This window comes from Bradyrhizobium arachidis (assembly GCF_015291705.1).
In the GTDB taxonomy this organism is placed as follows: Bacteria; Pseudomonadota; Alphaproteobacteria; order Rhizobiales; family Xanthobacteraceae; genus Bradyrhizobium; species Bradyrhizobium arachidis.
In genome coordinates this window covers 791,183-1,016,463 of sequence record NZ_CP030050.1, presented here as the reverse complement: position 1 = coordinate 1,016,463, position 225,281 = coordinate 791,183, and the positions used below count along the sequence as shown (strand labels likewise).

Genomic DNA, 225,281 nt, shown 5'->3' with positions numbered 1-225,281 from the left:
ATCCGCACAGTTTGGGTCTCCGGATAACTGTCTGCCCAATCGCCGACGTCAACATTGCCGCGGATCGCCGTGACTAGCGCGAGAGTGCGAAGTCGATCGATGACATCCGCAGCCCCAATATCGCCTGCGTGAATGATGTGGGCGACGCCGGCTAGGCATCGCTCCACTTCGGCCCGCCAAAGACCGTGCGTATCGGAAATGACTCCAATTCTAGGTAGCACCCCTGAAGCGATTAGCGCGTCCTCCCTCTCACATTAGGAACGACATCAGCGTACTCGCATTGCACGCATATCTAGCAGGAGCTCACAAATGGGCAATACAGGCGTTGGAATGCTTTTGGGGGATCTCTCCGTGAAAGCAATGTGGTTGCAATTCCTGGGCGTCATCATACTCGGCATAGCGATCTGGTACGGTGTCAATCGATCAGGACGTCTGCGCCGTAGCGAGCGGGCCCAACTCGACCAGAATACCGAAGCTGCCCAGCGTCGGGACGATCCCCAAAAGCCTCTCGCGAGGTGAGCGAGTTGAGCAAGATTAAGCCTTCGACGGACGAGACCGAGCAGTTGGTCATTCCATCTCTCTCGGCGCGTTGAATGACAATAGGAACTCCTGCGGCGGCGGTCGCGTCGGTCCTGGGTAACAGCAGGAAGGAAAAGATGGCCGAGGACGGAAATGCCTGGTGGCAATCGGCGGTGATCTATGAAATCGCCCTCGTGTCATTTCAGGATTCAAACGGTGACGGTAAGGGCGACATCGCTGGGCTGATGTCCCGTATCGAATATCTAAGTTGGCTCGGCGTGGACGCGATTTGGCTGACGCCAATCTACAAAAGTCCGTTTCGCGATCTCGGCTACGACATCTCCGACTATTGCGCAATCGATCCTGCTTTCGGCGACCTCGACGCATTCGACCGCCTGCTGACCGCGTTGCACGCCAGGGACATCCGGCTCATCCTCGATCTCGTTCCAAATCACACCGCCGACGATCACGCCTGGTTTGTTGACAGCAGCAGCTCGCGCGACAGTGCGAAAGCCGATTGGTACATCTGGGCCGATGCGGCCGAAAACGGCGGTCCGCCCAACAATTGGATGAGCCGCTTTGGCGGGAGTGGGTGGGAATGGTGCGAAGCGCGACGGCAATATTACTATCATTCCTTCCTGGTCGAGCAGCCCGACCTCAATTGGCGGAACCAGCAGGTGCGGGAGGCCATCGCCGATGTGATGCGATTCTGGCTGGACCGCGGTGTCGACGGCTTTCGGGTCGATGCGAGCGCGGTGCTGATCAAGGACCAGCATCTGCGCGACAATCCGCCGAACCAGCAGGCGCATGGCAAGCCGCCACCACAACGCCAGACTCCCGTCTTCACGGACGACCGGCCGGAGACGATGCAGTGCATCGAATTCATCCGCAGCGTGATCGACGACTATCCGGGGCGGCTATTATGCGGCGAGGTTCAGGGCAAGACCGATCGCATCGGCCACTTCTACGGCACGGAGCGACCGCGCCTGCATTTGCCGCTCAACTTCGCCTTGCTCGATACACGGTGGGACGCCCTGTCGCTCCAGGCGGCGATCGACGCCTATTTCAACGCACTGTCCGAACACGCCTGGCCGGTTTGGGTCATCGGCGGCCATGACAAACAACGGATTGCCAGCAAGCTCGGTGAACCGCAGATGCGCGCGCTGGCGATGCTGGTGATGACGCTGCGCGGGACGCCCTTCCTTTATATGGGAGACGAGATCGGCCGCAAACGCGTTCCCATTCCGTCCGCAAGCGTCCGCGATCCCTTCGAGAAGCTCGTGCCCGGCTACGACCTTTGCCGCGATCCCGAGCGGGCGCCCATGCGCTGGGACGACAGTGCCAAAGGCGGTTTTACCACCGGCAAGCCATGGCTGCCTCTCGGTCCCGAGAGCATGGCCAATGTGACCGAGCAACGGCGCGATGACCGCTCGATCCTAGCGCTGTTTCGCGCCTTGATCGCAGTTCGACGTGAGCACGCGGCCTTACGCGACGGCCGCTACCAGCCAATCCGATCGCGAGATGAGGTGCTTGCCTTCGCGCGCACTTTGGACGAGCAGAAGGTGATTGTCGCACTCAATATCGCGGCTGAGCCGCGAAAATGGACCTGTCGGGACGGCAGCCACCTGCTGCTCTCAACGCACCTCGACCGCCCACCGGCACCGCTCGCACACGGGTCGATCCTGCTCCGCGGCAACGAGGGCGTGATCATCGGATCGGGTACGCATGACGCAAGCCTAGACTCAACCTCGCGGTAGGTTACTCCGATTTCGGGGCGGAGCCAGGTTCGATTCCGATCAGGCGATTGTGGAGTCTGGAAGGGCATAGGCGTGCCTGCGGCGAGAACCCTCCTTTTTATTTTTGTCGGCGTATACCGCGCGTCATCCTGCTGGTGTTTGTGCTGGTATCAGCAGCAATCAACGACAAAAGTGGGTCTAAATTCAAATGGTTATGGCTCTAGGCAATTATCGGCCAGGGGCACCATGGAAAAAATTATAATAATAACAATAACTTAAGTCTCTGGTTCGATTCCGGGATTCGCTAGAAAACTTTCGCGTGCATTGAATATACGGGCAAAAGCTCACTGCAGCCGTCCGCTTTGCTGGCATTTTTGCTGGTATTGCCAAGCCAAACGCACCGCGGCGGATTTCGATTTCCCGACGAGGGAATTAGGCGCCGCATGCCCCGTTCACCGCTTTACGCGCGACGTTCGGACGTCAAAATCAAATGACCAATCCCGAGTTGGCGGGCCATAGAGGAACGCGAACGCGTTCACGATTGCTTCTGGCCGCGGCGGGCATCCTAAAAGGCAAGCCGGCGACAACGCACGGTACAAGATGGACGTGCTCCGGATCATGGGTGCGAAGCCCTAGCCCGACGAACGCGTGGTGCCCGCGGGAAAGATCGTCACGGCGAACGGCGTGTCGGCCGGCATCGATCTGGCACTTTGGCTAACCGGCGAGATTGCCGGCCGTGAGCGGGCGAAAGCCATCCAGTTGGCCGTCGAGTACGACCCGTGTCAATCGGCTTGCAATATTGACCCCCGTATTGCCGCATCTGCGAATGTTACCGTGATGGCGCCATTGCCGATGACGATCCGATGTCGATTGATCGGTCGCGCCAGATGGCTTTCCCGCCTTGCTCGACGAGAGGGGCTGTGGTCGGGTCGGGCCCTACATAGCCCGAGCCGTCCACAACCCCGGGCAATGGGGCAGCGGTCGTGGCGTCATCGAGCGGGCCCTGGGCGACCAACCGTTCGGCAGCCCTCCGTCTGAGCGCCCTCAGCAGACGTTGCACAATCGAATGCTGTCTCTTTCCGAACTCCTCGGGGTATTTCTCGCGCAGCCGGCCGACAATTGCGAGCGCCGTCAGCTGCGGCTGCTCTGCGAGCCACGCTTCGATCGCGGCAATATGCGGGTCGAGTTTGGACGGCATGCGAACTCTGGTCTTATAGGGCCGACGAGTTCGCCGGTGCGTGGCACGCGGCTCGCCGGCCGTCGCAGTCTTGCCAAGCGTTTTCGCGAAGGTCGCCGCGGTCGCTGCCAGGATGCTAGTGTGAGCGGGTTGCGGGCCGCGCGCCTGTCCGGCACGACGATTGACGCGATTGCCTAATTCCTCTTGGGTCGCGCGAATCTCCGCCAACAACTCGACCGGATCGAGCGAGCGATACTGATCGCGTAACCGTTTCTTCACGGCCGCGGTCACCTTGGGATGCGCCAAGGCACGCTCATAGGGCGTCGATGGGAGATGATAGCGCTTGATCACTTTAGCCCCTTCGCGACGCTTCTCCTTCAGCTTGAACGACGGCTGGAAGAAGTTGACGTAAAGCCGCGCCGCCGCATAGAGGCGGCCCATCATACGCACCGTCTCGACGCCATCGAAGCGGCCATAGCCCATGAGGCCGCGGACGACCGCACCATTCTTCTGCTCGACAAACGCCTGATCGTTCTTCTTATAGGCGCGCGAGCGAGTGACTTCGAGCTTCTGTTCGCGACACCATGGCACGACGACATCGTTCATGAAGGCGCTATCGTTGTCGAAGTCCACGCCGCGCAACAGCCAGGGAAACAGGCTCTGTGCGCGGTTGATGGCCTCGACGACGGAGCGAACCTTCCCGCGTCAGCAACGGCAGGCACTCCGTCCAGCCGGTGGCGACATCGACCATTGTGAGGGTTTGGATGAACGAGCCAGCCACCGATGTGCCGCCGTGGGCGACCATGTCGACCTCGCAGAAGCCGGGCACCGGGCTGTTCCAGTCGTTGAACGTGCGGATCGGGACCTCGCGCCGGATTGCCGAATAGAATCCGGCACGGCGTCGCCTGCCGCCGCTCGCCGCGATCTTCACATCGACGAGCAGGCGATCGATGGTTGCGGCGCTGATAGCCAGAACATGATCACGGTCCGACTGGCCAAGCGGCAATCGGCCATGTTGCTCAAGGGCAGGCAGCAAGGTCGGGATCATCACCTTGAGCCGCTTGCCGCACACCCGATCCGACGCCTCCCACAGCGCCGTCAGCGCGTCCTTGATCGTCGCGCCATATCTGCGTCTTCGCTTTCTTGTTGCCTCGACTTTGCCCGGTCCAGCCGCCTCGCGTCGCCGGAGCGCGCGCACCGCGTGCTTGCGATGCCAGCCAGTCGTTGCGCACAGCTCATCGAGGATCCGTCTCTTCTCCGCTCGTTTGGCCGACCGGTAACGCTCCGTTACCGCCGACACCACCTCGCGCCGCGCGCCCATGCTGATCTTTCCCGCCATAGACGCCACCGAACCAATTCGATGGCACCGACCCAATCATCGGCGAGGAGTTGTCAGTAACATTCTGGGTGAGGCAATGCGCCCTTCGTGCGGCGGGTTTTGCTGGTAGCGCTCGTCTCGTCGGAGCTGGCCGGGATAGCGGAGGCGAGACGAGCGCGTGTGGCGTGATCGTCGTCCCGGCTCTTGAATCGCCAGCTATCGTTGCCGGTCTTGACAATGTCGCAGTGATGGGTCAATCGGTCGAGCAGCGCGGTGGTCATTTTGGCGTCGCCGAACACTCTCAGCCATTCGCCGAAGGCGAGATTGGTGGTTACGATGACGGACGCGCGCTCATAGAGCCGGCTGATGAGGTGGAAGAGGAGCTGGCCACCGGACTGGGCAAAAGGCAGATAGCCGAGTTCGTCCAGGACGATGAAGTCCATTCGGGTCAGATGCTCGGCAAGCCGTCCTTGCCGTCCGTTGCGGGTCTCGGTCTCGAGGCGATTGACGAGGTCGACGACGTTGAAGAAGCGGCCGCGGGCACCGGATCGGATGCAGCTTCTGGCGATGGCAATGGCCAGGTGGGTTTTGCCTGTGCCGGTGCCGCCAACCAGCACGACGTTGCGTTGTTGGGCGATGAAGCCGCCGCCAGCGAGATCATTGACGAGAGTCTGATTGATCGGCGTGCCATCGAACTGGAAGTCAGCGATGTCCTTTGCAAGCGGCAACTTTGCAATGGTGAGCTGGTATTTGATCGAGCGGGCCTGCTTCTCGTTGATCTCGGCGTTGAGGAGGTCGCCGACAATGCGCTGAGGCTCGTGCTGGCGCTTGACCGCAGTCGCCATGATCTCATCGAAGGCGGCCTTCATGCCGTAGAGCTTGAGTTCGCCCATAAGATCGAAGATTTGGGTTCGTTTCATCAGTTGGTTCTCCGGAGGTTGTCGTAGCAGGCACAATCGGCGATCGGCGCATGACGGAGCGTCAGTGCCGCCGGCGTCATGATGTTGGCCGGTGGAGCGGGTTCACGTTGACGGGCCAGGATATTGAGAACGACATCGGCGAAATGGACGCTGTGACTGAGCGCTTCGGCACAGGCCGCTTCCACCGCGGGCAGACCGTCAGTCAGCACCGCGTTGAGGATGTCGACTATGCCGATTGCCATCATCGGTGCTGGCAAGCTTGCGTCGGATCCGCTCAATCGCGGCTGGCAGCACCCAGTCTTTGAAGGGAGAACCGTTGCGCAAGGCGCCGGGTTTGCGGGCCAGCACCGGCACATAATGCCAGGGGTAGTAGACGGTCTCGCCCCGGCCATAGGATCGCGGGTGCTCGGCAACGATGCGTCCATCCTGACGGATCTCGATACGATCGGCATAGGCTTGAACCTCGACCGGTCGTCCGACTGCGCTGGCTGCGACCGAGTACTTGTTATTGTCGAAGCGCACCAGACAGGTCTTCGAGACAGACGCCGTCACCGCGTGGAAGCCGTCGAAGCGGCCGGCATAGGGAACGAGTTTGGGGCGTTCGGCTTCGAACACGTCCGAGATCGTCTGATCGACCAGCTCCGGATGGCGATGAGCTTTGGCGTAGCTGATGCATTTGTCGGGCAGCCAAGCGTTTAACTCGTCGAGGTTTTTGAACCGCAGCCGCGGCGTGAAGAAGCGTTCCCTGACCAGCCCGACCTTGGTTCTCGACCTGTCCCTTCTCCCAGCCCGACGCCGGCGTGCAGGCGACCGGATCGACCAGATAGTGGCTGCACATCTGCAGGAAGCGGCGATTGTAGAGACGCCCTTTACAACCAAGATAGTCTCTACGGCGGTCTTCATGTAGTCGTAGATGCCGCGGGTGCAGGTGCCTTTGAACAGGGCGGTGGGCGTCGAACACCATCTCCTGCGTCTCCCGCGGATAGGCCCGCACGAACAGCATGCGGCTGTGGCAGAGCCGGACGTGGGCGGCCTTCACCATCACCGTGGTGCCGCTCAACAGGACCACCTCGTGGCTCCAGTCGAACTGATAGGCTTCTCCTGGTGCAAAGCTCAGCGGGACATAGGCCGCCGCGGTCTATTGCTCGCGTTCTTTGCTCCACGGCCTGGCTTACCTTGAACGACGACGATACGAGCGACGTCAGCCTTGTGCCGACGGAGGCGCCCCGGCAGCCCAATATATGGCGATGCGCCGATAGCAAACCCAACCATCTGTCAGAGAGTCATCGCTTGGGACAAAGGGAACAAAAAACGCCGCCCGCTTAAATAAAGCGCAGGCGGCGGATCACCAGCCCCGGGAGGGTGACAGTAAAATCCCGACAAAGGTTAGTCCCGACGTGTCGCCCTAAGGTTCATCGGCATCGAGTGGCAACGCCCGAGGTCAAAGATAATTCAAGAATCGGTAGGTCGCAGACCGAGCGTATTTGATCGAAGCTGCTTTTCCCTGAGCCATTGGATGATGGCACGTTGAGCTGCGATGATAGCCTCTGCTCGATTGAAGCCGATGCCTGTTTTCGATGACCGACCGGCTCGCTCAAACGACCATTTCCAGCCAGGTGGATTGATCGTTTGAACCACCGTATACTCAATACCCTGATGTTCCATGCACCGTCATCGCTCTGCGACGAAACAACACGTAGGCAGCGAGAAACGCTGATCAATCAGCGTCGCTTGAAGTCTTCTCTGAACGATCGACTCGAACTTCCCGAAACTCCGCGGGCCCGTCGAGAAGACGCTGCTTGCGCATCTGGTGCTCCTGCGAACTCGCGGAGCTGTCGGCCCTGTCATCCAACACCGCACCCGCCAAACGAAGGGCTCGCCTTCGTTGGCGGCCCGTCCGACGACCTCTTGCATCCTCGTTCGTCATCAAATTGAACCCTCAAATAGGAGCGTACATGATCGGATACGCCCGCTCGGTCGGCGAAGCTCAGCAACCGCGGCAAATGTTCTTCAGCTTTGCGGCGGTTCGAGCCTCTTCCGCAACGAATGGGTCCTTGTACCCTGACGATGGGGCACTATTGGTTTCGGCGGGCTTCTTGGCCTTTGGCGGAAACGCCGCATCGTAACAGGAGAGCCGGGCACTGGTGCTCTCGATCGCGCTGCAATTCGGTTCCGCTACGGAAGCGGCTAACGCAGATGTGCTTAATCCCGACGCGAGCAGGAGCGCCGCCGTCCGCATACCGGATCGAGTTCTGCTCACACCGAAGGTCCCGTCATGATCCACCTTTGTTGACCCAAGAAGGACGCTGGCCGGTCCAGATTGGAAGAGCATCCCACTCAGAGCAGCGCATCCGGCGCTCCTCACCCCCGACGCTCACGAAAACAAAAGGCGCATCGTCCCGGCCTGTTTTCGAGCCAACGAAAATTGCCGGAACGCCGTAGGCATCCCTGATGATTGCGGTGTTTGCCATTATCGGCTCCCATTGGCCCAAACTTGCTCCAGGCATTCGATTTGCATTTTGAACGCATGGTTGCTGAACCGCTTGCAGCTACAGAATAGCCACAACCGCGATCAGCAGTGCGAGGAAGACCGGCACCAATAGCGGCGGCACAAGCCACTCACGGATTTCGAATTTGTCGGATTTTGACATCTTACCGCCTTCACTGGGTTGAGGCGGGAGCGCAAAGCTCTCAGTCACCGATAACAGCCACGAAGCGCGCGGTGATACCAATCCTATACCAGTCTTCTTACCACCGAGCCAGATCAATCTTGGTCCATTGCTGCCGAAAGTAGATTGGCAGTCGATTGCGTCTCCGAAGCGGGCGGTTCACTTCCAAAAAACGGCGGCGATCACCAACACGACCGGGATAGTCCCGAGTATGGTCACGCCTATGCGGAAGCCAATTTCGCCAGGCATTGGGAACTCCCGCCAAGGCAAGAGTGTAAGCTGTCCTTCTGACCCAGATAGACGCTTTAAGCACGCTGCATGATTGACCATTTTCCAAACCTTCGCAGGCCCGCATCGAAATCAAAACACAGGGGACGGGCGGCTGGCCATCATCCGGTGAGAGCATGGAGATGCTGGCCGAGCTGCCTCTGCACATAGGGCTTGGCCAGGAAGCGGGCTCCGGCGGGAAGATCCTCGACGGCAGGTTCTACCTGGCCCGAAGTGACCAGCAGTGCGATCGGAGGCCAACGGTCGCGAACGGTGGCTAGAAGTCCCAGGCCATCCATCGAGCCGGGCATCTGGATATCGGTAAATACGATCGCTATATCGGCGGTGTTCTCCAGGAGCTCGATTGCGTGATCCGCATCGGCGGCCTCTATGACCTCGTAGCCCAGCTCGCGTACCATCTCAGCCGCATTCAGACGAATGAGGAACTCGTCCTCGACTATCAAAACAACAAATTTGTGAGCCACCGAATAGGGGTACTTTACTCTAGAGGTCAACACGCAACGGCTCCCGCCTGGCGTTGTTCCGAGAACATTCTATCTCTTCCAGAGTTGGGGTCAGGAACCCAGATGCTCCCCTGAGTATAGTTCAATGATAACCGAACTTAGCGGCGAAATCACCGCCGTTCAGCAAATCAATGCTGTTCCGAAAATTTTGGATGCCGTAACCCGCTTAACGGGCATGGGCTTCGTAGCGGTCGCCAGGGTGACCAGCGATCGCTGGTTGTGCTGTGCTGTTCGCGACAGCATAGATTTCGGCCTCGTGGAAGGGAGCGAGCTTCACGTCGAAACGACGATCTGCAATGAAATTCGCGGTCACGGCGAACTGGTTGTCATCGATGACGTCGAGACGGATTCCAGATTTTGCAATCACCCGACGCCACGCATGTATGGCTTCAGGAGCTACATCTCAGCTCCGATCAAGCGTGCGAACGGAGACATCTGGGGCACGCTCTGCGCGATCGATCCGCGACCGCATGAGTTAAATCGAGCTGAGATCGTCGAAAGCTTGCGGCTTTTTGGGGAATTGATCGCTGCGCATTTGGATCTCAACGAGCGCTTCGAGCAATCTCAGGCCGACCTTGCCAAGAGATCAGAAAGCCTGCTGGCCAGTGAGGTGGGGCGGCAGTCTGCCGAAGCGGACCTGAAAAGCACCCGAGCCGATCTTCTTGACGAACGGAAGACGTCGGAGCTGCGCGAGCAATTTATCGGCGTGCTGGGACACGACCTCCGCAATCCGCTGGCGTCAATAGCCGGCGGCATGCGTGTTCTCCTCAAGAATGCGAATAGCGAGCGAGCGCCCGACATCGTCGCATCAATCCAGAAATCCGTGATGCGAATGGCGGGTCTGGTGGACAACATCATGGATTTTGCCCGCGGCCGCCTCGGCGGTGGATTGACGATCAGGCCCGACGCAAACGAGCCACTGACCCCCGTGATCGAACACGTCATCAACGAAATGCGTCTGGCGTGGCCAAGCCTTAACATCGAGACCGATATTGCCCTAAACGAGCCGGTTCGATGCGATCGCATCAAGATCAGCCAATTGTTCTCCAATTTACTCGGGAATGCGGTCACCTATGGCGACATCGACAAGCCAATCATTGTTTCGGCAAGGACGAGCGATGGAAGATTTACCCTCAGGGTGACAAACTACGGTACGCCGATCTCGGACAAGGCGATGCAAAGCCTGTTTCTGCCTTACACCCGCGGCGACCGTCCCAGCCAGCAAGGTTTAGGTCTCGGCCTCTACATCGCATCCGAGATTGCGCGAGCCCATGACGGGACGCTTAAGGTCGTCTCGAGCGGCAAAGAGACAATTTTTGAGTTCAGCATGCCTGCAACGACTTAGGACGCGGACTCATTGAGGCGCAGCCATAGCCGGATTGACGCGAGTTGAATGAATGCGAGGTAGTTGGCGGCGAGCCTATCGTAGCGCGTCGCCACCCGACGACATTGTTTGATCCTGTTGAAGAACCGCTCGACCTGGTTGCGAGCACGATAGAGATAAGGGCTGAAGCAAATCGGATCGCTGCGATTTCTTTTCGGCGGGATGTTGGCCCACGCGCCCTTCTTCATGGCAAGCTCCCTGATCCCAGTCCGCATCATACCCACGGTCAGCAAGCAGCATCGACCCGGATTTCAGACGAGACAGCAGTTTTCCGGCGAGTTGAACGTCATGGGCCTCACCCGGGCTCAGCGCCGGCCATACCGGCAGACCATTGCCATCGACCACCGTATGGATTTTGCTCGTCAAGCCGCCGCGGGACCTTCCCATCGAATGGCGCTGGTTCCTTGTGATGCAGGCTTCATGCTGATGCACGCGGACAATGGAGGTGTCGATCGTTTGGACAGCGGCATCATGGGCAGTGGCAAGCGCTTCTATGATGCGGCCCCAAACATTGGCCCGCCGCCACCTAACGAAACGGTTGTAGCAAGTGGTGTATGGGCCAAACGCCGTCGGCAGATCACGCCAGGGTGCTCCTGATCGGAGGACCCAGAAGATGCCATTCAGGACCCGACTGTCGTTCACCCGAGGAACGCCACGCGGCTTGTTCGGCAGCATCGGCTTGATGGCGGTCCATTCATGGTCGGCGAGTTCGTAGCGCATGATTCGAGTCCCCAGTTCGGGACCTTGAATCACGGCAGTCCGGCCAAACGCAACTCTCCTGGCCCGCTCTTGGTACGGCGCTTACGGACAGGAGCGGACATCAACCAGTCCTCAATCCCTGCCAAATGCGTCGAAAATGACCCAGAGCTGACTCGTTATGCTGTTAGCGTTCGGGGGCCTGTAGGGGCCGAACGCCGTGTCGTCCAGACGTGTCTCGCGTCGAGCCGCATAGTACGCATGTGCTCGGAAGGGCTTCAGTTCAAGGTTCAATACCCCTAATTGCGCAGGTTTGGGCTGTCAAAGTTTTTCATCCCTGAGATGGAGATACTCTGGCGTGAAGTCCGCCAGCTCCTCCAGCTCCTTCCGTCGGAGCAGCGTCAACGTGCGCCTCTCCCACTCAATGAGTCGGAGTTGTCTTAGCTCCTGTATAGTCCGATTGATGTGCACGACGGACAAACCGCAGGCATCCGCGATGTTCTGCTGGGTGAATGGAAGATAAAAGCTGGCGTTCTCCAGCAATCCGACGACTTCGAGTCGCGCCGCAAGCTCGCAGATGAGGTGCCCCACTCGTGAGCGCGCGTCGCGGGCAAGGCCTGCAATCCATTCGCGGTAAATCGCGGCATCGACAAGGGTCTCGCGCCAGAGCGCGTGAACCAGTCCGGGAGAGCTACTCAGGATATCATTGAGATAGGTGTGCGGCACAAAGCCAACGGTCGATGGACCCGCACTGCAAATATTGTGGTCCATGACGGGTAGCTGCAAAGTGTGCAGATCGGGCATATCGCCAGCCAGGTCGATCGACAGGATCTGGGCTCGGGTGCCGACGACCTTCTGACGAAACACAAACCCGCTCATCACGATGGCGCACCGGGACGCTCTGTCTCCTTCACGCACGATGTACTCGCCGTCAGTGAATTCCTTCACCGTATGGGGCATGTTCGCGAGCTTGGTCCGGTCCTCGTCGGAGAGTCCAACAACGGCTTGCAGCCGTTTGATCAATATTTTGCTTGGCATTGCAGCACCCGAGTTCTGGGGCGGGAGCACAACACTCTCAGTTGCCAGCTACCCTGCATTAACGCCAGCAATGCTGATACGCTAACACAAAACTCCGGGGGAAACATGACCTCGGAGCTGTTAGCATTCTCGGCAGCAAACCACGCCCTTAGGAGGGAGGCTCAGATTGAAATGCGGCAAACCGCAGAACGAAGAGCGTCCGGCCGTGTGGTAATGGACCGTCGGTTACCTTCATCGCCCACGGAATGTCCTTCCACAGATTTCCCATTGAGCCTTGTTTGATGATTTGGCCACTCATTTGCAGGGCTTCAGCTTGTGCGGCTGCAATGTCGGGGAGCTCAGTGCCGGCATCATCCAGCGAAGAGCTATCAGAGATATGGAAGAAGTAGCGCGGCATGCTGGCTCCGTCGCAGATTGGATCGGCCTCTAACGATGGTCATCCAAGGTTCCAAAATCAGCACAGCCATTCTGTCACCGCTTTGGCTGGTCTGCATTAGCGCAAGTAAATTTCCAGCTTACCCCGGCTTCATGAAACACGTAATTTCGGTGTCCGTCGCGCCGGCAGCCACTCAAACAGAGCCGACCTCAGCCGCATTGTCGCCCATCCTCGTCAGCGGGAACAATTGCTGGTGACCGCTCCTCCAATTCCCGCAGCCGTTCGATTTGGCCTCTAAAGCTTTCCGGTTGGTCCGGCTCAAGCTTCAGCGACGCACGCAGTTGCTGGCCAATCACTTTCATAATTGCTCGACTGTGGCTGCGGTCTATGTCCTTGGGATGGGGCATAGCGAAGCCTCCTTCGGCCAATGCGGCGCCGAGATTCAGAAATAGCGCCTGCTCCTCCGCAGCTTTCCGTGTGCGGGCACGGCTGCCCAATCTATGGAACTGGAGACAGCCACTGTTGGCTGTCTGCGCGAGCGCTCGGACCAAAGCAGACATTGCTTAGTCACCTCACGTCGCCGGGTTTATGGGTACACGGCCTTCTGTAATGGGCCCGATGATGTCAAGCCTCCCGAGTGAACGTCACGCCGCCGAGCTCATGCTTCTGTCCGTGGTCAACGCCTGGCCGCCACATCATGCTGTCAGAGGGAGCGGTGAGCCTATCTAGATGCGCGTGGTTCGTCAGATGACGACCACTGGCCGTGTAACGGCTTCACCGGATCCACCGTCCCGGCGACGGGACTTCGGGCACCGGGATTCAGATTATCCCGGTTGCGTTCTTGATCTCCTCCACGTCTTCTATGCTGCGATCGAGCCGACGTCAGTCCATCGATAAGTTGTGCCGTCGACCCAGATCCGATGCAGGATCACTGCGAGCTTGCGTGCCAGGGCGACTTTTGCGCGCTTCGAGCCACGCCGCTTGGCGATGTCCATTCCCCAGCGCTTCAGTTTTGAGAACCGCGTGATGCGCGATAGCAGAACGTTGGCGGCTTCATACAACACCGTGCGCACCGTCTCGTCGCCGGCCAACGTGATCCCGCCTGTGACGTCCTTTTCTCCCGATTGGTATTTCTTTGGCGTAAGCCCGAACAGCGCACCTGCTGCCTTTGATTTCGCGATGCGATGAGGGTCATCAATCGCCGATTTGTAAGTAATGGCCACCAAGGGACCAACGCCTGGCACTGTCATAAGCCGGCGGCAGACTACGTCGTCACGCACAATTGCCAGCACAGCCTTGTGCAGCTTTCCATACTGCCTTCAAGGCCGATCTTGCCGAAAGCATCGCACTGGCAACGCGCTCCAACGTCGCCTGACCCGCAACCAACTCTCGGATCCGCGCTTCGAAATTCCTCCGCGTCACCGGGCCAACCTTCAGCCCGAAGCCGCGCAAAATTCCTCGGATACCTAATTCTACATCGATGAGCCGCCCGAGAAGCTGTTTGCGTGCGATCAGGAGGGCCCGGATCTCCTGCGCATCGACCGACTTTGCGTGTACCGGCCGAAACCATCCCATCCGGATCAACTGGGCGATCCCGCGGGGATCCGTCTTGACCGTCATCGCCGACAGTGCGGCCTTCACGTGCCGCGTTTCCAGCAGAACCGTTTCGAATCCTGCACTTTTCAGGCCCGCATGCAGCCATTGCGACAGCGGCCCTGCCTCCAGCCCGATCCGCTTCACTGCAAAGCCGAGCGTCTCAAAAAATTCGACTAAGGCGTCGGGTTCGCTGGCGACCTTCGCCTCCTTTAGGATTTTACCCTGTGCATCCACAACGCACACGCTCGACAGTTCCAATGAAACGTCGATTCCGGCATAATTCTCCACGGCTGTCCTCCGTCTCCAGATGCTTGGGGCCGACTCAAGTCGTGACCCCGTTTGATCATCTATCGGGGGACAGCCACCATCATGACCCTTGCTCGGAGCAGGGCCCATTACCGCATCTAGGTCGCTCCTGCTGGTAGATAGAGTAGATTGAGTAAGTAGCTCAAGACACCAAGAAGCTCTCTGTATTGGCCTGTCGGCCAGCCGAATCTGGATGCATTAGAACGGAGAGCTGCTGTGTGCGGCCTGCGCCAGATTTTTTCCGTCACATTGATCTTTGTTTTGGTTTGAACCTGTCTGCTTTGTAGCGTTATGTTCACCGTGAGCCCGCGGCTTTGCCCGGAGAGCAGATCGCCGGTTGTCGCCATCAACTTGGAGATGAACGCCATGCAGAAGCGACGTCGTTTCAAACAACAACTCACGTTGCAGGAGCGACTAACAGCGTGGTCCAAAGAAGTTCTTGACCAGGCCGCCAAGCTCCCGCCGGGACCAGAAAGGGATGCGCTGATCAAGAAGGCCCGTCAGGCCGATGTCGCCTGCCACCTGGATGAATGGGCGCATTCGCCGGAATTGCAGCTACCGGTCTGATAGTCTTGTCGTCGGAACAATCCGTTGACCAAGTCAGGTGATGGTGGTCGATGCCCGATGGCTCGAATTCGATTCTGAGGCGCTTACGGAGGCAGCCTGTCCAAGTTGCCGCTGCTTAGACCCGGCTGGCCCCGGAATCTCTGGCAACCATGTTAGAGCTGGCGTATTGTCTTCCGATCACCGGCCGAGGCTTGTCCCGTAGGCGTCGGTGACTGAGAGACCGAGAGCGCTCCCGCCTGCACGGAAGTGGAGTGCTCTTATGGAACGCTATTTCTTTGACATCCAGAGTGGCCGCGAGTTTTTCGCCGACGAGGAAGGACTACGACTGCCCAATCAGAAGGCTGCTGAAGTCGAAGCGATGCAAACGCTGACGGGGATCGCCAGAGAGTCCGTGTTCAAAGGCAGTCGTCCAGATTTGGCGGTTGAAGTGCGCTCGATGACTGAACGGCTTTTCTGCGTATCGATCGTCTATCAAAGTGAGAGCACGAAACATTGAGGCTGCCTGTGAAAACAGACGCCTCCATCTCGACCGGGTCTCCGGCTCCAGTTGGAGTACTCGACTAGCCGTGAGCTGTCCAAAAACATTTCTTCAATCATGTCTGGTCGGAGCGCCTTCGAGCACATATATCAAGGTCGTCACCGCCCCACCCGAGGCAACCATCGGTGATGAGAACGCCTGTCGCGCTCCCGCCCATTCAAGGGAGAAAGCCGTGCAGGTTCGTAGCGAGTCTCAATCTTCGACATTCGAATACCGTCTCACTCAAGAGGCGATCAATTTGCGCCAGCAGGCTCAAGAGATGCCTGTTTGCGTCCGGCGCGCCGAACTACTTCAGAAGGCCCGGCAGATCGATGTTGCCCTGGAGGTGAACAGGTGGCTCAGTTCTCCGGGACTTCAGCCGCCAATGTAATTCGAATCCTGGATCGGCTTGCGGACCTCTCGCGCTGGCGCAGACATCTTTCCAACAGGCGCTCATGATGATCCGATATTTCTTCGATATCAGAGACGATCGGGAACTGTACCCGGATGAAGACGGAATAGAGTTTTCAACGCAACGTGAGGCTGAGATGGAGGCGGCTCACACATTGGCGGGACTGGCCCGCGATTTGGCCGGTGAGGAAAACCGGCCGGACGTTGCTATCGAGGTTCGAACGGAAGCCGGGCACGTATTTCAAGCCGCGTTGACCTTCGAAGCGAATAAGGCCGGGCAATAGTTCTGTCTTTCGCGGTTCCGGGGATTTGATATGGACCGTCGCATTGCAGCCCTTTTGCGATCAGCCGGTGAGTTCGTCGGCCCAAACCTTGAAACTTAGCAACGTGTTGGGTCCGAATGTCTGGGTGATCGGAACGTCGGCGGCATCGCGGCCCTGCGCGATCAGGACGCGACCAATCCGCGGAATGTTGTTACGTGGATCGAACGTGTACCAGCGACCACCGATATAGGCTTCGCACCAGCCCGCGATATCGCCGGCGGCATATGGAGGCGCCATGCCGATGTCACCGAGATAGCCGGTGCAGTAGCGCGCAGGAATGTTCATGCAGCGGCAGAACGCAATAGCCAGATGTGCATAGTCCCGGCAAACGCCTTTGCCTTCGTTGAACACTTCCCAGGCGGTCTTGGTCGGGCGGGCGTGCTCGTAGCCGAAAGCAATGTGGTTATGCACGAAGTCGCAGATCGCCTTGACCCGTGCCCAACCGGGCGCGGTCTTCTCGAACAACTTCCACGCCACGTCGGTAAGTCGGTCAGTCTCGACATACCGACTGCCGAGCAAATATACGATGGTGTCCGACGGAAGATCTTCCACTGCGTGCTGTTGGGCCGATGGTACGATCACGTCGGGTAGACCGCTGTCTCGGACTGTGCCGTCCGCTGAGAGGCGCATGCGGCCGGCTGGCGCGACAAGACGACTGCACCAATTCCCGAAACCGTCGCGGTAGGGCGTGATCGGCACCGACGGCTCGCTGACAAGATGATCGGGCAGGACAATGTCGGATGCCCGTGTGAAGTGAGTGCCGACAACTGCGATAAGAGGGGTCGGTTGCGGAAAGTCGTAGATCATCTCGAAGCCGACGCGGATCTTCATGGAAGTAGCTCCAAAGAGATGATTGCGATCGTTACGAACCCCCATTTGGGCATCGTCACCGATGACGGCTGCGAGCGCTCGGGTGTGAACAGTATGCCATCGCTGTCCCGACCGCCAGCCGTATGCTCGATTGAGTGGAGAACATCCGCCCAGCGCCTGACCGGAACCCGTTTCAGACTGAAGGCTTTGTTGAAGATGAAAATGCGATCCGGAGTCACGCCCATGTCCATTCAACCCACGCCAGACTGGGGGGCGCGGCCTGTATCTGAGAAGGCCTCTTACCAGGGCGCGCGTCGAACCGTGAGCGAGGTTGATACTGATATTCTGAGGAAGCGCGCGTTGAAGAAGCAACGTGCGTTGATCGACACCCTCAATGGTCGTGCGCCCTCATGAGAGATTTCAAATGTCCTCATTGCGGGCAACTATCGGCCTTCGAGCTCTCCAAATGCAACGGCTGCATGCAGCCGTTGATCTTCGATCCCGAGAATATGGCGATGATCGGTGCGGAAAGTGCCCTTGAATGCGTCAATCGGAATATCATCGGTTGCAACTGGTGCGCGGGTTCCACGACTTCCTACTGCATGTCCTGCTCCCTGACCCATGTCATTCCCGCCACACAGAATCCCCGTAACGTAGCCCTTTGGAAGCGCGTGGAGGAAGCCAAGCGCAGGCTGATCTACGACCTGAGACGGCTTCGCGTGCCGATCGCGTTCGCGGGTGGATTTCGCCTGGCATTCGAGATTCTCTCGGACGAGCATGGGCCGGTCCTGACCGGTCACGAATCCGGCCTGATAACGCTCAACCTTGCGGAGGCCGATGACGTACAACGCGAGATCAGGCGTGTTTCCTTTCGCGAACCCTATCGCACCCTGCTTGGTCACTTTCGACACGAGATAGGGCACTTTTACTGGAATGCCCTGATCCACGAAGCGGGTTTTCGAGCGCCGTTTCGGCTGGTGTTTGGCGACGAGACAGAGAACTACCAGGCAGCGCTTGCCTATTATTATGCCCGTCAGGATTGGTCTTGCGATCCGGCGAGTCACATTAGCATGTATGCGACGTCTCATCCCTGGGAGGATTGGGCAGAGACTTTCGCTCACTTCCTGCACATCGTCTCGACCCTGGATTCCCTGGCAGGACTTCCGTTGTCGTTGGACGCGCGCGGAAAGCACACGCTGAATGACCCGTATCTGGAAAGCGATTTCGGTGCGCTCCTTGAGTTGTGGACCCCGCTCGCTCTGACGATCAACCGCCTCAACCGCTCACTTGGTCTTGCCGACGCGTACCCGTTCGACATTTCACCCGCAGTCGAGGGCAAACTGCACTTGGTGCATATGGCGATTACCGCCTTCAGGAATCGGCAAGGAAACGCGCACACAACGCCGATGATGTGCTAACCTGAGTTCTGGTGGAAGCGCTTAGCTCGTGAGCGGCGCCACACTGGTTGCGATTTTAGCTGAACGTCTGGCAGACGAGCGGCGGCGTGGGCTTCGGCTCGCCCCTCGGGAACATGCGTCCCGCGAAAGCGTTGATAACTATAGGCAGCGTCCGCTTGCCGTTGTTCGACAACGCGCTGAGACCTCGCGAAAGTTTGGCGCAAAGCGGAGCGTTCACGCTGCTCCCGGCAAATATCGCTTGGGCTGTCATGGCGAATATCCGAGCCCCAGACCGGCGCTGATTCAATTCCTGGAGATCAAAATGATGAAAAACGAAGCGAAGGCTGCCCGGCATCTGCGGGAGGCGAACAACGCGTTCAAATTGGTGCGAACAGAAAAACCAATGACCGATTACGCGAAAGATCAGCAATCCCTGCACGATAATCACGAGCGTCTGAAGGCGGCCCGATTGGCGCGTGAAGCCAAGCCGAAAGGCTCCCGGGCATAATCGTCGCTCTCGATTTAGAGCATCGAGAGCACGACGATTCCGTTTTCGAGTTCGCCGGAGGCGAGCCGCGCACGGGCTATATGCTCGAATTCTTTTCGATATTTGTGAAGATAACTGAAGGCCTGCTTGTCGATCTGAAACGTCGTTGTAAGCCTGCACATCTGCCGTGCTGCGCCAAGCGCAAGCATGAAAGTGATCGTTCCCCCGCCGTCTGCTTTGACTCTAGGCATCCACCCAGCCCGTGCAATTCGGTTTCACGATGATGCCGTGCGATCGCGAGTTCGACTATCGCGCCGACCTGTTTTTGCGCTTCGTCGGTGCGGGCGCAGGCAGCGATGCCCGAAACGCGATGTCGGCAACTTCCTTGGCCTCACGCAGCTCGCGGAGGCGCGCCATGTTCTTTCGCACCTCGATGGCCTGCCGTTCCGCGTCAGCCAATGCCCGCGCGCCGTCTTCAGCAGCCAATCGCTTGCGGTTCGAGGGCGCGATGCCTTCGGGCGACGGCTCTGCCGATTTCCTGGCGATCATCCTCAACCCGCATTATGAAAAACAAAACCCGCTCCATCCGAAGATCGAGCGGGCAGCCTGCCGTTTCAGTACATCCGTGAAAGCGGCGTCAACAAATCAAGCCACCGAGAGGTTTTCGGCGCTCACTTTGCCGCGCATCTTGTCGGTCTTGGCCTCAAAGTTAACCTTTTGGCCCTCGGCGAGACCCGCAAGGCCAGCCCGTTCGACCGCGCTGATGTGAACGAACACATCATTGCTGCCGTCGGTCGGCTGGATAAATCCAAAGCCTTTTTGGCCGTTGAACCACTTAACAGTACCTGTCGTCATTTTCATTCTCCAAAGCGCGCGAGCGCGCATCGCGTGACGAGCACGCGATTACTTCAACTTCGTCGATGTCTTTGGAAAAGGAGCCCGCGGGCGCGTTCAACAAGGCACAGCGGCTAATCGAATTTCTTTAACATATATCATTTTCGGCTTTTTGCAAGGCAACACTCAAAATTGTTTCCGAGAGCGCTGCTACACGAGCGCGTGTGGGCGAACGTTCCTTTGCGATCGAGGGCTCCAAACGACGTGTGGGAACGGCTCTATCCATTGACAGCGCGGCTGACAGTGGTCACGTTGCTCTACCGAACTTGATTGCCGTGACGCATAGACCGGCTTGTTCGAGGCCGGCGGAAGAAGACGCCGTCACTCCCATCATCGCAATCGCCACGAGACTCCTGCGCAATTGGCTGCATGCAGGACTTGCGCATTCGCAGCCCAGCGAGGAATGTCAATTGCAGGTACTTGTTCGCGACAACAATGTCGACCAGGCCCTTCGTGTTCTGAAGAAGAAGATGCAACGCGAGGGTGTCTTTCGCGAAATGAAGCAGCGGCGCTCATACGAAAAGCCTTCCGAAAGAAAGACGCGCGAAAAATCCGAGGCTATTCGCCGGGCCCGTAAGCTCGCTCGGAAGCAGGCCATCAGGGAAGGTTTGCTGCCGGCGCCCCCGAAAAAGAAGCTTCCCGAGCGCAAGCCTCCCTTGCCGCAGATCGCCGGCAAGGAGCGCGCGTAACGGGAATGCGCGTAGAGGAACGTTATTGCCATAGATTAATTGCCATGGTGGTTGCGCCGAGTTCGACGCAGCAAAGCGGGGGTGCGTAGCTGCCAGATTTCAGTCGCGGTCTGTAATCCAGGAGATCGAGATGACGAAGACGGGCACGAGTGATCATCATCGCATTCTGACCCAACGCGCGCGTGCCGCTCACCTGGCTGGCAAAGTTATAGACGAGAGGGCGGACAATTCTGCGAAGGGCGATGATCAAGCGATGCGAAGGCAGCGTTTGATCGAGGGACCATCGGAGTTCAGGGCCGTCCGCGTCGATCGTTCAAGAAAAACTATTGATCGTTAACTGGCCTTCAGTCGCTTACGGGTTCCTTGCGACGTCCAGAACGCATTGACGTTGTCTTGAGCATCGGCCTGTCCGTCTCTGCTGGGCGAGTTATCGGGCGCCGGGGGCAACTTGTGAAGAATTCGCCTAAGCGATTCCCAGATCACGACATGGCATGTTGTTAGGTTCTGAAATCGATGCCGCGCAGCACGATACCCCGAGGATCTCCTTCAAGTTCCGTCGCTCGATACTTGCTGGCCGCGCGGGCCTCGATGCGGTCGCGTAGGCGGACGAATTGGGCTTCGCGCTGCTCGGGGCGGACCTGCGGGCCGCGCTCAAGATAGTCCATCGCGGTGGTCGAGATCGCGCAGGGAATTTCCTTACCGCCGTCCTGCATCGAGAACAGCACGATCATCCGGTCATATTCGTGGCCTATGTAGCGACCGCTCGTGAGCGTCATGGCTTCCTCCTTAAGTGACCGTTGCTGGCACGATCGCGCGTGCGGAGAGTTGCTCTGCCGTCAGTCCTCGCCCGAGAGCCGGACGAAGTCGTCGAGCAACGACGCGACCAGCGCCCGGTGCCTCGTATCCTCGGCGGGCAGGCTCGCGGCATAGAGGTTGAGCAGGTGCCGCGCCTTGACCGCAGCCTCCGGCCAGGAAGCGGCGGGCACCGTCATCATGCGGTGTTCAAGTTCGGCCTCCCGCTCACGCAATTCCCTGACATGGGCCTCGACGTCTGCCAGCGCGCGGCGCAGATCGGTAGCCTTCTGCGCAGCCATGCCGCGATGCTTGTCGAGATCTACGGGTTGGTCAGTCATGCGGCGCTCGCATCCGCAGCCTGCGCATTGGCGAGATCGACTGAGCCGATCGAGAGCATCTCCATTGAGTCGCGAACGCCTTCCGCCGGCACCATAATCATCGTCGCGATGCGGCGATAGGCCGAGAAGGTGAGACCCTCGATCGTTTCTTCATCAGTGATGACCTCGTAGGCGCCGGCGGGCAGCAGCCGCTCGATGCCGCGGATTCGGAACGGATGTCTGAACGTGACGGTCTCTCGCCGTGAGCGGATGGTCATGCACGCCTGCCTTTTTGCAAGAGGGGCCCTAACCGACCGACAGCGACGACCATGCGCCCGTCATTGAGCAATAGCCAGCACATTCGCCATTGCCGCGCGCTGACGTCGCAGTGCAGCCTTGCCCGAACTGCGTTTTAGCACTCGCTATTGGCGCCTCGCAGGCGTAGGGTTGTCGCATCACCGCACTTCTCAACGGCATCGACCGGTGACTGAGGGTCACGTGCGCTCCCGCCGACAGAGTTGCAGGAGCGCTCGATGTCGCGTTTTCGCGCCTCGGAATGGATGGTCCCGCCGGTGATCGTTCCGTTGTTCCTTTTGCTTCTGGTGTGTGCTGCGGCCATCCTCAATGGCTAAGGCAACGCGCGTGCCTTACCTGGTCATGGGGACCAACGAATATGGCAGCGCCAATCTCGGCCGTGGCAGCGCGATCGTTGCACTGCGGCTCGCGCGAAAGCTGCTGCGCGACGGTTACATGGATGTCCGCGTCTGCACGCCTCGCGGGCGCATCCTGCAGTCGGACGAACTGAAAGAACTTGAACCCCAACAGGAGATGGACGTCATGGCCAAGGGACAGCAACGCGGCAATCGCGAAGCCAAGAAGCCGAAGAAGGAAAAAGCCAAGGTGATCGCAGCACAGCCCAGCCGGAAAGAGGTCGCCTGGCAGCCGGATTTCGGGTCGGCAAAAAAGAGGTAGGCGGCGCAGTCAAGCGTGAGGCGGACGCTTGAAACGCTATTGCGGCGCGACGAGGGGCCACCTCATGGATGCTCGAAGGTGGATCGAGGAGCAACGCCGGCACCCATAGGCCCAGTCACTGTTGCCGCCCTCCGTCGCCAAATTCGAACCCCACATGCATCACGGGACCGGCGTCGTCCCGTACCGCAATTGCCATATGGCGCTTTGAAGAACTGCCAGATTCATACGTCGCATCCCGTGCCATGTCGGCCAATGACTTTGCCGCCTCAACCTGCGCCGCCCGAAAGTCAGCAAGTTCCAGACCTTCCTCGTCAAGGAACAGGCCGTCATCGTCGACAAGATCGAAATAGTACCGGGTCATGACGCACTCCGGAGACAGACGGGAGTTCCATGTGCCAGCGACCGATGCCCCTTGTGCAGCCTCGATCGGTGATGGAGGACAAGAGATGTGGCAGAAAATGGTTGCTGGTCCGACGGCCTGCACGAGGATCTCAAAGTCCGCTGTCTAGCCTGGCACACCTGCGTAAGCTGCACGGCAGCCTTCGGCTGACTATCACTGCGTCGACTGCGTTGCGTGGAAGGCGATCGTTGTTGTTAGCTCCGCGCTGGGGTCGAAGATAGATCGGACAACAACGGGTGATCGTGCTATCGGCATTGATGGAAAAGATCTTGGTGGTCGGCGCGATCCTCTTCTTGTCATCCAGTGCTAATGTTCGAGCGGCCGAGCAAGCGCCTGCTGCAACAGAAATGTCAATTCGCGACCAGATCAAGGCGGCACGCGCTAAAGATGTATTGGAAGAGAAATCAGCATCGGTTGCGCGCCCATGGGATACCGCGAAACCGACTGAGCCTGTGAAGCGGTGAAATACCTTGGCGCAGCGTGCGGCCCCGAGGTGAAGCCTGTCGAGCATTCTTCTACTGTTTTGTTTGTCGGTTGGGGCGCCATTTGCTGAGATTGATCAAGCTCACGTTGGCAGCAGCCATTGCGCTCGCGCTGATTCCCCATGCCGTGAGATACTATGCTTTTCCCCGCGACCGTCTGATTCAGATCGCAAAGCAGTGCGAGAATGATGCAGACAAGTTAACGGCCTCCGACGCGGCAAAATGGACGGAAGCTCACAACGGTGGGACAAATAATCCGTATCGAGCGCAAAGGGACGCTCGAGTCGAGATCTGCATTAAGGCGGACGGCTGGTGTTCGATGAGTGATGACCGGCCGGCAGTCAGTAACCCAGCCATGTTCGCGCCGCGTGATCCGGTTGCCCGGGCGCTATATCGTTGGCGATACGCCGACGAATCTGGAAGCATCTGTCGCGATTGAGCTACTGGGACAATCGGCCGGACTATCGACACAACAATCAATTGCATCGCAAGACAAGTACGATCTTCATGGGCTGATGTTCGTTGCTTCAAAGTGGCGGCTTCCTTGGCGATAGCCGAGATTGAAATGCCCGATTTGCGAAGGACGCTGCTAAACTGCTCATCCGTCAGCTTGAGCCGCTTGCGCAGGATCTCGATCTGCACCTTGTCTCTCCAATTCAACGAGTTGCGGAAATGAGTTGGCTTCCGCGGGGGCGCTATCAGGCCTTTTCTTCGAGTCGAACGGCTGCGAAACTCCTCCTTCGAGACAAGTGTATCCGCGTTGCTCCGCCGCTTTTTCGCGGCCGAGCGATTCGGCACAAGCCCGTGCAACGGCCGAGTTTGGCTCGGTGCTTCCCGGCATCGTTGCCCAACCTCCCTTTCGACGAACTTGCCTTGTTCCGATACATAGGTCGCCTTCATCATTTCGGTCAGGGTCGCCGAGGCATCAGCGGCCTGTCGAAACTTTTCAACGCAGATGGGTGTGAGAGTTGCGATGACGGCCGTCGCAGCGCGGCTTGCAGCGAGAGTCTCTGCGGACCCACCGGTTACCCAGCCGCCCCAGCTGAAGTCAAGGGGCCATTGCCCCAGCACGGAGCGCGCGGTCGCCTTTGTCTTCTGGGCGATGTCCATGGTGTCGCCTTTGACTTGGAGGATCGAGGAGGAAGCCAAGCATGTCGATCGATAGACGCTGTACCAAATTGCTCAATCAGCCTGCGTGGAGACCATTCGGGCAATTTGGATGGACTCATTGCCGCACGACGTCACCCTAGACGAAGCCTTCCACAAATCGGCTGGATCGGACGCCCTGCGATGCTCAGACCTGTATGACCCTAGCTATATATTCCCACAGTTGGGCGGCGAGTGCCAGCGGACCGCATTCTGTTCCTTTTTGAACAGCCAGAGCTGTCTACGCGTACTCTGTTCTTTATTGCCCGACTTGGACTCATGCTTCTGATCGGCCCGGCCCTCGGGGCCGGGGCTTTTCGTTCCGGCTCCATGGATGTCTCTGCTCCATGGATGTCTCTGTTAGCATAGAACGGTCATCAGTAAGAGTCTGGGCAAAATCACAGCGGCCGTGCCCTTCACCGGCCACAGCGAGAGAAAGCGAGACCGCCAAGCGGCGGCCTCATCGACAAGTTCTAACCGGCGGGCTCTTCCTTGTGATCATGCGGAGTGCCGCGATTTTTGTCGCTCTGCTCCGCATCCTCCGGCGTTTTCCCTGCCATATTTCCGGGATTGAAGTGGTACTTGCCATCGGGGTTCTCGCCGGGCTGCTTCTCATTCGAGTTCTTGTTGTTAGTCATTAGATCAGCCACTCCTTGGGAAGAGTAACAATGTTGAACGGGACCGAGGTCTCTATGTTCCCAAAGCTGCGATTGACCGCGTGGAACGAAAGCTCGCTCGTCCCCGTTGAGCATCACCTGCAATATTTCTCATTGGCGTGAGGCGTCGTGCAGACCACTCAAGGTGTTGCACATGGCTTTTTCGCAAACACGTTCTTCCGCATTCCTGTCCGACTGTCTGGCCGCCTTCAGGCGATATCCCGCCATCGCCACCTTTGCTGGGGCCGCTACCCTTGTGGCGGCGACGGCGATCGCGAACCGGCATCTTGCCGAGAAAGCGCAGCGTGATAACCCGCCACAGGGTCGGTTCATCGACGTCGACGGGGTCCGTCTGCACTATGTGGAGCGCGGCAATGGCCGCGCGCTGGTTCTCTTCCACGGCAATGGCAGCATGATCCAGGATTTCGAGTCGAGCGGCCTGATCGATCTGGCAGCCGAGAATTACCGGGTGATCGTCTTCGACCGACCGGGCTTCGGGCATAGCCAGCGGCCGCGAGATGTGGTTTGGACGCCGGAGGCACAGGCGGACCTGTTCAGGAAGGCGTTTGATGGGCTGGGCGTTCAGCGAGCCATTGTACTCGGGCATTCGTGGGGGGCGTCAGTCGCGGTTGCGCTGGCGATAAGGCATGCTTCCTTCGTCGAAGCGCTGGTGCTGGCATCGGGATACTATTTTCCGACCGCGCGAGCCGACGCAGTGGCCTCATCTTTATCCGCTACACCCGCGCTTGGCGATATCATCAGCTACACTGTCTCACCGATCCTGGGTCGATTGATGTGGCCGGCAATGTTGCGCAAGGTGTTCGGCCCGCAACCAGTCCCCGGAAAATTCGCCGGCTTTCCGAAGGAAATGGCCGTCCGGCCATCACAGCTCCGCGCCAGTGCGGCGGAATCGACGTTGATGGTTCCCGCTGCATTTGCTTCTTCGAAGACCTACGGCGAACTCGACATGCCGACGATCATACTCGCGGGCGAGGATGATCGTCTGATCGATATCGATGAGCAATCGGCCAGGCTGCACGACGAGGTCAAGCAGAGCAAGCTGCACCGCATTCGTGGAGCCGGGCATATGATCCAACAGTCTGCCACGCGAGATCTGATGGCGGCTATCGACGAAGCCGCTGCCGAGACTCTGCACTAGTCCATTGGATGCGGCGATGCGCTGGCGCGTACCGCTCGCCATGACCGCGCAGGGTTACTTGGCTGCCGGCAGGACAGATTTGCGTGGAGGATGGAGGAGACCCCTTGGTTTCGCTTTCGATGTTGCCGCAGGAGGCCCCCTCGCCGCCAGGGCAGGACGCCGACACGTCGGAATCGGGGGCCTTGCCAACGCAGGCGGTCGACAATGTCGAGATGCCGCTGCCGTCCAGTCCGCAGACGTTCTTTCTCGGTAGCCTGCTGACACTGGCCGTACTGGCTGCGGTATACGTGGCAAGCCCGATCATACTGCCCGTGGTGCTCGCCTTCGTGTTGCAGCTCATTCTGCAACCTGCCGTGGATCTGCTCGAACGTATCGGCCTACCCCGCGCCGTCGGGGCACTCCTGGCGATTTTGCTCGTCGTCGGAGCGCTCGTCGGCTTTGTGGCGGCCCTGTCATTACCCGCCGCGACGTGGGCGGAGAAATTGCCGGAGGGCTTACCGCGCCTGGAAACTCATCTGGTCGTCCTGAAGCGCCCGATTGAAGCGCTGCAAAAGGTTGTCCAACAGGCTGAGCACGTCGCGGATTCTCCCGGAACCAAGGAGCCCACCGTTTCGGTTCGCCGTAATCTCGGTCTGACCGGCGTGCTCTTTGCCGGAACGCGCGCCGTGCTCGACGGCTTGTTCACGACAGTTCTGGTGCTCTATTTCCTCTTGGTCGCAGGCGACATTTTTCTACGACGCATCGTCGAGGTGCTGCCGAATTTTGGCGACAAGAGGCAGGCCGTGGATATCTTCCAGCAGATCGAAGCGGACATATCGGCCTATCTGCTCACGATCACGGCCATGAATGCTGCGGTGGGAATTGCGACGGCGGCTGCGATGTACCTCTGCGGGCTTGGAGATCCCTTGTTGTGGGGAGCCGCTGCTTTCTGCTCAACTACGTTCCAATTCTGGGGCCGTTGTTGGGAACCGTCATCTTCCTGCTCGCCGGAATGTTGAGTTTCGACAGCTTGTGGTGGGCCTTGCTGCCCGCGATTCTTTACTTCTGCATCCACCTCGCTGAGGGCGAGACCCTGACTCCCATGCTTCTTGCGCGACGCTTCACCCTGAATCCCGTGCTGATCATCCTGTCGCTGGTGTTCTGGTTCTGGATGTGGGGGGTGCCCGGCGCGATCCTGGCCGTTCCAATGCTGGCCATCCTGAAGATCGTCAGCGATCGCGTCCGTCCGCTAAGGGCTTTGGGGCACGTCATCGAAGGATAATCGCAGTATCGCGTCTCGGTGATGGATTGAGGACGTGCCGCCGGCGGGGCACGGCCAGTGCTGGCAGGCTACGCAAGAGGCATAGAGAAGGTGAAGCGGGTTCCAGCGGAGTTCGATGCGACGGTCAAAGCGCCCCATGGGCCTTTGCGATCTGAGAGGCGATGTAGAGTCCCAGTCCAAGCCCCTGCTTGCTCGCACGAGCTTTGCCGCGGAAGAAAGGTTCGAACAACTTATCCATCACCGTTTCCGGAATCGCCTCACCCGCACTGGCGACCCAGAGTTCGAACGATCCCTTCGCGTCTCGGCGTGAACGACGATGGGTTTGTCGGTTGCTCCGTGCGTCACCGCGTTGCGATGCGGTACCGGGCGGAAGATCCGTCATGGGAAGAGCGCGATCGCTTCCTGCTCTCCAATAGTCACTATGCCATTGCGCTCTACGCGGCTTTGATCGAGGCGAGGATTGTCCCCGAGCAAGAACTCGAAACCTACGGCAGCGACGAGGGCCCCCTGCCGATGTCGGGCATGGCCTCCTACACGCCTGGAATGGAGATGTCGGGCGGCTCGGTCGGACTTGGGCTCGGCATGGCCGTCGGCATGGGCCTCGGGCTCAAGCGCAAGAAATCCGACGCGCGGGTGTACACGTTGTTCTCCGACGGCGAGCTGGACGAAGGCTCGGTCTGGGAGGCCATCCAGTCGGCGGGCCATTACAAGCTCAACAATCTGGGCGGCATTGTCGACGTCAACAATCAGCATGACGACGGTCGTTCGACACAGGTGATGGCATTCGAGCCGCTGGTCGAGAAGCTTCCGGCTGGGTGATGCCGGCCTTATTGATCAGGATATTGATGCCGCCGAATGCTTCGATTACGCGAGCGACCGCCCGTTCGCATGATGACTTGTCGGCGACATCGCACGACACCCCGATATGCTCTGCACCCAGAGCGGTCGCTGCACCCGCGGCCTCTGCGGCATCTATATCGAGAATGGCAACTCGCGCGCCCTCGCTAGCGAACCGGCGCGCCGTGGCAAGCCCGATGCCGCGCGGCGAGGCCGCACCCGAGATGAACGCTGTCTTGCCGCTGAGCAGCATCAGTTCCTTCCGCAAATTATTTTTCCTTGGCAAGGCTAAAAATGCCCCGCGGGCGCGCAGCCGACAAACGCACAGTTGTCACTGATCGAGTCTGGCTCACTTATGGAATGCTGTCGAATGTCCCGATATCGGCAATTCGCGCCTTTGAAACCGCTGCTCGCACGGATCATTCCGCGATGTGGCGAATGAGCCTCACCTGACGCCAAGTGCTGTCAGTCATACGATCCGCAAGCTGGAGGACACGCTTCGCACCGTTCTGTTCGAGCGCAGTGCGCGATCAGTTCGGCTCACACCGGCCCGCGAAAAACTTGATGCGCCACACGGGAGCGGCGTTCGATCAGCTCCGCCGTGGCCTTGAGAAAGTCGCCGCGCGCGGACCACAATTGGTGCGCGTCCATTCGGCACCCAATTTTGCTGCGCAGTGGCTTGCACCACGGCTTGCACAGTTTCTCGCCCCTTATCCGAAGCTCGAGGTGCGCCTGGCTGCGAGCACGGACTACGCTCGCTTCAGGAACGATGATTTCGATATCGACATCGTTTACGGTCCGCCGCGCGCGGAGGGCGTGGAGGTTGTTCCTCTCCCGGAGGAGACGTCACCCCGCTCTGCTCACCTGGCCTGGCAAAATCGATCAGGAAGCCTGCCGATCTTCTTAATCAGACGCTAATCGCTCGGACGTGAAGCAGGTCCAGTGGCACCAATGGTTCACGGCAAACGGATTGGAAGCCCCTGCGCTCCACGGCATGAGATTCGATCGCAGCTTTCTGGCAATCGCCACGGCCGCGGAGGGATTGGGAGCGGCGCTGGAATCAACGCTTCTGGCCGAACGCGAACTCGCGAGCGGGCGATTGGTTGCGCCGTTGGCAGGACGCGCCAACGATATCCGGTACGTCGGCCATCGCCTGATCTACCCACGCGCCAGCCGACAGAGATCCGTGGTACGCGCCTTTGCAGATTGGCTCGTGGCGCAACTCGGCGGCGAGACAGCAGGTTCCTCGCACTAAGATCCAAGTCTGGCCGAGCATCACCGCAACCAAGCAAGCGATCGGCTGTTTTGGGTCTGAACTCCGACGGTCGCGTCTTCACCGCGCATCGAGGTCAGCGTCAAGGGCAAGCAGGCCTACATCACCCTTGCAGCTGTCCCGTTCGCGCCCAGTATCCGATGCGCTGCCATCGATCGGGCGAAATCGCCGATAATCGTAGTCTGGCGTGCAAAATCGTATGTTTGGTAGCGGGGGAACGACCCGAACCTCCGACCGTCTTTCGCTTTGAGGCTCCGCATTCGAAAAGCCGGCTGCGCAAGCTTCGATGCCGGACAAAAACTTTTTGAAATTGCATAGGCGTGCCTGCGGCGAGAACCCTCCTTTTTATTTTTGTCGGCGAACACCGCGCGTCACCCTGCTGGTATTTGTGCTGGTATCGGCAGCAATCGATGACAAAAGTGGCTTCAGATTCAATTGGTTATAGCTCTAGGCAATTATCGGCCAGGGGCACCACGCTTCGCCCTTCGCGTGGCGCAGCCATGCGAGAGCGAAGAGGCGTGTCAGGCGAAGCCCTTTGGCGAAGACGGACTGCCTCAACATCCCCTCCCTTCCAATTGTCACATCCCCACTGTATAAGCCGGTAGCTTCTTCCGTAACTCGAAGGAGCTCTTATGAACGACCTGCACGCGTGGCTTTCAGAGCAGCACCACGGCCTGCGCACCTTCCGGACATTCCAGCAGAAGCTCGAGACGCTCGGTCGCGACGACCCTGAGCAGCGCGGCCTGTGCCGCCTGTTGAGCAGCCTCGTCGGCAGCTATGTCGAGGCGTTTGACGAGGCTCCGCTGCCGGTCGAGGTCGCCGACGGCGCCTATCAGCGTCTGCTGACGCTGGTCGCAAGCATCGACCTGAACGCCGACGCCGACCGCCGGCTCGCCGACATCAACCGCGTGGCGGAGAGCCGGCTCTGGCAGTGAAGGGAGCTCTTCCGCGTCAGCTCCCGCGCTCTTCCTCGACGACGCGCTTCAGCATCGCGAGCGCGCTGCGCCAGTAGAAGGCTGCATGCTTCCAGCCCGAGTCCTCGCCAATCTCCCATCCGGGTCCTGAACGCGGAGGTGAAGGGGGCACCAGTTGGTCGACCGTCAGGATCGTCTCCGCGCCGTCGGCTCGGAGCGCCATCGTGATGGTCGACCATGATTGAGGATGGTCCGGCAGACCGGAGACGCGCGACCAATAGGCGTAGCGAAGCAGCATCGGCGGCTCGACCGCGAGGATGCGGCCCTTGTCGCGATAACGCTTCGTCCCGATCACGGCCTCGATCTCGAACGGCGCGCCGATGCGCCAGTCTGTCTTGAAATGAGCGTTGCGCCATCTGTCGCCCGCTTGAGGATCAGTGAGCGCGTCCCAAACACGTCCCGGCTTCGCCGCGATCCGGATCGATTCAGTCACCGTCTTGAAGGTCATTTCCAGGCTCTCCGGCTTGCACCGGCAGGCCGCGATGAGGACCATCCGCAGCAAGCCGTTCGACTTCGCCGCGCCGATACCTATATCCTACCGCAACGCGTAGCGATGCAGCGAGTAGCTCTGATGGCCAGGAGACGCACGACGGAAGCGGAGACCGACGACCTCCCCCGCTATTTCGTCTGGGTCCGGGGCCTCGAAGGCCCCGAGCCGCAGAAATGGATGGCGATGGACTTCGGCGTCGGCGACTGGAAGCGGCCGCTGGTGCTGGCCTATCTGGAGCTGCCGGAGGGCGAGCGGCATCTGTCGCTGTCGGTGCTGGCGCGGCACTATCCGCCGCCGAGGATGGATACGCTGTAAAATGGGTTGGCTATTCCCGGGGGCATGCCGAGACGGAAGACGTATCCGCTCGCATCCAACGACGGGAGGCCTGCCCGCTTTATCACTGGCAATAGAGCTTCCCGCCGAAGGAATGGCATCTGCCACCGTCGCTGCCGGCTGGGGCAGCAGGCGCGCGCGGGGCTGGTTCGTGGCGCGACACGGCCTTTGGCTTCTGCGGCGGCGGATCAGGACGCCGCCGGCACACGCCCTGGGCATCCAGCACCTCATTGCCGTCGCAGACGATCTGGACGCAGCGATCGCCCTCGACCTTCTGTCCCTTGGCGCAAACCAGCGGACAGACACGATCGGGCTTTGCGCGTACCGCATCGAGCGCGTCGAGGCTGGCGACCTTGACGTCGAACTTGGTGCCGGCATTTCGGTTGAAATTGTCCAGCGCCTTTTGCGATGGCGTAGTCCAGGCCCCATCGGCAGAACCCGGATCGCAGCCGACGCGCTTCAGATGCGCCTGGAGCAGACGGGCGATATCCGCCGGATCCATCGCCGGCACGACGACGGGTGCAGGAGCCGGAGCCGGTGCGGCCGGCGGAGTTAGCGCGGCAAGCGCAGCCTGCCGTTCCCTCTCGCGCTGCTCCTGCTCGCGCCTTGCGGCCTCGATCTGCTGCTGCGCATCCAGCGCGGCCTGTTTCTTCGCCTGTTCGACCTGGACCGCCGCCTCCTCGACCTGCCGCCGCGCCTCCGCAACCTGCCGCCTGGCATCGTCGAGCTCGCGCTTGGCCTGGTCGGCGATGCGTTGACGGTCCTGTTCGAGATCACGCCGGGCCTGCTCGGACATCTGGAGCCTGGCCTGCTCGGCCTGGCGCGCGGCGTGCTCCTCGCTCTGCTTCCTGACGTCCTCGCTCTTCTGTCTGGCCTGCTCTTCGGCCTGACGCTTCAAGAGGTCTGCCTTCTCGCTGGCCTTCTCCGCCGCATCCAGCTTGTCGAGCGCCGCATGAGCAAAGTTGGCGTAGATGCCGCTGGGATGAACAGCCAGGAAGGAAAGCCAGGCCTGCTTGGTGCCGGTTTGCGCGGCCAGCTCATAGTCCCGCCGGGATTCCGCGTTCGGATCGACCGGCGGGGCAACCGGCGGCACCAGCGCCACCGTGTCTCCGCCGAGTGACCCGTAGACGAACGGCTCCTGCCGCCGTGCCGTGCTCTTCAGCACCTCGTCGCGAACCCGGCCGAGCGTCAGGCGGAGGTCGAGACCCGGCGTCGCCAGATGGTTGAGCAGCGCGGTCGCGAACGGGCTATGCGCACCGTCGCCATCGGCGGCAACCGCGCCGGCCTTGGCGGCGAACGCGATCAACGTATCCGCCGTCGCCGGCTCCATCTTCGCAAGGCCGCGGCCCATCGAACGGGTGGCGACACCGCGCGTCATCCGCTCCGCAAACGGGTTGTCGCGGCAAGCATCGAGGATGACGAGCCGCAGTCGCTTCGCTGGACTGATCGCCTGGAGGATTCGGTCCAGCGGAACGGTCTCGTCCTCGACATCGAAATCGCTCTGGAGACGGGCATCGGCCGGAATCAGGAAGTTGACCCCGTTCACCTCGATGCCATGGCCGGCGTAATACACCACGGCCATGTCGGAATCCGCGGCAACAGCCGCGAAGTCGCGCACCGCCCGCCGCATCTCGGACACGCCGAGATCCTGGCGCAGCACGACGCTATCAAAACCTATCCGCTTGAAAACGTCGCTGATCGCAGCTGCGTCATTGTCGGGATTGGCCAGCCGCGCGACGTTTCGATAATTGGACACGCTGAGAACCAGCGCGACCCGCTTGTCGGCCAATGCGCTCGTCGCTGCGACCAGGACCAGAACGATCGACAGCGCCAGGCGACAGGCCAAGTGAGGCAGACATGCCATTCGTGCAGACGGGCTCGGTCGAATCATGGTCCAAGCTTTTGCGATAGCGGTTCGCCTTCAGTCTGTGTCGTCGATCACATACCAAGCCGGCTTCCAAAGCGAAACGGCCGTCTGCCGCCCATCGCCTCCAGTCCGGCGATTCCCTTCCCGTCGATGATATCGGCAGCCGCATGGGCTTGGGAAGTCGCCCCTTGAGATGCTTGCCTCCGGCGCAAGCTTACGCTTCTATGATGGAATAGTTTGCACCTGCATCATTTGCCGCCACGGGGCTTTCAAAATGAACCGTTCTTTCATGACAATTTTGCTGTCGCTCGCAGCTTTCGCAGCAATCCTTCTTCCCGACAGCGCAAGCGCCGACAAGATGCGCCCCGGCTACAAGAATTATCGCAACGTCCACGGCCTGAATGCCAACACCAACTGCCGTCGCCCGCATTTCAACATCTGCCAGGGCTGCAACATCGTCATCCCGATGCGCGTCGCGCAGGATCGCAGTTGCGGATTCAATTTCCAGACCCTCGGTCCGTTCGCGGGCCAGGAGGTCATCGCGTCTCCGTCCAACGGGTCTTACAGCCTGGTCAACACCACGACGGCCGTGTACCGGCCGAGTGCCGGCTTTACCGGCCGTGACCATTTCGAAAGCCGTCTCTATTTCGAGGACGGCAGCGGCAAGCGGACCTTCCTGATCCTGAAAGTCAACGTCAACGTCGTCCCCAGCCTGTGATTGGTTCGCCGGGCCGGTCAAACCCCGCGCCGGCCCCGAGATCAGTCACCCTCGCAAGTCCCGCCGCATGAATCGGCCCCGCCGGAGGGACGAGCTCGCGTGCGCGGGGCAGATTCGTGACGCGACACGGCCTTTGGCTTCGGCGGCGGCGGATCAGGACGCCGCCGGCACACGCCCTGGGCATCCAGCACCTCATTGCCGTCGCAGACGATCTGGACGCAACGGTCGCCTTCGACCTTCTGTCCCCTGGCGCAAACCAGCGGACAGACACGATCGGGCTTGGCGCGCACCGCATCGAGCGCGTCGAGGCTGGCGACCTTGACGTCGAACTTGGTGCCGGCATTTCGGTTGAAATTGTCCAGCGCCTTCTGCGACGGCGCAGTCCACGCCCCGTCGGGCGGACCGGGATCGCAGCCGACACGCTTCAGGTGGGCCTGAAGCAGACGGGCGATATCCGTCGGATCCATCGCCGGCACGACAACGGGAGCCGGTGCGGCGGGCGGGGTTAGCGCGGCCTGTTGCTCCTTCTCCCGTCGTTCCTGCTCGCGCCGCTCCCGTTCACGCTGCTCCTGCTCGCGCCTTGCGGCCTCGATCTGCTGCTGCGCGTCCAGCGCGGCCTGCTTCTTAGCCTGTTCGACCTGAACCGCCGCCTCCTCGGCCTGCCGCCGCGCCTCCGCAACCTGCCGCCTGGCATCGTCGAGCTCGCGCTTGGCCTGGTCGGCGATGCGTTGGCGCTCCTTCTCCAGTTCGCGCCGGGCCTGCTCCGACATCTGGAGCCTGGCCTGCTCGGCCTGGCGCGCGGCCTGCTCCTCGATCTGCTTCCTGACGTCCTCGCTCTTCTGCCTGGCCTGCTGTTCGGCTTGCCGCTTCAAGAGGTCCGCCTTCTCGCTGGCCTTCTCTGCCGCATCCAGCTTGTCGAGCGCCGCATGAGCCGAGGCCGCATAGATGCCGCTGCCGTGAACAGCGAGAAACGACGTCCACGCCTCCCTTGTGCCGATCTGCGCCACAAATTCGTAGTCCCGCCGGGCTTCGGCGTTCGGATCGACCGGCGGCGCAACCGAAGGCACCAGCGCCACTGTGTCTCCGCCGAGCGATCCGTAGACGAACGGCTCCTGACGCCGTGCCGTGCTCTTCATCACCTCGTCGCGAACCCGGCCAAGCGTCAGGCGGAGGTCGAGACCCGGCGTTGCCAGATGGTTGAGCAGCGCGGTCGCGAACGGGCTATGCGCACCGTCACCATCGCCGGCTACCGCGCCGGCCTTGGCGGCGAACGCGATCAACGTATCCGCCGTCGCAGGCTCCATCTTGGCAAGGCCGCGGCCCATCGAACGGGTGGCGACACTGCGCGTCATCCGCTCCGCAAAGGGATTGTCGCGGCAGGCATCGAGGATGACCAGCCGCAGCCGCTTCGCCGGATTGATCGCCTGGAGGATCCGGTCCAGCGGAACGGTCTCGTCCTCGACGTCGAAATCGCTCTGGAGACGGGCATCGGCCGGAATCAGGAAATTGACCCCGTTCACCTCGATGCCGTGGCCGGCGTAATACACCACGGCCATGTCGGAATCCGCGGCAACAGCCGCGAAGTCGCGCACCGCCCGCCGCATCTCGGACACGCCGAGATCCTGGCGCAGCACGACGCTATCGAAACCTATCCGCTTGAAAACGTCGCTGATCGCCGCCGCGTCATTGTCGGGATTGGCCAGCCGGGCGACGCTCTGATAGTTGGAGACACCAAGGACCAGAGCCACCCGCTTGTCGGCCAGCGCATTCGTCGCTGCGGCCAGCATCAGGGCAGCCGCCAATGCAACGCGGACAGCCAGACGATGCAGTTGCGACAGCGGAGCCGGGAGGATCAATCCGACCATGGTGCAGGCTTCAATCCGAGCGAGAGCCTATGGACAGGCTCCGGGAAGATTTCGAGGGTCTCCCCTCGTAAGTCAACCCGTCTGTGGCGTACCTCACTTCCCCCGAGCCGCAGTCGGCGTCAGCCCGAACCGCCGGCGGAAGCAGCGGTTGAAATAAGAGAGATCGTTGAAGCCGCAGGCAAAGGCGATGTCGCTGATTCGGCCCTCGCGATGGGCGAGCAGGTCAGCAGCCTTGCGCAGGCGCAGTTCGGTGAGGCGGGTGGTGAAGCTGGCGCCGGCCTCGAACAAGAGCTCGTTGACGTAACGCTCGGAGAGGCCGGCGGCGGCCGCGAGCTTCTGCGCAGAAAAATCCGGCTCGTGGAAGCGCATGTTCAGGATCGACAGCACGGCCTTGAGCCGCACGGCGCGCAGACCCCGGCGTCGCGCGGCGATGGCAACGTCGCTGCGGGCGCCGAGGCCGATCGCGGCGAGATCGAGCAAATGGCCGGCGATCGCCATCCCGGCCTCGACCGCGGCGGCGGGATGATGGAGCAGGAGATCGCTGTAGTCCATCGCCAGCGACAGCGCGCCGCCGGGCTCGAGCTCGCGGCCGACCAGATCGTCGACATCGCAGACCATCGCGCGCAGCGTGTCGACCGGCAGATGCACGTTGGTGAAGCGCTTGTGGCTCGCGCCGTCGGCGGCGAAGAACGGCTCGTCGAGCTTGAGCAGCACCATCGACCCCGGCCGCATGGTGAATTCGCGGCCGCGATGGATCATCTGCGACGGGCGGTCTCCGCTGTTGCGCGCGAGGCAGAAACGGTCGTCGCCGGTCTCGATCACCTGTCGCTTGTCGCGCCGCACCGCGACGAAGCTGCCGTCGCAGCGGCCGAGCATGGTGGTGCCGATGTGGATCGAGTTCATGGTGGCGCGAAACGGCACGTCGGACGCAGGATCGAGCTCGCCGGTGTTGGAAAAATGCTCGAACAGCTCCGCGAAGCGGATGAAGCGCTGCCGGTCGGACAGGTCCTGAGGCAGCATGTCGGTCGAGAGCGCCTTCCTGATGACGGGCATCGAAAGAACTTTCGAAAAAGACTTTTGGGAAAAGGTCGTGCACGAAAGCGGCGCCAGCCTGTCAGGACCGGAATGAATGCCCGCTGAAGACCGGCGCGCGCACGCTATCAGCACGCCAACGTGAAGCAAGCGGCGCCGGTCAGTCCAAGGCCCCACCCCTCCGGCGCCGGACAGTCCAAGACGGCCTGCGCAGATGGGCCCTATTCAGGCGGCGGATGCGGCATCCCCACACGATGACGGCATCCGGGCAAACGGGCGGCCCTGGCCTCGCGCCCGCTGGAGGAGACGACGACATGCGAACCTCTCTACCCCGCAGCCTCGTGCTCGGCGGCGCCATCGCGACCAGCCTCTGCATCGGTTATGCCCTGGGCGCGCAGCCGCACATGGACGAAGCCATCGCGATCCTGCAATCGGCCCGCGTCGAGCTCGGCAAGGCCGAGCCGAACAAGGGTGGCCATCGCGAGAAGGCGATGGGCTTGATCGACCAGGCGATCGGCGAGGTGCGCGCGGGCATCGCCTTCGCCGCAAGCCATTGACGCAACGGCATTCGGGAGCACACCACATGATGCGCATCGTGTTTGCCGCAAGCCTCGCGCTCGGCGCGATCGCAGCTTCTGCTCAGGCCATGCCGCTCGCCCCGTTTGCGAGCGCCAATGGCGACCTGATCGCGGTCGCCGGCGGCTGCGGCAAGGGCTGGCACCGCGGCCCCTATGGCGGTTGCCTTAGAAACTACGCCAACCCCGCCGCGCATGCCTGCCCGCGCGGCTACCATATCGGTCCCGGCGGCGCGTGCCGCGGCAACGGCAGGTAACAGCCGGCCAGACGGCCGCCTCGCAAATCGGACTCAAAGCCCGGGCCTGCCCGGGCTTTTTTCTTTGCCGATTGTGGCGGAGTTCATAGACAACCGGGGCAGGACGCCGCCATCCTTTTTGCTCCCTCGGCGCGATTCCGGGTGAAATCCATTACTTCACGATGAAATCACGGATGAATTTGAAGGATGCCGCCCGAGCGGGCCCCTAAAGCATCCGCCTGAAATTTTCGGAGGAGTCCATGACGCACCAGGACGAGGCGCTGCAAGGCGGTCCTGCACGGCCGGACCATACGCACGATGATCCAAAGGTTGCGGCGAATGCACCCGACGCACCGGCGCCGCGCAAGCTGGTGCTGTTCGCCGACGGCACGGGCAACGCGTTCACCACCCAGGAATCCAGCGTCTGGCGGCTCTACGAAGCGCTCGACCACACCCAGCCGGATCAGATCGCACACTACATCAAGGGTGTCGGCACCGCCGGCTGGGCGCCGCTCGCCGCGCTCGACGGCGCCACCGGCATCGGCGTGCCCGGCAACGTCCGCAAGCTCTACCGCTTCCTGTGCTGGAATTGGCGCGAGGGCGACGAGATCTACATCTTCGGCTTCAGCCGCGGCGCCTTCACCGCCCGCACGCTGGCGGCCATGATCTCCAGTCAGGGCCTCATGCCTGCCGTGATCGACGACACGCCGGTGTCGCATGCTGAGATGGAGCGCAACGCCAAGGCCGCCTGGCGCGAATATCGCCGGGACACCGTGCCCTGGACCAAGAGCCTGCCGACGATCTGGGTCACGCGCTGGATCCGCGACTTCCTGCTGTTCATCTATCACTGGCTCTGCGGACATCGCTCCTACGCCGAGGTGCGCAGCAAGATGGGCGTGCGCAAGGACGTCGAGATCGAATTCCTCGGACTGTTCGACACCGTCGAGGCGTTCGGCGTGCCGATCGAGGAGCTTCGCCTCGCCGTCGACTGGGCGATCTGGCCGATCTCGTTCCGCAATCATCGCCTGTCGCACAAGGTCAGGCAGGCCTGTCACGCGCTCGCTCTGGACGACGAGCGCACCACTTTCCATCCGCTGCGGATCGATCAGAGTCATCCGGGACGGGAGCAGATCGTCAAGGAAGTGTGGTTCGCGGGCGTTCATTCCGATATCGGCGGCGGCTATCCGGAATCCACGCTGTCCTTTGTCCCGCTGGTCTGGATGGTCGAGCAGCTCCGCGGCAGGCTGCGCTTCCAGGACGGCGAGATCGAGCATTTCCAGGACTATCAATCGGCGATCGGACCACGGCATGATTCACGCAGCGGCGCAGCGGTGCTGTACCGCTACGGGCCGCGCCCGATTTTGGCCGGCCGCGAGAATGGCGGGGAGCCAGTCGTGCATTTCGCCGTCATCGAGCGGATGTTGTTCGGCTGCGACGATTACGCGCCGATCATGCTTCCGGCGGATTGCCGCGTGCTGCTGCCGAACGACACGAAGCTCCCGGACGGAACGGTGCTGCCGGGCGGAACGAGACTTCCCGACGGGACGGTGCTACCGGACGGAACGAGACCTCCCGACGGAGCGGTCCTGCCGGCCGGAACGACGCTGCCGCTGCAGTCGAAGAAAACGGACGAGAGAGAAAAGGAGCTCGAGGAGCAGCTCGTCCGCGCACTCCTGAAGATCGCCTATCTGGCAAAGGCCACGGGCCCGCGACGCAAGCTAGAGGCCGAAGCCTTCATCACGATGAGCACGCCGGACCCCGGCATGTCGAGCCTGACGCGCGACACCGTGTGGTGGCGGCGCGTCGCCTATTTTTCACTGTTGTTCATGGTCGCCTTCATCGCCGTCTTTCCGTGGATTGCGCGCGGCCTGGTCGGCTCATCTGAGGACGGCGGCCTGAGGGACACCTGGTTCTTGAAGCGCGTCACCGACACCGACTGGCTGCTCAGCGCGGTCGTGGCGCCGCTCACCAATATCCTGAGACACGTGCTGCCGGCCTATGCGACGCCGTGGCTCGACATCGCGACCTATTATCCGGTCCTGACCTCGGCCGTGCTGCTGCTCACGCTCTGGGTGTGGAACAAGAACTCCGTGCTGCGCGACAACATCCAGGAGCGTGCGCGGCTCGCCTGGAATACGCCGCGCCGCAAGGCAAGCCGGGAACACATCACAACGTCCGGCCGCGCGCTCAGATTTGGCAACTGGATGCGCCACAATATGGGCTGGGCGCAAACCCTGTTTGCCAGGCGGCTCATGCCTATCGGCTTCCTGTTCATCATCTTCAGCTCGGCTTTGCTGATGGTATCCACCAGCTACTTCACCGGCCGTGTGGCGCTCGGCAGGGTCTGCTCAGCGCCGGAGGTCAAGACCGCGAGCGGCCCGCGCGTCGAACGCGGCAAGCCCGTGCTCGACGAGGCCTTGTCTGCGGGGAGCGTATTCGAGACCAGGGACTTCTGCTGGTGGAGCGGATTGGCCGTCGAGAAAGGCCGCAAATATCGCGTCTGGCTCGACATCGACGAGCCCTGGTTCGACCGCACCATCATGACCGGCGTGAACGGCTTCGGGACGGACCTCGCGCGTTACATCTTCCTGCCGATGCGCCGGCTCTACGGCGCCGACTGGTTCCAGCCGGTGGTGCGCATTGGCTCGAAAGGCATAAACGATGTTCCGCTCACGGCCATCAATGTCGAGCCGGCGGACGTGCTGCCGCGCCGGAAGGACCCGACGCTTCCGGCGGAGGACGATCTGGAGAAGAGTCCCGACCACAGATATTGGGTCCGCGTCGAGGACGAGCTCGGCGACAACGATCCGCACCGCGCGAAGCTCAAGGCGCTGGACGGTTTTCTGCCGATCCAGGCCGACGACCTGCCGGTGGCCCGCGAGGTGTGGAAAAGGCAGAATCTGACCGGTCGTGTAGTCGCCGAGTTCGTCGCGCCGGAATCCGGCGAGCTCTTCTTCTACGTCAACGACGCCGTCCAGATCTTTCCGACCGTGCTGCCCTGCTGCTTCACGCCATGGTGGCTCGCGCCCTTCCAGGGGCGGACCGAAAAATTCTACGACAACAACAGCGGCACGGCGCGGATCAAGGTGCAGCGGCTTCCCGTGCCGCCACAGCCGCCTGAGAAGCCGGCGCAGACCGTGTCTGCCCGGTAGGAGCGACCTGGCTGTCGATGCCCCATGATTATGGGTGTCACGGCAAGTGGGCTGCGGATAAACTGGCTCGCGCCGCGGGGGACACGCGGTGCGGGACGATGAACATGAGCGAACAGGGCGAGACGGGTGAGGCGATCACCATCCTCCTCGTCGAGGACGACGCACCGACCTGCTGGCGGCTCCAGGATGCGCTGGTCAAGGCCGGCTACGAGGTGCGCAGCGCCGGCACGCTCGGTGAGGCCCGCTCCGCGCTCGGCGACGGCGCGCCGCGCGTGCTGCTGACCGATCTCAGGCTGCCCGACGGCCACGGCATCGAGTTGATCCGCGAAACCCGGCAGCGCTTTCCCGACACCGAGATCATGGTGATCTCGGCGCTCGGCGACGAGGAAAGCGTGATCTCCGCGATCACGGTCGGCGCCACCGGCTATCTCCTGAAGGACGCCTTCCCCACCGACATCGCCACCACGGTGCGCGATCTGGTCGCCGGCCATTCGCCGATCTCGGCCTCGATCGCCCGTTTCATCGTCCGCAGAACACAAGGTGCCGCGCAGAATTCGGCGGAGCCGCCGCCTGGGCCCGTGCTCAACACGGCGAGGCTGACCCCGCGGGAGATCGACATCCTCTGGGGCATCGCCAAGGGCTTCAGCTACGCCGAGATCGCCAGCCATCTCGGCCTGTCCAGGCAGACCGTGCCCGGCCACATCAAGAACATCTATCGCAAGCTCGAGGTGCATACGCGCAGCGAGGCGGTGTTCGAGGCGGTGCAGCAGGGCCTGATCAAGCTGTGAGTGAGATCGCGGCGAAGGCACCGGTCAAACCCGCGCGGCGCCGGCTGCTGGCCTCGCGCCTCGTGCCTTATCTGCTACTCCAGGCGCTGATCGTGATCGCCACCATTCTCGGACTGCGGCTGCTCCAGCCCAGCGATCCCGACGATCATGCCGTGACGGCCTTCTCGTTGCGGGAGGACGGCATGGCGCGTCCCGTAACGCTGCCGCATTTCACCGCCTCGCGCTATTCGCTGGCGGACCCGCCGCTCTATACCGGCACCTTCACCTTCAGAAGCGGCGATGCGGCGTCAGGATGGTCGGTCTACCTGCCGCGCTTCAGCAACGCGGCGGAGGTCGCCGTCAACGGCGTCGTCGTGCTCGATTCCCGCCGCGACGCCAACGCCAACCGGCCGGACCGCAACACGCCGCAGATCGCGCTCATCCCGGCTTCGCTGCTGCGCGACGGCAGCAACGAGATCACCGTGCGGCTGTTCGTATGGGGACCGCTGAAGGGATTTCTCGACACCGTCTATGTCGGGCCGGATGCAGCCCTGCGTCCGGCCTATGAGACGCGCACGCTGCTGTTCGTCACATTGCAGGTGGTGTTCTCCGCCTGGCAGTCGATCCTCGCCGTCATCCTCGCAATCATGTGGCTGATGCGGCGACGCGAGCCGGTCTATGGCGTGCTGGCGGCTGCGATGGTGCTCGGCGTCATCCAGGCCTTCATGCCGCCGCCGGTGCCGCCGTTCACCGTGTCGCGACTGCCCGCGGTGCTGCTCGCATCCGCGCCGATCGAGAGCGCGCTGATCGTCGCCTTCGGCGTGCTGTTCTTCGGCTGGCGCTGGCCGCGCTACGGCATCCTGCTGTTCGCGCCGGGGCTGATCATATTCGTGGTCGGATTGATCGCGGGACCGCCGCTGCCGCGCATCCTGTTCCTGGTGCTCGGCATCCCCACGGTCGGGCTCAGCCTGTTCCTGATGGCCTGCGTCACCACGGCCGCGGTAATCCGGCGGCAGGACGCGGCGAGCTTCACGATCGGCTGCGCGGTGACGATCGTGCTGACCTGCTGGATCCACGACATGCTGTCGGTGTTCGAGATCGTGACCAACGAGCGCATCTTCGTCTCGCGCCTGTCCTATTCGGCGATGCTGGTGGCGATCGGCGCCGGCCTGACCTGGCGCTTTGCCCGCGCGCTGAACCAGGTCGACAGCTTCGCAGGCCAGCTCGTGACCCGCGTGCGCGAGGCCGAGGAGCGGCTGAAGGCGAGCTTTGCCCGCGAGGAAGAGCGCGCCCGCGCCGCCGCGCTCGCCAACGAACGCACACGCCTGATGCGCGACCTGCATGACGGTCTCGGCGGCCAGCTCGTCAGCATCGTGGCACTGTCCGAGCGCGGCCATGAGGGCGCGACCATCACCGACGCAGCCCGCGCGGCGCTGAAGGATCTGCGTCTCGTCATCGACTCCATGGACGACATCGGCGGCGACCTGATGCTCGCGCTCGGCTCCTGGCGCGAGCGCGCGACGGCGCAATTGCGGCCGCACGACATCGCGCTCGACTGGCGCGTGACGACGCCGCAGGGCCTGCCGCTGCATCCGGAGCTGCGGCCCTGGCACGTCATCCAGATCGTGCGCATCCTCGACGAGGCCGTGACCAATGCGGTCAAGCACGCACAGGCGCGCCACATCGCGGTGACCATCGAGACGCTGGAGGGGAGCCAGGGAAATGACCAGGGGCCGTATGGCGTGATCAGCGTGACGGACGACGGCTGCGGTTTTGCGCTCGCCGGCAATGGCGAAGCCGCGGGCGCGAGCCAGACCGCGCGGGGCTTGCGCAACATGAGGAGCCGCGCCGCACGCTGCGGCGCCGTGCTCGACCTGAGCTCGGAGGGCTCGGGCGCGCGCGTGCGGCTGCAATTGCCGCGAATCTTTCCCGACAGCGACGCCGCCGCCCGCTGAAAAACCCCCTCCCCGAACGTGTGGGACGCGCGGAGAGAGGGAACGGGCCGGATTGTCTGCCTTGCGGAGGACGGGGGGTGTTCGTCCGCAGGGCTCCGTTGCCCGATATCTTCTCCCTCTCGGGGAGAGGGGCGGGGTGAGGGGGAGTCTCCGCAAGGGCAGTGACAGCTGAACTCGTGGAGAGTCCCCCTCACCCGAATTCGAGCGTAGCTCGAATTCGACCTCTCCCCGCAAGCGGGGCGAGGTGAAGAAAACGCTCAGCGCACGCCGACGCGATTGACCGGACCGCCGCGGTTCATCGGCGTGCCTGCGCGAACGCCAACGCCGGGCGCGCCGACCCCGGGCGTTGCCACCGCTGCCGCGGCAACCGGGGCCCCGGGCGCGACCACCACCGCCGCGGTCGGCCGCACCACGCAGCCCTTGGGCACGCCGACCGTCTTGCAATACACCACCGCCTGCGCCGGGCTCGTGCCCAGCGCGACCGTTGCCGCACCCGCCAGCATCATCACCGTCAGCCCGGCGCTCAGCGCTCCCGCTTTTTTCGACATCTTGCTCTCCTCGTTCGCGTTCGGCGTCCCGATGCAATCACCGGGTTTCGCAGCCGACGTGAAGCTGTGAATGGCAAAAGACGGCGCACGGATACATGCCATGAAGATGGGGGTGCGGCGGCGATCAGCGCGAGCCGATGCCATGAACATGGCATGGACCGCGCGCGCGGCTTCGCGAGATGGTCCGGCCCGCTTGATCCCAGGCGGGACCAACGACAATCCCAAAAGAGGTGCTTTATGAAGATTTCGGTTCTTGCCGCGCTGCTGCTCGCCGCCACCGCCCTGCCCGCCGCAGCGCAATCCGGTCCGACACCGCAGGAGCAGATGGCCTGCCGCAGCGACGCCAGCAAATTCTGCGCCGAGCATATCGGCAAGCCGCCGCAGATGAATGCCTGCCTGCGCGAGAACAAGTCGAAGCTCTCCGACAGCTGCCGCAAGGTGGTGGAATCGCACGGCGGATAGTCGTCGACGCGAACTGCGCTGCCGTCTTTCCGCGTGAAAGAAGGCAGCGCGCAAGCAGCTCGCGACATGAGCGCCCTTCGACGCAGGGCCCGATTGTCGCCGGCTTGGCCCGGCTTGTGCGGGCTGCAATGCAGCCCTTGAAGGCGGGCCGCACGGCAAGATCGCCGGCGGCTCCCGCACGTGTCCATTTTTGGGACGGCGCCCGGACGGCCCCACCTCCGCGCCGCACTGTCGCAGGTCGCCTCAGCGCCCGAGATTTCGCGTTCCCGCATCTTGCACAACGAAAGATTGCACGCCAGTTTAGACGGGTTACACGCACGCATTGTCGCCCGGCCCGCACCTTTCGCGGCAATCGGGAATTTTTATCGACCTGATCTGGCCTGGTTGAAGGCCGCGATCGCGGACCATTTGTGCTTTGAAATTTGGAGCGCTCCAATGAGTATCAATTGGCGGCCCGCCAAGAGCCTTGAAGTCCTGCTCAAGCAGGTCAACGACATGGCGCCCGGACGCGACAAATCGAGCGACGGGATGCTCGGCGACACATCCCATCAGGCGCGCAAGTCCGATCACAACCCTGACGCCAATGGTGTGGTGACCGCGTTGGACATCAGCCATGATCCGGCCCACGGCGTCGACGCAGGCGATATCGCCGAAGCGCTGCGCCAGTCGCAGGACAAGCGCATCAAGTACATCATCTCCAATCGCCGGATCGCCTCGAGCGTCGTTTCGCCCTGGCAATGGCGTCCCTACAACGGCGCCAACGCCCACACGCATCATGTCCATGTTTCCGTCATGGACACGCCGACGCTCTATGACGACACGTCGCCATGGCAGATCGACGCCAACCTGATGCGGCGTGCCAAGATCATTCCCGAGACCGTGACGCTTGGCGGCAGCCGTTGCGCGAACATCACCGCGACCGTGTTCGGTGGCAGCGCCGATCAGGACGAGAAGAGCGCCTATGACGGCCACCGCATCGACGATGTGGAGCTCGGCGTCGCGCTGCCATTCCGCTTCGCGGGACCGCGGCCTCAGGTGCGGGTCACCAACAGGGCGAGCGGAAAATCCGTCGTCTGCAACATCGTCGATGTCGGGCCGTGGAACATCAACGACCCCTATTGGGAGAAAGGCGCAAGACCGCAGGCCGAATCCGGGACCGACATGAGGGGACGGCGGACCAACGGCGCCGGCATCGACCTCACGCCGGGCGCCGCGCGCGCGATCAGCATCCCGGGCAAGGGCGTGGTCGATTGGGAATTCGTGGGAGCCGCTCAGGGCCCGCAACCGAATGCCCAGGCCATGCTGCCAATTGTCGCCTTGCTGCAGAAATTCGTGAAGGACGGAGCCATCAAGATGCCGCTTCCAGCCAACGATATCAGTGCGATTATCCAGCTGCTGCTCAAAGTCGCACAGGGCCAGAACGCAGCGCCCGGCCCGGTGGTCCCCCCGGCGCCCGCGCCGGCTCTCGATCCTGCCGATCCGACCAAGCAGCTCATCGACGAGATCCTCAAGCTCGTCCTGCCGCAGGTCACCAAGCAGATTCCGCAACTTGGCCAGGTCAACGGCGCGCTGGGGCAGACGATCGGTGAGCTCCTCAACGGCAAGAAGACTGCGATCGGACTCTTCGGCACCCTCGCGTCGTGGCTGGCGCCGATCATCGGCTCCTCGAGCTTGTTCGGCGGTGCGGGCATGGCGGCCGGTGCGGCCCTCCCGGCCGCGGCTGGGGGCTTGGCCCTGGTGCCGCAGATCGGTGTGCCGATCTTCATCGCCATGACGCTGTGGGGCATTCTCGGCAAGGTCGAGAAATGGACGCAGGGCAACGTCCCTTTATCGCAGTCGCCGAAATAGGGCGCGGCGGACCCGCGATCTGGCTACCCCGGCGCACTGGCAACGACCACGGGAAATCGCGCCAACATAATAAATTGCCTCGAGCCTGAAACGGCCGGAGCGTACAACAACCGAAGGTAGTTGGAAAGAATCGAGGCACTCTGTCGCAGCGCCCACCGCGCTGGCGGTCTTGGGTTAACGCGCGCGGCGGCGGGGCAGACGTCTCAGGCGCTAATCATCGTCGTCGGACCCGAACAGCCTGATCTGCGGGACGCCACTGCGCGGACGGTTCGTATAATCGCGCGCGTCGGAATCTTCGCGGATGTTGCGCGCGACATCGTCCCAATCGGTGCGGTCGCGCATGCCGCGCGGTTCACGGGATTCGGAGTGACGGCGCTCGGCCCAGCGCTCACGGCGCTCCGCCCGGCGCCGCTCCGAGGCGGCGCGCTTCATGTCGGAATCTTTGGCCTTGGCATAGGCATTGTCAGGTGAGGAGGACGGCTCCGTCGACGCCTGCTGCTCGGCAGGTTTTGCGCCCTGCGGAGATGATGCAGGTGCCGGCTTGGCTTGCTCCTTGGGCGGCTCGACTGCGGCGGCTTGCGAAGGCCGCGGAGCCGCCGGTTCGGCGCTCGCCTGAGTGGTCTGCGTCTCGGACTTGGTCGCAGACTTGGCTTCGTCCTGCGCCTGCGCGGGCGCGGCAACCATCGCTCCGAAGGCTTGCGAGCCGGTGAGGTATTGAACGCGCTCGGACGGTGCATTGGTGGTCGCGGGCGTGTTGTCTGGTGCGGCGGCTGCAGCGCGCTGCGCCATCTTGCTGGCGTCCGCCCCCTGCTTCGGCGCGATCGGATTCATGATGTTGCCGGCGACGATGCCGCCGCCGAGGCCAATGGCGATGGCGGCAACGATCGTTCCGGCACCGACGAAATAAGCTGTCGAGGCGCGCATTGGCCCACTCCCTGTTTCGAGCGGGCAACGCATGAGGATTGCCGGATGTTCCTGATATCGGCGGGGAACCGCGCCTCAGATCTGCTGCGCGACCTTCTCGAGCCCGATGAGGCGGGCGAGCTTGCGCACTTCTTCCTTCTGGTCGTCACGCAGCTGGAACAGCAACGGCATCGCGGCCGACTTCAACTGCTGGACCTCGTCGCAATTCGGATCGATCTGCGCGCTGGGCGGTGCGTTCGGATTTGACAGCTTGTTCGCCTGGATCTTGCGGGCGACGTTGCGCAGTGCGGTCTCGACCGAGGGCCAGTAATATTCCTGCGACGACGACAGCTTCAGGCGGTCCTTGATGCCCGAGATCTGAACGTCGGACAGCAGCGAATAGGATTTCTGCGGCTGCGGCTTGGCGACGACCTTCGGCTTGGCCGGGACCTCGACGGCGGGAATCTCGGCGGCGGCGGGCGCCTGGTGCGCGCTTGCCTTGGGCATCGGAAAATCCGACGGCGTGGCAGCGGCAAAGGCCTGGCGCAGCGGCTCGGTCAGCACGGGCGCCTGCGAAAGCTTGTCGGCCGGCACCTGAACCGGGTCGATTGCAGCCGAGGCCAGTGCCAGCGTCGGAACCAGGCGGTCGGCCTTGGCAGCGCGATTGGTCGCGAGCGGCTTGGGCGGAGGCGTCTGCGCGATCATCTCGGCACTGACGCTGGGCACGCTGTCGCGGCCGAGAATGGCGGTGGTGGCGGCGCCGAGGACGAGGAAACAGGTCAGCACGACGATGGTGATGGCTCTGGACAAACGTCTCTCCGGAACGATCGCTTCACGAGTTTGTTAGGGATGCCCGGAAAAAGGGCGCGAAATAAGGCTCGAGTGTGCCGTCGCTGCGACAATCAGCATGCCTGCGACGACATTTCCCGAAAAGGCCAAGGAAATCAGGCAGCTGCCGACAGGTCGTAGGCGTCCTGGATGTCGGCGACGATCTCGGAGGCCTCCCACACCGCGCGCGGTTCGACCGATTGCAGCGTCACCGTCCAGTTGCCGCCGCGACGGGTGCGGGGAACGCTGACGATGTCGAACCGCACGTTTCGGCACAGCGGGTGGCGGGCCAGCGCGTGGGCGACGCGGATGCGGATCTCGTCCAGCGTCGCGGCTGTCTTGCTGTTGAGAAAATCGAAGTCCATCGCCTGTCCCTCTCGGTCCTGATTGGCGGCCGTGAGGGGATTCTTGGCGGGGCTTGGTTAATCTGCCGTTAAGTGGGCCGGGCCGGAGATATGCGGGATTAACTGTGACGGATGCGCTGGCGCCTCCTCTCCCTCTCCCCGTTCTTACGGGGAGAGGGTGGGGTGAGGGGCTGTCTCCACAATCGCGGTAACAGCTGCCCTCGCGGAGGCTCCCCCTCACCCGCCGCACGCGGGGAGAGGCGAAGAGCTTACCGCCCAACCGCTTCGCGGTATTCCGCGATGGTCCGCGCAACGAGATCGCTGGCCGCCGGCACGTCGGTCACGCCCGACGTCGAATGCCCGCCGCTCCAGATATCGCGCCAGCGTTTGGGCCGGTTCTCACGCGCTGCGACGTCGATGTCCTTGCCGATGTCGATCGCGCCGCGCGCCGGCAGATCATTGGGGTCAAGACCGGCGGCGGCGATCGACGGCTTCAGCATGCTGGTCTGAAGGCCAGTGAACGCGGTGGTCAGCAGGATGTCGTCGGCGCTGCTCTCGACCAGCATCTGCTTGTGGCGGTCGTCCGCCATGCTCTCGCGCGTCGCGATGAACTTCGTGCCCATGTAGCCGAGATCGCAGCCGAGCACTTCGGCTGCATGCAGCGCTTGGCCGTCGCTGATGCCGCCCGCGAGCACGATGATGCCATCGTAGAACGAGCGCACCGCGCGGACGAAGGCGAACGGGTTGAGCCAGCCAGTCTGCCCCCCTGCGCCCGCGGTGAGCAGCACGAGACCGTCGGCACCAGCTTCCGCTGCGCGTTCGGCGTGACGGATCGAGGCAACATCCGCCAGTACCAGTGCGCCCGCATCGTGCAGCGGCTTCAACACCGGCTCGGGCGAGCCGACCGATGTGATGACGATTTCAGGCTTGTGCTTCAGCAGCACGGCGAGATCCTGTTCCAGCCGCGCATTGGAGCGGTGCACGATCAGGTTCGGGCAGAGCGGCGCTGCCTTGCGGCCGGCCTGTCGTTCGTGCTGCAGCAGCCGCGCTTCGATCTCGCTGAACCACGTATCAAGTTGTTCCGTGCTGCGGCAATTCACGGTGGGAAAGCTGCCGATCACGCCATTGCGACAGGCCGCGACCATGAGCTCGACGCCCGACACCAGAAACATCGGCGCTGCAATCAAGGGCAGCGCGAGGCGATCACGAAAGAGTTGCAGTCGATCGGATGTCACTCACGCCTCCTTGCACGGGCTTTGCCGTTCCATCCCGCCTTCTCTGTGCTAGCGTTGCGCAAACATTGGCACGCGAGAAGCCAATGACAAGACAACGAGGAAACATATGTCCGATCAGCTCCACGCATCGTCCCCGACTTGCGCGCAGACGCTACGGGCATTGGCGCGCTACCCTGGCCGCACGGCATTCGCCTGGCCCGGCGGATCGCTGAGCTATCAAGGCACCATCGACCTGATCGGACGCATCCAGGGCGTGTTCATGCGGCTCGGCTTGCAGCGAGGTGCGCGCGTTGCCTTCCTGACCGCGAACCGCGCCGATACGTGGTGCGCCGGTGTCGCCGCGCAATTGTCGCGGTGCTGCATCACATGGCTGCACCCGCTGGGATCGCAGAGCGACCAGCTATTCCAGCTCGAGGATTCGGAAGCCGAAGTCCTGGTGGTAGATGCCGCCGCCTTCCGCGATCGCGGCGGCGAGCTCGCCGCGCAAGCTGCCCGGCTCAAGGCCGTCTTCACCATGGGGCCGGCCGAATACGGCGTCGATCTGCTGGCGGCGATCGAGAGCGCTGGACATGTCAGCGCACAGTGCCTCGCAGGTCTCGATGATCTCTCCACGCTGAACTACACCGGCGGCACCACGGGCAAATCCAAGGGCGCGCTGCGCTACCATCGCGAGAACGCCGGAGCTGCCGCCGCGATCCTCGCCGACTTCGAGATCCCCGATGCCGCGCGCTATCTCACCGTCGCGCCGATCAGCCACGTCGCCGGTACGAAGGTGCTGCCGACGCTGATGCGCGGCGGCACCGTGCACATGCTGAAGGGCTTCGATCCCGAAGCCGTGCTGGCGACGATCGCGCGCGAGCGCATCAATTTTACCCTGTTCGTGCCGACCATGATCTATGTGCTGCTCGATCATCCCGCACTGAGCAGGACCGACCTCTCCTCGCTCGAGCTCGTGCTCTACGGCGCCTCCGCGATGTCGCCGAGCCGGCTGGTCGAAGGCATCGAACGCATCGGACCGGTGTTCTCGCAGCTCTACGGCCAGACCGAATGCTACCCGGTCTCGGTGCTGCGCAAGGCCGATCACGATCCCAGGACGCCGGAGCTGTTTTCGTCCTGCGGCTTCCCGATCTCAGCCTGTGAGGTCAGGATCCTCGACGACAACGACAACGAGGTGGAGACGGGCGAGGCCGGCGAGATCTGCGTGCGCGCGCCGCATGTGATGGCGGAATACTGGAAGCGCCCTGACATCACCGCCGAGACGCTGAAGAACGGCTGGGTGCACACCGGCGACGTCGCGCGCAAGGACGAGCGCGGCTACATGTTCATCCTCGACCGCAAGAAGGACATGATCGTCACCGGCGGCTTCAACATCTTTCCGCGCGAGGTCGAGGACGTGCTCTCCCAACACGCCGATGTCGCGATGGTCGCGGTGGTCGGCGTCCCCGACGAGAAATGGGGCGAGGCCGTCACCGCAATCATCGTGCCGCGCGAGGGCGTCAGGCCCGATCCGGACGAGCTGATCAACATGGTGCGGGCGCGAAAAGGCTCCGCGCATGCGCCGAAACAGATCCAGTTCGTCAAGCAGCTGCCGATGACCGGCGTCGGCAAGGTCGACAAGAAGGTGCTGCGCGCGGGGTTTTGGAGCGGGCGGGACCGGATGGTGGGGTAAATCCCCGGGATTTTACGGTGGTCATTGTGGCTCCGACACCACAGCGCGCAACGGAGTGTGCGCCGGCAATGCCGACCCGATTGCCCGCGAATCAGGGAATCACCTAGACCAGCTGACGGGGCTGGGAAGCGGAGTAACGCATGAGAGTCGCTTCCCTGGAAAGTGCAGTCGCCGCGATCACGTTGATCACGGCTATCGTCGTGGTGCTGTGGGAGATCAAGATCTTCTACGGAATATGAACTGGCAGGATGCCGAGCATCCCTTCCGCGGCGGCGGAAGTCTGCCGTTCAATCGGCGCCAGGTGCAACCATGGCGCGCTTGCCGTCATTTCACCGCTTCTCGATCACCAGGCTTTGCACGGCGCGGCCGAAATAGCCCTGCCGATCCGCCAGCCGCGACATCGCGAGCCCAGCACCGTCAGGGCCAATCCAGGATTCGCCGTCGAGCAGGATCCACTCCCCGACCGGCTGGCGCGCGAAGCTCACCGTCAGGTCGGCATTGATGTAGGTCCAGGCGCGGAAGTCGAGCGTCGAGGCAGTGCCGTTGGAGAAGTCGGCGGCGACCACGGCGCGCATGGCCTGCGAGATCGCTTCGCCCTCGATCAGAGGATGGTCGACGCGAAACCAGATCGCGCCGGCGCCGGCCTGGCCGAAGCGGCCGCGCGCGGCGCGCATCGAGACCGATCGCACGAACGGGCTGGTGGCGGCGTGACCGTCCTCGACCAGCGAATCCTCCGGCGACGGCAGCGTGACCGGCAGCTCCTTGACGCCATCCGGCAGTGCCTGCGCCTGGGCCTTGATCTTGAGCACGGTGGCACCCACGACCTGTACGCCGTCAGCCAGAAGCTTCACTTCGCAGAGCTGGATCTTGCGGCCCTCGCGCAAAACCTCGGTTACGATGGTGAGCGGCGCCACCGGCACGGGACGCATCAAATCGATGGTGACGCGCGCGATGTTCATGGGCACGGGCGTCGGGATGCGCTCGGCCGCCCACGTCACCAGCGAGGCCGGCGCCGAGCCGTGCTGCATGCGCCGGTCCCAGGGACCGGCAGCGTCCGGGCTGGTGACGACGTTGTCGCCGTCGACGCGGTAGATGGCGGTCATCGTGTCTCCGTGGAGCAAACTCGGCGCGCAGCAACCGGTGTCGTCCCCGCGAAGGCAGGGACCCATAACCCCAGGGAGAAGTTGTAGCGCAAGACCGGTAACCACGAGCCTTCGCCAAACTCCTCCCTGGGGTTATGGGTCCCGGATCGGCGCTCCGCTCTAGACAACGCTACGCGTTGTCGAGAGCTACGCTTGTCCGGGACGACGGATGAGAGAGATGTGGGGCGATGGCCTACATCACAACGGCGGGTCGATCGCCTCGTCGTATTCCTTCTTGAAGCGCGCGATCAGCTCGGCCGCGGGCACGACGCCCTCGATGCTGCCGATGCCCTGGCCCGAGCCCCAGATTTCCTTCCAGGCCTTTGGCTTGGCGCGCTCTCCGGAGGCGTCGGTGCCGAAATTCATCTTGGAGGGATCGGAGGTCGGCAGGTTTTCCGGATCCATGCCGGCCGCGAGGATCGACGGCTTCAGATAGTTGCCGTGCACGCCGGTGAAGAGGTTGGAATAGACGATGTCGTCGGCAGTCGAGCCTGCGATCATCTCCTTGTACTTCTCGACCGCGTTGGCTTCCTTGGTGGCGATGAAGGCCGAGCCGATATAGGCGAAGTCGGCCCCCAGGATGCGCGCAGCGCGGATCGCCTTGCCGTTGCCGATCGCGCCCGACAGCGCGATCGGGCCGTCGAACCATTTGCGCGTCTCAGCGACGAAAGCCAGCGGCGAGATGGTGCCGGCATGGCCGCCGGCGCCGGCCGCGACCAGGATCAGGCCGTCGGCACCCTTCTCGATCGCCTTGTGGGCGAATTTCTGGTTGATCACGTCGTGGAAGACGATGCCGCCCCAGCCGTGGACGGCCTGGTTGAGCTCCTCGCGCGCGCCGAGCGAGGAGATGATCATCGGCACCTTGTACTTGGCGCAGAGCTGCATGTCGTGGTCGAGCCGGTTGTTCGACTTGTGCACGATCTGGTTGACCGCGAACGGCGCCGACGGCTTGTCGGGATGAGCACGGTCATAGGCCGCAAGCTCTTCGGTGATCCGCGCCAGCCATTCGTCGAGCAGCTCCGGCGGCCGCGCATTGAGCGCCGGGAACGAGCCGACCACGCCCGCCTTGCACTGCGCGATCACGAGATCGGGCACCGAGATGATGAAGAGCGGCGAGCCGATCACGGGGATCGACAGGCGCCCCTTGAACAGGGCGGGCATGGACATTGCGGAACGGTCCTCTTGTGACGGTCAAATGGAAGCTGGGAGCCATACCAACAAGGCAATCTTTCCACTGTCAAGTATTGCGTTTTGCAGCCGCGGCGGATGCAGTTACCGCAATTCCAACGCGCGGAATTCGTCCGCCGTCATTCCGGGTTCGCGCCTCGCGCGCCCCGGAATGACGGCGCCTACCCGATCAAATCCGGATTGATCAGCCGCTCGAACGAGAACATCTCGTCCCACTTCTCCTGCGTCAGCAGCTTGCGTTCGGTCACCACGATCTGGTGCAGCGACTTGCCGCTTTTGTAGCCCTCGCGCGCGATCTCGGCGCATTGCTTGTAGCCGAGCAGCGGCTTCAGCACCGTGACGATGCCGAGCGAATTCAGCACCATGTTGCGGGTGTGGTCTTCATTGGCGGTGATGCCGACGACGCAGTTCTCGCGCAGGCTGTTCACTGCACGCTCCATGGTGCGGATCGAGAAGAACAGCGCGAACGAGATCACCGGCTCCATCACGTTGAGCTGGAGCTGGCCGGCGGAGGCCGCCAGCGTCACCGTGGTGTCGAGGCCGATGACGAGGAAGCTGGTCTGGTTGACGACCTCGGGGATCACGGGATTGACCTTGCCCGGCATGATCGAGGAGCCCGGCTGAAGCTGCGGCAGGTTGATCTCGTTGAAGCCGGCGCGCGGGCCCGAGGCGAGCAGGCGGATGTCGTTGCAGATCTTCGTCAGCTTGCTCGCGGTGCGCTTGAGCACGCCGGAGAGCTGCACATAGGCGCCGGTGTCGGAGGTCGCTTCCACGAGATCGCCGGCGAGGATGAAATCGACGCCGGTCAGCGCGCTCAGATGCCGGACCGCGAGCTTGGGATAGCCGACTGCCGCGGTCACGGAGGTGCCGATCGCGGTGGCGCCGAGATTGATCTCGCGCAGCAGCGCGCGTGCTTCCGAGATGCGGTCGACCTCCTCGCCGATCGTGGTGCCCCATCCCCGGAATTCGGCCCCGAGCGACATCGGCACAGCGTCCTGGAGATGCGTACGGCCCATCTTCAGCACGCGGTCGAATTCGCGGCCCTTGGCGAAGAAGGCCTCCTGGAGTTGGCGCAGCGCCGTCATGTAGCTCTCGAGCCGCAGGATCAGCGCCAGCCGGAACGCGGTCGGATAGGTGTCGTTGGTGGACTGGCCGTAATTGACGTGATCGTTGGGGCTGACGTGCTGATAGTCGCCCTTGTTGAAGCCGAGCGACTCCAGCGCGAGGTTCGCGATGACCTCGTTGGCATTCATGTTGGTCGAGGTGCCGGCGCCGCCCTGGATGAAGTCGGTGACGAACTGGTTCATCATGTCGCCGGCGATGACGCGGTCGCAGGCGAGGATGATCGCGTCGGCCACCTTGGCGTCGATCGCGCCGAGATCGCGGTTGGCCATCGCCGCGGCCTTCTTCACATAACCAAGCGCCTTCACGAAGTAAGGCTCCTGGTTCATCGGAATGCCGGTGATGTGGAAATTCTCCTTACCCCGGATGGTCTGGACGCCGTAATAGATGTCGTCGGCGATCTCACGCTGTCCGAGGAAGTCCTGCTCCGTACGGCTCATGGGCGCTCCTAGCTGCTCGCGCGTCACCGCATCAGTTCTGGCATAGCGCGCTGGTCACGAAAGTGTCGGTGCGGCAATCGTCAGGTTTGCGTTGCCGGCCCGGAATCAGAACCTTGGCCGAGCATTTTTCGGCGGAGTCGGCGTTGATGCTCTTGCCTTCCTTGTAGCCCTTGGTCCGGCAGAGCTGGTCGGCGGCAAGCTTGCAGTCGGGCGCGCCGTTGGACGAGACCGGGCACGCCACGCGCCCGGAGACCATGGTCGAGGGCGTTGCCAGCCGCGACAGGTCGCTCATGGTCTCGCTCGGGCTTTTGATCGGCGGCAGGATCGAGGGCAGCTTGTCGAACAGCTTGCCCATTTCGTTGATCAGGCCGGGATTTTCCTCGCGCGTCGGCGGGGTAGGCGTCGACGGCGGCGGCGCGGCCTGCGGTCCCTGCTCCTGGAGACCGAGCGAGGGAGGGGCGGATTGCGGCCATCCCGTCTCGCTGCCGCCGAGCAGGATCAGCAGCACTGCTGAAGTCGTCGTCCCGAATCTCACAGCCGGATTGCCGGATCGAACCATCATGAGGGCAACCGTAGCCGAAGCCGGCGCAGCGGCAAAGCGTTGCGGGTCAGATCAATTTGACCGCCACCACGAAGCCGAGCACCAGCACGGCGGCGCCGATCGCCACCCACAATCCGAGATGCTCCTCGAGCTTGTGCCGGATCCAGTCACCGTAGCGGTTGAGCAGGATCGCCACGATGAAGAAGCGGCCGCCGCGCGCGACGATCGAGCACAGGATGAAGAGAATGAGACTATAGCCGGCAAAGCCCGAAGTGATGGTGACGAGCTTGTAGGGGATCGGCGTCAGGCCCTTGAGCAGGATGATCACGGCGCCCCATTCCGCATAGGAGGCGCGGAAGGCTTCGACCTTGTCGCCGAGGCCATAGACCTGGATCAGCCAGTGGCCGACCGAGTCGAACAGCAGCGCGCCGATGGCGTAGCCGAGCAGGCCGCCGAGCACGGAGGTGACGGTACAGACCGCGGCATAGACCCAGGCGCGCTGCGGGCGCGCCAGCGACATCGGGATCAGCATCACGTCCGGCGGAACCGGAAAGAACGAGCTTTCTGCGAAAGCCACGGCTCCCATGATCCAGAGCGCGTAGGGCTTGTGGGCGGCGTCGATGCACCAGTCGTAGATACGTTTCAGCATGGCGCCGCGATGAAGCACCATGGGACGGATTTGTCCATCGCGAGTTTTTGAGCGATTTGTGACGCCCTAGTGGCGCTTGCGCCCCGCCCGCCCTTCCAGGGCGACAATTGGCCGCCGCGCCGAGATGCGCGGTGACGCGACCTTGGGCAGTTTCATCGGCGACTTCGGCAGCTTCTCGGCGATGCCGAGCATGTCTTCCCGCCGCGCCATCTCGCGCCAGACGTCATCGGGGCGCACACCGGCGGAGGCCCAGAGCACGGTCAGGTTGTAGAGCAGGTCGGCGCTCTCGCGGACCACGGCTTCGCTATCGCCGTTAACCGCGTCGATCACGACTTCGATAGCCTCTTCGGCCAGCTTCTTAGCCATTTTGGAGGGGCCGCGCTGAAACAGCCGCGCGGTGCGCGATGTTGCCGGATCAAGGTCCCTGGCCGCGAGCACAGCCAGATATAGCCGCTCAAGCGAATCACTCATGTACGCGAAAATACTCTAAACCGGTGGCGAGCGCGTTAACGTACGGCAGCAAAAGCAAAAAACCGGCCGTCGCGGCGCCGCGACGGCCGGTTGTGGTCAACCTTTGGTAGCCAAGGTCAGTAGCAGTTCTGGACATAGCCCTGGCCGCAGAGCTCCGACGGCGCCGAGCCGCCATAGCGCTGGTACTGGTAGTTGGGGCCCGGACCGTAATAGGGGCCATAGGCAGGGGCACTGTAATAGGCCGGACCGCCGTAATAGCCATAGCCTGGACCGTAGTCATAGGCGTAGGCGTCACGGCTCGCGGCGATCGCAAGGCCGGTGCCGATGGCGCCTGCAATGGCCGCGCCGGCGAAGGCCGCGCCGCCGCCGCCATGCCAATGGCGGCCGCCTGCATAGGAGGCGGTCGGGGCGGCAGCGGTCAACGCCAGTACTGCGGCCGTGGCAAGGACTGCCTTGCGGCCGCCAAACTTGGAAAATCTGTCAAACATGTCCTGGACCCTCCTTGGGACCTTCAATGGTGCCTTGAGACAGGCTCATGTCTCTCAAACACCCGCATCCATGTTGGGTTCCCCAACCCCAACACAAGCTGAACGGGGTTGCGTAATCGTGACGCAACCTCCGCTCATCCGCCGTTCATGTTGGCGTTGACAGACTGCCCGCCAGCCGGCGCTGCAAGCGTCACGAAATCATAACAATGCGGGACCGGCGCCACTGATGTCTGGATTCAAGACGATCGCCCTTTGCCGCCTGCCGGCCCTTGTGCTCGCCCTCGCAATCTCGCTCGCCGCTCTGCCTGCACGCGAGGTCGCGGCGGCCGATACCGCCGCACCGTCCACTGCGATCCACTTCACGTTCGATCGCCCGATCGATGCGAGCATGGCGCCGTTCTTCCTGGCCGCAAAGGACGGCGGCCTCAGTGCCGAACGTCTCAACGTTTCCTTCAACAGCGCCGCCGGATCGCCGGAGGCGCTCGCGCGCGTCGCCAAGGGCGACAGCGAGCTCGCGCTTGTCGACATCAACGAGCTGATCCGCTTTCGCGACAAGGACGATGCGGCGCCGGTCAAGGCGGTGTTCGTGCTGTTCAACCGCGCGCCTTACGCCATCGTTGCGCGGCGGAGTCGCGGCATCCATGTGCTGTCCGATCTCGACAGCAAGACCGTCGGCGTTGCCGAGAGCGATCTGTCGATGCGGCTGTGGCCCGCGCTGGCGCAGCGGAACGGCATCAACACCTCGCACGTGAAATTCCACAAGATCAGCGCTGCCGTGCGTGAGCCGATCCTCTCCGCAGGCCAGGTCGATGCCGTGGCCGGCTTCAGCCATCTCTCTGCGGTGAATCTGCGCGACCGCGGCGTGCCCGGCAGCGATCTCGTCGTGCTGCGCTTTGCCGACTATGGCTGCGAGGCCTACGGTTTTGCCGTGGTGGCCAATCCCGCTTTCGCCGCGGCGAAGCCCGACGCGGTGAAGGGATTCGTTCGCGCCTTGATCGCGGGCATCCACGCCACCGTCAAGGAGCCGGCGCGTGCGGCGGATGAGGCCGCAAGCCGCATCGACGACGGCGACCGCGACCTCGAGCTCGAGCGCCTGCGCACCGTGCTCGCCGACAACATCCTGACCGACGAGGTCAGGCGCAACGGCCTCGGCGGCATCGACCCGGCGCGTCTGGAGCGCTCGATCGACCAGATCGCGCAGGATTTCAAATTCCGCAAACGCCCGGCGGCCGCCGACATCTTCGACGACCGGTTCCTTCCGCCGGTCGCAAGCCGGCTCGTCAACTGAGCAAAACCGCAAGCTTCCGCTGTATCTCGCGGGCGATCCCTGCTTAAAATGCGGCTCCATCAGCCGTCCGAGTTGCTTGCCCGCATGTCCATATTCCGTCTCTACACCCGTGTTCTGGAACTGCTCGGCAAGGAAGCGCGGCTCGGCTGGCTGCTGGCGGTCGCCAATCTCCTGCTCGCGGCCTCGCAATTCGCCGAGCCGGTGCTGTTCGGCCGCATCGTCGACGTGCTCTCCGGCAAGACGGTGGCCGGCTCCAACTCGGCCTGGCCGTTCCTGGGTGCCTGGGTGGCGTTCGGGCTGTTCACCATCGCCTGCAACGCGCTCGTCGCATTGCAAGCCGACCGGCTCTCCCACCGCCAGCGCCAGGCGGTGCTGACCAGCTATTTCGAGCACATTTTGCAACTGCCGCTGACCTTCCACTCCGGCACCCATTCGGGCCGGCTGATGAAGGTGATGCTCAACGGCACCGACGCGCTGTGGCGGCTTTGGCTCGGCTTCTTCCGCGAGCATTTTGCTGCGATCCTGTCGGTCGTCGTGCTGCTGCCGCTCTCGCTCTATCTGAACTGGCGGCTGGCGATCCTGCTGTTCGTGCTCTGCGTCGTCTTCACCGCGCTGACGACCTTCGTGGTGCGCAAGACCTTCGGCATGCAGATGGCGGTCGAGGAGCACTATAGCGAGCTCTCCGCGCGCGCCTCCGACGCGCTCGGCAATGTCGCGCTGGTGCAGAGCTTCGTCCGCGTCGAATCCGAGGTGAAGGGGTTGCGCTCGGTCGCCGACGAGCTGCTGGCGGCGCAGATGCCGGTGCTGTCGTGGTGGGCGCTCGTCACCGTCATCACGCGAGCCTCCACCACCATCACGGTGCTCGCGATCTTCACGCTCGGCATCGCGCTGCACGACCAGGGCCTGACCTCGGTCGGCGAGATCGTGATGTTCGTGAGCTTTGCGACGCTGCTGATCCAGAAGCTCGAGCAGGTCGTGAGCTTCATCAACAGCGTCTTCATGGAAGCGCCGCGCCTGCGCGAATTCTTCGGCGTGCTCGATGCGGTGCCCGCGGTGCACGACCGCCCCGATGCGATCGACGCGGGGCGGCTCTCCGGCCTCGTCGAGTTCAACGACGTCACCTTCTCCTATGACGGCAAGCGCCCGGCGATCGAGGACCTCTCCTTCACGGCGTTGCCCGGCCAGACCATCGCGCTGGTCGGCCCGACCGGTGCCGGCAAGTCCACCGCCATCGCGCTCTTGCATCGCGCCTTCGACCCGCAATCCGGCTTCATCAGGATCGACGGCATGGATGTGCGCGGCGTGACGCTGACCTCGCTGCGGCGGAACATCGGTGTCGTGTTCCAGGAAGCGCTGCTGTTCAACCGCTCGATCGCGGAGAATCTTCGCGTCGGCAAGCCGGATGCGACCGAAGCCGAGATGCGCAAGGCCGCGGAGCGCGCACAGGCGATCGAGTTCATCGAGCGCAGCGGCGGCTTCGAGACCAATGCCGGCGAGCGCGGCCGCATGCTCTCTGGCGGCGAGCGCCAGCGCCTCTCGATTGCCCGCGCGCTGCTGAAGGATCCGCCGATCCTGATCCTGGACGAGGCGACCAGCGCGCTCGACGCCGTCACCGAGGCCAAGGTGAATGCCGCTCTCGACGAAGTGATGAAGGGCCGCACCACCTTCGTGATCGCCCATCGTCTGTCGACCATCCGCAATGCAACACGGATCCTGGTGTTCGAGAATGGCCGCGTGATCGAAAGCGGAACTTTCGATGAACTCGTGGCCAAAGGCGGCCATTTCGCCGAGCTCGCCAGGGCGCAGTTCATGGTTCAGGAAAACGCACGGGCCAGCGTGACGGCGGGCGAGACTGCCGCGACTGCGGTCAAGTCCCCATAGGACCGTCGAAATTCGGCCTATTTCATTGCGGAATACCGCACCGATCCCCCTATTCTCGCCGCACCAGCCGGTATAGGTTTGCGACGCCGCAAGCGGCGGCGCCGGATTTCAGAACCGAACGTCAGATCACGAGAGCCGGCCGTATCAGGCGGGTCTCCAAGGACCGGAATCGGATAGTGCACGCCATTCGCCCGCTGCTTCGCAAATCCCTGTTCAGCCTGTTCGCTGCGACGCTCGCATGCGCCGCACTGCTCGCGCCGCGCGCGGCGAGTGCCGAAGCGCTGCTGCTGATCGAAGCCGACAGCGGCAAGGTGCTCCAGGCGGAGAACGCGACCATTCCGTGGTATCCGGCCTCCGTCACCAAGATCATGACGGCCTATGTGACGCTGAAGGCGGTGAAGGACGGCAGGCTCACGCTCGACACGCTGCTCACGGTGTCGCCGACGGCCGCCTCGCAGTCGCCGTCGAAGATGGGGTTCCGTCCGGGAACGCAGCTCACCGTCGACAACGCGCTGAAGATGATGATGGTCAAGTCGGCGAACGACATGGCCGTGGTGCTCGCCGAAGGCGTCGGCGGCTCGATCGACGGCTTCTCGGCGATGATGAACGACACCGCGCAGCGGCTCGGCATGACGCAGACGAGCTACGTCAATCCGAACGGCCTGCCCGCCGACGGCCAGATCACCTCCGCGCGCGACCTCGGCATTCTCGCGCGCTCGTTCCTGCGCGACCTGCCCGAATACGAATACTTCGTGCACATCCCGGCGATCCGCTTCGGCAAGCGCATCACCGGCAATTTCAACAAGCTGATCGGCCGCTATCCCGGCGCCGACGGTTTCAAGACCGGCTTCATCTGCGCCTCCGGCTACAATCTCGTGGCATCCGCCACGCGCAACGGCCGCCGGCTGATCGCGGTCGTGCTCGGCGCCAACTCCGGCACCGCGCGCGCGGTGAAGGCGGCGCAGCTGCTCGAGCGTGGCTTCAGCCAGGACAATCTCACCTGGCTTCGCCCCTCGCTCGGCACCGTCGACAAGCTGGTGCCGGTCGACGCTTCGCCGCCGAACCTGCGCGAGGAGATGTGCGGCGGCCATCGCAAGCGCCCGGCGAGCGACGACGACGATGCGCTGATCGCCACCAATGGCGGCACGAGCGGATCGGCCTCGGCCACCGGCGGCGAAGCCCAGGTCACCTTCTTCACGGCCGGCCTCCAGCCGCCGCTGATGAAGGCCTCCGAGCTGATGGCCACCGCTCCCGCGGCGGCCGAGCCCGTGCTGGTCTATACCGGCCCGACCCGCACCGGCACGGCCCTCATCGCGGCGGTGGCCGCCGATGCCGACCAGCAGGCGACGCCCAAAGCGCGTGGCAAGAAGTCGCGCGTCGCCAAGAAGCCTGACGCCGCCGACAAACCCGCGGACAAGCCGAAGGAGCCGAAGACAGCGGCGGCCAAGCCCGATGCGAAGAACAATGCGAAGGGCGACGGCAAGACCGCAGCCAAGCCGGCCGCCAGGCATGCCGCGGCGAAACCAGATGCAGCGGCGAAACCTGCCGAGAAGCCCGTAAGCGGCGAAGCGGCGGCAAAGCCCGCCAAGCCCAAGGCCGCGACCAAGCCTGCTGCCGCCAAGCCGGCCAACAACAGTTAACGCCGCCTCGGACTTAAATCACAGCCTGCGCTTCGCAGTTGCGGGAGCGCGGTTTGCGACGATTCCAGTAGCCACTCCCCGGCCTTTGCCCTAAGCCACGACGGCTTGCCACCCGTTCCGGCAGGCTCGATACTGCCGGCAATGAGGCAAGCCCGAGACACAACGGGCTCAGGCGTAAGAGAGGGGAGTTTCCATGGAGCGCATCTGGCTCAAGCAATACCCGCCCGGCGTGCCCGCCGATATCGAGCCGACGCAATACGCATCGCTGGTCGACCTCCTGGAGGAGAGCTTCACCAAGTTCGCCGACCGCAAGGCGTTCATCTGCATGGACAAGTCGATCAGCTATCGCGACCTGGACCAGATGTCGCTGGCGCTCGCCGCTTACCTGCAGGGCCGCGGCCTGCAGCGCGGCGCCCGCGTCGCGATCATGATGCCGAACGTGCTGCAATATCCGGTCGCGACTGCGGCCGTGCTGCGCGCCGGCTACGCGGTGGTCAACGTCAACCCGCTCTACACCCCGCGCGAGCTCGAGCATCAGCTCAAGGATTCCGGCGCCGAAGCCATCATCGTGCTGGAGAACTTTGCCCACACCGTCGAGCAGGTGATCACGAAAACGCCGGTGAAGCATGTCATCGTCGGCAGCATGGGCGATCTGCTCGGCTTCAAGGGCATGATCGTCAATCTCGTCGTCCGCCGCGTCAAGAAGATGGTGCCGGCCTTCTCGCTGCCGGGCGCGGTGTCCTTCAACGACGCGCTCGCGACCGGCCGCAGCCTGACCTTCAACAAGCCGAAGCTCTCGCCCGGCGACGTCGCCTTCCTGCAATATACCGGCGGCACCACCGGCGTCTCCAAGGGCGCCACGCTGCTTCACCGCAACATCGTCGCCAACGTCTTGCAGAACGATGCCTGGCTCCAGCCGGCGCTGGCGCAGCCGCCGCATGTCGAGCAGCTGATGATCGTGTGCGCGCTGCCGCTCTATCACATCTTCGCGCTGACGGCGTGCTACCTGCTCGCGGTGCGCGCCGGCGGCTGTAACCTGCTGATCCCGAACCCGCGCGACATCGCCGGCTTCGTCAAGGAGCTCGCAAAATACCAGGTCAACAGCTTCCCGGCGGTGAACACGCTCTACAACGGGCTGATGCACCACCCTGATTTCAAGAAGCTCGACTTCTCCAAGCTGAAGATCTCCAACGGCGGCGGCATGGCGGTGCAGCGCCCGGTGGCCGAGCAGTGGAAGGCGGTGACCGGCTGCTTCATCGCCGAAGGTTACGGCCTGTCGGAGACCTCGCCGACGCTGACCTGCAATCCGGCAACCACGACCGAGTTCTCGGGATCGATCGGCATCCCCGTGCCCTCGACCTGGATCTCGATCCGCGACGACGATGGCAACGAAGTCCCGCTCGGCCAGCCCGGTGAGATCTGCGCCAAGGGCCCGCAGGTGATGTCGGGCTACTGGAACAGGCCGGAGGAGACCGCCAAGGTGATGACCGCCGACGGCTATTTCCGCACCGGCGACATCGGCGTGATGGACGAGAGGGGCTACACCAAGATCGTCGACCGCAAGAAGGACATGATCCTGGTCTCCGGCTTCAACGTCTATCCGAACGAGATCGAGGAAGTGATCGCGAGCCATCCCGGCGTGCTCGAATGCGCCGTGATCGGCATCCCCGATTCCAAGTCGGGCGAGGCGGTGAAGGCCTTCGTGGTCAAGAAGGACCCGAACCTCACGGCGGAGGACGTCATCAGGTTCTGCCAGGAGCAGCTCACCGGATACAAGGTGCCCAAGCACATCGAATTCCGCACCGACCTGCCGAAGACCAATGTCGGCAAGATCCTGCGCCGGCAGCTGCGCGACGAGAAGAAGGCCGAGGCGGCGTGAGCCGCATCGCTGCTTCATGACCGACGTGAGCGACAACACGCCGGCCGGCATTCTCGCCTTCTGGCGCGAAGCCGGCCGAGAGCGCTGGTACGAGCACAGCGATGCGTTCGACGCCGAGGTCAGGCGCCGCTTTCTCCCGCTATGGCAGAAGGCCCTCGCCGGCGAGCTGGCGTCATGGGAAGACAGCGACGACGGCGCGCTCGCGCTGGTCATCGTGCTCGACCAGTTTCCCCGCAACATGTTTCGCGGCACACGCGAAGCCTTCGCCAGCGACGCGCTGGCGCGCGAGGTCGCCCGCCGCGCCATCGCGGGCGGCGTCGACAAAAGGGTCGATCCGATCCTGCTTGAATTCCTCTATCTGCCCTTCATGCATTCCGAGCACCTGCCCGATCAGCTGCATTGCGTCGCGCTGTTTGAAAACACCGACAATGCCGAAAACCTGAAATACGCCCGCCTGCACGCCGACATCATCCAGCGGTTCGGCCGCTTTCCCCACCGCAACCCCCTCCTCGGCCGCGACACCACCGCGGAGGAGCAGGCCTTCCTCGACAGCGGCGGTTTTGCCGGTTGATGACATCGCGGTGAAGGGCGGCCGCCCCCGCGGCTTTGCGCATCACTTCCCTTGCCGGCAATATTGTGCAGGCCAGCGCCACGGTCTAAAAAGCGGGACCGATTTTCAGGGAGACTGACGATGGCGATCCAGACTGGCGACAAGCTGCCCGAGGCGAAATTCCGCGTGATGACGGCGGAAGGCCCGCAGGTGAAGACCACCGACGACATCTTCAAGGGCAAGAAGGTGGCGCTGTTCGCCGTGCCCGGCGCCTATACCGGCACCTGCCACAAGATGCATCTGCCGAGTATCTTCCTCAACGCCTACGCCATGAAGGACAAGGGCGTCGACACCATCGCCATCGTCTCCGTCAACGACGCCTTCGTGATGAACGCCTGGAAGCGCGACACCGACCAGCGCGACGAGGCCATCTTCCTCGCCGACGGCAATGCCGAGTTCGCCAAGGCGATCGGCATGGAGCTCGATGCCTCCGCCAACGGCCTCGGCATCCGCTCCAAGCGCTATTCGATGCTGGTCGAGGACGGCGTGGTCAAGAAGCTGAACCTCGAGGCGATGCCCGGCAAGGTCGAGGTCTCCGGCGGCGATACGCTGCTGGGACAGCTGTAAGCTTTAGGCGCCGTTCTTAGCCACAAATGACACTGTCATGCCCCGGCTTGACCGGGGCATCCAGTACGCCGAGGCCTCTCCGCTCAATCACAACCGCCTCTGGAATACTGGATCGCCCGCCTTCGCGGGCGATGACAGTTAAGAATGAGGCGGTGCCGTAGGGTAGGCAAAGGCGCGTCAGCGCCGTGCCCACCTTCTTTTCCAGATGGAAGAAAGCCGTGGGCACGCTTCGCTTTGCCCACCCTACGAGACCTGAGATTTATGTCATTCCGGGGCGCCTCGTAGAGGCGAACTCAGGTGCGCAATTGCGCACCAGAGAATCTCGAGATTCCGGGTTCGGTGCTACGCACCGCCCCGGAATGACGGAGCACTACTCCCCCACCCGCTGCTGCAACCGCGCCTTGACGATTCCGTCCCGCGCGAGCTGATCCGCCCGCTCGTTCTCGGGATGGCCGGCATGGCCCTTGACCCAGTGCCAGCGGACGTCGTGCTGCTTCAAGGCCGCATCGAGGCGCTGCCATAGCTCGACATTCTTGACCGGCTTCTTGTCGGCGGTGCGCCAGCCGTTGCGCTTCCAACCGTGGATCCACCCGGTGATGCCCTGCCGGACATACTGGCTGTCGGTGTAGAGATCGACGGTGCACGGCTTCTTCAGCGCTTCGAGCGCGGAGATCGCCGCCATCAATTCCATCTGGTTGTTGGTGGTATGGCGCTCGCCGCCGTTCAGCTCTTTCTCCTTGTCGCCGAACTTCAGGATCGCACCCCAGCCGCCGGGCCCCGGATTTCCCGAGCAGGCACCGTCAGTATAGATCGTGACAACGGGCTTTTCGCTCACGCAACCAGTCCTGACGGCATCAGCCCGTAATCGCGCACGCCGGAAACACTCTGGTGGAAGCGCAGCTTGCGAAAATATTCCAGCGGATCCTTCGGCTTGACCAGCGCGCCCGGCGGCACGTTGAGCCAGTCCACCAGCCGCGTCAGCAGGAAGCGGATCGCAGCGCCCCGCGCCAGCAGCGGCAACGCGGCCTCCTCGGCTTCGCTCAGCTTTCGCACCCGGCCATAGGCATTGAGGAAAGCGCGCGCCTTGGTGACGTTGAAGGAATGATCCGGCTCGAAGCACCAGGCGTTGAGGCAGATCGCGACGTCATAGGCCAGCATGTCGTTGCAGGCGAAGGTGAAGTCGATGATCCCCGAGAGCTTGTCGCCGAGAAAGAAGACGTTGTCGTTGAAGAGGTCAGCGTGGATCACGCCCTCGGGCAGATCGGTCGGCCATACGCCACTCGAGAGATGGTCGAGCTCGGTGGCAAGGAAGCTGCGCAGGCCCGGCTGCACCTCGTCGGCGCGACTTGCCGCCGCGTCAAACAACGGCCGCCAGCCCGCAACCGAGAGCGCATTGGCGCGCTTGATCGCGAAATTCGCGCCGGCCAGATGCATCCTGGCGAGCCCCTCGCCGACGCCGGCGCAATGCGCAGCGTTCGGCTTGCGCGGCCAGACGCCTTCGAGAAAGGTGATGATCGCGGCGGGGCGCCCCGACAGCTCACGCAACGCCTCTCCGTCTTTGGCCTTCACCGGCAGCGGACAGGTCACGCCGTGCTCGGCCAGATGCGTCATCAGCGCGAGGAAGAACGGCAGATCGTTCTTCGCCACGCGCTTCTCATAGAGCGTGAGGATGAACGAGCCTTTGCTCGTGTGCAGCAGGAAGTTGGAATTCTCTACGCCCTCGGCGATGCCCTTGTAGGAGAGCAATTCGCCGAGATCGTATTGCTTCAGGAAATCCGCAAGCTCGTCGGCGGCAACGTCGGTGTAGACCGCCATAAAAGTCTACTCAGCGGCGGCTTCGGGGCGCACCTGACGCGGCAGCGGGAAGAACTCGTTCTCTTCCGCGGCCGAGACCGTCTCCACATGCAGCGTGTAGCGCTCGGCGAAGGCGTCCATGATCTCCTCGACGATCACTTCCGGCGCGGACGCGCCCGCGGTGATGCCAAGGCTCGAGATGTTGCCGAACTTGTCCCAGTCGATGTCGGCGGCGCGCTGCGCCAGCACGGCGATCTTGCAGCCCTCGCGCTCCGCGACCTCGCGCAGGCGCTGCGAGTTCGACGAATTGGGCGCACCGACAACGATCAGCGCGTCAACCACCGGCGCCACCTTCTTCACCGCGAGCTGGCGGTTGGTGGTGGCGTAGCAGATGTCTTCCTTGTGCGGGCCGTTGATGTTCGGGAAGCGCTCCTTGAGCAGCGCCACGATCTCGGCGGTATCGTCGATCGACAGCGTGGTCTGGGTCACGAAGGCGAGGTTGTTTGGGTCCTTCGGACTGATGGTCTTGGCGTCCTCGGCGGTCTCGATCAGGGTAACGGCGCCGGTCGGCAGCTGGCCAAGCGTGCCGACCACCTCGGGATGATGCGAATGGCCGATCAGGAAGATCTCGCGGCCGCGCTTGAAGTGGATCGCAGCCTCGCGATGCACCTTGGTCACCAGCGGGCAGGTCGCATCCAGCGAGAACAGGTTGCGGGATTGGGCGTCGGCCGGAACCGACTTGGGGACGCCATGGGCCGAGAACACGACCGGCGCGGTGGTGTTTTCGGGGATTTCGGCCAGCTCCTCGACGAAGATGGCGCCCTTCTTCTTCAACCCATCGACGACGTACTTGTTGTGCACAATCTCATGGCGAACATAGACGGGAGCGCCGTACTTATCGAGCGCCCGTTCCACGGTATCGATCGCCCGGACCACCCCGGCGCAGAAGCCGCGGGGAGAACAAAGCACGATCTTGAGGTCTGGTTTGGCTGACATTGAGCGATCTCGGGACCGAATCACCCGTTTCGCCTTCTGGCGGGGGCGGTCGATGGCTGGAAAGGGCTAAAAAGGGTTTGCTTGGACTTTACCGGGTCTGCAAAGGGAATTGGGCCCCCTTTCGGGCGCTGTCAAGGCACTATCTATAGCAGAACCATTGCGTGGCTAGCCCCTCCCGGCTTATATAGCGCGAATTCCCTGTCATCGCTGATGACTACCGGTTTCGCCTCCAGAGGGGTGGGCGAAGCACAAAGGAGATTTGCCATGAGCAACGCACCTCTGATGCCCAAGGCGACCGCCGTCTGGCTGCTGGACAACACCGCGCTGACCTTCGACCAGGTCGCCGATTTCACCAAGATGCACCCCCTCGAGGTGCGTGCGATCGCCGACGGCGACGCCGCCCAGGGCATCAAGGGCATGGACCCCCTCTCCAACGGCCAGCTCACCCGCGAGGAGATCGAGAAGGGCGAGAAGAACCCGGATTACCGGCTCCGCCTCCAGGAGAGCAAGGTGGTGCTGCCGCCCCAGCCTAAGCGCAAGGGCCCGCGCTACACCCCGGTGTCGCGCCGCCACGAGCGCCCGAGCGCCATCCTCTGGCTGCTGCGCAGCCATCCGGAGCTCAAGGACGCCCAGATCATGCGCCTGGTCGGCACCACCAAGAGCACCATCGCCAGCGTGCGCGACCGCACGCACTGGAACACCTCGCAGCTGACCCCGATCGACCCCGTCACGCTCGGCCTCTGCTCGCAGATCGAGCTCGATTTCGAGGTGCAGCGCGCGGCGAAGGAAAAGCCAATCGACGCAGCCTATGGCGGCGCCACCCTGCTGCCGGCCTCCGAGACCACCAAGAAGGACGAGTACGAGCCGGCGGAGAAGTCCAGCGACGACCTCAACGTCGACGCCGTGTTCGCCAAGCTCAAGACGCTCGGCGGCAAGAAGCACGAGGACGACGAGGAGTAAGGCTCCGCTCTTCGTTGACGATCGAATGCAAACAAAAAGCGCGGCAGGGAAACCTGCCGCGCTTTTGTTTTGTGGAAGCGTCACCCTCGATGTCGTGGCGTCAATGCCTCTCGCGGTGCCGCTGACCGAATGCGGGGCGCACGATGCGGCACTTCACATTACGGCCGCTCGGGATGGTTTAGCATATATTCGCCGAGATCGCGCTGGCGGCGGTCGGCGCGGGCGGTCGCGGCATTGCGCTGGACGTCGCGGTCCTTGCGGCAGGCCACATATTCGGGCGAGCCCTGGGCGTAGCCGCGGCTCTGGCACACCGCATCGTCATCGTCGCCGCCCATCGCCACCGGCGTCTGGTAGCGCGCCGAGCAGGCGGAAAGAGCGATGGCGAGAGCTACGGCTGCAAGCAGGCGCGGCGCGGTGGCGAGTGGCATACGAGGTCCTCGATTGGTCGGCCCTGTTTAGCGCGGAATGAGGAGATTGTAAGTCCCGGACGCCGTTCCCCACTCGCTGTCATTCCCCGCGAAAGCGGGGAATCCAGTACTCCGCGGCGGGCATTGGAGCACACAACTCCGGCCGCGGAGTACTGGATCACCCGCTTTCGCGGGTGATGACAGCAGAGGTTGGAGCGGCGGGGGCGCCCCGGTGGCACGACGGCCGGAGATCGCGTCACACCCGCCCCTTCAGCGCCTCGCCGATCTCGTCCAGCACCTTGGGGTCCTCGATCGTGGCCGGCATGGTCCAGGCTTCGCCATCGGCGATCTTCTTGATGGTGCCGCGCAGGATCTTGCCGGAGCGGGTCTTGGGCAGGCGGCCGACGGTGATGGCGAGCTTGAAGGCGGCGACGGGGCCGAGCCGCTCGCGCACCAGCGCGACGATCTCCTTCTCGATCTCGTTTGGTGTGCGCTTCACGCCGGCTTTCAGCACCAGGAAGCCGCAGGGCACCTCGCCCTTGATCGCGTCCTTGATGCCGAGCACCGCGCATTCGGCGACATCCGCGTGCGAGGCCAGGATCTCCTCCATGCCGCCGGTGGAGAGCCTGTGGCCAGCGACATTGATGATGTCGTCGGTGCGGCCCATCACGAAGACATAGCCGTCCTCGTCCTTGTAGCCTGCGTCCGAGGTTTTGTAATAGCCGGGGAATTCGCTGAGGTAAGCCTCCTTGAAGCGCGCATCCTGATTCCACAGCGTCGGCAGGCAACCCGGCGGCATCGGCAGTTTGATGACGATCGAACCCATCGTGTTCGCAGCAACCGGCCTTGCCGCTTCATCGACGACGTCGACCTGATAGCCCGGCATCGGCACCGTCGGCGAGCCGTGCTTGACCGGCAGCATGCCGAGGCCGACCGGATTGCCGGCAATGCACCAGCCGGTTTCGGTCTGCCACCAATGATCGATCACGGGCACCTTCAGCTGCTGCTCCGCCCACTCCACCGTCGGCGGATCGGCGCGCTCGCCGGCGAGGAACAGCGTGCGGAATGTCGACAGGTCATATTGTCGGATGAACTTGCCGTCCGGATCCTCCTTGCGAATGGCGCGGAACGCGGTCGGCGCGGTGAACAGCGCCACCGCCTTGTGCTCGGAGATGACGCGCCAGAACGCGCCGGCATCGGGCGTGCCGACCGGCTTGCCCTCATACATGATCGAGGTCGCGCCATGCAGCAGCGGGCCGTAAATGATGTAGCTGTGGCCGACCACCCAGCCGATGTCGGAGCCGCACCACCAGACCTCGCCCGGCTTGACGCCATAGAGGTTGAACATCGACCATTTCACCGCGACGAGATGACCGCCATTGTCGCGCACGACGCCCTTGGGGATGCCCGTGGTGCCCGAGGTGTAGAGGATGTAGAGCGGATCGGTGGCGGCGACGGGAACGCAAGGCGCCTTCTTGCCTTCGTTCAGCGCCTTGCGGCGCAGGCTTGCCCAATCATAATCGCGCCCGGGTGTGAGATCGCAGACGAGCTGGGGACGTTGCAGCACGATGCAGGCCTTGGGCTTCGCAGACGCAAGCTTGATCGCCTCGTCGAGCAGCGGCTTGTACTGCACGATGCGGCCCGGCTCGATGCCGCAGCTCGCGGAGAGAATGAGCTTCGGCTGCGCGTCGTCGATGCGGGTGGCGAGCTCCTTTGCCGCAAAGCCGCCGAACACCACCGAGTGCACCGCGCCGATGCGCGCGCAGGCGAGCATCGCGACCACGGCCTCCGGCACCATCGGCATATAGAGGATGACGCGGTCGCCCTTGGCGACGCCGAAATCCTGCATCACGGCGGCGAGCCCCTGCACCTCGCCGAGCAGCTCGGCGTAAGTGAATTTGGTGATGCTGCTGGTCAGCGGCGAATCGTGGATCAGCGCGACCTGGTCGGCGCGGCCGCGTTCGACATGGCGGTCGAGCGCGTTGTAGCAGGTGTTGACGACGCCGCCGGTGAACCAGCGGCCGTAGACGCCTTGCGAGGCATCGAAGATCTTCTTCGGCAGCTCGATCCAGTCGATCTCCTTGGCCGCCTCGGCCCAAAACCCTTCCGGATCCGCCAGCGAGCGCGCATGGACCTCGTGATACTTGCTTCCACCCTGGGCGTTCATTCCGCGCTCCCGTTCCCTTTGTTCGCCTGGCCCTGACCTTGCGGCACGACGGACGTCCCGCCATGACCCGGATCAAGTGCCGGCCTTGTTTGAGGGCTATTTTCCCGGGAACGGGCCGCGGTTCAAGCTGAAAAGGATGATCTATCCTCTCCCCGTTCTTACGGGGAGAGGGTCGGGGCGAGGGGCTACTTCCGCGAAGGCGGAGGGAATTGAACTCGCGGAGAGTCCCCCTCACCCGGAATTTGCATACGCAAATTCCGGCCTCTCCACCCAAGTGGGGAGAGGCGAAGACCGCCTAGCTCTCCATCGCATTCAACCGCTGCAACCGATCCTGCATGACCTTCTTCAGATCATAGCCGGGGCGGCGGAAGCTTGCATCGCGGGTGACGAGGAAATCGCGCTGGGACTTGCGCAGATCATCCGCCGAGCGCCGGTTCAGGGACTTCAGCACGCGCTCATAGGTCTCCGCGATCCGGCGATCGAGCATGCCGAGCTGCGGATCGGCGCAGATCACTTTCTCGACCTCGCGCTTGGCGCTCGCGCAATCGAACGACGGGCCGTTGCCGGAATTCGCCGCGAGCGGACGCGGCGCCTCGGTGCCGAACTTCGCGATCTCCGCCATCGTGGTGCGGCGGCCATTTGCGGCGTTCTCGTTGCCAGGATCGAGCTTCAGCGCGGTTTCGTAATCGGCCAGCGCCTTCCTGCGCTCCCCCATCTTCTTGTAGAGCACGGCGCGGTTGTTGTAGGTCAGCGCGAAATTCGGATCGAGCTTCAACGCAGCCTCGTAGTCGCTGAGCGCCGCCCCAAACTCGCCCTTGTACTGATAGGCATCGCCGCGGTTGGTGAAGAAATTCGGCCGCGGCGCCAGGCGCAGTGCCTGGTCGTAATCGGCGATCGCCTTGTCGTATTCGCCCATCGCGACCAGCGACAGGCCCCGATTGTCGTAATATTCCGGCACTTTCGGATCGAGCCTGATCGCCTCGCCGTCGTCGGCGACCGATTTATCGAGCTGGTTGAGCTTCTTGTAGGCCGCGCCGCGATTGGTGTAGCTGCGCGGCCGGTTCGGATCGAGCCGCAGCGCCTCGCTGAGATCGCGGATCGCCTTCTCGTTGTCGCCGCCGAGATAATAGGTCACGCCGCGGTCGGACCAGGCCTGCGCATAGTCAGGTTTCAGCTTGATCGCCTGGTCGTAATCGGCAAGCGCGCGGTCGAGCCGGCGCTGGCTGGTGTAGACGACGCCGCGCAGCTCGTAGGCCTCCGCATCCTGCGGATCGAGCTCGATCGCCTTGCTGAGGTCGGAAGCGGCACGGTTGAGGTCGCCACCGGCCTCGCGCAGCAAGTCGCCGCGCAGGCGCCAGGCCTTTGCGTTCTTGCCGTCGAGCGCGATGGCGCGGTCGATGTCCCGCAGCGCCTGGGTGAGGCCGCCCGAAGTGCGCGCATTGGCGTCGGCGCGCACCAGCAGCGCCGCGGCACGGTCGCTCGTCGAATTCGAAGCCTGGTCGATGATGGCGCTGCAGGCCGGGATCAGCTCGGCCGGAGCGGCCTTGGTGCCCATGACGCAGTCGGCGGCAGAGGCTGGAGCAGCGAGGGCCAGGCTCATCGCCGCGCCGAGGAGGAAGCTACGCAGCGAGATCTTGGCAAACGGGAACGTTTGCGCGGAAGAAGGCGTGCCGCACATCAGGAAGGCTCCGTGACATCAGGTTTTCACCATTGTCGCGGCGGGAAAAGAATGGGTTCAATCTGGACCTGTTAGGGATGCACCGGCGCATCGCCCCCTCGCCCCGCTTGCGGGGAGAGGGTGGGGGTGAGGGGGACTCTCCCCAAGCGAGGTGGCAGTTGGATTCGCGGAGAGTCCCCCTCACCCGGAATTTGCATACGCAAATTCCGGCCTCTCCCCGCAAGCGGGGAGAGGCGAAGGAGGCACTCAATACCCGTCCACGCCGTTGATCCGCTGCAGCCGCTCCTGCATCGCCTTCTTCAGATCATACCCCGGCCGGCCGTACCCAGCATTGCGCCGGGCGATGAACTCGTCCTGCTCGTGCTGGATCTTGCGCGCCTCCGCCGGGCTCTGGGCTTCGCGGATGGCGCGCAAATGCGATCCGTAGATCTCGCGGTCGAGATCGGCGAGCTCGCGGCTCGCGCAGATCGCCTTCTCGACGGCGCGGGATGCGCGGGCGCAGTTGAAGCTGGGCTTGCCGGCGACCGCCATCTGCGCCCCGATCCGCTCCAGCTCGCGCGCCATCGCCTTGTGATTGGCCTTGGCCTTCTCGTGGTTCGGATCAATCTTCAGCGCAGCGCCGAAATCCTGCACCGCCTTGGGCTTGTCGCCCTTCTTCAGCCAGAGCTCGCCGCGCGCGTTGAAGATATCGGCGAGCGTGGGGTCGAGCAGGAGCGCGCGGCTGTCGTCGGCGATCGCGCGGTCGATCTGGTCATGCCGCGCATAGAGCGCACCGCGCGCGATCAGCGCCTTGACCAGATCCGCCTTCGCCGTCTTCTCATTGTCGATCACGGCCGCGCAGGCGGAGGCCGCCTTGTCCATGTCGTCGGCCGCGGTCGCCGCAAGGCATGGCGCGACATCGACCTGCGGCACCGCGGCCGGCTCGCCGCCGGTCGCGGCATGGGCTGCGGCGAGCGAGAGCGCGGAGAGCAGAACGACACCTGCCAGTTGAATGAGATTTTGAAAACGCATGCTCGTTGCAGTCGGAAGGTCGTCTTCGGTCTTGCCTTGAGGCCGTACTATCCACCATACGGCCGGATTGGTGCTAGCTTGTGGCGCCGCTCAAATTGGTCTCGGGGATCGACGTGTCGACATTCGAATGGATCATCGCGCTGCTGCTCGGCGCCGTTGCATTATCGGCGGCGGCGCGTCGGATCAAGGTCCCCTACCCGACCTTTCTGGCCATCGGCGGCGCCCTGATCGCTTTCGTGCCGAACAGCCCGTCCTGGACGCTCGAACCCGACCTTGCCTTGGCGCTTTTTGTCGCACCGGTGCTGATGGACGCCGCGTTCGACACCTCGCTGCGCGATTTGCGCAACAACTGGGTTCCGGTCTCCACCCTGGTGGTGGCCGCGGTTGGCCTGACTACGATCGGCGTGGCTTTCGTCGCGCACCGGCTGATGCCCGACATGCCCTGGGCCGCGGCCATTGCGCTCGGCGCCATCGTGGCACCGCCGGATGCCGCAGCCGCGGTTGCGATCCTGAGCCAGGTGAAGCTGCCCTATCGGATGGTGAAGGTGCTGGAGGGCGAGAGCCTGCTCAACGACGCCAGCGCGCTGCTGATCTATCGCATCGCGGTCGGTGCGGTCGTTATGGAGCACCTGAAATGGAGCGAGGTCGCGCCGACGATTGCGCTCGGGCTGGTCGGCAGCGTCCTCGCTGGTCTTCTGGCGGGACGCATCATCCCGCTGTTCCTGGAACGCGTGAAGGAGGCGCCGAGCGCGATTATCGTCCAGTTCGCCACCACCTTCATGGTCTGGATCGCGGCTGAGCATCTCGGCCTCTCCGGCATCCTCACCATCGTGGTCTACGCCATCACCATCGCGCGCACGGCGGGCGCGCGCATGCCGGCACGGCTGCGGGTGCCGTCCTATGCGGTGTGGGAGACGATCGTGTTCGTCCTCAACGTGCTCGCCTTCATGCTGATCGGCATGCAGATGCGGCCGATCTGGACGCGGCTGGATACGGAAGTGCGCTGGGAATATTGCGTAGCCGCAGCCTGGATCCTGCTCACGGTGGTGCTGGTGCGGCTCGCCTGGATCACCTTCTACCGCACCACGCTGCGCGTGCTGATCGCGCGCGGGCTCTATCATCCGAAGGATCCCAAGGCCGTCGCCTCGCCGAAAGGCGGCCTCATCATCTCCTGGTGCGGTATGCGCGGGCTCGTCACGCTCGCCACCGCGTTCGCCCTGCCCGAGAATTTTCCCTATCGTGACTTCATCGTCTTCATCGCCTTCGCGGTGGTGCTGGGCTCGCTGATCATCCAGGGCCTGACCCTGCGCCCGCTGATCCTGGCCTTCGGCCTCAAGGACGACGATCCCGTCGGCCTCGAGGTCGCGCGCGCCCGCGCGGTCGCCTATCGCGCCGCGCTCGATGCGATCGAAGACGATCCCTCGGAGGAAGCCGAAATCTTGCGGCTCGAATACCGCGCCATCCTGATGCAGGCGGATGACGATCCTGACGGCGGAATCGCCCACGGCCGTCTCCCCGCCGACGCGCTGCGCCTCCGCGCCATCGAGGCTGCGCGCAAGTCGATCCTCGGCCTTCGCGATACCGAAGTGATCGGCGACGATGCATTCCACCGGGTCGAGGAAGAGCTCGATCGCGCGGAGTTGAGCGCCGGGGGATAGGCAACGTGCGCCAGATCACACAAGCGATCCGGCGTTGAACCTGATGGTGTCGTCGTAGACACATTCCTGATGACGACCTTGATCGACGACCGTCGTGTACGCGCGCGTGATGCGTCGCCTGCACGATATTTTTATCTCCACATGGCCCTGGCCTGCGCGGCCACTGCATTCCTCGGCTTCGCACCGACATATTGGATGCCGCTCGTCCACCGGACATTTTCCGCAAGCCCGGTGATTCATTTTCACGGATTGTTGTTCTTCACCTGGACGCTTTATTTCGTGCTCCAGACCTGGCTCGCGGCTTCTGGCCGCGTGGTCAATCACCGCGCGCTCGGCATCGCCGGCGTGTCGCTTGCGACCGCGATGACGATCTTCGGCTTCCTCGCCTCGGTCACGTCGATGAAGCACGCCGCGGCGCTCGGGCAGACCGACGCCGGCATCGCCTTCTCGATCGTGCCGATGAGCGGCATCGCGTTCTTCGCCATCGTGTTCGTGCTCGCGATCATGAACACGCGCAGGCCCGAGATTCACAAGCGCCTGATGCTGCTCGCCGCGGTCTCGATCCTCGATGCCGCGATCGCGCGCTGGTTCCTGACCTTCCTCGCCCCTCCCGGACCGCCCGGCCCGCCGCCGGTGCCGGTCACGATCGCCCCGGCAGTGGTCGCCTCGCTACTGCTTGTCGTTGCCATGGTGCGCGACTGGCGCACTGAGGGCCGCGTGCACCCGGTCTACATCTACGGCACGCTCGCGATGCTGGCGGTGAAGTTCCTGAACTGGCCGACCAGCGAGACCGCGGCGTGGCATTCGTTTGCCGGCGGGATTCTGGCGCTGGCGCAGTAGGGCGCCAAACACTCCACTGTCGTCCGGACAAGCGCAGCGAAGCGAAGCGCCGATCCGGGATCCATAGCCACAGGGAGTGGTTTGGCGAAGACTAGGAGTTACCAGCTCGCGCGACGACTTCTCCCTGTGGTTATGGGTCCCGGGTTCGCGCTTTGCGCGCCCCGGGACGACAGCGGAGATTGGGGCTACGCCCCCGCCTTGCACGTGATCCCGCCGTCCACCACGAGCTCGATCCCCGTCACATATTTCGACTCGTCCGACGCCAAAAACAGCGCCGCATTCGCGACGTCCCAGGCATCGCCCATATGCCCCATCGGCACCTGCGCGTCGCGGGCGCGCCACATCGCTTCCACGTCGCCCTTGGCGTAGCTGCTGGCGAGGCCTGCGGAATGCTCCACCATCGGCGTCTTCATCAGGCCCGGCAGGATCGCGTTCACCCGGACATGATGGCGCGCGAACTCGATCGCGGTGGTGCGCGTCATCTGGTTCATCGCAGCCTTCGAGGTGCCGTACGTGACGTAGGAGATGCCCATGTGGCGGATCGAGGCGATCGAGGAGATGTTGATGATCGAACCGCCGCCCTGCTTCACCATCACGGGGATGACGTGCTTCATGGCGAAATAGGCGCTCTTGAGGTTGACGCTGAAGACGCGGTCCCAGCTCTCCTCGGTGACCTCGACCACGCTGCCCATCTCGGCGATGCCGACATTGTTGTCGAGCACGTCGATGCGGCCATAGGCCTTGAGGCACGAAGCGACCATCGCCTCGATTTCGGCAGGCCGCGAGACGTCGGCGGTGAAGGCCGTCGCCTTGCCGCCTTCGCCGGTGATGATCTTCGCGGTCTCCTCGGCCGCCGCGCCGTTGCGGTCGACGCAAAACACCTGTGCACCCTGGCGCGCGAAAGTCACCGCGGTCGCCTTGCCGTTGCCCCAGCCCGGCCCGATCGAGCCGGCGCCCACCACCATCGCAACCTTGCCCTTGAGCCGATCCATCGCGTGTCTCCCGTGTTGTTGTTCTGATTGTAGCCCGGGCGTGGCGGGCTACGGATCGCTGCAAATCTTCATCGTGGTGACGTTAGCACCGATGGGATGGCCGACAATCTCCGAAAGCGTCTGGCACGTACCGTGATGGCACAGCCGCCATTCTCCTGCCGCGCCGGAATTGCCCAGCACCACCTCCGGCATCGGCGCGCGTTTCGGTTGCCATTGAAACCAGCCGTCGACCAGCCGCGCCTCGGGTGGCGGCTCCATTCCGGGCCCGGTGCCTTTGACGCGGGCCTGCACCAGCTCAAGGCCGGCGGGCGTCACGCGCCAGTCTTCCTGCCAGTCGACCCTGGCGATCGAATGCGTCCACACCAGCGTGAAGGCGGACAGCGCGAGCGCCTTCACGCCTCCCGCTGTTGCGAAGCAGAGGCTCACACCGCCTCGACTGCTGCCGGCGGGCGCTGCCGCCACTGCCACAGCACCAGCGCAGCCGAGAGCACGAAGCCCGCGGTGTCGCTGAAGGCGAAATCGCCGAGCAGGCACATCGCGGCGCCGAGCGCGACCACACGTTCGAGCAGCGTCAGCCGCGTGAACAGGAAGCCGATCGCCACCATGCCGAACAGCGCGATCGCCACCAGCGCCTTGAAGCTCGCGAGCGCCACCGCGCCGTAGAAGCCGAGCTTGGCCGCCATGGGATCGCCGGCCTGCAGCATCAGCGCAGGCGAATAGACGAAGATGAACGGAATGACGTAGCCGGCAAGCGCAATGCGCATCGCCTCCCAGCCGATCTTGTCCGGATTCTCCTTCGCGATCGGCGCCGCCGCAAGCGCGGCGAGCGCCACCGGCGGCGAGAGGTCGGCCATGATGCCGTAATAGAACGCGAACATGTGGCTCGCGATCAGGGGCACCCCTAACTTCGCCAGCGCCGGCGCGGCCAGCGCGGCGGTGATGATGTAGGTCGGGATGGTCGGAATGCCGGTGCCGAGCAGGATCGACAGCAGCATGGTCATGATCAGCGCCAGGAACAGGCTCTTCTCGCCGAGCCCGATCACCCAGCTGCCGAAAATGGTGCCGACGCCGGTCTGCGACATCATGCCGATGATGACACCAACGATGGCGCAGGCCATGCCGACGGTGATGGCGGATTTGGCGCTCTCGGCCAGCGCATCGCGGCACTCGCGCAAGGCCTTCAGCCCGCCGCGGATGAAGGCCGTGATCACGATCAGCCCGACCACGACGCTCGCGACCGGCACGATCTGGAGGCCGTCGCGCGACAGCGCCGCGACGACCAGCGCAAGCCCGACCCAGAAGATGGTGCGGATCACCATCGACGACGCGCCGGTCGTGATCGCGGTGCCGAGGATCAGGGCCACCGTGAGCGCAAGGCCCATGCTGCCGGCATAAAGCGGCGTAAAGCCTTCGAACAGCATGTAGACGAGAGCGGCGAGCGGGAGCACGAGGTACCAGCGCGTCACCAGCGCCTTCCACGCGCTCGGGATCTCCGAGCGCTTCATGCCGACGAGGCCGTGCTTGCCGGCTTCCAGATGCACCATCCAGAACGCCGAGGCGAAATAGAGGATCGCGGGGATCGCGGCGGCCTTGACGATCTCCGAGTATTGGACGCCGAGCGTCTCGGCCATGATGAAGGCGACCGCACCCATCACCGGCGGCATGATCTGGCCGCCCATCGAGGCCGTCGCCTCGACGCCCGCGGCGAAGGCGCGGCGGTAGCCGAACTTGATCATCAGGGGAATGGTGAACTGGCCGACGGTGACGACGTTGGCGACGCCCGAGCCGGAGATCGTGCCCATCATGCCCGAGGCGAACACCGCGACCTTCGCGGGGCCGCCGCGGGTGCGGCCGAACAGGCCGAGCGACACGTCGGTGAAGAGCTGGATCATGCCGGCGCGCTCCAGGAACGAGCCGAACAGGATGAACAGGAAGATGTAGGTCGCCGAGACGTAGATCGGCACGCCGTAAAAGCCTTCGGTGCCGAACGACAGATGCGTGACGATCTGGTCGAAATCATAACCGCGATGATTGAGCGGCGACGGCAGGTATTGCCCGAAGAACCAGTAGAGCAGGCACGCGCCGCACATCAGCGGCAGCGCCGCGCCCATCAGGCGCCGCGTGCCCTCGAAGATCAGCACGGCAAGCAGCGTGCCGACCGCGAGATCGAGCTTGGTCGGATCGCCGTCGCGCGCGATCAGATCGGCATAGAATATCCATTGATAGAGCCCGCAGAAGAAACCGGCGGCGCCGATCACCCAGCCGAGCGCACGGCCCGCATTGCTCTTCGCGGTGAAATTGGCGATCAGGCCGAAGGTGAGCAGGACCAGGAAGCCGACATGGACGCCGCGCACCACCTGGCTCGGCAGATAATTGAAGGCGGCGACATAGAGCTGGAAGGTCGCGAACGCGATGCCGACCCAATAGGCGAGCGTGCCCCACCAGCCAGGGCCGAAGCCTTCCGGAAAACCATGCTCGAAATTATCGAACTCGACCTTGATGGGCGCCGCCGCGGTGCCCTCTGTCTTTTCCAGCATTTTAAATCGTCCTCAGCCGTCCAGCGCTTATAGCTTGGCACGGTCCACCCGCGCCGTCATGCCCGGGCATGTCCCGGGCATCCACGATCTTTCTCGCCTGCCCATAGAACGTGGATGGCCGGGACAAGCCCGGCCATGACGCCTACTGCGAGAGCCGAACTTACTTGATCAGCCCTTTTTCCTTGTAATAGCGGATCGCGCCGGGATGCAGCGGAACCGGGCTGCCGGTGGCGGCGGTCTCGAGCTTGATCTCCTTGCCGGCGGCGTGCGCGTTGGCGAGCTCGGGCAGCGACTCGTAGACCAGCTTTGTCATCTGATAGGCGAGATCATCCGACACCGCCGAGCTGGTGACGAGATAGTTCACCACGGCCGCGGTCGGCACGTCCTTGTCCTGACCGGTATAGGTGTTGGCCGGAATGGTCGCGGAGATGAAGGGCGGGCCGATCTTGTCCACGGTCTCCTTCGGCACCGACACCACGGTGATCGAGGCCGAGGTCGAGAGGTCCTTCAGCGAAGCGACGCCAAGGCCGGCCGACTGCAGCGTCGCGCCCAGCTGGCGGTTCTTCATGAGGTCGACGGATTCGGCGAAGGGCAGATATTCGACCTTGCCGAGGTCCTTGTAGCTCATGCCAGCCGCCGCCAGGATCGCGCGGGAATTCAGCTCGGTGCCCGATTTGGGCGCGCCGACCGACAGGCTCTTGCCCTTGAGGTCGGCCAGCGTCTTGATGCCGCTCTCGGCGGTCGCGACGATCTGGATGTAGTTCGGATAGATCGCGCCGATGGTGCGCAGCTTGTCCAGCTTGTTCTTGAAGCCGGCTTCCTCCTCGCCATCCCAGGCAGCCTTGAGCGAGTCGCCCAGCGTGAACGCCAGCTCGCCGCGGCCCTGCTGCAGCAGGATCAAATTCTCGACCGACGCCTTGGTGGCCTGCACCTGCGTCTTCACGTTCGGAATCTTGTCGCCGTAGATCTTCCCGATCGCGACGCCGAGCGGATAGTAGACGCCGGAGGTGCCACCGGTCAGCACGTTGATGAAAGACTGCGCATGCGCGCAAGGTGCCGACGCCGCCAGAGCAAGAGCCGCGGCCGCGCCGAAAATCGTCCGTTTCATGGTTGTTGTACTCCCCAAACCGGCGGCGAAATTGGCCGGATGAGGGATGCGGGTCAACCCATCCAAAAGGCAAAACAGCACTGCGGTAAACGGCCGTTCCGGCTCGACTTTTTGGGAACCGGCCGGTGCGGCGAGGTGGCGCAGGCGGATGCGAGCGAACCCGAGTGAGGGTCAAAAACTCGTGCCGCTGGACTCGATGTAACCTCTCCCGCTTGCGGGAGAGGTCGCGCCGAAGGCGCGGGTGAGGGCTTTCTCCTCCTGGGGATTATCCCGTTGCGGCAACACCCTCTCCCCCGCAAGCGGGGGAGGGAGCGCACCTTCTACGGGGCGACGATCAAGCGCGCGTCACCGGCGCAGTATCACTGGAACGTCATGTCCAGGCACTTGGAGATGTCGGAGCCGAGGCCGGAGGAGATGGTGATGCAGCCGCGCACCTTCTGCGCGGTGACGTCGGCGGCCCAGATCGAATAGCCACCGGGGCCGAAGAACGAGTTGGTGTTCGGCGGCTCGGTCTCGGTCGCGTCGAAATCGTACTTGCCGTCGGTCTCGAAGATGCGCGGCTTCTTGGTACAGCCGCCGTCGGTCTGGACGTTGATGACCTCCTTGTTGTCGCGGGTCAGCGCCAGCGAGACCTGGCAGCGGAAATATTCCGAGGTCTTGGTGTTGAAGAGATAGGTGTAGGACTTGCAGGTCGCGGTGTTCAGCTTGCCCGGGGCAAGGCCGCGGCTGCAGGAAATGCGCTGGTTGTGGCTGAGCTGGTAGTCATCGGCCCTGGCGGCCGGCGCCAGCATCGTCAGCAGCAGCGCGGCAGCCGGGCAAACTCTCATCACATGCTTCATCCGAATCACCCCCACCAATATTTTTGTCGAATTGCGTTCTAGACTGAAAGCGGAACATAGTCGCGCGGGGACGAAGGGAAAATCACAAACTGCTGGGCAGGACGTGATGCGCCGCGGCGCTATCGCAAATTGACCCGGACACACCGTTCGTGATTTGTTCAAAACGGATGCCCCAACGATGGGGAGGATAGATGATGGCATTTTCAACGAAGACGTTTGCACTTGTAGCCGTGCTCGGCGCATTTGCCGCGCCCGCATGCGCGCAAGCCCCGGCAACGCCGTGGGAGCTCAAGCCCGACACGGGCTATGCCTATGACAAGGAAGGCAAGACCTTTTCCTACAGGATGGGCACCAGCAACGCCGGCGAGCTCTTGAAGGGCGCCAAGAAGGTGCCGAAGGGCACGCTGTTCTTCATCGGCCACAACGGCCAGCTCTACATGCGCAGCGGCCCGTATCTCGAAGGCGACGGCAAGTTCAAGTTCGGGCCGGACCAGTAGGACGGCGATGACGGTGCGCTCCCTCGCCCCTTTCTTACGGGGAGAGGGTTGGGGTGAGGGGCTTCTCTCCGCGCATGAGATTTGTCGAGGGACCTGTACCCCCTCACCCGAATTCGATCTGCGATCGAATTCGACCTCTCCCGCAGGCGGGGAGAGGTGCAAAAGACAGCGTCTTAAAACGCCCCCGCCAATTCCCTCGCGCCGGCATTGCTGCTGTTCGAGTCCATCCGCGTATCCGTCACCGCCAACAGCTTGGCTACCGTGTTGTGGCGGATCGCGACCGGGTTGCGCTCGTAGCCGCCGCGCTGGAAGAAGTTCGAGGTCGGCACCTGCTCGCGCATCGCCTGCGGCATCGTCACCATGTCGAGCCCGGTGCCGTCGCCGGTGAGGTTCATCATCTCGAGCTCGGCGGCGCTGAGCGGACGGGTGAAGCCCTTGGCGCGCGCGAACAGCACCGACGTCAGGAGCTTGTGGGTCTGCAGCATCGGCCCGACATCGACGTCGAGCACCATGGCATGCATGGCCCAGCCCTGCGCGGTGTTGCCGATCTTCTCGTGCTCCGACCAGGTGTCGGGCACCGACTTCGCATGCGCCACCATTTTCTTCAGCACGGCGAGCTTGTGCTCGAGCGACTGGCGCGCCGGCCCGGAGGTCCGCGCCACCTTGTCGGAGAGCGCGCGGATGAATTCATGGCCCTGCTCGGCCAGCAGCTCGACGCTGTTGGTGGTCAAGAGCTGGTTGTAGCCGATCGCGGTCGAGATCGCGCGCTTGCCGCCATGCTCGATGCCGGCCTGCACGTCGTAGCTGCCGGTGCCGCCGGTCTCGAACGAATAGACCCGCACCGCCTGCTCGCGCGTCAGCCCCGAGCCGAGCGCGTAGCGCGCATAGGCGCGCTTGAACTCGAGCTCGTTGGACGGGCGCTGCGGCGTGAACTGGTAGAGCTCCTGCGCCGCGCGCAGGAGATCGGCGACGACGGGAATCGGCTTCCTGGTGGGACGCTCCGGCGTCTCCTCCGGCTCCGGGTTCACCGGCCGCTTCGGCCCGTTATAGAGCGGCGGGTGCTCCAGCACGTAATCGTCGAGCGTGACCTGCTGGCCGTTGCGCCGCTTGGCGTTGCGCCCTTTCCGCTTCTCCGAGATCTGGCTCCAATAGGCGCCGGCCTCCTCGTCGAAGGCCGCGCGCGCCGCCTGATATTCCCCGAGCTTGCGGCGATATTCGAGCACGGCAGCAGACGCCCCACCTTGCGCGAAGAACTGCGACAGCAGCTGCGCATTGGCGTTGCGGACGGCCGGCGGCAGCGCATCGGCCTCGCCGCCACGCGCGGTGGGCGCGAGCAGGAGAAACGCGAACGGAACCAACGCCAGAGAATTTCGAATCGAGTGATGCATGCTGCCCTCTTAGCAGGCATCCGGTAACCGTCACGTTAACACGCCGTTTACCATCTCATTTCCAGGCGAACACCGGCTGTTCCAGGTCGGTGACGCGGGTGTGACGCCCCGCCAGCACCTCGCGGAACTGGTAGATCAGCGCCGCCGTCGGCGCGTGGATCAGGCTCATCTGGTGATGGAAGCGGATCACCCGGCGCGTGCTTTCGGGGATCGCGGTGAAATCGAAGGCGTCGTCATGCTCGATCGTGTCGAGCGCGATGCGATGGACGGAGGCGACCTCGTCCGGATTCGGGTTGATCGCGGCACTGTCGGCGGCCCACACCACGACCGGCGTGATCAGATAGCCCGAGCGGGTCGGATAGTCGTCGAGCAGGCCGAGCACCGCGTCGGCTGAAAGCTTGAGCGCGAGCTCTTCATCGAGCTCGCGCAGCGCCGCCTCGACCGGCGTCTCGCCGGCGTCGCAGCGCCCGCCCGGCAGCGCCCATTGGCCGCGATGCGCACGCAAGCTCGATGCACGCCTGGTGAGCAGGAAGGCCGTGTCGTCGCCGTCACTGGATTCAGTCAGCGCTAGCACGACCGCGGCGCGCTTCAGCGCCGACGGTTCGGCCTCATCAGGCAGCCGCGCGAAGGCCGCGCAGGCCTCTGCGATATTCCGTCTGGTGGCATCGTCGAAAGCTCTCATGATGCTTGACTACACCAGGACCGCATCTGATGAAACGAGGAGAGACAGCATTGCAGGAATGGACGGAGCGATGACGAGCAAGGCCGCCGCAAGGCTGAAATCAGACGGCTGGACCATCATGGAAACCACGGGCTTCCTGCACCTGATCGGCCCGTTGTGGGAGCGCAAGGTCGACGGCCATTACGAATTCGCGCTCGCGACAGAAGACAAGCATCACAATCGTCGCGGCATGGTCCAGGGCGGCGTGATGATGACCTTCGCCGACCGCACCTGCGGCATGACAGCCCGCTACGTCTCCGGCAAGGAATACATGGCGACGGTGCAACTCGACACCCATTTCGTCGAAGCCGGCCAGATCGGCGACATCCTGATCTCCCGCCCCCGCGTGGTCCGCTCGACCCGCAGCCTGATCTTCATGAGCACCGAGGTGACGGTGGATGATCGCTGCATCGTGATGGCAAATGGTGTGTTCAAGATCTTGAAGGGGCCGGGGTAGGTCGCGGTCAGGCTGCCACTGCAGGTCGCCAGACCCACGCTGTCATTCCCCGCGAAGGCGGGGAATCCAGTACGCCGCGGCCTCTCGATCGATCACAACTGTCTCGGAGTACTGGATCGCCCGCCTTCGCGGGCGATGACACCGAGTGTGGGGCATGACCGCGCCCCACCCCGTCATTGCGAGCGCAGCGAAGCAATCCAGAAATCTCTCCGCGGACGCAGCTCTGGATTGCTTCGCTGCGCTCGCAATGACGGACCTGGGCGGCTATGCTGCGCCCCAACGAAGCGTTGAGGACCCGCCCATGCAATACCGTCAGCTCGGCCGCAGCGGCCTGAAAGTGTCGCCGATCTGCTTGGGCACCATGATGTTCGGCGGGCCGACCGATGAAGCCGCCTCGAAGCGGATCATCGACAAGGCGCGCGGCGCCGGCATCAATTTCATCGACACGGCGGATGCCTATTCAAAGGGCGCATCCGAGGAAGTCGTCGGCCGCGCCATCGCCGGCAACCGCCACGCCTGGGTGCTCGCCACAAAGCTCGCGAACCCCATGAACACTGGAATGGGCGACGATCCCAATCGCGTCGGCCTGTCGCGGCGCTGGGTGTTGCAGGCGGCCGACGAAAGCCTGAAGCGGCTCGGCACCGATCACATCGACATCTACTATCTGCATAAGGAAGACCATGCGACGCCGCTGGAGGAGACCGTGCGCGCGATGGGCGACCTGATCCGCGCCGGCAAGGTGCGCTATTTCGGCGTCTCGAACTATCGCGCCTGGCGCGTCGCCGAGATCTGCAACATCTGCGACCGGCTCGGCATCGACCGGCCCGCAGTGAGCCAGCCTTATTACAACGCGATGAACCGCATGCCCGAGGTCGAGCACTTTCCGGCCTGCGCCTATTACGGCCTCGGCATCGTACCCTACAGCCCGCTGGCGCGCGGCGTGCTCACCGGCAAGTACAAGCCGGATGCTGCTCCCGACAAGGAGACGCGCGCCGGCCGCAACGACACCCGCATGATGCAGACCGAATGGCGGCCGGAATCGCTCCAGCTCGCGCAGGAGATCAAGAGCCACGCCGAAAAAGAGGGCATCACCGCCGGCCAGTTCGCGGTCGCCTGGGTGCTGAACTCCGCGTTCGTCTCCTCGATCGTCGCGGGCCCCCGTACCGAGGAGCAATGGGACGGCTATATCAGCGCGCTCGACTACCGCTTCACCGCCGATGATGAGGCGCTGATCGACCGTCTGGTCGTTCCCGGTCATCCCTCGACGCCGGGCTACAACGACCCGGCCTATCCGATCGAAGGACGCCGCGCGCGGACGGCTTGAATTTTTGGAGGCGACGATGGCGCTTGAAGACCGCTACGGACTGCCGCTCTCCACAACTTCGTCCGAGGCCGCATCGGACTATCGCGACGGCGTCGACCTCATGCTTGCGGGGTGGACCGGCACGGCGGAGACGCTGGAGCGCGCCATCGCGGCCGATCCGGATTTCGCGCTTGCCCACATCGCCCGCGCCCGCGTGCATGCCTTCTACCAGCAGGGCGATCTCGCACGGCAGAAGGCTGCGCTCGCGCGCGAGCTCGTCGCCAGGCGCGGCACCGATCGCGAGCGCTCGCATGTCGAGACGCTGTCGCTCGCCATCGAGGGCCGGCTGCCCGAGGCGATCGCATCGACGCTGAAGCACGTCGAGGCATGGCCGCGCGATGCCGTCGTGCTGTCGCTGCCGCTCGGCGCCTTCGGCCTGTTCGCCTTCTCCGGCATGGCCGACCACGACCGCGCCCGGTTTGAGCTGTGTGAGCGCGTAGCGCATCACTATGGCGAAGACTGGTGGTTCCTCACCCTGTATGGCTGGGCCATGACCGAGAACGGTGATGTCGCGCGCGGCCGTGGTGTCACCGAACGTGGTTTTGATCTGCGCCGCGCCAACGCCCACGCCGCGCATGCCGTGCTGCATGCGATGTTCGAGGACGGCTCGATCGAGGAGGCCGATCGTCTGGTCGACCAGTGGATCCCAACCTATGATCGCGCCGGAATTTTGCACGGCCATATCCGCTGGCATCAGGCGCTCGGCGCGCTCGAGCATGGCGATGCCGCCCGCGCGCTCGCGATCTATGCCGACGTGCTGCAGCCTTCCGCCACGCAGGCGCCACCGCTGAACGTCGTCACCGACAGCGCCTCGCTGCTCTGGCGCCTGTCGGCCTACGGCCACGACGTGCCGCAGGCGCTCTGGGTCGAGGCCGACGCCGCCGCGCAAAAACTGTTTCCGAAATCGAGCCTGTCCTTTGCCGACGTCCACATGGCGCTGTTCGCGGCCGCGACGCAAAATCGCGACGCGCTCACTGCCCGCCTTGCCGTGATCGAGCAGCGGCTCGCCGAGGGCAAGCTGCCGGCCGGCTCCGTGGTGCCGGCAATCTGCCGGGCGCTCGCGGCCTTCGCGGATGAGGACTACCGAGCCTGCGTGCAGACGCTGGCGCCCGCGCTCGGCGAGGTCGTGCGCATCGGCGGCAGCCACGCCCAGCGCGAGCTGATCGAGGACACCTACATCGTCGCCCTCATGCGCAGCGGCGAAGTGCCTCGCGCCCGCGCGCTGCTCGATGCCCGCCTGCACCGCCGCCCGTCCCTGCGCGATACGCGCTGGCAGGCGGCGATGGCTTGAGGCAGGATTAAGAAAAACAGACCGGAGGACGCCATGACCGAGATCGTCGCGCTGGAGGCGCTGGTCGCGCGCATTGCGCCGGGACAGTCGCTGGCGATCCCGGTCGACAGTTCCGGCGTCGCGATGGCGGCGACCGCGGCGTTGCTCGAGACGGGGATCAGCGATGTCAGGCTGATCTGCGTGCCGATCTCCGGCATGCAGGCCGACCTCCTGATCGGCGCCGGCGCGATCGCCTCGCTCGAGACCAGCGCGGTGTCGCTGGGCGAGGCCGGCGGCGCACCGCGCTTCACGGCCGGCGTCAAGAGCGGCGCCTTCGCATTGCGGGATTCGACCTGCCCCGCCATTTACGCCGGCCTCCTCGCGGCGCAGAAGGGCGTGCCGTTCATGCCGATCGCCGGCATCATCGGCAGCGATCTCCTCAACGTGCGGCCCGACTGGCAGGTGATCGACAGTCCCGTCGGCGAAGCGCGCAAGGTGGTCGTGGTACCCGCGATCGCCCCCGATGTCGCGCTGTTTCACGCGCCCGAGGCCGACCGCGCCGGCAATGTCCGTATCGGCCGCCATCGCGAGCTCGCGGAGCTTGCCTATGCCGCCAAACGCACGCTGGTCACCGTCGAGCGCATCGTCGACCGCAATTTGCTGGAGACGGAGGATTCGGCCGCCGGCGTGCTGCCGTCGCTCTACGTCGACACCGTTGCGGTTGCCGTGCGCGGCGCCTGGCCGCTCGCGCTGTGGGACGAATATCCCGCCGACGAAGCCGAGATCGCGCGCTACGCGGCGATGGCGCGCAGCGAGGAGGGCTTCCGCGCCTATCTCTCGACTTTCCTGTCGCATCGCAAGCAGGTGGCCTGATGTCGGCCGAGCGCGAACGGCGCGAGATCCTGATCGCCGCCATCGCCGATCTGCTCGACGGCATCCGTCACGTCGCGGTCGGCGCCTCGTCGCCGATCCCCGCGACCGGCGCCATGCTGCTGCGCGCCCGCAACGAGCTCTGTGGCAAGCCGCCGGTGCGCATCTCGATCCTGGGCTCGCAGGCGCATAATTTCTTCACCAATGGCGGCATCGAGCTGTTCGACTGCGCCGCGCAAGGTAGGGTCGACGCCTTCTTCCTCGGCGGCGGCCAGATCGACGGAGAGGGCAACATCAACCTGGTCGGCACCGGCGATTATCCGGCCAGCAGCGTGCGCTGGCCCGGCTCGTTCGGCTCGGCCTATCTCTATCACCTCATTCCGCGCGTGATCCTGTTTCGCGAGGAGCATTCGCCGCGCGTGTTCGTGCCCAAGGTCGATTTCGTCAGCGCCCGGGCGATCACGCCGGAAGTGCCTCGCCGCGGCGGCCCACATGCGCTGCTGACCAACATGGCGCTGTTCGACTTCGACCGCAAAGCGGGCCGTTTCGCTCTGTGCTCGGTCCACCCGCCCTTCACGCCGGCTGACATCAGGGAGAATACCGGCTTCGACTATGACGAGCCGGAGGTCGTGCGCGAAACGCCACGGCCCGATGCGGCGACGCTTTCGCTGCTGCGCGGACGGATTTTCGACGAGCTCGCCGAGACTTATCCGGCCTTTGCGCGGGCCATGAGACAGGCGGCATGACCCTTCTTTGCCACGAAAAAAACACCGGCCTGACGGCAAGTGTCCGCCGGGACGGGTTTGGGTGATGGGGCGAATCGCCGATGGGTGGTGCGGTGGTATTCCAGTCGGGTTTGACGGCACAAACGGGATCGCAACCAATTTCGGCTTCGATGGTTGTTGGACGGGATGATTCCGTGGCCCCTTGGCATACGAGCCTGACGATGCGCCTCCGCAAACCGGTTCTGGCCGCAACGCTCCTCGCGCTGGCATGCGCAAGTCCTTGTTTCGCCGAGTCTTCCGCGCCGATCCCGGTCAACAATCCGCAGCCCCAGCAGAACGCCTATATCGATCTGCTGGCGCTGATCTCCGGCCACTGCAAGACGCTGAAGGTCGCCGGCCGCACCCTCGCCTGCAAGACGGTGGCCTACGCCCATGGCGACAAGGGCCGGGTCAATTTCGCGGTCGCGGTCGACGATCCCGCCGATGCGAATCACGTGGTGTCGTTCTCGGGGGAGAACGGCAAGCGCGCCGACGACAATTCCTATGAGCTGCCGGTCGACCGCATGCTGCTCAACTCCAAGGACCGGCCCAAGGTCGACGGCCTGCCGGTGCCGGCCGAGCAGGTCTCCAGAGGCGTCTGCCGCCAGACCGGCAATTTCGCCGCCAGGAAGGTCAACGACGTCACCTGCTCGGCAACCGACAGCGAAGGCCGGACCTACGAGCTGCTGTTCGTCTCCGACGGCAAGCCGGTGAGCGTGCGCCGCATCCGGCAATCGGCGCCGTCGATCCAGGATCCGTTCAAGTAGCGATCTTCGGCCTCGCCCCGCTTGTCGCGGGCCGACCCGCATCCTTCCGTTGAAACTCCGGGTCTTGCGGGTATGCTTCCGGCGCGCGTCCTCATGGAGGAGGCCGGATTGCAACCGGAGGCGGGACCGAGACTCCAGCAATGCGTCAGATCACCGGGCTCGCGCGCGTCCTGATCCTCTGCCTGTTTGCCAGCCTGTCGCACCAATGCATCGCGACTGAGGGTCCGCGGCAGCGTTCGGTCGTGGTCCTGGAGGAAGCCGATTTTCGCTCGCCGTTCTACTCGGAGATCTTTTCCGGCATCCGCGCCGCCGCCAAGCAGAACGGCAAGGCACACACGGTGATCTACGGCGAGAGCCTCGACCTCGCCCGCTTCCCGGGACCGGACTATGAGGAGAGCCTGGTCGATCACCTCAAGACCAAATATGCGCGCCGGCCGATCGACGCGATCGTTTCGATCGGCGTCGCATCGGCGAAATTCCTTCAGCAACGGAAGCAGCAGATCTGGCCCGGCGCCCCCGTCGTGTACGGCTTCGTGCCCGATCTGCCCGAGACGCGCGCGCTGTTCCTGCCCGACTCGACGGCCGTCTTCGCCAGGGTGAGGCCGGCACATCTCCTGACTGCGGCGCGCGCCATCGTTCCCGACCTGACACGTGTCGTCCTCGTCGGCGATGCCTGGAAGAATCCGCTGGTCTACGGATACTGGAAGCAGGACTTCGCGGCGGCGATGCCCGATCTCGAGGTCACCGATTTGTCCGGCCTGGTGCTCCGCGAGGTGCGCGAGCGGGTCGCCTCCCTGCCCGACCGCTCCGCGATCCTGACCTCGGCGATGTATTCCGACGGCGAAGGCACCTATTATGCGCCGGCCTCGGCCCTCGCACGCGTCGCCGAGACCGCGAACCGCCCGATCGTCATTACCTCCGATACGTTCCTCGGCCGGTCGGGAGTCGGCGGCTTCCTGCTGCTGCCCGAAATCATCGGACGGGAAACCGGCGAAGTGGCGATGCGGATTCTCAACGGAGAAGCGCCGTCGAGCATCCCGCCCGTTACAGGGAACAACGTGAAGCCGATCTTCGACTGGCGGCAGCTGCAACACTGGAACGTGGATGAAGCCAACCTTCCGCCGGGCAGCGAGGTGCGTTTCCGGGAAGCGAGCTTCTGGCAGCAATATTACTGGCACTCGACCGTCGTCGCCGGCGTGGTGCTGGTGCAGGCACTGCTGATCACCGGCCTGCTGCACCAACGCCGCTTGCGATTCCTGGCGGAGATCGAGGCACGCCAGCGCATGTCTGAGCTTGCCCATCTGAATCGCCGCGCGACGGTGGGAGAGATGTCCGCCTCGATCGCGCACGAATTGAGCCAGCCGCTGGCCGCCATCATGATCAATGCCGAGGCCGCCAGGGAGGTGTTGCGGCATTCCACGCCGGACCTCGGCGAAGTCGGAAACATCCTGGACAACATCCGCCACGACGACCAGCGCGCAAGCGAGGTCATCGCCCGGCTCCGGATGTTCCTGAAGAGGGATCCGACTGAGCGGCGCGAGCTCGACCTCAACGCGACGGTCGGCGAGGTGTTTCGATTCCTGTCGGTGCAGGCCCTGACCCACGATGTCGGGCTTGCGACGGAGCCGGCGCCCGCCGACATTCGCGTGAAAGCCGACAAGGTCCAGCTGCAGCAAGCCATCCTGAATCTGGTCGTGAACGCCATGGATGCAGTCGCCCATCTTCCCGACGAGCGGCGCCGCATCGTCGGCCGAACCAGTCTCGTCGACGGCAAACAGGCCGTCGTCTCCATTGCCGATGCGGGCGATGGCATCCTTGCGGACAAGCTGACCGAGATCTTCAAGCCGTTCTTCACGACCAAGGCGCAAGGCATGGGCATCGGCCTGTCGATCGCGCGCACCATCGTCGAAGCCCATGGCGGCCGGATCTGGGCCGAGAACGCGCCGACGGGCGGCGCCGTCTTTCACATCAGCCTGCCGCTGGCAGCGTAGGCAGCCCTCTTATGGAGCGACCCATGACGCGCGACCGTCTGTTCCTGCTGCGCCCCGGTTTCGAGGACCCGGCGTTTCCGAACCAGCGCTTCTATTGCTGGCACTGCGCGCTGATCGAGGGCGTGCTGGCCTCGTTTCCGGCGCTCGCCGAACAGCTCGACGTCGCGCGCATCGCCTGGCCGCGGCCGCGGCAGGCGGTGATCGCGCTGGTCGGCGAGGAGAACCAGTCGTTGCCGCTGCTCGTGCTGGCGGAGGGAGCGACATCGCGGCACCAGACCGGCAGCCATCAGGGCCGCGCCTTCGTCGCCGACAAGGACGCGATCCTCGCGGCGCTATCCGAGCGCCATGGATTCCCCGATCCGCATCCATAAGTCTTGTAGCCCGGATGGCGTCCCGAAATGAGGGAAGATCGGCATTGCGCGGATTCCTCCTCGTCTCGCATATTCCGTTCAGCGCGCAGTTCGAAAGATCCGCTCCATGCCCCATCCCCTCCCCGCCCTCATCGTCGTCGACGTCCAGTGCGCCTTCGACGAATGGGAAGCCGCGGGCAAGCGGCGCAACAATCCGGACGCAGTTAAGCGTATCGCCGACCTGCTGAAGGCGTTCAGGGCCAATGGCGCACCGATCTTCCACATCCGCCATGAGGGGACCAAGCCGAACTCGACATTCCTGCCGTCGCGTACCGGCTACGCCGTCAAGGACGAGGCGCGCGAGCTGCCGGGCGAGCCCGTCATCGTCAAGCGCGTCAACAGCGCCTTCATCGGCACCGATCTCGAGCAGCGCCTGCGCGCTCGTCACATCACCACGCTCGTGATCTGCGGCGCCACCACCAATCATTGCGTCGAGACCACGACGCGGATGGCCGGCAATCTCGGCTTCGATGCGCGTCTCGTTCGCGACGCGACCTGGACCTTCGACCGCATCGGACCTGACGGCGACGCGCATTCCGCCGAGGCGATCCATGCGATGACGCTATCGAATCTGAACGGCGAATTCGCGCGCATCGTCACCACCGGTGACGTGGTCGCGTCATTCGCGGCGGAGTGATGGCGGCGGCGTGATCGACATCGCCGATGCGACAATACATCTCACGAGACTCGACGACTCGCGCAGAATGAGACTGCGCGCGCTGCGTCGTTTCGACGCCCGCACTGGACGGAACGCAGCCGACCTCCATCTGTTGTCACACGACATTCAACTGGAGTGATGACATGAAGTATCTCTTTGTCGCGCTGGCGGTCGGGGCTGCGGCGGTTGCCGGCGGATCTGCGGCGCACGCGGCCAACAACACAAGCGCGAAGCAAAGCGCGCGAGGAAGCCAATCGACCGACATCAGCGCACAGCACCGGCACCATCATCATGGCTACCGCCATCATCACTGGCGCCATCACCACCATGGCTACTATCGCCCGCACTACAGGAGCTACGGCTACTATCCGCGGCACCACGGCTATTACGGTGGCGGACCCTACGGATATTACGGCGGTGGCGGTCCCGGCGTGACGTTCAGCTTCGGCGGCAGCCGCTGGTAACGTAAAAGGCCCGCAGCGATGCGGGCCTCTCTTTCTCAATGATGGTCTGATCGTCATAGCGGGGGCTTGACGAAATAACTATGCCCGCAGGATCATCCCCGCCGTCTCCAGCCCGCTCGTCAGCGCCGCCTCGACCGTGCCCATGTCGCGGCCGCGATAGAGCGCTTCGCCGGAGAACAGCACGGGACCATCGGCGCGCGCGAGCATCGCCTGCGCCGCACGCGTACGCGGCGTCGCCCAGGAATAGGCGCCACGGGCGAAGGGATCGTGCGCCCAATTGATCGCCGCGGCTGCGACGAGGTCGCGCGCAATCTCCTCGCGCGACAGGCCGAAAATGGCGGCAAGCGAATCGATGCCAGCATTGATCAGTCCCTGCGGATCGAGACCTTGCAGCTCCGCCGTGCGCGGGCCGCCGAACCAGCCTGTGAGCACGGGATGCTGATCCGGATATCGCGTCCACCACACCGGGATCGTTTCGCCAGAGAGCAGGAAAGTCATGTCCGCGAGATCCTGCTTGCGCTCGCGCCACCACGGCCGCGCGAAACGCAGCACGATCTTGATGACGCTGCCGAAACCGATGTCGTCGGCAGCCGCAGCCTTCGCGCGCGCGCTCGCCGGCAGCGCGATGTCGCGGAGCAGCGGCAGCGGCACGGTGATGATCACGCGATCGCAGCCATGCACCTCGCCGCTGGTGCAGCGAACGGCCAATACGCCGCCCTCCTCCTCGATGGCCGATACCACGGAACCGAAGCGGATCGCCGCGCCATGCCGGCGGCACTCGGCCGCCAGAAAATCGATCAGCGCGCCATAGCCGCCCTTGATGCGCGCCTGCGCATGGTGGCCGCCGTCCATCCATTCCTCGCGTAGCGCCAGGATGGAGGCGCGCTCGGGATCGGCGGCATCGTAGCCTTCGACCATCCGCTCGATCGAATGGCGCAGCCGCGCATATTGCTCCCCGGCAAAATGACGGCGCAGGAATTCGGCGACGGTGAGATCGTCCTTCAGCTGGCTGAGCACGGTGTGAAGCTCCGCCTCATGCGGATCGCGGCGATCCTCGCGCGACAATTTTGTGCCGTCAAAACTCCACTGCGTGCCCGCGATCCCCTGCAACGACAGTCCGGCCTCGCGCAGCAGAGCGCGCGTGACCGGCGCCTCGCCATGGATGAATTCGGCGCCGCCGTCGGCAGGATAGCCGAATTCCGACGCCGGCAACGGATGGATGCGCCCGCCGCAGCGCTCGCGCGCCTCCAGGATCGTCACCGCCCGGCCCGCACGTGCGAGCGCGCGCGCCGCCATCAACCCGGCCGCGCCGGCGCCGACGATGATGATGTGCTCCGACTTGTTCGACATGCCGGCGCTTCACGTCGCTGCGGCTTGCGGATCGTTCTTGATCAGGTAGCGCAGCAGCAGCACACCGCCGCCGAGCTCCCGCGTGCTCTCCAGCGTCATCGCCGTGATCGGCGCGCGCTTGTCGCCATCCGCCTCAGTCGAATCGAACACGAACGGGGCGCCCTTCGCGCCATCGATCGCGGGGCTGAGGATCAGGTTGAATTCGTCGATCAGACCGGCACGCAGGAACGCACCATTGGCGACACCGCCGCCCTCCACCAGCAGACGCTTTACCCCAAGGTCGCGGTTGAGGATGTCCAGCGCCAGCGTCAGGTCGATCTCGGACGCGCCGGCGAAGATGTAGGACACGCCCTCGCCGCGAAGCCCGGCCAGATGTGAATCCGGCACGCCCTCGGTCAGCACGACGACGATCGGATCGCCGCCGATATCCGAACGGCCCCAACCGATCTTGCCCTGGGCATCGAGCACGACGCCATAGCTCTTCACATCCGGGCCTTTGCCATCGCCCCAGGCGAACCAGCTCTTGCGTGGAAAGGTCTCGCTGGACGCCGCGGGATAGGGTTTGCCCTTGGCAAACTCCGAGCCGGTGACGCGGCCGATCACCCAGGCATCGCCGCCGAGCTCCTCGTGAACCGTCTCGAACCAGTCCGTGCCCGCGCCCTTCGGACGCCAGCGGCTCGGATGCGTGCGGCCATCGAGGCTCGAGTGCATCAGACAGATGACGTAGGGCTTCATGCAAATTCTCCGTACCCGCTTGTCAGACCGCCCCGCCGCCCTTGGCGCGATCGTTCACGATCACGGCGAGCGGATTGAGCTTGGGCGGCGCGACCAGCTTGAGCGTGTTGCTGTCGTGATGATTGAACGGCGCGCCGCGCACGAACAACTCGGTCTGGATCAGATAGGTCCAGCTTTCGTCCTCGTTGAAGGTGATGTCGCAGCGGTAGGAATCGGTGCGGAAGGCCTGTTCCAGGAAATCGGTCGAGCAGATCCCGTAGGCGGTGTCGCCGCGCTTCGCGGTGACGGAGATCTTTCTGTCATCAGGCCCGGCCTTGCCGGAGGCAAGCAAGACCTGCCCGCGCGGGATCGCCAGCGTCTGCAGGATCAGCCCGGTCGCGGGCTCCCACAGCCAGTAGCCGACCTGGTCGTGGAAGGTGATGTCTTCCTCGGGCGTGTTGATGTGGATGTGATAGCGCAAGCCATAGAACAGCTGCGGGCCATTGGCCTGCGGATCGATCGGGTCCATCCGGATGTGCTCGATGAAGGTCCGCCGCTCCGGCCCTTCCGCCTTCGGATTGATGTCGATGCCCTTGTCCGCCTGCCAGGTGCCGGCCAGACGGCGCAGCGGGCCGAGATTGGCAAGGGCGTCAGGCGAAACGTCGTCGGGCTCAGTGAAGATGTCGGCGGGAATGGGGAGCATGGGGGGCCTCGCGTCGTTGCGCGGAGCAAGCAATAGCACGGAGGCGGGAACCTGGCTCGTACTCAAGCCTCACAATCGCGAATGGACATCGGCGCTATGCGCAGGTGATCGCCGGGCGTCCCGCCTGATCCGTCGCCTGGTGGATCACTGCGAACCACCTGACAACGGGCAGCCGAGCGTGGTCCGTTCGGAGGGGAAGCCAAGCCACGAAACGAGCACTGCTGACACCACGCTGGCAGTATCCATGAGAAACAGTGTGACCTTGAGATCGCGGCAACTGGCAGGAGAAGTCATCGTGAACAGGCAGACTTTCCGCGTGGAGCCTTTGTCGACCTATATCGAGGCGCGGGGCGTTCCGGTCTCTCCGGTCGTCCGGCATGAAAACCTGGTCTATGTATCCCAACAGCCGCCTTATGACCCCGCAACGGGCGAGATCAAGCGCGTATCGGTAGAGCGGCAGACGGAAATCGTTCTTGACCAGATGAAATTGTGCCTGGAGGCAGCCGGCACATCGCTCGAAAAGGTCATTAAGTGCCACGTCTATTGCAACGACCCGGCGCACTTCCAAACGATAAATGCCGTATACGCGCGCTATTTTCCAGCTGACCCGCCGGCCCGGAGCTTCATCTTTGTTTCCGGCTGGCATGGTCCATTTGACGTCGAAGTCGATTGTGTCGCCGGAGTTTAGCTAAAGCATGATCCGGAAAAGTGCGCAGCGGTTTTCCGAAAAGATCATGCTCAAACAACAACCTAAAGCGCGATGACGATTCATCCTAATCTCATCGCGCTTTAGGCCCGCATGAGCGACTCATGCGGGCGCGCTCTGAGTTGATGCCAGCTCCCTCAGCGCCAGCCCGCTGCCAACGCGACGCTGCTGCAATATGCTGAAGTCTCACCGGTGCGCCAGCCGGTGACCCGTCCGGCCTCCTTGCATTCGTCGTAGCTCTTGTAGTTGCCGACATTTCGGCATGTGGCCGAGTACACGCCGCCCGAGGCGTTGCAGCCGACCCAGGGCTTGTCGCCTGTCTTGAAGCTCGATTGGCAGCCGCCGGCGCAGCTGCCCGTTTCGCGCTCGAGCTTGGCAAGCTTCGCGGCGTCCGACATCGGTGCGGCGGGGGTTGCTACGACGGCTCGGGGCGTGGCGACAGGCCTGGTGCTGCGGATGGCCACGTGATGCGTCGGCCTGTGCGGCCTCGCCACCTGCTTCGGCGCTTCGACCATGACGCCGGGAAGCTGAGTGTCTGCGGGGGTCGGTTGCGACATTGCCGGGCCGCCGAAGGCGCACAGCAGTGCAATGGACGAGATGGCGACAGCGGGACGCGCAAGGAAGCGGGACGAGATTCTCATGGACCTGTCCTTCCAAATGTGGGGACAGTCAATTCCATCCCCCAGATGGAAAGTTATCACACGCGAAATGCAGTTGCATCGCTGAATCTTGCAACTAGCTACGGATCGGGCTGCGCGGAATCAACGATGCACGTGCCACAGTTTTAATCAGGCGATTGCGGTGACAGCGCACCAATAAGCGGATTTGCGATGTGCAATACCGATTGCTGGCGTGTGCATTCCGCTTCGCGCGGATTCAGCCCGCTTTCGAACCGGTGATCGCAGCAAGCGCCTCGACGAGCCGGTCGAGATCGGCCTCCTCGGTGTAGAGCGCCGGCGTCACGCGGATGCATTGGCCCTTGGCGACGCCCGCGCGGCGAACCGTCAGGACCTGGTAGGTGTCCCTGAGCGTCGCCACGGTGGCGTCGTTGTCGGCCTTGCTGGTCCTGCCGGCGAGGCGGAAGGACGTGATCGCCCCATAGAGGCCAGCCTCATCCGGCGTCAGGATCTCGAGGCCCTTGAAGCCCCTGCTACGACTGACCCAGTAGTCGCGCAAATAGCGCAGGCGGGCCTGTTTCGCTGCCGCGCCGATCTGCTGATGGAGCTCGACGGCCGCGGGCACCGTCAGCACCGTCGCGAAATTGACCGTGCCGGTGTGCACCCGCGAGCGGATGTCGGTTTCCGGGAAATCCTCGTCACCGAGGTCGCGATCGATGTCGGCGAAGCGCCCCTTCTTGATGTAGAGGAAACCCACGCCGAGCGGCGCGCCGATCCATTTATGCAGGTTGAAGCCGGCAAAATCGACCTCGAGCTCGCCCACCCTGAAGTCCAGCTGGCCCCAGGAATGCGCGGCGTCGACGATGACGTCGACGCCCTTCGCCCTGGCCATGCGAGCGATCTCCGTGACCGGCATGATGAGACCGGTGCGATGGCTGACATGGGTGAGGAGGAGGAGCCTCGTCTTCGGATTTGCCTCGAGGGCGCGGGCATAGGCGTCGAGCACGGCCTGACGGGTGGCCGGCTCCGGCACCTCGAACTTGACCACGTCGACACCGCGGCGCGCCTTCAGCGCGTTCATCGCATACTGCATCGAATCATAGTCGAGGTCGGCATAAAGCACGCTGTCGCCAGGCCTCAGTCTGTTGTAGCCGCTGATCAGAAGCTGCAGCGCTTCGGTCGCGCCGCGGGTAAGCGCGATTTCCTCCGGCGCAGCTCCGACCGCCTCCGCCACCCTGGCCCGCACGGCCTCGAAATCAGCACCCGCCCGCTGCCGCGCGTAATAGGTGTTCTGATAGTTGATCATCTCGGACAGGCCGATGAACTCGCGCCTGACAGGCTCGGCCATGATGCCCCAATAGCCGTTCTCCAGATTGACGACGTCGGGCGTCACCGCATAGAGCCCCTTCACGGCCGTCCAATAGGCCTTGTCGGTGGCGATCGCGGCCACAGGTCCCGCCGGCTGCACCGGCAGGCCCTCGGCCGCCATGACCGGCGCCGCCAGCGGCGCAACGGCTGCGGCCGCGAGGCCCTTCAGGATCGACCGGCGGTTGGAAGAAATTGTGTTGATCAGATGCATGTCCCGCCCTCCGCGATGCGCGGCGAAGGGAGCAGCAATCCATGGAACGCCAATGACAGGGCGACGACAGTCTGACGATGCCGGGCGCTGCCCTTCGACCGAAGACCGCTCAGGCGGCTTCCGACATCGATTTCGCACGCTGCTCGAGCACGCCGATCGTCGCGACCAGATTGTCACGTCGCGCGCGAAGGGTCGCCGCGAGCAGCGGATAGGTCGGCTGCTGCGCGTCGAACACCCCGGCTTTCGCCTCTTCCTCGAGAATGTCGGTGTTGAGCAGCCGAACGCGCCACCACAGATCGGCGATCAACCCATCGAGCCGAAGTTCATCGGCAGCACCAGAACGGGACACTTCCTGCATCGCTTTGCCTCAACCTGAAACGGTCTCCATGCCGGGACCGAGCTTTGGCCCTGACTGAGCAAGCGGAGTGCCAGGAATGGTCGGACGCCATCGGGTTGCGGAATTGGCTGCGTGTCAGCGGGCGCTGGCGCACCTTTGCGCGGGCGGATGGCGGAGCCGCCTTTCAGGTTCCGGGGAGGTCTGTGAGGTTCAGCGAACGAGCGATGGTGCCCAGGGAGGGAATCACACACAACCACCGACACAGCGAGCTGTTGTCTATCCTTAACGAGCTGCTGTTTATCCTTAATATGGTGCCGTGAGCGGGATCAATCGGCGACAATCGGCCCAAACGCCTCCCATCGGTCGCCAGTGAAGCGCATCATTCGGAACTCCTTGACCACACGATAGTCGGCCACGCCGGTGTTGACGGAGAGCCCCGGGAGCAGCAGATCAAGTTTCACGCCTTTCAGGTTCGTCGCTTGCGCCATGACATTCTCGCGCGAGAGATTGTCGCCGCATTGCTTCAAGACCTCGACCAGCAGCTCGGCGGCGCTATAGCCATAGACCGTGAAGATGCTTTTCCGGTCGCCTCCCGGATAGTAGCCGTCCATGAAGGCGCTCCATCGCTTCATGCCTTCGTCATCACGCCAGGTTGGGTCCGTGGCCTCCTTGAATGAGCTCGCCGAGATGATGCCCTTTGCGTTCTGGATGCCTGCGGGAATCAGAACTGCGTCGATCGAGGACGAGCCGACGCCAAGGAGGTGAACGGGCTTCCAATCCAGCTCGGCCATCTTTCTGATGACCTGGGCGGCGAACTTCGAGGCAGCCATGTTGACGAGAACGTCGACACCGGCCGCCTTGAGGCGCACGACCTGCGAGTCAACGGTCGGGTCCGCCACATCGTATGAAGCGTCACTGACGATGAGTTCGGCTGCCCTTGCGCCGAGTGCTTCCTTCAAGCCGGTCAGATAATCCCTGCCACTCTCATCATTCTGGTAAAGCAGGCCGATTCTGGCATTCGGATAGTTATCCAGGATGAAGCGCGCGTAAACGCGAACCTCTGTGCGCAGATTGGGCGCAAATCCCATCGTCCAAGGGAAGTTGACCGGATCCTCGAAACGCGTCGACCGCCCGGCCACGAAAAGCTGAGGGATCTTGCGGTCATTGAGATATTTCTGGACCGCGATGTTCGAGGCATTGCCGAGCGTCTCGAATGTGAACAACACTTCGTCGCTCTCTATGAGCTTGCGGACCTGCTCGACGGTCTTGGACGGCGTCGCCGCATCGTCGTAGGAAATCAACGTGATCTTGCGTCCATTGACGCCGCCATGATCATTGATCATGCGGAAATAGGCTGCCTGCACCTTGCCGATCACGGAGGATGCCGAAAGCGGACCGCTATAGGGCATCGTCTGGCCGATCTTGATCTCGGTATCACTAGCGCCTGGACCATATTGACGATCACCCGCGAGCAAAGGCGGCGTGATGAAAAGTCCGGCCACAAGGATTGCCGCTCTGGCAGCATTCGTGCGCAAGCTCTTGCTCATCGCTGCAACCCATCGCTGGAGCGGAGCTCGCGGATCCGGGCGCCGTTCACGACATGCATGCTTCTTCGCTGACTGGAGAGCGCACTCATCGCGCCGGTGGCGAGAAAGCTGTTCAGCCGGATGGGATCAGAGCAGGCAAGCGCCGTCCAACGAGCCCTGCCCGCAGTGCGCTAGGAAATTTTCCTGATGTTCGGCAAGCCTACAATCGGCAACAGCCAGCAGCGTTGGGGCGGGGTGGCGTTGACGAGCTATGGTGCCCAGGGGCGGAATCGAACCACCGACACTGCGATTTTCAGTCGCATGCTCTACCAACTGAGCTACCTGGGCGTGCTGAGCGAAGGACCCAAGGCCCATCGAGCGGGCGGTTTATAGTGGGCTGAGAGCGGCCTGTCCACCCGGCTTCGCCAAGAGGCTTCGCCGGGCGCGGCCCGGCTGTGCACAAGCTGGGGCGGGCTAGCCGCGGCTGGCGCGCGGCGCGGCGGACATCCGACCAAGGCGTTGATATTGCTTATCTATTCGACGTCATCGACCTCGTCGTCGCGGCCGGGGATGACGTAGGAGCCCTTCAGCCAGCGGTTCAAATCGACGTCGCGGCAGCGCGAGGAGCAGAACGGGCGGGTGGCATGCTCGGTGGGCTTGCCGCAGATCGGGCAGGTTTTGAGCGGGCCGGTGGGCTTTTTGACCAGGTCGTCCATGACGGGCGCAGCTTACACGGGGTGAAGGATTTTAAGCGCCGGTCCGCAAACAGGTTTCGGGAGCAGCGGCGCATGTGCCCCAGTCGGGCCCGGCCGGGCCATTCTACTGTGCATGGGGTTGTTTTCGAGATTTTTATCGGCGCGGGTCAAACGGCGGTGGCGTTGAGCCAGCCGAAGCGGATCGGGAACCCCTCGCCGCCTAGCAGGGTCGTGGTCTCGTAGAGCGGCAGGCCGACGACGTTGCTGTAGGACCCGACCATCTTCACGACGAACGAGCCGGCGATGCCCTGCACGGCATAGCCGCCGGCTTTGCCGCGCCATTCGCCGGAGCCGATATAGGCCTGGATATCGTCCTCGGAGAGGCGCTTGAAGCGGACGCGGGTCTCGACCAGGCGCTGGCGGAACGCCTCGCGCGGCGTCACCAGGCAGATCGCGGTGTAGACGCGGTGGTTGCGGCCCGACAGCAGCCGCAGGCACTGCGCGGCTTCGTCCACCAGATTGGCCTTGGGCAGGATGCGGCGGCCGACCGCCACCACCGTGTCGGCGGAGAGGATGAAGGCACCGCGCAGCTCGTCGTCGAGCTGCACTGACTTCAGCGCCGCGTCGGCCTTGGCCCGGGCAAGGCGGTTGGCGCAGGCGCGCGGCAGCTCGCCCCGCCTCGGCGTCTCGTCGACGTCGGCCGGCCGGAGCGCATCCGGCTCGATGCCGGCCTGGTTGAGCAGCGACAGGCGCCGCGGCGAACCGGAGGCAAGTACGAATTTGGGGCGGCCGAGCATCAGGTGATTTGGGGGATGAAGCGGGGGTGAATTGCGCGCGGAACCTATCGGAAGGGGGCTGATTTCACAACCGGGAACCCGAGCTTAGGTGATTCGAGGCTTCCGATAAGCGTGTGCCTGCGCTCTGTGACGCGGGTGTTACGGGCCCTCGACGCTACCCGCTCGCCGCGCCGACCTTGGCAAACCGCCGGCGGATGCGCATCAGGAGCTGGTCGCAGACGTCGCGGTAGGCGGCAAGCTTCTGGTCGCGGCTGCCCTCGATGGTGGTGGGGTCGTGCGTCGGCCAGTATTCGACGTCGGCGGCGAGCGTGCGGGTCAGTTCCAGCGCCTTGTGGTGCGCCTCGGGCGAGAGCGTGATGATGAGGTCGAAATTGAGCCCCTCCCAATCCTCCAGCTCCTCGAAGGTCTGCGGCTTGTGCGTGGAGATATCCTGGCCGAGCTCGGCCATCACGGATATCGCGAACGGATCGAGGTCGCCCTTTCTGGCGCCGGCCGACTTCACGTAGAGGCCCTGCGGAAACATGTGCCGCAACAGGCTCTCGGCCATCGGCGAGCGCACACTGTTCATCGCACAGGCGAACAGCACCGATTGCGGATCGCGTGCGCGTGAGGGCGCAGCCATCGCTTACGCTCTTTTTGTTTTGCGCATGATCCGATCCGAAAACCGGTTCCCACTTTTCGGGATCATGCGCGTTCACCCCTTCCAATGAAGGACGGTGATGAGCGTGAACAGCCGGCGCGAGGTCTCGAAATCGACCCGCACCTTGCCCTTCAGCCGCTCCTGCAGCGTGCGCGATCCCTCGTCATGGATGCCGCGGCGGCCCATGTCGATGGCCTCGATCTTGTCCGGCGTCGCGGTGCGGATCGCCTGGTAATAGCTGTCGCAGATCATGAAATAGTCCTTCACGATCCGCCGGAACGGCGTCAGCGACAGCAGATGCGCGACAACAGGCGTGCCGTCCTCGCGGCGGATGTCGAACATCAGGCGATTGCCGGTGATGCCGATATGCAGCGTGAACGGGCCCTGCCCGTCCGCGCCATCGGGCGCGAACAGATTCTGCTCGATCAGGTCGTAGATCGCGATCGCGCGCTCATGCTCGATGTCGGGCCCGGAACGGCCGATCGAGTCCTCGTCGAGCGTGACGCCGACGATGCGGTTCTGCGAGTCGTCCTGTTCGGGCGGCTTTGTCATGACAGATTGAGGCGCAATCCAATCGAGCGCGAATGAGCATCGAGGCCCTCCGCTTGTCCGAGCGTCATCGCGGCAGGTCCCAGCGCACGCAACTGGTCCGGACCGCATTTCAGGATCGAGGTGCGCTTCATGAAATCGTGCACCGAGAGGCCTGAGGAAAACCGTGCCGAGCGCGCTGTCGGCAGCACGTGGTTGGAGCCGCCGACGTAGTCGCCGATCGCCTCGGGCGTATGCGCGCCGAGGAACACGGCGCCGGCATTGCGGATCCTTGCGGCGAGCGCGTCCGGATCGGTGGTCATGATCTCGAGATGCTCGGCCGCGATGGCGTCGGCGAGCGGGATGGCGTCAGCGAGAGTCTTCACCATGATGATGGCGCCGAAATCGGCCCAGGAGGCGCTGGCGATCGCGGTGCGCGGCAGCGTCTTCAACTGCGCTTCAACGGCCTTCTCGACATCGGCGGCCAGACGCGCCGAGTCCGTGATCAGGATCGATTGCGCGCTGGCATCGTGCTCGGCCTGCGCGAGGAGATCCGCGGCGATCCAGTCGGCATTGCCGGTGTCGTCGGCGATGACCAGCACTTCGGAAGGGCCGGCTATCATGTCGATGCCGACCTTGCCGAACACCAGCCGCTTTGCGGCAGCGACATAGGCATTGCCGGGGCCGACGATCTTGGCGACCGGCGCAATCGTCGCGGTGCCGTGCGCGAGCGCCGCCACGGCCTGCGCGCCGCCGACGCGGTAGATCTCAGAGACACCGCCGAGATGCGCTGCCGCCAGCACCAGCGGATTGAGCTTGCCGTCGGGCGAGGGCACCACCATCACCAGGCGTGAGACGCCGGCGACCTTTGCCGGCACTGCGTTCATCAGCACCGAGGACGGATAGGCCGCGGTGCCACCGGGCACGTAGAGGCCGGCGGATTCGATTGCGGTGTAGCGCCAGCCGAGCTCGACGCCGAGCGGGTCGGTGAAGCGCTCGTCCTTCGGCAGCTGACGGCTGTGATAGGTCTCGATGCGATCGCGCGCCAGCTTGAGCGCATCCAACGTCGCGGCATCGCAGGCCTTCACGGCCGTCCCGATCTCGGCGGCGGTGACGCGCAGGCCGGATGCATCCAGCGTCAAGCGGTCGAACTTGGCGGTGGCTTCGAGCAGGGCCGCGTCGCCACGCTTGGCGACGTCGTCGACGATCGCGCGCGCGGCGGCCTCGACGTCAGCGGAGACCTCGCGCTTGGCGGCGAGGAAGGCCGCGAATCGCTGGTCAAAATCGGCGCTGCTGCGGTCGAGACGAACGGGCATTTTTGGCTTGGCTTCCGGCTGGTCTTTGGGGCGGATTGGCTCACCCGGCCCCCTGCTCAATGGCGCGGCGGGAAAGCGGCGTCAACCCTTGGCGGGTGCTGCTCTGGCGACGGCCTGAGCCGGGCCGGCTGGTATACAGGCGACCTCACCCCTCCCCGTCGATCTCCAGTCCCGTTCCCAGTTCGTCCGCCCCAAGATCAGTCAACTCGCATTCCAGGCATTCGACATCGAGGCGGATGGCGCCGCCCTGGGCGAACAAGAGCAGGGCGCTACCGCCCGGCTCCTCGGCGCGGCCGTCCTGGGGGTGAAACTCGATGCCGACAAGGTCCAAAACCTTGTCCGGCGCGTCGAGATCGATGTTGCGCGACTTGCAGGCGAGCACGCGGTCGAAGCGGAGCGCGGCGACCAGCCGGCGCGGCTCGGCCTCGCCCGCCAGCGTCTGCTCCCAGTCCAGCCGGTGCATGCCGACCACCAGCCGCTTCTCGCTCTGCCGCCAAATGATGTCGGAGGCCTGCACGCGGGCATCCTGGACATGGGTCGAGATCACGGCGAGATCGTCGGCATCGAGCGCGATCATCTTGAGCTGGGGAGACATCGCGGGCGCTTCTCCTTCAGGACGGACAGAGTCAACGCGCGCAGGCGCCGAAATTTCCCCACAACTAACGGGCTGGCCGGCTAGACGCTATTGATATCCTCCATCTCCAGCACCTTCCGCGGATACCCGTCCCGGGCAACATGGATCATGGCGCGGCCCATCTGCTCGGTCGAGGTGACGAGCGAAGGCGAGATCCGGCGCAGCACCGACCAGAGCGGCCAGGTTGCGGTATACACGGCCTGCACCCAGGCGGTCTTGGAACGGGCACCGTGCAGCGGCTGGATCGCCCCGGGCCGGAACATGTAGGCGCCCTTGAACGGCAGCTTGAGCAGATCGTTTTCGGTCTTGCCTTTGACCCGCGCCCACATCCGCGAGCCCTGCTCGGTGGAATCGGTGCCGGCGCCGGTGACATAGGTGAAGGTCATCTGCGGATTGAGCCGCGCCAGCGTCGTCGCCGCGGCGAGCGTGAGGTCGTAGGTGAGATGGCGGTACCGCTCCTCGCTCATGCCGATCGAGGAGACGCCGAGACAGAAAAAGCAGGCGTCGAAGCCTGTGAGCTGGGCTTCGATCGCCGAATAATTCAGGAAGTCATCGTGGATGATCTCGGCAAGCTTGGCGTCGTGCACGCCGGTCGGGCTGCGGCCGATCACGAGCACGCGCTCGATGCCGGGGTCGATCAGGCACTCGCGCAAGACGCCCTGCCCGACCATGCCGGTCGCACCGAAGATGATCACTCGCATCGCGACGTCCCCACCGATGTCACGGCTCATGCGGCGACCGCGATGTCGTCGAAGGATATACCGGTCAGCGGTGCCGAGACATCCCACAGCATGGCCGCCGCGGCAAAGTCCTTCGCCTGCGGCATGATCTTCGCGGGCGCCGGCGGGCCCTTCAATTCATAGAATCCGTTCGGACCGTAATAGCCGCCCGGTTCTGCTCCGGGCGAGGTCGCGGCGAACAATGTGGGCAGCGCGCCTTCGGCCGCGGACTGGCTCATCAGCGGCTGGAGCAACCGGCCGACCCGCCACTGGAACGTGTTGGCGCCCGGCCCGTTCGAAATGAGATCGGTCCGCGCGTAGCCGGGATGCGCGGCAAGGCTCGTGATGCCCCAGCCGGCGGCAAGGCTGCGGCGCTGCAATTCCAGCGAAAACATCAGCATCGCCAGCTTGGACTGGCAGTAGGCCCGCCACGGACGATAGGAGCGCTTGCTCTGAAGGTCGTCGAAATTGATCGCGCCGGAGCGGTGCGCAAGGCTGGAGAGATTGACGACGCGCGCGGCCTTGGCGCGGCGAAGCTGCAGCAGGAGGCGTGCCGTCAGCGCGTAATGGCCGAGATAATTGGTGCCGAGCTGCATCTCGAAACCATCCTCGGTCTGCTGCCGCTTCGGCAGCGCCATCACGCCGGCATTGTTGACGAGGAGATCGAGCTGCTCGTTACCGGCGGCAAAGCGCCTGGCGAAATCGGCGACGGAGGCAAGGCTGGCGAGGTCGAGATGCTCGTAGGCAATCAACGCATTGGGAAAACGCTCGCAAATGCCCTCGATCGCGCGCAGGCCCTTTGCGTCGCTGCGCCCGGTGAGTATGACAATGGCGCCGGCGCCCGCCAGCGCCATCGCCGTCTCGTAGCCGAGGCCGCCCGTGGCCCCGGTCACGACGGCGGTCTTGCCGCTGAGAGAGGGGATGTCTGCCGTCGTCCAGTCGGTCATGCCATGTCTCCGTTCGGGGGCTGGAATGAGGCCCGCGACGGCTCTAAATGTGCACTGAGTGCAAATTTGCAAGAGGTGAAATGATTTGAAGGTTTCGAAGGCCATCGGAAAGCGTGCCAAGTCATTGCCGGCGGAAGGAAAATCGCCGCCGTCTGCGGGCCTGCGACAACGCAAGCAGCAGGCGACCCGCGAGCGGCTGACCCGCGCGGCGATGGCGCTGTTCCGCGAGCGCGGCTTCGAGGCCACCACCATCGACGACATCGCAGCCAAAGCGGATATGTCGCGCCGCAGCTTCTTCCATTATTTCGCGTCCAAGGAGGACGTGGTCACCGCCTGGCAGGAGGATGCGGCAAGCGCGCTGGTCGCCGAGATCCTCGCACGGCCTGCGGATGAATCCATGCTGACCGCGGCGGAGAATGCCATCACGGCAGCGGTCAAGCGCGTCGATCCCGCCGAGGCAGCGGCGATGTCGCGGCTCAAGCGCGACAACCCCGCGCTTCACGCGCGCGACCAGCTCAAATACGAGAAGCTCGAGCGCGCGCTGGCCGACGGGCTTGCCGAGCGCGCGAAAAGCAAATCGGACAAGGCCAAGGCCCGGCTCGTCGCCATGATCGCCACCGGCGCGATGCGCGTCGGTGGCGAGAGCTGGATGGGCGAAGGCGCGCGGGAGAAGCCGGAGGTTTTCGTGAAGCGGACGTTCGAAACGATCCGGGCGATATTGAAGTAGCGCTTTTCCCCTCTCCCCTTGTGGGAGAGGGTGGCTCGCCGCTGAGCGGCGAGACGGGTGAGGGGTTGTCTCTGCTTACTCACTCTCAACTGAATTCGGCGGATAGAACCCCTCATCCGGCGCTTCGCGCCACCTTCTCCCACAAGGGGAGAAGGAAGACTCGTCACTCCTTAAAAAACGCCAGGAGGTCCGCGTTGATGGTCTCGGCGTGCGTGGTCGGCATGCCGTGCGGGAAACCCTTGTAGGTCTTCAGCGTGCCTTTCTTCAGCAGCTTGGCCGACAGCGGGCCGGAATCGGCGTAAGGCACGATCTGGTCGTCGTCGCCGTGCATCACCAGCACGGGGACGTTGATCTTCTTGAGGTCTTCGGTGAAATCGGTCTGCGAGAACGCGACGATGCCGTCGTAATGCGCTTTCGCGCCGCCCATCATGCCCTGGCGCCACCAGTTCTGGATCACCGCTTCGGACGGTTTTGCGCCGGGACGATTGTAGCCGTAGAACGGGCCGGCCGGGAGGTCGCGATAGAATTGCGTGCGGCTGGCCGCGAGTTGCTTCTGCAGGTCGTCGAACACGCTCTTCGGAAGGCCGCCGGGATTGGCCGCGGTCTGCACCATCAAGGGCGGCACCGCGGACAGGATCGCGGCCTTCGCCACCCGGCTCTCGCCGTGACGCGCGATGTAGTGCACGACCTCGCCGCCGCCGGTGGAATGCCCGACATGGATGGCGTTCTTGAGGTCGAGATGCGCGGTGACCGCGGCGAGGTCGTCGGCGTAATGATCCATGTCGTGGCCGTCGGCGACCTGCGACGAGCGGCCGTGGCCGCGGCGGTCATGAGCGATGACGCGATAGCCGCGCGTGACGAAAAACATCATCTGCGCGTCCCAATCGTCCGACGACAGCGGCCAGCCATGGCTGAACACGATCGGCTGGCCCGAGCCCCAATCCTTGAAAAAGATCTCGACGCCGTCTTTGGTGGTGATGGTGGGCATGGTGGGGCTCCTTTAGTGAGAAACGTCATTCCGGGGCGCGCGAAGCGCGAACCCGGGATCCGGAGATTGCTGCGCGGGAGTCCGGGTTGGATGCGTTGCATCGCCCTGGAATGACGAGCGAATAACGATCAGGCAAACGTCATCGGCTTGTAGCGGCGCCAGGCGCCGATGGTGAGCAGCACGAAGAACACCAGCACGATGCCCTGCACCACTGCGAACACCGGGCCGGAAGGCGGCGCCGGCGGCACGGCGGGCGCGAGCGCGGCGAGCGCCGGCACTTTCAGGAACGACTGGATCACCAGCACGAAGACGTTGAAATAGAGCGAGATCATCGCAGTGACGATGTAGACCGGACGCCAAACCCCGGAGAGCTTCATGCCGTAGAGCGCGAAGCAGGCGATCGCGAGCAGCACCAGCGAAATGATGCCGATGATGTGCGAGGGCAGCAGCTCCTTGAACGGGAACAGGAACCCGGTGGCGCTGGTGAGGATCGTGAACAGCAGGAAGATCGCGGTGAGGCCCGGCATCGACTTCGAGCCGAGCAGGCCGAACATTACGACAAGGCCGGCGGCGATGGCGATCAGGCTGATGATGACATGGACCAGTGTGAAGGCGGGCAGGCTCAACCCAAGGACCATGGCATCTCTCCTACGCTCTGCATTGAGATCAGAGTAGTATTACGCTCCTCATGGGATTGCCACATACGTTGTCGTCACATGCATGTGCGCGGCCATGCGTCATCGTGCGAATCGACAAACGCATGGCTGATTTTTTTGCAGCGCTGTCACAAACGACAGCAGGTTTTCGACGAAAGTCGAAGCGATCGTTCACACCTCCTTGGTGTCGAAGATCAGGATGTCAGCGCCGCCACTGGCGAATTTCGGCACGTCAGCGCCGGTCGCATTGCCTTCCGGGCTGGCGAATGCCGCCTGGATGTCGGCAACGCTGTCGAAGGTGAGAATGGCGACAAGATGGATTCCGGTCGCGCCGCCGGGAGATGCGACCGGTCCCTTGCTGACGGCGTATTTCTTCAGGCCGGGAAGTTTCTTGGCGAGTGGAATGTGGGTTTCGGCATAGTATTTGTCGAAGGCCGCGGCATCCTTGGGCGTTTTGTAGAGCACGACGATTTCAGCCATTTAGTCCTCCCGTTGAATCTTTTGTTCGCTCGTTCAGCCTTCGATCCTCATGGTGAGGAGGCGCGTTAGCACCCGTGCGGACGATGCTTCGCATCGCCGCGCGAACCATGAAGGCCCGGGGCGTCGTTCCGGGCCTTCATCCTTCGAGACGCGCTGCGCGCTCCTCAGGATGAGGGGAGATAGTCACGCATGACACAGCAGGATGGCAAGCCTCAATCGGCTTGCCATTCCCTTGCCTTGTCCTTGACTAAAGCGCCGGTTTTGCGGCGTCGCCGAGATAGCCGTGCAGGGACGCCACGACCTGTGCGCCCTCGCCGATGGCGCCGCCAACGCGCTTGACCGAGCCGGAGCGGACGTCGCCGACGGCGTAGACGCCGGGCACCGAGGTCTCGAGCGGCGCCACCAGCTTGCCCTGGTTCAGCTCGGACTGTGCGCCGGTGACGACGAAACCGCCGCGGTCGAGCGTTACGCCGCAGCCGTCGAGCCAGCCGGTGGCGGGGTCGGCGCCGACGAACAGGAAGAGGTTGCGGATCTCGGTTTCATCCTCGTCGTCCGACAGCCGGCTCTTCCAGCGGATACGCCGCAACAGCGAGGTCTCGTCGCCCTCGAGCGCGGTGATCTCGGTGTTGAACATCAATTCGATGTTCGGCGTCGCTTCGATGCGCTCGATGAGATAGCGCGACATGCTGGCCCCTAAGCCGCCGCCGCGGATGATCATCAGCACGCGCTTGGCGTGGCCCGACAGGAACACGGCCGCCTGCCCCGCCGAATTGCCGGCGCCGACCAGCGCCACCTCTTCGCCGGCGCAGAGCCGCGCCTCGACCGGCGAGGCCCAGTACCAGACGCCGCGGCCCTCGAACTTGTCGAGGTTGGCGATGTCAGGCCGTCGATAGCGCGCGCCACTCGCGACCACCACCGCGCGCGAGCGCAAGGTGTCGCCGCAATCCAGCGCCAGCGCGAAGGCGCCGTGGGCGCGCGAGCAGTCCAGCGATTTCACCGACATCGGAATCATGATCTCGGCGCCGAATTTCTGCGCCTGGGTGAAAGCGCGCCCCGCCAGCGCCTGGCCCGAGATGCCGGTGGGAAAGCCCAGATAGTTTTCGATGCGTGCGCTGGCGCCGGCCTGGCCGCCGAAAGCGCGGGTGTCGACGACCGCGACCGACAGACCTTCGGACGCCGCGTAGACCGCGGTTGCAAGTCCCGCCGGTCCGCAGCCGACGATCGCAACGTCGTAGATGCGATCGTCCTTGGCGCCGCCGATCATGCCGATCGCGCGGCCGAGCTGGGTTTCGCTGGGATTGCGCAGCACGGTGCCGTCGGCGGTGACGACGAGCGGCCAATCCTCCGGCTTCGGCGAATAGCGCGTGATGATCTCGGCCGCGTCATGCTCGCTGTCGGGGTCGAGCAGATGATGCGGCTGGCCGTTGCGGGTGAGAAAGCCTTGCAGGCGCACCACGCCGGCGGAGTGCGACGGCCCGATCAGCACGGGCCCGCCGATGCCGCCCTGGATCAGATTGACCCGGCGCAGGATCAGCGCGCGCATGATGCGCTCGCCAAGCTCGGCTTCGGCCACCAGCAGCGCACGCAGCCGGTTCGGCGGAACGAGGAGCACCTCGACCTCGCCCTCCGCGCGTCCGTCGACCAGCGCCGGCCTGCCCGAGAGCTGGCCGAGCTCGGCCAGGAACTGTCCCGGCCCCTGGTCTATCACCGGCGTGACGTGGCCGAGCCCGTCGCGCTGGGTGATGGCGACGTGGCCCGCCAGCACCACGAACATGCCCGGCCCTTGTTTGCCGGTCTCGAACAGCAGCTCGCCGTCCTTATAGCGCCTCAGCTCGCCGAAATGGCGCAGGCGCTCGATCTCGGCAGGCGCCAGCGCCGGAAAGGTCTGCTCGGGACGCGTGAACTGCGCCATAAGCGCGTTCCTGTCGGTTCGTTGCACCTCGTCCTGGGCCATCGTCATTCTCGCTCATTGCAAAATCTAGCCGCCGGCCTTTCCGGCGGCTCCCTCGTCGAGGGAACCATCGTCGTTTAGCGCGGGCTCGGTGCCTGCGGCGCGTTCGCGCGCCTGCAGCTTGCGCCGCTTCAAATTTTCGCGCAGCGCCGATTTCAGCCGGTCGTCCCGGGACGTCTTCGCCTGCTGTGCGCGCTTGTCGTTCTCGTCAGCCATCACGGCTCCATTCACGGGATCGGCGATAACATGCCCCATCAACGTGGCAGCTCAAGAGGCGCGCGCAATTCGATCGTGCGAAACTCCAAATGAGTCGAATCCGCCAAGTGGGCCAACTGGCCAGTTGGGCGGGGATATCGGAACCCGAATCGGCAGAAAGTCGACGGTTTCGCGCCAAAACGGGCATTTTGGCCTCGATATCGGCCCGATTTTCTCGTTTTGACGGGACTAGCAAGCTTGCACAGGAGGGGGGCTTGTGGCAGATATCGGCCCGCTTGGTAGGCCCCCTTGGCGGCCGATTCTGATCCCAGCACATGCTGCCGTAGCTCAGTGGTAGAGCACTCCATTGGTAATGGAGAGGTCGACAGTTCAATCCTGTCTGGCAGCACCATTTCTTCGGTACAATCACGCGCAGATCAGCATTCTCGCGGCACCAAATGCCCGAGTTTTGCTCTCCTCTTTCGCCCTCCTGAACTGAAGAGGGCGCAGGGAAGGCCGGGTGCCGGCTGGCACCCATGATCCGCTGCGCGAAGAATTTGCACACGCAAATGCGCAGGCGGGAAACAGGTGGGCCGGAAAACACCCGGCCTTCCCTGCGCGATGGTCTGACGGCTTATACGCGCTCTCCCCGGAGCCGAGTTCCTTCTGGCCTCCGTCACCTCGCGAATTGGCGATGTCTAGAGGCCCGGTTGAGCCTCGATCCATCTCCGCAAGGCTTGACCGTAGCAACGACGGTCAGAACCACGCGCTTTCGCCGTACGCAGCTGGCCCGGCTTGGCTTGAGTAGCTTCGCCGGACACAGCGCCGTCCGTCTGCACGGAGCAAAGACCTCACGAGGTTCATCTCGCCCTGGTCCCGCATACCCATGCCTGGCGCTGCCGCGTCCACCGCACCCCGATCCACGTTCGACACGACGTACGATCGCCCCTCTCCGGGGATCGGGATGGCGAGATATTACCGCAAATCCGAATTTCGGTAAAGTGGAATATTTTCGCGGGAGGGGATTGACGGGTTTTGGCGCGCAGGGGATGTGTTGCCCGACGGGTCGAGATTGCACCGCGCAGGTAAGGTTAATTCTTCCTTTCGATTGTCGGTAAAATTTTATCCATTATCGTCCTTGCCGTGGATGACGAGCAAGAGGCGTCGATAGTGTTTGCGTGTTGCCTGATCGTGACTGGGATTGCGTTGCTTCTGTCCGGCATAGTTGCCTTCGGTTTTCATAGAAATTCGCTGCACTCCTTGGCGTTGCTGTAATCGCATCAGAGAACCGGCTCCTACGCACGATCAATCCGCTTCGCCGATTTGATGTCCGGCAAACCGATCATCGTCCCGGCGCCGCTCGTAGGATGGGTAGAGCGAAGCGAAACCCATCAAGGGCTCGTGCGAACATGCAAAATGATGGGTTTCGCTTCGCTCTACCCATCCTACGCACTGGCAGGTTCATTGATGTCCACGGCTCTCTTGGCGTCCTGCGCAAAAGACACCGTCACGACGCTTTGCATGATCAAGGCGAGGATCAAGGAACGGGCGCGCATGAGCGTGTCTCCAACGCATCTCCTGCACCACAACCTGGAATATATTGCACGAATCCGCGAAGCAGGGAGTTGCGGCCCATCGACGCGCGCGAGCTGTGGCCTGGCCCCTTACCGGCATTTGAACTGCGCCGCTTGAGGCGCGCCCCCGCCACGGACCATGTGGTGACGAGCATTTGAAATATGCAGCCGCACTGTCCGTTTGCCCTCCAAATTCGTAGTGATAGTGTCGTGTTTCGCGGTCTGTCCGGGAGGACACAATGGGATGGTTTGACGGGCTGTTTGGAAGGACGTCGGCGCCTGCGACCCCACTCCTTGCGAGATTCAGGCGGAAATCACGGGCACCAACTGATCCTGATCTTCTGAAGATTGCCAAAGACCGAAAAGGGCATGTTTCGAAGAGAGCCGTGAGAGACGAATATAATCGGCTGCTCCTGGAGAAGTACGCGCACGATAAGTCGTGACTTCCAGCTAGCAGGACGGGCGGAGCGACTTGCCCGCCGGAGCTCAACGAGCGAAGGCGGAAGCGAGTGTCGTCGACGCCTTGCTGGGTGATGAAACGGTTCCGTGGCGAAGCAGGATGGGTTTCGCAAGTGCTCTAACCGTCCTACGAGTGATCAATTGCCATCACCCACCCGCCCGGCGAACCGATCATCGGCCCTTCGCAGCCGCCGGCACAGCTCGCGATTGATGTTCTGCAGAACGATCACGTAGGCGTGGATGTCGGCCTTGTAGCAGGCGTAGAGATTGTGGGCGGTCAGCTCGTACAGCACCGTCGGCATCTCCGCGATCACCGTGGCGGAGCGGTTCTGCATTTCGATCAGCGTCATCTCGCCGAAGAAATCACCAGGCTCCAGAACGGAGATCGGGACGACGCTCCCTGCAGTCGCTCGTTTGCTCACCGCGAGGCGACCGGACTTGACGATGAACATCGAGCGTCCCGGCTCGCCTTCCGCGACGACAATTGCGCCGGCCCCGAAGCGTCGCTCGACCAGCATCGACATCAGGAGCTCGAGGCTGGGGTCCGCAAGACCGCCGAAGAATGGCGTTGCGAGCAGGAACGCTTTCAGGTCGGGGGCAGTGACAGCCATTGCGCGAGGATACGCCCCGCCGCAATCTGCGGCAAGCAAAGCGCAGCTCGTAGGATGGGTAGAGCGAAGCGAAACCCATCATGCTTCCGCGCGGACAGAGTGCGATGGGTTTCGCTTCGCTCTACCCAACCTACGCGGGCTCACTGCCGCGCAGCGTCCTTCGCTTTCGCCACACCTGAAGATCAATCATGGCCTTGACGGTCGCCGCAAGCACCAGCGCACACAACGCCGCCTTCGAGATCGTCTCCATCGTCCCCTCGATCAGCAGGCAATGGGCGACGCTGCCGGCGACGATGACGACCGCCAGCGGCATATGAACGAAGCGCCAGGTTCGCGGCCGCAGGCCCAATCGCCGGCGCAGGAGGGCCAGTAGCGCGACGGCGAAGATGGCCCACATGGCGGTGACGCCAAAGGGAGAGAATGGCGTCGGCGATGTGTAGGTCAGCGCGTCGATCATATCAGGTGGACTGGTGACCCAGAGGCCAGCGACGTGGATCACGATCGCCAGCGCAAGCGCGCCGCCGATCCAGTGATGCGCACGCCGTCCGCGATAGGCCGAGAACCCCGGCAGATATCCACCGATCAGCAGGGGCTGAACGAGCACGAGCGCGAGGGCAACGATCCCGGCGAAGCCGGCGAGGATGTAGACCGGACCGCGCCATGCGAGTTGCTCGCTTGTTGCGGCGGCGGCGATCGGCACGCCAATGACTAAAGCAAGGGCAACCCAGATCAGGATCACCCGGGCGAGCTTCCACCCCGTCATTCGCTGGTTCGCTCAGGCGGACTGAAGGACGAAGTGCGCCTCGAGGCTGGTTTCCTTCGGGCTCCGCATCACCGGCCGCAGGAACACGGTCTTGAATTCACCGCTGTCATAGGCGAGGTGACCGTGCGGCTGGCCGAAGATCGGAATGATCTGCGGCATCTCGAGGCGGAACTTGCCATCCTTGTCGGTGAGCGTGGCGCCGTGACTTTGCGGCTCGTGCTCCTGGCCTTCGACCGTGTGCGCCCAGATCTGGATGCGCTGTCCGGCGAGCGGCGCCCCGTCGCCGGCGCGGCGCACGGTGCCGCTCATCCAGAAGCCGCCCTTGCCGATCCGCTCCACGATCGGCGCGCCCCTGCGATAATTGTTCGCCCCGCCCGACATGGTTTCGGTCGGCGCGAGGCCTTCGGCACGGGCGGGCACCAAAAGCCCGGATGCGCCGGCTGCAAGGAGAGTGCCGCCGGCGGCGAGGAGGGTGCGGCGGTTAAAGACGACCGTGGTCATGTCAGGTCCTCCGGGCGACCGTGCAATGGCTTGGCTCCGGCAAGGGTACAACAACAGGCGCAAAACGCCCAGTTGAGACAAAGGGCGCCATAGGTCGCAATAACAGGGTTGTGAACGAAGGCCGCGTCGTCGCAAACGGACGCCAAGCGACATGGCGACCGCGGGTCTTGCCCTTATCCATCTACCAAGAAAGGCGCCGTTCAGCCACGCTTCCCCTGTCCTCGTTCAAGGCGGAGCCTTTGTGCTCTCATGCGCTTGATCTCTTCGTTGAGAGCGTCGGTTTTTTCATCGAGGCGCGAATTCTCTGATTTCGGCTCGTCGCGCTGACGTATCTTTTCGAGCGCTTTCTCAACCGAGAGCTTGGTCGAATCGGCCATGACATCTCTCCTGGAAGAAAATCGAAGCAGCCAATGCCGGCAATGAAAATGAAGCCAGGTTCCGAATGTTGACGTAGGTCAAACCTGCGCGGAAGTCCGCTGGATCGAAAACGTCGTCCGGGCAGTTCGCCGGTCACCTACGACAATTCCGAATGGTATCGTTGCGTGTCCAATCGCACTGCAACGCTAACATCTGCCCGGGACGGTATTACATATGGAGCCCCGGCGCGCTGCGCCCATCACCGGACCTCTCGCATGATCCCCTTCTCCGTGCTCGACCTCGCACCCATCCGCCAGGGCGGCGATGCGACGCAGGCGTTCCGCAATTCGCTCGACCTTGCCCAGCATGCGGAACGCTGGGGCTTCAAGCGCTTCTGGCTGGCCGAGCATCACAACATGACGGGGATCGCGAGCGCGGCGACATCGGTGGTGATCGGGCATGTCGCGGGCGGCACTAAAACCATCCGCGTCGGGTCCGGCGGGATCATGCTGCCGAACCATTCACCGCTTGTCATCGCCGAGCAGTTCGGCACGCTGGAATCGCTTTATCCCGGGCGGATCGATCTCGGCCTTGGCCGCGCCCCGGGCACCGACCAGTTCACGGCGCGGGCCCTGCGGCGCGATCTCGCCACCACGTCCGAGAATTTTCCGCATGACGTGCTGGAATTGCAGGCGCTGCTCGGTGACGTGCAGCCGAACCAGGCGATCCGCGCCGTGCCCGGCATGGGGACGAAGGTGCCGCTCTGGATCCTGGGATCGAGCACGTTTGGCGCGCAGCTTGCGGCGATGCTCGGCCTGCCCTTCGCCTTCGCCTCGCATTTCGCGCCGCAGATGATGATGCCGGCACTGCGCGAATATCGTGCGCGCTTCGAGCCGTCGGCGCAGCTCGACAAGCCCTATGCGATGATCGGCGTCAACGTGTTCGCCGCCGACAGCGACGCGGAGGCGCAGCGCATGTTCTCCTCACTGCAGCAGCAGTTCATCAACCTGCGCCGCGGCACGCCGGGACCTCTGCCGCCGCCAGTCGAAGACATGGATACGCTGTGGTCGCCGGCCGAGAAGGCCGGCGTCGGGCAGTCGCTGTCCTGCTCCGCGGTCGGCTCGCCCGCCGTGGTGGAAGAGAAATTGAGGGCGCTGATCGCCGAGACCGGCGCGGACGAATTGATGACCACGGGCCAGATCTACGACCACGCCGCCCGGCTGCGCTCGTTCGAGATCGCAGCCGAGGTGCGGGATCGGCTGACGCAGCAGCCGGCGGTGAGTGCCTGAGCACTGTGAGAGTTCTTGGCCTTTATGGTTCGAGACGCCCGCCGTTGGCGGGCTCCTCACCACGAGGGTCTAACAGCAACACAGGACCTCATCCCGAGGAGTCCGCGTAGCGGGCGTCTCGAAGGATGGCCGCGTTGAAGCCGCTCACGCCGCCCTGATCGAGTTCATGAAGCCGGCGACGCCGCGCTTGAGGCGTGCGCTTTCGCCTGCGAGCGATTGCGCGGCCGCCTGGACCTGCGCGGAGGCACCGCCGGTCTCGGAGGCACCGCGCTGGACGTCGGCGATGCTGGCTTCGACCTGCGAGGTGCCGGCGGCTGCACGCTGGACGTTACGGGAGATCTCCTGCGTCGCCGAGCCCTGCTGCTCGACCGAGGTCGAGATCGCCGCGGCGATTTCCGAGATGCGTCCGATGGTCGTCCCGATCTCCTTGATCGCCGTGACCGAATCGCGCGTTGCGGACTGGATGTCGGCGATCTGCTGGCTGATCTCGTCGGTCGCTTTTGCGGTTTGCTCGGCGAGCGACTTCACTTCGGAGGCGACCACGGCAAAGCCACGGCCGGCATCGCCGGCGCGTGCGGCCTCGATGGTGGCATTGAGCGCCAGCAGATTGGTTTGGCCGGCGATGGTCTGGATGAGATCGACGACGTCGCCGATCCGGCCCGCGGCCTGCGACAGCTCGCTGATGCGCGCGTCGGTCTTCTGCGCCTGGCTGACGGCCTCGCCCGCGATCCGCGCGGAGGTTTCGACCTGACGGCTGATCTCGCCGATCGAGGAGGCAAGCTCCTCGCTCGCCGCGGCCACCGAATGCACGTTCGACGACGCCTCGCCCGACGCCGTGGAGGCGCGGTTCGAGACCTGCGAGACAGTATCGGCGGTCTTCGACAACGTGGTCGACGACGTCTCGAGCTGGCCGGCCGCGACCGAGACGAGCTCGATGATCTCACCGACCTCGCGCTCGAACTGATCGGCCAGCCGGTTCATGTCGGCCTTGCGCGCTTCGACTTGACGCTGCTCGGCGAGCGCATGTTCCTCGCGCAGGCGGCCGGTCTCGATCATGGCGTCGCGGAACACTTCAACGGTCCGCGCCATCTCGCCGATCTCGTCGTGGCGGTCGGCATGCGCGACGGGCGCCTCGAGCTGACCTGCGCTGAGCGAGGCCATGCGCTCCTTCAGGGCAGACAGCGGCTTGACCACGCTGCGGCCGACGGCCCAGGCGATCGCGATCGAGATCAACATCAGGACGGCGATGACGATCGAGGCGGTCTGCACCATCGACCAGAAGGAATTATCCACCTCCGACATGTATTCGGCCGAGCCGATCATCAGGTTCCACGGCGCGAAACCGCGCGTGAACGCGACCTTGTCCAAGGGCGTGGCATCGCTGCCGCTGCGCCGGAACGAATAGCGCAGGGTGCCCTGGCCCTTTCTGGCAATGTCCATCAGCGCGACCGCGAACAGCATGCCGTTGGCATCCTTGTTCGGACGCATGTCCTTGCCGACGAATTGCGGAATGCCGGGATTGGAGACGCAGAGCCCTGTCTCGTAATCGTAGATGTACGCGTAGTTGGTGTGGTCTTCGTACCAGACGTAATTATTGGCTTCGAGGAAGCGCTTCTTGGCCTCTTCCTCGGTCATCTGGCCGGCCTTGTAGGCCTTGTAATAGCCGTCGGCGAGGTTCCACACGATATCGACAGCGGCGTGCGCCTTCTCGACGCGCTCGGTGACAAGCTGGCCGCGGGCGATCCACAGTACGGTCGAGGCGACCAGCGCCATGCAGATGGCGGCGACCATGGTCATCAGAGCGAGCTTGGCGCCAATCGAACGAAGGGAAATCAGCTTCTTGAGAGCCGGCATTCTGCCTCTTCGGTGTTGTTGGGCGCCGCGCTCGAAAAAACAGGGCGGCTGCCGTCACGAGGTGGGAATGCCGAAAATTAGAGCAAATCTGTTAAGGAACTCATTTACGCCACGAATGGGCCGCGGGTGTTATCTCGGGATTAATACGGAGATGCCGGCCAAAATGATCGTGCCGGCTCCGCGTCGTCAGGCGCAGGCCGGCACGAGGCGAAGCGCGGTGGTCCAACCGCTAGTCCGGAAACCCGAACAGCTTGGCCGGATTGTGCACCAGAATCTTCTCCAGCTCCGCCTGATCGGGCGCATAGCGGTACATCAGCTCGAGCAGATCGGCATCGTTCGGCGGCTGCTTGACGGAGACCGGGTGCGGCCAGTCGCTGGCCCAGACGCAGCGGTCGATGGCCGCCTCGATATAGGTGCGCGCGATCGGGATCACGTCGTCGTAGGGAGCGCCGGCCTTCGAGGTCTTCTCACCAAGCGACAGCATGACCCAGAAATTGCCCTTCTTGAGCAGCTCCAGCATCTTGCGCAAATTCGGATCGTTCTTGCCGGCTTCCGGATCAGGGCGCGCCATGTGGTCGATCAGCACGGGCACGTCGAGATTCTCGTACTGGGCGACGCTGGAGACGATGCCGTCCTTCTCCGGCTGGATCTTGACGTACCAGCCGAGCTCGCGGATCCGGGCGATGGCGCGGGCGAAATCGGCATCCGACAGCACCGCGCCGAGCTCCTGGCGGAAACTGAAGCGCGCGCCGCGCACGCCGGCGTCATGCAGCTTGGCGAGATACGAGTCGCTCGCCTCGGCGAACACCAGCGCGTTGGCGCAGCCGCGATAGTTCGGGCCCATCGCGGCGAGGCCGTCGAGCACGACGGCATGGTCGGCGCCGTAGGTCGTGGTCTGCACGATGATGCCGCGCTCGATGCCGAGCGTCTTGTGCATGCGGAGCGCCGCCTCCCAGGTGGCCGTCGGCATCCGATAGGCGGCGCCGGGACGCTCCGGATATTTGTCGATCGGACCGAGCACGTGGAACTGGCTGTCGACGGTCTTCGGCGGCGGAGCCTTCACCGGGCGGCGCGGATTGGGATCGAACGGCAGATAGGTCGGCATGCGCAAAAACTCCTCAGTCGATCACGGCGGTGAAGTCGCACTGCACCAGCGCGCCGCCATCCATGTTGTCCATCGGCAGCGCGTGGCGTGCCGGGCGCGAATGCTCGTCCGGAAACATCTTCAACCACTCGACATTGACCGGGCCGCGTTGCGTGCGATCCTTCAGCCACACGGTCATCTTGATGATGTCGTCGGTGGTGCCGCCGGCGGCTTCCACCGTCGCCTTCATATGCGCGAACATGTTGGCGCATTGCGCATCGAGACTCTCGGGCATCACGCCGGCCGCATCGCGGCCGAGGATGACGCCGGACATCACGAGATTGCCGATGCGGCAGGCGTTCGGGATCGGATTGGCGTGCTTGAAGCCGCCGATATGGATGCTCTTGCGCCGTGTCATGATGCGCTCCCTGCTTGTTGTTGGTTCAGACGAACTGGCACGACACCGAGCCGAACGCGCCGTAGTCCGCGTGGAACGTGTCGCCGCGGCGGATGTCGACGGGCCGCGTGAACGATCCTGCCAGCACCACCTCGCCGGCCGCGAGATGCTCGTCATGCGGCGCGAGGCGATTGGCGAGCCAGGCGATGCCATTGGCGGGATGGTTGAGCACACCGGCGGCAAGGCCGGTCTCCTCGACCTCGCCGTTGCGGAACAGCAGCGCGCCGATCCAGCGCAGGTCCGCATCCATCGGACGGATCGGCCGGCCGCCGAGCACCAGCGCGGCATTGGCTGCATTGTCCGAGATCGTGTCCATCACCTTGCGCGTCTTGCCCGTTTCAGGGTCGACGCGATGCATGCGCGTCTCCAGGATCTCCAGCGCCGGCGTGACGTAATCGGTGGCGTTGAGCACGTCGAAGATGGTGCAGTCGGGTCCGCGCAGCGGCGCCTTCAGCACGAAGGCGAGCTCGACCTCGATGCGCGGCGCATGGAAGCGGTCGAACGGGATCGGCGTCGCATCGGCATAGAACATGTCGGCGAACAGCACGCCGTAATCGGGCTCGTTGATGCCGACCGCATTCTGCATCGCCTTCGAGGTCAGGCCGATCTTGTGTCCCCTGATGACGCGGCCGCGGCCGAGCTGGAGTTTTGTCCAGGCGCGCTGGATGGCGTAGGCGTCCTCGATGCTGAAGTCGGGATACTCTTTCGAGAACATCGGGATCAGCGCCTTGGTGCGCTCAGCCTCGTCGAGGCGCGCGGCTAGGCGTTCGATCGTCGCGGCATCCAGCATGATTTAACTCTCCGCGGCGACGGTGTTGCGCAGCACGCCGAGGTGCGTCGATTCGACCTCGACGACATCGCCGACCTTGAGCCAGCGCGGCGGGTCGAACCGCGCGCCGGCGCCCGTCGGCGTGCCCGTCACGATCATGTCGCCGGGCTTTAGGGTAGCGAAGGTGGAGAGATAGGAAATCAGGAAGTCGAACGGGAACATCAGCCGCTCGGTCGTGTCCTGCTGCCGCACCTCGCCGTTGACGCGGGTGATGATGTCGTGCGGCCCGCGCGGATCGAGCTCGTCCGCGGTGACGATCCACGGCCCGATGCTGCCGGAGCGATCGAAATTCTTGCCCTGCGTGACGTTGAACTTGCCGTGGCGCAGCCAGTCGCGGATCGTGCCCTCGTTGCACAGCGTCATGCCGAAGATGTGCGCCCACGCCTTCTCGCGCGGGATGTGACGGCCGCCCTGCCCGATCACGATGACGAGCTCGCCTTCGTAGTCGAGTTGATCCGAGACCTCAGGCTTCTCCAGCGGCTGGCCGGAGCCGGTCATCGACGACATGCTGCGCACGAACAGGCTCGGATATTTGGGCAGGTCGGAATTGTCTTTATATTCGGCGTTGCGCTCGGCGTAGTTGACGCCGATGCACCAGAGCTTTTCCGGCGCCAGCACCGGCGGCAGCAGGACGAGATCTTCCAGCGCGTGATCCGGCTTCTGTCCGGCCGCGGCCTCTTGCGCGTCGGCCAGCGCGTTCGCGGCGATCAGCGCCTTCACGTCGGAAAAGTCGCGGCCGATGCGCTTGGTCAGATCGACCACGCCGCCTTCAACGGCCGCGCCATAGCGCGGCTCTCCGTCCAGGAGATAGCTTACGAGTCGCATTGTCGTTTCCTCCAATGATTTTCAGCCGCAGGCCGCCGCGCTTGGCCGCGCGCTCAGTCTTTCGATTTGGGCGTCTGGAACACGGTGTTCAGCGTCACGATCTCGCCGAGGCGGGCGTAGCGCGGCCCGCCGATGCGCGCGATCGGATCGAGCGCCTTGGTCTCGACCTTGCCGTCGTTGACGAGGCCGTCGCGCAAATGGAACATCACGACCTCGCCGACGATGAGGCGGCTCTTGGCGTCGCCGAATTCGAGGCATTGGCGGAAGCGGCATTCCATCGCGACGGGCGCCGCTGCAAGCCGCGGCACCTTGATGCGTTCGCACGCCACCGTCTCCAGCCCGAGATGCTCGACCTCGCTGATTTCAGGCGGGTGCTCGACGGAGCTGTCGTGCACCGCAGACATCAGCGGGGTATCGGCGATGTGGATCACATATTCCTCGGTGTCGAGGATGTTGTGCGCGGTGTCCTTGTAGTCGGCGCCCTTGCGGCCGACGCTGATGGCCAGCATCGGCGGCTTCTGCGAGACGAAGGTGAAGGCGCTGAACGGGGCGAGGTTGAGCACGCCCTTGCTCGAGAGGCTCGTCACCCACGCGATCGGGCGCGGCACCACGATGCCGGTCATCAGGCGGTAGATGCGCTCCGCGCCGAGTTCGGTGGGATCGATCCGCATGCGATCAGTCAGCCTTGATGTTGGCCTTGCGCACGACCGGAATCCACTTGGCGTCCTCGCGCTCGAGATAGGCCCTGAACTCCGCGGGAGTCATCGCCGTTGCTTCGCCGCCGAGCTTCTCGAACTTGTCGACCACGCCGGGGTCTTTCAGGATCGCAACCAGCGTCTCGTGCAGCTTGTCCACGATCGGCGCCGGTGTGCCGGCCGGCGCGAACAGGCCGGTAAAGGTCTGGCCGTCAAAATCCTTGTAGCCGAGCTCGGCGAAGGTCGGCACCTCAGGCAGCGACTTCAGGCGATGCGGGCTGGTGACCGCGAGTGCGCGGAACAGGCCGGCCTTGATGTGCTGGAGGCTGACCGTGAGCTGGTCGAATGCGAACTGCACCTGGCCGCCCAGGAGGTCGTTGATCGCCGGCGCGTTGCCGCGGTAGTGCGCGGTGACCCATTGCAGGTCGAGGTTCGACTGCATCAGCTCGCTGAGCAGGTGGTTGGTGGTGCCGGGGCCGGGCGAGGCCATGGTCAGCTTGCCGGGCTCGCGCTTGGCAAGATCGATGAACTCTTTGAACGTCGTCGCCTGCACCGACGGATGCACTTCGAGCACCAGCGGCGTCATCGAGATGGTCGAGATGGGGAGGAAGTCCTTCTTCCAGTTATAGGCCTCGCGCTTGTTGATCTCGGTCGCGAACAGCACCGGGCCGTTGGCGCCGACGAACAGCGTGTAACCGTCGGGTGCCGACTTCGCGAAGGCTTCGCCCGCGATCATGCCGCCGGCGCCGGCCTTGTTCTCGATGATGAAGGGCTGGCCGAGCTTTTCCTGGAGCTTGTCGGCGATGATGCGCGCCGCGCTATCGACATTGCCGCCGGCTGGATAGGGCACGATCAGCTTGACGTTGCGCGCCGGCCATTGCTCGGCTGATGCGGGCCCCGCCAGCATCGCGGCTGCGGCAGCTATGGCAATCCAGATTAATCTCATGTTAACCTCCCGGCGGCGCTTCCAATTTCAGGTCGGTTGCCCTGCCGTGGCAAGGCATCCCGATCGGAGCGCAATCTCCAGATGCGCGCTTTACCTGTCGAGTGAATTGTGGCGTTCCTGTCCATATTATGGACAGAGCAAAATCCGCCCTCAGCGCCATGGAACCACGGCAAGGCGCGCAAACGATCCGGCGCGCGCTCGCAGTGCTGCGCATTCTTGCCGCAGGCCGCGAAGACGGCGTGCCGCTGACAGAAGTCGTGCGGGCGACTGGCCTCACCCGTCCGACCGTGCATCGCATCGTCCATGTGCTGATCGAGGAAGGCATCGTCGAGCGCAACGAGAAGAGCGGCCGCTACGCGATCGGCAACCAGGTGCCGGAATTGGCGCTCGCGCGTCCGCGGCCGTCGCGGCTGCTGGTGGCCGCCAATCCATCCCTGCGGCGCGCCTCCGCCGAGATCGGCGACACGCTGTTCCTGACGGTGCGGACCGGCAACGACACGCTGTGCGTCGATCGCAGGATCGGGGTCTATCCGATCCAGGTGCTGTCGATCGAGATCGGCGCGCGCCGGCCGCTCGGCGTCTCCAGCGCCGGCGTCGCGATCCTCGCCGCGATGCCGGCGCAGGACGCGCGAAAAATCGTCGCAGCCAACGAGAAGCGGTTCGAGGCCTATCACACCGACGTCGCGACCGTGCTGAGCGAGGTCACCGCGGCGCGCAAGCGCGGCTACTACATGAGAGAGATCGGTCTCGTGCAGGGCACGAAATCGATCTCGACCTGGATCAAGACGCCGGATGGCCAGCCGGCGGCAGCGATGACGGTCTCCGCCGTTCGGACGAGGCTCGGGCCAAGGCGTGAGCAGGAGGTCGCGGAGATCCTGCTGCGGGAGGCGCGGATCATCGAGCAGGCGATCGGCGGGTAGCTTCGTCTCTCCCCGCGTGCGGGGAGAGACCGGAATTTGCGTAGCAAATTCCGGGTGAGGGGGAGTCTCCGCGAATCGAACTCTCACCTTCCCCGGGGAGGCTCCCCCTCACCCCAACCCTCTCCCCGCAAGCGGGGCGAGGGGCGCATCACCGCTGTCAATGGGCTGACGTGCCGCTCCGTTTTATGGCACAAGAGCCGCCTCGCCGACTGACCAACGAGGCCACGCATGCCCGCGCCGAAACCGCCTGCCTTCGAGACCCTGAGCCTGCATGCGGGCCAGCATCCGGACCCCGCGACCGGCGCCCGCGCGGTGCCGATCTACCAGACCACGTCCTACGTGTTCCAGGATTCCGACCACGCCGCCGCGCTGTTCAACCTGGAGCGCGCCGGCCACATCTATACGCGCATCTCCAACCCGACCACAGGCGTGCTGGAGGAGCGGCTTGCGGCGCTCGAAGGCGGGGTCGGCGCGATCTGCACTGCGAGCGGCATGGCCGCACTGCATCTGGCCGTCGCGACGCTGCTCAATGCCGGCGACCACATCGTGGCGTCGAGCTCGCTCTATGGCGGCACCATCAACCTTCTGGCGCACACGCTGCCGCGCTTCGGCATCACGACCACGTTCGTGAAGCCGCGCGATCTCGATGCGTTCCGCGCGGCGATCAAGCCGAACACGAAGCTTGTGATCGGCGAGACCATCGGCAACCCCGGCCTCGAGGTGCTCGACATTCCCAAGGTCGCGGCGATCGCGCATGAGGCAAAGATCCCGCTGCTGATCGACAACACCTTTGCCACGCCCTATCTCAGCCGCCCGATCGAGCTGGGCGCCGACATCGTCATGCATTCGGCGACAAAATGGATCGGAGGCCACGGCATCGCGATCGGCGGCGCGATCGTAGACGGCGGCCGCTTCGACTGGCGCGCATCGGGCAAGTTCGGCGTGCTGACCGAGCCCTATGGCGGCTATCACGGCATCGTCTTCGACGAACAGTTCGGCACGGCGGCCTTCATCATGCGTGCCCGCACCGAAGGGCTGCGCGATTTCGGCGCCTGCCTGTCGCCGACCAACGCGTTCCAGCTCTTGCAGGGCGTCGAGACGCTCGGCGTGCGCATGGATCGGCACATGCAGAACACGCATCTCGTGCTGGAGGCGCTGAAGTCGAACAAGGCTGTCGACTGGGTGCTGCATCCCTCGCTGGAGGATCACACGGACTACCAGCTCGCAAAGACACTGCTGCCGCGCGGCGCCGGCTCGATCGTCTCCTTCGGCATCAAGGGCGGCCGGCCCGCGGGGCGCAAGTTCATCGAGTCGTTGCGCATGATCAGCCACCTTGCCAATGTCGGCGACGCCAAGACGCTGGTGATCCACCCCGCTTCGACCACGCATCAACAGATGGACGCCGAACAGCTCAGGGCGGCCGGCATCGGCGAAGAGCTGGTGCGGCTCTCGGTCGGCATCGAGACGGCAAGCGACATCATCGACGATCTCGCGCAGGCGCTGCGCATCTCGCAAAAGGTCTGACACCATGAAGCTCTCCGTCAACGGCGCCGAGGTCTTTGTTGCGACCGGCGGCCGCGATTTCGACAAGTCGCTGCCTACGGTCGTCTTCCTCCATGGTGCCGGCTTCGACCGTTCGAGCTGGGCGCTGCACACACGCTGGTTCGCCCATCACGGTTATGGCGTGCTGGCGCCAGACCTGCCCGGCCACGGCCGCTCGCCCGGTCCCTCGCTTTCAAGCATTGCGGAGATGGCCGACTGGACGGCTGCGCTGCTCGATGCAACGGGTGCTGCGAAGGCGCATCTGATCGGACATTCCATGGGCTCGCTGATCTCGCTGGAGACGGCGGCACGGCACCCCGACAAGGTCTCCGCGCTGAGCCTGATCGGCACGGCTGCGACCATGACGGTCGGCCCGGATCTGCTCAAGGCTGCCGAAGCCAATTCGCAGGATGCCAACGACATGGTCTCGATCTGGGGACTCGGCTTCAAGGCCGAGCTCGGGGGCAGCCTCGCGCCGGGTCTGTGGATGCATGGCGGCGCGCAGGCGGTGTTGAAGCATTGCGAGCCGGGCGTGCTGTTCAGGGATTTGTCGGCGTGCAATGCTTATGCGAACGCGCTTGCCGCCGCCGCGAGCGTCAAGGTACCGACGACGCTGATCCTCGGCGAGCGGGACATGATGACACCGGCGAAGGCGGGCAAGGCGCTCGCGGCCGCGATCCCGCATGCGAAGACCGTCGTGGTGCCGGGCGCGGGCCACATGATCATGGCCGAGCGGCCTGACGAACTGCTGGCGGCCTTGAGGGCCCGATAGGATCAATCTTCCGCGTCGTGCGTTGCGGTCAGATACCCCTGTGACTGAGACGGGATTCTGACCCATGCCAAGACGGGAAGTCATTCGCAAAGCGAAGCAGGACAAGCGTGCCGGCAAATCGGCGAGCACGCAGGCCGGCGAGTTCGTCAAGGACGAGATCGACAAGATCAGGAAGGGCAAGCACGGCGCGCGCTCGACGAAACAGGCCATTGCCATTGGCCTGTCGGAGGCGCGCCGCGCCGGCGTCGACCTGCCGCCGCCGCGCAAGGGCCGCACCAAGAAATCGACCCGCCGCAGCGCCAAATACGCCTATGAGGTCGGTCAGGGCAAACGAACGCCGAAGCGCCGGCCAAAAGTGTCGCGCGCTGTCGAGGGCGTCATGAAGAAGGAGCCGCGCTCGACCGCGTCCCGGAGCGCGCTGTCGAAGCAGGGCAAACGCGCCGCCAGCCAGCGCACCGCAGCGTCACGTTCGGCCGCCGCGCGGAAGGCCAGTCATACCAAGGGAGCGAAGGTCCGCTCCGCTGCGGCAAAGAAGGCGGCACGCACCAGGGCGCGCCGCAAAGGTTGATCAGCCTCGCTGATTCCGGAGCCGGCGCGGCCGCATGTGAGAAACAGTTCCCCCGCGCCGCATCCTTCGAGACGCCCGCTTTGGCGGGCTCCTCAGGATGAGGTCGGAGTTCGCGACCGCATTCTCGGCAGCACCGCTGCTGCTTAGCCTCATCCTGAGGAGGCGCGTCAGCGCCGTCTCGAAGGACGAGGCGCGCGCACGGAAAGTCGCCGAGAGCCCGTCTGCAACAGCACCGCTCACGAACCCGGCGTCCATTTCCAGACGATGTCGGAGACATTGACCGGTTTCGGGATCAGGCCGAGCTTTGCAAAGCGGTCGGCGACGGCCTGCTGGATCTTGATGACCTCGGCGTCGAGCGGCACCACGCTATAGGTCGAGCGATTGACAAAACGACGGACAGCTTCGATGTCGACGCCGGTCGCCTCCGACTGCGCCTTCGCGACTTCCTCGTGGTGCGCCTCCGCCCACACGCCTTCCGCGGCGAAGGTCGTGTTGAGCCTGGCGACCAGCGACGGATATTTTTCGACGAAATCCGTGTTGGCAATGTAGAACGCGTTCGGCTTGTGCACGTCCTTGTCGAAAACGAGAACGCGCGCGCCCTCCTTCAATTCGGCGAGCGCCAGATACGGATCCCAGATCGACCAGGCGTCGACCGAGCCCTTCACGAAGGCCGCCGTCGCATCCGCCGGCGCGAGCGGCGCCGGGATGATGTCGGACCAGGACAGGCCGGCCTTTTCGAGTGACGCGACCAGGAGGTTATGCGCGCTCGATCCCTTGCCGAAGGCGACGCGCTTGCCCTTGAGATCGGCAAGCGTCTTGATGGACGAGTCCTTCGGCACGATGATGGCCTGGTTGTCGCCTTCGGACCTCACCGCGGCAACGTAACGAATCTTGGCGCCGCCGGCCTGCGCGAAGATCGGCGGCGTATCGCCGACAAAGCCGAAGTCGACGCTGCCGACATTGATGGCCTCCAGCAGCGGCGGGCCGAACTGGAAGTCGATCCATTTGATCTCGATGCCGAGCGGCTTGAAGGCATTTTCGAGCGTCTGGCGTTGGCGCACCGCGGGGAAGAAGCCGCCCTTCTGCGTGCCGATGCGGATTTCCGCCGGCTTGTCCTCGGCGTGCGCGGGGGCGGCCAGGACGGTGGCGAGCAGGAGAGTCGTTGCGAGGATGTGGCGCCTGGTAATCATATCGTGGTCCTTTCGATGAGATCAGGTGGCGAACAGTTGGGAATTGGCGCGGCGGCTCCGCTCGGAGAACACGGCGCGGGCAGCGCGCTCCGCATCTCGCGCGGAGCGGAACTGCCGGCCCTCGAGACTGTCGAACAGGCGCTCGGAGGAGAAGAAGCGGAAGCCGCGTTCATCGCGGGTGATGATGCCGGCGGCACGGTCGTGGATCTCGATGATGTAGGCGTTCGGCTGGATCTGGAACATGGCTGCTCGTTCGCCGAAGTCTCGGCGTTCCTGTCTTGGGATTTGCGGTGTGGGAGCTGCTAGACGGCGGTCAGGAGCAACAACAGGCGCCGGTTGCCGCCGAGAAACAGCGCCGCGTCATGCAAGCGTGCATGTCGTTCGGATTGCGCTGGTGATCGATTCTCACGGTACGGCTTAAGGGCTCAAGGAGCAGTTTCGACGCTTCGAATATCGAGCGGTTGGTGCGATTGGTCAATGAAATGGCTATCCATATTTGTCGAGAGCGCGCTGGAGCGCTTCTCCCGCGGCAAGCACCGGCAGCCGGATTCATCTCGCGATGAGTTCAACGCGCGGGAGCGGCGGGCATGCTACGCTTCCGTTGGACACAAGAGAAAATCGGGAGATACGGCTATGGCGAATGATCTGAAAGGGCGCACCGCGCTCGTGACCGGCGGCTCGCGCGGGATCGGCGCGGCCGTCTGTCGTGCGCTTGCCGACGCAGGCGCTGCCGTGGCGATCAATTGCCGCGAGCAGATTGGACAGGCCGAGCAGCTGGCCGGCGAGATCAGCAGGCAGGGCGGCCGTGCCATCGTCGTTGCCGCCGACGTCTCGCAGCGCGAGGCCGTGGCCGACATGATCGAGCGCGTCAGCGGCGGGCTCGGACCCATCGACATCCTCGTGAACAATGCCGGCATCGCCATCACGCGCGGCGTCGACGACCTCACCGAGGACGATTTCGACCGTACCATCCTGGTCAATCTGAAATCGGTGTTCCTGTGCACGCAGGCGGTGCTGCCGTCGATGCGCGCGCGCAAATGGGGCCGCATCGTCAACATCTCCTCGGGCGCGGCGCGCGGCGCCGGCTCGATCGGCCCGCACTACAATGCATCCAAGGCCGGCATGGAGGGCCTGACGCGGGGTTATGCCGCGCGGCTGGTCAAGGAAGGCATCACCGTCAACGCGGTGGCGCCGTCGCTGATCGAGACCGACATGATGAGCGGGCAACCGCAACTCGTCAGCCGCATCCCGCTCGGCCGTTTCGGCACGGCGGACGAGGTGGCGAAAGCCGTGATGCTGCTGGTGGAGAATGCCTACATGACCGGGCAGACCATCGCGCTGAGCGGCGGGATGGCGTTTAACTAGAGCGCCTAGCACCCGTGACGCACGCCCTCTTCCAACTCGGGGAATATCGTAGGGTGGGCAAAGCGACTTGTCCGCCGTAGCTCGAAGAGCGAAGGCGGAAGCATGCCCACCATTTGCGTGTGATTGGTGAGAATTCGTGGGCACGGCGCAAATGCGCCTTTGCCCACCCTACGAATCTCTCTCTTCACCTCGCCCCGCTTGCGGGGAGAGGTCGGATTGCATCGAAGATGCAATCCGGGTGAGGGGGTACAGGTCCCACGACGATCTCACGTGTGGAGAGAGGCCCCTCACCCCGCCCTCTCCCCGCAAGAGCGGGGCGAGGGAGAAGAGAGAGCGAGATCACCACATCGTGGCGGCAGCGCGCGCCGGCCAGATGCGGTCGTACTCCTCGCCGCCGACCTTGTTCTCGCTCATCTCAGCGAGGATCTGGCCCGGCGTCGGCAACGTCCTGGGGTCGATGCGCTTGTCGGGATTCCAGAGGTCGGAGCGGACGATGGCGCGGGCACACTGGAAGTAGATCTCGTCGACCGCCATCACCATGACGCTGCGCGGCGCCTTGCCGTCGACCTTGAACGAATCGAGCAGCTCGGAATCGACCGAGAGATGGGCGCGGCCATTGGCGCGGATCGCGTTGCCGGAGCCGGGAATCAGGAACATCAGCGACACGCGCGGATCGCGCACGATGTTGCGCAAGGAATCGACCCGGTTGTTGCCGCGGCGGTCCGGCAGCATCAGCGTCTTCGGATCGTGGATGCGGACGAAGCCGGGGAGATCGCCGCGCGGCGAGCAATCGATGCCCTCGGGGCCGATGGTCGCGAGCGCCGCGAACGGCGCCTTCTCGATAAAGATGCGGTAGAGCGGGGTGACGTGGTCGGCGACTTTCACGGTCGAGGCGTCGTTGGTGACGCCGTAGATGGCTTCAAGCTGTTCGACCGTTTCGATCACCGACATTCCACTCTCTCCTGTTTTGCCGGCGGTTACTCGTGCCAGCATTCGTTCCTGATGATGCGCACGAGCTGGCGGCTATGGTAGTCCGCGCTGCCGGCATTGAGGATGGTGACATCGGCCAGCGTAGCCGCATCGTCGACGCTGCGCGCGAGGCGGTCCGCGATATTGCCGTCACTCACCCGCGCCCGCGCGGCAAGCCGCTGCGCCAGCACGTCCGGCGGTGCCGTGATCGCGACCACGACGACGTTTGCATAGGCCTTGCGCAGCGCGCCGATCACCGTGCGCGAGACGTTGACGACGACGGCGCGGCCGGCGCGGATGTCGTCGTTGATTTCGAGCGGCAGCGCGTAGGAATGCCCGTGCGCCTCCCAGTGCACGGCAAAATCGCCGTGATCGAGCGCGCGGCGGAAGTCGTCAAAACTCATCGCGATGTTGTCTTCGGCCGCGGAGGATTCGCGCGTCACGACGCGGCGCGGGAAGACGATGTCGTGATCCTCGATGCAGGCCGCCTGTGCGAGCCGCAGCAAGGTATCCTTGCCGGCGCCGCTGGGACCGACCACGAGCACGAGCCGCCCGGGGCCGATCGCGCCCGCCTCATCCTGCGCCATGGCCATCGTCTCGCTCATGCGACCCGGTGTCCTTCGCGCCAGACGCTGCGGACGACGGGAACGTGGCCGGCGACATGCACGCGGATCAGGTCCGCGCGCTTGCCGGTCGCGATCTCGCCGCGGTCGGTGAGGCCGACCGCCTCGGCCGGCGCCTTGGTCACGGTGCGAACCGCGGCCGGCAGGCTGATCGCCGGCACATGCTCGGGCAATTGCAGCGCGGCCATCAACAGGCTCGACGGAATGTAGTCGGACGAGAGGATGTCGAGCAGGCCTTCGCGGGCGAGATCGACCGCGGCGATGTTGCCGGAGTGCGAGCCGCCGCGCACCACGTTCGGCGCGCCCATCAAAATGTCGATGCCGGCCTGGTGCAGGCCGCGCGCGGCCTCCAGCGTGGTCGGGAATTCCGCCACCGACACGCGATCGCGCACGGCGTCGGCGACGTTCTCCTCGGTGGTGTCGTCGTGGCTTGCGAGCGGAATGTTGTGCTCGTGCGCCAGCGCCACGATCTCGCGCATGTTGGCCGCGGCATAGAGCCTCTGATATTCGAAACGCTTTGCGAACAGCTCGTCGAGCTCGGCATCGGTCTTGCCGCCGCCCTTGCCGCGGTAATAGTCGCGCAGCTTGACCTCGTCACGGAACTGGCGCTGGCCGGGCGTGTGGTCCATCAGCGACATCAGCTTGACGTCGGGACGGTCGATCAGCTCCTTGGCCTCCTCGACCACGCTCGGCATCGGGATCTCGCAGCGTAGGTGCAGGAAGTGGTCGGCGCGGAGCAGGCTGGCCTCGCGCGCAGTCGTGATCGCGGCGGCGAGCACACCGGCACGGCCATCGACCTCCTCGGCGCCGTCCTCGCGCCAGACCCGGAGCGAGTCGAAAACCGTGGTGATGCCTGACGTCGCGAGCTGGCCGTCATAGGAGATCACGGCGGCAACCGGATTCCAGAACACTTTTGGGCGCGGCACGTAATGCGCTTCGAGATGGTCGGTGTGGAGCTCGATCAGGCCGGGCATGATGAGGTCGCCGCCGGCATCTTCCGCGCCCGCGGGTGCAGTCCCATCGCCAATCTCGGCGATGCGTCCGTCGGCGAGAGCGAGCCAGCCCTGCTCGATCACCCGGTCAGCCAGCACGATCCTGGCGTTGGCGACCACAGTTTCCTTCGGCTTCATTTCCATTCCCTTCAGGCCGCGGCGGCAAAGCTGGTGACGTCGACTATGCGGTCGGCAATCAGATGACGGATTTCGTCGTCGTGGACAATGGCGACCATGGCGACGCCCTGGCGCTTCTTCTCCGCGACCAGCTCGACCACGACGGCGCGGTTGGCGGCATCTAGCGAGGCGGTCGGCTCGTCCAACAGCAGGATCGGCAGGTCCGAGATGAAGCCGCGCGCGATGTTGACGCGCTGCTGCTCGCCGCCGGAGAAGGTCGCGGGCGGCAGCTGCCAGAGGCGCTCGGGAATGTTGAGACGATGCAGCAGCTCGCCGGCGCGGGCCTGCGCGTCAGGCCGGCTCATGCCGTTGACGATCAGCGGTTCGGCGACGACGTCGATGGTCGCAACGCGCGGCACGGCGCGCAGGAACTGGCTGACATAGCCGATGGTGGAGCGGCGGATGTTCAGAACCTGGCGCGGCTCGGCGGTGGCGAGATCGACCACGGCGCCGCGATGGCGGATGCCGATGCGGCCGCTATCGCAGCGGTAGTTGCCGAAGATCATCTTCAGGATCGACGACTTGCCCGCCCCCGATGGCCCCGACAGCACGACGCATTCGCCGGGGTTGACCTGGAAGGTCACGCCGCTGACGACCGGCAGCTCGATGCCGCCTTGCAGGTGCATCGTAAAGGTCTTGCCGGCGTCGGTGATATCGATCATGGCGGTCATAGGCTGGCTCTTGTTAGAAGTCTCATGGCGGCAGAATCGAGGAGACGAGGAGCTGGGTATAGGGCTCGCGGGGATCGTCGAGCACCTGGTCGGTGAGGCCGGTCTCGATGACGCGGCCGCCCTTCATCACCATCACGCGGTGTGACAACAGGCGCGCGACCGCAAGATCGTGGGTGACGATGATGACCGCAAGATGCAGCTCGGCGACGAGGCTACGCAGGAGGTCGAGCAGGCGGGCCTGCACGGAGACATCGAGGCCACCGGTCGGCTCGTCCATGAACACCAGCCGTGGCTCGGTGACGAGATTGCGCGCGATCTGGAGGCGCTGGCGCATGCCGCCGGAATAGGTACGCGGCGCATCGTCGATGCGCGCTGTGTCGATCTCGACGCGGGTGAGCCAGTCGGAGGCAGTGTCGCGGATGCGGCCATAGTGATTCCAGCCCACCGCCATCAGCCGCTCACCGACATTGGCGCCGGCCGAGACCGCCATGCGCAGGCCCTGCGCGGGATCCTGGTGCACATAGCCCCAATCGGTGCGGAACAAGAAGCGCCGCTCGGCCTCGCCCAGCGTCGTGAGATCGCGGGTGACGCCGTCGCGCATCCGATACGACACCTGGCCCGCGGTCGGCGCGAGCTGGCCCGACAGCATCTGCAACAGCGTCGACTTGCCCGAGCCGGACTCGCCGACGATCGCCAGCACCTCGCCGGGATAGAGCGCGAAGGAGACGTCGCGGCACGCGGCGATGCGGCCATAGGACTTGCTGAGGGTCTCCGCGACCAGCAGCGGCTGGTCGCTTTCGAGCGTATCGAGATCAGCCATGTGAACTCCCCTGCGCCTTCTCCTTGTACGGCGCGGCGCTGAGGCTGCCGTGATGGCCCGCGGCCTGGCGGCCCTCGCAATAGTCGGTGTCGGAGCAGACGAACATGCGCCCGCCCTTGTCGTCGGTGACGATCTCGTCGAGATAGGAATTTTCGGCGCCGCACAGCGCGCAGGGCGCGTTGAAGCGGTAAGGCTCGAACGGGTGATCCTCGAAATCGAGCGACACCACCTGCGTGTAAGGCGGGATCGCGTAGATGCGCTTCTCGCGGCCGGCGCCGAATAATTGCAGCGCCGCGCAATTGTCCATCTTGGGATTGTCGAATTTCGGCGTCGGCGACGGGTCCATCACATAGCGTGCGTTGACCTTCACCGGATAGGCGTAGGCGGTCGCGATGTGACCGAAGCGGGCGATGTCCTCATAGAGCTTCACATGCATCAGGCCGTATTCGGCAAGCGCATGCATGCGCCGCGTCTCGGTCTCGCGCGGCTCGAGGAAGCGTAAGGGCTCCGGGATCGGCACCTGGTAGACCAGCACCTGGTTCGCGTGCAGCGTCGTCTCCGGGATGCGGTGACGGGTCTGGATCACCGTCGCCTCGTCGGTCGCCGTCGTCGTGGCGACGCCCGCGGTCTTGGCGAAGAACTTTCGGATCGAGATCGCGTTGGTGGTGTCGTCGGAGCCCTGGTCGATCACCTTGAGCACGTCGGCGGGACCGAGGATCGCGGCCGTCACCTGCACGCCGCCGGTGCCCCAGCCATAGGGCATCGGCATCTCGCGGCTGGCGAACGGCACCTGATAGCCGGGGATCGCGATCGCCTTGAGGATCGCGCGGCGGATCATCCGCTTGGTCTGCTCGTCGAGATAGGCGAAGTTGTAGGCGGGCGCGTTCATTCCGCGGCCTCCTTCATGGCATCGGGCGCGTTGGCATCAGCGAATTCCTTGCGCAGCTTGCGGAGCAGGCCGAGCTCGGACTGGAAGTCGACGTAATGCGGCAGCTTCAGATGCTCGACGAAGCCGGTCGCCTGGACGTTGTCCGAATGCGACATCACGAATTCTTCATCTTGCGCGGGGGCCACCGCCTCTTCGCCGAGCTCGCGGGCACGCAGCGCGCGGTCGACCAGCGCCATCGACATGGTCTTGCGCTCGCTCTGGCCGAAGGCAAGGCCATAGCCGCGGGTAAAGCACGGCGCTTCCGTCGCCGAGCCCTTGAACTGGTTGACCATCTGACACTCGGTGAGCTCGATCGAGCCGAGCGGCACCGCGAAGCCGACATCCTCCGCGAAGAATTCGACCTCGACCTCGCCGAAGCGGATCTCGCCGGCGAAGGGATGGTTGCGGCCATAGCCGCGCTGCGTCGAATAGCCCATCGCCAGCAGGAAGCCCTCATCGCCGCGCGCGAGGTTTTGCAGGCGCAGATCGCGATCAGCCGGAAAGTTGAGCGGCTCGCGGGTGAGATCGCCCACGCTGGCGCCCTCCTCGGCCTGCGGCGAGGATTCGATCAGCCCGTCGCGGCCGAGAATGTCGGTCACGCGCGGCGTCGCCGCGCTCGAGGCTTCGGCCGTCGCGGGCGCCTCCGGCACGAAGCCTTCGGCGAGCGTGGGATCGAGCAGGCGGTGCGTATAATCGAAGGTCGGACCTAAGATCTGGCCGCCGGGGATGTCCTTGAAGGTCGAGGACACCCGCCGCTGCACGCGCATGGCGCCGGTATCGACCGGCTCGCTCGTACCGAAGCGCGGCAAGGTGGCGCGGAAGGCGCGGACCAGGAAGATCGCCTCGATCAGATCGCCGCGCGCCTGCTTGATCGCGAGCGCCGCGAGCTCGCGGTCATAGAGCGAGCCCTCGCTCATGACACGGTCGACGGCGAGGCCGAGCTGCTCCGAGATCTGGTCGAGGGTGACCTCCGGAACGCTTTGATCGCCGCGCCTGGCATTGGCGAGCAGGCGATGGGCGTTCTCGATGGCGCGTTCGCCGCCTTTGACTGCGACATACATGCTTCAGCTTCCCTTGTTCGCGACACGCGTCGTGCGCGGGATCGCAACCACGGCATCATCGGCGACCAGCACCACGTCGATGCCGCGCGGAAACAGCGTCTCGTTGAACTTCAGACGCTCGAACAAATCGGCCGGCTTGATCGAGGCCTGGAGCGTCGCGACGCCGTCGATGCCGGGGCCGCGCAGCTCGAAGCCGCGGCCGGCATCGAGACTCTCGACCTGGATGATCACCGTGGTCGAACGATCCGGATATTCATTGGTGCCGAGCGCGAAGCGCTCCAGCGCCGGCAGCAGGACACCGTCGCTGATCAGCGCGAAGCTCGCGATCGAGGAATCCTGGATCACCGGCGCGCCGGTGTGGAACTTCAGCCATTTCGTCACGTCGGAACTTTCCGAGATCCGCGCATCGAGCCAGAGCGGCGTGTCGTGATCGAACAGCGTGAGCGCGATCGCGGCGGTGCCGCGCATCATCATGTCGGGCGCGCCCGCCATCGGCACGATACGCTGGACCGAGCCCGGCCGCGCCATCGCATCCATCACCGAGCGAAAGGTCGATTGCGCCGACAACACCTTGTCGGCGAACCCCGGCGGCAATTCCGCAATCGTGGTCATGACCTCACCCCTCACCGCGCACCATGGTGTAGAAATCAACCTTCGTCGCGGCGGTCTCCGCCGCCACCTGCTTGCGCTCGACCATAAGCTGCTCGCGCAACGGCGCGATTACGTCGCGCTCGACGGCGGCGCCGAAATCCCGCGACTGCACCAGCGCATCGCACAGCGCGATCAGCCGCGCCTTCTCGCCGTCGCGTCCGAGCGTATAGCCGAAGCCGACCTCGCCGCTCGTAAGCCGCACCGCAGCACGCGACACCGTGGCTTCGCCGAGATTGAACGGCGCGCCGTCGCCGCCGACCCGACCGCGCAGCATCACGAGGCCGTTCTCCGGCGCGCGCAGATCCTGATGATCGGGCAGTGCGATAGCGCGGAGGCGGGCGGCGATCTCGCCCGCCTCCGCATGCGCCAGCACGGCCATCGCGGCCTTGCGCTGGGCTTGCTGGTTGTTGTGCTGGGTCACCTGATCCACCGAGCTTTTCGACACAACTTGCCGAATCCAAGTTGTCTATGATAATAGACAACTTGATACGGAAGCGCCATGACTGTTTCGTGACAAACGTGTGATTTCTGGAGTAGGCTTTCCAGCGACATGAGTATGCAGGACACCGCCTCCTCGGGCGTCGCGCTGTGGCGCCTCGTTGCCGATGGCATCGAACGCGGCATTGCCGACGGCCGCTTTGCGGCCGGCGACAAACTGCCGGGCGAGATCGAGATCGCCGAAACCTATCGCGTGAACCGCCACACCGTGCGGCGGGCGCTGGCGGCGCTTGCCGAGCGTGGCCTGGTGCGAGCCGAGCGCGGCAGCGGAACCTATGTCGAGGCGCAGAAGCTCGCTTATCCCTTGCGCTCGCGCACGCGCTTCTCCGAGATCGTCGGCGCTGACGGCCGCGAGCCGCATGGCCGCCTGATCGAGGCGACCGATGACGTCGCGACGCGGGAGCTGGCGCGCGAGCTGGGATTGAAGACCGGCGCGCCATTGGTGCGGATCGAGGCGATCCGGCTCGCCGACCGCACGCCGATCTGCGTCTCCACCACCTGGCTGTCAGCGGAGTTGTTTCCCGGCGCCGGCGAGGTGTTCGCCGAAACGCGCTCGATGACGAAGCTGCTCGAGCATTTTGGCGTGCGCGACTATCGCCGCGGCGCGACGCGGATCACCGCCGGCATCGTCGATGCCACCGATGCGGCGCGGCTGGATCTGCCGCTGGGCCGGCCGATCCTGGTGGTCGACGCCACCGACCACGATCTCGCCGGTAAGCCGCTGGTGACCAAGCACTCACGCTTTGCGGCGGAGCGGGTGGAGTTCTTGGTGGAGTCGTAGGGGGTCTCTCTTCACGAAACCGGACCCGTAGGGTGGGCAAAGGCGCGATCGCGCCGTGCCCACCATCTTTCCGAGATTCGCGAAAAGTGGTGGGCACGCTTCGCTTTGCCCACCCTACGGCACCTGTGCTCAGGCGACCGCCCTTCGCCCAATGATCGCAAACCGAAGCTTGCCCGAGATGAAATCGATCGCGGCGACGGCGACCAGGATCATCAGGATCAGGAACGATACCTTTTGCCATTCCAGGACGCGGATCTGCTCGGCGAGCTGGAGGCCGATGCCGCCGGCGCCGACGATGCCGATGATGGTGGCCGAGCGGGTGTTGGATTCGATGAAATAGAGCACCTGGCCGGCGATCACGGGCAGGACCGGCGGCAACAGACCAAAACGGATCTCGTGCAGCGCGCTGCCGCCGGAGGCGCGGATGCCCTCGACCTGCTTCTGGTCGGCGCCCTCGATCGCTTCCGAGAACAGTTTTCCGAACGCACCGAAATCCGACACGGCGATGGCGAGCACGCCGGCGAACGGACCGAGCCCGACGACGTTGATCCACACCAGCGCCCAGATCAGCGTATCGACACCGCGGATCGAATCCAGGAACCGGCGCACGGGAAAGCGCAGGATCTGCGAGGGTATGACGTTGCGCGCGGCGAGCAGGCTGACCGGCAGCGCGAACACTGCCGCAAGCGTGGTGCCGAGCAGCGCGATCGAGAGCGTCTCCCCGAGCGCCTTCAAATAGATCGGCAGCGAGGAGCCCGGATCCGGCGGGATCATCATCAGGCTGATCCAGCCGAGCTGGCTGAGGCCAGCAAAGAACCGCGACGGCGAGAAATCGAGATCGACGAGGCCGTAAATCAGGATCGCGAACGCCGCGACGATCATCGCCGGCATCGCGAGCCGCGCCGAGGCCGGCCGGTCGAACACGTCGGGGTAGCGCGCACGCATCTCGCGCGTATCGACCTCCTGCGGCGTCACGTCCGCGCCTCCCTGCCGAACAGACGGCCACGCAGCCAGCCGGTGGAGATGTCGATGATGAAGACGGTGATGATGATGAACAGCAGGATCGCGCTGACGTCGGAGTAGTAGAACTTGCGGATTGCGACGACGAGTTCCTGGCCGATGCCGCCGGCGCCGACGAAACCCATCACCGAGGCCTCGCGGACATTGATCTCGAAGCGCAGCAGCGCATAGCTGGCGTAGCCCGCGGTGACCTGCGGCAGGATCGCAAACCGCATGCAGGCGAGCCAGCTCGCGCCGGTCGAGCGGATGCCTTCGACCGGCTTCATGTCGGCGTTCTCGACGATCTCGGAAAACAGCTTGCCGAGCGCGCCGGTGGAGTGGATCGCGATCGCGAGCACGCCGGCCATTGGTCCGAGCCCGAAGGCGATCACGAAGACCAGCGCGAACACGATGCCGGGCACAGTGCGCGCGAATTCGAGCAGGCGGCGGACCGCGAAGCGCAGCCAGGACGACGGCGAGGTGTTTTCAGCTGCGAAGAAGTTCAGGCCAAAGGCGAAGGTCGCGCCGATCAGCGTGCCGACATAGGAGATCAGCAGGGTCTCGCCCAACATCTTCAACCATTTGCGCCAGCCCCAGAGCCACTCGCCGAAATCGGTCCAGACCCGCTGGCCGTTGTCGAGCGTGAGGATGCGGTCGAAATAGCTGATGAAGTTGCCGAAATAGGTGAACAGCGTGCGCAGGTTCACCTCGGCGCCGATGGCGGCGAGAACCAGCGCGGCCGCGAAGATCACGACTCCCAACAGAAGGCGGAGCCGCTTGCGTGCGACCGCCTGACGGTAGGCCGCGTTGAGCGCGGCGAGCTGCTGCTCGGGGAGGATCGAAACCGCGACGGTCATCGGATCAGGAACAGTGGTCGGTCAAAAAAGAGAAAGAGCCGGGTCCGTCGACCCGGCTCGAGTAGCTCGTCCTGAGAGCTCAGGACGCCTTCTTCTTACGCAGCGCATCGACGAACTTGATCAGTTCGATCGTGCCATCCCAGTCCTTGGTGGTGGCGGGATGGAAACCCTTCTTCTGGCCGTCGGAGAGACGGTCGAACGCCGCCTTGTCCTTGGTCGGCGCCTCGAAGAACGCCTTGGCGATCGCGGCCTTGGCGTCTTCCGGCAGGTCGGAGTTGTAGGCATAGGGGCCGTTGATGATCGGCGCCGACTTGTGGATGATGCGGAAGTCGTCCTTCTTCATCGCCGAGCCGTCGGCGTTCTTCAGCATGCCCTTGGTCAGCATCTGCGCCAGCGTGGAATCGTCGTCGCTGGTCCACTGGTTGGCGGCAACATCGACCGTGCCCTGCGACAGCGCCAGCATGGCGTTCTCGTGGCTACCGGTGAAGACGACCTTGCTGAAATAGCTGTCGGCATCCGCGATGCCCATCTTGTCAAGCTCGAAGCGCGGCACGTTATTGCCGGAGGTCGAGTTCGGGTCGACGAGGCCGAGGTTCTTGCCCTTGAGGTCGTCGACCTTCTTGTAGGGGCTGCTCGCCTTGACGAAGAACACCGAGTAGTAGCCGGTCGAGCCGTCGGCGTTGATGTCGTTGGCGAAGGCGTCGGTCTTGACGCCGGTCAGGCGGGCGCGGGCGAACGAGGCCGAGCCGTAGCTGGCGATGTGGATGTTGCCGGCGCGCTGGCCTTCGATCACGGCGGCGTAGTCGTTGGCGATGCGCAGCGTGACCTTCACGCCGAGCTGCTTCGACAGATATTCCACGAACGGGGTCCAGCGCTCAGTGACGCCGGAGGCGTTCTCGGCCGGAACAACGGCGAAGGTCAGCTCGGGATATTTGGCTTTCCAGTCTTCGGCGGAGGCCGACGAGGCGAAAGCGAGCGCGGCAGCGCCGGCAAGGATGAGTCTGCGAGTGATCATGATACCCTCTTGATCGGTTGGGATCGGTTGACGCAAAAACTGGGCAATAACGGAAGCGGCGCGGCTCAGGCCGCCGCAGCCGTTCCAAGTGCGGGAACGCCCTCGGGCGCCGGTGCAGATGCTCCGCCCATGACGTCGGCGGCTTCGAGATCGTAGAGCTCACGCGCAACGAGGTCGGTCAGCGCCGACGGGGCGCCGTCGAACACCACGCGGCCCGCCGCCATGCCGATCAGGCGATCGCAATAGGTGCGCGCCAGATCGAGCGAATGCAGGTTGCAGAGCACGGTGATGCCGAAGTGCTTGTTGATGCGCAAAAGCGCATCCATCACGATCTTGGTGTTGCGCGGGTCGAGCGAGGCGATCGGCTCGTCGGCGAGGATGATGTCGGGCTGCTGCACCAGGGCGCGGGCGATCGCCACGCGCTGCTGCTGGCCGCCGGAGAGCTGGTCGGCGCGCTGCGCGGCGAGCGAAGCGATGTCGAACTGCTCGAGCGCGGACATCGCCAGCGCCTTGTCCTGCTCGGGCCAGATCTGCGAGAGCGAGCGCCAGGCCGGGATGGTGGCGAGGCGCCCCATCAGGACGTTGGTCAGCACGTCGAGCCGGCCGACCAGGTTGAACTGCTGGAAGATCATGGCCGAACGCGCCCGCCACTGCCGCAGCTCCTTGCCGCGCAACGCGGTGACGTCCAGACCGTCGAACACGATGCGGCCCTGCGTCGGCGTCACGAGACGGTTGATGGTCCGCAGCAGGGTCGACTTGCCGGCGCCGGAGCGCCCGATCACACCGACGAAGCCGCCGGGGGAAATTTGAAACGAAGCGTCGTCCACCGCGGCTTTTGCGCCGAAGCGGCACGTCAGACCTTCAACCACCAGCATGCAGGGCTCCAGAGTAGCTGGAAGCCACCGCTAACGCCGGCGCTTGACACTTGTGTGACACACGCGTTGCGGTGCGGCGATCCTACACACCTCGTCCCCTGTCATCACCGCGTCATGACATCGTCATCAAGCCACTCGAAGAGGAGTGCCCGCCCTCGCATTACGGATGTAACATGGCCGGTAAGAAGCTTTCGGTTCAACCGACCATCGATGCTTCCGCAAAACTGCATGAGACCAGGCTCGGCGCCTATACCGAGGTCGGCGCGCGCACCATCCTGCACGAAGTCGCGATGGGCGATTACTCCTATGTCGTGAACGACGCCCAGATCACCTACACGACGATCGGAAAGTTCTGCTCGATCGCAGCGATGACGCGGATCAATCCGGGCAATCATCCGATGCATCGCGCTACGCAAGCGCACTTCACCTATCGGTCCAGCGCCTATTTCGAAGGCGAGAGCGATGACACCGAGTTCTTTGACTGGCGGCGCCAGCATCACGTCCATATCGGCCATGACGTTTGGATCGGCCACGGCGCCATCGTGCTGCCGGGCCGCAACATCGGCACCGGCGCGGTGATCGCAGCCGGCGCCATCGTCACCAAGGACGTCCCGGCCTACACCATCGTCGCCGGCAATCCGGCGCGCATCGTGCGGCGACGGTTCTCGGAAGAAATCGCCGGGCGGCTCGCCAAGCTCGCGTGGTGGGATTGGGATCACGACAAATTGCGTGAAGCACTGCCCAATTTCCGCAAACTCGGGATTGAAGATTTCCTCGCGGCATACGAAGCACGGACGAATTCCACAACCAGCAAACGAAGCGCGGTCGCGTGACAGACATTTTCATTGAGGGCGGCCGGGCCCTGATCGGCACCGAGCTCATCGAGACATCGCTTCTCGTGTCCGGAACTGATATCGCCGAGGTCGATGCCTCGCGCGGCCGGGCGCGGCTTTCGATCGATGCGCGCAATCTCCTGGTGCTGCCCGGCATCGTCGACCTCCATGGCGACGCCTTCGAGCGGCAGATGATGCCGCGCGCCGGCGTCGACTTTCCGATCGACGTCGCGCTCGCTGACAGCGACCGCCAGGCGATCAGCAACGGTATCACCACTGTGTTCCACGCCACCACCTGCTCGTGGGAGCCGGGCCTGCGCAGCGCCGACAACGCACGCGGGCTGATGGAGGCGATCGAACGCCAGCGTCCGCAATTCGCCGCCGACACCCGCTTCCACCTGAGGCACGAGACCTACAATCTCGACGCCGAGGCCGAGATGACCCAGTGGCTCGCCGAAGGCCGCGTCGACCTGTTCGCCTTCAACGACCACATGGACGGCACGGTTGCCGATATGGCCAAGCCGCGCAAGCGCAACCGCATGGTCGAGCGCACGGGGCTGTCGGCTGAGGATTTTGACAAGCTGGTCGATCGCGTGGTCGCGCGCGCCGCAGAGGTTCCGGCTTCCGTCTCGCGACTGGCCGCGGTTGCTCGCGCAGCCGAAGTGCGGATGCTCTCGCATGACGACGCGACACCGGCGATGCGCCGGGAGTTTCGCGAGCTTGGCGCTGACATCGCGGAGTTTCCGATCAACGAGGAGACGGCGCGCGCCGCGGCAAGCCATGGCGATGCCATCGTCTACGGCGCGCCGAACGTCGTGCGCGGCGGCAGCCACACCGGCTGGACCAAGGCGTCCGACATGATCGCCAAGGGGCTCTGCTCGGTCCTGGCCTCGGACTATTACTATCCCGCGCAGCTGCTCGCCGCGTTCCGCCTCGCCGCCGACGGCATGTTGCCGCTGACCGAGGCCTGGAGCCTCGTTTCTGCGGGACCTGCGCGCGCGACCGGCCTCACCGATCGCGGCGTGCTCGCGGAGTGCCGCCGGGCCGACATCATCCTCGTCGACGACACGGCGCCATTGCGGCCGCGGCTGATCGCCGTGATCTCGGGCGGCAAGCTCGTGCACCTCACCGATGCGACGCGGCTGCTCGCAACTGCGCCGACGCCGCGCGAGGCTGTCGTTGCGGCATAAACCGGTTATGTTCGGGCAATGACAGGCTTTCCCCGCTACGCGATCTATTTTGCCGCAGGCCGCGACAGCGCCCTCACCCGGTTCGGCGCTGAGCTGCTCGGCTATGATGCCTATACAGGCGACGAACTGCCGTTTCCCGCGGATGCATTGCGCATCGCGCCGGACTGGCGCGATGTCACCAGCGATCCCCGCAAATACGGCTTTCACGCCACGCTGAAGGCGCCGATGACGCTTGCGCCCGGCAAGACCGAGGCCGAGTTGTCGGCTGCCTGTGCGAGCTTCGCCGGCAAGGCGCGGCCGATCCCAGCGATCAGCCCGATCGTGGATTCCATCAGCGGCTTCATTGCGGTGATTCCGGCCGAGCCTGTGGACGCACTTCAACAGCTCGCTGCCGATTGCGTCCGCGAGTTCGATTCCTTTCGTCCGGCCTTGACCGCGGAGGACCGCGCGCGGCGCAAGCCCGAAAAGCTGAGCGAGCGCCAGCGCGATTATCTCGATCGCTGGGGCTATCCTTACGTGATGGAGGAATTCCGATTCCACATGACGCTGACGGGGCGGCTGGATGCGGGACGGCGCGGGCCGATTCTGGAGATGCTGCGGGGAAGCTTTGCGGCGCTGAAGCTCCATACGCTGACGGTCGACCGCATCGCGCTGTTCAAGCAGGATGACGCCAAGGCGCGCTTTCGCATCATCGGCGAGTGGGCTCTGACGCTCTGAACCTCAGCGCCAGCTCGCAAGATTGAAGGCGAGCGCCACCGCGCCGACCAGAACGAGGCTGGACGCCCAGACTGCATCCAGGTTGAACCAGCTTCGCGAGACGAACTTCAATCCCAGATAGCGGTAGACCAGCCACGCCAGACACCCGCCGGCGCCGACCATGGCGGTCACGTGAACCAGCGACACCAGTACCGCCATCCCGAGACTTGCCTGCATCAGCGCGCCCGCTGCCTCATGGCCGGCATCGAGCTCGAAGGCCTGACAAAGCCCAAGATAGATCGGCACGAGCATCAAAGCGGCGCCGTGAGCAATGGCGACGGCAAATGACCAAAGCGCCAGTTGCGTCGGCGGAATTCGTGCCAACGCGCGGGGATGGCGCCGCGCGATCAGCTGATAGACGCCGAAGCCGATGACGACAAGGCTCGCGACCAGCTGGATTGGACGCTGCCACGCGGCCAGTACGAGCAGGAACGCGAATGGCAGCAGCACGAGAAGTGTTGCCAGGAGATGCCCGGCCGAGAGGGCCCACAACGCACCAAAGAGCGCGCGTGGGCTCTTGTCCATGAGCCCAGCCGAAACGGCGAGCGGCCATCCCATTCCCGGATTGACGCCATGGTAGAGACCGCTCGCAACAAGCGCGAGCCACAGCCAGCCGACTGCCGGGCTCGCGTGCCCCCAATCTAGACCGACGGGTAGCAAAAGGAGTCCGTCGAACAATCGCCGCCCTCGAGCCTGATCTGGTGCGCACGATATCCGTCGGGGAAGCTCACGAAATAGTCCTTGTCGAGCTCGAGGCCGCCATTGCGACCGACATTGGCCATGACCTCCACGCCCGGAACCCCGTCGGGATAGAACTGGTCGTCCCAGGTGGAATAGAGCGAATTGGTCCAGTACACGCGCCTGCCGTCGCGGCTGATCTCGACCATCTGCGGACCACCCGCATATGTCTTGCCACTCGGATGCGGCGCGCGGCGCACGATACCTCCGGTATGTACCGAGCCCGCAAGCTTGGGCTTTCTGGGATCGCTGACATCGTACTGGCGCATCTCGCCGGTGCCCCAACAGGAGACATAGAGGAATCTATCGTCCATCGACAGGTCGATATCGGTCACCAGCGGCGGCACGGCGCCAAAGCCCTGCAATAGCGGCGGAAGCTTCTCCTTGTCGGCAGGCTCCGGCGGGATGGTCGCCGTCTTCTCGGCGTGGAATTTTCCGCCCTCGCGCCACCAGGTCCAGATCGAACCTTCGAGATTGGTGGTGTCGACCACCACGCCGGCAAAGCCGTACTCGCGAACCGGATCGTGCGCTGGCCGCACCTCCAGCGCCATCTGATGGTTGGCGCCGAGATCGATGGTCTGCACGTTGCGGCGGGCACGAAGGTCCCAGAAGTGGAGACGATGGCCATATTTGTTTGCCAGCAGGTCTTCCGGGACGATCCCGTTCTCGAACTGCGGCGGCAGCGCCCATTCGCTCGACACCATGTAGTCGCGCGGCAGGTTCCACCAGAAATCATAATGCAGTGTCTGCGGACCGCGGTCGATCTCCCATCGACCAAGCACCTCGAACGTCTCGCAATCCATGATGAAGACACCCGGAGGTCCGTTGGTGCCGTCCTTGCCGCCGCCGCCCAGCGTGCTCACATAGACGCCGTCCGGCCCGCAATGGATCGTATGCGGCCGTGAGTAGCCGGTCTTCCTGAAGACCTCCTCCGGTTCGATGATCTTGTGGATCTTGGCCTGGGTCGGATCTGGCTTGGTATCGATGATGTAGATCCGCGACGAGCGCAGCCCAGGGATGATGAGATAGCGCCGCTCGATGAAGGCGTGTCCGGTGAGCGGCGACAAGGCGGAGGAGCAGGCATTCCAGCCGAAATGATGAAACTCATCGCCCTTGTTGGGCATCGTAACGGTATGAACGATCTGGCTATAGGTCGGCGATCCCGGCTTGACGTCGATGACCGCGAGAGCATCCGGCTTTGAGAAATCCGGACTGAGCAGCAACGTGTAGGCAAAGTTCTCCGCTGGTGCTTCCATCGCAAGCTTGGGCGATGCGTGAAAGGTGGGATCCGGCCTCATCGTCATGGCACTGCCTCCCTGTTCTGTCGGTTCGCGCCAACCTGGCTCGGGATAGCGGCATAATGAAGAACTGGTCCGCGATGTCTTGAGATGCATCCCGCGGGCTTGGTCGGCGAGCGTACAATATGCCATTGCCGAGCTGCGGGGAACGGTCCGAGCCGCGCTAATTCGACGCCTTCAGGCGATACAGGCCGATGAGGTGAGGCGAGCGCGTACCTCACCCACAGTGTCGTCCCGGCGAAGGCCGGCAACTGTTATGTTGGGTTGGCTTTCAGGTACGGCTTTCTGTCACGCATCATGGCATTGAGGACCGTTAGCAGCTTCCTGGCGACGGCAATGAGGGCGAGCTTGGCTGGTTTGCCGGCCCGTCGCAGCCGTGCGTAGAAGGCCTTGAACGGATCGGCCCTGCGAACCGCGTTGAGCGCAGCCATGTAGAGGGCGTCACGGACGCGCTTTCGGCCGCCGGCAATCTTGCGTTTGCCGCGGAAGGCTCCGCTGTCGACGTTGAAGGGAGCCAGGCCGGCGAGCGCCGCGATCTGCTTGGCTCCCACATGTCCGAGTTCCGGCATCTTCGCGATGAGTTGCATGCAAGCCACGGGACCCACGCCAGGCAGTGAGCGCATCAATCGCGCATCGTCCGCAATCTCTCGCTCGGCTTTGATTAGTCCCCTGATGTCGGCCTCGATCTCGGCGATCTCGCCGTCGAGGACTTCAATGAGGCGACCGATGCGCTCGGCCATGGCACGGTCGTCGGTCTCGCTGCGCCGGTTCTTCTCCTGCGCGCGCATGCGAACCAGCTGATCTCGCCGTTTTGCAAGTCCCGCCAAGGCGTTGCGGGCGGGATTGGCAGTCGGCTCGGTTGCTGGCTGCATGGCCCGCGCAAAGGCTGCCAGCATTCGCGCGTCGATCGGGTCGGTCTTGGCGAGCTGCCCGCTGGCGCGCGCGAAGTCACGAGCCCGGGCCGGGTTGATCCGGGCGAAACGGATGCCGGCCTCGCTCAGCGCTTCGCGAAGCTCGAGGTCATAAACACCCGTGGCCTCGAAGACGACCAGCACATCGCATCGCCAACGCGCCGCGATCTGGGTGATGGCCTGCGTCGCGTTGGCGATGCGCTCCGGCACGCCCAGGCCTTCATCGAAGATATCGAGATATTGTTTGGAGACGTCGATTCCGACGCAACGAAGGGGTATGATCACGGTGCCTGTCCCTGTGATGCGAGGTCTGTTGGCGCAGCCTCGTGCAACTGTTCAGGTTGGTAATGGAACGGGCGGGAGACCGAGCCGGCTCACGGCGTCAAGCGCCAAGGACCCAACGGCTTCCCGCCCAACCCATCCTGACAGACTTCCAAGACACAGGGACCCATAACCACAGGGAGAGGTTTATAGAGTCAGCTGCCAACTCCAAGTCTTCGCCACACTTCTCCCTGTGGTTATGGGTCCCGGATCGGCGCGCGCTTAGGCGCGCTTGTCCTGGACGACACTGAATGTTTGGCGCTACTTCCTCCACTGCAGACCTTCGTAGGGTGGGCAAAGCGGAGCGTGCCCACCACCTGTCGCCGTCGGTAAAGGTGGTGGGCACGGCGCTCCGCGCCTTTGCCCACCCTACGACAGCAGAGCGTATCGCCGCTACTTCCCCCACCGCAGCGCCAGCGCATCGCGTTCCTTGGCGAGCTCCAGCAGCCCCGCCCGCGTTGCCGGATGCAGCGGTTGCAAGGGATGGCGTACCGCTTCCGACTTGATCACGCCGCCGGCCTGCATCATCGCCTTGCAGGCGATCAGGCCGCATTGGCGGTTCTCGTAGTTGATCAGCGGCAGCCAGCGCTCATAGGCGGCTTTCGCCTTTTCGCGATCGCCGGCGAAATAGGGATCGATGATCTGGCGGATGCCGTCGGGATAGCCGCCGCCGGTCATCGCGCCGGTGGCGCCGGCGTCGAGATCGGCGAGCAGCGTGATCGCCTCCTCACCGTCCCAGGGACCCTCGATGTCCTTGCCGCCCGCCTCGATCAGGCTGCGGAGCTTTGAAGCAGCGCCGGGCACCTCGATCTTGAAATAGCGGATGTTGGAAAACTCCCGCGACAAGCGCGCGAGCAGCTCGACCGACAGCGGCGTGCCCGCGACCGGCGCATCCTGGATCATGATGGGAATGGTGATCGCGCCGGAGAGCACCTTGAAGAATTCGACGATGCCCTTCTCGGGCACGCGGAAGGTCGCGCCGTGATAAGGCGGCATCACCATCACCATGGCAGCACCCGCGGCCTCAGCCTGCTTGCTGCGCGCCGCGCAGACGGCGGAGCTGAAATGCGTGGTGGTGACGATGACGGGAACCCGGCCAGCGACATGCTCCAGCACGGCATGCATGACGGTTTCGCGCTCGGCATCCGTGAGCACGAACTGCTCGGAGAAGTTTGCGAGGATGCAGAGGCCGTGCGAGCCGGCATCGATCATGAAATCGATGCAGCGGCCCTGGCCTTCGAGATCGAGCTCGCCGCGCTCGTCGAAGATGGTGGGCGCAACCGGGAACACGCCGCGATAGGGGCGCTGGGCCTTGTGTGGGGTGACCGGCATCGAACTCTCCATCCCTGAGGTATCTTGCGTCTGGTGCCGCGCTCGTGCGGCGGCACAGATGTACTCGCCGCGCGAACCGGCGGCAATGCCCGCGCGACGTCGGGATGGAAGAACTGAGTGAAGCTAGGCGGTCTTCACCGCGCCGAGGAAGCCCTCGACCGCGACGCGGAGACGATCGGCATCCGCCGACATCTTCTTCACGGATTCGGATAGCACCGTGCCGGCGTTGCCGGTCTCCTGGTTCAGCCTGGCGACGCTGCCGATGGTGTCGGTGACCTCGCGGGTGCCCTGGGCTGCCTGCTGGAAGTTGCGCGAGATCTCGGTGGTGGCCGCGCGCTGCTGCTCGACCGCGGCCGCAATCGCCGTCATCTTCTCGTCGATGCCGCTGATGGCGCCGCCGATGGCGCGGATCGCGGTCACCGCCTGGCCGGTTGCGCCCTGGATCTCCTCGACCTGGCGCGAGATCTCTTCCGTCGCGGTCGCCGTTTGCGCCGCAAGGCTCTTGACCTCGCCGGCGACCACCGCGAAGCCGCGGCCGGCTTCACCGGCGCGTGCGGCTTCGATGGTTGCGTTCAGCGCGAGGAGATTGGTCTGGCCGGCAATGGCGTGGATCATCTTCACGACTTCGCCGATGCGGCTTGCGGTCTGGTCGAGGATCTCGACCGTGGCGTTGGTCTGCTCGGCCTGCGACACGGCCTCGCGCGCCTCGCGGGCGCTCGACTGCACCTGTGCGGAAATCTCGCCGACGGACGCCGAGAGCTCTTCGGTTGCAGCTGCGATGGTCTCGAGATTGTTGGTGGCCTGCTCGGCGGCGGAGGAGACCGCCGCGGTCTGGCTGCTCGATTCCGAAACCAGCGAGCGCACGCCGGTCGCGGTGGCGTCGAGCTCCTTGGTCGAGGCCACCACGCTCTGGATGACCGCCTGCACGGTATCGTCGAAGCTGTGGCAGGCCGCATCGACGGTGCCGGAGCGGGCGAGCTGCAGCGCCTGCTGCGATTCGCGTTCCTGGCCGAGGCGCTCGGCGGTTGCCGCGCTCTCGCGCAGGCTTTCTAGCGCGGCGGCCATGGTGCCGAACTCGTCCGGATATTTTGATTGCGGCACCGGCGTCGCATAGTCGCGGGCGCTGATGCGCGCGATCGCGTCGAGGATGGCGCGCACCGGGCGCATCAGGCGGTTGCGCACGACGTACACGCCGGCCATGGTCACGGCGAGCGCGAGCAGGAAGGCGAGCGACTGCACGATGAGCTTGGTCAGCGCCGTCGTCTGAACCGCCTCGGCGCGCGCGATCGACTGGTCGAGCGCCTTGGTCGCCACGCCGACAATCAGCGGGAACGGCGACTGGCACAGCGTGTTCCATTCGGACGCCGGCATCGCGGGCTTGCCGCTGCCATCAAAATTCTTGGTGAGATCGCCGATCTGCTTGAGGACGCCGTCGGTCTTGGCCTTGGCCTCCGTCGCGGCCGTCACCAGCTCCGCCGTCACATCTGGCGCAGCCAATAGCTCCGCCATGCCGGCCCAGCCGGAGTTGATCGTGCCGTCCCATTGCGCCACGGACCGCTTCTGGGCGTCGTCGAGCGGCTTGCTGCTGTTGACGTTCGAGCGCAGCGACGAGCAATGGATGCCGTAACGGTCGCGCACCTGCCAGGCGAAGCGGCGGACCTGGATCATGCGCGCGATGTAGGGATCGTTCATCCAGGCGCGGTTCGACACCGCGGTCGAGGCGAGGTTCGCGGTGTCGATCACCTTGGTGACGGCATCGTACCAGGAATTGGTCCGCTCGATCTTGCGCTCGGCGCGCGGACGCTTGGCTTCGTCGTAGAACAGCTGGAACTGCGGCGCGGCGTCGCTCCAGCGCTGCTTCAGCGTGCCGGCGAGCTCGTCACGGCGGACGAATTCAATGGTAGCAAGCGCGGCGATGATCCCGTCATAGCCGGCCTGCTCGGCCTTCTCGGCTTCGGCGAGCTTTGCCTTGGGATCGTCCTCGCCAAGGATGGCGCTCTGGGCATCGCCGCGATTGTTGCGCAGGGACAGCACGCCATGGAAGATCGCCTTGTCGGCAGCGGCAAGCCGCGCAGTCTCGAGGCTGTCGCTGTAGCGGCCGAAGGCTCCGACCATCTGGATCGCGGTCGAGGCGAGCGCGCCCACGGCCAGCAGGGCCATCAAGGTCAGGAGAAGCGAGCTTACCGATTTCTTAAACATTGCCATGGGGGTCAGGGGGCCTGCTTTGTAACTGCGGGCCACCCTGCATCGCGACATGCCAAGGATCGGTTAAGGTTTTAGTCAAATTGCCGGGAGTTCCCCGGCCTACTGACGCTTTACGCTAGCGAAATCAGGCAACCTTGGTGAAATCGGGCGGGCGGCGCTCGGCAAAAGCGGTGAACACCTCGCGGGCCTCGGCGGTGCGCAGCCGCTGCGCGAACTGCTCGCTCTCGGCCTGCATCTGCGCCACCAGCGCCTCGCCATTGCGCATCAGCTTCTTGGTCGCGGTGAGCGCGCCGGCCGGCTGGCGGGCGAGACGCTGCGCCAGCGCGAGCGCCTCGGCATCGAGCTTGTCGAGCGGCACCACGCGGTTGGCGAGGCCCCATTCCAGCGCCGATTTGGCCGGAACGGTCTCGCCGAGCGCGAACATCTCATAGGCCCGGGCATGGCCTATCCGCGCCGGCATCAACAGGCTGGAGGCGGCTTCCGGCACCAGCGCGAGGCTGACGAAGGGCGTCGACAATTGCGTGTTGTCGGCGAGCACGACGAGGTCGCAATGCAGCAGCATCGTGGTGCCGACGCCGACCGCGCGGCCCTGCACCGCCGCGACCAGCGGCCGGGTGCAGCGCGCCAGCGACTGGATGAAGCGCACGACGTTGCGGCTGCCTTCCGACTTGCCCGATGCGACGGCCGCGAACTCGCCGACGTCGTTGCCGGCGGTGAACATGTCGCCCTCGCCGCGGATCAGGATCACGCGGGCGGACGGATCGAACTCGGCGGATTCGATGCTGTCGGCGAGCTTGCCGTACATCGCATCGGTCAGCGCGTTCTTCTTGTCGGGGCGCGCCAAAGTGAGCGTGAGAATTCCGCTGTTGTTCTCAACTCGCACATGCTCGGTCATTGCTCTACTCCTTCTCGTCTGAACTTCTTGGAAACTTGTCCTGGATGCTCGTCAGCCAGCGCGCGACGATGTCGATCTCCGCAGCTGTAAATCCTTCCATCAGCGCCGCGTTGATCTCGGCAGCTTCAGTCTTCGCCTGGGCCAGCACGGTGCGTCCCTTCGGCGTCAGCCAGACACGAAAGGCGCGGCCGTCCTCGCGATCGGCCCGCCGCTCGACCAGCCGCGCCGCAGCAGAGCGATCGACCAGCCCCGAGATACCAGCCGGCCCCATATCGAGCGCGGCGCCTGCCTCGCCCATCAGCACGCCGTCCTGCTTGCCGAGGATGAACAGCAGCCCCGCCTGCGCCGGCGTCACCTCGTTCGAGGGCTGTGCCGCCATCCAGCGCTGCAGCCGGCGCTGCGCGACGTTCAGCAGATAGATCAGACGGTGATGCTTCGCCTCGGGCGATTTATTTCGCATGCGAAGCATATAATCGCAGTCCAGCAAATTGTCAAAACCTACCGTCGCTAGTCGCCCGACGTCCCGCGGCACCCGTCGAGCAGAATGGCGGCGCATACCTTCGCCCGCGTCTCGATCTCCTTGCGCGAGGGCAGCGTCAGGCTGGCATAGATTGCCGCGCGCTGCGGCGCAGACACCATCATGCCAATCATCATCCCGGCGGCTTCATCGACGTTATCGAGTGCGATGCGCTTCTTCTTGACCTGGTCGCGAAGCCAGCCCGCCAGCGCCGCCGCAGTGCGGGCGATGCCGTCCCTGTAGAAATTCGCGGCAAGGTCGGGAAACGTGGCCGATTGCTGCAGCACCATACGCTGGAGCGCCACGACCTCCGGATCGAGCGCGAGATCGGCACAGGCGACCAGCACGGCCGCCAGGCTCGTTTCGATGTCGGCCTGATTGTTGGCCTGAAGATTGACGTCGGAGAGCAATCGCTCGAGCCGGTCCGCGCACATCGCTTCGAACAGAGCCGCCTTGCCCGGAAACAGCCGATAGAGAGTCTTGGTGGAGATGCCGGCGCCGCGTGCCAGCTCTTCGGTGCTGGTTGCTGCGTAGCCGTCGACCGCGAAGGCGTGCCGTGCGGCCTCGATGACGATTCGCTTCGTCTCGTCGTCGCTGCGCACCGGGGGCCGCCCGCGCGGGCGACATTCTGATGACGGTTTTGCCTGAGCCATGTTTTTAGATGATGCCTGTCATTCCATTGACAGTCCCAAAGCTAGTCCTATTTTGGAAATCGTCAAGTTTCCTAATTCAAGGGAGCCGGCCATGACCGTGCACACCACCCCGTCCAAGACTGAAGCCACCGTGGTCCCGCCCCCTGGGCTGGAGGGCGTCCTGCCCGCCCCGTCGCAACCGGCGCGCCGCCAAAAGCTGAACCTTCGCAAGCTGTTGCTAGCAGGCGTGGCGGCCGCCGCCCTCGCCGGCACAATCTGGTACGGCTACGATTACTGGACCGTCGGCCGCTTCCTCGTCTCCACCGATGACGCCTATGTGAAGGCCGACAACACCACCATCGCGCCGAAGGTCAGCGGCTATCTCGACCGCGTCCTGGTCGGCGATAACGAGCATGTGAAGGCCGGCCAGGTGCTGGCCCGGATCGACGACCGCGATTTCCGCGTCGCGCTCGATCAGGCCAAGGCCGATGTCGCTGCCGCCAACGCGACGGTGACCAGCAAGCAGGCCCAGCTCGACGTTCAGGAGGCCGTGATCGCCGCGGCGAAGGCGACCATCGATGTCGACACGGCGGCAAAGACCTTCGCGCAGCAGGAGAACAAGCGCTACAGCGACCTCGCCAAGACCGGCTATGGCAGCGTCCAGAACGCGCAGCAGGCGCAGGCACGCGATGCCGGCGCGGACGCCGCGATCGCACGCGATAATGCCAACCTCATCTCCGCACAGAAGCAGGTCGATCTGCTCAAGGCCGAGATCGTGCAGGCAAAAGCCGCAGCCGCCCGCGCCGCCGCCATTCAGCGTCAGGCCGAGCTCAATCTCGGCTACACCACGATCGTCTCGCCGATCGACGGCGTCGTCGGCAACCGCACGCTGCGCGTCGGCCAGTACGTACAGGCCGGAACGCAGCTGATGTCGATCGTGCCGGCCGAGGGCGCCTATGTGGTCGCCAATTTCAAGGAGACCCAGCTCACCCACGTGCGCGCGGGCCAGACCGTCGAGATCGAGGTCGACACCTTCCCGGGCCAGGTCGTGCACGGTCACGTCGATTCCATCGCGCCGGCCAGCGGCCAGGAGTTCGCGCTGCTGCCGCCCGACAACGCCACCGGCAATTTCACCAAGATCGTGCAGCGCATCCCCGTGAAGATCGCGCTGGATGCCGAGACCGCGCCTGCGATCGCGCTGCGGCCTGGCATGTCCGTGATCCCGACGATCGCAACCCGTTCAGCGCCGACCGCGCAAGCGGCAACGACGCCCCAAGCAAAGCCTAAAGCAAAGCTCGTTTCCGGAGGGTCGTGCCATGTCAAGCAGCCTCACAATCTCGACGCCAGCACCCGCACCTCGGACCGCGACGCTTAATCGCGTTGCCGCCGATCCGAATCGCGCCAGCGCCACGGTCTGGATCGCCGTCTTCGCGGCGATGATCGGCGCCTTCATGGCGATCCTGAACATCCAGATCACCAACGCCTCGCTGCTCAACATCGAGGGCGGCATCGGCACCGGTGTCGACAACGGATCCTGGATCTCCACGTCCTACCTGATCGGCGAGATCATCGTGATTCCGCTGACCGACTACCTGTCGCGGGTGTTCTCGTTCCGCAACATCATCCTGAGCTTCGCAACGCTGTTCGCAGCCTTCTCGGTCGCCTGTGCCTTCACGCACGATCTGCCGTCGATGATCACGATGCGCGGCTTGCAGGGCTTCTTCGGCGGCGTGCTGATCCCGATGGCGTTCACGCTGGTCTTCACCAAGCTGCCGAAGGGCCAGCAGCCGATCGGTCTCGCCATGTTCTCGCTCGCCGTGACGTTTGCCCCGGCCATCGGCCCGACCATCGGTGGCTATCTCACCGAGAATTACGGCTGGCAGACCATCTTCTTCGTCAACGTGCTGCCTACCGCGGTCATGGTGACCATCCTCTTCTTCACCCTGGAACGCGCTCCCATGAATCTCGGGCTTCTGCGCGAAGGCGACTGGTTCGGCATTGCGACCATGGCAGTTGGTCTCGCCTCGCTCCAGGCCGTTCTGGAGGAAGGCAACAAGGACGACTGGTTCGGCTCGCCCTTCATCGTGCGGCTTGCGGTCATCTCCGCGGTCAGCCTGTCGCTGTTCATCTACAACGAGCTCGTGGTCGAGAAGCCGCTGCTGCGCCTGCGCCTCCTGACGCAATGGAATTTCGGCGTCGGCACCATCGCCGCGGTGTTCCTCGGCTTCGCGCTGTTCGGCTCGGTCTATCTGCTGCCGGCCTATCTCGGCCAGGTGCAGGGCTACAATGCCGAGCAGATCGGCAACGTGCTGGCCTGGACCGGCCTGCCGCAGCTCCTGCTGATTCCGCTGGTGCCGAAGCTGATGCAGCGGTTCGATGCCCGCTATATCGCGACGATCGGCCTGCTGCTGTTCGCGGCGAGCTCGTTCATGAACATCATGATGTCGCTCGACTACTCAGGCGACCAGTTCTTCATCCCCAACGTCGTGCGCGCCGTGGGTCAGGCTCTCACCCTGGCGCCACTGTCGGCGCTCAGCCTCGGCAGCGTCGCGCCGCAGGATGCGCCGGCCGCCTCCGGCATCTCCAACATGATGCGTAACCTCGGCGGCGCCATCGGCACCGCGGTGCTCGCGACCATCGTCACCAAGCGTGAGCAGTTCCACTCCAACATCATCGGCCATTCGGTCACGCTTGGCCGCGAGGAAGTCCGTGATCGCATCGCACAGATGACCAATTACTTCATCGCGCACGGTGTGCCCGACCCCAACGCCGCGCGCGAGCAGGCCATCATCGCGCTCGGCAAGACGGTCAGGCGCCAGGCGCTGGTGATGGGCTATTCCGACACCTTTGCCGTGATCGGCGTGGTGCTGGTGCTCGCCGCGATCGCGGTGATGCTGACACGGCGCGTGAAGGCGGCCGGCGGGGGTGGCGCGCACTAGGCGCGCTTCTTCTCCCTCTCCCCGTTCTTACGGGGAGAGGGTCGGGGTGAGGGGCTCTCTCTACACGTGAGATCCATCGAGAGACCCGTACCCCCTCACCCGGATCGCAAGAGCGATCCGACCTCTCCCCGCAAGCGGGGAGAGGTGAAGGGTTACGGCGCGCAGGTGAAGCTCGCCGCTTCGGTCACCGGGCCGGACTTGTACTGCGGCCAGGCCGGCCAGCGACACAGCGGCAGTGCGCGCAGCACGGCAAATGACGGTGCCTCGAGCTTCTGCTCGCTGACCTCCAGATCGCCCGGCGCCTTGCCCTTTTCCACCCAATCGACCAGCACGCTCAGCATGTCGATATTGGCGGGCGCGCCGGAGCCGACATGGTCGACGCCGGGCGCGGTGTAGAGCCGCGCGAACTCCGCGGTCTCGGCCTTGCCGAGCTTGCGCTCGACGCTCTCGAAATAGCGGATGCCGGCATAGGGACTCTGCGCGTAGTCGGCCATGTGCTCGAGCATGATCAGCCGGCCGCCCCGCGCGCGAAAGCGGCTCAGATCAGGATCGGTCGAGTCCATCAGGCTGGAGACCTCGAGCAGCCGCGCCTTGTGGTCCTCCACCTTGTAGGTCGCGACGTCGAGCTTGGGATCGCGCGCGAACACATATTGAATGCCGCCGGCGCCGTAGATCCAGGCGATGCCGTTGTTGGGTGCAGGCGGCTGTGCCGGCGGCGCGGTGCCGAGCCACCACGCGGTCCAGCCGCCGGTAGGCCCGATGGCAGGCGTGTCCTCGCCTGAGATACCCCAACCCGGATAATCGTCGAGCTCGTTGGCCAGCGCGAACGGGAATTTGTAGGTCCCATGCAGCGTGTGCACCGCCTTGACCTGCGGCTCGGTGAGGCATTGATCGCCCGTCTTGCCGGCCTCACAGCGCAGCGTCTCGACCTTGAAGGCGGCCTTGCAGGCGACGGGATCCCGCACCAGCGCATTGCCAGCACCATCGGCCTTGTCGCAAGCCGTCCGCACCGCATCGGCGACGAGCTTGACCTGCGCCGGGTTGATCCAGCCCTCGCCCATGGTCGCAAGGCCCGAACGCGTGCCGGCATGCTGCAAGCCGACCCAGTTGATGACGGGCACGCGCGAAAAGATGCCGTCGAAATCGTCGGGATAGCGCTGCGCCATGGTGAGGCCCTCGCGGCCCCCTTCGGACGAGCCCATGAAGTACATCTTCTCCGGCTTCTTGCCATAAGCGCGCTGCATCAGCGCGATGGCGGCGTCACGCACCTTCTTGTAGGCGCGGTGCGCGAAGTTCTCGAAGGCTTCGTCGTTCAGCGCGAACAGCTGCGGCGGCTCGCCCGGCTTGGATTCGTGGCCTGAATCGGTGCCGTAGGTGACGAAGCCGCGCGCCAGCGGCGACGGCTTGTCGAAAGGATAGGCCGGCGGCAGGCTGAGGCCCGTGATCAGCACGCCGTTGAAGCCGCCGCCGCCATATTGCAGCGAGCGGCCGTTCCATTCGACCGGGAGATTGACCTGGAATTTGATCGGCGGCGCCTTGGGATCGACCGGATCGATATGGCCGAGCACCTTGCAGAAGGCGGGATTGGCCGGCGTGATGCGCCCCGACGGCGTCGGTCCGCGCTCGGCCAGGGCGAGCTGCGATGGCGCCAGCGATGTCGCGGAATCGATCTTCACGACATCCGTCCCGCCGGTGAGCCCCTTGCAGACCGTGTCCGCATCCTCCGCCAGCGTCGCCGCCGAGCCGGCGCTTGCACCCATTACGGCCGCAGCACCGGCGAGCCACGCACACAGCTTCGCAATCTTGCGCGCCATCGTTTCCATCCCCACTGTCTTGATATCGTTCAGCCGATAGGCCGACCAATTCAATGCAACTGACCGCCCCCCGTCAATTGCCACAGCCTGAACCAATCGCGCCAAGGAAGATCGCGGCCTGCCTACCGGAGCGCGCGCCGCCGTCCTAACGAATTGAAGCCAATGTGAAATTTTGTCCCACCACCGAACTCGGACGGCCTGTGCACCGACCAAGTCCACAGGGCTGTCATCAATCTGTCAGACGAGCCGGGCTTTCCTGCCCAAGCGGCAGGTCGAGATCCTGGCTGCGGCACGAACCAAGGAGCAAATGGTGAGCGAAACCATCAATGTCCCGGCACTTCCGACCGACGCATCCGCGGTCGCGCGGATCAAGTCCGAGATCGACATTTCGGATCGCTCGCGCCTCGTCACGTTTGGCGAGCGGGCCCAGCGCTCGGTGGTCGAGTTCGCCGACCGCATCCTCGCCCAGACCCAGAACCGCGAGCTCGGCGCCACCGGCAAGCTACTGACTGATATCCTCGGCAAGGCGCGCGGGCTCGATCCGGCCGATCTCAAGGACAAGGGCTTTCTCACCCGCCTGTTCTCGTCGGCGGAGGCGCGGTTGCGCCGCTTCACCGAGCAGTTCAACGACGTCGCCTCGCAGGTCGACCGCGTCTGCGTCGAGCTCGACCGCAACAAGGAGGTCCTGCGCCGCGACATCGCCCTGCTCGACGATCTCTACGAGCAGACAAGGGGTGCGCTCGGTCAGCTCGACATGCACATCGCCGCCGGCAAGGCGTTCACCGAGGAATTCCGCGGCGGCAAGCTCATCGAGATGGAGCGAAACGCGAAGGCGCAAGGCGCCGGCAGCGATGCCATGCTCGCCGCGCAGACCTATCAGGATGCGCTCCAGGCGCTCGACCGGCTCGAGAAGCGCGTGTTCTATTTGCAGCAGGCGCGCCAGATCGGCATCCAGCAGCTGCCACAGATCCGCATCGTCCAGTCCGGCGACGAGACGCTGATCGAGAATTTGCAGGCAACCACCGAGCTGACCATCCCGGTGTGGAAGCAGAAGATGATCCTGCTGCTCGGCCTCAACCGGCAGAAGTCGGCGCTGGAGCTGCAGAAGACGGTCACGGATGCGACCAACGAGATGATGCGCCAAGCTTCCGAGATGATGAAGACCCAGGCGATCGAGATCGAGAAGCAGTCGCAGCGCGGCATCGTCGACATCCAGACCCTGGAGAAGACCAACCGCGACCTGATCGACACCATCTCCGGCGTGCTCACCGTGCAGGAGCAGGGCCGCACCAAGCGCGCCGAGATCGAGCAGCGGATGTCGCAGCTGACGGATGAGTTGAAGACCGCGATCGCGAAGGCTGCGCCTTGATGCGTGCGTTGTAGCGGTTTCTCCATGAAGCTTCTGCATAAGGGCTGCTGCATGAAGGCTCGCGCATGAGGATTTTCGGTTTCCTCCGGCGTTCGTTGGCGTTGCTCGCCGTGCCTTTGATGGCCGCACTGCTGTCGGGCTGCGGCGGGCCGGGGCCGCAATTCACCATCCTCTCGGGCTCGGAGAACGACATCCTCGAGCCGCTGGTGCAGGAGTTCTGCAAGTCGCGCAACGCGACCTGCACCATGCGCTATCAGGGTTCGCTCGACATCGCCCTCGCGCTGAAAGCCGGCGATCCCGGCACCGATGCCGTGTGGCCGGCCGCCTCGATCTGGATCGACATGTTCGACACCACGCGGCGCGTGAAGATGGTCAAGTCGATCGTGCGGATGCCGGTCATTCTCGGCGTGCGCCGCTCCAAGGCGCAGGAGCTCGGCTGGATCGGCGCCAAGGTGACCGCCAAGGACATTCTCGGCGCGGTCGAGGGCGGCAAGCTGAAATTCCTGATGACGTCGGCGACGCAATCGAATTCGGGAGCCGCCGCCTATCTTGCAATGCTCGCGGCGGGGATCGGCAAGCCCGATCTGATCGAGGCCGGCGATCTCGACAAGCCCGAGGTGCTGGCGACGGCACGCGGACTCTTGAAGGGCGTCGAGCGCAGCGCCGGCTCCAGCGGCTGGCTCGCCGACCTCTACCGCGACGGCGAGCGCAGCGGCGCGCATTACCAGGCGATCTGGAACTATGAGGCGGTCATCAAGGAGACCAACGACAAGCTGATCGCCGACAATCACGAGCCGCTCTACGCAATCTATCCCGCCGATGGCGTGGCGGTCGCCGATTCGCCGCTCGGCTTCGTCGACCGTGGCCGCGGCAAGGAGGTCGAGAGCTTCTTCACCGACCTCCAGGCGTTCCTGCTCAATGGCGATACGCAAGGCAAGATCGCCAAGACCGGCCGGCGCGTCGAGATCGGCCGCGCCACGCCGCTTGCCGCGGACCCGAAGACCAATCTCGATCCGTCGCGTCCCGTGACCGTGATCCGTCCGCCGGAGCCGGCGGTGATCCAGAAAGCGCTGCTGATCTACCAGGAAGCGCTGCGCCGGCCCTCGCTGACCGCGCTCTGCCTCGACGTCTCCGGCAGCATGCAGGGCCCGGGCGAGACCCAATTGCTCGATGCCATGCGCTTCCTGCTCACGCCGGCACGCACGCGCGAGGTGCTAGTGCAGTGGACGAAGTCGGACGAGATCCTGGTGCTGCCGTTCAGCGATCACATCCTCTGGACGGCGCGGGCCACCGGCGACGAGAACGAGCAGACCGGCCTGCTCGCCCGCGCGCTCGAACTGCGCGCCGGCGGCGGCACCGACTTCTATACCTGTGCCGCGCAGGCGCTCGCCTTGATGAAGCCGCGGCTCGCCGACGGCCAGCATCTGCCGGCCATCGTCATCATGACCGACGGCAAGAGTCAGGGATATATGTCGACATTCGAGTCGGCCTGGCGTGCGGACGGTCATCGCGTGCCGGTGTTCGGCGTGACGTTCGGCTCCGAGGTCGACCGGGGCCAGCTCGACAATCTGGCGAAGCTGACCGGAGGCCGCGTGTTCGACGGCAGCAAGAGTCTCACCGACGCGTTCCGCGCCGTACGAGGGTACAACTGAATGGCCGCAATGCCGTCCGGGCTTGGCTGGATCGCGGGTGGGGTGACAGCCGCAGCGCTGTTGCCGTCGCTGGCGATCGGGCTCGGCGTGCCGTTCCTGATCGCACTCGCGATCAGCGCGGTCGCCGGCGGCGGCATCGTCGTGGCGCTGGCGCCGCGGAACCGCTTCGCCGCGCTCGAAGCTAGCGGCATTGCGCGCGGCAAGATCGAGTTTGCAAACGAGCTGCTGGCCGAAGCCGAGCCGCTCGCCGAGCGGATGGAATATACCGCATCCGCGATCCGCACCCGCGCGGTCGCCGATCGCATCCGTCATCTCGTGCAGATCGCCCGCGACATTTTTGCGGCGATCGAGAGCGATCCCTTGCGGCTCGACCGGGTGCGCCGGTTCCTGACCTACTATCTGCCGCGTGCCGCCGAGATCGCCGAGGCCTACCGCGCGCTGGAGAAGAGTGCCGTGCCCGACACCGCACGGCTCGCCGCCACGGGCGACATGATCGAGCGGCTCGACGGCGCCTTCACGCGCTATGCGGCCAATCTCAGGGACGCCGACCTCGACAAGCTTGATATCGAGCTGAAACTGCTCAAGAGCTCGCTCGACGAGGATATCGGCCCGATGCCGCCGGCAGCTCCGGTCGAGACCAAGAGAGGAAAGTCCTGATGGCTATCTCGCGCCGCGCCTTCGGCATCGGCCTCGTCGCTGCGAGCGCTGCGGCGACCGGCGGCTATGTTTATCTGCGCGAGCATCCTGAAATTGCCGGCCGCTTCGGCGAAGCCAAGCGGCTGTTCGGCTTTGCCGGCGGTGAGAAGGAAGGTTTTCTTGCCAACGCCCGGGTCAAGAACACGCTGGAGCGCCGCTTTGGCCTCGTCATCGACGGCCGCCGCGCAGGCTCGGTGGAAATGGTGCGCGAGCGCGCGCTGCTCGACCAGAAGCCGCAATTTTTGTGGCCGTCATCTTCGGTGCTCGTAGAAGTCGCTCGTTCCTCGGGCGTGAAGATCTCGCGCGACCAGGTGATCTTCAACTCGCCGATCGTGCTGTATTCCTGGGATCGCATCGCCGACGGCCTGGTCAAGGGCGGCATCGCCCAGCCCGCCGGCGGGCCGCGCTACACGGTGGACTTGTCGAAGCTTCTCAAGGCCATCATCGCCGGCGAGAACTGGTCGGCGATCGGCGTCGCCGATCTGTTCGGTCGCGCCCGCGTGGTCTGCACCGACCCGAACAAGTCCAACTCCGGCTTCATGTTCGCCGGCCTCGCCGCGAGCCTGTTGTCCGGCGACGTGGTGATGCCCGAGACTTTGAGCAGGATCGACGGCGATGTCGCCACCGTGTTCCGCCGCATGGGCTTCAAGCCGCCGTCATCAGGCAAATTGTTCGACGACTATGTCGCGGGCGGCGCAGGCGCGCAGCCGCTGATCGTCGGTTACGAGAACCAGCTGGTCGAATGGGTGCTCCAGGACGCCGAGCGCTGGAAGCGGCTCGAGGCCAATGCGCCGGCCAAGCCCGTCATCCTCTATCCGCAGCCCACCGTGTTCTCGGCCCATCCGCTGATCAGCGTCGAGCGCCAGGCTGACGACCTGATCGAGGCCCTGACCAGCGAAAGCCTGCTCGAAATGGCCTGGGAGGATCACGGTTTTCGCGGGCCGCTCGGCACCATCGGCAAGGCGCGCAACGCGCTGTTGCAGTCGCGCCTGCTGGAGCGAATCGACGCCGTGCTGCCGATGCCCGACGCGCCGGTCATGCTGGCCTTGCTCGACCGGCTGGCGGCCTAGGCAGTTCGTTCAGAACGATCCAAGTGCGCTGCCGAGTGCAATCACGGCCACCAGCGCCACGAGCGACGTCACGATGCCGACCATCACGATGTCGAAATAGCTGTCGCGATGCGTCAGGCCGCAGATCGCGAGCAGGCTGACCACCGCACCATTGTGCGGCAGGATATCGAGGGTCCCCGAGCCGATCACGGCCACACGATGCATCAGCGCAAGGTCGATACCGCTGCGCGCGGCGAGTTCGACATAGGTCGGGCCGAGCGCGTCGAGGGCGATGGTCAGGCCGCCTGACGCCGACCCGGTCAGTGCGGCAAGGATGTTGGTCGCGACCGCAAGCGAGACCAGCGGACCACCTTCGATCGCAAGCACCCAGTCGCGCACAATAGTGAAGGCCGGCAGCGCGGCGACCACCGCGCCGAACCCAACGAGGCTGGCGACGCTGAATGCCGGCAGCACCGAGGCATTCGCCCCGGCATCCATGGTCTGCCGCAATGCCGGTAGGCGCGCCCAGTTCAGCGCGATCGTCGTGGCAATGGCCGCGGCCAGCGCGACCGCGACCGACCATACGCCCGCGACCGCGGCGAGCGACGTCCCGCCAAAGCGTTGCTCGGCGAGGTAGGAGACATCGAGCCGCGGCAGCACGACGAGCGACATCACGAGATTGACTACGACGACGACGACCAACGGCAGGATCGCGCTCGCCACCGGTGACGGGCCGCTGCTGCGTTGCCCGCGCCTCAGTTCCGCCGGATCGAACTCGCGCGCCGTCGTCGCACGCTCGCGCACGAGCTCGTCGGCAGCCGCGCGCTCGGCCGCATCCTCGACGTCATCGCCATAGCCCTCCCCGGCGCGCCTGGCCGCGGCCTCGGCGCGATGCAGCCACCACAATCCCGCACCTAGCATGATGAGGGACGCGATGATGCCGAGGCCCGGCGCGGCAAACGGCGTGGTGCCGAAGAACGGCATCGGAATCGCATTCTGGATCGACGGCGTGCCCGGCAGCGCCGACATGGTGAAAGTGGACGTGCCCAGCACGATGGCCGCCGGGATCAGGCGGCGCGGAATCGCGGCCGCGCGAAACAGCGAACGCGCCATCGGGACGATCACGAAGAACGCAACGAACAGGCTGACGCCGCCATAGGTCACGGCCGCGCCGGCCAGCACGACCGCGAGGATCACGCGGCGCTCGCCGAGGCGCTCGGCCATGAAGCCGGCCACCGACGTGACCGCACCGCTGTCGTCCATCAGCTTGCCGAACACGGCGCCGAGCAGGAAGATCGGGAAGAACTGCGCCAGGAAGCCGCCGGCATTCACCATGAAGACCTGGGTCAGGTTCGCGAGCAGCGGCTCGCCCCCGAACAGTGCGGCAACGAGCGCGGCGAACGGTGCGAGCAGGAGCACACTCCAGCCGCGAAACGCAAACAGCACGAGCAGACCGAGCCCGACGAGGAGGCCGAGCAGACCCATGCTTCAGCACTCCGACAGCAGCACGTCGAGATCGGCCGTCGATTGCCGGCCGATATCCGCGCCATGCTCATCGAGAAACGCCTCCGCGGCGAGACGCCCCTCGGCGCGCAACATCGAGACGAACTCCCACTCCGCATTGAGCTTGGACGACGCGCCAAACTTCGCCAGCATGTCGCTCTTGATCCGGTGCGTCCGCATCTTGGCCCAGCGCGCGCCCTCGCCGCTGCCGGGATCGGCGGCCTGGCGCAGCAGCGCGATCATGCGCAGCTCTTTCATCAGCGGCGAATTGAAGGAGATTTCATTGAGGCGGTTGAGGATCTCCGCAGCCGTCCGCGGCTCCTCCGGCCGCTCGGTCGGATTGATCTGGACCAGGATGGTGTCGTGCGCGTCGCTTTCGCGCACCAGGGGCGTGATGGTCGGATTGCCGGCGAAGCCGCCGTCCCAATAGGGCTCGCCATCGATCTCGATGGCGCGGAACATGGTCGGCAGGCAGGCCGATGCGAGCAGGACGTCGGCCGTGATCTCGGCATTGCGGAAGATGCGTCCACGCCCGGTGCGTACCCGCGTCGCCGTGATGAACAGCATGATCGGCGAGCGCGCCAGCCGCTCGAAATCGATGCTCTCGGCCAGCACCGCGCGCAGCGGGTTGTACCCGGTCGGATTGAGGTCGTAGGGCGAGAGCACCCGGGACATCAGGTCGGTGAAGATGTAGAACGGCGAGGTATCAAGCGTCCAGCGGCCCATCAGCCGGTCGAGCGGCGAACGCTGCAGCGGGCTGAAGGCCGCGGCCCTCGACACCCGGCGCCAGTATTGCTCGAGCGCCTCACGCGCGCCCTCGGCGCCGCCGGCGGTCCAGCCGTCCGCCAGCACCGCCGCATTCATCGCGCCTGCCGACGTTCCGGAGATCGCGGCAATGCTGAGCCACCTCTCCTCCAGCAGGCGATCGAGCACGCCCCAGGCGAAGGCGCCGTGGGAGCCGCCGCCCTGAAGTGCGAGGTCGACGAGTACGGGATCCCGTTCCATCGCATCACCGCCGCAACTGAAGCTCAAATTCGACGCGAATTATACCGCGCCAACGATGACGACAGTTTAGGGAGCGGAGGCCGCGAAATGCAACCGGAACGTAGGCCCGCCTAAAGCGCGATGAGATTTGGATGAACCGTCATCGCGCTTTAGGTTGTTGTTTGCGCATGATCTTTCCGGAAAACCGCTTCGCACTTTTCCGGATCATGCTTTAGTGCTCGAACACCAGCCTTGCGCCCACCGTGCCTTCGAGGCCGCGGATCTGCTGAAGCAGGGTTCCGGAATCCTGTCCCGCAAGGTCGGCGTCGAGCACGACATAGCCGAGGTCGCCTGCGGTCTCGAGATATTGCGCGGCGATGTTGATGTCGCGCTGGAGGAACACCTCGTTCAGGCGCCGCAGCATGCCCGGCACGTTGCGATGGACATGGCTGAAGCGCGCGCCGGACGGACGCAAGTGCAATTGCACTTCCGGGAAGTTCACCGCGCCCATGGTCGAGCCCGTGATGAAATAGTCGACCAGCTTGCGCGCGACCTCCCCGCCGATGCGCTCCTGCGCCTCCTCGGTCGAGCCGCCGATATGCGGGGTGAGGATGACGTTCTCGAGGCCTTGCACTGGGCTCTTGAAGCGGTCGGCGTTCGACGACGGCTCGACCGGAAACACGTCGATCGCGGCGCCGGCGAGATGGCCATCGCGCAAGGAGCGCGCGAGCGCGTCGAGATCGACCACGGTGCCGCGGCTGTTGTTGATCAGGAACGAGCCCGGCTTCATCGCCCGCAGCTCGTTCTCGCCGATCATGCCTGCCGTCTCCGGCGTCTCGGGCACGTGCAGGCTGACGACATCGCTCTGCGCCAAGAGCTCCTCCAGCTTCTCGACCGGCTCGGTGTTGCCGTGGCGGAGCTTGTCGGTGCGGTCGAAATAGATCACGCGCATGCCCATCGCCTCGGCCAGGGTCGAGAGCTGCGAGCCGATATTGCCGTAACCGATGATCCCGAGCGTGCGGCCGCGCACCTCGCGGCTGCCGGTCGCCGACTTGTCCCAGCCGCCGTCATGCGCCGAGACCGAGCGCGGGAAGATCCGCCGCAGCAGCATCACGATCTCGCCGATCACGAGCTCGGCGACGCTGCGAGTGTTGGAGAACGGCGCATTGAACACTGGAATACCGCGCTTGCGCGCCGCCAGCAGATCGACCTGGTTGGTGCCGACGCTGAAGCAGCCGACCGCGAGCAGGCCGTCCGTGGCCGCGAGCACCTCATCGGTGATCTGGGTGCGCGAGCGGATGCCGAGCAGCGACACGCCCTTGAGCGCCTGGCGCAGGTGCTCGCCGTCCAGCGCCTTGGTCAGCCGCTCGACATTGGTGAAGCCCGCGCTCTTGAACAGGTCGACAGCGCTGTCATTGACGCCTTCGAGCAGCAGCGCCTTCGCGCTCCGCTCAGGGCTTTGGCCTGGGGCTGACATGAAATCTCCATAGGTGACGGCTTTGCCGCAGCTCTTAGACCGCGGACGAGGCGCAGCACAATAGGGTTTGGATACGGGGAGAAGATGGCGGAGCGAGGTAGCAGTGCTGGTGTACCAGACCCGTCATCGCGCTCACAACGCCGTCCCGTCATCCTGAGGTGCGAGCGGCGCGATGCCCGGCATCGCGTCGGGAGCCTCGAAGGATGTACGGCCCCGATGCAGCCGGGGCCGTCGCCCTTCGAGGGCCGCCAAGAGGCGGCCACCTCCAGCGACAACGGCTTCGCCGTTGCGCGGGGGTGACGGATAACGCAGTCAGCGGTCAGATCACATAAAACCCGTGCGTGCCATCGAGCCGAAGCTGCTCGACGAGGCCGTACTCCCAATCGAGATAGGCCTGCATCGCCTTCTCCGCGACATCCGTGCCTTCATAGGGGCGGCGGTAGCGATGCGCCGGGTCGGGCTTCGGCAGCACGCGCGGCGGGCCGATCTCGAGGGCGCCGTCATAGCCGCCTTCGAGCACATAGACCTCCCAGCCCATCTGCGCGAGCCATGACGCCGTCATGTCGGCACGCACGCTTTTGTCGTCGGACAGGACAATGCGCGCGCCACGCACCGGCGCGGCCATGTCGGTCTCCTGGACCAGCTGGCCGCCGGGATAATGGCGGAAGCCGGGGAGATGCCCGGTCGCGTATTCCTCGGCATCGCGTACGTCGAAGCGATAGAGCGTGCGATCACGGTCTGCGAGCAGCACCGCCATCTCGCTCGCGCCGATGCGGCGGACGCCGGCGCGATAGGCGACATCGCGGGCATTGGCCGGGCCGCCTTCGAACGGTCCGATCGCACCGCGCCGGTCCGCGCCGTGGTTGAGCGTATGCCGCGCCAGCGTCCAGCCGATGGTGCCGTTGCGCAGCGCGCGTACCTTGTTCGGCACGCCGGCATTGATCAGCGACTGCGTGCCGATGATCGAGCGGGTGCGGCCGGCGCAGTTGACGATGATGGTGGTGTCGGGATCTGGCGCGGCCTGCCCTGCCCGCAGCACCAGCTCCGCACCGGGCACGCTGACCGAGCCCGGAATGTTCATGGTCGCGTATTCGTCGAAACGCCGGACGTCGAGGATGGCGATGTTGGCCTTGTCGGCGATCAGCTTTGCCACCTCGTCAGCACTGAATGAGGGCGTGTGGCGGCGCGCCTCGACCAGCTCGCCAAAGGCCTTGGAATAGGAATTGACGTCCTCGAACATTTGATAGCCCGCCCCGCGCCAGGCTTTCAGCCCGCCTTCGAGCGCGCTGACATTGGTGTAGCCGAGCGCGGCAAAACGTTCGGCGCCGGTCTCAACCAGCCCCTCGCCGTCGTCATAAAGCACGATCGCCACGTCCTTCCGCGGCAGCCGCAGCTCGGCTTCGATCTCGATCCGGTCCGCGGCCATGTTGGCAGCAAACAGCGGATGGCCGGTGGCGAAGCCCGCCTCGTAGCGGAGATCGAGCAGCGCGATCTCCTCCCGCAGCAGCAGCGCGCGGCGGATGTCGGCGGGGGTGACGGTGGGGAGTTTCATGGCGTGGGCCTTGGCGAGGACAAGCCAAGGGCTTTTGAACGATTGTTGCGCGCTTGGCTAGCCTTCGCGGCCACTCACTCGCCCGGAACAAGCCGCCCGAGCGCCGGCTGCGCCGGGCGCCGCAGCTTGCGGCGCGACAGATAAAGCAGAACGCCTGTCACCGAGAACAGCGGCATCAGGGCCGCGGCGATCATGAAGGCGAGCTTGCCGGGCCAGCCCAGGACTGCGCCACGATGGATGTCGAGCACGTTGGCGATGATCTTCTCGCCGAACGTCTTGTCGGCATAGCGCTCCGCGGAGACCACCTGCCCCGTGATCGCATCGATGCGGAATTCGTCGCGCGTGGTGTCGAGCGTCGAGTCTTTCGGCCACGACCGGATCCGGATCACCGTCCCGGGGCCGCCGGGCAGCGTCAGTAGAGCCCTGGAGAAGCGGTCGCCCTGCTCACGTCGGAGCGTGGTCCATGCCTGATCGAATCCGATCGCCGCTGTCGGTTCGTGACGAACGGCGTCGCGCGGTGCCTTTGCAGACATCTTTGGCTGCATCTTGGCAGCGGCGATCTCCGGGCGCGCCAGCAGCCAGGCGACGCCATCCTTGTACCAGTCGAACGAGTACCAGAGGCCGGTCAGCGTCATCACCACATAAATCGGCAGCACCCAGGTGCCGATCACGGCGTGCAGCGATCGATGCAGGCCGCGTCCGCTGAGCGCCAGGTTCGGCTTCAGCCACATCTTGACGCTCGTGGCGCGACGCGGCCAGCGCAGTACCAGCCCCGAAACCAGCATGACGATGAGCCCGAGCGCGGCAATGCCGGTGATCTGGCGGCCCCACCCCTTGGCGTCGCCGGGGATCAGCAGCCAGCGATGCAGCCTGCGGACGGTCACGAAAAACTCCTCGCCACGCGGCGAGCCCAGCACGCGCGCATCATAGGGATCGACATAGAGTGATGTCGGCCGCGTGCCCTGCTCGTCGCGGGCGAAGCGGACACGTACCGCGGCAGTCGGATCGCTCGACAGCATGACGGCCGAGACCTGGCCGACGTCCTGCCCCGCCTTCAGCTGCGCGACCAGTTCGTCTGGCGTGAGCGCCGGCTTCTCGCGCGGCACGACATGCATGAGGCCGGCGTTGAGATGCTCGACGATCTCGTCCTCGAAACTCATGATCGCGCCGGTCAGCGCGATCAGGGCAAGTAGCAGTGCGAGCACGAGGCCCGCAATCGAATGGACCTGGACCAGGACGGCCTTGATGCTATGCCCCACCCTATTCATCGAAGCCGGCCTTCCTGATCAAGGCGATCGCGGCCTGCCGCTGGGCGGCGATCCGGTCGATCGGCAACGCATCGGCAGCGAACGCACCGATGTCGGTAACGATCGGAGTCCGCTCCGCTGCGGCAAGCACGGGATATTCGAGTTCAGCGGCGGCAAAGATTTTCTGTGCTGCCGGCGTGACGAGGAACTCGAGCAGTTCTTGCGCAGCTTCCCGATGCGGCGCGTGTTTCGCAATGGCGGCGCCCGTGAGGTTCACATGCGCACCGCCGCCCCTGAAGGCCGTCGGGACAGCCTTGACCTCCGTTGCCCATGCACGCCAGCCGGCGCCTTCGCGTCCGTCGCGCAATTGCGCCAGCGCCACGGTGTTGCCGATGCCGATCTCGCAAGTGCCTTGCGCAATCTCGCGGATCACGTCGTTGTCCTTGCCATCAGGCTTGTGGGCGAGATTGGCTTTCAGGCCAGTGAGCCAGGCCGCCGTCGCCGCTTCACCGTGATGGACGAGATAGGCCGCGACCAGTGCGACATTGTTCTGATGCAGCGGCGTGCGCATGCAGAGCTTGCCGCGCCATCTGGGGTCGGCGAGGTCCTCATAATTGATCGAAGCAAGCGTGCTGTCCTTGCGCACGAAAACGACGCGCGGCCGGATCGACAGGGCGAACCATTGCGCGGTGCCGTCGCGCAAATTCGCCGGCACCGCGTGTGCGATAGGCCCGGATGCAAAGGGCTGGGTCAAGCCGAGTTCAGCAAGTTGCGTGGTCTTGTCCAGACCGATCGTCAGCAGCACGTCGGCCGGCGACGTCTCGCCTTCCGATCCGAGCCGCTTCACGAGACTGTCCTCGACGAAGACGATCTTCACCTTGATGCCGCTGGCTTCCGCGAAAGCAGCGGCCGCAGGTTCGACCAGGGCAGCCTCCCTAGTCGAATATAGCGTGACGTCTTCGGCGCGGCTCGCAGTTGTGCCGGCAAGGCAGGCAGCCGCCAGCGCGACCCGGACCGCGAAGGCGTTGCGCCGCGCCGCCATCGCTAGAACTTCACCGTGGCCGACAGCGAGAAGCGCCGCGCATCGCCGATCGCGACGGCCAGAGCACTCCCGGTGGTGGACGTATAGTAGACCTTGTCGAACAGGTTCTTGACGTTGAACTGATAGGTCACCGGCAGATTGTCGACCTTGGTGTCATAGGTCGCAAAGACATCCGCGACGGTATAGGCCGGCATGAAGAAGGTGTTCGCGGAATCGCCGGGCCGGTCGCCGACATAATGCGCACCGCCGCCAAGCCGCAGACGGCCGGGCAATCTGTCGCCGAAATCGTAGACGAGATAGAGCGAGGCCGTGTTCATCGCGGCATTCAGCAGTTTTGCGTTGCCGTTGACGGGATCGTTGATCAAGCGTGCATCGGTATAGCCGTAGCTGCCGATCATGCTCCATTCATCGGTCAGCCTGCCGGTGACGTCCAGTTCGACGCCACGCGATCGCGCCGCACCGGACGCGCGCGCCGCCGACTTGCCGTTACCGATATCGTCCAGCACCAGCACGTTCTTCTTCTCGATGTCGTAGACCGCCAGGGTGCCCGACAGCCGCTTGTTGACGTCGAACTTCAGGCCGGTCTCCCACTGCGTTCCCTCCTCAGGCGCGATGGTGGAATCGACGACGAAGCCGGTGGTGAATGCCGCAATCGTCGAAGTCGGCTTCAGCGACTGCGTGTAGCTCACATAATAGGAGAGCTGATCGCTCAGCTTGAAGATGACGCCGCCGAGCGGCAGCACCTTGTCACCCGCCAGATTGGTGTTCGTGATGAAGTTCGGCCGGCCCTTTCCGGCGAGCTGCTCGTATTCCATCCAGCGCACGCCGCCGACCACGGACAGCCAGTTGGTGACGTGGAACGTGTCCTGGGCGAAGAAGCCGCGGGTGCCGAGCTTGTCGGTCTGCTCGCTGTCGACCCCCGAAACGGTCGTGCCTGGTGTGACGAGTCCGTAGACGGGATTGTAGAAATTGAAGCTCGGCGTCGCCTGGCGAATCAAATCGTGGCGATCGATCGTGCGATAGAGCGCCTCGCCCCCGAACAGGATCTCGTTGCGGAAGCCGCCCACCCAGACGTCGCCCTGCAGGTAGGAGGTGCCGTAGCTGGCATTGCTCAGCGAATTCTGCGTGCCGTCATTGCTGCGGGTCTCGACGCCGGTCTTGGCATTGACGCCGGTGATACGAAGCTGATTGGCGCTGAAGGTTTCGGTGTTGTAGCTGTAGGCCGCCGTGACCTTCCAATTGTCGTCCAGCTTCTGCTCGACCGAGGCCTGCACCAGGTCGGAGGTGCCCCACATATTGTTGAAGGGCTCATCGAGCCGACGCTCCTTGGGGATCGCCAGCGGCGTGCCGTTGACGAAGGCCGTCCCGCGATCGAACGGAGTGATGAACTCGCGGTGCTCGTAGGTGAGCTGAACCGTCGTGGTGTCGCCGTACCAGGCCAACGACGGGTTCACCAGCATCTCCCGGTGACGGCCGAAATTGCGCCAATAATCCTCGCTGACGCCGTAGCCGATGAAGCGATAGGCAAGACCGCCGTCGCCGATCGGACCGGTGATGTCGAGCGTGCCATCGGCGCCGCTGCGGTTGTTGGCGTAGGTCGAGCCGAGCAGCGTCACCGAGCCGTGCTGGTAGAGCTCCGGCCGCTTGCTGATGGTGTTGACGATGCCGCCGGGATCCATGATGCCGTAGAGCAGCGAAGCCGGCCCTTTCAGCACTTCGACACTGTCGACCGCAGCGTTCAGGCTGCGGCCCTGCACCAGCGGCATGCCGTTGCGCATGATCGAACCGTCGCGATTGTCGCCGAAGCCACGGCGGATGACGGCGTCCTGGGTCCCCGCGAGCGTATTGGTCTGGGTGATACCGGAAATATTGACCAGCGCGTCGTCGATGTTGCGCGGCAGCTGGTCCTTCAGCACCTGCGCGGGGACGACGTTGACGGTCTGCGAGGTATCGAGCGGCGAGGCGCCGCTGCGCAGCGTGGTTGAGCTCGGCATCGCGCGGTAACCGAGCTTGGCCGCCTGTTGTGCGGCCGCTTCAGACGCCGCGCGTTCCGACAATGTCGGCGCTGCAGGTGCGGGATTGCGATCGGATTGACGGCGCGCAACGGCTTGCGCACGCCGCGAAGCTTGGCTCGATGCACGCGCCGGCTTCGGCCGCTGCACCGGGGCATCCACCGTCACCGGCGGAAGTGTCGATTGCGCCTGCGCGCTCGCGTTGGAGGGGCATTCGGCGAGCAGCACGGCTGCGCCAATGAGAAGACCTGCACGGCTCCTGCAGGCACCGGTTCGATGGCCGCTGTCGCGGCCATCCAGATGAGCACGCACGTTCGATTCACTTCCAAGTCAGACACAGCATTGAAGCTGGCGCGTCTAACAGTCGCCGGACGTGAAGAGAACCGTAGGCGGGATTGAATCGCTCTAGTGTTGAATCATTCTAAGAGCAGATCGCGGCGTTACGGCAATCACCAATTGCCGTCGCACCAGGCGCGACACGCTGCACGAGAATTTCAGGCAGCATGTCGCGAAATTGCGCGATCTCACGCGATCGCAGGAGCGATCAGCTCGTCGAGCTTCCGCTTGAATGCGGTGCCGTCGGACAACGCGCGAAGCGGCGGGCGCACACGCAGCCAGGCTGCGTCACCCGTCTGCGCCGCCAGGATCGCCTTCAGCGTCGGGAGGAACGACGGCGTCTTCACGACGACGTCGATTGCGGCCTGCATGCGCGCCTCGACATCCCGCCCGTCGATCATGCCCTTGACCAGCTCGGGCACGACATTGGCCATGCCGCAGATGGTGCCGGCGCCGCCGGCGGCGATCGCGCGGGCGATGTCGGCTTCATTGCCGACAGTGATGGCGAGCTCGGGAGCAGCAGCGCGGAACGCCTGGAATTGCTTGAAGTCGCCGCTGGAGTCCTTCAGGCCCGCGACCACCTTGCCGTAGCGCTTGCGCAGGTTCGCGGCGACGCTGGTCGGGATCGCGACGCCCGAGACCTGCGGGATGTGATAGAGATAGGCGCGCAGCCGATCGTCGCCGACACCGTCGATGATCGCGGCAAACGCGTCCTCGATACCCTCGGGCGTGACGCTGCGATCGAAATAGGGCGGCAGCATCAGGACGTGTCGCAGGCCGAGGCCGAGCACGGCGCGCGTCAGCGCGATGCTGTCGCTGATGGCGGGAAAGCCGCCCCCGATGCCGATGCGTTCCGCCGCAACCCCGGCCTTGAGCATGGCCTCGATGGTCGCGACGCGCTCGGTCACGTTGAACGAGGTGCCCTCGCCGGTGGTGCCGAACAGCACGACGCCGTCGACGCCCTTGCTGAAGAGCTGCTTGGCATGGACCGCGAGCTTGGCGCAGTCCACGCTGCCGTCCGCCGCCAGCGGCGTCGCCGATGCCACCCAGAACCCGCGAATTGCCTCTGCCATCTCACAACCCCTTCATATTCTTCGATCCCGGACCGAGCCCCCTGATCTCCAAACGATCCGAGGAGGCTTTCCCGAGCCTTGTTTTTGCTTTACTTTCCATCTTGTACCTTACATACAAGACAGGCGCAAACCCTTTCCACCCTCACGGCGCGCATGAGGCGCAGCTGAATTTAGAGGAGGTCTCGCATGAACATGGTGACCCCCATCGAGCATCCCGACCGATTGCTCAGCGCCTTGCGCGACAAACTTGGCGCGGCGGCGGTGCTGACCGGCGCGGACGTGCCCGCGCGCAATTGCAACGACTGGAGCGCGAGCCTGCCGCAGACGCCGCTGGCGGTGATCCGTCCGCTCGACGCGCAGGGCGTTGCGGACGCGATCCTGACCTGCCGGCAGGCGCGCCTGCCGTTCGTGCCGCAGGGCGGATTGACCGGGCTATGCCGCGGTGCATCGCCTGAAGCGGGTTGGGTCGTAATCTCGCTGGAGCGCATGACCGGGATCGAGGAGATCGACCCTGCCTCGATGACGATGACGGTGAAGGCAGGCACACCGCTGGAGACGATCCAGAAGGCCGCTGACGAGGCCGGTTTCTTCTTCCCGCTCGACCTCGGTTCGCGCGGCTCCTGCGCCATCGGCGGCAATCTCTCGACCAATGCCGGCGGCAACCGCGTGATCCGCTACGGCATGACGCGCGAGCTGGTGCTCGGTCTCGAAGTCGTTCTACCCGACGGCACCATCATCACCAGCCTCAACAAGCTGATGAAGAACAATGCCGGCTATGATCTGAAGCATCTCTTCATCGGCTCCGAGGGCACGCTCGGCATCATCACCCGCGTGGTGCTGAAACTGTTCCCGAAGCCGCGTTCGACCGTGGCCGCGCTCTGCGCGCTGAAGGACTATGCCGCGGTGATCGACCTGCTCGGTGCCGCGCGCAGCGGACTCGGCCCGCTGCTGTCAGCGTTCGAGGTGATGTGGCCGGACTATTGGGACGTCATCACAACGCGCGCCGGCGTGAAGCCGCCGGTCGCGGCAGGCCACGGCCTCTACGTGCTGGTGGAAGCGCAAGGCACCGACGAGGGCATCGACGCGCCGCGCTTTCAGGCCTGGCTCGAAGAGCTGATGGAGCGCGGCCTGCTGGCCGATGCGGCCGTGGCGCAATCGCTGGCGCAGGCGCAGGCGTTCTGGCGCGTGCGCGACATCTGCGCCGAGTTCGGCCAGGTGCTGGGGCCGCACATCTCCTACGACATCGGCCTTGCGGTGGCGCGCATGGACGAGTTCGCCACGCGCTGCAAGGCGGCGCTCGCTTCCGGCATCAAGGGCTGCGAGAGCGTCTATTACGGCCATATCGGCGACGGCAATCTGCATCTCGTCTCCTGGGTCACGGGCCTCTCCGTCGAGCAGCAGCCGAAGGAGGAGATGGACGCGATCATCTATGGTCTCGTGCGCGAGCTCGGTGGCAGCGTCTCCGCCGAGCACGGCATCGGCACGCTGAAGAAGAAGTGGCTGGGTCATGCCAGGAGCGAGGCCGAGATCGCGCTGATGCGCACCCTGAAGGCCGCGCTCGATCCCGATCATCTGCTCAATCCCGGCAAGGTGATCTGAGCGGGAGCGCGCATGCGATCGCTCAAGCTCGATACGCCGAAATCGCTGTCGCAGCGGGTGATGCAGCGGCTGCGGCAGGCCATCATCGACGGCGAGTTCGCGCTGGGTGCGGCGATCTCCGAGGAGATGGTCGCCAATTCCTTCGGCGTCAGCCGCACGCCGGTGCGCGAGGCGATGGGCCAGTTGCAGGCGCAGGGTCTCGTGGTGATCCGCCCGCAGGTCGGCAGCTTCGTGTTCACGCCGAGCGCGGAGGACATCGATGCGCTCTGCACGTTCCGCGTGGCGCTCGAGCCCAAGGCCGCCGGGCTCGCCTTCCGCCACGATCGCGATGGTGCAATTGCGTCAATGAGCGATGCGATCGCGGCGATGGAGCCCGCGGTCGAGGCCAAAGACAACATCGCCTATGGCCGCGCGGACGCCGCTTTCCACGAGGCGCTGTTCACCCATTGCGGCAACCGCTACCTCGCCGAGTCCTACCAGCTCGTCTCCGGGCGCGTCGCCGCGCTGCGCACCAATCTGACCTCGCCGATCGACGTGCGCACCCGCTCGTCCTTCGACGAGCATCGCAGGCTGCTCGATCTGTTCGCACGCGGCGAGCTCGCGGCGTTCGAGGCGCTGATGACGACGCACATCACCAATTCGGGCGTGATCTATGCCAAAGCCTTGAAGGTGGATTGAGCGCGCCTACCGCGCGTCCCTCGATCCCGGCCTGTCCAGAAAATCCAGCGCGGTATTGATCTGCTCGAGCTGATGCTCAATCTTGTCGCGATCCTCGACGGCTTGCGCCTTTTCGAGCAATTCCACCAGCTTCTGCTTTCGCGCCAGCAAGTTCTCTATGACCGTACTCACAGCTCCCCCATCGCCCCGAAGCGAGCATCGGGGCAAAAGTCCGGTCACAGGCGCCGGAATCGTCGAGGCGCGCGCGAGCACGGCTCGCGCGGGCGCCTAGGTCAGAATGTTCGCGGAGGCGGTTGGTTCCTGCGAGCGAACCACAATGCTGAACACATGTGACGAATTCAGCGCTCACCGCGCCGTGACCATGCCCGCGAGTTGCACCGGAGCCACATGGGTGCGGGCGACCGAGACCGAGAACACCGCCAGCAGCGCGCAGACCATGCAGAGCCTCATCCGCACCGTCCTTCGATCAGTGATCGGCAGAAGCAGGAAAAACAACATCGCGGGGATCAGCAGTGCATCGATCAGAAAGAACATGACTCTCTCCCATGAAACTGATGGGAGGATGCTGGGGCCCGCGCGGCAGGTATGTGGACGGCATCACACATTTGGGGGCGCTGTCCGCGCAATGCGGGCGTGATACGGTCCTGCAAAACAAGCACCGTCATTCGGGCAAATGAGGAAGCGCGCCATGCACAAGGTCTGGATCGAGGCGGCGTTGAATGGACCGTGGAGCCGCGCGCTTCAGCCCGGCATACCCGACACGATCGAGGCGATCGTCGCCGAGGGCATCGCCTGTGCGGAAGCCGGCGCGGCGATCATTCACACTCACGCCTATGACGGCGGCGGACCGCAGACGTTCGACTGGCAGGTCTACGCCCGCATCATCGAGGGCATTCGCGCCAAGATCGACGTGCCTGTCTACCCCTCCATCCCCGGCCTCGATGCGCGCGGCAATGTCGCCGACCCCAAGGCGCGCTTCGCCCATATCGAGGCATTGGCCGAACGCGGCCTGCTCGAATTCGCGGTGGTCGATCCCGGCAGCGTCAATTTCACGCTGACCGCGACCAAGGCGCAGGCGAAGCCGGCGGAGACCTATCTCAATCCGGAGACCCATATCCGCCACGGGCTCGACGTCGCCAGACGCCACGACATCCACCCCGCCTTCGCCATCTACGAGCCGGGCTTCATCCGCGCCGGCGCAGCGCTGGCGCGCGCAAACGGCGTGAAGACGCCGGTCTACCGCTTCATGTTCTCGCAGCAATTCGCCTTCTGCTTTCCGCCGAAGCCATATGGCCTGGCGGCGCTGGTCACGCTGACGGAGGAAGAAGCGCGCGGCGCGCCCTGGATGGTCTCCGGTCTCGGCGTCGACATCACGCCGCTGATCGGCGAAGCGGTGGCGCGCGGCGGCCATGTCCGCGTCGGGCTCGAGGATGCGCTGCTGGGCTCCACAGTGACCAATCTCCGCCTGGTCGAGGACGCCGTGCGGATGGTCCGCGAGCATGGCGGCGAGCCGGCCACGACAGCCGAGGTCCGGCGGGGGCTCGCGAACGGTTAACGCGCCCGAACGAGCCGGGAACCGCGATCTTTCACGCGTCCGTCGGTTGTATTCGCGGGCCGGGAGTCCTATGCGTAAGCGCCATGGACACCCAGATCATCACCGCCGAAAAGCCCCTGATGGCTCAGGCGCGCCCGCGCAAGCCGGCGCCGTTCCTCCCGATGAGCCGCGCCGAGATGGACGCGCTCGGCTGGGATGAATGCGACATCGTGCTGGTGACCGGGGATGCCTATGTCGACCATCCGAGCTTCGGCATGGCGATCATCGGGCGGCTGCTGGAGGCGCAGGGATTCCGGGTCGGCATCATCGCGCAGCCGGACTGGCACTCGGCCGAGCCCTTTAAGGCGCTCGGCAAGCCAAAGGTGTTCTTCGGCGTCACCGGCGGCAACATGGATTCCATGGTGAACCGCTACACCGCGGACCGGCGCATCCGCAGCGATGATGCCTATACGGCCGGCGGTGAAGGCGGCAAGCGGCCGGACCGCTGCACCATCGTCTACGCCCAGCGCTGCCGCGAGGCATTCAAGGATGTGCCGATCGTGCTCGGCGGCATCGAGGCCTCGCTGCGCCGGATCGCGCATTACGATTACTGGTCCGACAAGGTGCGCCGCTCGGTGCTGGCCGATGCCAAGGCGGACTTGCTGCTCTACGGCAATGCCGAACGCGCCGTGGTCGAGGTGGCGCAGCGGCTCGCCGCCGGCGAAGCGCCGCGCGAGCTCGACGACATCAGGGGCGTCGCGCTGTTCCGCCGTGTGCCGGAAGACTATGCCGAGCTGCACGCCGACGATCTCGATTCCGCCGACGAGGGCGCAACGCGCCAGAAGGGCGCCACCGTGATCCGGCTGCCGGCGCTGGAGCAGGTCGAGCAGGACAAGGAAGCTTATGCGCGCGCGTCACGCGTGCTGCACCGGGAGAGCAATCCCGGCAATGCGCGGCCGCTGGTGCAGCGTCATGGCGATCGCGACCTCTGGCTCAACCCGCCGCCGATCCCGCTGACTTCCGATGAGATGGACGCGGTCTACGACCTGCCTTACGCGCGCGCGCCGCATCCGTCCTATGGCGATGCGAAGATTCCGGCCTGGGACATGATCAAGTTCTCGGTGACGATCATGCGCGGCTGCTTTGGCGGCTGCACCTTCTGCTCGATCACCGAGCACGAGGGGCGCATCATCCAGAACCGCTCGGAAGGCTCGATCCTGCGCGAGATCGAACGCATTCGCGACAAGACACCGGGCTTCACCGGCGTGATCTCCGATATCGGCGGCCCCACCGCCAACATGTACCGCATGGCGTGCAAGGACCCGAAGGTCGAGGCCGCGTGCCGGCGACCGTCCTGCGTCTTCCCCGAGATCTGCCCGAACCTCAACACCTCGCATGACGATTTGATCCGGCTCTATCGCAAGGTGCGCGAGACCAAGGGCATCAAGAAGGTGATGGTCGCCTCCGGCGTGCGCTACGACCTCGCGGTCGAGAGCCCCGAATACATCAAGGAGCTCGTCACCCATCACGTCGGCGGCTACCTCAAGATCGCGCCTGAACATACCGAGCGCGGCCCGCTCGACAAGATGATGAAGCCGGGCATCGGCGCCTACAACAAGTTCAAGCGGATGTTCGATGAAGCGGCGGAGCGGGCCGGCAAGAAATATTATCTGATCCCGTATTTCATCGCGGCGCATCCGGGCACGACCGACGAGGACATGATGAACCTCGCGCTGTGGCTGAAGAAGAACCGCTATCGCGCCGATCAGGTGCAGACCTTCCTGCCCTCGCCGATGGCGACCGCCACCGCGATGTACCACACCGGCGTCAACCCGCTGCGCGGCGTGCGCCACGGCGGCAGCGACAAGGTCGATGCGATCAAGGGCCTGCGCCAGCGCCGCCTGCACAAGGCGTTCCTGCGCTATCACGACCCTGACAATTGGCCGGTGCTGCGCGAGGCCTTGATCGAGATGGGCCGCCGCGACCTGATCGGCTCCCGTCCCGACCAGCTCGTGCCCGCGCACCAGCCGCCCGGCACCGGCAAGGCGGCCGGTACGAAGCGCCCCGTTCGCCCGGGTGGCAAGACGCAGCGCTTCACGACCAAGGGCCTGCGGGTGATGAAGTAGCGGGCGGGACCCCGTTGCTTTGGTGATCCAAAATAAAAATCGAAAACAACCCCATGCACAGTAGCCGGCCCTAGCGGGATCAATGGCTTAGACGTCCTGCGAAGACGTTGACCCGTCGGGCAAAAAGTCGTTGTTCATCTCTGTCTGATTTGCCGCTCCAGGCGCAGCGTATGCTCACGCAGGGAATCGTAGATCGGTGGGTTGCCCAGCAGCATGGGTAGCAGCATCGCCATGAAGCAGGCGCCCAGCATCGGCAGCAGCATCGTCACGTTACCGGTCATTTCGGCGACGAGAACGATGCCGGTCACCGGCGCGCGCACGACGCCGGTGAAGAGAGCGGCCATGCCCACCAATGCAAATGCTTCCGGCTGGATCGCGAGCACCGGGAATGCAGCGCGGCAAGCCTCTCCGAACAGGAGCCCGGACTGGGCTCCCAGCACGAGCAAGGGTGCGAACAGCCCGCCGGGCGTGCCGGCCGCGTAGGAGAGAGCGCCGAGCCCGAATCGGATCAGGAATGCGAACCCGAGGATCCACACATTCTCGTGGCCGATCAACGCGCGCTGCGTGATCTGATCTCCGCCGCCGACCAGTTCGGGCGAGAACCAGGCCAATATGCCGACGCCTGCACCGATCAAGCCGGCGCGGAGCTCCATCGGTAGCCGTCCAAATCGGTCGCGAACTGCGATGGTCGCGAGCAGGGTGCGATTGTAAGCGATGGCCAGCAGACCCGCGATGCCGCCCAGAGCCAGGAACAGCGGGGCGGACTCAGCCCTGGGATAGCTCAGCGGCGCGACCTGGAAGTCGGGCGCGTCACCGAGCAGCAGCCTTGCGACCGGGATCGCCGTTGCGAGCGCCGCAAGGGCCGCGACGGCAACACGGTGCTCGAACCTCTGCACCAGTTCCTCCAGCACAAACACGAGCCCGGCTATCGGCGCATTGAATGCCGTTGCAAGACCGGCGCCCGCGCCCGCCGCCAGCAACACCTGGGCATCCGCCCAACGGAGCCGGCAGACGCTTGCAGCGAAAACCGCGATACCGGCGCCCATCTGGACGGTCGGCCCCTCGCGGCCCAGCGCTAGTCCGGAGCCGATCGCCAGTATTCCGCCGAAGAATTTCACTGGCACCAGAGCAAACGGAGCCGGTGGGATCTCTTCGCGCAGGACAGCTTCGACATGCGGAATGCCGCTGCCTGAAGCGTGTGGCGAGAATTGCCGCACCATCCACGCGGCAACCAGGGTCGCGACAGCGCACGCGCCGACGACAGTCAAGAACCCCCAGATTGCGTGGCCATGGGCCCAGGCGATCATCGCCTCGCGCAGGCCGTCGGCACGCACGAGTAAAAGCCGGAAGATCGCCCCGACACATCCAGTCGCTGCTCCTACGATGAGAGCGATCGCCGCGAGCCCTAACAGGCTGCGACGTTCGTCCGCGACTTGTCGCTCGTCAGGGTTACGGTCCATGGCTGGTCGATGATCCCGAGGCCTTCACAAGCGACAATCCTTGCCGAAATCACCGGCGAATGTCCCGCAAAAATCCTTCTGACTTGACCGAAGAACTGCCTCTCCGACCGACACGCCAGAACCTGACCCCACGTTGAGGGCCTGCGCCAGCGCCGCCTGCACAAGGCGTTCCTGCGCTATCATGACCTCGACAACTGGCTAGTGTTGCGCGAGGCCTTGATCGAGATGGGCCGCCACGACCTGATCGGCTCGCAGCCTCACTAGCTCGTGCCCGCGCACCAGCCGCCCGGCACCGGCAAGGCTGCGGGCACGAAGCAAACCTTTGCGCCCCGGCGGCAAGACGCAGCGCTTCACGACCAAGGGCCTGCGGGTGATGAAGTAGCGGACGGGAGCCCGTCACTTTGGTGATCCAAAATAAAAACAACCCCCATGCACAGTGGCCCGGGGGCAGCGAAATCAACGAGTTGAAGCGCGACGAGCTTGGGATCAGTTGTTAGCTCGTCTTCGCTTGTTAGCTGCGTACCGTGCCCCTTCAGGAAAGTCGTTGTTGCGCATTTTCGGGTTTTACCAAATCGATTGACCCGTCGGGCAAAACAGGCGCAGAATGGCATCATCGCATGCACTGGTTGTTTCGTCGTAGATCAAGCGACTGCCGTTGCGATTGATCCGACGGACGTGCCTTTCGGCCCGTGCCACCAGCCATACTCGTTCACGAACAGAGCACGCGCGGAAACCGGTTGACGCCGGCGTCATCATGTAACATATGAAGTTACATGAAACGAGATAGCCGTCTATCCGGCGTACTCCACGTGCTCCTGCACATGGCGCAACAGCCCGGGCCCTTCACGTCCGAGACCCTGGCGAAGGCGATGGACACCAACCCGGTGGTGATCCGTCGCATCATGGCGGGGTTGCGGGACCTCGGTTACGTGCGGTCCGAGAAGGGGCATGGTGGCGGCTGGACGCTCGCTTGCGACCTTTCGAGGGTGACACTGCGCGACGTCTACACCGCGCTCGGCAGTCCCTCGCTTCTCGCCATGGGCAATCGGACGGAGGCGCCCGGCTGCCTCGTCGAGCAGGCCGTCAATGCCGCGCTCGATCAAGCCTTTGGCGATGCCGAGACGCTGCTGCTGGCGCGCTTTGGCGAGGTGACGCTGGCGATGTTGAGCGACGATCTGCGCAAGCGCCTCGGGTCGCGGAAGCATCAGGGCATGAGCGCGCACGCGTGATGGACTCCATTCAACAGGACAGCATCGTGACCGACATTCAAAGCGCGTTCGCCGATCCGCAAATGGTGGCGAAATATACGGAAGGACCGCCGCGGTTCGTTCCCGGCTACAATTCCATGCTGTCCATGGCGGCGATCCTTCTGGCCGAGCGCGCGCCCGAAGATGCAAAGGTGCTCGTTCTCGGCGCCGGCGGCGGCCTGGAATTGAGGGCCTTTGCGCAGGCGCAGCCGCGCTGGAATTTCGACGGCGTGGACCCGTCGGCGGCGATGCTCGATCTCGCCAGGCAAACGCTGGGTCCGCTTGCGTCGCGCGCGCAGCTGCATCAAGGCTATATCGACGATGCGCCGGCGGGGCCGTTCGACGGCGCCGCCTGCCTGTTGACCCTGCACTTCGTGCGCTCGGAGGAACGGCGTCGCATCGCCTCCGAAATCCGCCGCCGGCTCAAGCCGGGCGCTCCGTTCGTAGCGGCCCATTTCAGCATTCCCGACGGCGACGATGAGCGGCCGATCTGGCTCTCGCGATATTCCGCTTACCTCGCCGCATCCGGCGTCGAACCCGACAAGGCGGTGGCCGCGCGAAAAGCGGTCGATGGGCAATTGAGCATTCTGGCGCCGGAGCAGGATGAATTGATCTTGCGTCAGGCCGGCTTCTCGGGCGCATCCCTGTTCTACACGGGCTTCACCTTCCGCGGCTGGGTCGCGTACGCCTGAAGGCCGGCGGCTTCAAAAACGCTGCGGCGTTCCATCGGTCGTCACAGCGCCTTGACTGTTTGGAAAAGATGCGCACCGGTTCGCCCTTGCGCTTGCCCTGCTCGAACGCGACTGACGCAACGCGCTCGACCGTTTCGCGCAGGCGCATGAACTGGGCCTGCCTTTCGCCCGGCAGCGTGCCTTTCGTGTGGTCGAGATCATCCAGCGCACTGCTGCTGATCTCGCAATCGACGATGTTTGCGCCGTGCATCATCGTAAACAGGAATGCCATTCGCTTGGCGTCGTACCGCGGAGGCCGGCCGCGGGTCAGCGGCACGGCTTTGTCGGGAACTCCCAGTGGACGCGGCAATTGTCAGCCTGCCGTTTCGACGGCAGTACACAGCGATGGCTCCGCCAAACGGTGCGCTTGCGAGGCAAAATCCTCGAACGTTGCGACCGCATCGCTCATGTTATGGCAGCCGCGACTGTCGCGTGACGCATGAACGCGAAGGTCGAACAGCTCTATCCAGAACAACGGGCTCTCGGGCAAGCCCGCTCCCAGCGCTTCGAACATGCTGATCTCACAGTCCCCGACACGTTCGAGCGCAACCACCCGCGAGCCATGGGCGATATTGGGAAGTCCGAGCAACTTTCCGTACCCTCGCAATATCTTCACGTTGATGGGCGGCGCGACGCCGTCACTGCTGGACATCAAGGCCATCGTAGCTTTCGGGGAAAGGGGGCTGCCCCGAGAACGCAAGACCAGTCTCGGGGTAGACAAGCGATTTAAGTCACACGCCCCCCGGGTTTCTTGTTATCGTGAGCCAATAAGTTGATTTTTCATGCCGCCATCACGATCGGCGAGCCCAATGCGCGAGGTCCGCAGCGGCAACGACGAAAGGGTTCGGTGTGCCGGCTGCCCATTCGCCCCATTTTGAAACAATGCCCAGTGCGACCGGCGGAATCGCCCGCCTGGTATGGGCACGCCTGCACGACGCCGGCATCGAGGCAAACAGTCTTTTGTCCAAGGCTGGATTGACTCTCAAGCAGATCGAGGATCGCAAGGCTCGCCTGAGCGCCGAGAGCCAGATCAGGTTCCTGGAACTTGGGGCCGAGGCGTTGCAGGACGACAGCCTCGGTTTCCACTTGGCACGCGACTTCGACCTTCGTGAAATTGGCCTGCTCTATTACGTGGCCGCATCCTCCGGGACGATCGCGGAAGCCTTCGCAAAGGCCGAGCGCTATTGCCGTCTCGCCAACGAGGGGATTTCGCTGCAATTCGCCGCGAAAGAGATGACGATCACGCTGAAATATGTCGGTGTGGAACGGCGCTCGGATCGGCACCAGATCGAATTCTGGCTGACCTCAATCATTCGCATGAACCGCGTCCTGACCAATCGCCGCCTGATCCCGAGCCGGCTCAAAATGGTGCATCGCCGTCGAACGACGCCCACGGAGGTCAGGTCGTTCCTGGGCTGCGAGATCGAGTTCGGGTCCGATGTCGATGAGATCGCTTTCCCGGTATCCGTGGGACCGATGGCGATCGAAAGTGCTGACCACTATCTGAACGACCTGCTGGTGACGTATTGCGAGCAGGCACTTGCACACCGGAAATCCGGCGGAGTCTCGCTCAGATCGAGCGTCGAGAATGCAATCGCCCCATTGCTCCCGCATCGTGAGGCACGGGTCGAAGAGATCGCCCGCCGCTTAGGCATGAGCCATCGCACGCTGGTGCGGCGCCTCGCTCTGGAGGGATTGACCTTCAGCGGCATCCTTGACGAGATGAAGATCGACCTCGCCAAGAGCTATCTGAAGAACGATGAACTGCCTATTTCGCAAACCGCCTGGCTGCTCGGCTACGGAGAAGTCAGCGCATTCACTCACGCCTTCAAGCGCTGGACCGGAATGACGCCAAGGCAATGGCGCGTCCTGGGCACCCCCGAACGGGACCACGACGCAGGCGACGGGCCAGATCGTGAGCAGGTTTCCTCCGAGAGGCCCATCGCAAATCGCCGCGACCATCCCTAAATTGCTCCCATGAAAAAGATCGGATTCCTCTCCTTCGGGCACTGGACGCCCTCGCCGCAATCGCAGACGCGCTCGGCGGCGGACACGCTGCTGCAATCGATCGAGCTTGCGGTCGCGGCGGAACAGCTCGGCGCGGACGGCGCCTATTTTCGCGTGCACCACTTCGCGCGTCAGCTGGCCTCGCCCTTCCCCCTGCTCGCCGCCGTCGGCGCGAAAACCAGCAGGATCGAGATCGGCACGGCCGTGATCGACATGCGCTACGAGAACCCGCTCTACATGGTGGAGGACGCGGGAAGCGCCGATCTCATCGCCGGCGGGCGGCTCCAGCTCGGCATCAGCCGCGGCTCGCCCGAGCAGGTGATCGACGGCTGGCGTTACTTCGGCTATCGCCCGGCCGAGGGGCAGAGCGATGCCGACATGGGCCGCCGCCACGCCGAAGTGTTCCTCGACCTGTTGCGCGGCGAAGGTTTTGCCGAGCCCAATCCGCAGCCGATGTTCCCCAATCCGCCGGGCCTCCTGCGCATCGAGCCGCATTCGCAGGGCCTGCGCGAGCGCATCTGGTGGGGCGCCGGCTCGAACGCGACCGCGGTGTGGGCGGCCAGGCTCGGCATGAATTTGCAGAGCTCGACGCTGAAGAACGACGAGACCGGCGAAGCCTTTCACGTGCAGCAGGCCGCGCAGATTCGTAGCTACCGCGCCGCATGGAAGGAAGCCGGCCACAGCCGCGAGCCGCGCGTGTCGGTGAGCCGCAGCATCTTCGCGCTGATGGACGATCGCGACCGCGCCTATTTCGGCGGCGAACGCGGCGGCGAAGACCAGATCGGCTTCATCGACCCGCACACCCGCGCGATCTTCGGCCGCTCCTATGCCGCCGAGCCGGACGTGTTGATCGAGCAGCTGCGGCAGGACGAGGCGATCGCCGAGGCCGACACGCTGCTGCTGACGATCCCGAACCAGCTCGGTGTCGACTACTGCGCGCATGCGCTCGAGGCGATCCTGACCCATGTCGCGCCGGCGCTCGGATGGCGGTGAGGCAATCGCCGACACACAGGTCAGGCCATCTCTGACTGCCTCCTGATCTTCTCGAGCCAGGCCGCCAGGCGCGGATGTCTGGCATATCGGGCTTGCAGGCTTGCCAGCTCCCGCTGAAACACCGGCAGCGACAGCAGCCTTTCGATGTCGGGCTCCCTGATCTTCCATATCTCCGCCGGAAAGAAGCCATGCACCTTGAGCTCGTAGAGCTCGAAGATCGCGTGGATGATCTCATGTACGGCCCGGTGCTCTTCCGCCGTGATCTCGAGGTCGCCGGCAGCCCCTCGCTCGAGGAACACTGCGACCGGAAGGCGGCGCCGCAGGTCGGAGACCCGGTCGGAGTATCGCAGGAAGATGTCCGCGCCCAGGCGCCGGTTGTTGGTATGAAGCGCCGCATAGATCGCCGCCATGCCGACGATGACCGTGCCAAGCGTCATGAATCTGAGAATGTGTTCGATCACGCGTCAGTCTCCTTGCGCGAGGCTTGTGAAGGAGATCGTAACCGTCGGCTGCCCAGCTTTCTACCATCACCAGAATCATGCATTTTTGCCGGCCTCAACGTCGAAACTCATGAATTGGCCGGACATCGCAAGCGCCGCGCCGCCAGCAAGAGCTCAATGACAGCCCACAACGTGCCAGCGATGGAAACACCAGCCGCTTATTGCGAAGCGGGCCTTCAGCATCTCCGGGCCGGACGGCATCTCGACGCGCGTGCTTGCTGCGAGCAGGCCCTCACGATCGATGCGGAGCACACGGACGCCCAGCATCTGATGGGCCTGCTGTTTCTCCACGACAAGCACTACAATGACGCCCTGGAGTGGATCGTCCGCGCGATCCGTCGAGCGCCCAAGCCCGAATATCTTGCAAGCTTCGGAACGGCATTGCAGCAGCACGGGCGCTTCGAGGAGGCGCTCAACGTCCTCGACAAGGCGATCCAGCTTCGGCCTGACGACGCCGGCTTGTGGCGTCAGCGCGGCGACATCCTCTCTCAGCTCTCGCGCCTCGATCAAGCCCTGGCGAGCTTCGAACACGCACTCAAGCTCGATCCGCAGCATCATGACACCCTGCGCAAGAGCGGGATTCTTCTCCACAATCTCGGACGGAACGAGGAAGCCATCGCGCATCTGGACCTCAGCGACAGGCTGTTCCCGAACCATGCCCCGACGGTGCACGCGCGCGCATGGATCCTCTACAGCCTGAAGCGGTTCGAGGAGTCCGCGACCGAGGGCAAGCGGGCGCACCAGCTCGCTCCCGACAAGGCCGACACCTGCAACAATCTCGGCCTTTCGCTGCGCCGGCTCGGCAGGGATGAAGAGGCGCTGGCATGGTTCGAAAAAGCCATTGCGATAGAGCCGCGCCTGCTGGCCGCCTTCAACAACAAGCTGACCACGCTGTTCCAGCTGCATCGCTTCGACGAGGTCTTCGCGCTGACCGATCACATGAAGGCGCTCGGGCTGAATGATACGGTGACAGACTGGAATGTGGCCCTGGCTCATCTCCTGACAGGCGATTTCGAAGCCGGCTGGCGCGGGCACCAGACCCGATTGAAACTGCCTTCGGCAAAATACGCCCGCTTTGTGCAACCGATGTGGCTCGGTGGCGAAGACATCGAAGGAAAGACGATCCTGGTCGCTGCGGACGAGGGACTGGGGGACACCATTCACTTCGTCCGCTACGTCCCCATGCTGGCGGCGCGGGGGGCGCGCGTTATTCTTGCCGTTCAGGACCCGCTGCGTCGGCTGATGTCGGGTCTGAGCGGCGTATCCCACCACGTCCCGATGTCGGCTGCAGGCGCGCTGCCGCATTTCGATTTGCACTGCCCGATATCCAGCCTTCCGCTCGCCTTCGGCACCCGCCTCGATACGATCCCGGCGGACATGCCGTATCTGGCCTCGCCACCGGACGACCGTATTCAGGCCTGGGACAATCGTCTTGGTCCTCGAACCAGGCTCCGGGTCGGTCTCGCCTGGTCCGGCGATCCGACCCACGTCAACGATCACGCGCGCTCGATACCGCTGCGGACGCTGTCCCGTATCCTCGACGTCGATGCCACCTTTGTCAGCCTCCAGAAGGGGCCGCGCCCGAGCGACGCCGCGGTGCTGCGGGAGAGAAACGACATTGTCGACCTGACCGCCGAGCTCACCGATTTCACCGAGACCGCCGCCTTGATGAGCTGTCTTGATCTCGTGATCACCGTCGACACCAGCATCGCCCATCTCGCCGGCGCCCTTGGCCGTCCAACCTGGCTTCTGTTGCCATGGACGCCCGACTATCGCTGGCTGCTCGACCGCACCGACAGCCCCTGGTACCCCAGCATGCGGCTGTTCCGGCAGACCGAAACGCGTGAGTATGAGAGCGTGCTCGATCGTATCAGGGACGAATTGCGGACACGGGCCAGCTCATTTGAACCTAGCCCGCATTAAAGCGTGATCCGGGCCTGAAGGGCCGCGTCAGCGCAAAAGCGCGACGCAGTTTTGCGAGAGATCATGCGCAAACGACAACCGTAACCGCGCGAACGCTTCATCCCGATCGCGGTTCGAGGCCGGCATGTACGGCGAACGGCGACCGTCGCTCTTGAACCCGAATGGCGCGCTGGCCGACGAAGATGGGCACTGTCGCATTTTCCGCGACACCTCCCGTGGTCGAGCGAAACATGAGAAAGCAAATTTCCGTGGTGGTTCTGGTTGCGGCACTGCCGATGCTGACGGCGTGCGGACAGCCGGTGCCGGAGGACAAGGCCGCTTATGTCGGCGAGTGGCATGCGCCGGCGATGGATGTCGAGCTCACCAAGGACGGGATGGTCCGCTACAAGCGCGTCAGGCACGGCACCGCGATCGGCGAGGCCTCGACGACCATCAAGGCCCCGCTGCGGCGGTTCGAGGGCGACAATTTCGTCGTCGGAGTTCCATTCATTTCGACGACCTTCGAGGTGTCGACGCCGCCTCATCAGGATGCAGGGACATGGAAGATGGTGGTCGACGGCGTGGAGCTGACCCGCGATCCGTAGCGGAATAGCCGGAGCAACCAGGGATTCAGCCGGCTGCGGTGACCGCAGCTGTCGTCTTCATGTCGGCTTCATCACTTGCGCGGCGCCAGCTGCAGCTCCATCAAGGCGATCCTCTGGAGATCAGCGACGTTACGTTGGCCCGCACTTGCCGTGCGCAGGATGGATTCGGCGAGCGCGTTGACATGCGAGGAATGCACGGGCTCCGGCAGGGTCGCAACCGCAGCTTCCAGGGCGGCGGTCATGAGCTCGATCACCTCGGGGGAAAATGCGGCGTTGGAAAAGTTTTTCATCGCGTCGGGCCAACGGCTTCTGGGAGCCGCATGATCAACGTCGGGAAAAAGTGGGAAGTTCCCGCGTGGCGCCGGAAATCCCCACCCCTGCCGTCCTCACCTTGGGACTGCGACGAAACACTGCACCGGACGATGTGAACTGATGCCGGGGCTACGGCATTTGGCTTGAAGCGCGACGAGATCAGGATGAATCGTCATCGCGCTTTAGGTTGTTGTTTGAGCATGATCTTTTCGGAAAACCGCTGCGCACTTTTCCGGATCATGCTCTAGGTTGATCGGCCCTCGGGTTCCACGCACGGAAGGGAATTCATATGCCAACCAAGCCGACCATCGCGCGCATCTGGCGCGGCCGGACCCGCCGCGACGTCGCTGACGCCTACCAGGCCTATCTGCAAGCCGAGGGCATTCCCCCGCTGATGAAGACGGCGCTCGGCGTGCAGCAGTTGCGCGAGGACCGTGACGAGGAGACGTGGTTCACGACCATCTCCTACTGGGCCGATATCATGGCAATGACGGCATTCACCAAGGGCGAGCCGACCAAGGTGCATCATCTCGCGCGCGATCCGGAATTCCTGATCGAACTGCCGGAGCGCATCGAGATCCATCGCATTCTCATCGACGAACAGGGTCTGCGCTGAGCGCTGGCGGCAGCGTGGAGCTGACCCGGGCGCCGAAGCGAGTACCGGCTCGGAGTGCCGAACCTATTGCACCTCGATGTTCGCGTCCTTGACCAGCTTGCGCCAGCGCTCCTCCTCCTGCCCGACGTAGCGATCGAGCTCTTCCGGAGCGCTGCCAACCATGATGAGGCCTTCGTTTGCCTCCAGCTGCTTGAAACCACCTGACTTGACGGCCTTTGCGACCGCCTGGTTCAGCCGCGCAATCACCGGAGCGGGGGTCTTGGCCGGAGCGTACAATCCGTACCAGGACTCGGCAGCGTAGCCGGGCACGCCGGCCTCGGCGATGGTCGGCAGTTGCGGAAACGCTGCCGAACGCTCGGTGGAGGTGACGGCCAGCGCCCGGAGCTGACCTGCGGCCACCAGCGAGGCCGCGCTTGCAACGGTGGTGAACATCACGTCGATCTGCCCGCCCAGGAGATCGCTGATCGCAGGCGCCGCGCCCTTGTAGGGCACCGCCGTCATCTTGACCTTCGCCATGGAGTTGAACAGCTCGCCGGCGAGATGGGCCGAGGTGCCGGTGCCGAACGTCCCGAAATTGAGCTTGCCCGGATTGGCCTTGGCCTCCGCGATCAGATCGGCGATCGAGTTGATCTTGGAGGCCGGGTTGACGACGACGATATTGAAGGATCGCGCGATCAGCGAGACCGCCGCGAAATCCTTGTGCGGATCGAACGGCAGCTTGTTGTACAGGCTCGGATTGACTGCGTGCGCGAAGGTCGCCATCAGCAGCGAATAGCCGTCGGGATCGCTGGTGGCGACCGTCTGGGTGCCGATGATGGTGCCGGCGCCCGGCTTGTTCTCGATGATGACGGATTTGCCGAGGTCCGTCTGGATTTCCTGCGCCGTCGTTCGCGCAATGATGTCGGTCCCGCCGCCGGCCGCGAAGGGCACCACGATCTTGATGATTTTCTCGGGATATTCGGCGCGCGCCGGCGCAACTCCAAGCCCGGCGACGGCCGGCAGGACGGCGCAGGCAAGGATGGCGAGGTTCAGCCGGCGCCGCATGGCGAAATCCTTCCCGCGTGCGCCGTCATGATCGATGATATCGCCAATGGCCATCTGGGCCTCCCTCGTTTCTTGTTCAGACATTGAGAACAACCAATCCATCGGCTGCCTTCACGCCCTGGCCCGCGGGCAGAACGAAGACCGGATTGATCTCGGCCTCAGCGAGGCGGTCGCCGAGCTGCGCAACCATGCGCGAGAAGGCGACGATCGTTGCCGCGAGCGCTTCGACATCGCATTTCGGCCGGCCGCGAAAACCGTCCAGCAACGGCCATGTGACGAGATCGCGCGCCATCGCTGCAGCCTCGACGAGGCTGAGGCCGCCCTCGGGGGGAAGCAGGCGCATCGTCGTGTCCTTGAACAGCTCGGCGGTGACGCCGCCCATTCCGAGCAGGATCGCGGTGCCCAGCGGATCGCGATGCATGCCGAGAATGATCTCGACGCCGCCTGACAGCATTTCCTGAACCAGGAAGCGTTCGGATCGCTTCCCGGTCCTGGCCTCGACCTCGTGGGCCATCGCCGTCAGGCGGGCGCCAATCGCATCAGCGGTCAGGTTGACCGCGACGCCGCCGACGTCGCTCTTGTGCGCGATCTCGCGTGAGAGAATCTTGAGCACGCCCCGGCCGCCGAAGTCCCGCGCAGCCTGCTCCGCTTCGCCTGGCGTTGCGACCACCTTCTCCGCCACGATCGGAACGCCGAAGCGGGCGAAGAGTGCTTTCGCCTGCGCCTCATCCAGCGATCCCGCAGGGAAGTCGCTGACATCGGCCGTCCCCGCGATCGAGCCGGAGGTCTGGACCTCGTTCGGCATTCCGGCCTGCAAGAGCCCGTCAAGCGCAGCAGCGCAGCTCTCGGCGGAGGTGTAAGCCGGGACGCCGCGCCGGGTGAGGACGGAGACCACGTCGGGCGCGTAGGGGCTCACATAGGCAATGACGGGCTTGTCGCTGAGCGGCAGGCAATCGTGGATGGCATCGGCCATCAGGGCCGGCGATCCCACGGCCGACGAGCCGGCAATGACGGCCAGGGCATCGTAGGAGGGACTGGCGAGCAGGATCTTGATTGCGGCGCGCAGCAGGTCCGGCTGCAGCCCGGCCAGGGTCACGTCGATCGGGTTGCGATCGAGCGCGGCATGCGATCCCGACTGAAGGCTGCGCAATTGCGCTGCCGTTTCCACATCGGGGGCGGGCGTCGTGAAGCCCGCGACGCCCAGACTGTCGGACACGATCGTGCCCGCGCCGCCGGTGGAGGTGAGGATCGCCACGCGCCTGCCGCGCAGCGTCCGTCCGGCCGCAAGCAGCGCAGGAATGTCGAGCAGGTCTTCGAACGTCTTCGCGCGGATCACGCCGAGCTGCCTGAACAGGGCGTCGTACATGCGATCGGAACCCGCAAGCGCCCCCGTGTGCGAGACCGCCGCCTTTGCGCCCGCCTCCGACCGCCCGATCTTGAAGGCAACAACGGGCTTGCCGGCGCGCTGCGCCTTGAGAACCGCCTCGCGGAAGCGAGCCGGATTGCGGATCGCCTCGATGTAGAGCGCAATGACCTTGGTCGCACTGTCATCGGCCAGAAAGTCGATGAAGTCGGCGAGCTCGAGATCGGCCTCGTTGCTGGTCGACACCAGCTTGGACAGTCCAATGCCGCGCGCCGCGGCGCGCGACAACAAGGCTCCCAAAATGCCGCCGCTTTGCGAGACGAGGCCAACGGGGCCCGCCGGAAAGTGATCCATCGCCAGCGCGCCGGATGCCGAAAGGACGATGCTGTCCGTGAGATTGACGAGACCGATGGTGTTCGGCCCGAGCAGGCGCATGGACCCGGCGGCTTCCATCAGCTGCTTCTGGCGTTCGGCGCCTTCCGCCCCGGTCTCGGTGAAGCCGCTGGCGAGAACGATCGCCGCGGCAGTGCCGCGCTTAGACAATTCGCGCACCGCGACGTGGGCGCGCTCGGCACCTAACAGGACAATGCCGACATCAGGCACATCAGGCAGCGAAGCGACGTCGGGATAGCAGACGACACCGCCGATCTCTGCGACCTTCGGATTGACGGGATAGATGTTACCCGCAAAGCCATGCTTCTGGAGATAGGCGACCGGCCGCCCCGACGTCTTGGTCGCGTCTGCGGACGCGCCGATAATTGCGACACTGCGAGGCCGGATCAGGCGTCCGATCGCATCCATGGCTCAATCCTTCGACGCGGATTGCGCGAGGAACGCCGCCACGGCGTCGCGATGCTCGGTGCTGGTGTAGCAGATCGCCTGCGCCTGGCTGCCGAGGCTGAAGATATCGTGCGCGGAATGCTCGAAGGTCTCGTTCAGGATCTTCTTGCCCAGCGCGAGCGCGGTGGGAGAGCCCTGAGCCAGCTCGGCGGCCCAGGCCTGCGCGGCCGGCAGCAGCTCGGCCGAGGCCACCTTGCGATCGACGATGCCGAGCGCGAGCGCTTCGTCGGCCTCGACGACGCGGCCGGTGAAGATCAGCTCTTTTGCCCTGGCAAGCCCGACCCGGCGCGGCAGGAAATACAGCCCGCCGCCGTCGGGGATCAAGCCGCGCTTGATGTAGGACCAGGTGAATTTCGATCGCTCCGTTCCCATCACGAAGTCGCAGGCGAGCGCGGTGTCCGCGCCGAGCCCCGCCGCGGCGCCGTTGACGGCGGCAATCGTCGGCTTCGGCAGGCCCAGCAGGAACGATTGAACATGGTGCACGCCCTGCTGGCGGCTCCAGCCGTTGAAGGCAACCTCGCCCTGCGGCGCCGCGAGGCGGCGCTTCATTCCGCTGATATCCCCGCCGGCGCAGAAGGCATTGCCGCGCCCCGTCAGCACCAGGGCCTTGATCGCCTTGTCGCGGGCAACGGTTTCGAGCGCACTGACGAACTCGGCGCGCATCTCGTCGCTCATGGCGTTGCGCCGTTCCGGCCGGTTGAATGCAATGGTCGCGACACCGGCTTCGACGGAAAATTCGATGAGCTGATAGGACATGGCAAGGCCCGTGGTTGGCGTGCGCGGCGGAAATATTCGTCTTGTTTCGAACGTATCGCGGCTTGCACCGCCCAGAACATCCCCCTATTCCACCTAGTGGAAATGCCGGGAGGGGTGGATTTGGCACAGGTGCGCAGATATGCGGGCGGCGTCGACGGCAACCGGTCGCTCGAAAGGGGCATCGAGATCCTCAGGGCGTTCCGGCCCGGCGTCGACACGCTGGGCAACGGCGAGATTGCGGAGCGAACAGGATTGCCGCGATCGACGGTCAGCCGGCTGACGCGAACGCTGGTCAATTCCGGGATGCTCGACGAGGTCCGCACCGAGCGGACCTACCGCCTTGCCGCGTCCGTCATCAGCATCGGCCATGCGATGCGGACGGGATCACCCGTGCTCAACGCGATCGGCCCGATGATGCGGGCGGAATCGGCGAAGTGCCGGCTGAACGTCGGGTTGGCTGCCGCTGATAGGACCATGATGGTTTACCTGGAGTCGATCCGCTACAGCCCGCGCGCGGCGCTGCGCAACGTGGTCGCCGGCCAGCAGGTCCCGATGGAGCTGACGTCGCTCGGCCGCGCTTACCTCGCCGGCATTGCCGAGACCGAGCGCGAGCGATTGCTCAGACAGTTCAGGCGGCGCAGCACGGCTGCCACCAAGGCGCTGCTTGCGGACGTCAGGACATCGATCCGCTCCGTCGAACGCGACGGCTATTGCGCGGTGTCGTGGCAGCCCGGCGTTCTCGCCGTCGCGACGCCCATCGTGCTGGAGGGGCTTCCGGTCTACGCACTCAACATGAGCCTGCAGAATGTCGACCGGTCCGACGCGCTGGCGAGCGAGATCGGTTCGTACCTCAACGCCTTTGCGGCCAAATGCAAGGAGGCGCTGGCGGGCCGGTGAACCGTCCGGCGCCGTTACAGTTTTCCATAGACTCGCGCGGCGACCGCCTTCAGGCGCTCGACCGAGCCGGACTCGGGATGCGGCTTGACCGGCGCGAACAGGATCGACGCCTGCCTGCCGTTCTTCCAGACATAGATGTTGACGGCGTTGCCGTTTCCCTTGGTGCAGGAATGTTCGCCGAACGCTTCGCCGCCGAGCTCGGGTATCGCCAGATGTTGGCAGGGACCTGCGCGTTTCATCATGCTGATGGCGGTGTCGCGCGCGGTCGCGATCACCGCGACGGTCATGGTGTTGGCCTCGCGGTCGAACATCATGCAGCTGCCCGCGCCGGTCCGCTGCACCGTCAGCGTGCTCTTGTCGAGAAAGCCATCGGCATCCGCGGCGGTGAGCCACTCGCAATCGCCGAACCGCTCGCTGCTCTTGCTCACATTGGCGATGGCAACGCGCGCTGTTTCGGTGAGCGGTCCGAGCAGCGCGTCGTCGGCACGGCGACCGGTCGGATAGACGCTGATCTGCAGGATGTAATCGCCGGACAAGGCGACGACCGAAGCCTCCTGGCGCTCTGCCCCGGCGGCGCTTGTCCCGCCCTGGCCTTCGTCGCCGATCCCCGCGACTGCGTTAAGCGGCATGCGCTCGCCGAGCGTCTTGACGAAGGTCGCGTACAATTCCCTAGCGCGGTCCTTGTCAGGATTGCGGAACACGGTCAGCATCATCGTGTCGCCGCGCCCGGCCTGGTAGATGCAGCCGCGGCCGTCCTGATTTGAAATCAGCGACCATTTGAGCGCCGGCATCGCGCCGGCGAGCTCCCGGGCGCTGATGAACGTGCAGGTCTCTGCCGCGCGCGCGGGAAGCACCGGAACGGCTGCGAATGCAAGGAACAGGACGAGGCAGGAGAACAGACGATCGATAAGAGGCATGGGAGTACTAACTACCGCAAATGGCGCGCCATGGTCGATGACGATGGGCACTACTCTTTCGCCGTGGCACCATGATGAATCTTGCGGGTTCGCGTACGGCTATCCCGCCGCGACGAAGCTTACCCGGGGCTTCGCACGTAGAGCGAGATGAACCGGTCGATCATCGGGTTGATCTGCTCCGGCACTTCCAGCGACAGGAAATGCCCGGAGCCGACGGCCTTGGCCGTGACCAGTTGCGGGCACAGCGCCGCAAAACGATCCAGATCCGCGAGCCTATGGGCCGCCTCGATGTAGAGCACCGGGACCCGGCACGCCTGGGCGCACTCACGCGCCCGATGCACATCCCAGGGGAACAGGCTTGTAAACGTGGACACCAGCACATGCTGCGGCGTCGCCAGAAAGGTCTGTTCGACATGGGCGCGGCATCTGTCGGTCGGCAGACAGGAGTCCGCCACGATCTTCCGCGCCTCGTCCGCAAAATTCGCGCCCTTCAAGCCCTCCAGATATCCGGCGAACACCGTCCCTGCCGAGGCAGGGAAGAGCACCCCTGAATCGAGCAGCACCAGGCCTGCAGGAAAGTCCGGATAGCGGGCGGCGATTTCGAGCGCCATGTTGCCACCCATGCTTTGACCCACGATGACCGGCTTGGTGATCTGCTGTCGGTTGCACAGAAAGACCAGATCTTCGGCGAAGCCTTCGATCGAATACGCCTGTTGCGGCTTGTCGCTCTCACCATGTCCCCGCAGCTCGGCATTCAACGCCCGACCTTGACGGGCGAAATACTCCATCTGCGGCGCAAAATGCGTGCGATCCCCGCCGAGACCATGGACGAACAGGAATTGAAGCGGTCCCGCCCCAGCGATGTCGAAGGACAGCTGGATGCCGTCATGCGCGAGTTTCATGGGCCATCTCCGTATTCACCGACATGTCCAGGCGTCTCTGGCGAGTATCTAGTCTAAGTGACGCGCCACGGCTGATAAAGATGGGCACTACGGGTTCGCCGCGGCGCCATGATGCTGTGGCCGAGCAAGCGCTCCGGTCGCGGTTACGAATAGTGAGCAGCGGTGCGACGACGTCGTCCGGCGCGGAAACGGCAGGTTCTGGAGTGCCCAGTTTTGGACTGAAATGGGCGCGCCAGTCAGAATAAAATCAGGAACTCATACACAATTGAAATTCCTCGTCATTTTGCAGGGCACCCAACGGCGCGATGGTCGTTGGCACCGGTTTTCCGCCCGCAAAGCGCGCCTCACAACTCCGCGCGCCATGACGGCCGCGGAGTGCTAATATCGTCGAGCCGCAAGACCGACGATTTCGCCAAGGCGATTGAAACGCGGTCAACAAGATGCGCTCGAAGAGGCGCACTCCAAGAACAACGCCCGACCGTAATTGCGGTTCGTCGGCTGGGACATGGAGGACGCTATGGCATGGCGCGACGACAAGGCCCGGGCAACCCTGATCCGCGAGGCAGCCGGAAGCGTGCAGCCGGGAAAGGCCCCCCCAAGCTTTGCGGAGCTTCTGTTCGCCTTCACCAATGTCGAGGATCTCGCCAGTCACGATGCCTCCTCGCTTGCCTTCCTGGCCGAGCAAGCCTGGGAGCATGTGCAGCGGCGTACGGCGGGGCGTGCCGATATCCGCGTCGTCAATCCGCTGATGCCGGACGGGCGCGAGATCTCCGTGCTCGAAATCCTCAACGACAACATGCCCTTCCTGTTCGATTCCACCATGGCGGAGCTCACCGAGCAGGGCATCGAAGTCACTCTCGTTGCTCACCCCATCATCGCGGTGGAGCGCGATGACCAGGGCAAGCTCCTGCGCTTCTACGGCGAGGCACTGCCGGAAGGGGCAAAGGGCGCGCGCGAGAGCCTGATTCACCTCCACATCACCCGCCTGGACGCCGACGCGGACCGCGAGAGGCTGATTGACGGCCTCACCAGGGCGTTGGGCGACGTGCGCGCCTGCGTCGCGGACTGGCGCGCCATGCGCGACCGCGTCGAGGACGCGGTCAAGACGTTCTCGTCCAATCCGCCGCCGCTGCCGATCGACGAGGTCGCCGAGGCCAACCAGTTCCTGCAATGGCTGTGCGCGGACAATTTCACCTTTCTCGGCGTGCGCGAATATCGCTTCTCGCCCGGCCGCGATGCGTCGGACGACATCGCGACCGCGGAGGGCCTCGGCATCCTCCGCGATCCCGACGTAAAGGTCCTGCGCCGCGGCAGCGAAATGGTGGTGATGACGTCGGAGATTCGCGAGTTCATGCGCGAGCCGACCCTGCTCATCGTCATCAAGGCCAATGTGAGCAGCCGCGTCCATCGCCGCATCCGGATGGATTATGTCGGCATCAAGCTCTATACGCCCGACGGCCGGCTCGAGGGTGAATTGCGCGTCGTCGGCCTGTTCACCTCGGGTGCCTATACGCGCTCGGCACGACAGATCCCCTATGTTCGCCACAAGGTATCGCGGGTGCTCCAGCGCGCCGGCTTCGACCCGAACAGCCATTCCGGCAAGGCTCTCCAGCATATTCTCGAGGAATATCCGCGCGACGAGCTGTTCCAGATCGACGTCGATACCCTCTTCGATTTCGTCATGGAGATCCTGATCCTCTATGAGCGCCCCCGCGTCCGGGCGCTGGCGCGGGTCGACAAGTTCGACCGCTTCGTTTCCATCCTCGTGTTCATTCCGCGCGACAAATACGACACCGACGTGCGCATGCGCGTCGGCGCCTTCCTGTCGCAGAGCTACAAGGGGACACTGTCGGCCTCCTACGTGTCCTTCCCCGAAGGAGCATTGGCGCGCGTCCACTACATCATCGGACGCTATGAAGGTAAGACTCCCGCCGTCGAGCGCGCTACGCTGGAAGCCGGGATCAGCGCCATTGCCGCGACCTGGGCCGACAAGCTGAAGGCCGCGCTGGCTGCGTCGACCGACGGCATGCGGGCGCGCATGCTCGCAAATCGCTACGCTCAAGCCTTCAGCGGCGGCTATACCGAGGCTTCCACGGCAGAACAGGCGATCGCCGATATCGCCACCGTCGAGAGGCTCACGCCAGCCCGCCCGGTGACGATTTCGGTTCACCGCTTCGAGGAGGACGATCCCAGGCGCTTCGGCCTGAAGGTGTTTTCGGATGCCGCGCCGCTGTCGCTGTCCTACCGCGTGCCGGTGATCGAAAATCACGGCCTGCGCGTGGTCAACGAACGCACCTATCAGATCGTGCCCGGCAACAGGCCCGAGCCGGTCTGGCTGCACGACATGACGATCGAGACCAGCGACGGCCAGCCGATCGAGATCAGCCGGGACTTCAGCCATCGCCTGGAGGCCTCGATCATGGCGGTGGTCACCGATCGCGCCGAATCCGACGGGTACAATGCCTTGATCCTGCGCACGGCCCTGGGCTGGCGGGAAGTCTCGACCATCCGGGCGCTGTCGCGTTATTTGCACCAGATCCGCGCACCCTTCACCCAGGACTATATGTGGGAGACCTTGCGCAAGAACGCCGCGATCACGGCCAACCTCGTCGCGCTGTTCCAGGCCCGCAGCGATCCGCGCCTCGTCCTGACCGATCGCGAGCGTTCGGCACGCGAGATAATTCTCCTTGCCGAGATCGAGGAGCAGCTCAAATCCGTCGCCTCGCTCGATGAAGACCGCATCCTGCGCCGTTTCACCAATCTGGTGCAGTCGACCATCCGCAGCAATTTGTGGCAGGTTGGCCCGGACGGACATCCGCGCCCGGTGATCTCCTTCAAGTTCGACGCGCGCAAGATCGAGGATCTGCCCCCTCCCCGACCGCTCTACGAGATCTTCGTCTACTCACCGCGTGTCGAAGGCATTCACCTGCGCTTCGGCAAGGTCGCGCGCGGCGGCCTGCGCTGGTCCGACCGGCCGCAGGATTTCCGCACCGAGATCCTCGGCCTCGTGAAAGCGCAGCAAGTCAAGAACGCCGTGATCGTGCCGGTCGGCGCCAAGGGCGGCTTCGTGCCCAAGCGCCTGCCGCCGCCCTCCGATCGCGAGGCGTGGCTCGCGGAGGGCACCGAGGCCTATCGCATCTTCGTGCGCTCGCTGCTCGAACTCACCGACAATCTCGACGGCGACATCGTGGTGCCGCCCGACTTGACCGTGCGGCATGACGGCGACGATCCCTATCTGGTCGTCGCCGCCGACAAGGGCACCGCCACCTTCTCCGACGTCGCCAACGCGATCTCGGCCGAGAAGGACCATTGGCTCGGCGATGCCTTCGCCTCCGGCGGCAGCCAGGGCTACGACCACAAGAAGATGGGGATCACGGCGCGCGGCGCCTGGGAGGCGGTCAAGCGCCACTTCCGCGAGCTCGGCACCGACATTCAGACCATGCCTTTCACCGTGGTCGGCGTCGGCGACATGTCGGGCGACGTCTTCGGCAACGGCATGCTGCTCTCGCCGGCGACGAGGCTCGTTGCGGCGTTCGATCACCGCGACATCTTCATCGATCCCTCCCCCGACCCGGCGATCAGCTTCACTGAGCGCAAGCGCCTGTTCGACCTGCCGCGATCGAGCTGGCAGGACTACGACAAATCTCTGATCTCGGAAGGAGGCGGCGTGTTCTCGCGCTCGCTCAAGGCGATTCCGCTCGCCCCGGAAGTGCGCACCCTGCTCGATCTCGACAAGGAGCAGGCAACGCCCTTCGAGGTGATGACGGCAATCCTGAAGGCGCGCGCGGACCTCTTGTGGTTCGGCGGCATCGGCACCTATGTCCGGGCCTCGGCGGAGAGCGACGATCAGGCCGGCGACCGCGCCAATGATCCGATCCGCATCAGCGGGACCGACGTTCGCGCCAGGGTGATCGGCGAAGGCGCCAATCTCGGCCTCACCCAGCGCGGGCGCATCGAAGCGGCGCAGAAGGGCGTCAAGCTCAACACCGATGCGATCGACAATTCGGCCGGCGTGAATACGTCCGACGTCGAGGTCAACATCAAGATCGCATTGGCGCGCCCCGAGCGCGAGGGACGCCTCAGCCCGGTTGACCGCAACACCCTGCTTGCCGCGATGACCGACGAAGTCGGTGCGCTGGTCCTGCGCAACAACTATCTGCAGACGCTGGCGCTCTCGCTCGCCGAACGCAAGGGCATGGCCGAGACCGGCTTCCTCACGCGCCTGATGCAGTCGCTCGAGCAGCGCAGCCTGCTCAGCCGCGCCGTCGAATTCCTGCCTGACGACGCCGCGATCGCCGAACGGACCAGGCGCGGGCAGTCCCTGACACGGCCCGAGCTCGCGGTGTTGCTCGCCTACGCCAAGCTGACGCTCTACAGTGACCTGCTCGAAACCGGCGTGCCTGACGATCCTTATCTCGCCCGCAGACTGTCCCTGTATTTTCCGCGCGAGGTTCTCGACAAATTCCCGGCCGCGGTCGAGCTCCATCGACTCCGACGCGAGATCATCGCGACCAGTCTCGTCAATGCCGTGATCAACCGCGGGGGCCCGGCCTGCATCGTACGCCTGACCGACGAGACCGACGCCGATATCTCGACCATCGTCATGGCCCAGGTGGCGGTGGATGCGATCTACGAGCTCAGGCGACTCAATGACGCGATCGACGCGCTCGACAATCGAATCGACGGGCAGTTGCAGCTCAGCCTCTACGCGGCGATCCAGGATCTCCTGCTCTCCCGCATGGTCTGGTATGTGCGCAATGTCGATTTTGGGGATGGCTTGGGCGCGGTCATTGCCCGGTTTGGCCCTGCGGTCCGCGAGATCGCGGCCTCGCTCGACACGGCCCTTCCAGCGGACATGCAGGCCGCACGCAGCAAGCGCCGGCAGGACCTGACCGATGCCGGCGTCCCGTCCGGCCTCGCCAGCGAACTGGCCGATCTCGATGCCCTGGTCCCGGCGCCTGATATCGTGACGGTCGCCGAGCGCACCAGCCGCAGCATCGGTGATGCCGCCGCGACGTTCTTTGCCGCCGAGGCCAATTTCCGTCTCGACCGCATCACCGCCGCTGCGCGCAACGTGCCGGCCAGCGATCATTTCGAACGCCTCGCCATCGACCGCGCCGTCGACCTGATCGCAGCTGCCGAAAGACGCCTGGCCGCAGATATGCTGACGATCGGCCAATCCGGTCAGCAGGCAGCGGAGACCTGGCTTGCAGCTCATCCCGAGGCGACGCGTATCCGTCGTGCCGTCGAGGAGATTGCCGCCGGCGGCCTGACGCTCGCCAAGCTGATGGTGGCGGCGAACCTGCTGGGGGACCTGGTCAAAGCCTGAGGGCGTGCGAGACAGCGATGAGCGACGTGCAGCTAGCGCAAGACGGAGGAATCCGATGATCCACGCGACTTGCCATACCGCCGATAACATCCTCTGTCTCGAGTTCGATGCCACGCCCTGGTTCAGCGAGGCTGACGGTCCGAGCATTGTCGATCTGGCCCAACGCGGCTGGGCCAGCCCGGCGATTGCGGACTCCCTCGAGCGCCGACGAGGATACGAGGGCCTGCATGAACTGGTCGAGTATGCGGCGAAACGCCTGCAACCCGACACCATCGAGGATCCAGCCTGGGAAACCTTCGAGTGTGTTGTCGACGGACCGGAGGCCATAGCCTGGCTCGAGAAAAACCGGCCAGACGTTGCGGCAAGAATTCCGATCCAAGGCCGCGGTCGGCCCTGAGCAATTCCCGCTTTGCAGAGATGCTTGAAGGCTAATAGAGCCATTGAAGGCTAATAGAGCCATTGAAGGCTAATAGAGCCATCCGGCAACGCCTTGGAGCTGACTTACCAAGTCATCCTAATCGGTCAGAGTTGCTTGCGATCAGGCCATTTTGGACTTTACGATCGCCAAGTCCGCTATTCTCACGGGGCAATCGGTGAGCAACCTTCCAAGCTTCAAGTATCACCCGGACCCTGTCGCGACCGGCAGCGTTCAGAAATCTGACGTCCAGTGCATATGTTGCGGGCAAGCACGAGGGTATGTCTACATTGGCCCGGTGTACGCAGCAGAAGAACTATGTGAAAGCCTATGTCCGTGGTGTGTCGCCGATGGATCGGCACATGGAAAACATGGCGCGAGCTTCACTGACGAGTCGGGGGTCGGTGCGCGACAGGCAGCGCACCTCCGTCGTTGCGGCAATCAAGCCTCATCTCATCGCTTGGCGTTCCGCATCTTGCTCGCGCCCCTGAGCGGGGTCGCCGGCGGGGAAGCCGGATTCGCCCAGCCTGACATCTGCAGACAGGTCAGCAGATCGACATAGCTTTGGATTCCATCTGCCGAAGCCTCGCCTTCGCAACTCTCACGCGCGGGCCCCGGAACAGTCAGCCAGGCCGAACCGAGCTGTTGCTGCGCCAGTGTCTCGTCACGCATGCATTCGCCGGCATCCTGCGCCAGGGCGAGCCCTGACGCTTTGTCGTCAGCGGAAACATCCCTGCAGAGGGCTTCCACGTTGAAGATGGGCACTCGGTCTGAAATCGGGATCGCGGGCTGGCCAAGAAGCAATAGTGCCAACAGTGCTGCTTTCATGAGACCCTCCCTTAAATCGGGTTGGACGGGGCAGCTTGGGCGAGGCTAGGCTTGGTTTGTTTCCGGCTGGCTTCGCCCGTCCGGCAAAAGGTTTCGTCCTTGCCCGGCAGCGCTTTGTGAGCTTCCCGATGAATGCGGGTCGCGGCGATGCCGAGCCTGTCCGGCACACCCATTCGCACCAAGGGATGGGGAGATATCACCGCCAAAGGACGGAAAATGGCGCGCCCGGAACGATTCGAACGTCCGACCCTCAGATTCGTAGTCTGATGCTCTATCCAGCTGAGCTACGGGCGCGTTTTTCGCTGATGGTGCGGGCTTTAGCCCACACGCAGCCTCCGGACAGCGCCGGAGGGGTGCGAAAGAGCGCTCTGACTAACCGCTCTTGTCCCGATTGGCAAGGTCCGGGTTGGGGAGATTTTGCAGGGAGATGACGATCTCCACCCGGTCATTCCGGGGCTCGCGAAGCGAGAACCCGGAATCTCGCGCCCAAAACCTCTGGATTCCGGGTTCGGCGCTTTGCGCCGCCCCGGAATGACAGGTTCACTCGGCCTCTGGCCGACCTACGCCCTCTGCCGCTCGTTGCGAATGGAGAGGAGTTCCACGGGGCGGTCGGGGATGACGATCCGGAAGGTGGCGCCGATGGTGCCTTCGACGAGGTGAATGTCGCCGCCATGGGCGCGGACCAGCTCGGCGGCGATCGCCAGGCCGAGACCGCTGCCGCCGGGGCGGCCGGAGGTCTGGAACGCCTCGAACAGATGCTCGCGGGTCTTCTGAGGCACGCCGGGGCCGGTATCGGAGACCTCCAAAATCGCGACGGCGCCTTCGCGCTTTCCCGTGATCCGGATCTGCTGCGCGCCGCCATCGCCCGAGGAATGGCTTTCCAGCGCCTGGGCGGCGTTGCGGACGAGGTTGAGCAGCACGCGGAACAGCTGATCGGGATCGGCATCGATGGCGAGCCCGCGCTCGATCGCGGCGACCCAGGCGATCGAGGCGTCGCTGGCAAGCCCCGCCGTCTCGCGCACCTCGAGCACCACGGGCTCGATCAGGATCATGCGGCGGTCGGGCGCGGCCTCCTGGGCGCGGCCATAAGAAAGTGTCGACTGGCAGAAGGCGATGGCGCGCTCGAGCGAGCGCACCAGCTTCGGCGCAAAGCGCTGCACCCGCGGATCGGGCACGCTGGCGAGCTGGTCGGACAGCAGCTGCGCGGAGGCGAGCAGATTGCGCAGATCGTGATTGATCTTGGACACGGCGAGACCGAGCGCGGCGAGCCGGCTCTTCTGATTCAGCATCGACATCAGATCGCGCTGCATGTCCGACAATTCGCGTTCTGCGACGCCGATCTCGTCGCTGCGCTGGCTCGGCACGATGATGCGCGCCGAGCTCTCCGGGTTCTCGTGGAAGCCGACCAGGCTCGCGGTCAGCCGCCGCATCGGCCGCACGAACAGATAATGGAGCGCGAGATAGACGAGACCCGCGGTCAGGACGCCGATGATCAGCGCCACCACCACGACGTTGCGGGAGAAGCGGTACATCGACTGCCGCAGCGGCAATTCGTCGGTCACGATCTCGACGAATTGGGCATTGCCGACGCCGGGCCCGACGATGCGGATCGGCTGGTTGCCGGTCTCCAGCATCATCTGGAACGAGCCGGTGATCGCTTCCCACACGCTCATGTCGCGCAGGTCGACGTCATGCTCGATCGTGGTAGGCAAATTGTCGCTGGCGAGCAGACGGCGCTGCTGGCCCATCTTGATGGCAACGGCGCGGGCATTGATGCTCTTCAGGATCTCGCGCGAGAGCGAATCGGGGACCATGCCGAGCGGAGCCGCATCCAGCACCAGTGCTGCCGTGTTGGCCGCCGCGACGCGGTCGTTGAGGCGGTTGACCCAGAAGTTGGCGATGGCTGGCACGTAGAGCAGGATGGCCGCGATCATCACCAGGGGCACAGTGAGCAGCAGCAGCTTGCCCGACAGCCCAAGCCCGGCAGGCCCCCGCGGCCGCGTCGCCGCCGGGTCCCGCTGATCCGCATCCTGGATCGGCTGGAGGTCTGTCGCTGCCACGAAATTCGTCCTCGCTGCCTTGCCGAGTGAACAACTTGCTTGGTGAACGATCTGGCTGAGGAAGGATGCGGTCCGCCCCCCGCCCGGTCAAATTACAGATCGCTAATCTGCCAAGGTGGGATGTAATCACGGACGCGGCGAGTCGCTACCTCAAGGGTTAAAAACCCCGCACAAACAGCGATATTCACCGGAACAGCGCGCTCTTGCGGCGTTGACGAAAACAAGACGCTCCCTTATAAGCCGCGCAAATTGTCCGCGATGACCCGGTGTGACGCCGGGAGCGGCTCTCTTGGGGCCGAAAAAGGCCCGTTTTGGGCCGCATCTTCCGGACTTTACCATCAATTCTACAGGCAAATTGCCCGGTCAGCGGAGAAAAACCCGTGAAGCGGACTTATCAACCCAGCAAACTGGTGCGCAAGCGCCGTCACGGTTTCCGTGCCCGTCTCGCCACTGCCGGCGGCCGCAAGGTCCTCGCCGCCCGCCGCGCCCGCGGCCGCAAGCGTCTGAGCGCCTGAGCCGGACCCCCATTTTTGGGATTTCATCATGGATCGGCTGAGGCAGCGGGCGGATTTCCTCGCCGTTGCCAATGGCGCGCGGGCGAATAGTCCCGCGTTCGTCCTGCAAAGCCGCCGCCGCGACGATTCTGGCCCGATCCGGGTCGGCTTCACCGTCACCAAAAAGAACGGCAACGCCCCCGAGCGCAATCGCATCCGGCGCCGACTTCGCGAATTGGTGAAGCGGCTCGATCCGGTGTCGATGCAGCCCCATCATGATTATGTACTGGTCGGCCGAAGGGACGCGCTCTCGCGCGACTTCGCCACCATGCTCGACGATCTGCGCATAGCGTTCACGAAGCCCGCGCGGCATACGGCCAGGGGATCCGACAAGGGATCTGCGAAGCGGCGCGGCGAAAAGCCGGGCGCTGCCCCTGCCAGCCGCAAACCGGATTGATGACGAGACATTAGAGATGACCGACAATCGCAATACCATCCTCGCCGTCATTCTGTCGGGCCTCGTCCTGATTGCCTGGCAATATTTCTACAACGTCCCGCAGATGGAGAAGCAGCGCGCCCAGCAGCAGGTGCAGGCCGAGCTCCAGAAGAACACGCCGCAGCCGACCGCCTCGGCAACGCCGGGCGCGACACCGCAGGCCGGCAATGCGCCCGCGCCTGCCGCGGCGCCGGGCAACCAGCAGGCCCAGCCGGTCGTTGCCCGCAGCGCCGCGATCGAAGCCAGCCCGCGCGTGAAGATCGACACGCCGCGGCTTTCCGGCAGCGTCTCGCTGAAGGGCGGCCGCATCGACGACCTCGCGCTGGTGCAATATCGCGAGACGGTCGACCCGAAATCGCCGCCGATCATCCTCTATTCGCCCTCGGGCACGGCCGAACCCTATTACGCCGAGTTCGGCTGGGTGGCCGCCACGGGCGTGACCGCGAAGATGCCGGATGCCCAGACCATCTGGCAGCAGGACGGCAGCGGCAGCCTGACGCCGACGACGCCGGTGGTGCTGAAATGGGACAATGGCGAGGGCCTCACCTTCCGCCGCACCATCTCGGTCGACGACCACTACCTCTTCACCATCAAGGACGAGGTGAGCAATGTCGGCAACGCGCCGGTTACGCTCTATCCGTTCGCGCTGATCTCGCGCCACGGCACGCCGCAGGTCTCGGGCTATTACATCCTGCATGAAGGCCTGATCGGCTATCTCGATGGCCTGCAGGAATATGCCTACAAGAAGATCGACGAAGCCAAGACGGTGAACTTCAAGGCCACCAATGGCTGGCTCGGCATCACCGACAAGTACTGGGCTTCGGCGCTGCTGCCGGACACCAATGCGCAGCTGCAGGCGCGCTTCTCGTCGAACCCGACCGGCAACGTCCACACCTACCAGACCGACTATCTGCTCGACCCCGTCACCGTCGCGATCGGCGGCACAGCCACCGCGAACGCGCGGCTGTTCGCTGGCGCCAAGGAAGCCGGCGTGGTCGGCGTGTTCCCGTTCGCCGGCCTCGGCGGCTACAACAAGGAGCTCGGCCTCAACCATTTCGATCTGTTGATCGATTGGGGCTGGTTCTACTTCATCACCAAGCCGATGTTCCTCGGCCTCGACTTCTTCTACCGCTTCTTCGGCAATTTCGGCATCTCGATCCTGCTCGTCACCGTGATCGTGAAGCTTCTGTTCTTCCCGCTGGCGAACAAGTCCTACGCCTCGATGGCGAAGATGAAGTCGATCCAGCCGCAGCTGCAGGCGCTGAAGGAGCGCTTTCCCGATGACAAGGTCAAGCAGCAGCAGGAGATGATGGAGATCTACCGCAAGGAGAAGATCAATCCGGTCGCCGGCTGTCTTCCCGTGGTGATCCAGATCCCGGTGTTCTTCTCGCTCTATAAGGTGCTGTTCGTCACCATCGAGATGCGGCACGCGCCGTTCTTCGGCTGGATCAAGGACCTCTCCGCGCCGGATCCGACCAACCTGTTCACGCTGTTCGGATTGATCCCGTTCGATCCGACCACGATTCCGGTGTTCGGCCATTACCTCGCGCTCGGCATCTGGCCGATCATCATGGGCATCACGATGTGGTTCCAGATGAAGCTGAACCCGACGCCGCCGGATCCGACGCAGCAGATCATCTTCAACTGGATGCCGCTGATCTTCACCTTCATGCTGGCCGGCTTCCCGGCGGGCCTCGTGATCTACTGGGCCTGGAACAATCTGCTCTCGGTGCTCCAGCAGAGCTTCATCATGCGCCGCAACGGCGTGAAGGTGGAGCTGTTCAACAATCTCAAGGCGACGTTCGCGCGGAAGGCGACGTAGCACCCGTCATTCCGGGGCGATGCGAAGCATCGAACCCGGAATCTCGAGATTCCGGGTCTGGTCCTTCGGACCATCCCGGAATGACAGCGAGCAAAGAGCTTCGCATGACCGACGCCAATGATGCGAAGCTGATCGAAGCCGGACGCAAGCTTTTCGCGCGCGACTGGCAGTTCATCTGGGCCTCGCCGTCGATTCAAACGCTGCCGCCGATGGCGGGGCTGGAGATCGCCTTTGCCGGGCGGTCCAATGTCGGCAAGTCCAGCCTGATCAACGCGCTGACCGGTCGCAATGCGCTGGCGCGCACCTCGCATACGCCGGGCCGCACCCAGGAGCTGATCTTTTTCGAGGTCCCCGGGAAAAGCGACCTGCGCCTCGTCGACATGCCTGGCTACGGCTACGCCAAGGCGCCGAAGAGCCAGGTCGCGTCCTGGACCGAGCTGATCCATACATTCCTGCTGGGCCGCGCCTCGCTCGCACGCGTTTACGTGCTGATCGACGCGCGGCATGGCCTCAAGGACGTCGATCTCGAAGTCCTGAAGACGCTCGACCGCTCCGCAGTCAGCTACCAGATCGTGCTGACCAAGGCCGACCAGGTGAAGGCCTCCGAGCTGCAATCACGCATCGCCGAGACCGAGACTGCACTCGCCAAACATCCGGCCGCTTTCCCGAACGTGCTCGCGACCTCCTCGCGCAGCTCGACTGGCATGGCCGAGCTGCGCGCCGCGATGGCAAAGCTCCTGGAAGAACGGGCGTCGTGATGGTGGCGCATCGCCTCTTGATCGGGCTTGCCGGTTTGATGGGCGCCGCCGGCGTTGCGCTGGCCGCCGCCTCCGCCCACGGCGCCGATGCCAGCCGCCTCGCCTCCGCTAGCGCCATGCTGCTGTTTCATGCGACTGCCATACTTGCGGTGACTGGGTTGCTCGCGCGCGGCCTTCTGCATGGCGGAATTGGGCTCATTGCCGCATTCGGCTTCGTGCTCGGCGCGGCGCTGTTCGCGGGCGACCTCACCTTGCGGCAATATGCCGGGCACTCGCTGTTTCCCATGGCGGCGCCGACGGGTGGAACGGTGATGATTTTGGGCTGGCTCGCGGTGACGCTCGCGGCGGTGGTGGCGAGGAAGTAGCGTTCTCTTCCTTCTCCCCTTGCGGGAGAAGGTGGCGCGAAGCGCCGGATGAGGGGTCTGTCTCTACAGGGGTGCTCGCGGAGAGAAACCCCTCACTCGCCTCGCTTCGCGAGGCACCCTCTCCCACAGGGGGAGAGGGGAAGAAGAGCGCTTTGCGCCGCGCCCGCCAATCGGATAGAACGCGCACCGACAGTCCCGCCAGCGAGATCCGCCCCATGACCGACATCTCCCCGCTCGACCAGGCCCGCATCCTGTCCGAAGCGCTGCCGCACATGCAGCAGTATGACGAGGAAACCATCGTCATCAAATATGGCGGCCATGCCATGGGCGACGAGGAGACCGCGAAGAACTTTGCCCGCGACATCGTGCTGCTGGAGCAGACCGCGATCAATCCGGTGGTGGTGCACGGCGGCGGGCCGCAGATCGCGACCATGCTGAAGCGCCTCGGCATCGTCTCGGAATTCGCCGCTGGCCTGCGCATCACCGATGCTGCGACCATCGAGATCGTCGAGATGGTGCTGGCCGGCTCCGTCAACAAGCAGATCGTCGGCTACATCAACGATGCCGGCGGCAGAGCCGTGGGCCTGTCCGGCAAGGACGGCAACATGGTGAAGGCGACGAAGACGACGCGCACCATCGTCGATCCGGACTCGCATATCGAGAAGGCGGTCGATCTCGGCTTCGTCGGCGATCCCGAGAAGGTCGACCTCACGCTGCTCAACCAGCTGATCGGCTATGAGCTGATCCCGGTGCTGGCGCCGCTCGCGACCTCCAAGGACGGCCAGACGCTCAACGTCAATGGCGACACCTTTGCCGGCGCCGTCGCCGGCGCGCTGAAGGCCAAGCGCCTATTGCTGCTCACCGACGTGCCCGGCGTGCTCGACAAGTCGAAGAAGCTGATTCCGCAGCTGTCGGTGAAAGACGCGCGAAAACTGATCGCCGACGGCACCATTTCCGGCGGCATGATCCCGAAGGTCGAGACCTGCATCTACGCGCTCGAGCAGGGCGTCGAGGGCGTCGTCATCATCGACGGCAAGATGCAGCACGCGGTGCTGCTCGAGCTCTTCACCAACCAGGGCACGGGCACGCTGATCCACAAGTGATGTGCTGGACGCCGCGACGAAAGAACGTCATGGCCGGGCTTGTCCCGGCCATCCACGATCTTTCTCGCGGCGAAAACGTGGATGCCCGGGACAAGCCCGGGCATGACGAGCGGAGAGTTCAGCGCCCCCGCCGCTCCCCCCTCACCCGCGTCCTGATGACGCTCCCGGCGGCCGCCGTCTCGTTCTTCTTCTCCTCCGCGCCGGCCTTCGCCGACCTCAAGATCTGCAACCGCATGTCCTATGTCGTCGAGGCCGCGATCGGCATTGACGACAAGGCGGCGACGGCGACGCGCGGCTGGTTCAGGATCGATCCCGCCACCTGCCGCGTGGTGGTGCAGGGCACGCTGACCGCCGACCGCATTCTGCTCAACGCGCGCGCGCTCGGCATCTACGGCGCCTCCCCGATCCCGCAGAGCGGCAGCGACATGCTGTGCGTGGCGCAGGACAATTTCGTCATCGCCGCCGCGCGGCAGTGTCGCAGTGGCCAGACGCAGGTCCCCTTCACGCAAGTGACGCCGACGCGCGGCGACGACGGCAATGCCGTCGCCTACCTTGCCGAGGATTCCGAATATGACGACGAACAGGCGCGCCTTGCCGGCATCCAGCGCCTCCTCGTGATCATCGGCTATGACGTCGGCGCCATCGACGGCGTCGACGGGCCGAAGACGCAGGCAGCGCTCGCCGCATTCCTGAAGAGCCGCGGGCTGCCGTCCGACACCGTATCGTCGCCGAATTTGTTCAAGACCATGGTCGATGCGACGCAGACGCCGTCGTCGAGCGGCCTGACCTGGTGCAACGACACGCCGCACAAGGTGATGGCGGCAGTCGCCACCGACGACGGCAAGTCGGTGACGAGCCGCGGCTGGTATCGCATCGATCCCAAGACCTGCCTGCACCCGGATGTAACAGGCACGCCGAAGCAGATCTTCAGCTTCGCGGAAGCGATCGATGCCGACAACCGTGTCATCAAGCTGAAGGACAAGCCGCTGAACTGGGGCGGCGACAAGCAGCTCTGCACGCGCGAGACCAAGTTCGAGACCGTTGAGCAGACCGATTGCCCCGCGCGCGGGTTTGCGACGACGGGGTTCGGCGCGGTGGATATGAGCAGCGGCGGCAAGACGCTGCGCTTTGCGATGCCGTGATGGTATTGCTGTGATTGAGGATCAGGGCACTGGGGCCGCAAACTCCGCCGTCGTCCCCGCGAACGCGGGGACCCATAACCCCAGGGAGCAGTGTGGCGCACGATGGTGGTTGCCAGTCTTCGCCAAACCACTCCCTGTGGTTATGGGTCCCGGATCTGCGCTCCGCTTCGCTGCGCTTGTCCGGGACGAGGACAGAGAGTGGAGCATCGCTTGCGCTCAGCAGATAGAGATTTGATATGACTTCTCCCCGCGCCTTCACCCACGTCGACACCTGGGTGTTCGACCTCGACAACACGCTCTATCCGCATCACGTCAATCTGTGGCAGCAGGTCGATGCGCGCATCGGCGAGTTCGTGTGCAACTGGCTGAACGTCGGCCCGGAGGAAGCGCGCAGCATCCAGAAGGATTATTACCGGCGCTTCGGCACCACGATGCGCGGCATGATGACCCTGCACGGCGTGCGCGCCGACGACTATCTCGCCTATGTGCACAAGATCGACCATTCGCCGCTGGAGCCGAATCCGCAGCTTGGCGAAGCCATCGCAAAGCTGCCGGGACGAAAGCTGATCCTGACCAACGGCTCGGTCGACCATGTCGATGCCGTGCTGGCGCGCCTCGGCCTTTGCCGGCCATTTCGACGGCGTGTTCGACATCATCGCGGCCGGCTTCGAGCCGAAACCGGCGCCGCAGACCTATCGGAAATTCCTCGACGACCACGCCGTCGATCCGACCCGGGCGGCGATGTTCGAGGACCTCGCCCGTAACCTCACCGTTCCCCACGCGCTCGGCATGACCACGGTGCTGGTGGTGCCTGACGGCACCAAGGAGGTGGTGCGCGAGGATTGGGAGCTGGAGGGCCGGGACGCCGCCCATGTCGATCACGTCACGGATGATTTGACAGGGTTTTTGGGGCGGTTGTCACCACGCTAACGCTGTCGTCCCGGGGCGCGAAGCGAGCCCGGGACCCATAACCACAGGGAGTGGTTGTGGCGCGAAACTGGCAACTCCGAATCTTCGCCAAACGACGGCCTGTGGCTATGGGTCCCGGGCTCGCGCTTCGCGCGCCCCGGGACGACAGCGGAGTATGCCTTGACTCTCCCCCGCCAAATCCCGAAAAAGCGCCCCAATCCCTCAAAAATTCCCTGATCCGAAGAGGAAAGCCCGATGTCCCTGTCCGCCCTCGAATCCACCATCAACAGCGCCTTCGACGCGCGTGACGGCATCTCGACCTCGACCAAGGGCGAGGTGCGCGAGGCCGTGGACCAGGCGCTGGAGACGCTGGACAAGGGCGAGGCCCGCGTCGCCGAGCGCGGCGCCGACGGCAAGTGGAAGGTCAATCAGTGGCTGAAGAAGGCGGTGCTGCTCTCCTTCCGCCTCAACGACATGGACGTGATTCCCGGCGGTCCGGGCAAGGCCAGCTGGTGGGACAAGGTGCCCTCGAAGTTCGAAGGCTGGGGCCCGAACCGGTTTCGCGATGCGGGCTTTCGCGCGGTGCCCGGCGCCGTCGTCCGTCGCTCGGCCTTCATCGCCAAGAACGTCGTGCTGATGCCGTCCTTCGTCAATCTCGGCGCTTACGTCGATGAGAGCACCATGGTCGACACCTGGGCCACCGTCGGCTCCTGCGCGCAGATCGGCAAGCGCGTGCACATCTCCGGCGGCGCCGGCATCGGCGGCGTGCTCGAGCCGCTGCAGGCCGAGCCCGTCATCATCGAGGACGACTGCTTCATCGGCGCGCGCAGCGAGGTCGCCGAGGGCGTGATCGTGCGCAAGGGCGCGGTGCTGGCGATGGGCGTGTTCCTGGGCGCCTCGACCAAGATCGTCGATCGCGAGACCGGCGAGGTCTTCATGGGCGAGGTGCCGGAATATTCGGTGGTGGTGCCGGGCGCGCTGCCCGGCAAGCCGATGAAGAACGGTCAGATCGGCCCGAGCACCGCCTGCGCCGTGATCGTCAAGCGCGTCGACGAGCGCACGCGCTCCAAGACCAGCATCAACGAGCTGCTGCGGGATTAATCGGGCCACGCGCACCATTCTCTCACCGTCACCCTGAGGTGGCCGCCTCTTCGGCGGCCCTCGAACGGCGACGGCCTGGCTGCCGGCTACATTCCGGCCGCTCATCCTTCGAGGCTCCCCCTGCGGTGCGCTGCACCGCAGGCCTCGCACCTCAGGATGGCGGGACTGGTAGTCGAACCCTCTCTCCCCCCATCGCGACCAACATCCGGGCGGCTACTTCCGCCCGGAGCCTCTCGCATGGACTGGACCTGGTACTTCTTCCGCTTCGACGGCCGCATCAACCGTGCGCTGCTATGGCAGGCGCTGCTGATCGTCGCGCTGCTGGCTGCGTTGCTGGGGATCGTCGATCAGGCCATCAGTATCCCGGACGGGGCCAAATCCGTTAAATTCAAGTTCAATGTCGACTTCGATTTCGACTTTGGCTTCGACGGCCTGTTCGAAATCATCGACCCACGACGCCATCGACTGCTGTCATCCACCGAGCGCGCGAGCCTGACCTTACGGATTCTCGGCGCATCGCTGTTCCTGTGGATCTCCCTTGCGACCGCGATCAAGCGACTGCACGATCGCGACCGAAGCGGCTGGTGGATCATCCCATTCGCCTTCATCCCCAACCTGCTGTTCTATTTCTCGGATCGGCTGCCTGCCGCCAGCTGGTTCGTGCCGTTCGACTGGGCCGTCCACGCGCTGTGGCTGTGGGGCCTCGTAGAGATGTTCATTATGCCCGGCACTTCGGGCGACAACCGGTTCGGCCCCGATCCACTTGCCCAGCACGAGGAGGAGAGCCTCGCACCCGCCACCCCTGCAAAAAGCTGGGACCAGCAGAGCGAGCTCGAATTCGTGCCGCCCAGCGCTAGCCCACCCGGCGGCATGCATGTTAAGCGGAACGCATGACCGATGCTCTCTCGATTGCCCGCGATCTCATCCGCTGTCCCTCGGTAACCCCGGCCGACGCCGGTGCGCTGGGGGTGCTTGAAAGAGCCCTCACCGCCGCCGGCTTTACCTGCCACCGCGTGACGTTCAGCGAAGAAGGCACCGCCGACGTCGACAATCTCTATGCGCGGATCGGCACAGAAGGGCCGCACATCACCTTCGCCGGCCATACCGACGTGGTGCCGCCGGGCGACGAAAGTGCATGGAGCGTCGGCGCGTTTTCCGGCGAGGTGAAGAACGGCTATCTGCACGGCCGCGGCGCGGTCGACATGAAGGGCGGCATCGCCTGCTCGGTCGCAGCTGTGCTGGAGCATCTCGCTGCCAATGCCGGCAAGCTGCGCACGGACGGGACGGGCTCGATCTCGTTCCTGATCACGGGCGACGAGGAAGACGTCTCGATCAACGGCACCATCAAGCTGCTCAAGTGGGCGGCCGAGCGCGGCGAGAAATTCGATCATTGCGTGCTCGGCGAGCCCTCCAACGTCGAGACGCTCGGCGACACCATCAAGGTCGGCCGCCGCGGCTCGCAATCCGGCACGCTTTATGTCGACGGCGTGCAGGGCCATGTCGCCTATCCGCATCGCGCGTCCAATCCGGTGCCGGATATCTCGCGCTTGATCGTCGCGATCTCCGACGAGCCGCTCGACCATGGCAGCGCGCAGTTCCAGGCCTCCAATCTCGAATTCACTTCAGTGGACGTCGGCAACAAGGCGAGCAACGTCATCCCCGGCGAGGCCCGTGCCAAATTCAACATCCGCTATAACGACAACCACACCCAGGCGAGCCTGCGCGAGCTGGTCGAGACGCGCCTCGCCAAGGCCTGCGGCAACCGCATCAAGGCCCGCATCGTCTGGGAGCCCTCGAACTCCAACGTGTTCGTGACCAAGCCCGGCCCGTTCACCGATCTTGCGGTGTCCGCGATCGAGGAGGTGACGGGACGCAAGCCGGAGCTGTCGACGAGCGGTGGGACGTCGGATGCACGGTTCATCTCGAGCTATTGCCCGGTGATCGAGTTCGGCCTGGTCGGCCAGACCATGCACCAGGTCGACGAGCGCGTGCCGGTGACCGATCTGGAGAAGCTGACGAAAGTGTATCGCGGGATTTTGACGCGGTATTTTGGGTAGGCGCTGCTCTCGCCCAGCACACCACTGTCATCGCCCGCGAAGGCGGGCGATCCAGTACTCCGAGACAGCAGCGATAGAACCGAGGGGCCGCGGCGTACTGGATGCCCCGCCTTCGCGGGGCATGACACCGCGGGTGACGCGAGAGCGCGCGCCTGCGCGCTAATAATCCACCTTCATCAGATACAGCCCCTCCGGCGGCGCGACGATGCCGCAGGCAGTGCGGTTGCGGGCTTCCAACGCCGCGGAGAGGTCGTCCGCGGTCCAGCGGCCATCGCCGACCCAGACCAGCGAGCCCACCATCGAACGGACCTGGCTGTGCAGGAACGAGCGCGCCGAGGTGACAATGGTGATCTCGCGGCCATCGCGCAGCACGTCGAGCTGGTCGAGCGTCTTCTCCGGCGACTTGGCCTGGCATTCGGTGTCGCGGAAGGTGGTGAAATCGTGCTTGCCGAGCAGGCGTTTTGCTGCCGCATGCATCGCATCGGCGTCGAGCTTGCGCGGCACGCGCCAGGCGTGGCCGACATCGAGCGCGAGATTGGCGCGGGTGTTGATGACGCGGTAGCGGTAATGCCGTTTCACGGCGGAGAAGCGCGCCTCGAATGTATCAGGAACGATCTCGGCCTCGAGCACCGCGATCGGATGCGGGCGCAGATGCGCATTGAGACCGTCGCGAAAACGGCCTGGCGGAAACTGCTTCTCGACATCGACATGCGCGACTTGGCCGCGCGCATGCACGCCGGCATCGGTGCGGCCGGCGCCGTGCACGCGCAGATCCGCGCCCGTCATCGCCTTCACCGCCGCTTCCAGCGCGCCCTGCACCGACGGCAGCGTGTCCTGGATCTGCCAGCCGAAGAACGGCGCGCCGTCATATTCGATGGTGAGCTTGTATCGGGGCATCGATCCAGCTTTATCCGGCGTCATTGCCGGGCTTGACCCGGCAATCCATCGCCCAAGAAGGAGTTTTGTTAGAAGATGGATACGCGGGTCAAGCCCGCGTATGACGAGTTGATTAGGTGAATTTAGCTCCCGCCCTCAAGGGCACGCCGCGCAGGAAGTCCGCGGCCTGCATGCGGGCCTTGCCTTCGCGCTGGAGCTCGATGATGCGGATCGCGCCCTCGCCGCAGGCGATGGTGAGGTGATCGTCGAGCACCGCGCCCGGTGAACCCACGCCCTTCGCCAATTCGCATCGCAGGATTTTGACGCGCGCGTTCTCGCTGACACCGTCAAGCTCGGCCCATGCGCCGGGAAACGGCGACAGGCCGTGGATGTGGCGGAGCACGGCGCGTGCGGGCTTGGTCCAGTCGATCCGTGCCTCGGCCTTGTCGATCTTGGCCGCATAGGTGACGCCGTCCTCGCTCTGCTGCTTGAGCTGCAGGCCGCCGCGTTCGAGCCCAGCCATGGCGCGGACCATCAGATCGCCGCCGAGACGGGACAGGCGATCGTGCAGATCGAGCGCGGTCATGGTGTCGGTGATCGGAAGACGCTCGGCCATGGCGACGTCGCCGGTGTCGAGGCCGACATCCATCTTCATCACCATCACGCCGCTTTCGGCATCACCAGCCATGATGGCGCGGTTGATCGGCGCCGCGCCGCGCCAGCGCGGCAGCAGCGAAGCATGCAGATTGTAGCAACCGAGCTTTGGCGCATCGAGGATCGCCTGCGGCAGGATCATGCCGTAGGCGACGACGACGGCGGCATCGGCGTCGAACGCGCGAAATTCTTCCAGCGCTTCCTCAGTCTTCAGCGTCTTCGGCGTCAGCACGGGCACGCCGAGCTTTCGCGCCGCTTCCTCGACCGGGGTCGGCTGCAATTGCAGCCCGCGCCGCCCGCCCGGCTTCGGCGCACGGGTGTAGACGGCCGCGATCTCGTGGCCATGCGCGACCAGCTCGAGCAGCGTCGGCACGGAGAAATCGGGCGTGCCCATGAAGATCAGGCGGAGGGGCATCAACAGAACTCGCTGCGTTCCCTCCCCCCCTTGCGGGGGAGGGCTAGGGAGAGGGGTGCCACACGACGCGCTCTCTCGGCACAAGCGTTCGCGGCACGCACGTAATTCAGATGACGGATGGACTTCCGCCGGGGCTACCCCTCTCCCCCGCCCTCCCCCGCAAGGGGGGAGGGAGCGCAGGGAATGCGGAGCAGCATTAGAGACTCACTCGCCCGCGCGCTTGGCGGCTTTCTCGAACTTCTTCATCACGCGGTCGCGCTTGAGCTTCGACAGGTAGTCGACGAACAGCACGCCGTTGAGATGGTCGATCTCGTGCTGGATGCAGGTGGCGTAGAGGCCTTCGGCGTCCTCCTCATGCAGCTTGCCGTCGAGATCGGTGAAGCGCACGCGCACCTTCGCAGGGCGCTCGACCTCCTCGTAATATTCGGGGATCGACAGGCAGCCTTCCTCGTAAGTGGACAGCTCCTCGGAGGAGGCGATGATCTCGGGGTTGATGAACACGCGCGGTTCCGGCTTGGTCTCGCCGTCCTGGTTGGGCTTGGCGAGGTCCATGGTGATCAGGCGCAGCGGCTGCGCGACCTGGATCGCCGCAAGCCCGATTCCGGGCGCGTCGTACATGGTCTCGAACATGTCGTCGGCAAGCTTGCGGATCTCCGGCGTGACCTTCTCGATCGGCTTGGAGACCAGGCGCAGCTGCTTGTCGGGCAGGATGATGATTTCTCGTAGGGCCATGGCGGCGATTTAAGCCGCGCGCCGGATGCGGTCAATGCGGCCAGGAACCCGGCTCACGCTCCGCTCACGATAAAACTTCAGGTTTCGTTAACCATAAAACTTAAGGAGTTCTTTACCGAAATCGTTCCCCCTTCGTTCGCGACCGAGCGCGAATCGGTTAGAAGGGCTGGCATGAACGAGATCATTTTCATGGCTGGCGACTGGCCGGTGCGCACCATCGATGCGCTGATCGGCTTCGGCGCGCTGGTCCTCATCCTGCTGGTTGTGATTGCGGTCGTGATCACTCGCTCGGGACGGCGCGGCGCGGAACTTGCCATGGCGCATGCGATCCGTGCCGACGAGCTCGAGGAGCGCCTCGCCCAGGTGCTGCACGCCCAAGCTGAGGCCTCCGGCCGGGTCGATGCCATGACCCAGGCGCTGGCCGGCCGTCAGGCCGAGATGGCGCGGGCGGTCAACGAGCGGCTCGATTCGGTGACCCACCGCGTCGGCCAGTCCATGGAACATTCGACCCGCAACACCATGGAGAGCCTGCGCGCGCTGCACGAGCGGCTCGGCATCATCGACAACGCGCACAAGAACCTCACCGACCTCACCACGCAGGTGACCACCTTGCGCGACGTGCTCGCCAACAAGCAGTCGCGCGGCGCCTTCGGCCAGGCGCGGATGGAGGCGATCGTCCAGGACGGACTGCCGAAAGGCTCCTACGAGTTCCAGTTCACGCTCTCGACCGGCAAGCGCCCGGACTGCGTCGTGTTCCTGCCCGACCAGCGCCCGCTCTGCATCGACGCGAAATTTCCGCTGGAGGCGATGACCGCGCTGCACGACGCCCGCACCGACGAGGAGCGGCGCGTGGCCACGCAGCGGCTGCGCGGCGACGTGATGAAGCATGTCAGCGACATCGCGGAAAAATATCTCGTCGCCGGCGAGACCCAGGAGATGGCGCTGATGTTCGTGCCGTCGGAATCGGTCTATGCCGAGATCCACGACGGCTTCGACGACGTGATTCAGAAGGCCTATCGCGCCCGCGTGGTGCTGGTGTCGCCCTCGCTCCTGATGCTCGCGATCCAGGTGATGCAGCAGATCATGAAGGACGCGCGCATGCGCGATGCCGCCGACCAGATCCGCACCGAGGTGATCAAGCTCGGCGACGATCTCGGCCGCCTGCGCGACCGTGTGATGAAGCTGCAAAAGCATTTTGCCGACGTGAACGAGGACGTCCGCCAGGTGCTGATCTCCGCCGACAAGATCGAGAAGCGCGCGGGGAGAATCGAGGAACTCGATTTCAGCAAGACCGATGCGCCGGAAGGCCCGCGGCTGGTCGCGACGGGCGCACCGGAGCTGTTTCCGCGGAAGCTCCAGGCGGGGGAGTGAGATAGAGGCACACTGTCATGCCCCGCGAAGGCGGGGCATCCAGTATTCCGTGACAGTCGTGATTGAATCGAGACGCTGGTGATTACTGGATCGTCCGCCTTCGCGGACGATGACAGGGGTGAAGGCTGGCATGAGCGCACGCCATTACTACGTCTACATTCTCGCCAGCAGGATCGGCGGAACGCTATATATCGGCGTCACGAACGACATCATCCGCCGCGTGACGCAGCACAAGTCCAAACTCATCGAGAGCTTCACTGAAAAGTACGACGTCGCCCGGCTTGTCTACTTCGAGCAATTCGATGATCCCGAGAACGCGATCAAGCGGGAGAAGCGGCTCAAAAAGTGGAACAGGGCTTGGAAGATTCGACTGATCGAGCAGCACAACCCAAACTGGGATGATCCTTATCCCGGCATCGCCGGCCCACCATGACATACCTCGCCGCGCTGTCATACCCCGCGAAGGCGGGGTATCCAGTACGCCGCGGCGATTGTGGTTGAACCGAGACGCTGGTGTTTACTGGATCGTCCGCCTTCGCGGACGATGACACTGAGGGTGCCGAGGGCTTTCCCCTCTCACCGCACACCAGAGTCTTTTTCCCCAGAATCTGCTAACACCACCCCATGACTGCACCCGAGGTGACCTCCCCAGCCGCTAGCCCCGCCCCTGCGACCTCCTGGCGCGAGAGCCTGGCTGTGTACCTGCAACCGCGGGTGCTGATCGTGCTGTTCCTCGGCTTCTCCTCGGGGCTGCCGCTGGCGCTGTCGGGATCGACGCTGCTGGTCTGGATGCGCGAGGCTGGGGTCGATCTCAAGACCATCGGGCTGTTCGCGCTGGTCGGCACGCCCTACACGCTGAAATTTTTGTGGGCGCCACTGGTCGACGCGCTGCATGTGCCGCTGTTCACGCGCGCGTTCGGACGGCGGCGCGGCTGGCTGGTGTTCTCGCAATTGCTGCTGATCATCGCGATCCTGCTGCTGGCGATGACCGATCCCGCGCGCTCGCCGTTCTACGTCGCGCTCGGCGCGCTGCTGGTGGCGACGACATCGTCGACGCAGGACATCGTCGTCGACGCCTTCCGCGTCGAGAGCCTGCCCGAGAGCGAGCAGGCCGCCGGCATGGCCGCTTACGTTGCGGCCTATCGCATCGGCATGCTGGTCTCGACCGCGGGCGCGCTGTTCATCGTCTCCGGCTTCGAGGACACCGGCATCCCGCGCCCCTCTGCGTGGATGTGGGGCTATGTAGTGATGGCGGCGATGGTGCTGATCGGAACGATCACGGCGCTGGCCGCGACCGAGCCGGAGCAATCGGTGCGGGCGGAAGCCGTGACACAGGCCGAGACCGCGTTCACGCGCGTGCTGCATGCGGCGATCGGCGCCTTCTCGGAGTTCCTATCGCGCAAGGATGCGCTCGCGGCGCTCGCCTTCGTCGTGCTGTTCAAGTTCACCGATGCGTTCTCCGGCACGATGACGGCGCCGTTCGTGATCGACCTCGGCTTCACCCGCAACGACTATGCGGCGATCGTCAAGGGCGTCGGCCTCGCAGCGACGCTGATTGGCGGCTTCGCCGGTGGCTTTGTCGCGCGGCGCTATTCGCTGGCGACATCGCTCTGGATCGGCGGCGTGGTGCAGGCGCTCGCCAACCTGTCCTTCTCCTGGCTCGCCGTGGTCGGCACCAATCAATGGGCGCTGGCGCTCGCCATCTGCGCAGAGAACTTCACCAGCGCCATCGGCACGGTGATCTTCGTCGCCTATCTCTCGGCGCTGTGCCAGAACCCGCTCCACACGGCGACGCAATACGCGCTGCTCACCGCGCTCGCGGCGGTGGGGCGGACGTATCTCTCGTCCGGTGCCGGCTTCGTGGCGGAGACGACCGGCTGGGCACTGTTCTTCGTGATCTGCGTGCTGGTGGCGATCCCAAGCCTGATGCTGCTGGCCTGGCTGCAGAAGCGCGGGCATTTCGAGGCGCTCGGGCCGGTGCGGGTGTGACGCTGCCGCCGTAGTCTCGTAGGGTGGGCAAAGGCGCAACGCGCCGTGCCCACCATCACGCCATGAATTAGAAACAGGTGGTGGGCACGCTTCGCTTTGCCCACCCTACGGCATCTCGCGTGCCGCTTACTGCTTCCTGATCAGGCTCCACTTCGTGATCACGGCCTCGCTCATCTGGCCGGGATCGCTGGCGCAGGCGACCTCGTCGACCTTGACCGAGATCTCCTTGCCGACGAACGATTTCAGCTGCGCGGCCTGCGCGTCGCTGGAGGTGACGAGCTGGAAGGTCTCAGGGCCGGTCTCGAGATTGCACAGCCCGTTCGGCGCCGGCAGGCGGCGCGGCTCTGAGGTGATCTGGTACATCGCGACCCGCTTGCCGGCGTTCTTGACGTCGCGCACCTTCATCGCGTTCAGCTCGCCCGAAAGCACGTCCCCATTGTTGATCGGCTTGCCGGGCTTGGGCGGCGGCGCCGCCTCGTCGCCCTGCTGCGCCGAGACGGCCGGGGTCACCAGCATCGTCATCGTCAGGGCCAAAGCCAGCCGTGTGGCGAAAAGTTTCGTCATGTCGTCCGTTCCGTGAGGTCTGTAGGATAGCTAGAACAGGGTCCGCTGCCGCATCGCGGCCGATAGCGTACCCTCATCGAGATAATCAAGCTCGCCGCCGACGGGCACACCGTGCGCGAGCCGGGTTACTTTAACGTTGGCGTCCTGGAGCAGGTCGGTGATGTAATGCGCCGTGGTCTGGCCGTCGACGGTGGCATTCAGCGCCAGGATGATCTCGTGCACTTCTGCCGCATGGGCCCGCGCGACCAGCGCGTCGATGGTGAGGTCTTGCGGACCGACGCCGTCGAGCGGCGACAGGGTCGCGCCGAGCACGTGATAGCGCCCTTGCGTCGCATTGGCCCGCTCCAGCGCCCAGAGATCGGCGACGTCGGCGACCACCACGATGATGGCGGGATCGCGCTTCGGATCGGTGCAGACCGTGCAGGGATTTTGGGTGTCGATGTTGCCGCAGGTCTTGCAGACCTGGACCTTGTCGAGCGCGACCTGCAAGGCCGAGGACAGCGGCATCATCAGCGCTTCGCGCTTCTTGATCAGATGCAGCGCCGCGCGCCGCGCCGAGCGCGGGCCAAGGCCCGGCAGCCGCGCGAGAAGCTGGACCAGCCGCTCGATCTCGGGACCTGCAACCGCGCCCATCTTACTGGCCGAACAGCCCCGGCGGCAGGCCGAGCCCGCCGGTGAGCGCCTGCATCTTCTCCTGCATCGCCGTCTCCGCCTTGCGACGGGCATCGCCAAAGGCGGTGACGAGCAGGTCTTCCAGCACCTCGCGCTCTTCCGCCTTCATCAGCGAGGGATCGATCTTGACGCCCTTGACGTCCATCTTGGCGGTCATGCGCACGGCGACGA

The 225,281-nt window shown here is 64.4% G+C and carries 223 protein-coding genes, 3 tRNA genes and 8 pseudogenes (2 of these 234 running past the window's edge); 94 read left to right on the top strand and 140 right to left on the bottom strand.

The annotated features are described in order from the left end of the window. A protein-coding gene (locus tag WN72_RS47575; RefSeq protein WP_347337494.1) for a metallophosphoesterase family protein crosses the window boundary here: on the bottom strand, positions 1-167 show its 5' portion. Its footprint begins 79 nt before the window's first position; only the first 167 of its 246 coding nucleotides appear in the window; its start codon is at positions 165-167; its stop codon lies beyond the left edge, outside the window. Between the two features lie 489 nt (positions 168-656). Between WN72_RS47575 and WN72_RS04875 the strand changes: the two genes are divergently transcribed. Further along, positions 657-2,276, top strand: a complete 1,620-nt coding sequence (locus WN72_RS04875) for an alpha-amylase family glycosyl hydrolase (RefSeq protein ID WP_092219527.1) — start codon at positions 657-659, stop codon at positions 2,274-2,276. Positions 2,277-3,084: 808 nt separating this feature from the next. Here the strand turns inward: WN72_RS04875 and WN72_RS04870 are convergent. The 6 genes and pseudogenes from WN72_RS04870 to WN72_RS04835 all read right to left on the bottom strand — a co-directional run bounded on the left by WN72_RS04870 (position 3,085) and on the right by WN72_RS04835 (position 9,124). Beyond that, positions 3,085-4,038, bottom strand: coding sequence for a hypothetical protein (locus WN72_RS04870; RefSeq protein WP_143130807.1), 954 nt, complete (start codon positions 4,036-4,038; stop codon positions 3,085-3,087). Between the two features lie 7 nt (positions 4,039-4,045). Beyond that, a complete protein-coding gene (locus WN72_RS04865; protein ID WP_092219525.1) occupies positions 4,046-4,771 on the bottom strand; it encodes a hypothetical protein in 726 nt (241 codons plus the stop codon). Between the two features lie 53 nt (positions 4,772-4,824). Beyond that, a complete protein-coding gene (istB, locus tag WN72_RS04860; RefSeq protein ID WP_092219523.1) occupies positions 4,825-5,670 on the bottom strand; it encodes an IS21-like element helper ATPase IstB in 846 nt (281 codons plus the stop codon). Then, positions 5,600-6,841, bottom strand: a pseudogene (gene istA, locus WN72_RS46585) (IS21 family transposase); the annotation flags it as partial. The pseudogene istA and the gene istB, both read right to left, overlap by 71 nt. Positions 6,842-7,943: 1,102 nt before the next feature. Continuing rightward, the gene (locus WN72_RS04840) at positions 7,944-8,141 is read right to left on the bottom strand and encodes a hypothetical protein (protein WP_080669694.1); all 198 of its coding nucleotides are present in this window, start codon (positions 8,139-8,141) and stop codon (positions 7,944-7,946) included. Between the two features lie 587 nt (positions 8,142-8,728). Further along, on the bottom strand, positions 8,729-9,124 hold the full coding sequence (locus WN72_RS04835) for a response regulator (RefSeq protein WP_092219517.1): 396 nt from the start codon (positions 9,122-9,124) through the stop codon (positions 8,729-8,731). 91 nt (positions 9,125-9,215) lie between these two features. On the opposite strand from WN72_RS04835, the gene WN72_RS04830 reads away from it, so the two are divergent. Next, a complete protein-coding gene (locus WN72_RS04830; RefSeq protein WP_092219515.1) occupies positions 9,216-10,475 on the top strand; it encodes a GAF domain-containing sensor histidine kinase in 1,260 nt (419 codons plus the stop codon). Here WN72_RS04830 and WN72_RS47695 read toward each other — a convergent pair. The 6 genes and pseudogenes from WN72_RS47695 to WN72_RS04805 all read right to left on the bottom strand — a co-directional run bounded on the left by WN72_RS47695 (position 10,472) and on the right by WN72_RS04805 (position 14,508). Further along, entirely contained in the window at positions 10,472-10,570 is a 99-nt protein-coding gene (locus WN72_RS47695) for a hypothetical protein (RefSeq protein WP_244659486.1), read from the bottom strand. The genes WN72_RS04830 and WN72_RS47695 overlap by 4 nt on opposite strands. Beyond that, positions 10,551-11,234 (bottom strand): IS5 family transposase, encoded by a 684-nt coding sequence (locus WN72_RS46575; protein ID WP_430640404.1) that lies wholly within the window; start codon positions 11,232-11,234, stop codon positions 10,551-10,553. Before WN72_RS46575 ends, WN72_RS47695 begins: the two co-directional genes overlap by 20 nt. Positions 11,235-11,531: 297 nt before the next feature. Further along, the gene (locus WN72_RS04820) at positions 11,532-12,248 is read right to left on the bottom strand and encodes a Crp/Fnr family transcriptional regulator (RefSeq protein WP_092219513.1); all 717 of its coding nucleotides are present in this window, start codon (positions 12,246-12,248) and stop codon (positions 11,532-11,534) included. Positions 12,249-12,396: 148 nt separating this feature from the next. After that, the gene (locus WN72_RS04815) at positions 12,397-12,645 is read right to left on the bottom strand and encodes a DUF6894 family protein (RefSeq protein ID WP_092219510.1); all 249 of its coding nucleotides are present in this window, start codon (positions 12,643-12,645) and stop codon (positions 12,397-12,399) included. A gap of 188 nt (positions 12,646-12,833) precedes the next feature. Continuing rightward, positions 12,834-13,184, bottom strand: a complete 351-nt coding sequence (locus WN72_RS04810; protein ID WP_143130806.1) for a hypothetical protein — start codon at positions 13,182-13,184, stop codon at positions 12,834-12,836. A gap of 300 nt (positions 13,185-13,484) precedes the next feature. Further along, positions 13,485-14,508, bottom strand: a pseudogene (locus tag WN72_RS04805) (IS110 family RNA-guided transposase). A gap of 384 nt (positions 14,509-14,892) precedes the next feature. Between WN72_RS04805 and WN72_RS04800 the strand changes: the two are divergent. The 3 genes from WN72_RS04800 (at position 14,893) to WN72_RS04790 (ending at position 16,305) form a co-directional block, all read left to right on the top strand. Beyond that, a complete protein-coding gene (locus WN72_RS04800) occupies positions 14,893-15,093 on the top strand; it encodes a hypothetical protein (RefSeq protein WP_014491584.1) in 201 nt (66 codons plus the stop codon). A 259-nt stretch (positions 15,094-15,352) separates the two neighbouring features. Then, entirely contained in the window at positions 15,353-15,589 is a 237-nt protein-coding gene (locus tag WN72_RS04795; RefSeq protein ID WP_092218020.1) for a DUF6894 family protein, read from the top strand. A gap of 476 nt (positions 15,590-16,065) precedes the next feature. After that, the gene (locus WN72_RS04790) at positions 16,066-16,305 is read left to right on the top strand and encodes a DUF6894 family protein (RefSeq protein WP_014491582.1); all 240 of its coding nucleotides are present in this window, start codon (positions 16,066-16,068) and stop codon (positions 16,303-16,305) included. A gap of 60 nt (positions 16,306-16,365) precedes the next feature. Here the strand turns inward: WN72_RS04790 and WN72_RS04785 are convergent, their stop codons facing one another. Continuing rightward, complete coding sequence (locus tag WN72_RS04785) at positions 16,366-17,175, bottom strand: transglutaminase-like domain-containing protein (protein WP_092218019.1); 810 nt, start codon at positions 17,173-17,175, stop codon at positions 16,366-16,368. A 458-nt stretch (positions 17,176-17,633) separates the two neighbouring features. Here WN72_RS04785 and WN72_RS04780 point away from each other — a divergent pair, with 458 nt between their 5' ends. Together WN72_RS04780 and WN72_RS04775 are read left to right on the top strand one after the other, a co-directional pair. Next, entirely contained in the window at positions 17,634-18,572 is a 939-nt protein-coding gene (locus WN72_RS04780; protein ID WP_244553874.1) for a putative zinc-binding metallopeptidase, read from the top strand. Positions 18,573-18,876: 304 nt separating this feature from the next. After that, entirely contained in the window at positions 18,877-19,059 is a 183-nt protein-coding gene (locus WN72_RS04775; protein ID WP_092218032.1) for a hypothetical protein, read from the top strand. 14 nt (positions 19,060-19,073) lie between these two features. Here WN72_RS04775 and WN72_RS04770 read toward each other — a convergent pair whose 3' ends face one another. The 3 genes from WN72_RS04770 to WN72_RS04760 all read right to left on the bottom strand — a co-directional run bounded on the left by WN72_RS04770 (position 19,074) and on the right by WN72_RS04760 (position 19,893). Beyond that, positions 19,074-19,289 carry a hypothetical protein gene (locus WN72_RS04770; protein WP_092218015.1) on the bottom strand — a complete coding sequence of 72 codons (216 nt, stop codon included), beginning with the start codon at positions 19,287-19,289 and terminating at the stop codon, positions 19,074-19,076. Between the two features lie 55 nt (positions 19,290-19,344). Beyond that, on the bottom strand, positions 19,345-19,587 hold the full coding sequence (locus WN72_RS04765) for a transcriptional regulator (protein ID WP_092218014.1): 243 nt from the start codon (positions 19,585-19,587) through the stop codon (positions 19,345-19,347). Between the two features lie 96 nt (positions 19,588-19,683). Beyond that, positions 19,684-19,893, bottom strand: coding sequence for a cold-shock protein (locus WN72_RS04760; RefSeq protein ID WP_092218031.1), 210 nt, complete (start codon positions 19,891-19,893; stop codon positions 19,684-19,686). Positions 19,894-20,342: 449 nt separating this feature from the next. Between WN72_RS04760 and rpsU the strand changes: the two genes are divergently transcribed. Then, positions 20,343-20,621, top strand: coding sequence for a 30S ribosomal protein S21 (gene rpsU, locus WN72_RS04755; protein WP_014491574.1), 279 nt, complete (start codon positions 20,343-20,345; stop codon positions 20,619-20,621). 497 nt (positions 20,622-21,118) lie between these two features. Here the strand turns inward: rpsU and WN72_RS04750 are convergent, their stop codons facing one another. From WN72_RS04750 to WN72_RS04740, 3 genes are read right to left on the bottom strand one after another with little or no spacing between them, the layout of a single operon-like run. Beyond that, positions 21,119-21,397, bottom strand: coding sequence for a DUF1488 family protein (locus WN72_RS04750; protein ID WP_014491573.1), 279 nt, complete (start codon positions 21,395-21,397; stop codon positions 21,119-21,121). Positions 21,398-21,457: 60 nt separating this feature from the next. After that, complete coding sequence (locus WN72_RS04745; RefSeq protein ID WP_092218013.1) at positions 21,458-21,754, bottom strand: hypothetical protein; 297 nt, start codon at positions 21,752-21,754, stop codon at positions 21,458-21,460. Continuing rightward, entirely contained in the window at positions 21,751-22,011 is a 261-nt protein-coding gene (locus tag WN72_RS04740; RefSeq protein ID WP_028160512.1) for a hypothetical protein, read from the bottom strand. The genes WN72_RS04745 and WN72_RS04740 overlap by 4 nt, the downstream gene beginning before the upstream one ends. 346 nt (positions 22,012-22,357) lie before the next feature. Between WN72_RS04740 and WN72_RS04735 the strand changes: the two genes are divergently transcribed. After that, positions 22,358-22,705, top strand: a complete 348-nt coding sequence (locus WN72_RS04735; protein ID WP_014491570.1) for a hypothetical protein — start codon at positions 22,358-22,360, stop codon at positions 22,703-22,705. Positions 22,706-22,820: 115 nt separating this feature from the next. Here WN72_RS04735 and WN72_RS04730 read toward each other — a convergent pair whose 3' ends face one another. After that, entirely contained in the window at positions 22,821-23,066 is a 246-nt protein-coding gene (locus WN72_RS04730; protein ID WP_014491569.1) for a DUF6894 family protein, read from the bottom strand. Positions 23,067-23,341: 275 nt separating this feature from the next. Here WN72_RS04730 and WN72_RS04725 point away from each other — a divergent pair, with 275 nt between their 5' ends. Continuing rightward, entirely contained in the window at positions 23,342-23,569 is a 228-nt protein-coding gene (locus WN72_RS04725) for a hypothetical protein (RefSeq protein WP_143130730.1), read from the top strand. Positions 23,570-23,821: 252 nt separating this feature from the next. Here the strand turns inward: WN72_RS04725 and WN72_RS46570 are convergent, their stop codons facing one another. Then, complete coding sequence (locus WN72_RS46570; RefSeq protein WP_244553873.1) at positions 23,822-24,697, bottom strand: hypothetical protein; 876 nt, start codon at positions 24,695-24,697, stop codon at positions 23,822-23,824. A 509-nt stretch (positions 24,698-25,206) separates the two neighbouring features. Beyond that, positions 25,207-25,371 carry a hypothetical protein gene (locus WN72_RS04715; protein WP_167381024.1) on the bottom strand — a complete coding sequence of 55 codons (165 nt, stop codon included), beginning with the start codon at positions 25,369-25,371 and terminating at the stop codon, positions 25,207-25,209. A 172-nt stretch (positions 25,372-25,543) separates the two neighbouring features. Between WN72_RS04715 and WN72_RS04710 the strand changes: the two genes are divergently transcribed. Together WN72_RS04710 and WN72_RS04705 are read left to right on the top strand one after the other, a co-directional pair. After that, a complete protein-coding gene (locus WN72_RS04710) occupies positions 25,544-26,548 on the top strand; it encodes an alpha/beta fold hydrolase (RefSeq protein ID WP_244553872.1) in 1,005 nt (334 codons plus the stop codon). Between the two features lie 83 nt (positions 26,549-26,631). Beyond that, positions 26,632-27,809: pseudogene (locus WN72_RS04705) on the top strand (AI-2E family transporter). A 124-nt stretch (positions 27,810-27,933) separates the two neighbouring features. Here the strand turns inward: WN72_RS04705 and WN72_RS47570 are convergent. Then, positions 27,934-28,047 (bottom strand): ATP-binding protein, encoded by a 114-nt coding sequence (locus WN72_RS47570; RefSeq protein WP_347337489.1) that lies wholly within the window; start codon positions 28,045-28,047, stop codon positions 27,934-27,936. Between the two features lie 50 nt (positions 28,048-28,097). Between WN72_RS47570 and WN72_RS04700 the strand changes: the two are divergent. Next, positions 28,098-28,622 (top strand): annotated as a pseudogene (locus WN72_RS04700) (transketolase); the annotation flags it as partial. On the opposite strand, the pseudogene WN72_RS04695 reads toward WN72_RS04700, so the two are convergent. Continuing rightward, positions 28,618-28,899: pseudogene (locus WN72_RS04695) on the bottom strand (SDR family oxidoreductase); the annotation flags it as partial. The pseudogenes WN72_RS04700 and WN72_RS04695 sit on opposite strands and share 5 nt — an antisense overlap. 107 nt (positions 28,900-29,006) lie before the next feature. On the opposite strand from WN72_RS04695, the pseudogene WN72_RS04690 reads away from it, so the two are divergent. Next, a pseudogene (locus WN72_RS04690) lies at positions 29,007-29,901 on the top strand (LysR substrate-binding domain-containing protein). 650 nt (positions 29,902-30,551) lie between these two features. Then, positions 30,552-30,854, top strand: coding sequence for a hypothetical protein (locus tag WN72_RS04685; RefSeq protein ID WP_092218012.1), 303 nt, complete (start codon positions 30,552-30,554; stop codon positions 30,852-30,854). 16 nt (positions 30,855-30,870) lie between these two features. Here the strand turns inward: WN72_RS04685 and WN72_RS04680 are convergent, their stop codons facing one another. Beyond that, the gene (locus tag WN72_RS04680) at positions 30,871-31,341 is read right to left on the bottom strand and encodes an SRPBCC domain-containing protein (protein ID WP_092218029.1); all 471 of its coding nucleotides are present in this window, start codon (positions 31,339-31,341) and stop codon (positions 30,871-30,873) included. 123 nt (positions 31,342-31,464) lie between these two features. On the opposite strand from WN72_RS04680, the gene WN72_RS04675 reads away from it, so the two are divergent. Further along, a complete protein-coding gene (locus WN72_RS04675; RefSeq protein ID WP_027561384.1) occupies positions 31,465-31,698 on the top strand; it encodes a hypothetical protein in 234 nt (77 codons plus the stop codon). An 82-nt stretch (positions 31,699-31,780) separates the two neighbouring features. Here the strand turns inward: WN72_RS04675 and WN72_RS04670 are convergent, their stop codons facing one another. Next, positions 31,781-33,562, bottom strand: coding sequence for a caspase family protein (locus tag WN72_RS04670; RefSeq protein ID WP_244553869.1), 1,782 nt, complete (start codon positions 33,560-33,562; stop codon positions 31,781-31,783). Between the two features lie 310 nt (positions 33,563-33,872). On the opposite strand from WN72_RS04670, the gene WN72_RS04665 reads away from it, so the two are divergent. Continuing rightward, a complete protein-coding gene (locus WN72_RS04665; protein WP_143130729.1) occupies positions 33,873-34,301 on the top strand; it encodes a hypothetical protein in 429 nt (142 codons plus the stop codon). A 41-nt stretch (positions 34,302-34,342) separates the two neighbouring features. Here the strand turns inward: WN72_RS04665 and WN72_RS04660 are convergent, their stop codons facing one another. Beyond that, positions 34,343-36,166 (bottom strand): caspase family protein, encoded by a 1,824-nt coding sequence (locus tag WN72_RS04660; RefSeq protein ID WP_092218009.1) that lies wholly within the window; start codon positions 36,164-36,166, stop codon positions 34,343-34,345. 93 nt (positions 36,167-36,259) lie between these two features. Then, positions 36,260-37,219 (bottom strand): helix-turn-helix transcriptional regulator, encoded by a 960-nt coding sequence (locus WN72_RS04655; RefSeq protein WP_092218008.1) that lies wholly within the window; start codon positions 37,217-37,219, stop codon positions 36,260-36,262. 293 nt (positions 37,220-37,512) lie between these two features. Here WN72_RS04655 and WN72_RS04650 point away from each other — a divergent pair, with 293 nt between their 5' ends. The 5 genes from WN72_RS04650 to WN72_RS04630 all read left to right on the top strand — a co-directional run bounded on the left by WN72_RS04650 (position 37,513) and on the right by WN72_RS04630 (position 43,883). Continuing rightward, positions 37,513-37,755, top strand: a complete 243-nt coding sequence (locus WN72_RS04650) for a hypothetical protein (RefSeq protein ID WP_092218007.1) — start codon at positions 37,513-37,515, stop codon at positions 37,753-37,755. Between the two features lie 26 nt (positions 37,756-37,781). Continuing rightward, a complete protein-coding gene (locus tag WN72_RS04645) occupies positions 37,782-38,030 on the top strand; it encodes a GCG_CRPN prefix-to-repeats domain-containing protein (RefSeq protein WP_092218006.1) in 249 nt (82 codons plus the stop codon). 239 nt (positions 38,031-38,269) lie between these two features. Beyond that, entirely contained in the window at positions 38,270-41,161 is a 2,892-nt protein-coding gene (locus WN72_RS04640) for a T6SS phospholipase effector Tle1-like catalytic domain-containing protein (RefSeq protein ID WP_167381023.1), read from the top strand. Between the two features lie 104 nt (positions 41,162-41,265). Then, complete coding sequence (locus WN72_RS04635) at positions 41,266-41,949, top strand: response regulator transcription factor (protein WP_027561389.1); 684 nt, start codon at positions 41,266-41,268, stop codon at positions 41,947-41,949. Next, the gene (locus WN72_RS04630) at positions 41,946-43,883 is read left to right on the top strand and encodes a sensor histidine kinase (RefSeq protein ID WP_092218003.1); all 1,938 of its coding nucleotides are present in this window, start codon (positions 41,946-41,948) and stop codon (positions 43,881-43,883) included. The genes WN72_RS04635 and WN72_RS04630 overlap by 4 nt, the downstream gene beginning before the upstream one ends. Positions 43,884-44,140: 257 nt before the next feature. On the opposite strand, the gene WN72_RS04625 is transcribed toward WN72_RS04630, so the two are convergent. Then, positions 44,141-44,431: a hypothetical protein gene (locus WN72_RS04625; RefSeq protein WP_027561391.1), complete on the bottom strand. Its 291-nt coding sequence runs from the start codon at positions 44,429-44,431 to the stop codon at positions 44,141-44,143. Positions 44,432-44,668: 237 nt separating this feature from the next. Between WN72_RS04625 and WN72_RS04620 the strand changes: the two genes are divergently transcribed. Next, positions 44,669-44,893 carry a cysteine rich repeat-containing protein gene (locus tag WN72_RS04620; protein ID WP_027561392.1) on the top strand — a complete coding sequence of 75 codons (225 nt, stop codon included), beginning with the start codon at positions 44,669-44,671 and terminating at the stop codon, positions 44,891-44,893. A gap of 435 nt (positions 44,894-45,328) precedes the next feature. Next, a complete protein-coding gene (locus WN72_RS04615; RefSeq protein ID WP_194482981.1) occupies positions 45,329-46,741 on the top strand; it encodes an RlpA-like double-psi beta-barrel domain-containing protein in 1,413 nt (470 codons plus the stop codon). Positions 46,742-46,951: 210 nt separating this feature from the next. On the opposite strand, the gene WN72_RS04610 is transcribed toward WN72_RS04615, so the two are convergent. The 4 genes from WN72_RS04610 to WN72_RS04595 all read right to left on the bottom strand — a co-directional run bounded on the left by WN72_RS04610 (position 46,952) and on the right by WN72_RS04595 (position 50,051). Next, positions 46,952-47,665 carry a hypothetical protein gene (locus tag WN72_RS04610; RefSeq protein WP_092218002.1) on the bottom strand — a complete coding sequence of 238 codons (714 nt, stop codon included), beginning with the start codon at positions 47,663-47,665 and terminating at the stop codon, positions 46,952-46,954. Positions 47,666-47,740: 75 nt separating this feature from the next. Then, positions 47,741-48,454, bottom strand: coding sequence for a hypothetical protein (locus WN72_RS04605; RefSeq protein ID WP_027561394.1), 714 nt, complete (start codon positions 48,452-48,454; stop codon positions 47,741-47,743). 134 nt (positions 48,455-48,588) lie between these two features. Continuing rightward, on the bottom strand, positions 48,589-48,837 hold the full coding sequence (locus WN72_RS04600; RefSeq protein ID WP_027561395.1) for a hypothetical protein: 249 nt from the start codon (positions 48,835-48,837) through the stop codon (positions 48,589-48,591). Positions 48,838-49,085: 248 nt separating this feature from the next. Further along, positions 49,086-50,051, bottom strand: coding sequence for an NAD(P)H-dependent flavin oxidoreductase (locus WN72_RS04595; RefSeq protein ID WP_092218001.1), 966 nt, complete (start codon positions 50,049-50,051; stop codon positions 49,086-49,088). Positions 50,052-50,157: 106 nt separating this feature from the next. Here WN72_RS04595 and WN72_RS04590 point away from each other — a divergent pair, with 106 nt between their 5' ends. Next, positions 50,158-51,720 (top strand): AMP-binding protein, encoded by a 1,563-nt coding sequence (locus WN72_RS04590; RefSeq protein ID WP_092218000.1) that lies wholly within the window; start codon positions 50,158-50,160, stop codon positions 51,718-51,720. A gap of 329 nt (positions 51,721-52,049) precedes the next feature. Here WN72_RS04590 and WN72_RS04585 read toward each other — a convergent pair whose 3' ends face one another. The 7 genes from WN72_RS04585 to WN72_RS04555 all read right to left on the bottom strand — a co-directional run bounded on the left by WN72_RS04585 (position 52,050) and on the right by WN72_RS04555 (position 57,761). After that, a complete protein-coding gene (locus WN72_RS04585) occupies positions 52,050-52,823 on the bottom strand; it encodes a thioesterase family protein (RefSeq protein ID WP_092217999.1) in 774 nt (257 codons plus the stop codon). 237 nt (positions 52,824-53,060) lie between these two features. Further along, on the bottom strand, positions 53,061-54,029 hold the full coding sequence (locus tag WN72_RS04580; protein WP_027561399.1) for an NAD(P)H-dependent flavin oxidoreductase: 969 nt from the start codon (positions 54,027-54,029) through the stop codon (positions 53,061-53,063). A 182-nt stretch (positions 54,030-54,211) separates the two neighbouring features. Further along, positions 54,212-55,612 (bottom strand): aspartate ammonia-lyase, encoded by a 1,401-nt coding sequence (locus WN72_RS04575; RefSeq protein ID WP_092217998.1) that lies wholly within the window; start codon positions 55,610-55,612, stop codon positions 54,212-54,214. A 31-nt stretch (positions 55,613-55,643) separates the two neighbouring features. Beyond that, positions 55,644-56,174: a hypothetical protein gene (locus tag WN72_RS04570; RefSeq protein WP_027561401.1), complete on the bottom strand. Its 531-nt coding sequence runs from the start codon at positions 56,172-56,174 to the stop codon at positions 55,644-55,646. A 46-nt stretch (positions 56,175-56,220) separates the two neighbouring features. Beyond that, positions 56,221-56,823 carry a YqaA family protein gene (locus tag WN72_RS04565; protein ID WP_084334586.1) on the bottom strand — a complete coding sequence of 201 codons (603 nt, stop codon included), beginning with the start codon at positions 56,821-56,823 and terminating at the stop codon, positions 56,221-56,223. Between the two features lie 45 nt (positions 56,824-56,868). Further along, positions 56,869-57,273: a phosphoribosyl-ATP diphosphatase gene (gene hisE / locus WN72_RS04560; RefSeq protein ID WP_027561403.1), complete on the bottom strand. Its 405-nt coding sequence runs from the start codon at positions 57,271-57,273 to the stop codon at positions 56,869-56,871. A 116-nt stretch (positions 57,274-57,389) separates the two neighbouring features. Then, on the bottom strand, positions 57,390-57,761 hold the full coding sequence (locus tag WN72_RS04555) for a hypothetical protein (protein WP_027561404.1): 372 nt from the start codon (positions 57,759-57,761) through the stop codon (positions 57,390-57,392). A gap of 226 nt (positions 57,762-57,987) precedes the next feature. Between WN72_RS04555 and WN72_RS04550 the strand changes: the two genes are divergently transcribed. The 6 genes from WN72_RS04550 (at position 57,988) to WN72_RS04525 (ending at position 65,626) form a co-directional block, all read left to right on the top strand. After that, positions 57,988-59,049 (top strand): ABC transporter substrate-binding protein, encoded by a 1,062-nt coding sequence (locus WN72_RS04550; protein WP_092217997.1) that lies wholly within the window; start codon positions 57,988-57,990, stop codon positions 59,047-59,049. A gap of 84 nt (positions 59,050-59,133) precedes the next feature. Next, positions 59,134-60,930 (top strand): glucan ABC transporter ATP-binding protein/ permease, encoded by a 1,797-nt coding sequence (locus tag WN72_RS04545; RefSeq protein ID WP_027561406.1) that lies wholly within the window; start codon positions 59,134-59,136, stop codon positions 60,928-60,930. A 176-nt stretch (positions 60,931-61,106) separates the two neighbouring features. Further along, on the top strand, positions 61,107-62,570 hold the full coding sequence (locus WN72_RS04540) for a D-alanyl-D-alanine carboxypeptidase family protein (protein ID WP_092217996.1): 1,464 nt from the start codon (positions 61,107-61,109) through the stop codon (positions 62,568-62,570). Positions 62,571-62,763: 193 nt separating this feature from the next. Then, a complete protein-coding gene (locus WN72_RS04535) occupies positions 62,764-64,449 on the top strand; it encodes a long-chain fatty acid--CoA ligase (protein WP_027561408.1) in 1,686 nt (561 codons plus the stop codon). 16 nt (positions 64,450-64,465) lie between these two features. Continuing rightward, complete coding sequence (locus WN72_RS04530; protein WP_092217995.1) at positions 64,466-65,020, top strand: DUF924 family protein; 555 nt, start codon at positions 64,466-64,468, stop codon at positions 65,018-65,020. A gap of 120 nt (positions 65,021-65,140) precedes the next feature. After that, on the top strand, positions 65,141-65,626 hold the full coding sequence (locus WN72_RS04525; protein WP_008543132.1) for a peroxiredoxin: 486 nt from the start codon (positions 65,141-65,143) through the stop codon (positions 65,624-65,626). Between the two features lie 370 nt (positions 65,627-65,996). Here the strand turns inward: WN72_RS04525 and rnhA are convergent, their stop codons facing one another. Genes rnhA through ispH form a run of 3 tightly spaced genes read right to left on the bottom strand, consistent with a single transcriptional unit; the run spans position 65,997 to position 68,416 of the window. After that, entirely contained in the window at positions 65,997-66,461 is a 465-nt protein-coding gene (gene rnhA, locus WN72_RS04520; protein WP_027561410.1) for a ribonuclease HI, read from the bottom strand. Further along, positions 66,458-67,441 (bottom strand): homoserine kinase, encoded by a 984-nt coding sequence (locus WN72_RS04515; RefSeq protein WP_027561411.1) that lies wholly within the window; start codon positions 67,439-67,441, stop codon positions 66,458-66,460. Before WN72_RS04515 ends, rnhA begins: the two co-directional genes overlap by 4 nt. Before the next feature lie 6 nt (positions 67,442-67,447). Further along, positions 67,448-68,416 carry a 4-hydroxy-3-methylbut-2-enyl diphosphate reductase gene (gene ispH / locus WN72_RS04510; RefSeq protein WP_027561412.1) on the bottom strand — a complete coding sequence of 323 codons (969 nt, stop codon included), beginning with the start codon at positions 68,414-68,416 and terminating at the stop codon, positions 67,448-67,450. Between the two features lie 264 nt (positions 68,417-68,680). Between ispH and WN72_RS04505 the strand changes: the two genes are divergently transcribed. Next, positions 68,681-69,376: a DUF1013 domain-containing protein gene (locus tag WN72_RS04505; protein WP_027561413.1), complete on the top strand. Its 696-nt coding sequence runs from the start codon at positions 68,681-68,683 to the stop codon at positions 69,374-69,376. Between the two features lie 158 nt (positions 69,377-69,534). Here the strand turns inward: WN72_RS04505 and WN72_RS04500 are convergent, their stop codons facing one another. The 4 genes from WN72_RS04500 to WN72_RS04485 all read right to left on the bottom strand — a co-directional run bounded on the left by WN72_RS04500 (position 69,535) and on the right by WN72_RS04485 (position 74,639). Then, positions 69,535-69,804, bottom strand: a complete 270-nt coding sequence (locus tag WN72_RS04500; protein ID WP_027561414.1) for a hypothetical protein — start codon at positions 69,802-69,804, stop codon at positions 69,535-69,537. A 235-nt stretch (positions 69,805-70,039) separates the two neighbouring features. Beyond that, positions 70,040-71,950 (bottom strand): propionyl-CoA synthetase, encoded by a 1,911-nt coding sequence (locus tag WN72_RS04495; protein ID WP_092217993.1) that lies wholly within the window; start codon positions 71,948-71,950, stop codon positions 70,040-70,042. 295 nt (positions 71,951-72,245) lie between these two features. After that, the gene (locus tag WN72_RS04490) at positions 72,246-73,628 is read right to left on the bottom strand and encodes a tetratricopeptide repeat protein (protein WP_092217992.1); all 1,383 of its coding nucleotides are present in this window, start codon (positions 73,626-73,628) and stop codon (positions 72,246-72,248) included. A 246-nt stretch (positions 73,629-73,874) separates the two neighbouring features. Beyond that, entirely contained in the window at positions 73,875-74,639 is a 765-nt protein-coding gene (locus WN72_RS04485; protein WP_092217991.1) for a tetratricopeptide repeat protein, read from the bottom strand. Between the two features lie 80 nt (positions 74,640-74,719). Between WN72_RS04485 and WN72_RS04480 the strand changes: the two genes are divergently transcribed. Beyond that, complete coding sequence (locus WN72_RS04480) at positions 74,720-76,297, top strand: cation:proton antiporter (protein WP_084334590.1); 1,578 nt, start codon at positions 74,720-74,722, stop codon at positions 76,295-76,297. A 69-nt stretch (positions 76,298-76,366) separates the two neighbouring features. After that, positions 76,367-77,137, top strand: a complete 771-nt coding sequence (locus WN72_RS04475) for a hypothetical protein (RefSeq protein ID WP_092217990.1) — start codon at positions 76,367-76,369, stop codon at positions 77,135-77,137. Positions 77,138-77,322: 185 nt separating this feature from the next. Here the strand turns inward: WN72_RS04475 and WN72_RS04470 are convergent, their stop codons facing one another. From WN72_RS04470 to WN72_RS04450, 5 genes are all read right to left on the bottom strand, one after another. After that, on the bottom strand, positions 77,323-78,129 hold the full coding sequence (locus WN72_RS04470) for an SDR family NAD(P)-dependent oxidoreductase (protein ID WP_092217989.1): 807 nt from the start codon (positions 78,127-78,129) through the stop codon (positions 77,323-77,325). A 48-nt stretch (positions 78,130-78,177) separates the two neighbouring features. After that, positions 78,178-78,591 (bottom strand): DUF1850 domain-containing protein, encoded by a 414-nt coding sequence (locus WN72_RS04465; RefSeq protein ID WP_035730438.1) that lies wholly within the window; start codon positions 78,589-78,591, stop codon positions 78,178-78,180. Then, positions 78,552-80,666 (bottom strand): TRAP transporter permease, encoded by a 2,115-nt coding sequence (locus WN72_RS04460; protein WP_167381022.1) that lies wholly within the window; start codon positions 80,664-80,666, stop codon positions 78,552-78,554. Before WN72_RS04460 ends, WN72_RS04465 begins: the two co-directional genes overlap by 40 nt. A 160-nt stretch (positions 80,667-80,826) precedes the next feature. Beyond that, complete coding sequence (locus WN72_RS04455; protein ID WP_092217988.1) at positions 80,827-81,774, bottom strand: TAXI family TRAP transporter solute-binding subunit; 948 nt, start codon at positions 81,772-81,774, stop codon at positions 80,827-80,829. Positions 81,775-82,133: 359 nt separating this feature from the next. Continuing rightward, the gene (locus WN72_RS04450) at positions 82,134-82,613 is read right to left on the bottom strand and encodes a hypothetical protein (RefSeq protein ID WP_027561423.1); all 480 of its coding nucleotides are present in this window, start codon (positions 82,611-82,613) and stop codon (positions 82,134-82,136) included. A 194-nt stretch (positions 82,614-82,807) separates the two neighbouring features. Between WN72_RS04450 and WN72_RS04445 the strand changes: the two genes are divergently transcribed. Further along, the gene (locus WN72_RS04445; protein WP_027561424.1) at positions 82,808-83,110 is read left to right on the top strand and encodes a hypothetical protein; all 303 of its coding nucleotides are present in this window, start codon (positions 82,808-82,810) and stop codon (positions 83,108-83,110) included. A gap of 173 nt (positions 83,111-83,283) precedes the next feature. Here the strand turns inward: WN72_RS04445 and WN72_RS04440 are convergent, their stop codons facing one another. Further along, positions 83,284-84,498, bottom strand: coding sequence for a hypothetical protein (locus WN72_RS04440; RefSeq protein WP_027561425.1), 1,215 nt, complete (start codon positions 84,496-84,498; stop codon positions 83,284-83,286). Positions 84,499-84,553: 55 nt separating this feature from the next. Beyond that, positions 84,554-85,183, bottom strand: a complete 630-nt coding sequence (locus WN72_RS04435; RefSeq protein ID WP_027561426.1) for an NUDIX hydrolase — start codon at positions 85,181-85,183, stop codon at positions 84,554-84,556. A gap of 67 nt (positions 85,184-85,250) precedes the next feature. Between WN72_RS04435 and WN72_RS04430 the strand changes: the two genes are divergently transcribed. The 10 genes from WN72_RS04430 to WN72_RS04385 all read left to right on the top strand — a co-directional run bounded on the left by WN72_RS04430 (position 85,251) and on the right by WN72_RS04385 (position 94,233). Next, positions 85,251-85,676 carry a PaaI family thioesterase gene (locus tag WN72_RS04430; RefSeq protein ID WP_027561427.1) on the top strand — a complete coding sequence of 142 codons (426 nt, stop codon included), beginning with the start codon at positions 85,251-85,253 and terminating at the stop codon, positions 85,674-85,676. A 301-nt stretch (positions 85,677-85,977) separates the two neighbouring features. Further along, positions 85,978-87,000: an aldo/keto reductase gene (locus WN72_RS04425; protein ID WP_167381021.1), complete on the top strand. Its 1,023-nt coding sequence runs from the start codon at positions 85,978-85,980 to the stop codon at positions 86,998-87,000. Between the two features lie 16 nt (positions 87,001-87,016). Next, on the top strand, positions 87,017-88,330 hold the full coding sequence (locus tag WN72_RS04420) for a tetratricopeptide repeat protein (protein WP_027561429.1): 1,314 nt from the start codon (positions 87,017-87,019) through the stop codon (positions 88,328-88,330). Positions 88,331-88,363: 33 nt separating this feature from the next. Further along, complete coding sequence (locus WN72_RS04415) at positions 88,364-89,182, top strand: CoA transferase subunit A (RefSeq protein WP_092217986.1); 819 nt, start codon at positions 88,364-88,366, stop codon at positions 89,180-89,182. Further along, a complete protein-coding gene (locus WN72_RS04410; RefSeq protein WP_092217985.1) occupies positions 89,182-89,925 on the top strand; it encodes a CoA transferase in 744 nt (247 codons plus the stop codon). The genes WN72_RS04415 and WN72_RS04410 overlap by 1 nt, the downstream gene beginning before the upstream one ends. A 200-nt stretch (positions 89,926-90,125) precedes the next feature. Beyond that, a complete protein-coding gene (locus WN72_RS04405) occupies positions 90,126-90,710 on the top strand; it encodes a hypothetical protein (RefSeq protein ID WP_092217984.1) in 585 nt (194 codons plus the stop codon). Positions 90,711-90,850: 140 nt separating this feature from the next. Next, on the top strand, positions 90,851-92,701 hold the full coding sequence (locus tag WN72_RS04400; protein ID WP_092217983.1) for a sensor histidine kinase: 1,851 nt from the start codon (positions 90,851-90,853) through the stop codon (positions 92,699-92,701). Positions 92,702-92,724: 23 nt separating this feature from the next. Then, the gene (locus WN72_RS04395; protein ID WP_092218024.1) at positions 92,725-93,072 is read left to right on the top strand and encodes a DUF3088 domain-containing protein; all 348 of its coding nucleotides are present in this window, start codon (positions 92,725-92,727) and stop codon (positions 93,070-93,072) included. A 106-nt stretch (positions 93,073-93,178) separates the two neighbouring features. After that, the gene (locus tag WN72_RS04390; RefSeq protein WP_092217982.1) at positions 93,179-93,748 is read left to right on the top strand and encodes a cysteine hydrolase family protein; all 570 of its coding nucleotides are present in this window, start codon (positions 93,179-93,181) and stop codon (positions 93,746-93,748) included. Between the two features lie 164 nt (positions 93,749-93,912). Next, on the top strand, positions 93,913-94,233 hold the full coding sequence (locus tag WN72_RS04385) for a hypothetical protein (RefSeq protein WP_027561436.1): 321 nt from the start codon (positions 93,913-93,915) through the stop codon (positions 94,231-94,233). A gap of 78 nt (positions 94,234-94,311) precedes the next feature. On the opposite strand, the gene WN72_RS04380 is transcribed toward WN72_RS04385, so the two are convergent. From WN72_RS04380 to WN72_RS04370, 3 genes are read right to left on the bottom strand one after another with little or no spacing between them, the layout of a single operon-like run. Then, positions 94,312-95,583, bottom strand: coding sequence for a flavin monoamine oxidase family protein (locus tag WN72_RS04380; protein WP_092217980.1), 1,272 nt, complete (start codon positions 95,581-95,583; stop codon positions 94,312-94,314). Between the two features lie 9 nt (positions 95,584-95,592). Beyond that, entirely contained in the window at positions 95,593-96,318 is a 726-nt protein-coding gene (locus tag WN72_RS04375) for a RibD family protein (RefSeq protein ID WP_092217979.1), read from the bottom strand. A gap of 22 nt (positions 96,319-96,340) precedes the next feature. Beyond that, on the bottom strand, positions 96,341-97,000 hold the full coding sequence (locus WN72_RS04370) for an FABP family protein (RefSeq protein ID WP_092217978.1): 660 nt from the start codon (positions 96,998-97,000) through the stop codon (positions 96,341-96,343). Between the two features lie 295 nt (positions 97,001-97,295). Here WN72_RS04370 and WN72_RS04365 point away from each other — a divergent pair, with 295 nt between their 5' ends. Beyond that, a complete protein-coding gene (locus tag WN72_RS04365; protein ID WP_027561440.1) occupies positions 97,296-97,688 on the top strand; it encodes a RidA family protein in 393 nt (130 codons plus the stop codon). Between the two features lie 155 nt (positions 97,689-97,843). Here the strand turns inward: WN72_RS04365 and WN72_RS04360 are convergent, their stop codons facing one another. The 13 genes from WN72_RS04360 to WN72_RS04300 form a co-directional block, all read right to left on the bottom strand. Then, positions 97,844-98,347, bottom strand: coding sequence for a hypothetical protein (locus tag WN72_RS04360; RefSeq protein ID WP_092217977.1), 504 nt, complete (start codon positions 98,345-98,347; stop codon positions 97,844-97,846). Between the two features lie 235 nt (positions 98,348-98,582). Beyond that, positions 98,583-99,902: an aminotransferase class V-fold PLP-dependent enzyme gene (locus tag WN72_RS04355; protein ID WP_027561442.1), complete on the bottom strand. Its 1,320-nt coding sequence runs from the start codon at positions 99,900-99,902 to the stop codon at positions 98,583-98,585. Positions 99,903-100,011: 109 nt separating this feature from the next. After that, a complete protein-coding gene (locus WN72_RS04350; protein WP_027561443.1) occupies positions 100,012-100,260 on the bottom strand; it encodes a hypothetical protein in 249 nt (82 codons plus the stop codon). Between the two features lie 305 nt (positions 100,261-100,565). Next, entirely contained in the window at positions 100,566-101,786 is a 1,221-nt protein-coding gene (locus tag WN72_RS04345) for an ABC transporter substrate-binding protein (protein WP_027561445.1), read from the bottom strand. Between the two features lie 251 nt (positions 101,787-102,037). Continuing rightward, positions 102,038-102,113 (bottom strand) — tRNA-Phe (locus tag WN72_RS04340). Between the two features lie 185 nt (positions 102,114-102,298). Further along, complete coding sequence (gene yacG, locus WN72_RS04335; RefSeq protein WP_027561446.1) at positions 102,299-102,481, bottom strand: DNA gyrase inhibitor YacG; 183 nt, start codon at positions 102,479-102,481, stop codon at positions 102,299-102,301. A gap of 146 nt (positions 102,482-102,627) precedes the next feature. After that, positions 102,628-103,257 carry a Maf-like protein gene (locus tag WN72_RS04330; protein WP_027561447.1) on the bottom strand — a complete coding sequence of 210 codons (630 nt, stop codon included), beginning with the start codon at positions 103,255-103,257 and terminating at the stop codon, positions 102,628-102,630. 154 nt (positions 103,258-103,411) lie between these two features. Beyond that, a complete protein-coding gene (locus WN72_RS04325) occupies positions 103,412-103,879 on the bottom strand; it encodes an arsenate-mycothiol transferase ArsC (protein WP_092217975.1) in 468 nt (155 codons plus the stop codon). A 72-nt stretch (positions 103,880-103,951) separates the two neighbouring features. Beyond that, positions 103,952-104,449, bottom strand: a complete 498-nt coding sequence (locus tag WN72_RS04320; protein WP_027561449.1) for a UPF0262 family protein — start codon at positions 104,447-104,449, stop codon at positions 103,952-103,954. Continuing rightward, positions 104,446-105,741, bottom strand: coding sequence for a histidinol dehydrogenase (gene hisD / locus WN72_RS04315; RefSeq protein WP_092217974.1), 1,296 nt, complete (start codon positions 105,739-105,741; stop codon positions 104,446-104,448). Before hisD ends, WN72_RS04320 begins: the two co-directional genes overlap by 4 nt. A 145-nt stretch (positions 105,742-105,886) precedes the next feature. After that, complete coding sequence (locus tag WN72_RS04310) at positions 105,887-106,336, bottom strand: DUF2948 family protein (protein WP_027561451.1); 450 nt, start codon at positions 106,334-106,336, stop codon at positions 105,887-105,889. A gap of 80 nt (positions 106,337-106,416) precedes the next feature. Further along, positions 106,417-107,076 carry an NAD-dependent epimerase/dehydratase family protein gene (locus WN72_RS04305; protein WP_167381020.1) on the bottom strand — a complete coding sequence of 220 codons (660 nt, stop codon included), beginning with the start codon at positions 107,074-107,076 and terminating at the stop codon, positions 106,417-106,419. Between the two features lie 26 nt (positions 107,077-107,102). Next, positions 107,103-108,041 carry an SDR family oxidoreductase gene (locus WN72_RS04300; protein WP_092217972.1) on the bottom strand — a complete coding sequence of 313 codons (939 nt, stop codon included), beginning with the start codon at positions 108,039-108,041 and terminating at the stop codon, positions 107,103-107,105. A gap of 85 nt (positions 108,042-108,126) precedes the next feature. On the opposite strand from WN72_RS04300, the gene WN72_RS04295 reads away from it, so the two are divergent. Continuing rightward, positions 108,127-108,768: a TetR/AcrR family transcriptional regulator gene (locus tag WN72_RS04295; protein WP_092217971.1), complete on the top strand. Its 642-nt coding sequence runs from the start codon at positions 108,127-108,129 to the stop codon at positions 108,766-108,768. A 163-nt stretch (positions 108,769-108,931) separates the two neighbouring features. Here WN72_RS04295 and WN72_RS04290 read toward each other — a convergent pair whose 3' ends face one another. From WN72_RS04290 to WN72_RS04270, 5 genes are all read right to left on the bottom strand, one after another. Continuing rightward, positions 108,932-109,756, bottom strand: a complete 825-nt coding sequence (locus WN72_RS04290; RefSeq protein ID WP_027561454.1) for an alpha/beta fold hydrolase — start codon at positions 109,754-109,756, stop codon at positions 108,932-108,934. A gap of 128 nt (positions 109,757-109,884) precedes the next feature. Then, positions 109,885-110,394, bottom strand: a complete 510-nt coding sequence (locus WN72_RS04285; RefSeq protein WP_027561455.1) for a hypothetical protein — start codon at positions 110,392-110,394, stop codon at positions 109,885-109,887. A 189-nt stretch (positions 110,395-110,583) separates the two neighbouring features. Next, positions 110,584-110,892, bottom strand: coding sequence for an EthD family reductase (locus tag WN72_RS04280; protein ID WP_027561456.1), 309 nt, complete (start codon positions 110,890-110,892; stop codon positions 110,584-110,586). 247 nt (positions 110,893-111,139) lie between these two features. Next, the gene (locus tag WN72_RS04275; protein WP_027561457.1) at positions 111,140-112,846 is read right to left on the bottom strand and encodes an FAD-dependent oxidoreductase; all 1,707 of its coding nucleotides are present in this window, start codon (positions 112,844-112,846) and stop codon (positions 111,140-111,142) included. Between the two features lie 24 nt (positions 112,847-112,870). Continuing rightward, positions 112,871-113,059 carry a hypothetical protein gene (locus tag WN72_RS04270; RefSeq protein ID WP_027561458.1) on the bottom strand — a complete coding sequence of 63 codons (189 nt, stop codon included), beginning with the start codon at positions 113,057-113,059 and terminating at the stop codon, positions 112,871-112,873. Positions 113,060-113,375: 316 nt separating this feature from the next. Between WN72_RS04270 and WN72_RS04265 the strand changes: the two genes are divergently transcribed. Beyond that, positions 113,376-113,450: transfer RNA gene (locus WN72_RS04265), tRNA-Thr, on the top strand. 1,758 nt (positions 113,451-115,208) lie between these two features. Here the strand turns inward: WN72_RS04265 and WN72_RS04260 are convergent. The 4 genes from WN72_RS04260 to WN72_RS04245 all read right to left on the bottom strand — a co-directional run bounded on the left by WN72_RS04260 (position 115,209) and on the right by WN72_RS04245 (position 117,323). Next, positions 115,209-115,682: a Crp/Fnr family transcriptional regulator gene (locus WN72_RS04260; RefSeq protein ID WP_027561459.1), complete on the bottom strand. Its 474-nt coding sequence runs from the start codon at positions 115,680-115,682 to the stop codon at positions 115,209-115,211. A 130-nt stretch (positions 115,683-115,812) separates the two neighbouring features. Then, complete coding sequence (locus WN72_RS04255) at positions 115,813-116,445, bottom strand: ferric reductase-like transmembrane domain-containing protein (RefSeq protein ID WP_027561460.1); 633 nt, start codon at positions 116,443-116,445, stop codon at positions 115,813-115,815. A gap of 12 nt (positions 116,446-116,457) precedes the next feature. Next, positions 116,458-116,946, bottom strand: coding sequence for a peptidase associated/transthyretin-like domain-containing protein (locus WN72_RS04250; protein WP_027561461.1), 489 nt, complete (start codon positions 116,944-116,946; stop codon positions 116,458-116,460). Between the two features lie 200 nt (positions 116,947-117,146). After that, positions 117,147-117,323 carry a hypothetical protein gene (locus tag WN72_RS04245; protein WP_167336542.1) on the bottom strand — a complete coding sequence of 59 codons (177 nt, stop codon included), beginning with the start codon at positions 117,321-117,323 and terminating at the stop codon, positions 117,147-117,149. 255 nt (positions 117,324-117,578) lie between these two features. On the opposite strand from WN72_RS04245, the gene WN72_RS04240 reads away from it, so the two are divergent. Further along, positions 117,579-118,592 (top strand): LLM class flavin-dependent oxidoreductase, encoded by a 1,014-nt coding sequence (locus WN72_RS04240; protein ID WP_092217970.1) that lies wholly within the window; start codon positions 117,579-117,581, stop codon positions 118,590-118,592. A gap of 144 nt (positions 118,593-118,736) precedes the next feature. Here the strand turns inward: WN72_RS04240 and WN72_RS04235 are convergent, their stop codons facing one another. The 7 genes from WN72_RS04235 to WN72_RS04205 all read right to left on the bottom strand — a co-directional run bounded on the left by WN72_RS04235 (position 118,737) and on the right by WN72_RS04205 (position 125,282). Then, entirely contained in the window at positions 118,737-120,446 is a 1,710-nt protein-coding gene (locus WN72_RS04235; protein ID WP_092217969.1) for a methyl-accepting chemotaxis protein, read from the bottom strand. A gap of 229 nt (positions 120,447-120,675) precedes the next feature. Then, complete coding sequence (locus WN72_RS04230; RefSeq protein ID WP_092217968.1) at positions 120,676-121,551, bottom strand: amidohydrolase family protein; 876 nt, start codon at positions 121,549-121,551, stop codon at positions 120,676-120,678. Positions 121,552-121,564: 13 nt separating this feature from the next. Beyond that, positions 121,565-121,948 carry a RidA family protein gene (locus tag WN72_RS04225; protein ID WP_027561465.1) on the bottom strand — a complete coding sequence of 128 codons (384 nt, stop codon included), beginning with the start codon at positions 121,946-121,948 and terminating at the stop codon, positions 121,565-121,567. A 25-nt stretch (positions 121,949-121,973) separates the two neighbouring features. Further along, a complete protein-coding gene (hpaH, locus tag WN72_RS04220) occupies positions 121,974-122,777 on the bottom strand; it encodes a 2-oxo-hept-4-ene-1,7-dioate hydratase (RefSeq protein WP_092217967.1) in 804 nt (267 codons plus the stop codon). 3 nt (positions 122,778-122,780) lie between these two features. After that, on the bottom strand, positions 122,781-123,641 hold the full coding sequence (locus WN72_RS04215; RefSeq protein ID WP_092217966.1) for a fumarylacetoacetate hydrolase family protein: 861 nt from the start codon (positions 123,639-123,641) through the stop codon (positions 122,781-122,783). Positions 123,642-123,694: 53 nt separating this feature from the next. Beyond that, positions 123,695-124,312: a flavin reductase family protein gene (locus tag WN72_RS04210; protein ID WP_092217965.1), complete on the bottom strand. Its 618-nt coding sequence runs from the start codon at positions 124,310-124,312 to the stop codon at positions 123,695-123,697. Between the two features lie 4 nt (positions 124,313-124,316). Next, positions 124,317-125,282 (bottom strand): Bug family tripartite tricarboxylate transporter substrate binding protein, encoded by a 966-nt coding sequence (locus tag WN72_RS04205; protein ID WP_092217964.1) that lies wholly within the window; start codon positions 125,280-125,282, stop codon positions 124,317-124,319. 128 nt (positions 125,283-125,410) lie between these two features. On the opposite strand from WN72_RS04205, the gene WN72_RS04200 reads away from it, so the two are divergent. The 4 genes from WN72_RS04200 to WN72_RS04185 all read left to right on the top strand — a co-directional run bounded on the left by WN72_RS04200 (position 125,411) and on the right by WN72_RS04185 (position 129,084). After that, the gene (locus tag WN72_RS04200) at positions 125,411-126,202 is read left to right on the top strand and encodes an IclR family transcriptional regulator (RefSeq protein ID WP_167381019.1); all 792 of its coding nucleotides are present in this window, start codon (positions 125,411-125,413) and stop codon (positions 126,200-126,202) included. Between the two features lie 228 nt (positions 126,203-126,430). After that, on the top strand, positions 126,431-127,726 hold the full coding sequence (locus WN72_RS04195; RefSeq protein ID WP_027561471.1) for an O-acetylhomoserine aminocarboxypropyltransferase: 1,296 nt from the start codon (positions 126,431-126,433) through the stop codon (positions 127,724-127,726). 4 nt (positions 127,727-127,730) lie between these two features. Further along, positions 127,731-128,516 (top strand): alpha/beta fold hydrolase, encoded by a 786-nt coding sequence (locus WN72_RS04190; RefSeq protein WP_027561472.1) that lies wholly within the window; start codon positions 127,731-127,733, stop codon positions 128,514-128,516. A 64-nt stretch (positions 128,517-128,580) separates the two neighbouring features. Further along, the gene (locus WN72_RS04185) at positions 128,581-129,084 is read left to right on the top strand and encodes a DUF6496 domain-containing protein (RefSeq protein WP_027561473.1); all 504 of its coding nucleotides are present in this window, start codon (positions 128,581-128,583) and stop codon (positions 129,082-129,084) included. Between the two features lie 236 nt (positions 129,085-129,320). Here the strand turns inward: WN72_RS04185 and WN72_RS04180 are convergent, their stop codons facing one another. Further along, entirely contained in the window at positions 129,321-130,274 is a 954-nt protein-coding gene (locus WN72_RS04180; protein ID WP_027561475.1) for an aliphatic sulfonate ABC transporter substrate-binding protein, read from the bottom strand. 21 nt (positions 130,275-130,295) lie between these two features. After that, a complete protein-coding gene (locus WN72_RS04175; RefSeq protein WP_027561476.1) occupies positions 130,296-130,517 on the bottom strand; it encodes a hypothetical protein in 222 nt (73 codons plus the stop codon). 390 nt (positions 130,518-130,907) lie between these two features. Here WN72_RS04175 and WN72_RS04170 point away from each other — a divergent pair, with 390 nt between their 5' ends. After that, on the top strand, positions 130,908-131,639 hold the full coding sequence (locus WN72_RS04170) for an SDR family NAD(P)-dependent oxidoreductase (RefSeq protein ID WP_027561477.1): 732 nt from the start codon (positions 130,908-130,910) through the stop codon (positions 131,637-131,639). 339 nt (positions 131,640-131,978) lie between these two features. Here WN72_RS04170 and WN72_RS04165 read toward each other — a convergent pair whose 3' ends face one another. From WN72_RS04165 to phnG, 9 genes are read right to left on the bottom strand one after another with little or no spacing between them, the layout of a single operon-like run. After that, on the bottom strand, positions 131,979-132,590 hold the full coding sequence (locus tag WN72_RS04165) for a pyridoxamine 5'-phosphate oxidase family protein (protein ID WP_027561478.1): 612 nt from the start codon (positions 132,588-132,590) through the stop codon (positions 131,979-131,981). A 26-nt stretch (positions 132,591-132,616) separates the two neighbouring features. Beyond that, positions 132,617-133,213, bottom strand: a complete 597-nt coding sequence (gene phnN, locus WN72_RS04160) for a phosphonate metabolism protein/1,5-bisphosphokinase (PRPP-forming) PhnN (RefSeq protein WP_027561479.1) — start codon at positions 133,211-133,213, stop codon at positions 132,617-132,619. Further along, positions 133,210-134,367 carry an alpha-D-ribose 1-methylphosphonate 5-triphosphate diphosphatase gene (locus tag WN72_RS04155; RefSeq protein ID WP_027561480.1) on the bottom strand — a complete coding sequence of 386 codons (1,158 nt, stop codon included), beginning with the start codon at positions 134,365-134,367 and terminating at the stop codon, positions 133,210-133,212. Before WN72_RS04155 ends, phnN begins: the two co-directional genes overlap by 4 nt. Positions 134,368-134,372: 5 nt before the next feature. Further along, positions 134,373-135,071, bottom strand: coding sequence for a phosphonate C-P lyase system protein PhnL (gene phnL / locus WN72_RS04150; RefSeq protein WP_092217962.1), 699 nt, complete (start codon positions 135,069-135,071; stop codon positions 134,373-134,375). A 22-nt stretch (positions 135,072-135,093) separates the two neighbouring features. Continuing rightward, positions 135,094-135,891 (bottom strand): phosphonate C-P lyase system protein PhnK, encoded by a 798-nt coding sequence (phnK, locus tag WN72_RS04145; RefSeq protein WP_027561482.1) that lies wholly within the window; start codon positions 135,889-135,891, stop codon positions 135,094-135,096. After that, positions 135,884-136,780, bottom strand: a complete 897-nt coding sequence (locus tag WN72_RS04140; protein WP_092217961.1) for an alpha-D-ribose 1-methylphosphonate 5-phosphate C-P-lyase PhnJ — start codon at positions 136,778-136,780, stop codon at positions 135,884-135,886. The genes phnK and WN72_RS04140 overlap by 8 nt, the downstream gene beginning before the upstream one ends. Next, a complete protein-coding gene (locus tag WN72_RS04135) occupies positions 136,777-137,880 on the bottom strand; it encodes a carbon-phosphorus lyase complex subunit (protein WP_092217960.1) in 1,104 nt (367 codons plus the stop codon). The genes WN72_RS04140 and WN72_RS04135 overlap by 4 nt, the downstream gene beginning before the upstream one ends. 3 nt (positions 137,881-137,883) lie before the next feature. Then, complete coding sequence (gene phnH, locus WN72_RS04130; RefSeq protein ID WP_027561485.1) at positions 137,884-138,492, bottom strand: phosphonate C-P lyase system protein PhnH; 609 nt, start codon at positions 138,490-138,492, stop codon at positions 137,884-137,886. 4 nt (positions 138,493-138,496) lie between these two features. Further along, on the bottom strand, positions 138,497-138,961 hold the full coding sequence (gene phnG, locus WN72_RS04125; RefSeq protein WP_092218022.1) for a phosphonate C-P lyase system protein PhnG: 465 nt from the start codon (positions 138,959-138,961) through the stop codon (positions 138,497-138,499). A 120-nt stretch (positions 138,962-139,081) separates the two neighbouring features. On the opposite strand from phnG, the gene phnF reads away from it, so the two are divergent. Beyond that, complete coding sequence (gene phnF, locus WN72_RS04120; RefSeq protein ID WP_027561487.1) at positions 139,082-139,810, top strand: phosphonate metabolism transcriptional regulator PhnF; 729 nt, start codon at positions 139,082-139,084, stop codon at positions 139,808-139,810. A gap of 129 nt (positions 139,811-139,939) precedes the next feature. Here the strand turns inward: phnF and phnE (WN72_RS04115) are convergent, their stop codons facing one another. The 4 genes from phnE (WN72_RS04115) to phnC form a co-directional block, all read right to left on the bottom strand. Continuing rightward, positions 139,940-140,755, bottom strand: a complete 816-nt coding sequence (gene phnE, locus WN72_RS04115) for a phosphonate ABC transporter, permease protein PhnE (protein ID WP_092218021.1) — start codon at positions 140,753-140,755, stop codon at positions 139,940-139,942. Positions 140,756-140,781: 26 nt separating this feature from the next. Then, the gene (phnE, locus tag WN72_RS04110) at positions 140,782-141,666 is read right to left on the bottom strand and encodes a phosphonate ABC transporter, permease protein PhnE (RefSeq protein ID WP_027561489.1); all 885 of its coding nucleotides are present in this window, start codon (positions 141,664-141,666) and stop codon (positions 140,782-140,784) included. Between the two features lie 79 nt (positions 141,667-141,745). Next, positions 141,746-142,681 carry a phosphonate ABC transporter substrate-binding protein gene (gene phnD, locus WN72_RS04105; RefSeq protein WP_092217958.1) on the bottom strand — a complete coding sequence of 312 codons (936 nt, stop codon included), beginning with the start codon at positions 142,679-142,681 and terminating at the stop codon, positions 141,746-141,748. Between the two features lie 65 nt (positions 142,682-142,746). Next, complete coding sequence (gene phnC, locus WN72_RS04100; RefSeq protein WP_092217957.1) at positions 142,747-143,556, bottom strand: phosphonate ABC transporter ATP-binding protein; 810 nt, start codon at positions 143,554-143,556, stop codon at positions 142,747-142,749. A gap of 173 nt (positions 143,557-143,729) precedes the next feature. Between phnC and WN72_RS04095 the strand changes: the two genes are divergently transcribed. Genes WN72_RS04095 through WN72_RS04085 form a run of 3 tightly spaced genes read left to right on the top strand, consistent with a single transcriptional unit; the run spans position 143,730 to position 146,296 of the window. Next, on the top strand, positions 143,730-144,389 hold the full coding sequence (locus tag WN72_RS04095) for a transferase hexapeptide repeat family protein (RefSeq protein ID WP_167381018.1): 660 nt from the start codon (positions 143,730-143,732) through the stop codon (positions 144,387-144,389). Beyond that, positions 144,386-145,579 carry an alpha-D-ribose 1-methylphosphonate 5-triphosphate diphosphatase gene (locus tag WN72_RS04090; RefSeq protein ID WP_092217955.1) on the top strand — a complete coding sequence of 398 codons (1,194 nt, stop codon included), beginning with the start codon at positions 144,386-144,388 and terminating at the stop codon, positions 145,577-145,579. Before WN72_RS04095 ends, WN72_RS04090 begins: the two co-directional genes overlap by 4 nt. An 18-nt stretch (positions 145,580-145,597) precedes the next feature. After that, positions 145,598-146,296 carry a DUF1045 domain-containing protein gene (locus WN72_RS04085; protein ID WP_092217954.1) on the top strand — a complete coding sequence of 233 codons (699 nt, stop codon included), beginning with the start codon at positions 145,598-145,600 and terminating at the stop codon, positions 146,294-146,296. Positions 146,297-146,299: 3 nt separating this feature from the next. Here WN72_RS04085 and WN72_RS04080 read toward each other — a convergent pair whose 3' ends face one another. From WN72_RS04080 to WN72_RS04045, 8 genes are all read right to left on the bottom strand, one after another. Next, positions 146,300-146,893 carry a hypothetical protein gene (locus WN72_RS04080; RefSeq protein WP_092217953.1) on the bottom strand — a complete coding sequence of 198 codons (594 nt, stop codon included), beginning with the start codon at positions 146,891-146,893 and terminating at the stop codon, positions 146,300-146,302. Positions 146,894-146,976: 83 nt separating this feature from the next. After that, complete coding sequence (locus tag WN72_RS04075) at positions 146,977-148,377, bottom strand: selenium-binding protein SBP56-related protein (RefSeq protein ID WP_092217952.1); 1,401 nt, start codon at positions 148,375-148,377, stop codon at positions 146,977-146,979. Between the two features lie 248 nt (positions 148,378-148,625). Then, positions 148,626-149,567, bottom strand: coding sequence for an IS110 family RNA-guided transposase (locus WN72_RS04070; protein ID WP_028146463.1), 942 nt, complete (start codon positions 149,565-149,567; stop codon positions 148,626-148,628). Positions 149,568-149,996: 429 nt separating this feature from the next. Beyond that, complete coding sequence (locus WN72_RS04065) at positions 149,997-150,935, bottom strand: dihydrodipicolinate synthase family protein (RefSeq protein ID WP_092219056.1); 939 nt, start codon at positions 150,933-150,935, stop codon at positions 149,997-149,999. A gap of 123 nt (positions 150,936-151,058) precedes the next feature. Further along, positions 151,059-153,140: a methyl-accepting chemotaxis protein gene (locus tag WN72_RS04060; RefSeq protein WP_092218972.1), complete on the bottom strand. Its 2,082-nt coding sequence runs from the start codon at positions 153,138-153,140 to the stop codon at positions 151,059-151,061. Positions 153,141-153,264: 124 nt separating this feature from the next. Beyond that, positions 153,265-154,035 (bottom strand): enoyl-CoA hydratase, encoded by a 771-nt coding sequence (locus WN72_RS04055; RefSeq protein WP_092218974.1) that lies wholly within the window; start codon positions 154,033-154,035, stop codon positions 153,265-153,267. A 4-nt stretch (positions 154,036-154,039) separates the two neighbouring features. Further along, on the bottom strand, positions 154,040-154,495 hold the full coding sequence (locus WN72_RS04050; protein WP_092219059.1) for a MarR family winged helix-turn-helix transcriptional regulator: 456 nt from the start codon (positions 154,493-154,495) through the stop codon (positions 154,040-154,042). 47 nt (positions 154,496-154,542) lie between these two features. Next, positions 154,543-155,154, bottom strand: a complete 612-nt coding sequence (locus tag WN72_RS04045; protein ID WP_322596935.1) for a TetR/AcrR family transcriptional regulator — start codon at positions 155,152-155,154, stop codon at positions 154,543-154,545. A 142-nt stretch (positions 155,155-155,296) separates the two neighbouring features. Here WN72_RS04045 and WN72_RS04040 point away from each other — a divergent pair, with 142 nt between their 5' ends. Together WN72_RS04040 and WN72_RS04035 are read left to right on the top strand one after the other, a co-directional pair. Further along, positions 155,297-156,559, top strand: a complete 1,263-nt coding sequence (locus WN72_RS04040) for an HlyD family secretion protein (protein ID WP_167381086.1) — start codon at positions 155,297-155,299, stop codon at positions 156,557-156,559. Next, complete coding sequence (locus WN72_RS04035) at positions 156,501-158,123, top strand: MDR family MFS transporter (protein WP_199820244.1); 1,623 nt, start codon at positions 156,501-156,503, stop codon at positions 158,121-158,123. The genes WN72_RS04040 and WN72_RS04035 overlap by 59 nt, the downstream gene beginning before the upstream one ends. Before the next feature lie 152 nt (positions 158,124-158,275). Here the strand turns inward: WN72_RS04035 and WN72_RS04030 are convergent, their stop codons facing one another. Further along, on the bottom strand, positions 158,276-159,937 hold the full coding sequence (locus WN72_RS04030; RefSeq protein ID WP_167381087.1) for a tannase/feruloyl esterase family alpha/beta hydrolase: 1,662 nt from the start codon (positions 159,935-159,937) through the stop codon (positions 158,276-158,278). Positions 159,938-160,247: 310 nt separating this feature from the next. On the opposite strand from WN72_RS04030, the gene WN72_RS04025 reads away from it, so the two are divergent. From WN72_RS04025 to WN72_RS04010, 4 genes are all read left to right on the top strand, one after another. After that, positions 160,248-161,306, top strand: coding sequence for a toxic anion resistance protein (locus WN72_RS04025; RefSeq protein WP_027561505.1), 1,059 nt, complete (start codon positions 160,248-160,250; stop codon positions 161,304-161,306). Between the two features lie 65 nt (positions 161,307-161,371). Then, positions 161,372-162,958, top strand: coding sequence for a vWA domain-containing protein (locus WN72_RS04020; RefSeq protein WP_092218978.1), 1,587 nt, complete (start codon positions 161,372-161,374; stop codon positions 162,956-162,958). After that, positions 162,959-163,615, top strand: a complete 657-nt coding sequence (locus WN72_RS04015) for a 5-bromo-4-chloroindolyl phosphate hydrolysis family protein (RefSeq protein WP_092218980.1) — start codon at positions 162,959-162,961, stop codon at positions 163,613-163,615. After that, positions 163,615-164,724: a hypothetical protein gene (locus WN72_RS04010; RefSeq protein ID WP_092218982.1), complete on the top strand. Its 1,110-nt coding sequence runs from the start codon at positions 163,615-163,617 to the stop codon at positions 164,722-164,724. The genes WN72_RS04015 and WN72_RS04010 overlap by 1 nt, the downstream gene beginning before the upstream one ends. A 9-nt stretch (positions 164,725-164,733) precedes the next feature. Here the strand turns inward: WN72_RS04010 and WN72_RS04005 are convergent, their stop codons facing one another. From WN72_RS04005 to WN72_RS03970, 8 genes are all read right to left on the bottom strand, one after another. Then, complete coding sequence (locus tag WN72_RS04005; protein WP_092218984.1) at positions 164,734-166,188, bottom strand: GntP family permease; 1,455 nt, start codon at positions 166,186-166,188, stop codon at positions 164,734-164,736. Between the two features lie 3 nt (positions 166,189-166,191). Next, a complete protein-coding gene (locus WN72_RS04000) occupies positions 166,192-167,211 on the bottom strand; it encodes a patatin-like phospholipase family protein (RefSeq protein ID WP_092218988.1) in 1,020 nt (339 codons plus the stop codon). A 211-nt stretch (positions 167,212-167,422) separates the two neighbouring features. Continuing rightward, complete coding sequence (serA, locus tag WN72_RS03995) at positions 167,423-168,667, bottom strand: phosphoglycerate dehydrogenase (protein ID WP_092218992.1); 1,245 nt, start codon at positions 168,665-168,667, stop codon at positions 167,423-167,425. Between the two features lie 319 nt (positions 168,668-168,986). Next, positions 168,987-170,219: a rhodanese-like domain-containing protein gene (locus WN72_RS03990; protein WP_092218994.1), complete on the bottom strand. Its 1,233-nt coding sequence runs from the start codon at positions 170,217-170,219 to the stop codon at positions 168,987-168,989. Positions 170,220-170,293: 74 nt separating this feature from the next. Then, entirely contained in the window at positions 170,294-171,487 is a 1,194-nt protein-coding gene (locus WN72_RS03985; RefSeq protein WP_092218997.1) for a PepSY-associated TM helix domain-containing protein, read from the bottom strand. After that, positions 171,480-172,508, bottom strand: coding sequence for an extracellular solute-binding protein (locus WN72_RS03980; protein ID WP_027561514.1), 1,029 nt, complete (start codon positions 172,506-172,508; stop codon positions 171,480-171,482). The genes WN72_RS03985 and WN72_RS03980 overlap by 8 nt, the downstream gene beginning before the upstream one ends. Positions 172,509-172,510: 2 nt before the next feature. Then, positions 172,511-174,832, bottom strand: coding sequence for a TonB-dependent siderophore receptor (locus WN72_RS03975; RefSeq protein WP_027561515.1), 2,322 nt, complete (start codon positions 174,830-174,832; stop codon positions 172,511-172,513). 212 nt (positions 174,833-175,044) lie between these two features. Then, positions 175,045-175,929, bottom strand: a complete 885-nt coding sequence (locus tag WN72_RS03970; protein ID WP_027561516.1) for a dihydrodipicolinate synthase family protein — start codon at positions 175,927-175,929, stop codon at positions 175,045-175,047. Between the two features lie 186 nt (positions 175,930-176,115). Between WN72_RS03970 and WN72_RS03965 the strand changes: the two genes are divergently transcribed. Both WN72_RS03965 and WN72_RS03960 read left to right on the top strand, forming a co-directional pair. Continuing rightward, positions 176,116-177,528 carry an FAD-binding oxidoreductase gene (locus WN72_RS03965; protein ID WP_092218999.1) on the top strand — a complete coding sequence of 471 codons (1,413 nt, stop codon included), beginning with the start codon at positions 176,116-176,118 and terminating at the stop codon, positions 177,526-177,528. Between the two features lie 12 nt (positions 177,529-177,540). Next, positions 177,541-178,206 carry a GntR family transcriptional regulator gene (locus tag WN72_RS03960; protein WP_092219002.1) on the top strand — a complete coding sequence of 222 codons (666 nt, stop codon included), beginning with the start codon at positions 177,541-177,543 and terminating at the stop codon, positions 178,204-178,206. Positions 178,207-178,212: 6 nt separating this feature from the next. On the opposite strand, the gene WN72_RS03955 is transcribed toward WN72_RS03960, so the two are convergent. Together WN72_RS03955 and WN72_RS03950 are read right to left on the bottom strand one after the other, a co-directional pair. Beyond that, positions 178,213-178,377, bottom strand: coding sequence for a hypothetical protein (locus WN72_RS03955; protein WP_167336543.1), 165 nt, complete (start codon positions 178,375-178,377; stop codon positions 178,213-178,215). 174 nt (positions 178,378-178,551) lie between these two features. Next, positions 178,552-178,740, bottom strand: coding sequence for a hypothetical protein (locus WN72_RS03950; RefSeq protein WP_027561519.1), 189 nt, complete (start codon positions 178,738-178,740; stop codon positions 178,552-178,554). 154 nt (positions 178,741-178,894) lie between these two features. Here WN72_RS03950 and WN72_RS03945 point away from each other — a divergent pair, with 154 nt between their 5' ends. Beyond that, entirely contained in the window at positions 178,895-179,761 is an 867-nt protein-coding gene (locus WN72_RS03945) for a beta-keto acid cleavage family enzyme (RefSeq protein ID WP_092219063.1), read from the top strand. Positions 179,762-179,844: 83 nt separating this feature from the next. After that, positions 179,845-181,866, top strand: a complete 2,022-nt coding sequence (locus tag WN72_RS03940; protein WP_092219003.1) for a YgiQ family radical SAM protein — start codon at positions 179,845-179,847, stop codon at positions 181,864-181,866. A 134-nt stretch (positions 181,867-182,000) separates the two neighbouring features. On the opposite strand, the gene clcA is transcribed toward WN72_RS03940, so the two are convergent. Next, positions 182,001-183,326: a H(+)/Cl(-) exchange transporter ClcA gene (clcA, locus tag WN72_RS03935; protein WP_092219005.1), complete on the bottom strand. Its 1,326-nt coding sequence runs from the start codon at positions 183,324-183,326 to the stop codon at positions 182,001-182,003. A gap of 132 nt (positions 183,327-183,458) precedes the next feature. Between clcA and WN72_RS03930 the strand changes: the two are divergent. From WN72_RS03930 to WN72_RS03920, 3 genes and pseudogenes are all read left to right on the top strand, one after another. Next, positions 183,459-183,708: pseudogene (locus WN72_RS03930) on the top strand (DUF3362 domain-containing protein); the annotation flags it as partial. Positions 183,709-184,099: 391 nt separating this feature from the next. Further along, positions 184,100-184,555 carry an Rrf2 family transcriptional regulator gene (locus WN72_RS03925; protein WP_027561522.1) on the top strand — a complete coding sequence of 152 codons (456 nt, stop codon included), beginning with the start codon at positions 184,100-184,102 and terminating at the stop codon, positions 184,553-184,555. Then, entirely contained in the window at positions 184,555-185,265 is a 711-nt protein-coding gene (locus WN72_RS03920; protein ID WP_035730462.1) for a class I SAM-dependent methyltransferase, read from the top strand. Before WN72_RS03925 ends, WN72_RS03920 begins: the two co-directional genes overlap by 1 nt. Here WN72_RS03920 and WN72_RS03915 read toward each other — a convergent pair. Together WN72_RS03915 and WN72_RS03910 are read right to left on the bottom strand one after the other, a co-directional pair. After that, positions 185,234-185,581: a DUF1488 family protein gene (locus tag WN72_RS03915; protein ID WP_092219007.1), complete on the bottom strand. Its 348-nt coding sequence runs from the start codon at positions 185,579-185,581 to the stop codon at positions 185,234-185,236. The genes WN72_RS03920 and WN72_RS03915 overlap by 32 nt on opposite strands. Before the next feature lie 36 nt (positions 185,582-185,617). Further along, entirely contained in the window at positions 185,618-185,956 is a 339-nt protein-coding gene (locus WN72_RS03910; protein ID WP_231164184.1) for a hypothetical protein, read from the bottom strand. Between the two features lie 230 nt (positions 185,957-186,186). Between WN72_RS03910 and WN72_RS03905 the strand changes: the two genes are divergently transcribed. Together WN72_RS03905 and WN72_RS03900 are read left to right on the top strand one after the other, a co-directional pair. Continuing rightward, positions 186,187-187,272, top strand: a complete 1,086-nt coding sequence (locus tag WN72_RS03905) for an AraC family transcriptional regulator (protein WP_035730464.1) — start codon at positions 186,187-186,189, stop codon at positions 187,270-187,272. A 9-nt stretch (positions 187,273-187,281) separates the two neighbouring features. Next, on the top strand, positions 187,282-188,304 hold the full coding sequence (locus tag WN72_RS03900) for an LLM class flavin-dependent oxidoreductase (protein ID WP_092219009.1): 1,023 nt from the start codon (positions 187,282-187,284) through the stop codon (positions 188,302-188,304). A gap of 20 nt (positions 188,305-188,324) precedes the next feature. On the opposite strand, the gene WN72_RS03895 is transcribed toward WN72_RS03900, so the two are convergent. Then, positions 188,325-188,714, bottom strand: coding sequence for a hypothetical protein (locus WN72_RS03895; RefSeq protein WP_194482980.1), 390 nt, complete (start codon positions 188,712-188,714; stop codon positions 188,325-188,327). On the opposite strand from WN72_RS03895, the gene WN72_RS03890 reads away from it, so the two are divergent. Together WN72_RS03890 and WN72_RS03885 are read left to right on the top strand one after the other, a co-directional pair. Further along, complete coding sequence (locus tag WN72_RS03890; RefSeq protein ID WP_245003225.1) at positions 188,688-190,727, top strand: tetratricopeptide repeat protein; 2,040 nt, start codon at positions 188,688-188,690, stop codon at positions 190,725-190,727. The two genes, WN72_RS03895 and WN72_RS03890, sit on opposite strands and share 27 nt — an antisense overlap. Before the next feature lie 230 nt (positions 190,728-190,957). Then, on the top strand, positions 190,958-191,311 hold the full coding sequence (locus tag WN72_RS03885; protein WP_092219066.1) for a hypothetical protein: 354 nt from the start codon (positions 190,958-190,960) through the stop codon (positions 191,309-191,311). A gap of 71 nt (positions 191,312-191,382) precedes the next feature. Here the strand turns inward: WN72_RS03885 and WN72_RS03880 are convergent, their stop codons facing one another. Continuing rightward, positions 191,383-191,601, bottom strand: coding sequence for a hypothetical protein (locus WN72_RS03880; RefSeq protein WP_092219010.1), 219 nt, complete (start codon positions 191,599-191,601; stop codon positions 191,383-191,385). Between the two features lie 311 nt (positions 191,602-191,912). Between WN72_RS03880 and WN72_RS03875 the strand changes: the two genes are divergently transcribed. Then, the gene (locus WN72_RS03875) at positions 191,913-192,239 is read left to right on the top strand and encodes a hypothetical protein (protein WP_092219012.1); all 327 of its coding nucleotides are present in this window, start codon (positions 191,913-191,915) and stop codon (positions 192,237-192,239) included. A 63-nt stretch (positions 192,240-192,302) separates the two neighbouring features. Here WN72_RS03875 and WN72_RS03870 read toward each other — a convergent pair whose 3' ends face one another. The 3 genes from WN72_RS03870 to WN72_RS03860 are packed head-to-tail and all read right to left on the bottom strand — an operon-like array spanning position 192,303 to position 196,242. Then, entirely contained in the window at positions 192,303-193,337 is a 1,035-nt protein-coding gene (locus WN72_RS03870) for a tripartite tricarboxylate transporter substrate binding protein (protein ID WP_027561530.1), read from the bottom strand. A 22-nt stretch (positions 193,338-193,359) separates the two neighbouring features. Beyond that, complete coding sequence (locus WN72_RS03865) at positions 193,360-195,447, bottom strand: acetate--CoA ligase family protein (RefSeq protein WP_092219014.1); 2,088 nt, start codon at positions 195,445-195,447, stop codon at positions 193,360-193,362. Positions 195,448-195,450: 3 nt separating this feature from the next. Further along, complete coding sequence (locus tag WN72_RS03860; RefSeq protein WP_092219016.1) at positions 195,451-196,242, bottom strand: enoyl-CoA hydratase/isomerase family protein; 792 nt, start codon at positions 196,240-196,242, stop codon at positions 195,451-195,453. Between the two features lie 120 nt (positions 196,243-196,362). Between WN72_RS03860 and WN72_RS03855 the strand changes: the two genes are divergently transcribed. Then, a complete protein-coding gene (locus tag WN72_RS03855) occupies positions 196,363-197,139 on the top strand; it encodes an IclR family transcriptional regulator (protein WP_092219068.1) in 777 nt (258 codons plus the stop codon). Positions 197,140-197,153: 14 nt separating this feature from the next. Here WN72_RS03855 and WN72_RS03850 read toward each other — a convergent pair whose 3' ends face one another. Next, positions 197,154-198,056, bottom strand: a complete 903-nt coding sequence (locus WN72_RS03850; RefSeq protein WP_092219018.1) for a hypothetical protein — start codon at positions 198,054-198,056, stop codon at positions 197,154-197,156. A 119-nt stretch (positions 198,057-198,175) separates the two neighbouring features. Further along, the gene (locus tag WN72_RS03845; RefSeq protein WP_027561539.1) at positions 198,176-198,958 is read right to left on the bottom strand and encodes an alpha/beta fold hydrolase; all 783 of its coding nucleotides are present in this window, start codon (positions 198,956-198,958) and stop codon (positions 198,176-198,178) included. A gap of 505 nt (positions 198,959-199,463) precedes the next feature. Between WN72_RS03845 and WN72_RS03840 the strand changes: the two genes are divergently transcribed. From WN72_RS03840 to WN72_RS47690, 3 genes are all read left to right on the top strand, one after another. Further along, positions 199,464-204,287 (top strand): NAD-glutamate dehydrogenase, encoded by a 4,824-nt coding sequence (locus tag WN72_RS03840; RefSeq protein ID WP_092219020.1) that lies wholly within the window; start codon positions 199,464-199,466, stop codon positions 204,285-204,287. A 55-nt stretch (positions 204,288-204,342) separates the two neighbouring features. Then, positions 204,343-204,684 (top strand): hypothetical protein, encoded by a 342-nt coding sequence (locus WN72_RS03835; RefSeq protein ID WP_092219022.1) that lies wholly within the window; start codon positions 204,343-204,345, stop codon positions 204,682-204,684. Positions 204,685-204,880: 196 nt separating this feature from the next. Then, complete coding sequence (locus WN72_RS47690) at positions 204,881-205,264, top strand: CbrC family protein (protein ID WP_430640401.1); 384 nt, start codon at positions 204,881-204,883, stop codon at positions 205,262-205,264. Here the strand turns inward: WN72_RS47690 and WN72_RS03825 are convergent. The 3 genes from WN72_RS03825 to WN72_RS03815 form a co-directional block, all read right to left on the bottom strand. Then, entirely contained in the window at positions 205,156-205,530 is a 375-nt protein-coding gene (locus WN72_RS03825; RefSeq protein ID WP_027561542.1) for a hypothetical protein, read from the bottom strand. The two genes, WN72_RS47690 and WN72_RS03825, sit on opposite strands and share 109 nt — an antisense overlap. 217 nt (positions 205,531-205,747) lie before the next feature. Beyond that, a tRNA-Arg gene (locus tag WN72_RS03820) sits at positions 205,748-205,824 on the bottom strand. A gap of 266 nt (positions 205,825-206,090) precedes the next feature. Next, positions 206,091-207,590 (bottom strand): sensor histidine kinase, encoded by a 1,500-nt coding sequence (locus tag WN72_RS03815; protein WP_194482979.1) that lies wholly within the window; start codon positions 207,588-207,590, stop codon positions 206,091-206,093. A 380-nt stretch (positions 207,591-207,970) separates the two neighbouring features. On the opposite strand from WN72_RS03815, the gene rpmH reads away from it, so the two are divergent. From rpmH to dapE, 11 genes and pseudogenes are all read left to right on the top strand, one after another. Continuing rightward, complete coding sequence (gene rpmH, locus WN72_RS03810; RefSeq protein ID WP_008542748.1) at positions 207,971-208,105, top strand: 50S ribosomal protein L34; 135 nt, start codon at positions 207,971-207,973, stop codon at positions 208,103-208,105. 28 nt (positions 208,106-208,133) lie between these two features. After that, positions 208,134-208,541 carry a ribonuclease P protein component gene (gene rnpA / locus WN72_RS03805; RefSeq protein ID WP_092219026.1) on the top strand — a complete coding sequence of 136 codons (408 nt, stop codon included), beginning with the start codon at positions 208,134-208,136 and terminating at the stop codon, positions 208,539-208,541. Positions 208,542-208,557: 16 nt separating this feature from the next. Continuing rightward, positions 208,558-210,402, top strand: a complete 1,845-nt coding sequence (gene yidC / locus WN72_RS03800; RefSeq protein ID WP_092219028.1) for a membrane protein insertase YidC — start codon at positions 208,558-208,560, stop codon at positions 210,400-210,402. A 104-nt stretch (positions 210,403-210,506) separates the two neighbouring features. Continuing rightward, the gene (gene yihA / locus WN72_RS03795; protein WP_027561547.1) at positions 210,507-211,160 is read left to right on the top strand and encodes a ribosome biogenesis GTP-binding protein YihA/YsxC; all 654 of its coding nucleotides are present in this window, start codon (positions 210,507-210,509) and stop codon (positions 211,158-211,160) included. Next, positions 211,160-211,525 carry a DUF423 domain-containing protein gene (locus WN72_RS03790; protein ID WP_167381088.1) on the top strand — a complete coding sequence of 122 codons (366 nt, stop codon included), beginning with the start codon at positions 211,160-211,162 and terminating at the stop codon, positions 211,523-211,525. Before yihA ends, WN72_RS03790 begins: the two co-directional genes overlap by 1 nt. A gap of 215 nt (positions 211,526-211,740) precedes the next feature. Next, on the top strand, positions 211,741-212,628 hold the full coding sequence (gene argB / locus WN72_RS03785) for an acetylglutamate kinase (RefSeq protein WP_027561549.1): 888 nt from the start codon (positions 211,741-211,743) through the stop codon (positions 212,626-212,628). 155 nt (positions 212,629-212,783) lie between these two features. Next, positions 212,784-213,770, top strand: a complete 987-nt coding sequence (locus tag WN72_RS03780) for a DUF1036 domain-containing protein (RefSeq protein WP_027561550.1) — start codon at positions 212,784-212,786, stop codon at positions 213,768-213,770. 236 nt (positions 213,771-214,006) lie between these two features. Further along, positions 214,007-214,700 (top strand): annotated as a pseudogene (locus WN72_RS03775) (pyrimidine 5'-nucleotidase). A 234-nt stretch (positions 214,701-214,934) separates the two neighbouring features. Further along, positions 214,935-215,780 carry a 2,3,4,5-tetrahydropyridine-2,6-dicarboxylate N-succinyltransferase gene (gene dapD, locus WN72_RS03770; protein ID WP_027561552.1) on the top strand — a complete coding sequence of 282 codons (846 nt, stop codon included), beginning with the start codon at positions 214,935-214,937 and terminating at the stop codon, positions 215,778-215,780. 237 nt (positions 215,781-216,017) lie between these two features. Then, positions 216,018-216,674 carry a DUF805 domain-containing protein gene (locus tag WN72_RS03765; RefSeq protein ID WP_027561553.1) on the top strand — a complete coding sequence of 219 codons (657 nt, stop codon included), beginning with the start codon at positions 216,018-216,020 and terminating at the stop codon, positions 216,672-216,674. Further along, entirely contained in the window at positions 216,671-217,837 is a 1,167-nt protein-coding gene (gene dapE / locus WN72_RS03760) for a succinyl-diaminopimelate desuccinylase (protein ID WP_092219033.1), read from the top strand. The genes WN72_RS03765 and dapE overlap by 4 nt, the downstream gene beginning before the upstream one ends. A 159-nt stretch (positions 217,838-217,996) precedes the next feature. On the opposite strand, the gene truA is transcribed toward dapE, so the two are convergent. The 3 genes from truA to def all read right to left on the bottom strand — a co-directional run bounded on the left by truA (position 217,997) and on the right by def (position 220,514). Continuing rightward, positions 217,997-218,734: a tRNA pseudouridine(38-40) synthase TruA gene (gene truA / locus WN72_RS03755; protein ID WP_092219071.1), complete on the bottom strand. Its 738-nt coding sequence runs from the start codon at positions 218,732-218,734 to the stop codon at positions 217,997-217,999. A 112-nt stretch (positions 218,735-218,846) separates the two neighbouring features. Next, positions 218,847-219,782 (bottom strand): methionyl-tRNA formyltransferase, encoded by a 936-nt coding sequence (gene fmt, locus WN72_RS03750; protein ID WP_092219035.1) that lies wholly within the window; start codon positions 219,780-219,782, stop codon positions 218,847-218,849. 204 nt (positions 219,783-219,986) lie between these two features. Further along, complete coding sequence (def, locus tag WN72_RS03745; RefSeq protein ID WP_027561557.1) at positions 219,987-220,514, bottom strand: peptide deformylase; 528 nt, start codon at positions 220,512-220,514, stop codon at positions 219,987-219,989. A 171-nt stretch (positions 220,515-220,685) separates the two neighbouring features. Between def and WN72_RS03740 the strand changes: the two genes are divergently transcribed. From WN72_RS03740 to WN72_RS03730, 3 genes are all read left to right on the top strand, one after another. Then, entirely contained in the window at positions 220,686-221,885 is a 1,200-nt protein-coding gene (locus WN72_RS03740; protein ID WP_092219037.1) for a DNA recombination protein RmuC, read from the top strand. Between the two features lie 130 nt (positions 221,886-222,015). Continuing rightward, positions 222,016-222,318: a GIY-YIG nuclease family protein gene (locus WN72_RS03735; RefSeq protein WP_027561559.1), complete on the top strand. Its 303-nt coding sequence runs from the start codon at positions 222,016-222,018 to the stop codon at positions 222,316-222,318. Between the two features lie 191 nt (positions 222,319-222,509). After that, on the top strand, positions 222,510-223,874 hold the full coding sequence (locus WN72_RS03730; protein WP_092219039.1) for an AmpG family muropeptide MFS transporter: 1,365 nt from the start codon (positions 222,510-222,512) through the stop codon (positions 223,872-223,874). 126 nt (positions 223,875-224,000) lie between these two features. On the opposite strand, the gene WN72_RS03725 is transcribed toward WN72_RS03730, so the two are convergent. The 3 genes in view from WN72_RS03725 to WN72_RS03715 are tightly spaced (at most 30 nt apart) and all read right to left on the bottom strand, a layout consistent with a single transcriptional unit that may run on beyond the window. Continuing rightward, on the bottom strand, positions 224,001-224,438 hold the full coding sequence (locus WN72_RS03725; RefSeq protein WP_092219041.1) for a hypothetical protein: 438 nt from the start codon (positions 224,436-224,438) through the stop codon (positions 224,001-224,003). 30 nt (positions 224,439-224,468) lie between these two features. Next, positions 224,469-225,071: a recombination mediator RecR gene (gene recR, locus WN72_RS03720; RefSeq protein WP_027561562.1), complete on the bottom strand. Its 603-nt coding sequence runs from the start codon at positions 225,069-225,071 to the stop codon at positions 224,469-224,471. A gap of 1 nt (position 225,072) precedes the next feature. Further along, positions 225,073-225,281, bottom strand: partial view of a YbaB/EbfC family nucleoid-associated protein gene (locus WN72_RS03715; RefSeq protein ID WP_027561563.1) — the 3' portion only. 112 nt of this gene lie beyond the right edge of the window; 209 of the gene's 321 nt are visible here — the last part of the coding sequence; its start codon lies off the right edge, out of view; its stop codon occupies positions 225,073-225,075.

Bases quoted from the DNA above. Each gene is read 5' to 3' on its own strand.
- WN72_RS04875 (WP_092219527.1), top strand. From the start codon at position 657: ATGGCCGAGGACGGAAATGCCTGGTGGCAATCGGCGGTGATCTATGAA.
- WN72_RS04870 (WP_143130807.1), bottom strand. From the start codon at position 4,038: ATGAACGATGTCGTCGTGCCATGGTGTCGCGAACAGAAGCTCGAAGTC.
- WN72_RS04865 (WP_092219525.1), bottom strand. From the start codon at position 4,771: ATGGCGGGAAAGATCAGCATGGGCGCGCGGCGCGAGGTGGTGTCGGCG.
- istB (WP_092219523.1), bottom strand. From the start codon at position 5,670: ATGAAACGAACCCAAATCTTCGATCTTATGGGCGAACTCAAGCTCTAC.
- WN72_RS04840 (WP_080669694.1), bottom strand. From the start codon at position 8,141: ATGGCAAACACCGCAATCATCAGGGATGCCTACGGCGTTCCGGCAATT.
- WN72_RS04830 (WP_092219515.1), top strand. From the start codon at position 9,216: ATGATAACCGAACTTAGCGGCGAAATCACCGCCGTTCAGCAAATCAAT.
- WN72_RS46575 (WP_430640404.1), bottom strand. From the start codon at position 11,234: ATGCGCTACGAACTCGCCGACCATGAATGGACCGCCATCAAGCCGATG.
- WN72_RS04820 (WP_092219513.1), bottom strand. From the start codon at position 12,248: ATGCCAAGCAAAATATTGATCAAACGGCTGCAAGCCGTTGTTGGACTC.
- WN72_RS04815 (WP_092219510.1), bottom strand. From the start codon at position 12,645: ATGCCGCGCTACTTCTTCCATATCTCTGATAGCTCTTCGCTGGATGAT.
- WN72_RS04810 (WP_143130806.1), bottom strand. From the start codon at position 13,184: ATGTCTGCTTTGGTCCGAGCGCTCGCGCAGACAGCCAACAGTGGCTGT.
- WN72_RS04800 (WP_014491584.1), top strand. From the start codon at position 14,893: ATGCAGAAGCGACGTCGTTTCAAACAACAACTCACGTTGCAGGAGCGA.
- WN72_RS04795 (WP_092218020.1), top strand. From the start codon at position 15,353: ATGGAACGCTATTTCTTTGACATCCAGAGTGGCCGCGAGTTTTTCGCC.
- WN72_RS04790 (WP_014491582.1), top strand. From the start codon at position 16,066: ATGATGATCCGATATTTCTTCGATATCAGAGACGATCGGGAACTGTAC.
- WN72_RS04785 (WP_092218019.1), bottom strand. From the start codon at position 17,175: ATGAAGATCCGCGTCGGCTTCGAGATGATCTACGACTTTCCGCAACCG.
- WN72_RS04780 (WP_244553874.1), top strand. From the start codon at position 17,634: ATGCAGCCGTTGATCTTCGATCCCGAGAATATGGCGATGATCGGTGCG.
- WN72_RS04775 (WP_092218032.1), top strand. From the start codon at position 18,877: ATGAAAAACGAAGCGAAGGCTGCCCGGCATCTGCGGGAGGCGAACAAC.
- WN72_RS04770 (WP_092218015.1), bottom strand. From the start codon at position 19,289: ATGCCTAGAGTCAAAGCAGACGGCGGGGGAACGATCACTTTCATGCTT.
- WN72_RS04765 (WP_092218014.1), bottom strand. From the start codon at position 19,587: ATGATCGCCAGGAAATCGGCAGAGCCGTCGCCCGAAGGCATCGCGCCC.
- WN72_RS04760 (WP_092218031.1), bottom strand. From the start codon at position 19,893: ATGACGACAGGTACTGTTAAGTGGTTCAACGGCCAAAAAGGCTTTGGA.
- WN72_RS04750 (WP_014491573.1), bottom strand. From the start codon at position 21,397: ATGACGCTCACGAGCGGTCGCTACATAGGCCACGAATATGACCGGATG.
- WN72_RS04745 (WP_092218013.1), bottom strand. From the start codon at position 21,754: ATGACTGACCAACCCGTAGATCTCGACAAGCATCGCGGCATGGCTGCG.
- WN72_RS04740 (WP_028160512.1), bottom strand. From the start codon at position 22,011: ATGACCATCCGCTCACGGCGAGAGACCGTCACGTTCAGACATCCGTTC.
- WN72_RS04735 (WP_014491570.1), top strand. From the start codon at position 22,358: ATGGCTAAGGCAACGCGCGTGCCTTACCTGGTCATGGGGACCAACGAA.
- WN72_RS04730 (WP_014491569.1), bottom strand. From the start codon at position 23,066: ATGACCCGGTACTATTTCGATCTTGTCGACGATGACGGCCTGTTCCTT.
- WN72_RS46570 (WP_244553873.1), bottom strand. From the start codon at position 24,697: ATGGACATCGCCCAGAAGACAAAGGCGACCGCGCGCTCCGTGCTGGGG.
- WN72_RS04715 (WP_167381024.1), bottom strand. From the start codon at position 25,371: ATGACTAACAACAAGAACTCGAATGAGAAGCAGCCCGGCGAGAACCCC.
- WN72_RS04710 (WP_244553872.1), top strand. From the start codon at position 25,544: ATGGCTTTTTCGCAAACACGTTCTTCCGCATTCCTGTCCGACTGTCTG.
- WN72_RS47570 (WP_347337489.1), bottom strand. From the start codon at position 28,047: ATGGATAAGTTGTTCGAACCTTTCTTCCGCGGCAAAGCTCGTGCGAGC.
- WN72_RS04685 (WP_092218012.1), top strand. From the start codon at position 30,552: ATGAACGACCTGCACGCGTGGCTTTCAGAGCAGCACCACGGCCTGCGC.
- WN72_RS04680 (WP_092218029.1), bottom strand. From the start codon at position 31,341: ATGACCTTCAAGACGGTGACTGAATCGATCCGGATCGCGGCGAAGCCG.
- WN72_RS04675 (WP_027561384.1), top strand. From the start codon at position 31,465: ATGGCCAGGAGACGCACGACGGAAGCGGAGACCGACGACCTCCCCCGC.
- WN72_RS04665 (WP_143130729.1), top strand. From the start codon at position 33,873: ATGACAATTTTGCTGTCGCTCGCAGCTTTCGCAGCAATCCTTCTTCCC.
- WN72_RS04660 (WP_092218009.1), bottom strand. From the start codon at position 36,166: ATGGTCGGATTGATCCTCCCGGCTCCGCTGTCGCAACTGCATCGTCTG.
- WN72_RS04655 (WP_092218008.1), bottom strand. From the start codon at position 37,219: ATGCCCGTCATCAGGAAGGCGCTCTCGACCGACATGCTGCCTCAGGAC.
- WN72_RS04650 (WP_092218007.1), top strand. From the start codon at position 37,513: ATGCGAACCTCTCTACCCCGCAGCCTCGTGCTCGGCGGCGCCATCGCG.
- WN72_RS04645 (WP_092218006.1), top strand. From the start codon at position 37,782: ATGATGCGCATCGTGTTTGCCGCAAGCCTCGCGCTCGGCGCGATCGCA.
- WN72_RS04640 (WP_167381023.1), top strand. From the start codon at position 38,270: ATGACGCACCAGGACGAGGCGCTGCAAGGCGGTCCTGCACGGCCGGAC.
- WN72_RS04635 (WP_027561389.1), top strand. From the start codon at position 41,266: ATGAGCGAACAGGGCGAGACGGGTGAGGCGATCACCATCCTCCTCGTC.
- WN72_RS04625 (WP_027561391.1), bottom strand. From the start codon at position 44,431: ATGTCGAAAAAAGCGGGAGCGCTGAGCGCCGGGCTGACGGTGATGATG.
- WN72_RS04620 (WP_027561392.1), top strand. From the start codon at position 44,669: ATGAAGATTTCGGTTCTTGCCGCGCTGCTGCTCGCCGCCACCGCCCTG.
- WN72_RS04615 (WP_194482981.1), top strand. From the start codon at position 45,329: ATGAGTATCAATTGGCGGCCCGCCAAGAGCCTTGAAGTCCTGCTCAAG.
- WN72_RS04610 (WP_092218002.1), bottom strand. From the start codon at position 47,665: ATGCGCGCCTCGACAGCTTATTTCGTCGGTGCCGGAACGATCGTTGCC.
- WN72_RS04600 (WP_027561395.1), bottom strand. From the start codon at position 48,837: ATGGACTTCGATTTTCTCAACAGCAAGACAGCCGCGACGCTGGACGAG.
- WN72_RS04590 (WP_092218000.1), top strand. From the start codon at position 50,158: ATGTCCGATCAGCTCCACGCATCGTCCCCGACTTGCGCGCAGACGCTA.
- WN72_RS04585 (WP_092217999.1), bottom strand. From the start codon at position 52,823: ATGACCGCCATCTACCGCGTCGACGGCGACAACGTCGTCACCAGCCCG.
- WN72_RS04580 (WP_027561399.1), bottom strand. From the start codon at position 54,029: ATGTCCATGCCCGCCCTGTTCAAGGGGCGCCTGTCGATCCCCGTGATC.
- WN72_RS04575 (WP_092217998.1), bottom strand. From the start codon at position 55,612: ATGAGCCGTACGGAGCAGGACTTCCTCGGACAGCGTGAGATCGCCGAC.
- WN72_RS04570 (WP_027561401.1), bottom strand. From the start codon at position 56,174: ATGATGGTTCGATCCGGCAATCCGGCTGTGAGATTCGGGACGACGACT.
- WN72_RS04565 (WP_084334586.1), bottom strand. From the start codon at position 56,823: ATGGTGCTTCATCGCGGCGCCATGCTGAAACGTATCTACGACTGGTGC.
- hisE (WP_027561403.1), bottom strand. From the start codon at position 57,273: ATGAGTGATTCGCTTGAGCGGCTATATCTGGCTGTGCTCGCGGCCAGG.
- WN72_RS04555 (WP_027561404.1), bottom strand. From the start codon at position 57,761: ATGTTTGACAGATTTTCCAAGTTTGGCGGCCGCAAGGCAGTCCTTGCC.
- WN72_RS04550 (WP_092217997.1), top strand. From the start codon at position 57,988: ATGTCTGGATTCAAGACGATCGCCCTTTGCCGCCTGCCGGCCCTTGTG.
- WN72_RS04545 (WP_027561406.1), top strand. From the start codon at position 59,134: ATGTCCATATTCCGTCTCTACACCCGTGTTCTGGAACTGCTCGGCAAG.
- WN72_RS04535 (WP_027561408.1), top strand. From the start codon at position 62,764: ATGGAGCGCATCTGGCTCAAGCAATACCCGCCCGGCGTGCCCGCCGAT.
- WN72_RS04530 (WP_092217995.1), top strand. From the start codon at position 64,466: ATGACCGACGTGAGCGACAACACGCCGGCCGGCATTCTCGCCTTCTGG.
- WN72_RS04525 (WP_008543132.1), top strand. From the start codon at position 65,141: ATGGCGATCCAGACTGGCGACAAGCTGCCCGAGGCGAAATTCCGCGTG.
- WN72_RS04515 (WP_027561411.1), bottom strand. From the start codon at position 67,441: ATGGCGGTCTACACCGACGTTGCCGCCGACGAGCTTGCGGATTTCCTG.
- ispH (WP_027561412.1), bottom strand. From the start codon at position 68,416: ATGTCAGCCAAACCAGACCTCAAGATCGTGCTTTGTTCTCCCCGCGGC.
- WN72_RS04505 (WP_027561413.1), top strand. From the start codon at position 68,681: ATGAGCAACGCACCTCTGATGCCCAAGGCGACCGCCGTCTGGCTGCTG.
- WN72_RS04500 (WP_027561414.1), bottom strand. From the start codon at position 69,804: ATGCCACTCGCCACCGCGCCGCGCCTGCTTGCAGCCGTAGCTCTCGCC.
- WN72_RS04495 (WP_092217993.1), bottom strand. From the start codon at position 71,950: ATGAACGCCCAGGGTGGAAGCAAGTATCACGAGGTCCATGCGCGCTCG.
- WN72_RS04490 (WP_092217992.1), bottom strand. From the start codon at position 73,628: ATGTGCGGCACGCCTTCTTCCGCGCAAACGTTCCCGTTTGCCAAGATC.
- WN72_RS04485 (WP_092217991.1), bottom strand. From the start codon at position 74,639: ATGCGTTTTCAAAATCTCATTCAACTGGCAGGTGTCGTTCTGCTCTCC.
- WN72_RS04475 (WP_092217990.1), top strand. From the start codon at position 76,367: ATGACGACCTTGATCGACGACCGTCGTGTACGCGCGCGTGATGCGTCG.
- WN72_RS04470 (WP_092217989.1), bottom strand. From the start codon at position 78,129: ATGGATCGGCTCAAGGGCAAGGTTGCGATGGTGGTGGGCGCCGGCTCG.
- WN72_RS04460 (WP_167381022.1), bottom strand. From the start codon at position 80,666: ATGCTGGAAAAGACAGAGGGCACCGCGGCGGCGCCCATCAAGGTCGAG.
- WN72_RS04455 (WP_092217988.1), bottom strand. From the start codon at position 81,774: ATGAAACGGACGATTTTCGGCGCGGCCGCGGCTCTTGCTCTGGCGGCG.
- WN72_RS04450 (WP_027561423.1), bottom strand. From the start codon at position 82,613: ATGAAGCATGTGATGAGAGTTTGCCCGGCTGCCGCGCTGCTGCTGACG.
- WN72_RS04445 (WP_027561424.1), top strand. From the start codon at position 82,808: ATGGCATTTTCAACGAAGACGTTTGCACTTGTAGCCGTGCTCGGCGCA.
- WN72_RS04440 (WP_027561425.1), bottom strand. From the start codon at position 84,498: ATGCATCACTCGATTCGAAATTCTCTGGCGTTGGTTCCGTTCGCGTTT.
- WN72_RS04430 (WP_027561427.1), top strand. From the start codon at position 85,251: ATGACGAGCAAGGCCGCCGCAAGGCTGAAATCAGACGGCTGGACCATC.
- WN72_RS04425 (WP_167381021.1), top strand. From the start codon at position 85,978: ATGCAATACCGTCAGCTCGGCCGCAGCGGCCTGAAAGTGTCGCCGATC.
- WN72_RS04420 (WP_027561429.1), top strand. From the start codon at position 87,017: ATGGCGCTTGAAGACCGCTACGGACTGCCGCTCTCCACAACTTCGTCC.
- WN72_RS04415 (WP_092217986.1), top strand. From the start codon at position 88,364: ATGACCGAGATCGTCGCGCTGGAGGCGCTGGTCGCGCGCATTGCGCCG.
- WN72_RS04410 (WP_092217985.1), top strand. From the start codon at position 89,182: ATGTCGGCCGAGCGCGAACGGCGCGAGATCCTGATCGCCGCCATCGCC.
- WN72_RS04405 (WP_092217984.1), top strand. From the start codon at position 90,126: ATGCGCCTCCGCAAACCGGTTCTGGCCGCAACGCTCCTCGCGCTGGCA.
- WN72_RS04400 (WP_092217983.1), top strand. From the start codon at position 90,851: ATGCGTCAGATCACCGGGCTCGCGCGCGTCCTGATCCTCTGCCTGTTT.
- WN72_RS04395 (WP_092218024.1), top strand. From the start codon at position 92,725: ATGACGCGCGACCGTCTGTTCCTGCTGCGCCCCGGTTTCGAGGACCCG.
- WN72_RS04390 (WP_092217982.1), top strand. From the start codon at position 93,179: ATGCCCCATCCCCTCCCCGCCCTCATCGTCGTCGACGTCCAGTGCGCC.
- WN72_RS04385 (WP_027561436.1), top strand. From the start codon at position 93,913: ATGAAGTATCTCTTTGTCGCGCTGGCGGTCGGGGCTGCGGCGGTTGCC.
- WN72_RS04380 (WP_092217980.1), bottom strand. From the start codon at position 95,583: ATGTCGAACAAGTCGGAGCACATCATCATCGTCGGCGCCGGCGCGGCC.
- WN72_RS04375 (WP_092217979.1), bottom strand. From the start codon at position 96,318: ATGAAGCCCTACGTCATCTGTCTGATGCACTCGAGCCTCGATGGCCGC.
- WN72_RS04370 (WP_092217978.1), bottom strand. From the start codon at position 97,000: ATGCTCCCCATTCCCGCCGACATCTTCACTGAGCCCGACGACGTTTCG.
- WN72_RS04360 (WP_092217977.1), bottom strand. From the start codon at position 98,347: ATGAGAATCTCGTCCCGCTTCCTTGCGCGTCCCGCTGTCGCCATCTCG.
- WN72_RS04355 (WP_027561442.1), bottom strand. From the start codon at position 99,902: ATGCATCTGATCAACACAATTTCTTCCAACCGCCGGTCGATCCTGAAG.
- WN72_RS04350 (WP_027561443.1), bottom strand. From the start codon at position 100,260: ATGCAGGAAGTGTCCCGTTCTGGTGCTGCCGATGAACTTCGGCTCGAT.
- WN72_RS04345 (WP_027561445.1), bottom strand. From the start codon at position 101,786: ATGAGCAAGAGCTTGCGCACGAATGCTGCCAGAGCGGCAATCCTTGTG.
- yacG (WP_027561446.1), bottom strand. From the start codon at position 102,481: ATGGACGACCTGGTCAAAAAGCCCACCGGCCCGCTCAAAACCTGCCCG.
- WN72_RS04330 (WP_027561447.1), bottom strand. From the start codon at position 103,257: ATGCTCGGCCGCCCCAAATTCGTACTTGCCTCCGGTTCGCCGCGGCGC.
- WN72_RS04325 (WP_092217975.1), bottom strand. From the start codon at position 103,879: ATGGCTGCGCCCTCACGCGCACGCGATCCGCAATCGGTGCTGTTCGCC.
- WN72_RS04320 (WP_027561449.1), bottom strand. From the start codon at position 104,449: ATGACAAAGCCGCCCGAACAGGACGACTCGCAGAACCGCATCGTCGGC.
- hisD (WP_092217974.1), bottom strand. From the start codon at position 105,741: ATGCCCGTTCGTCTCGACCGCAGCAGCGCCGATTTTGACCAGCGATTC.
- WN72_RS04310 (WP_027561451.1), bottom strand. From the start codon at position 106,336: ATGTCTCCCCAGCTCAAGATGATCGCGCTCGATGCCGACGATCTCGCC.
- WN72_RS04305 (WP_167381020.1), bottom strand. From the start codon at position 107,076: ATGCGAGTGATCATCTTCGGTGCGACCGGCATGGTCGGGCAGGGCGTC.
- WN72_RS04300 (WP_092217972.1), bottom strand. From the start codon at position 108,041: ATGACCGACTGGACGACGGCAGACATCCCCTCTCTCAGCGGCAAGACC.
- WN72_RS04290 (WP_027561454.1), bottom strand. From the start codon at position 109,756: ATGCCCACCATCACCACCAAAGACGGCGTCGAGATCTTTTTCAAGGAT.
- WN72_RS04285 (WP_027561455.1), bottom strand. From the start codon at position 110,394: ATGGTCCTTGGGTTGAGCCTGCCCGCCTTCACACTGGTCCATGTCATC.
- WN72_RS04280 (WP_027561456.1), bottom strand. From the start codon at position 110,892: ATGGCTGAAATCGTCGTGCTCTACAAAACGCCCAAGGATGCCGCGGCC.
- WN72_RS04275 (WP_027561457.1), bottom strand. From the start codon at position 112,846: ATGGCCCAGGACGAGGTGCAACGAACCGACAGGAACGCGCTTATGGCG.
- WN72_RS04270 (WP_027561458.1), bottom strand. From the start codon at position 113,059: ATGGCTGACGAGAACGACAAGCGCGCACAGCAGGCGAAGACGTCCCGG.
- WN72_RS04260 (WP_027561459.1), bottom strand. From the start codon at position 115,682: ATGGCTGTCACTGCCCCCGACCTGAAAGCGTTCCTGCTCGCAACGCCA.
- WN72_RS04255 (WP_027561460.1), bottom strand. From the start codon at position 116,445: ATGACGGGGTGGAAGCTCGCCCGGGTGATCCTGATCTGGGTTGCCCTT.
- WN72_RS04250 (WP_027561461.1), bottom strand. From the start codon at position 116,946: ATGACCACGGTCGTCTTTAACCGCCGCACCCTCCTCGCCGCCGGCGGC.
- WN72_RS04245 (WP_167336542.1), bottom strand. From the start codon at position 117,323: ATGGCCGATTCGACCAAGCTCTCGGTTGAGAAAGCGCTCGAAAAGATA.
- WN72_RS04240 (WP_092217970.1), top strand. From the start codon at position 117,579: ATGATCCCCTTCTCCGTGCTCGACCTCGCACCCATCCGCCAGGGCGGC.
- WN72_RS04235 (WP_092217969.1), bottom strand. From the start codon at position 120,446: ATGCCGGCTCTCAAGAAGCTGATTTCCCTTCGTTCGATTGGCGCCAAG.
- WN72_RS04230 (WP_092217968.1), bottom strand. From the start codon at position 121,551: ATGCCGACCTATCTGCCGTTCGATCCCAATCCGCGCCGCCCGGTGAAG.
- WN72_RS04225 (WP_027561465.1), bottom strand. From the start codon at position 121,948: ATGACACGGCGCAAGAGCATCCATATCGGCGGCTTCAAGCACGCCAAT.
- hpaH (WP_092217967.1), bottom strand. From the start codon at position 122,777: ATGCTGGATGCCGCGACGATCGAACGCCTAGCCGCGCGCCTCGACGAG.
- WN72_RS04215 (WP_092217966.1), bottom strand. From the start codon at position 123,641: ATGCGACTCGTAAGCTATCTCCTGGACGGAGAGCCGCGCTATGGCGCG.
- WN72_RS04210 (WP_092217965.1), bottom strand. From the start codon at position 124,312: ATGCGGATCGATCCCACCGAACTCGGCGCGGAGCGCATCTACCGCCTG.
- WN72_RS04205 (WP_092217964.1), bottom strand. From the start codon at position 125,282: ATGAGATTAATCTGGATTGCCATAGCTGCCGCAGCCGCGATGCTGGCG.
- WN72_RS04200 (WP_167381019.1), top strand. From the start codon at position 125,411: ATGGACAGAGCAAAATCCGCCCTCAGCGCCATGGAACCACGGCAAGGC.
- WN72_RS04195 (WP_027561471.1), top strand. From the start codon at position 126,431: ATGCCCGCGCCGAAACCGCCTGCCTTCGAGACCCTGAGCCTGCATGCG.
- WN72_RS04190 (WP_027561472.1), top strand. From the start codon at position 127,731: ATGAAGCTCTCCGTCAACGGCGCCGAGGTCTTTGTTGCGACCGGCGGC.
- WN72_RS04185 (WP_027561473.1), top strand. From the start codon at position 128,581: ATGCCAAGACGGGAAGTCATTCGCAAAGCGAAGCAGGACAAGCGTGCC.
- WN72_RS04180 (WP_027561475.1), bottom strand. From the start codon at position 130,274: ATGATTACCAGGCGCCACATCCTCGCAACGACTCTCCTGCTCGCCACC.
- WN72_RS04175 (WP_027561476.1), bottom strand. From the start codon at position 130,517: ATGTTCCAGATCCAGCCGAACGCCTACATCATCGAGATCCACGACCGT.
- WN72_RS04170 (WP_027561477.1), top strand. From the start codon at position 130,908: ATGGCGAATGATCTGAAAGGGCGCACCGCGCTCGTGACCGGCGGCTCG.
- WN72_RS04165 (WP_027561478.1), bottom strand. From the start codon at position 132,590: ATGTCGGTGATCGAAACGGTCGAACAGCTTGAAGCCATCTACGGCGTC.
- phnN (WP_027561479.1), bottom strand. From the start codon at position 133,213: ATGAGCGAGACGATGGCCATGGCGCAGGATGAGGCGGGCGCGATCGGC.
- WN72_RS04155 (WP_027561480.1), bottom strand. From the start codon at position 134,367: ATGGAAATGAAGCCGAAGGAAACTGTGGTCGCCAACGCCAGGATCGTG.
- phnL (WP_092217962.1), bottom strand. From the start codon at position 135,071: ATGACCGCCATGATCGATATCACCGACGCCGGCAAGACCTTTACGATG.
- phnK (WP_027561482.1), bottom strand. From the start codon at position 135,891: ATGGCTGATCTCGATACGCTCGAAAGCGACCAGCCGCTGCTGGTCGCG.
- WN72_RS04140 (WP_092217961.1), bottom strand. From the start codon at position 136,780: ATGAACGCGCCCGCCTACAACTTCGCCTATCTCGACGAGCAGACCAAG.
- WN72_RS04135 (WP_092217960.1), bottom strand. From the start codon at position 137,880: ATGTATGTCGCAGTCAAAGGCGGCGAACGCGCCATCGAGAACGCCCAT.
- phnH (WP_027561485.1), bottom strand. From the start codon at position 138,492: ATGACCACGATTGCGGAATTGCCGCCGGGGTTCGCCGACAAGGTGTTG.
- phnF (WP_027561487.1), top strand. From the start codon at position 139,082: ATGAGTATGCAGGACACCGCCTCCTCGGGCGTCGCGCTGTGGCGCCTC.
- phnE (WP_092218021.1), bottom strand. From the start codon at position 140,755: ATGCGTGCGCGCTACCCCGACGTGTTCGACCGGCCGGCCTCGGCGCGG.
- phnE (WP_027561489.1), bottom strand. From the start codon at position 141,666: ATGACCGTCGCGGTTTCGATCCTCCCCGAGCAGCAGCTCGCCGCGCTC.
- phnD (WP_092217958.1), bottom strand. From the start codon at position 142,681: ATGATCACTCGCAGACTCATCCTTGCCGGCGCTGCCGCGCTCGCTTTC.
- phnC (WP_092217957.1), bottom strand. From the start codon at position 143,556: ATGCTGGTGGTTGAAGGTCTGACGTGCCGCTTCGGCGCAAAAGCCGCG.
- WN72_RS04095 (WP_167381018.1), top strand. From the start codon at position 143,730: ATGGCCGGTAAGAAGCTTTCGGTTCAACCGACCATCGATGCTTCCGCA.
- WN72_RS04085 (WP_092217954.1), top strand. From the start codon at position 145,598: ATGACAGGCTTTCCCCGCTACGCGATCTATTTTGCCGCAGGCCGCGAC.
- WN72_RS04080 (WP_092217953.1), bottom strand. From the start codon at position 146,893: ATGGGATGGCCGCTCGCCGTTTCGGCTGGGCTCATGGACAAGAGCCCA.
- WN72_RS04075 (WP_092217952.1), bottom strand. From the start codon at position 148,377: ATGACGATGAGGCCGGATCCCACCTTTCACGCATCGCCCAAGCTTGCG.
- WN72_RS04065 (WP_092219056.1), bottom strand. From the start codon at position 150,935: ATGCCGGTCACCCCACACAAGGCCCAGCGCCCCTATCGCGGCGTGTTC.
- WN72_RS04060 (WP_092218972.1), bottom strand. From the start codon at position 153,140: ATGGCAATGTTTAAGAAATCGGTAAGCTCGCTTCTCCTGACCTTGATG.
- WN72_RS04055 (WP_092218974.1), bottom strand. From the start codon at position 154,035: ATGACCGAGCATGTGCGAGTTGAGAACAACAGCGGAATTCTCACGCTC.
- WN72_RS04050 (WP_092219059.1), bottom strand. From the start codon at position 154,495: ATGCGAAATAAATCGCCCGAGGCGAAGCATCACCGTCTGATCTATCTG.
- WN72_RS04040 (WP_167381086.1), top strand. From the start codon at position 155,297: ATGACCGTGCACACCACCCCGTCCAAGACTGAAGCCACCGTGGTCCCG.
- WN72_RS04035 (WP_199820244.1), top strand. From the start codon at position 156,501: ATGTCAAGCAGCCTCACAATCTCGACGCCAGCACCCGCACCTCGGACC.
- WN72_RS04030 (WP_167381087.1), bottom strand. From the start codon at position 159,937: ATGGCGCGCAAGATTGCGAAGCTGTGTGCGTGGCTCGCCGGTGCTGCG.
- WN72_RS04020 (WP_092218978.1), top strand. From the start codon at position 161,372: ATGAGGATTTTCGGTTTCCTCCGGCGTTCGTTGGCGTTGCTCGCCGTG.
- WN72_RS04015 (WP_092218980.1), top strand. From the start codon at position 162,959: ATGGCCGCAATGCCGTCCGGGCTTGGCTGGATCGCGGGTGGGGTGACA.
- WN72_RS04010 (WP_092218982.1), top strand. From the start codon at position 163,615: ATGGCTATCTCGCGCCGCGCCTTCGGCATCGGCCTCGTCGCTGCGAGC.
- WN72_RS04005 (WP_092218984.1), bottom strand. From the start codon at position 166,188: ATGGGTCTGCTCGGCCTCCTCGTCGGGCTCGGTCTGCTCGTGCTGTTT.
- WN72_RS04000 (WP_092218988.1), bottom strand. From the start codon at position 167,211: ATGGAACGGGATCCCGTACTCGTCGACCTCGCACTTCAGGGCGGCGGC.
- serA (WP_092218992.1), bottom strand. From the start codon at position 168,667: ATGTCAGCCCCAGGCCAAAGCCCTGAGCGGAGCGCGAAGGCGCTGCTG.
- WN72_RS03990 (WP_092218994.1), bottom strand. From the start codon at position 170,219: ATGAAACTCCCCACCGTCACCCCCGCCGACATCCGCCGCGCGCTGCTG.
- WN72_RS03985 (WP_092218997.1), bottom strand. From the start codon at position 171,487: ATGAATAGGGTGGGGCATAGCATCAAGGCCGTCCTGGTCCAGGTCCAT.
- WN72_RS03980 (WP_027561514.1), bottom strand. From the start codon at position 172,508: ATGGCGGCGCGGCGCAACGCCTTCGCGGTCCGGGTCGCGCTGGCGGCT.
- WN72_RS03970 (WP_027561516.1), bottom strand. From the start codon at position 175,929: ATGGCAGAGGCAATTCGCGGGTTCTGGGTGGCATCGGCGACGCCGCTG.
- WN72_RS03965 (WP_092218999.1), top strand. From the start codon at position 176,116: ATGAACATGGTGACCCCCATCGAGCATCCCGACCGATTGCTCAGCGCC.
- WN72_RS03960 (WP_092219002.1), top strand. From the start codon at position 177,541: ATGCGATCGCTCAAGCTCGATACGCCGAAATCGCTGTCGCAGCGGGTG.
- WN72_RS03950 (WP_027561519.1), bottom strand. From the start codon at position 178,740: ATGTTCTTTCTGATCGATGCACTGCTGATCCCCGCGATGTTGTTTTTC.
- WN72_RS03945 (WP_092219063.1), top strand. From the start codon at position 178,895: ATGCACAAGGTCTGGATCGAGGCGGCGTTGAATGGACCGTGGAGCCGC.
- WN72_RS03940 (WP_092219003.1), top strand. From the start codon at position 179,845: ATGGACACCCAGATCATCACCGCCGAAAAGCCCCTGATGGCTCAGGCG.
- clcA (WP_092219005.1), bottom strand. From the start codon at position 183,326: ATGGACCGTAACCCTGACGAGCGACAAGTCGCGGACGAACGTCGCAGC.
- WN72_RS03925 (WP_027561522.1), top strand. From the start codon at position 184,100: ATGAAACGAGATAGCCGTCTATCCGGCGTACTCCACGTGCTCCTGCAC.
- WN72_RS03920 (WP_035730462.1), top strand. From the start codon at position 184,555: ATGGACTCCATTCAACAGGACAGCATCGTGACCGACATTCAAAGCGCG.
- WN72_RS03910 (WP_231164184.1), bottom strand. From the start codon at position 185,956: ATGTCCAGCAGTGACGGCGTCGCGCCGCCCATCAACGTGAAGATATTG.
- WN72_RS03905 (WP_035730464.1), top strand. From the start codon at position 186,187: ATGCCCAGTGCGACCGGCGGAATCGCCCGCCTGGTATGGGCACGCCTG.
- WN72_RS03900 (WP_092219009.1), top strand. From the start codon at position 187,282: ATGAAAAAGATCGGATTCCTCTCCTTCGGGCACTGGACGCCCTCGCCG.
- WN72_RS03890 (WP_245003225.1), top strand. From the start codon at position 188,688: ATGAAGCGCCGCATAGATCGCCGCCATGCCGACGATGACCGTGCCAAG.
- WN72_RS03895 (WP_194482980.1), bottom strand. From the start codon at position 188,714: ATGGCGGCGATCTATGCGGCGCTTCATACCAACAACCGGCGCCTGGGC.
- WN72_RS03885 (WP_092219066.1), top strand. From the start codon at position 190,958: ATGAGAAAGCAAATTTCCGTGGTGGTTCTGGTTGCGGCACTGCCGATG.
- WN72_RS03880 (WP_092219010.1), bottom strand. From the start codon at position 191,601: ATGAAAAACTTTTCCAACGCCGCATTTTCCCCCGAGGTGATCGAGCTC.
- WN72_RS03875 (WP_092219012.1), top strand. From the start codon at position 191,913: ATGCCAACCAAGCCGACCATCGCGCGCATCTGGCGCGGCCGGACCCGC.
- WN72_RS03870 (WP_027561530.1), bottom strand. From the start codon at position 193,337: ATGGCCATTGGCGATATCATCGATCATGACGGCGCACGCGGGAAGGAT.
- WN72_RS03865 (WP_092219014.1), bottom strand. From the start codon at position 195,447: ATGGATGCGATCGGACGCCTGATCCGGCCTCGCAGTGTCGCAATTATC.
- WN72_RS03860 (WP_092219016.1), bottom strand. From the start codon at position 196,242: ATGTCCTATCAGCTCATCGAATTTTCCGTCGAAGCCGGTGTCGCGACC.
- WN72_RS03850 (WP_092219018.1), bottom strand. From the start codon at position 198,056: ATGCCTCTTATCGATCGTCTGTTCTCCTGCCTCGTCCTGTTCCTTGCA.
- WN72_RS03845 (WP_027561539.1), bottom strand. From the start codon at position 198,958: ATGAAACTCGCGCATGACGGCATCCAGCTGTCCTTCGACATCGCTGGG.
- WN72_RS03840 (WP_092219020.1), top strand. From the start codon at position 199,464: ATGGAGGACGCTATGGCATGGCGCGACGACAAGGCCCGGGCAACCCTG.
- WN72_RS03835 (WP_092219022.1), top strand. From the start codon at position 204,343: ATGATCCACGCGACTTGCCATACCGCCGATAACATCCTCTGTCTCGAG.
- WN72_RS03825 (WP_027561542.1), bottom strand. From the start codon at position 205,530: ATGAAAGCAGCACTGTTGGCACTATTGCTTCTTGGCCAGCCCGCGATC.
- rnpA (WP_092219026.1), top strand. From the start codon at position 208,134: ATGGATCGGCTGAGGCAGCGGGCGGATTTCCTCGCCGTTGCCAATGGC.
- yidC (WP_092219028.1), top strand. From the start codon at position 208,558: ATGACCGACAATCGCAATACCATCCTCGCCGTCATTCTGTCGGGCCTC.
- yihA (WP_027561547.1), top strand. From the start codon at position 210,507: ATGACCGACGCCAATGATGCGAAGCTGATCGAAGCCGGACGCAAGCTT.
- WN72_RS03790 (WP_167381088.1), top strand. From the start codon at position 211,160: ATGGTGGCGCATCGCCTCTTGATCGGGCTTGCCGGTTTGATGGGCGCC.
- argB (WP_027561549.1), top strand. From the start codon at position 211,741: ATGACCGACATCTCCCCGCTCGACCAGGCCCGCATCCTGTCCGAAGCG.
- WN72_RS03780 (WP_027561550.1), top strand. From the start codon at position 212,784: ATGACGCTCCCGGCGGCCGCCGTCTCGTTCTTCTTCTCCTCCGCGCCG.
- dapD (WP_027561552.1), top strand. From the start codon at position 214,935: ATGTCCCTGTCCGCCCTCGAATCCACCATCAACAGCGCCTTCGACGCG.
- WN72_RS03765 (WP_027561553.1), top strand. From the start codon at position 216,018: ATGGACTGGACCTGGTACTTCTTCCGCTTCGACGGCCGCATCAACCGT.
- dapE (WP_092219033.1), top strand. From the start codon at position 216,671: ATGACCGATGCTCTCTCGATTGCCCGCGATCTCATCCGCTGTCCCTCG.
- truA (WP_092219071.1), bottom strand. From the start codon at position 218,734: ATGCCCCGATACAAGCTCACCATCGAATATGACGGCGCGCCGTTCTTC.
- fmt (WP_092219035.1), bottom strand. From the start codon at position 219,782: ATGCCCCTCCGCCTGATCTTCATGGGCACGCCCGATTTCTCCGTGCCG.
- def (WP_027561557.1), bottom strand. From the start codon at position 220,514: ATGGCCCTACGAGAAATCATCATCCTGCCCGACAAGCAGCTGCGCCTG.
- WN72_RS03740 (WP_092219037.1), top strand. From the start codon at position 220,686: ATGAACGAGATCATTTTCATGGCTGGCGACTGGCCGGTGCGCACCATC.
- WN72_RS03735 (WP_027561559.1), top strand. From the start codon at position 222,016: ATGAGCGCACGCCATTACTACGTCTACATTCTCGCCAGCAGGATCGGC.
- WN72_RS03730 (WP_092219039.1), top strand. From the start codon at position 222,510: ATGACTGCACCCGAGGTGACCTCCCCAGCCGCTAGCCCCGCCCCTGCG.
- WN72_RS03725 (WP_092219041.1), bottom strand. From the start codon at position 224,438: ATGACGAAACTTTTCGCCACACGGCTGGCTTTGGCCCTGACGATGACG.
- recR (WP_027561562.1), bottom strand. From the start codon at position 225,071: ATGGGCGCGGTTGCAGGTCCCGAGATCGAGCGGCTGGTCCAGCTTCTC.